The sequence below is a fragment of the Paenibacillus profundus genome (genome assembly GCF_021369635.1).
In the GTDB taxonomy this organism is placed as follows: Bacteria; Bacillota; Bacilli; order Paenibacillales; family Paenibacillaceae; genus Paenibacillus_B; species Paenibacillus_B profundus.
The window spans coordinates 1-230,686 of the sequence record NZ_JAJNBZ010000001.1 but is presented as its reverse complement, the minus strand read 5'-3'; the positions used below and the strand labels follow the sequence as shown (position 1 = coordinate 230,686).

Here is a 230,686-nt window from a genome sequence, read left to right as displayed (position 1 = left end):
GATGAAGTTTTTCGTCTCTGAGCCGCCGGACCAATCGGTAAAGCTGAAGTAGAGCCCGTGAAAGATCGGATATATCATAAATAAGCAAAAAAACAGCAGCGTCGGTACGGTGAACACGAACATGAACATGTTTCGTTTCTTCTTCCAAGTGAAACCGCGGGGCGCTTCCGGCTTAACCGGCACGCCTAGAACAGGTGGCGTACTGTTCACGTGTGTCTCCCTCCATTTCACATTGTATTGGGAAGGATGCATGCGGCGAATGGCCACACACATCCGTTTCTTTGCGCATACGCCTCATCTTTACCGTTATTTCCGCACCTTCGCTGCCGCTTTCTCCATTCGATCCATCCATTCTTCTGGCGTAATGCTGCCGGTCATAAGCGCGAGCGTAGAATCTTGCTTCACCTTGTCGACATCCGCATTCAGCTGCACGTAAGGCGCTACGATCGTATTGTCAGAACCATAAAATTTCATCGCTGACTTCACGAGGGCGCTTGCATTGGAATTGTCGAGATCTGCCTTCAGATTGCCGAGAGCTCCGGTCTGTTCCGCCCATGTAATAGCTGACTGCTTCGTGAACAAAAATTCCAGGAAGGCTTTCGCCGCCGCAGGATTTTTCGCTTTCTTCGCAATGCCGACCGTTGCTGTAAACGGTATCGCAATATGTTTGCCGCCTGCTGGCTGTGTAATCGAAGGTATGAAACCGAATTCAAAACCTTGCGGCACATCTTTCTGCATTTCATTTTCTAACCAGAGACCGTTCGGTATAAATGCATTCTTATGCTGGAGGAATAGCATCTGCGAGTCGATGTGATTGATCGGTGCTGAGGCTGGATCAATGATGCCGGCATCCCTCATTTGAACCATTTGCGCCAACGCTTTCTTTACGGGGTCACTCTTGAAGATACCTTCTTTTAATGCTGCCATATCGAGTAAAATCGACGTATCGTCATTGTTGTTCACGACAAACGCCGAATCCAGAATGCCACCGTGGAAATAGTACGGATATTTCCCTGTGTAGATGAGCGGCGCATTCACTTTGCCGGAATCTTTAATCTTCTTCGACTCGCTCAAGAAGCTGTCGAAATCTTTCGGCTCGGTCCACCCATTATCGGCAAATAGCTTTTTGTCGTAGAACACACCCCAAGAACCAAACACGAATGGAAGCGTGTAAATTTTACCGTCGTATTCAATCGGCTTCAACAGAAGCTCATCCTTAATGATATTGTCATCCGCGTTTTTGGCATCCTTATAATAATCGGTTAAATCCATCAATTGATCGTCAAGCACCATTTGCGTCGCATTCGATCCCGCACCATCAATGTATACGAAATCAGGAGGGTTGCCTTGAATCCAGCGTGGTTTCATCTGATCATTGATTTTAGAACCAGCCGATTCCTTAATTTTCACGTTCGGGTATTTCTTTTGGAATTCCGCCAAAATCATCTTCCAGCCTTGATCGCCGTAGCCGCCTACAAAATATTGGATTTCAAAATCGCCCGACACTTCATCATTGCCTTGATCGGTGTTCTCCTGCTTCGACTCCTCTTTCTGCATGGTCTCCGTGCCGCTGCCGTTGCTGCTCGCCGTTTCATTCGTCTTGCTGCCGGAATTGCAACCTGCTGCCATCATCACGACCAGCACGCATATGATGAGCAGCCTCAGGGAGTTGCCCCAAGTGGGACGCTTTGCGTTCATATCGATTACCCCTCTCCAAATTAGAAGTAAAGCAAGCGAAAACAGCGGAACGACAAAAAGGGCATACGTTAAGAAGGCAGTCACATAGCGACTGAACTTCCATAACGAATGCCCTTGCGGTAACATGTTATGTCCATTCTTCTGTACTTGTCGTTTCGCGTTGCAAATTCGCTTCGCTACTGGGATAATATCCCACAATTATGAATTTGTCAACACTTTATAGAACGAGTGCGGAACATTAATCTTCAATCGTAGACAGGTCTCCGGTCGGCAGGCTCAGCTCCCATGCCTTCAGCACACGGCGCATTATCTTACCAGAACGTGTCTTTGGCAATTTGTCCTTGAACTCGATTTCCCGCGGTGCGGAATGAGCGGACAGCCCCTGTTTGACGAATTGGGCAATCTCCGCTTTGAGCTCGTCGGAAGGCGTATACCCTTCGCGCAAGGAAATGAATGCCTTGATGATCTCCCCGCGAATCGGATCCGGCTTGCCGATGACACCGGCTTCCGCCACAGCTGGGTGCTCCACCAGCTTGCTCTCGACATCGAATGGACCGACTCGTTCTCCAGACGTGTTGATGACGTCATCGACACGACCCTGGAACCAGAAGTAGCCTTCTTCATCCATATACGCGGAATCCCCGGAGATGTACCAGCCGGAGAAGCGGAAATATTCTTCGTACTTGGCTGGGTTGTTCCATACTTTGCGCATCATCGCCGGCCATGGCGTGCGAATCGCCAGGTTGCCCATGCGATATGGCGGCAGCACGTTGCCTCGATCGTCGAGAATAGCCGCTTCGATCCCCGGCACAGGACGCCCCATCGAGCCCGGCTTGATAGGCATGGCAGGATAATTGCATATCATATGCGCGCCCGTTTCCGTCATCCACCACGTGTCGTGAATGCGATGGTTGTATGCTTTCATCCCCCAGCGCACCACTTCCGGATTCAGTGGCTCGCCTACGGACAACACATGGCGCAGGCTGGACAAGTCGAAGTTCGCGATGACGTCGTTGCCAGCGCTCATCAGCATGCGGAAAGCGGTAGGCGCGCTGTACCACACCGTCACTTTATATTTTTCAATCGTGCCGTACCAGTCCTGAGGACTGAAGCGCCCGCCGCGAACGACGTTAGTAACGCCGTTCAGCCATGGGGAGAAGATGCCGTAGGCCGTGCCTGTGACCCAACCTGGATCGCCCGTACACCAGTAGATGTCATCCTCCTTGAGATCCAACACGATCTTCCCTGAATAAGCTTGTTGAATCATCGCATTCTGGACATGATAGACACCCTTCGGCTTGCCAGTCGAACCGGATGTATAATGCATAATAAGGCCGTCTTCCCGCTCCAGCCATTCGATGTCCGCTTCTTCCACTGCATCGGCCATCTCAGCATGGAAATCGATCAGTCCGTCGCCGGTCTGCACATCGTTGCCGACCACGATGACATGTTTCAATTGGGGCAGTTCCTCGCGCTTCACACGTTGAAGCAGCGTTGACGTCGTGACGATCGCTACCGCGCCGCTGTCCTCCAGCCGATCTTTGACGGCAGTCTCCATAAATGCCTCGAATAATGGCCCTACAACCGCCCCCACCTTCAATACGCCCATAAAGCTAAAATACAGCTCTGGCGTACGCGGCATAAAGATAAAGACGCGGTCACCCTTCTGGATGCCGTGTTTACGCAATACATTCGCGAATTGATTCGTCTTGCGGCGCATGTCATCGTATGTGTATGATTCATCCCGCTCCGCATCGCTGTAATGAAGCGCCACCTTGTCTCCGCGTCCATTCGCGGCATGGCGATCGATCGCTTCATACGCCATGTTTACTTTTCCCGTGTCATACCAAGAGAATTGCTTCTCCACGTCTTCCCAATTAAAATTCCCTGCCCAATTTTCATAGCTCTGCATATTCGGGTTACTTGCTGATGCAGCAATGATTTCTCCTTGCACGTTACTCATAGTCGTTTCATCCTCCTATTTCTTTCCCTTCTTTATTGGTAGCTTCAGCCATCAGACGATTTCAGACGATGCAATAAAACCGCTTTCAGAAAGCTGTAATTCCAAGGACGATGATGTCGTTCGTGCTGTCAAGGGGAGATTCCATGAATTTTATGGCAAAATTATTATATCACATGCAAACCTTTTCGCCTATTCTTTTCCTTTTCAAAGCACCCTTTTTTTGCTATAACGATAGGATAGAGACGAAAGGAGCTGCTAGGTGTGGAACATCGAAAATGTTATCACGCGCAAATCATTCCTCATGAGGAACGCATCGTTGTGGTTGAAGGACCCATTCAGCCTGAGGCGCTGCGCACCTTAAGCATGCATGCCGATTTGAACGCGTTCCGAAGGCCGAAAGAACAGCATCAGGCGCTCATCGAAATTGCGGAACTGCCAGAAGGGCGCATCATTATTGCACGTGACGGACAGACGATCGTAGGCTATGTCACGTTTCATTATCCCGATGAGCTGGAACGTTGGTCCGAAGGAAATATGGAAGATTTAATCGAGCTCGGCGCCATCGAAGTGGCAAATGACTATCGTTCTCTAGGATTAGGCAAAAAGCTCATCATCACCGCATTTGAAGATGATCAATTGGAAAGCTATATCGTATTTACGACCGAATATTATTGGCATTGGGATATGGAAGGTACGGGGTTGAGCGTATGGGACTACCGAAAAATGATGGAAAAGCTGATGCAGTCGGTCGAGATGATATGGTATGCGACTGACGATCCCGAGATTTGTGCCCACCCTGCCAACTGTTTGATGGTACGTATCGGAAAGGACGTGCCGCTCGATTCAAAGGAACAGTTCGATCGCGTCCGTTTTAGACAACGGTTCATGTATTAGAGGTTGTTCAAAAATCCCCCTTTTGAACACGAGCATCTCAAGATGTTATTCGGCGTCGAATCTTGCATTCACCCTCAAGAGCTTATTCTTCCGGAGTATGTTTCCTTTGGAAACATTTCAGGTGCTCATGTAGCCTCATCTACACTCCGCTCCTCCTTATAAGTTTTGCGGAGCAAAACCCACTTCGGAAGCATACGCTTCGGGTTCTTGCAACCTTTTCGGTGCTGAAAAGTGGCCTTTTTGAACACGCACTACTAATTGTGTTGCATGCGTTTTTGCGCTTAGAACTGCCTCTATTAGTTTGTATGAGAGGGATGGATATCAGATGTCAGGAAATGCTCTATACTTCATGCACAATGATTCCCTCCGCTATCGCTTTCACGCCGATCATCCATTCGATCAGCAGCGGGTCGTGATGACGAACGACCTTCTCTATCATGCCGGAGCTTTGCACGAAGCGCAAATTATCCGGCCCAAGGGAACCCTCGCTGAGTGGGAGCGATGGCTGGGATTAATTCACCGTGATGATTATATTGAAACGGTGAGGCGGCTCAGTGACCCTCGTCCCCATCTGGAGTGGACGTCACGGGCAGATAAATACGGGCTGCATACAGAAGATACCCCCTACTTCCCCGGAATGCATGACGCCGCTTGCGCCATTGTAGGAGGTTCTATCGCGGCATGTGATGCAGTTATGTCGGGACAAGCCGCACACGCCCTTCATTTGGGCGGAGGGCTTCACCATGCGTTTGGGGAGAAAGGCGCAGGCTTCTGCGTCTACAACGACGCCTCCGTTGCCATAGCCTGGCTGCGCAAGCATTATGGCGCGCGCATCCTATATATCGATACGGATGCTCACCATGGAGACGGTGTGCAATGGTCGTTCTATACGGACCCGGATGTCTTTACTTACTCTATTCACGAAACGGGAAAATATTTATTTCCCGGGACCGGCTTCGTGCATGAGCGCGGGGCGGGAGAGGGATTCGGCGCCTGCGTCAATGTTCCGTTGGAACCGTATACAGAGGACGAATCGTGGCTGCAATGCTTCAGGGAGACCATTCAACAGGTTGCCCGCTCGTTCAAGCCCGATATGATCGTCAGTCAGCACGGCTGCGACGCGCATGCGCTGGATCCGCTGTCACACATGCACTGCAGCATGCGGATTTACGCGGAGATGCCGCGACTCATCCATCAGCTGGCGCACGAGTATTGTGACGGAAGATGGGTCGCTCTTGGCGGCGGCGGCTACGAAATATGGCAAGTCGTTCCGCGCGCGTGGAGCCTGCTCTGGTTAGAAATGAACGAAGACCCGCTGCGGCTGCTGTTAGAGAATGAACCACTGCACCAATTGCCTGTCCCGTGGGTCACCCATTGGTCACAGAAATCTCCTATGCCCCTGCCGGGGACATGGCTTGATGACGTCGAGAGCTGGGTCCCAATGCCTAGACGGAACTTCATTGAGGAGCGCAATGCTCATGTGAAGAATCTGGCGCTGGAATATGTGCGCTAGAACTGACTCGAGAATGAAGTCCTTCAACTACCAGCGGGATTGAAATAGGCCGTTGACATACGCTTGCTCCATCCTTCTCTACGAGGAGGGCTATGAGATGCGCAATATCAACGGCCTGCTAGTTGTAAAGTTCAATTGCTCGTGTTACACGACGATTTCCTTGACCATGCTTTCCACAATTCGATAAGAATGCTCAGAAGCCTCAACCGTAAATTCTGCAAAATTCACATGCGCTGAGCCGTCTGCTTTATCTGACATAGAGCGAATGACAACAAACGGAACTTGGTTAATAAAGCATGCTTGCGCTACAGCCGCGCCTTCCATTTCCGTGCACGCGGCACCTTCGAACGTCTCGTACAGCTCCCGCACCTTATCCCGGCTCGCGATAAATTGATCGCCCGACAAAATCAAGCCCGTCTGGTAGCGGCCTGGGAAATGCTCCTCACATACGCGTTCAGCCAACTGCATCAGCTTCGGGTCAGCCGCAAATTGCGACGTCTCCTGGAACGGTATGACACCTGGCGCAAACCCCAGCGCCGTCACATCCATATCATGATGCATGCACGCCGTTGAAATGACGATATCCCCGATGTTCAGCTCTGGATGAACCGCACCGGCTACTCCGGTGAACAGCACCGTCTTCGTGTGAAAGCGGTCGATGAGAACTTGTGTCGTAATGGCTGCATTAACCTTCCCTACTCCGGACTTGCAAATGACGACGCGCTTGCCAAATAGACTGCCTTGAAAATAACGCAGCCCTGCCACTTGAATTTCCTCAATCGGTTGCGCGGCTTTCAGCAGCAATTCAATTTCTTCGTCCATGGCGCCGATAATGCCAATGGCAGCTTCCATTGCCATACCCATTCCTCCTCTTATGTCTCGATAAATACATGCTCACACAAAAAGCCCCATCGTCCTGGGGCTTCTGTCCTGCAACTAGGCAGTGTGCTATTCGTTCACTTGGCTTACCGACAGACGAAGAATCGTCTCATGCGGCAAGATGACGCGTGAATTGTCTACGTTCTCTTTCTTCATCAACTTCGTTAATAAACGCATGGCTACGGCACCAATATCATACATTGGCTGTGCAACTGTAGTCAGTTGCGGACGTACCATGGAGGCCATACGAATATTATCGACACTAATGACGGAGAAATCATCCGGCACCTTCAGGTTGGCATCTTGAATACAGTGGATTGCACCGATGGCCATCTCATCTGTTGCCGCAAAAATGGCAGTCGGGCGCTTCTTCAAGCCAAGGAAATACTTCATCGCTTCGACACCGGATTCATAACGATAGTTACCGATTCGAACCAAGTCTTCCTTATACTCGATTCCTGCACCTTCCAGTGCTTTCTTGTACCCTTGGAACCGGGCAAATCCGTTAGCCGGATCTTGAAGCGTGCCGCTAATCATCGCAATATCACGATGGCCGTGGCGAATAAGTGTATTCACCGCGTCAAAAGCCGCCGCCTCATGATCGATATCGACTGACGGAATAATACCATTCTCATCTGTCGTTGCACAAAGCACAATTGGCACGGATGCGGTGCGGAAGGCCTGAATGTGGTCTTCCGTGACAACGCCGCCCATAAATAAGAGCCCGTCCACTTGTTTCTCCAAGAGCGTATTGATAACACGTATTTCCTTATCCTTCTTCTTATCCGCGTTGCACAAAATGATATTGTAATGATACATATTCGCAATATCTTCAATACCGCGCGCGACTTCAGCAAAGATGGAATTGGAAATATCAGGAATGACGACCCCAACGGTCGTCGTCTTCTTGCTCGCAAGTCCGCGTGCGACCGCATTCGGGCGATAACCTAAACGTTCAATCGCTTCGTACACTTTTTTACGCGTTTGCGGCTTCACGTTCGGATTGTTGTTCACAACCCGGGAAACGGTGGCCATTGAGACGCCCGCTTCTCTCGCTACATCATAAATAGTTACCGTCACGATCCTTCTCTCCAATTACCGAAAATTTAATGCGAACATACATATTACATTCAATGATACGATATTTTCAGAAAATTCGCAATGTCACGGCCAAAACCGCCTTGATTTACCATAACTTACCTTTACATTGTCAAAACAGACTCCAACTTGTCGTATCGGATCGCATTATGTGAATCGTGCCAAGCGACTTCGCCATTCTTTAGTACAAGCACTTGAGGGGACTCATGCTTGATGCCGAGCTTCTCTGCACAAGCTAGGGACACATCACGGTTCTCCACGACGAGTATACGCCCGAACCCTACGCCCTTATTTCCATAGTCCTCCTCCACCTTCGCCATTTCTTCATCCGCCTGCGCGCTTATCGGACAGCGCGTGCTGTGCTTGAATAAGACTACGATTTGCTGTGAAGACAAATCGATGGCTTCCTGCAAATTTCCCAAGGAACTGACAGCTTTCATGCTTACCTCCTCCTGCTAACAATTTATCCGCTTACTTGAAAACAGCCAATCTGTATTCAAACTGATATCTATGGAACCTCTTAACTTATTTTAACCCTATATGGCTGTAAACTAAAACATGTAACTTGTTTTAATCTGCGCTGAAGGTCCATCATCCAGATTGTATCGTTGCATGTCTTCGCGATCAGATACAGATCAAGCAGTTGGTTGACGCGTTCATCCATCCGGCGTTCGAACACCGGCACCATATCGTCGCAACCGTCTTCTTCCACACATTCTGCCAGGACGCTGGATAATTCATGAACTTCATCAAATGACACCACGAGCGGTCCGTGCTGGGTGATATGCGAGTTGGCAGCGATTAGGCTCATACGATTTCGAATGAGTTCTGCAATCTCTTTCTTAACGAGCGACAGCAGTTCAGAACGTTCACAACTCGTACAAGTAAATACAGGAACACGGTGAATATGCACCGAACGCGCGTGTACAACGGTTCGTAGCGTTAAATCCATATAATGACCACAGGTACAACGTTTATACATACGGTCCACCCCTAATTATTCATGTTTTTGATGATGTTAATGAAGTTCGAACCCTAATGCTATAGCCTCTTACGCGTTATGATTAACGTATATTTCGACTTTGTCTTTCATTCTCCTTCTATGCAAAAAGATGTATTTTTTTACACAACTAGAAACCAACTGGAATGACAAAACATTTTTAACAATGATATAAATCACATTATTCTGATCGCTTTTAAATAAACATGTTAATTTTCATGACATTATGGTTAAATAGAAAGTAGAACGAACAACCCATACACGAGCAATGTAACCTATTGAAACCATCGTAGGTCATATATCGGAAAGACTCAATACACATCATTTGGGAAATAGGAACGGCTTATTGCGAAGTTGGGTAATAAGCTTCTCTGTACAAGATACGAAGGAGGGACAACATTCATGCGTTTAAGCGGAAAGCGAATCATCTCTTTTGTGGATGAAGAATTTGAAGATTTAGAATTGTGGTATCCGATATACCGCGCCCGTGAAGAAGGTGCTGAAGTGCATCTGGTCGGAGACGAGCCTGGTAAGACTTACATCGGGAAATATGGCGTGCCAGCAACTTCTAATTACGCATTTAAAGATGTCGATGCCAGCACCTACGACGGTCTGCTCGTTCCAGGAGGCTGGGCTCCCGATAAGCTGCGCCGCTATGAGGATGCATTGAACATCGTCAGACAGATGAACGAGGCTGATAAGCCGATCGGACAGATTTGTCATGCAGGCTGGGTTCTTATCTCTGCTAAAATTTTGCAAGGCCGTACGGTAACGTCGACTCCCGGCATTCGGGACGATATGGAAAATGCAGGCGCAACGTGGCTCGATCAAGAGGTCGTTATCGACGGCAACTTGGTATCTGCGCGCAGACCGCCGGATCTGGCAGCCTACGGCAAAGCGTTTTGTGATAAGATGGCAGAGAAATAGACTCGTAATAACAGGCCGAACCGGTGTCAGTACCGGAGGTTGAAAATGAAACAAATACGGGTGAAGGGTATGCGCTGGAGAGACCTGGCGATCGCCTTTGAATCCGAGTCATCCCCGCATAGTCTCATCTCAATGACTTGGATTCAACAGCGACGGAAGCGGATACCCCCACCATGATTGTTTCCTGTTCACTTGATTTTTGGTTTTTCAACAAACTCAAGGCATGACCCTTATAGCGGGTCATGCCTTTTTAGTTATGATTGCGGCTCCAGAAGTGCATCTAATTCCGCTTTGGAACCAGCCTTATATATTTTATCGGTCACGCTTCTGCTGTTCTCTTGCGATGCCCGTCGAATCGCCGCTTTGACACGCGGGATGGAGCGCGAAGACATGCTCAGCTTATTAACACCGAGCGCAATCCACAACGGCACCGCACGCGGGTCGCCTGCCATCTCTCCACATACGCCGACTATGATATTACACTTTTTCGCGGCTTCAATCGTATGGCGGACGAGACGCAGCACCGCAGGATGGAACGGATCGTACATATGAGCAATCTGTTCATTCATCCGGTCGACCGCAAGCGTATATTGCACTAAATCGTTCGTGCCAATGCTGAAGAAGTCTACTTCCTCTGCCAACCGGTCGGCAATCATAGCCGCTGCAGGAACTTCGACCATGATTCCAATCGGCAGCTCCTCATCGAATGGCAATGCTTCGGAGCGCAGCTCCTGCTTGGCTTCGTCTAAGATGCCCTTCGCCGCCCGCACCTCTTCAACGGACGAAATCATCGGGAACATGACGCTCACTTCACCGAATGCGCTGGCGCGTAATATGGCGCGCAGCTGCGTCTTAAACAAGTCCCTCCGATCCAGACAGATGCGAATAGCGCGGTAGCCTAAGAATGGATTGTCTTCTTCAGGCAGATCCAAGTATTCCATCGGTTTGTCCCCGCCTATATCAAGAGTGCGGATAATGACCGATCTATCCTTGAAATGCTCAGCGACATCTCGATAAACGGTGAGCTGTTCTGCCTCAGATGGCGGATAGGAGCGATCCATGTACATGAATTCGGTACGGAATAATCCTACCCCTTCCGCTCCGTTCTGCTCTGCGATTTCAAGTTCCCTCGTCGAGCTGATATTCGCGGCGAGATGTATCTCGTAACCGTCGTTCGTTACGGCCGGTAGCGACACGATCTTCTTCAACTCGTCGGCTTCTTGCGCATAGAAGTCACGGCGCGCCTCATACCAGGACAGGATATCTTCCGCCGGCTCGATATGTACGATACCGTGTTCACCGTCGACGATAATGAAATCTCCCGTTTGAATCGGCTTTACGATTTTACCTTCCAACCCAAGTACGAGCGGAATACCCAACGCACGTGCCATAATAGCAGAGTGGGATGTTTTCCCGCCCATCAGCATGACGATGCCAAGCACATTTTTTGGATTCAAATGCACAAGCTGCGACGGAGACAACTCCTTCGCCACAAGGATATAAGGCTGCGTATCCGTCGGCAGCGTAATCTCAGGGGCGCCGAGCAGATGCTTCAAAAGGCGATTGCCGACGTCTTTAATGTCGAGCGCCCGCTCTTTCATATATTCATCATCAAGCAGATCGAACATCGTGACAAAATGATCAATTGCTTCTTTCACCGCCACTTCGGCCGCTTTATATTGACGTTGAATGATGCCTTGAATTTCGTTCATGAAGATGGGATCTTCCAAAATGGCCAGATGTGCATCAAAGATAGTCGATTCTTCACTGCCAACCATTTCGCGAATCTCACTCTTGATGAACTCGATTTCGTCCCTTGAGGAGCGGATACCTTCGTATAGCCGTTCGAATTCACGCGCCAAATCGGTCGGGTCCATCTTCTCCTCCGGCACATCCCACTCCCATGACGGCAGCACAAACGCCTTACCGATTGCAATTCCGTTCGATGCGCCGATTCCCTGCACTTTTTGCGTCATCGGTGTACACCTCCAAGCGCATGTTCGTGCAAGACGACAGACATGACAGACGTCTGGCCTTTCTTCACTGGAGCATAGGGCGCCATGCTCCATGAGGCGACTTTATCCGAATTCGTAATGACCATCGGTGTCGCAAGCGACTTGCAACGCTTTTTCACTTCATTAAAATCAAACTTAATGAGCAGCTGTCCCGGTTTCACTTCATCACCTTCCTGTACTACCGCTTGAAAACCGGCGCCATTCAATGATGACGTCTCAATTCCGATATGAAGCAGCACTTCTAACCCTTCGGGCGTCTCAATACCTAAAGCATGCATTGTCGGATACACGTGACGGATGAAGCCTCTCACCGGAGATACGAGTTCTCCTCTATCAGGGTAAAAGGCTACCCCTTTCCCGACCAGCTTCTTCGCGAAGATGGTATCCGGCACTTCTTCGATAGGGATCATGCGGCCTTGCACCGGAGCAACAAACCACACTTGCTTCGGGTCACGTTGCAGACGCTTCACCATCTCCTCTTTGATGAGCTCGGAATACGTTCCGAAGACGACCTGCAAATGCCCGCCTCCAAGCCGGATGACGCCGGCTGCACCCATCATGCGGAGCGCATGCCGATCCACGAGCTTGTCATTCTGTACTCGAAGACGCAGCCTAGTAATGCATGCCTGTGTATCGACAATATTATCTTTACCGCCCAATGCTTGAATGATAAGAGGAACGCGATGAAGCAAGTCGCTCGCCATATCATCGAGCAGCGACACTTCCACACGCCCCGGGGTCGGGATTTGAAATTTCTGTATCGCAAAACGAAATATGACATAATAAATCAACCCAAACGCAACCCCTATCGGGATAATCCAAAGCGCTTTGGTCGATTGGTGAAAATTCACGACATAATCAATGGCGCCTGCCGAAAAAGAGAAGCCGTGTCGAATTCCCAATTCGGCGGTCAACCACATCGCAGCCCCGGACAATAACGCATGCACGATAAATAAATACGGTGCCGCAAATAAAAAAGCAAATTCAATCGGTTCCGTTATTCCCGTCAGCAGCGATACGAACGCAGCCGTGAAGTAGGTCTTGCGCACCTTCGGCCGCAAATCCTCGCGCGATTCATGCACAATAGCCAAGGCGACCGCAGGCAATGCAAACATCATAATCGGATACAAGCCTGCCATGTACACGCCCGCTGTCGGATCTCCCGCAAAAAAACGTGGCAAATCACCGGTAAAGGTCATCCCTTCAGCATCGGTGAACGAGCCGACTTGAAACCAATACACGTTATTCAATAAATGGTGAAGTCCAAAAGCGACCAGCACCCGGTGCAGGACGCCATATATGAATATACCAAACCCGCCCATTGCCAATATTTCTTGCCCAAGAAAAGATACCCCTTGATGCATGAACGGCGCAAGTACAATCATCACCCATGAGAGGAAAATGGAGCTTAACGTCGTAAGCAAGACAGCAAATCGGGGACCGCCGAAAAATTGCAAATATTCTGGAAACTGGACATTTTTAAATCGCTCATGGATCATCCCTGCCAGCACGCCGAACAGTATCCCGTTCAAAATGGTAGGCTCAAATGCAGCATGCCAATGGGTCAGGAGCTGCTTAAAAATAAACATCCCCAGCATCGAGGACATGGCGGCAACACCCGCATTATTCGATAACCCAAGCGCTACCCCTGCCGCAAAAAGGTAAGGAAGCACGTAAAAAATCGTTTTTCCGGTCAACTCAAACAGTGCAGCGGCATCGTGCATCCCAGTACCCTGCAGCATGTGACCGATGGCAACAGCTAACGCTGCTGCGGGTAATGCGATTAGCGGCTGCATCAAAGCCCGCGAGAGTTGCTGCAACAGCCCTAACTGATTCAAGGACATCCTCTCCTTCTACCATGAATGGTAAGGGCATATCGTTCCTTTGTCAAAGGAAAACACACGAAAAGCCGGGGCTCTCTGTCCTCATTATAGCGAGAACTCCCGGCATTATCTCTTTTAGCGCATCACGAAGTTGCTTTGCCGTGCGGCAGTAAAATGGAATCCAATACTTTGATGCACAGGTCCATAACTACGTCCAACCCGTCCTCCGATGCAATGCGCGCAGCTTCTTCGTTCACGATGCCCTGCTGCAGCCAGATGGCCTTCGCCTTAACTTCAACGGCGTCGCGTGCAATGTCAGCACAATATTCGCTGCGGCGAAACACATTCACAATGTCGATTGGTTCCGGCACATCCTGAAGCGTAGAATAGCATGTCTCTCTCAGGATGCGTTCCGCCTTCGGATTGACCGGGATGATGCGATATCCTTTCTTCTGCATCGCTTCGGCTACCATATAAGAGACTCGCGTCGGATCATCGGACAAGCCGACCACCGCAATGTTAGTGCTCTTTTGCAGCAATTGCTTGATGTCTTCTTGTGACGGTTGCTCATAACTCATAATTCCTCGCTCCTTCCGTGACGTTGCTTTTTATGCTTCCACCCATTCCACTTGAGCGCCCAGCGCCTGAAGATGATCGAAATATTGAGGGTACGACTTCGCTACATGATGAGCATCCTTAATGCGGATAGCTTGCTGTGCGCGCAAGCCAACCACCGTTAATGCCATAATAACACGATGATCGTAATGAGCGTTAATTTCCACTCCGCCTTCTACACCTTCCGGACGGCCGTGAACGATAATTTCCGCCTGCCGTTCTTCGACTTGAGCGCCGGCTTTGCGCAGCTCTGTCAAATAATCAGTAATGCGATCGCATTCCTTGTACCGCAAATTTTCTACGTTGTAGAAACGTGAAGTTCCATCTGCAAATACGGCAGCGGCTACCATGGCGAGCACCGCGTCGGTTGCCGCATCGCCATCGAATTCAACCGGCCGCAAGCGGCCTTCTCCCTTGATGCGTACGATGGAATCCGTATGCTCAAGCGGTACGCCCATCATGCGCAGCACATCGACGATCGCCCGTTCCCCTTGCTTGCTGTCTTCCGTCAGCCCGCGCACGGTGATATCGGACGGAATGACCGACGCCGCAGCCAGCACGGCTGCTGAACCTGGATAATCACCTTGGACGACATATGTCTTCGCTTCATAGTGTTGATTGCCTGGAACGCGATAATACATCATATCTTCGCGTGCCTCGATATGAATGCCGGCTTGAGCAAGCACTTCCAGCGTCTGACCGATGACGACCTTGGACTTCAAATCATCCGTTACTTCAATGATGCTGTCTTGTGCCAACAGCGGTGTCAGGAACAGGAGGGCGCTTAAATATTGTGAGCTGACATTGCCAGACACCTTGATGTGCCCGCCTTTCGGCTCCCCGCCCCGAATCGTAATCGGAAGCTTTCCTTCCCGATGTTCCACACGCACATCCATTTGTTCCAACGCTGTAATGAGATCGTCATGCGGCCGCTTCCCTAACGAATCTGGATACGTGTTGACGAAGTTCACTTCTGGAAGCAGGGCCGCAATGCCCATCAGAAAGCGCAGCACAGCGCCAGCATTGCCGACGTTCAGCTCATGGTTCAGATTCGCAAGCGCAGGCGTTTTGCCGAAGCCTGTAATGACGATCTTCTCTTCATCCTCTTCAAGCACGGCTCCCAGATCGCGCAGGCAGCGGCGCATTGCATCGCTGTCCTCGCTATGGGCTGGATAGTAAATGGTGCTCTTTCCGTCCGCCAATGCGGCTGCAAGCAAGTAACGTGTCGTGTAGTTTTTAGAAGATAATGCTTGGATTTCACCTTGCAGCTTTAGTGTGGGCTTAACGATAACGTCCATACGCTTTCACTCCTTTACTATTACAAGTATAATAAGTACAATCTGCTATTGATTACAACTTGAATTTCAATCCAAGAGGTTGTTCTATCTCTCATTTTATAGAAAGGATGTACAAAAATTATATGAATTCTATTGTTCAACTTGATGTATTTACATTAAAAGATCGCCTGCAACGCGGCGAAGCGTTAAATATGATTGATGTGCGGGAGGATGAGGAAGTTGCCCACGGCATGATTCCCGGCGCCAAACATATTCCAATGAATCAGATTCCTGACCGGCTGCACGAAATCGAACAGAACGGTGAAATTATCTTTATTTGCCGCAGCGGCTACCGCAGTGAACGCGTGTGTGAGTACTTGCAGCAAATCGGCGTGAAAGGCGTTGTCAATATGGAAGGCGGTATGCTTGCTTGGTCCCAACTGAACGATTAATGCCCAAGCAGCCAGCCGCATCCTGTACTAGTATGCCTTTTCATTGACGAGATGGGCTTCGATACGCTCGTTAATTTGCTCCACCGTCAAGTGATCGGTCGGAACGATTAAATGGGCGAAATCATACAACCCCTGACGCTCTAGCATCAGCTTGCGTACACGGCTGGCAGCATCTCCTTGCAGCAGCGGACGGTTGCGGTCCTGTGAGACACGTTGCACTATGGTCTCTTCTGCCGCTGTAAGCTGGATGACTGCGCCATGTTCCCGCATTAGCTTGCGGTTCGCTTCGTCCAACACGACGCCGCCGCCAGTAGCGATGACAAGAAGCCGTGTCCGATCACGCAACAAGCGTGCGAGAATGCGGCTTTCTTGTTCTCGAAAGAACGCTTCCCCATCTTGCGCGAATATGTCGGGTATCGTTCGTCCCACCTGCTTTACAATTTCGGCATCCAAATCGACGAATGCATAATTCAGATTCCGGGCCAGCTGTTCTCCGACTGTTGATTTTCCTGTTCCCATGAAGCCGATTAATAGTATATGTCGGGTTGTCATTCAGGCCCTCCCTCGTCTTTCTTTGTCCGCAGACGGTAAACTTCCCATATGATACCATACGTTTCTTTCATTCGACAATGCTGACATGTATAAAAATAACGTTTTCAACGTAAAGATGAACTATAGCAGAGATTTGGTTGTTTAGGAGTGAATTGGCATGTCAACCTCCCCCGCCCCGGATTCGCATCCCGTTCCAGCAGCTCAGCGAGCAGCAGCAGCGCGAATGGCGCGTATTATGGACCCGAACCATCCCTTATGCAGGGAGGATATTGTGTGGGTGCTTAACGTAGTGAAGCAGAAGCTTACCGATCAGGACGAAGCTTGGTCCAAGCTTGAGCCTGAGCGAGTCATCCGCAACTTTCGTTACTTCGCCGAAGTATCGCTGCTGTTAATTCGGAACAGCAGCTATGGTCAAGAGTCTGACCGCATTCGGCAATATTTGGCCGAAGCCGTGCATGGTCTGTGGGATAAAGATGCACTAGAAAAAAATAACGCCGAGCCCCTCTAGGGTTCGGCGTTATTGCTGTTCATTACTCCGACATCCAGTTAAAGTGGAACGAGCCTTCTTTATCTACACGTTTGAACGTATGCGCGCCGAAGTAGTCCCGCTGCGCTTGCAGCAGATTCGCCGGCAGACGCTCGGTACGATAGCTGTCGAAGTACGACAGTGCGCTCGAAAAGCCAGGAACAGGTACGCCGTATGCAACAGCTGTACTGATAACTTGACGCCATGCGTCTTGATACGATTCCACAATATTTTTAAAGTATGGGTCCAACAATAGATTCTTCAATTCGGAATCACGGTCGTACGCATCCTTAATATTTTGCAAGAAACGAGAACGGATAATGCAGCCGCCGCGGAAAATCATCGCGATTTCGCCATAGCGCAGGTTCCAGCCGGATTCTTCCGACGCCGCACGCATTTGAGCAAAGCCTTGCGCGTACGATACGATCTTGCTCGCGTAGAGCGCTTTGCGGATGCTCTCGATAAATGCAGCTTTATCACCGTCAAACGGCTTCGCTGCTGGACCTTGCAGCACTTTGCTTGCCGCTACGCGTTCGTCTTTCAGCGCGGACAGGAAGCGGGAAAATACGGATTCCGTAATCATGGACAACGGAACACCCAAGTCGAGCGCGCTTTGGCTCGTCCATTTTCCTGTGCCTTTTTGACCAGCTGCGTCAAGAATGACGTCTACCATCGGCTTGCCTGTCTCCTTATCATACTTGGAGAAGATGTCTGCCGTAATTTCAATCAGATAGCTGTCCAGCTCCCCTTTGTTCCATTCACTGAAGATCGAGTGCAGTTCTTCGGCATTGACGCCAAGCACAGTCGTAAGCAGGTGATACGCCTCACAAATGAGCTGCATGTCGCCGTACTCAATTCCGTTGTGAACCATCTTCACGTAATGGCCGGCACCATCTGGACCAATGTACGTGCAGCAAGGATCGCCGTTTACTTTAGCGGAAATGCTTGTCAGAATTGGCTCTACCAAGCGATATGCGCTCTCTTGTCCACCAGGCATAATGGCAGGACCTTTCAAAGCGCCCTCTTCGCCGCCAGACACGCCGGCCCCAATGAAACGAATGCCTTTATCTTCTAAATATTTGCTGCGACGTCGAGTATCGGGAAAATGCGCGTTCCCGCCGTCGATAATAATATCGCCTTCATCCAGATGCGGAAGCAATTGTTCAATTGTAGCATCTGTAGCTTGTCCGGCTTGAACCATAATTAACATTTTGCGCGGTGCTTCTAAAGATTGCACAAATTGTTCAATGGAATATGTAGCCGTCAGTTGCTTGCCTTGCGCTTCTTCAATAAGCGCGTCCGTCTTCTCGCGAGAACGGTTATATACCGAGACTGTGAACCCGCGGCTTTCAATATTGAGAGCCAAGTTCTTGCCCATGACCGCAAGTCCAATGACACCAATTTGATTCTTTGTCATATGGTTCTTCCATCCTTTATCCTGAAATTTTTATATAGTTTGCATTACGCTTATTGTACCGCACAGCAAAAAACCCTGCAACCATCTCGCAAACAGCATTTCATCCAGCATGCGGCGGATGGGAGGGTGAAAAACAAAGGGTCATCGCTTTACCATTCAAGCTGAAGCATTTCGGTCCGCATGACATTCAGCCTCTCTTTGCAGCACTTCGTCTTGACCGAATCTTCGCCGACAATCGCTTCATGCAGTTCAGCCAATGTATAATCCACTTCCATTCGCAGTACCTCCATGCGCTCCTCGGCCCGCATAGACATAAATGTTTCCATCATCTGTTCTGTCGTTACGGCCGGCCGTTTTTGATACAGTACCCGCTGTTCCGGACCGCATATTTCCACTAAACGGATGCGTTCGCCAAACATAATATTTTCCACAAAAATATGTCTGTCTTTAAAACGTTTGACCACCGCATGCCCGCGTGAATCGCCGATCATCTTCTCCATGAACTCGGATAGCTTCTCGTCTCGTATCGTGTAATCGCCTACAATTTTATAGCGGTGATGGATGCGTTGAAAGCGCAGTTTGACCAGCTTCCGTCCGGTTCGGATCGAAACAATAAACAACGATTCATTCTCGCTCCAGTACAAGGAATAGCCCTCTTGTATAAGATCTCGGATGAGGTTCTGGATTTGCCGGCGGTCAAAACGTAGCTCCAAGTTGCAGTATTCTACCTCGTCGCTGCGATTCACGGCAATCCCTCCTTACCTTATCGTATACTCCATCTTATGATTCGGTAACTTGGATTATTGACTCGATTTCTAACAAAGAGGCTTTTTGTATGTAAAATATAATAATTATAAACTGATAAACGTTCTCATTATAATGTGGTATAATAAAATGTGTTCCACAAATGTCATGATTCTAATGTAATATACGATACCGGCAAATAGAGAAAGGAAGAATGTGCATGACTTTTACCGGATTTACTTCCTCTGATTTCGCAACGTTTACTATTGATGGCTTGGATGCCCGCATGGAAGCGATACGCGACCGAATTCAACCTAAATTCCGAGCCATTGGCGAGCAGCTTGTCGGCGATGCCGCCGTGTTAAGCGGCCAAGAAATGTACCTACATATTGCGAAGCATGCGCGCCGCACCGTGAATCCGCCGCAGGACTCCTGGTTGGCCATTGGACCGAACAAACGCGGCTACAAATCGCTGCCCCACTTTCAGGTCGGACTGTTCGACGATCATGTCTTTATTTGGCTCGCTTTTATATATGAGGTTGCCAACAAGCAAAATATTGCGCAATCCATGCTCAAACAGATTGATCGCATCGCAACAACCGTGCCTCAGGATTATGCTATTTCTTTGGATCATATGAAAAAGGATGCGGTCCGATTCGGAGATTTGGATACGGAAGAACTGGAGGCCAAATTGTGCCGCTTCCGGGACGTTAAAGCTGCGGAGTGGTTGGTGGGGCGCCATATTGCTGCGAACGATCCGATACTGGCCAACGGCACAGCGTTCATGAGTCTAGCAAGGGAAACGATGGAAACACTTATGCCATTGTACAAGATCGCCGCCGAAGCGTAAGTGTAATACCTCTATTACAAAGCTCACATTCACCACGAAGCCGGAATTGCTTCATCCATGCAGGAAACGAGCGATTGAGACAAACTAATCAAACAAAACGGTGATTCACCGCTCTTACAGCAGCAGAATCACCGTTTGTTCATGAGAGGCGTACCTCATTCATGCGGAAGTATTAGCCGTCGATTGCGATCGATCCAGTGTCGAGAAGCGAACGAGCAATCCGATAGCGACGAGGCACAGCAACCCACCGATTATATACGGCATGCTAGGAATCCAGTTGAATACCGCTATCGCCAATATCGGACCAGCTATCCGTCCGAAGCTATCCATCGAGGAGTTCAGTCCCGACGCAATGCCTTGACTCACCGTCGTCTTCTGCGTAATCAAGGAAATGACGCATGGACGGATAAGCGCGTTGCCGATTCCGAAGACGCATAGGTATATCGTTGCATCTACGATATTGGATGACAAGAGCAGCAGGAAGAATCCTAGCGACGACACAATCAGCCCGACAGCGATCGTCTTCTTCTCTCTGCCTTTCTTTATGTACCGCCTGACGATCCCGCCTTGAACGAGAGCTCCGGCAAGACCGCAGAAGAAGAACATGAACCCGATCTGCGTTGCTGTAATGTCAGGAATCCGCTGCGCCTCAAAGTACAACAGCGTCGATTCCAGTCCAGCCAGCGTGAACGTGACGAAGAACGAGAGCACATATAAATATTTCATGCGTCCCGTAAATGCGGTCCAGCGTGACGGTGATGCCTCATTACGGCCTGTCCGCTTCTCTTGCGGCAACGACTCCTTCAATCTTCCAAAGCCGAGCACGCATGTGATCAAAGTCAATGCAGAAGCTGCGAAGAATGGCGTATTATGCCCATAGGCGCTTAATATCCCGCCAAAGGCCGGACCGAACGTAAAGCCTAGCCCGATCGACATTCCGACGAGTGCCATTCCTTTCGTTCGCTGCTCGTTCGTCGTAATATCCGCCACATAGGCTACAATAACCGCCGTAACAGCACCAGAAAACAATCCGCCGAGTATGCGCGACACATACATAAGCCACAGCTGGCCATCCGCCAAACCGAATAACAAATAGCTTATACTGAAGCCGAGTGTACCGATGAGAATAATCGGACGTCGACCCACTTTTTCAGACCATGCCCCCCAAATTGGCGACACGATGAATGAGATTAGCGAATAAAGCGACAGCATTAACCCCAAGTGAAATTCATTGGCCCCGGCATCCGTAATCATTAGCGGAAGCACCGGAATGACAATGCCGAACCCGATAAATACCATCATCAGCATGAGCATGACGACGGTCATTTGCTTTTTCATCACACTTCCCTCCATTTATGTACATCCTATCACAGATGATAATGAATCGGAAATGAATAAAATTCGAACGAATGGTCCAAGAAGTATGTATAAAAATCGTTAGAAAAACAGCTTGCATTCCGAGGCGTTTTTGTTACACTTAACCTTGTTTGCTTGAGACGCAACATGCGCATCTAAGCTCTATTCCCAGCATGAAAGGTTGTGATACGGCGATGAACCATCATCGGACGCCTCTATTTACCGCACTGACGGAACATGCCTCTAAAAATCCGGTGCAATTTCACATTCCAGGCCATAAAAAAGGCGTTGGCACCGATGAGGAATTCCGAAATTTTATTGGTGATCAAGCGCTTTCCATAGACTTGATTAACATTGCGCCACTGGATGATTTACATCAGCCATCGAGCGTCATCGCCGAAGCTCAAGCCTTAGCGGCCGATGCCTTCGATGCGGATTATACTTATTTCAGCGTTCAGGGCACAAGCGGAGCGATTATGACGATGATTATGTCGGTATGCTCCCCGGGAGACAAAATTATTGTCCCGCGCAATATCCATAAGTCGATTATGTCGGCCATTATTTTTGCTGGAGCGAAGCCGGTGTTCGTCTCTCCTGCCCGTGATGCCAATCTCGGCATCGATCACGGCATTACGACCCGTTCGGTACGCCGTGCGCTGGAGAAGCATCCCGATACAAAAGCGGTGCTTGTCATTAATCCGACCTATTTCGGTCTTTGCGCTAACCTGAAAGAAATCGTTGAGCTCGCCCATTTACATGAGATTCCAGTCCTAGTTGACGAAGCTCACGGCGTGCTTATTCATTTCCATGAAAAACTGCCGATGTCCGCAATGGAAGCCGGAGCGGATATGGCTGCGACGAGCGTGCATAAGCTGGGCGGTTCCATGACCCAAAGCTCGGTGCTTAATGTCAATGTGAAAAATGGGCTGATTAACCCGCAGCGGGTGCAGACGATTTTCAGCATGCTGACAACGACATCCACGTCGTATATTTTGCTCGCATCGCTTGACACGTCCCGTCGCAACATGGCACTGCATGGGCATGACATGGCTGAACGCGCAATTACACTCGCCGAACACGCCCGCACACAAATTAACGAGATGCCGGGATTATACTGCTTTGGTGAAGAGATCCTCGGTGGAGAAGCGACGTACAGCTACGATCCGACCAAGCTGACCATACATGTGCGTCATTTGGGCATTACAGGCTATGAGACGGAGAATTGGCTGCGCGACCATTACAATCTCGAAGTTGAGCTAAGCGATATGTATAACATCCTTTGCTTGGTTACACCAGGAGATACAGATGATACCATTGCAATATTGCTGCAGGCCTTGCGTGAATTGTCGGCTCTTCATTTTGAACGAAATGAAGTGAAAGAGCTCGTCGTGAAAATCCCGGAAATTCCGCAGCTTTCCCTCATTCCCCGCGATGCGTTCTACGCGGATACGGAAATCGTGCCATTCAAGCAATCGGCGGGCAGAATCATTGCGGAATTCATCTACGTCTATCCTCCGGGAATTCCGATTCTTCTGCCAGGTGAAGTCATTTCACAGGAGAATATCGATTACATCCGCGATCACGTCGACATTGGTCTGCCTGTGAAAGGGCCTGAAGACCGATATATTGAATTCGTGAAGGTCATCAAAGAGGAAAAAGCGATATATGAATAGAACGAAAGGCTGCCCCGGATGAAGGAGCAGCCTTTCTATTTCACTAACGAGTCATGATTTCTAACAGCGCGTGCTGAATTACCTCTCGGGATCTTCGTGTTCAAAAGAGAACTTATCGAAGACCTCTAATACTGGTCCTGCGCTTTCAGGGAAGGTATGCGGGCACGAAGCAGTTGGGACGCTTCGACTGCCGCTTCAAGATGCCCCAATTGAAACTTATCTTTCAGAAGCTCGGGTCGCAAATCATCGGCGCACAATAAAGTTGAACGTCCTGTCTGCATGCAAACGACAAGTGTTTTACCGATAAAGTGATTCGAATAAATGAGTGCAAAGTCATACCGGCCTTCTTCTGTAGCCCATCCGACAAAACTCACGTTTGCTTGTTCCGTTTCTTCGTACAATTGGTCAAACATCGCATCCCCTCCTTGAATTATCCTTTTCCAAGCACACCAACCATTTAATGGGCTGATTTCATTACTATATCATGAAATATCCTCTTCCTACAATCCGTTTGCATACGCAAAATCATGTAAATATTGCCACGAACTATAGGCGATGATATGATAAATGAGATCCGATGATTCATGGGAGGTGTAAGAAATGAGTCAAAGCGCAACGATTACGTTCGTCGACGGTTCGGCCGTGCCGTCCGCTACTTTAGATGAGCTGAAGGAGCAGTTGCTTCATTATCGTCATCAAACGAGTCTGACCGGCGAACAGTTAAGTTGGGATTATGCCGATGCCGCATTTCCCTACACGATTGAAGCCAAGCCCGGACAGGAACAGCTGTGGTTCTATTTGAAGGGAACGTCTCCTTTGTATCGACATATTGTATTTGGCGTAGGGACAACGAAGGAAGATACACCGCGTCACTTTGTCCAGGTCGTGTTGCCTGACGATGCCACACATGGAGACAAAGGAAAGGGCAATGAGCTGTGCAAATATTTAGCAAAGACATGGAAAGCTGAACTCAAGCTGTTCAACGGCCGCATTATGTATTATAATCCTAGAAAATAGCCTTTATTTGCAAACGTATACATACTGAAACAGCCGTGAATAGGCATTAGGCAGGCGAAATATAAATAAGCTCCGAGGGATACCTCGGAGCTGTAAGGTTCTGACTGTTATAATCCCTCAGGAGACGGGGCGAGTCTTATTCCGGTTGCGCAGCGACAAGCTCTTCGTATGCTTGCTGCACGCGCTCCCACTCTTCATCATCTTCAATCGGATTAAGCACCATATCTTCATCTTCTTCGTCTACGCGCACAATGATGCCGTCTGCTTCCGGATTGTTGCGTTCAAGCAACAACGCGTACAGTTGCTCACCTACATTGAACGTTTCAACGAGAGCCATATCGATTTCGTTGCCTTCGTCATCTACCAAAGTAACGACCATTTCTTGATGTTCGTGGTCATGATCGTGGTCGTGTCCACATCCGCAGTCATGGTTATGTTCGCTCATGCGTGAATCTCCTTTGTATTCAGGTAGTGGTCATACTACCGTATCGTACCACTTTATGAGGACAAGGTCAACGAAAGGGACCGCTGCATATGTATAGAGAAACGAAGGGATTTAGATTAAATCGCCGATACCGTCTTTTGAGACAATAACGTAAATTCACCATTCTTCTGTCTCAAATAGCACGAGATCGTGTAGTCCCCTTTTGCTTTGAAATCATATTTGAATTCCGAAGTGCGAAACCAGAAATTATCCTCGTCTGTCTTGACTTCGTCTTCTTGGATTTGCGTCGTATTCCCTTTCGGATCGGTGATGGTCAGTTTAATCTTGTCAACGGACGTTTTGAGGCTGTCCACTTGAGCCAGTGCGGTAAAGGAAGTCTTACCTGTCTCCACCTTGCCGAAAGGCGTGTTATCTTTGAACAACAGCAAGTCGACATTCGGTTTCTCGATGACGACCTTCTTGTTGGCTTCATCCCAAGTAACAAATGCCAGCAGCGCATCGGAAATCTGGCGTACGGATAAATACGCTCGTCCCTCTAACATAACCCCCCCTTCTTGAACGGTGCTTCCATTCAATATGACCTGAATCTTCTCAGCCGGTGCTGCGGCTTGTAGTGAAGTAGATGACGGGTCTGATTGTGCTGACGCATAAGCTCCGCCCAAGATGCTCCCGAGAAGAACAAATGCAGCAATTCTCCTGCAATTCATCGCGTAACCTCCAACTGCTTAGTTGTTAAGTTATACTCTTTTTTAGCAGGAGAGTTGCGCTCGCACTATAATAATCCTTTACGGTCCAGTACGATTAACATCCGATAAAAATCTAGCGATGACGGTGTCGGCGTGTACACTAAGCCTTGGGCTACAGCCTTGTCCACACTCGCTTTGGCCCAGATGGGAACCTCTTGCAATTGATGCTGTGATTCGAGCCAAGCCAGTCTGCCTTTCAAGTCTGTAACCAAGGTTTGCAACTGCTTCAATTGCTCCTCCACACTGTCCGCCCCTCCATGCCTCTTGTCTGGCAGTGACAAAGTGGAATACAACTGCTTCCATGGAAATTTAGCTCCTGGGCAGCTCGCTTTGCGGACTGGATCGATTTGAAAATGACCGAGCACATGCTCGCGATCGAATGGAATCGTGTAACCCCAATGATCGGCAACATAGGCTTGAATATAGCGATGCAGGGCAACGCTCGCAACAAATTGCTGCTCTGTTAATTCCCCATCCAGCCCTTCATGCTCGATCGATACGGCATACAGATTTGGATTGATTCCTTTGCTTCGCACGATGGCTGCGGGCGCTGTCGCGATGCGATCTGCAGTAATGCCTTGCGCCCAGGCCATACGTTCCAACTTTACATATTGATGAATGGTTCCTTGCTTTGATACGCCAAAATGAGCCGACGATACTTTATTGTCCGGGCTTGTGAACCATGAATCCATGCTAGACATGCTTCCTGCTGATATATGATTGACGATGATAAGGGGAGCTTGTCCTTTCCGGTCACTCGAATTCGTATATTCATTGCCTTTCCACACAACATCAACCGCCATCGTTACACACCTCTCCCTCTCGAATGCATTCGCCAAACGGCGGCATGTGAAACGACAGAGAGGTGGCGAAAGCTACGCTGAACCGGGAAATGATTGATATCCTCGTTCATTTCCCGGTGTCATCATGATGGAAACCATTCTATGTGCTAACCTTCGTTCGCGTTAACACACATGGAATTCCATTGCCCACGGCTCCCGGCTCGGACACCCGCTTCAAATAATTCATACCTCTCGCGCAAGGGGTCGGACAGACAGCACAACGGTCAGATGTGACGCTTCGCATCATATACTGGGCACGACCGCCTGCCGGATCCTTCTTTTTCTTTGCGTTTCCTTTCGCCAATCCTTCCACCTACTTTTGACCGTTTCGCACGAAACGCCACAGCTGGCTTAACGTTTCACGTCATATCGTATGAAGACTGGAAGAGCTTTGCTTGTGTATGTGCCCAGCAGCGTGATACAGTTAGGTCATAATTTAACCGATGCCATGGATTAGGAGGATGGAGATGAAGCTTAAGATACAAATGATTGGAACCGGCAGCGCATTTGCAAAGCATTACTTTAACAATAACGCGCTCCTTTACACGGAACAGAGCACCCTGCTCATCGATTGCGGTATTACTGCACCCATGGCGCTGCATAAGCTTGGAAAATCCTTCGCTGATATCGACGGTGTGCTCATTACTCACATTCATGCCGATCATGTGGGAGGCTTGGAAGAGTTTGCATTTCAAATGAAGTTTATTCACGGACGAAAACCTAAATTGTATATTGCTTCTCCGTTAGTTCAGCCATTGTGGAACAACACGCTTCAAGGCGGGTTAACTCAGGAAGGCATCTCGTGTCTGGAGGATGTATTTGAGGTACATGCGCTTGAGCCGAACCACACCTATTCTTTAGCTGCGGGCATGGAGATACAGCTCATCGAAACTCCGCACATTGCCGGCAAGCGAAGCTTCTCGCTGTTAGTTAACCATTCCTTCTTCTACAGCGCTGATATGCGATTTCAACCTGACCTGCTGCATACATTAATTGAGCAGCAAGGAGTCACCCTTATCTTCCATGACTGCCAGTTGACCGGCAAAGGGGAAGTTCATACGACACTCGCGGAGCTGTTGACGCTGCCAGATTGGATACAAAGAAAAATTTATTTAATGCATTATGGCGATGAGCGCTCACAGTATGAGGGCCATACGGGACCGATGCCTTTTGTGGAGCAGCATGAGATTATCACCATTCGGGAGTAACTCTAACGATTATGAGAAAACCTCTATTGGGGCCATTCGGAGCTGAGCGACCACGTTTAGAGGTTGGTTTTATCACCATAAGGAAGGTTCGGTTTCGCTTTATCGCTTCACAGTACTTAATCATTCCTTAATGATAACAAAACACCGGTGAGGTCTGTCGTATAACGACAGCATCCTCACCGGTGTTTTTTGAATTTAGAACATAGGCAAGTTATCTAAGTTATTCGTTGGGTCGCCATCCGCATCACCGCGAATATACATCCCGCCGTCTTTACCTTTAAAGACGTTCACTCCGGCAATATGACCTGACTGAACAGCATGCATCGCCTCATCGTAAGCCATAACTCTGCCCGTGTCGGTCTTAAATGCAGTCAGGTCCCCGTCCCCATTTTTCTGCACGGCAACAAAAGTTTCACGCGATTCCATGATATGACCTCCTAAAGGGTAAATTACAGGTTCTGCTTTACGTTTGGGCATCAAGGATGCCAATCAAACAGAACTCTATGTTACTCTTCCCGGAAGGTGCTCATTTTAAAGCATCTATCAGAGACTATTCACTCGTTAGTGCGAGTTCAAAAAGGGACTTTTTGAACTCGCGCTTACAGCTTTTTCTCCATGCGGACATGTAAAATTCCTGCGTCATAGAACGGCTCTTCCGATATCGTACGATAGCCGAGCATTTGGTAGAACCCTTCCGCTTGGCACTGTCCATCTAAAATACTGGCTGTCGCACCCATGGAACGAGCCAACTGCTCTAGAGCAAGCATGAGCGAACGCCCGATACCATGACCGCGATATGGCTTCCGAACAGCAATCCGCTGCATTTTAGCGGTCGATTCATCCAGCCATTTAATCCGGCCGGTCGCAGCAATCTCACCGTCAACCTGTAGCAATATATGATTCGCCTTCGCGTCAAGTGTATCTAAATCATCAATTTCATCTTCCATTGGAACCTGTTGCTCATCAACGAATACTTCTTTGCGGATCTCCAGACATTGCTGCAATTGCTCGTCTGTCTTAACTTCAATCACTTCTGCTGCCATGTAACGCACCATCCTTAATCCTTAATCATTATTCGCTTAACAAACATAAAAAGTGTGATTAAAATGAATCTATATTATACAGAAAAATCGTTTTCATGTATAGTTATTCATATGCAGTTATAAATAACGCTTCAGTATTAAATAGTTAGGGAGGGATGAACCGTGGATCCGGTTGTAGCTACCATTGTCGCCGTCGTAATTATGGTAATCGGAATGGTCTTCTTATTGCTCTACGTCACCAGACAAGCCTATTCACGCAAATGGGAAGATGAACAGAACTTTCTTAATGCCCATGAAGAAGATGAGCACACAGGTAGTGCATCATAACAGGAATTGAAAAAAGCCTTGTTACTGCAGACGACCTAACGTCAGAAATTCAGAACAAGGCCTTACCAATTATAGTCGGATTTAAGGTGCATACACTTCCGACGGCACCGGAGCTTGATATACGTCGCTCTGTATACTAGGAAGAACGGGTTTAGGCAAGTCCGGGGACTCATATCGGGGCGCACCGTTTGCAAGCGCAACACAGCCTGAAACCACGACAACGACAATGGCCACTGCAACCATATAAATGATGGGATGCCACGGTTTGTTCATCTGACCGACCTCCGCTTCAACCACTCATAGGATGACTACAATGCCATTGTCACCGTTTTCAAGAAAAATTAAACATTACTCTTCTTCCTGCTTTGCTTCAGAACTCAGCTCTCGTTTCCACACAAACTGCTCATCATACCGGATGCTGTCTTTGCTGACCATATGAATAAGCGCCCAGATGACGAGAATCGTAATGCCGAACAGTCCGATCAACCATGCGAATAATATGCCGCCCATCATTCTCCCTCCGCTCGTCACAATGTTCATCTCATCCGAACAACCCGTATAAGGCAGCTGCCAGATGATACATATGTACATATGTATGAACAATTAGTGAATTTTAGACGAAGGGACTCGCATCGGGGTTATGTCCGTTGTCCGAACAGCCTGCCGATCAGAGACAACCCAGCGGTGAGTGCAGGATAGCCAACAAACAAAAGTACAATCAGCCCTGTCATCTCCTCTCCCTCTTAGATACCTGTATACAATATGCAAAAAAACCCTTGAATATGGTTAATTCAAGGGTTCTAATAGATGTAGTATGGTGTTCTGAGACGGGCTCGAACCGCCGACCCCCACCCTGTCAAGATGGTGCTCTCCCGACTGAGCTATCAGAACAGGTCGTAAGCAATTAATAATATATCAATTTTTCTAGTCTGAGTCAATCCCTAATTTGGAAATTGATATCTAAGATTCAATATAAAGACCCTATCTCCAGTTCGTCTCAAATCGATGGAAACAGGGTCTTGCTCAAGCCGTAATCGCGATAAATATTAAAATGATTGCTGACGTATCGCTTCCATCGCAGGAAGCTGCCACTCAATTTCAGGTTCGCCGAACTGCCGCAAATACGTGTTTACTTTCGAGAACGGCTTGCTGCCAAAAAATCCGCGGTGCGCGGAGAGCGGGCTTGGATGCGGCCCTTTGACGATCCCGTGCCGATTCGCATCAATCATACTGAGCTTCGCCTGTGCGTGTGAACCCCACAGCACGAAGACCACGGGACGTTCACGTTCATTCAAGAGCTGAATGACGCGATCAGTGAACATTTCCCAACCTTTGCCACGGTGGGAAGCCGCCTGACCTTGATAGACAGTCAGCGCCGTGTTCAGCATCATGACGCCTTGTTTGGCCCATGGGGCTAAATAGCCATGGTCTGGCATTGTCGTTCCAACGTCAGCAGCGCTCTCTTTCAACATATTTTGCAGCGAAGGCGGAATCTTCACACCGGGTTGAACAGAGAAGCTCAGCCCATGGGCTTGCCCGGGCCCATGATACGGGTCTTGTCCGACAATGACGACCTTCGTATCCTCATAAGACGTATATTGCAAGGCAGAAAAAATGTGTTCAAATGGAGGATACACGACATTTTGCTCATACTCCTGCTTCAACCATCCCCACAGCTGCTTAAAATAAGGCTTTCTTACCTCATCATGGAGCAGCTCCGCCCAATCATTATGTACCAGTACACTCACGATAATCTTCCTCTCTTTGACTATAAATAGAATAAGTCAAAAACTCCTTCACTCGCTGTTCGGAAACAGACCGTTGAAGGAGTCTCATTGTCTACTAATGGTGCCGAGAACCGGGATCGAACCGGTACGGTAGTCACCTACCGCAGGATTTTAAGTCCTGTGCGTCTGCCAATTCCGCCACCCCGGCGTAAATGTATGTATTAGCATCAATCAATATATCATCTTTCTTCACTAATCGTCAACCGTAGCATCCGATAAAAACTTCGCCATTATGTGGAATCAACACTGCAGGCCGCCGCTGAGACGCTTCGTTAAGCTATCTAGGCGGGGGGGCTCTTTCTTCTCCCTTTTTTTAAAAATGTAGAGAACAATTCGAAGAATAGCCATAATAGAACATCCAGTTATGAGTACTATGATTTTCAAAGTATCATTATTAGAGAAATAACCAAAAAACGGATACAATAACGACTGAAAAGCCAATGATATACCATATTTTCTTCTTTATCATAACTTTCATCTCCGCATTCATTAACATAAGGAACTGCGACATGAATAACCCTTGCTTTGAATCCAATCGGGGAACAGAGGAGAGCATGAGCCGCTGCAAACTACAGGAAACCGCGTTTAGTGATAGCTTAAATATTGCTTAATGATAAGAAAAAAAGCCCTAACGTGGATTTTACCACATAGGACTTCTTATAAATTTCGAATTAATAACACTTTTCTAAAGTGTTGATATGCCGAGGACCGGGATCGAACCGGTACGGTAGTCACCTACCGCAGGATTTTAAGTCCTGTGCGTCTGCCAATTCCGCCACCCCGGCGTATTAAGCTATGAATCTTTGAAAACAACGGATTCTGGTGGGCCCTGAGGGACTCGAACCCACGACCAATCGGTTATGAGCCGACCGCTCTGACCAACTGAGCTAAGGGCCCGTACGCCGTTGTTTATGAAAATTGTAAGTTGGTTGCGGGGGCAGGATTTGAACCTACGACCTTCGGGTTATGAGCCCGACGAGCTACCGGACTGCTCCACCCCGCGACATTATTTAAAGTGTTGTTTCAGCAGCGACAAGTACTAGTATACAACATCGATATATGAACAGTCAAGGGAAATTACAAAAAAACTTACGAAATTCGGATTCCATATTCAGGGGACGAAACGAACGCCATACTTGCCTTTACGTGAACGAAATACTTCAATCTCTTGGAGTGTATCGTACCCATATATCCATGCATCGTGTTCTAATCGCTCCAGCAAACAGCGTGCTTGAAATTTCGTATCGTACAGCTTGCCCCAATATACCCAGTGCACTGGATGGTCCTCCTTTCGTGTACGTCGATTGTCATTTCTAGAGGTCGTTCAAAAAGTCACCTTTTGAACACGCATTTTCTACTATTCCCAAGAACAGCAAAAAAGAATCGGCAAGCCCGCTATTCGCGATACTCACCGATTCTTCGCTTGGTATTACTTGCTTGCAGCGGCTGTCATTAATCGCCGTATACGTTGCCTTGAACGGGGTCTTTCGAGTTCTTTTTAAGCTGCTGCAATATTTGATTACCTTCGGTCTCCCATTCTTTCAATGCATCAGCAGATGTTTTTTTGCCGCTGACTACGTCTTTGAACAAGGTCTGTCCAGGCTCCTGCACCTGCCATGCATTCGGCATCTGAATGAACAATTCGTTCGGATCCGCACTTGTCGGAGGTACTGGTTTGACCGTATAGAAGGCTGCAATGTTGAAGTTAGCGCCATCCTTCGGTGTAATGAATTTCTTGCGGGCAACCATCTCCCAGCTGCTGCGAGAGCGAATCTTTGCCCAATCTTCGCTGTTTACAAATTTGATGAAGTCCCAAGCATCATCCGGATTAGGCGCTTTTTGGTTAATGGAGAATATGTTGTTCAATGATACGCCGCCGGCAACTCCCGGCGCTTCCGGATGAGAAGGCACCGTCACGACATCCCAATCGAATTTTTTGAAGCCTTTGATTTTTTCCGCATTTTTCATCGCATCTGCCAAATCAGAATTGATATAGGAGTACTCTCCAATAACCATCCCTACGTGTCCAGACAAGAAGCTGTCGTGGCTGTACGGATTGTATTCCTCACCGCCTCCAGACATGTCCATGTCTTGATTGTCGCCGCCAGGAATAACTTTCTCGCTCACTAATTTCGCAAATGTGGACATCACCGTTTCCCACTTCGGCGAATTGACCGTCATCCTCTCGCCTTTTTCATCGACTACCCGCAGGTTCAACGGTGGATTGTAGATTTGGATAATGTCCCAGAACGGCTCGCCGCCTCTGTAGCGGTTAAATGAGAATCCATATTGTCGATCCGCGCCTTCCCCTTTGGACACGCGTCGTGCCAAGGTGAACATATCTTCCCATGTCATATTGTCAGTCGGCAGATTGACGCCTGCTTCTTGGAACATGGTCTTGTTATAGAATAATGCCTGAGAATAAAAAGTCGGTGCCAAACCGTACAGGTTGCTGTCACCCATCGCCTTGATGCCGTCAATAACGGTCGGAACATAATCGCTTGTATCGAATTTGTCTTGCTGAATAAGTGGATCCAGCTGCTTCAGCATACCGTCCTGCACAAGATTGCGGAACTGACTGGCATCCGTTACGACGATGTCGACTGGATTGGCGGATGTCATGATCTTCTTCAAAGCTTCGGCACGGTCAGGCTCTTTTCTAGGCCCATCCGCAGGATTGTCATAACGCTGTTCACTTGCATCTATAGCTGGAACAATCTCAATGCGAATGCCTTTGTTCGCATATTCGTATACGTCGGTATATTGCTGGCGGAAGTAGGTGTCGTCACCGCCGTACCCACCATACAGAACCCCGATGCGCAGAACGCGCTCTTGACCAGGTTCCACGTCATTTTTGTTGCTGCACGCAGCCAGCAGCGGGAAAATCATGGTTAACGTCAACGTAACCATCAACAACTTGCGTACCCATTTCTTTCGATTCATCAGGTTACCCCTCCAACTCTTTCGGTGTGCGGATAATAATCTTGTCTCCGTCTAATTCCATAGAAGCCTTGTCTTGGATGTGGAGAGCATCCAAATATTCTTTTGGCACCTGCAAGCGGCCGACACGATCAACGACGACATATGCTTCATGCAGCTCCTGCAGCCCCTGCCCGGCAATCTGTTCATCCTCACCTCCATCCGAATTCAAATTCGGATTGCGTTTAATGAACTCTGTGCTGGTCAGGCCGTCTCGAATCGCAACGACACGGTCCACCTTCCCCGCCAACGATAGATCATGCGTTACGATTACGACGGTTACCCCAAGCTCTGAGCTCATTCGCCGGAATATGTTCATAATCATGTCTGACGTCTGCGTATCCACGGAGCCCGTCGGTTCGTCGGCCAGCAGCAACTGCGGCCGGTTCGAGAGCGAGATCGCGATGGCGACCCGCTGCTGCTCCCCTCCGGACAGCTGGTGCAGCTTGTTGTTCATGCGATGCCCGAGCCCCACCCATTCAAGCAGCTCTTTTGCATATTTGCGATCCAGCTTCCCCGACAACATCATCGGCACTTCTACATTTTCCAGCGCGGTCAAATACGGAAGCAGGTTGCGGGCATTGTTCTGCCAGATGAACCCGACCGTATCGCGCTTGTACTCAACTAACTGCTCTTCGGTAATCTTGAGCAGATCCCACTTCCCTACCCGGACTGCCCCGGCGGACGGACGATCCAATCCGCCGAGGATGTTGAGCAAGGTTGATTTCCCGCTCCCGCTGTTCCCAATGATGGCCATCAGCTCGCCTTGCTTCACCGATAAGTTCAAGCCTTGCAGGGCCACTACTTCAATATCTTCGGTCTTATAAATTTTAACGAGGCCTTCACAATGTATCACGGATTAACGCTCCTCTCCCATCTTCACGGCTTGATGGACGCGCAGGCGGCGAATATGCATCAACAAGAGTGTCGCCCCGGTCACTATCATGACACCGACCACGATATACAGCTGGAGGGTATCCTTCGCCTCAAAGACGATGCGGAACGGCGGAACTTGCTTCTTCGCGCCTTCCGCAGATTGCAGGAACGGCAGGAACAAGCGGCTAGCCAGCTTCCCTAAGACGATACCGAGCACAATCGACAGTCCGGCCGTGAACAATTGCTCCAACAGCAGCATCCCTGTAAGCTGCTTGCGTGATAGTCCCATCGCGCGCAGTATGCCGAATTGAACGACACGCCTTGACAGGTTGAAGAACCAGTACAACAAGTAGCCGATTAAAGAAATGGCTACAGAGACCAAGAATCCCATACTGAGTATGCCGAACACTCCGCCGCGCGTCGGATGCTTGCTCTGTGTCGCGAGCTCGCTGCGCACGTCCTGATAGTCATAGATCTCGATGCCTTCCTTCTGCAGTCCGGTCACGACCGGCGTCAGCGGCGCTTTATCCTGCATCTTGATCCAGACTTCATACGGGAAGATCGGAACCTGATCATAAATATAGTCCATATTCGCAATAAAGAACGGCGCCTCGTCCGGGTACAGACTCGGCCAGTACGGCAGGATCGCCACGATGACGAATTCGACCATCTGCTCCCGTATCGAAGCGGAGATGACATCCCCTTGCTTCAGTTGATATTTCTTCGCGACATTGGTCGGTATGATGACGCCTGATTCGTAATATTTGCCGAGAGCATCCAAGTACCGGTAAGGATGCGCCGGAAAGAGATCGTTGCGGAACCAAGCGACCTTAGAGAAGTCGACATTATCAATCCCCATAATCGTGCCCGAGCCGATAGAACGTCCGGACACGATCATATTGCCTTTCTCCTTCAATACACGCGTGGCAGTTTCGACGCCAGGCATCCGTTTGAATGGCTCGAACGGCGGTTCGTTATAAATATCGCGGCCTGGCTTCGGCCGTTGATTGCCGCCTCCCGGACCCGGTCCCGGCTTGCCGCCACCGCCGTTATTATTGTTGTTGTTATTGTTGTTAGCGCTGCGGTCCACTTCCTGCGTGCTGCCCCATACGGCTTTAATGATGACATCAGCGCCGTGTTTGTATAGCGTCCGTTCGGTTGAATTCGTGTCAATCGTACGCGCTGCCGAAGCGTTATATACGCCTAGGCCGAGCGTCAGTATGAGCAAAATCATGAGCGGATAGTACGATTTGGCAGAACGTGACAACTGCGTCAAGGTCAAATACAGCGGCACTGGAAGCAGCTTCCCGCCAATCCATTGGACAAGCCGCAAAATGAGCGGGAACAGCCGCAAGAAGAACAAGCCGGCTGCAAATATCGCAAGCGCCGGAACGAAGAATAGAAACGGCTGCACTTGCAATTGATCGGAACTCATCCCCGTCTTGAAAGACAGCAGCTGCTGTTGATTCAACATGTAATAGCCATAGCCCGCGATTGCAAGCAGCAGCACGTCAAGGAACCAGCGCTGCCATACAGGACGGCGATCCGAACGGGCCATCTTCTGCTTCAAATTAACGATGGATGAGCGCGCGAATATAATGGCCGGAATGACGCTTGCCATCAACGCGATGACGACTGCTACCACTCCGAACAAGACAGCGTCGGTCGTGAAGCCGACCGGAATCGATTTCCGGTTGACGAACTCCAAGAACCCGTTCGCTGAGCCGATCGATTTGGCCATAAACCAACCGAATAACGGCCCTATGGCTAAAGCGACCGCTCCAAGAAGCAATCCTTCCAGCAAGTACAACCTTATAATCTGCCGTGTGCTGGCGCCGCGGCTGCGCAGAACGGCAATATCGCTTTGCTGCTTCTCCAACGCTTGGCTCGCATTCATCGCAATATAATAGAACACCATCGCAATCATCGGCGCGGCCAACGTCAACAGCATCATTTGCAGTTGTATGCTTTGACTGCGGAACTCATTCAACACTTTTGCAAAAGACAGCTCCAACTGGGTTCCCTTCAGCTTCTGATACAGCTCGATGCCGAGACGATCCAGCGTGCGCTCAAGCGGATTCAATTGACTCGTCTGAATCTGGCGCAAATCAAAGGCGTAATACCAGCTCGACAGCTGCAGCGGAGCACCCTTCTGTTCCAACAGCACTTGATTGAACGTATTTGGAGTGACATAGAGAGAGTTCATCATGCCTTCCAATCCTTGATGCCAATAAGCGCTTGTCAGTTCTTTCGGCTGGAACGTGCCGACGATCTTCAATGTGAGCGTCTGACGGACTTCCCCGCGTACCGAGTATTCCAGTTCATCGCCGATGTGAAGGTCGTTACGGTACATTGCTTCCTCAAGCATAACGACCTGCAGCACACCGTTCGCCTCTCCATCCTCATACGGCTTGCCGAGCGACCATTCGACTTGTTCATCCAAGCCGGTCAACGAACTGAGCGTCATCGTGCGGACGCGGCTTGCATCCACCTTCGTCGGATCGACCGGGGACACCTCTGTCGCTTTCAAGCTGCGGGTATTGACGAATACATCTGTCGGGAACCCGATCTCGGCCGTCACGTCATCTCGAATGTAACGATCCACTTCCTTGAGCGCATTCAGATCGGTCTTCCCTCCGCCTGAAGCTTGATAACGCATGAGCAAGGAACCTGCTGGCAAGCCTCCGCCGTTCTCCTGCAGCGTTTTCGTGACAACACGCTTCAACGCTCCGTCCGAGTACATCGGAATGCTGACCGTAAAAGACACGGCAACGATAAGACCCACTAGCGTGCTGAGCGTAAGCCAGCGGGTATTCCACATTTTGCGGAACAGAAAACGCATCATAGGCATGCCCATTATCTACCCACTACTTTCTGTCCCGGCTCAAGCCCGGATTTAATCTCGACCTCTGTCGGTTTTTGCGCTCCCACCTCGACATCGACTTCCCGTTTGCCTTTCTCGTCTATGACCTGCACGTAAGTGCGCGAACCAATCGTACGCAGGGCAGCCAGCGGGATGACAGTGACGTCTTTTCTTCGTTCGACAATGACAGTAACGCTGAGCGGCGTTCCGCGCATGACGCTAGCCGGCAGCTTATCCAGCAGTTCGACGGTCAAATATTTGTCCAGCCGATCTTGATCCGGTTCATTGCCTTGCCTGCCATTATTGTTGTTGTCATTTGTCGGCATCGGGAGAGCCTTTACTTTTCCCTTCAATAAATTATCAACTGTATTGACGCTGACCTCTACTTCCATGCCCGGCGCTACTTTCTTCAGGTCGTCTTTCGACATCTGTGCCGCTACCGTTAGTAGAGACGTATTCGCAATCGTTGCTACTGGGTCATATTTCTTCGATGTCGCCCCCTTCTTCACGTTAAGGGACACAATGACTCCTGCAAACGGAGATGTAACCGTGCCTTTTGCAATATCGGTCTCCAAATCGGCAATCGCTTGGCGTTTCTCTTCATACAAAATTTGCGCCTCTTCGAATTGAACCGGATCCATTTCATCCTTCTGGCGGAGCGTGCCCTTCAGTTCGACTTCATCCTTGCGCAGCGCTAACCGCTTCTGGCGCAAATCCTTCTGCATATCATCCACATCGAGCACAGCGATTGTTTGACCGGCTTTCACCGTATCGCCGTTCTTGACAAGAACGTCCTTGATCGGCTTGTTGTCCAAAGTAAAGAATACGGTCTCTTCCTGTTCGGACATAATCTTGCCTGATCCGCTAGCTGACGAAACCCAAGCTTTCTTAGTGACCTCATACTCCGGCTTCTTCGAAATCGTTGGCTCTGTAATGCTCGGGAGCACTTCCTCTTCTGCCTCGTCCGGCAGCAGCGAGCATGCTGAGGTGAGCAGCAGCGTGCCGCACATGAGCGCCAGCATAGCGCGGCGCCAGTTCCGTTTCTGTAATACTCCTGTGTCAGGAGATGAATTTTCCGTCGACCATTTCATAAACATGATCAGCAACCTCCAAAATTGTAGGATCGTGGGTTGTCATGCAAATTGCAATGTTTTCAGTGTGTAAAATTTGTCGGAATACCCCCATGACCTGAGCACCCATCTGTGAGTCTAGTTCCGCCGTCGGCTCATCGGCCAACAGCAATAACGGCTTATGAGCAATAGCCTTCGCGATCGCAACACGCTGTTGTTCCCCTCCGGACATCTCGTACGGACGGTGTTTCATCCGTTTGCCGAGACCGACCAGTTCCAAGCAATGCTGAACGCGCGCTTTCCATAAATGGCGGGGAATGTTGGCCATGCGGAGCGATAGCTCTACATTTTCGTATGCAGATAAGAGCGGCATTAAGGCAAAAGCCTGAAAAATAAAGCCGATGTCGTTGCGCCGGGTAACGGTGCGCTTGTTGTCGCTCCAAGACGATAATGAATCTCCCCGGAAGAAAATTTCGCCTTTTGTAGGCAGATCAAGTCCGCCCAGCATGTTCAAGAGCGTCGTCTTCCCTGAACCTGAGCGGCCTTTTAACATAACCAATTGACCCGGACGAACTACCATGTCGATTCCCTTTAGCACATGCACCTTCTCGCTTCCGGTTTGAAAGGTTCGTTCCACGCCGCGAACGTCCAGTAGAAGCTCATCTGTCACGACAGGAACTGCGCGTGCGGGCCAAGCTGCAGATTGTCCATCTTCTTCTATGTATTCCGCCTCGTCTTGCGCATCTTTCTTCTTCTTCTGCTCGTTCGCCGCGAGAACCGGGGTCGTCTCACCAGGATCTGTTTGTTTCCGTTTGCGAAGCCACTTCATTGTCGTTTCCTTGCCCCTTTCTCTCGGACATGACGTCAAACTCTCCTAAAGTATAAACGATTGAATGGGGTGAAAAGTTACAAAGTTTGTAACGCTTTTTCCATATTTACAACAATAAATTTACCAATTTTCAGAAATCGAGCTTGTTACACAATGTAAATAAATTCGACAGATGTCCGATATCGCACTGTCTCTAGACTCGGCCCGAGAGCAGATTTCCTATACGGGACAGCCTTTATCGGGGCCCTTCTAAAATGAGCGGCCGCGTGATGAGGTTGGTTCGATTGGAATAAGGAATGCATATTATGCTTTTTTTCGACAGAAAGCTTAAATTTCCCTTAATAGCGACAAAAAGACCTGATCGCGCAGTGCGATCAGGTCTATACATGGCGACAAGCTAGTTATTCCAGCTGGCAGGATCATGGCGCCAAGCCTTCAAGATATCCAAATCGGAGGCTTGGATGACGCCCAACTCAAGCGCCGTGTCGATCAACGCCGAATAATTGGACAAGGTGCGCAGCGGAATGCCTGCTTCGGCAAAAGCCGACACGGCTTTGTCCAACTGATAGCTAAAGATGGCAAAGACTGCGAGCGGTTCAGCCCCGGCTTCCCTGACCGCAAGCGCAGCCTTCAGCGAGCTCCCGCCCGTTGAAATCAAATCTTCGATGACGACAACTTTTTGTCCGGGACGGATAATGCCTTCAATTTGATTTTGCTTCCCATGCCCCTTCGCTTTGTCCCGAATGTACGCCATTGGCAGTCCAAGCTTATCTGCCACCCATGCAGCATGCGGTATACCGGCCGTAGCCGTCCCAGCAATGATCTCCGCATCCGGCGCGTATTCCTTAACCAAGGCTGCGAAGCCTTCCGCAATCGCAGCGCGAATGTCCGGATAGGACATCGTCAAGCGGTTGTCGCAATATATCGGCGATTTGATGCCGGAAGTCCAAGTGAACGGATCTTGCGGACGCAGCGCCACCGCTTGAATGTTCAATAAATGACTTGCAATCGTTCGTTCCATGTTTGTCGTTGTCATAAGTTCACCATCTCCTTTAAGATTGATTCCAATGCTGCACGCGGGTTCGGTGCCGCCGTAATGGGACGCCCGACGACAATGTAATCCGTGCCGCGGGCAAATGCTTCACCCGGTGTCATGACACGGGATTGGTCGCCCTTCTCGCTGCCTGCGGGCCGGATTCCAGGCGTAACCGTCTTGAAGTCGGCGCCGCAAGCCGCTTTAATGCGCGTCACTTCCTGTGGTGAAGCGACTACTCCGTCAAGCCCCGCTTCCCGCGTCAGCTTGGCATAGCGCACGACAGCTTCCTCTACTGACCCAGGGATGCCGATGTCATCGTTCATCACCTGCTGATTCGTACTCGTCAGCTGGGTAACGGCGATGACGACGGGACGCTGAAGCGATGCATCTTCCGCCAATGCAGCTTGTACGCCATCCATTGCTGCTCTCATCATGCTCGCACCACCGGCGGCATGGACGTTGAACATGTCGACGCCAAGCTTCGTCACGCTGTTCGCTCCGCCTGTGACTGTGTTCGGAATATCGTGCATTTTGACGTCGAGGAACACTTTATATCCGTATTCCTTCAATTCACGGACGAATGCCGGACCAGCCGCGTAAAAAAGCTGCATTCCCACTTTCATGTAGCATGGAATGCCTTCGAGCTGCTTAATTAGCTCTCGAGCCGCATCCGCATGCGGATAGTCGAGTGCTACCATTATACGGCCGGCTGCGTCAGCAGCATTTATAGGTTGATTCATCGTAGATATCACTCTGCCTTCCCATTGTTACCTATATAAGAGGTTGTTCAAAAAGTTCGCTTTTGATCACGAAGTCACTCAGGAAGTAACTCGGCATCGAATCTTGCATTCACTCTCGAATTCCTGCAGCCTTCTCAGTGCTGAAAACCGACCTTTTTGAACACGCACTTAAGAGAAGCTGTTCGATGTGACGGATGAGATGCATATTCACAATCCGAGGAGGCCTTCCGGCCTCCCCGTTCAACCTCTATGCAATTGTGCACTCTTCTCTAGCTCCGCTTAACTATGGTTATGGAAAGCTGGCATCGGGCGGGAGGAGAAATTAATCTGCTCCAGCATGCCGAGGAGCGCGCGCACGGTATCGAGCGAGGTCATGCAGACGACGCCGTTCTCTACCGCTTCGCGGCGGATGCGGAAGCCGTCGCGTTCCGGTGTCTTGCCCTTCGTGAGCGTATTGACGACAAAGTGAGCTTCGCCGTTGCGAATCAGGTCCAATATATTCGGCGAACCTTCGGTCAGCTTTTTCACCCGCGTGACGATAAGGCCTGCGTCTTCAAGCGCCGTTGCCGTACCGCCCGTCGCAATGATTTTGTATCCCAAGCTGACGAAGCCGCGCATAAGCTCAACCGCTTCTTCCTTGTCCTTATCCGCTACTGTACAAATAATGGCGCCCGTTGCCGGAATCTTCATGCCAGACCCGATCAGGCCTTTGTACAAAGCCTTCGCATATTGAACGTCACGGCCCATGACTTCGCCGGTCGACTTCATTTCCGGTCCGAGCGTCGGCTCGACACGGCGCAGCTTCGCGAAGGAGAATACCGGCACTTTTACCGACACATGGTCATCTTCCGGCCACAGGCCTTCTTGATAACCCAGCTCAGACAGCTTAGCTCCCATAATAAGCTTCGTTGCCACGTTCGCCATCGGAATGTTCGTTACTTTGCTCAAGAATGGCACTGTACGGGACGAACGCGGGTTCACTTCAATAACGTACACTCGCTCTTTATAGATGACGAATTGGATGTTAATCAGCCCGACCGTTTTCAATTCTTTCGCAATCCGAATTGTAATATCGACGACCTGCTGCTTCAATTCAGCTGATAGGTGCTGTGGCGGATAGACCGCAATCGAGTCGCCGGAGTGAACACCAGCGCGTTCCACGTGCTCCATAATGCCTGGGATAAGCACGGTTTCGCCGTCGCAAATTGCATCGACTTCCACTTCTTTTCCTAGCATGTAGCGGTCGATTAGAACCGGATGATCCGGATTTATTTTCACTGCTTGCTCCATATAATTCAAGAGTTCGTTATCCGAGTAGACGATTTCCATAGCGCGTCCGCCGAGAACGTAGGATGGGCGAACGAGCACTGGATAACCAAGGCCCTGCGCCGTTCCTACCGCTTGGTCAACTGAAGTCACCGTACTGCCCTTCGGTTGCGCGATGTGCAGGCGAGACAGCAGCGCTTCGAACTTCTTGCGGTCTTCCGCCTCATCGATGCTTTCCAGACTGGAGCCCAGAATGCGCACACCCTCTTTGGCAAGCGGCGCCGCCAAGTTAATTGCCGTCTGTCCACCGAATTGAACGATGACGCCAATCGGCTTCTCCTGCTCGATGACATTCATGACGTCTTCGAAGAAGAGCGGTTCGAAGTACAAGCGGTCGGATGTGTTGAAATCGGTCGATACCGTTTCCGGGTTGTTGTTAATGATGACCGCTTCGTAACCAGCGTCTTGAATCGCCCATACCGCATGTACGGTCGAGTAGTCGAATTCGATACCTTGACCGATGCGGATTGGGCCGGAACCAAGCACGATAACTTTTTCTTTAGTGGATTCAATCACTTCATTTTCGGTCTCGTAGGTCGAATAGTAGTATGGCGTCGTCGCTTCGAATTCCGCCGCACATGTATCAACCATTTTATATACCGGCTCAAAGCCTTGCTGCTTGCGGAATTGGCGTACTTCTTCTTCCTTCGTGTACGCCCCGCCAGGATGCGCTTCACTGCGCAGCTCTGCAATGGCGCGGTCGGTGAAGCCCATGCGCTTCGCTTCATAGAGCGTCTCTGTCGACAGCGTCTCGTCAGCGCGGATAGCGTCTTCGAATTTGACCATAACCTCAATCTTGTCGAGGAACCACCAATCGATCTTCGTCAAGTCCTGCAGCTGCTGCAGTGAATAGCCGCGGCGGTACGCTTCGGCGAGCAAGAACAAGCGCTCGTCATCCGGCGCCTTCAAGCGCGCTTGCAGCGTTGCTTCGTCAAGCTGTTCCGTATCTTTCAAGTACAGGCGGTGCGTACCGATTTCGAGCGAACGAATCGCTTTGTGCATCGACTCTTCGAACGTGCGGCCGATAGCCATCACTTCGCCCGTCGCTTTCATTTGCGTGCCGAGCTTACGGTTCGCTTGCATAAATTTATCGAACGGCCAACGTGGAATCTTCGATACGATGTAGTCGAGCGTCGGCTCAAAGCAGGCATACGTTTGTCCCGTTACCGGGTTCACGAGTTCGTCCAGTGTATAACCAATCGCAATTTTGGCCGCCATCTTCGCAATTGGATAGCCTGTCGCTTTCGATGCGAGGGCCGATGACCGGCTCACACGCGGATTCACTTCGATGACATAGTATTGATAGCTGAACGGGTCGAGCGCGAACTGTACGTTACATCCGCCTTCAATATTCAAGGCGCGAATAATTTTGAGCGACGCGGAGCGCAGCATTTGGTACTCGCGGTCAGACAGCGTTTGGCTTGGAGCGACGACAATACTGTCACCCGTATGAACGCCGACCGGGTCAAAATTCTCCATGTTGCATACGACAATACAGTTGTCATTTGCATCGCGCATCACTTCGTATTCCACTTCTTTCATACCAGCAATGCTCTTCTCAATCAAGCATTGTCCAATCGGGCTGTAGCGAATACCGGATGCTACCGTCTCGAGCAGTTCCTCTTCATTGTCGCAAATACCGCCGCCTGTACCGCCAAGCGTATAAGCTGGACGGACAATAATCGGATAGCCAATCTCATTCGCGAAATCAACGGCCTCCTGCACCGAGTTCACAATCGTGCTCTGCGGTACCGGCTGCTCTAGCTCACGCATAAGCTCACGGAACAAGTCGCGGTCTTCCGCACGTTCAATCGCATCAAGCTGCGTTCCGAGCAAGCGCACATTTTCCTGCTCCAGCACACCAGCGCGTGCTAATTCGACCGCCATGTTCAAGCCTGTCTGACCGCCTAGTGTCGGCAACAAGCCATCTGGACGCTCTTGACGTATAATTTGCGTGACGAATTCGAGCGTAATCGGTTCGATGTACACCTTATCCGCCATGTTCGTATCTGTCATAATCGTAGCCGGGTTGCTGTTAATGAGAACAACTTCCATGCCTTCTTCTTTCAATGCTTGGCAGGCTTGCGTTCCCGCATAGTCGAATTCCGCTGCCTGACCGATGACAATCGGACCCGAACCGATAACAAGAATTTTCTTGAGGTCTTTATTTTTAGGCATATTATAGTTCCCCTTTCAGCTGTGCTACGAGCTCCGCTTGGCGCGAAACTTGTGGTTGGTTATGTTTGTGCTCACGAATCATTTCTATAAAATCATCGAACAAATAGCTGCTGTCATACGGCCCCGGAGCAGCCTCCGGATGGTATTGCACCGAAAACGCAGGCATGTTCGCATGCTTCAAGCCTTCGATTGTCTTGTCGTTGTTGTTGATGTGCGTCACGACCAAGTCGGTACCTTGAACCGACTCTTCTACTACCGTGTAGCCATGGTTCTGAGATGTAATATAGCAACGGTTCGTCGCCAATTCTTTAACCGGGTGGTTGCCGCCGCGATGACCGAACTTCAGCTTGCCCGTATCCGCGCCGCAAGCGAGCGCGAAGAGCTGATGGCCCAAACAGATGCCGAAAATAGGAATCTCTCCGAGCAGCTCCTGAATCATGTTCACAGCGTGAGGCACATCCTTCGGGTCCCCAGGCCCGTTCGACAATTGGATGCCGTCTGGACGGAGGCGGCGAATTTCTTCTGCCGTCGTATCGTGTGGCACGACGACGACATCGCAGCCGCGCTTCGTTAATTCGCGCAAAATACCGCTCTTCGCTCCGAAGTCAACCAGCACAATCCGTTCTTTATCGCCAGGACTGGAGAACAATTGCTTCGTCGAGGTGCGAGCCACTTGGTCACGCATTAATTCAGTGACGCCAAGCATTTCCTTCAGCTCATCTACCGGCTGGCTGCCTGTGGTCAGAATCCCCTTCATCGTTCCGAAGTGGCGCAGCTTGCGCGTCAGCATGCGTGTGTCAATACCGCTAATGCCGACGATGCCGTACTCTTTCAGCAGGCGGTCCACCGTATATTCCGCACGCCAATTGCTAGGCGTAACTTCGTGACGGCGCACGACAAAGCCATGCACGTAAGGGCGAATCGCCTCGAAGTCATCACGCGTAATGCCGTAATTCCCGATAAGCGGGTATGTCATAGTCACGATTTGTCCGCAGTAAGACGGGTCGGACAGCACCTCTTGATAACCTGTAATCCCAGTATTGAATACGACCTCTCCGGCAGATTCACCATCCGCCCCGAACGCAGCGCCTGTAAATAGGGTACCGTCTTCCAACAACAATCTTGCTTGCATGTTCGTCACTCCTCGCTCTCTCTGTCTCTTGTCCTTACAGGACGATTCTATCAGCTATCCGAAATCATCTATGTTTGTTTCCGTTCTATCGGTTATTTGCTCCAGACAACCCGTCCATCTACCAGCGTCATCACCGGCCAGCCTTTCAGCTTCCAGCCGGTAAACGGCGTGTTGCGGCCCTTCGTTAAAAAGGTGCTCGGGTCCACTTCATATTCGGTCTCCAAGTCTATGACTGTTAAGTCTGCCGGCGCGCCTTCCTCCAAGCGGCCTGTCGGTAAACCGAAGACTTTGGCTGGATCGGCCGTCATCCGCTTCACCAGCAAGTCTAGCGGCCACTTGCCCGTGGCGACGAATTTCGTGTACAGCAGCGGGAACGCCGTTTCCAATCCGACGATGCCGAATGGAGCCAAGTTCATTCCTTTTGCCTTCTCTTCTTCACTATGCGGCGCATGGTCGGTTACGAGTATATCGATAGTTCCGTCTTCGAGCGCTTCGATGCATGCTGCAACGTCTCGCGGGGTACGAAGCGGCGGATTCATCTTCCAATTTGCATCCATCCCCGGAATATCTTCATCAGACAGCAGCAGGTGATGCGGGCATACCTCGGCAGTTACCCGAATGCCGAACTGCTTCGCTTGACGGATAAGGCGAATCGACTGCTCCGTACTGACGTGACACACATGGTAGTGCACGCCTGTCGCTTCCGAGAGCAAAATATCGCGACCGACATGAATCGCTTCCGATTCGTTCGGAATTCCCTTCAGTCCGTGCTTGCGGGCGAACTCACCGTCTGTCACCGCAGCTCCTGTGACTAGCGAATCATCTTCGCAGTGTGCAATGACCGGCATATCGAGCTCTTTGGCCCATTTCATCGCGTCCTTCATCATCTGAGCGTTTTGCACGCCGACACCATCATCCGTGAACCCAATTACGCCAGCTTGCTTCAGAGCTACGAAATCCGTCAGCTCGCGTCCGAGCTCGTTCTTCGTAATGGAACCGTAAGGCAGTACCTTTACTGTGCCTTCCTGTTCCGCCTTTTCCAATATAAGCTGCACCGTTTCCGGAGTATCGATGACCGGACGCGTATTCGGCATACAGGCGATTGTGGTGAATCCACCCTTCGCTGCCGAGCGTGTTCCTGTCGCTATCGTTTCTTTATGTTCAAACCCAGGCTCACGCAGATGAACGTGCATGTCGATAAAACCAGGCGATACGAACTTTCCAGCAGCATCTTGAACTTCGGCATGTGCAGGAATTGGCTCCTCCGTATCCGTCAACCTGCGGATGACCCCGTCCTCAATCCAAATGTGTGCGGATTTCAATTTTCCTTCATTAGTAAGCACCGTTGCGTTTGTAATAACTAGCATCGATTATTGTCTCCTCTCATCATGCGTGCTGTTCCGTTCTCTATCGGATATTGACTTCCCTCTACATGAAGAAGTTTGGTTGTTCAGAACTCTCACTATAATTAAGTCATGGCCCGTTCTAGAACCGCCATTCGTATAGGCACACCATTTGCCATTTGGTCGAAAATACGCGACTGTTCACATTCGACGACACTATCGTCAATTTCGACGTTGCGGTTAACCGGGGCAGGATGCATGATAATGGCATGGGATTTCATCTGTGCAACGCGTTCAAGTGTTAGCCCGTAACCGGACCGGTATTGCTCCGCCGAGCTCAACATATTCGATTCGTGACGTTCCAATTGAACTCGCAGCATCATGACGACATCGGCTTGCAGCGCCTCATTCATGGTGACATATGGCACATCCAAATCATGTGTGCGCATATTGTCTGGAGCGCAGAAGCTGACCTGTGCCCCGAACTTGCGCAGCGCCCATAGATTGGAGCGTGCAACACGACTGTGCTCGACGTCTCCGACTATCGCTACGTTAAGGCCGCTCAACTGTCCGAAATGCTTTCTTATTGTATATATATCGAGCAGAGCCTGAGTCGGATGCTCGTTGATACCGTCCCCTGCATTAACTAGCGGCATTTTGACGCGCTCCGCAATTTGTTCCAAGAGACCTACCGGCTTTAGGCGAATCACTCCTGCATCCATCCCCATTGATTCCAACGTGCGAACCGTGTCATAGATGGATTCGCCTTTCTCTACGCTGGAAGCCGCAGCCGTGAAGTTAATCACTTCTGCACCAAGCCGCTTCTCGGCCACTTCGAACGAACAACGGGTGCGGGTGCTGTTCTCGAAGAACATGTTTGCAACAAATTTATGTCGGAGAACATCGTTCACCTTAATGGGCTGCTGCTCCCAGTAAGCGGCGCGATCCAGAATCGATTCAATCTCTTGCTTGCTAAGATCCTTGAGTCCGAGCAAGCTGCGTTCCTTCACCGTACGGTCCATTTGTACCATTGCCATTGCTGCTACCCCCTGTGGTGTACGATTTTCACTTCATCGATACCATCGATTTCTGCAAGTGCCACTTCAATTTCTTCTATTCGCGAGGTCGGTACGTTCTTGCCGACGTAGTCCGGCCGTATCGGCAGTTCACGATGTCCTCGGTCTGCCAGTACCGCCAGCTGTATCATTTGCGGCCGACCTTGGTCCATCAGGGCATCCATCGCCGCTCGAATCGTGCGGCCGGTATACAGCACGTCATCGCATAAAATCACTTTTGTATCTTGTATCGGGAAAGGTTCGCTTATGGCTGCCATTTCCCGCTCTTCTTTTTTCTTGTCATCCCGGTACTGCGTAATGTCCAGTTCGACGACCTGGATGCTCGTATTCTCGATGAGCTGTATTCGTTCCGCGATTCGCCGTGCAATGTATATGCCCCTTGTTCGAATTCCGACCAGCACACAATTCTCAATCCCTTTGTTGCGTTCCAGAATTTCGTGGGCAATTCGGGTAAGCGCTCGCCGAATCCCCGCTTCATCCATAATAATGTTGAAGTCTGCCGTACTACTCATTTGGGTGATTACTCCTTCCGTTATAAGTCCCATATTGCAAAGGCCGTTTTCTTATGTGCAACCTCAAGAATCGATGTCGAATGACTTTTTGAACAACCTCTTTAAGTGTTTGCGGTTAATCGCACAAAAAAACTCCTTGCCCGCAGGCAAGGAGTTGTATGCTTCATAAGTGAGCATGAAAGGACACGGCGTGACCAGGGCGTGAGAAGACCTTCCGCAGCTTCAATCACTTCCCACTCTCTGGTAGTTAGTGATTGCACTTGAAGACCTTCACCCTTCACGAGTCCTTTCTCGCAATGAGCGTTACCTTGCCAGCCTCTCGGGACTGATTTAAAGGTTCAATATTCATTTAACAGGATTATCCCACTTCCCCTGCATCCTGTCAAGCAGAGTGAATTAGAAAATATATTCCACATCTGTCAGCCTACGCTTCAACTCCGCAATGACACGGCATTCATCCGCTTCACCATCGGCTTGGAACGTAACCGAGAATCGAATAAAGCGGCCCGCATCATCCCAAGGAACCGTGGAAATCAACTTCTCCCGGATCAGATATTGGGAAAAATCTTCTGCCGTTGCAAACTGGGGTCCGTTCTGTATCGCTTTTGGCGCCTCCACATATAAGAAGAAAGATCCTTTCGGCTTCTCGGCACGGAATCCCGCCTCATTCAAAGCCGATACGAGCAGTTCGTGACGGCGTGAATATTTGTTCGCAATCTTTTCTGTAATTTCCGGATGCGAAAGCCCATATGCCGCTGCCTTCTGAATGGCGATAAACTGTCCCGAATCGTTGTTGTCCTTCACATCGCCAAATGCTTTGACGATAAGCGGATTACCCGCAATAAAGCCAATGCGCCAGCCCGTCATATTATAAGACTTCGACAGGGAGTGAAGCTCAACGCCCACATCTTTTGCACCAGGTACGCTCAGGAAACTGAATGGCTTGGCCCCATCGAATGTCAATGCGGCATAGGGTGCATCGTGAACGATAATGACTTCATGGTGCTTCGCCCACGCGATCGCTTTCTCGAAAAATTCGATCGTGGCCGCCGCACCTGTCGGATTGTTCGGATAGTTCAAATAAAGCAGCTTGGCTCGGCGGCAGATGTCCTGCGGAATCCGATCCAAATCGGGCAGAAATTGCTGTTCCTTCGTCAACGGAATGTTATATACTTCTCCACCCAAATACTTCGTATGCGTGCCCATCACTGGATATCCCGGAACCGTCATAATGGTTACGTCTCCCGGATTGATGAAGCAGGACGGAAGCATAGCCAGCGCTGGCTTCGTGCCGATGGAATGAAGTACTTCCGTCTCGGGATCAATGTCCTGCACCCCGAACACAGTGCGCAAATATTCAACCGCCGCCATTTTAAATTCAGGAATTCCGTTATCGGCATAGCCGCGGTTCTCCGGCTTCCCTGCTTCTTCAGCCAGCATCGCCACAATGCCAGCATCGGCCATCTCGTCCGGCTCGCCTACTCCCATATCAATCAATTCAATTTCGGGATACGCTTGTTTAGCGGCTGCTTTCGCACGTTTTATTTTTTCGAATTTGTAAATGTTCGTGTCTTTGCCGTAATTTGCTCCACCAATGCGCTCTGCAAAGGTGTGTTGAATATATGTGTTCTGATAACGCTGTATTGTCATCGTTATTGCAGCTCCTTCTCTCAATGATTCGATCATCCTTGTTGCTATAACTATGCTGGAATTCGTCATTGAAAGGAATGGAGCATTCATTTAACAATTTGCATTAATTACACGACTACTAAACACACAATTCCAATATATAACGAATGGAGATGAGGGTTATTTGCATGATTTCACCTATCTATTGCGAATCGATTGCAGCAGCATTTCCATATCCTCAGGCAGAGGAGCTGTAAATTCAAGCGTCTCACCGGAAGTCGGATGAACGAATCCGAGCGTGGCCGCATGCAATGCCTGGCCATCCATCGACAATCCCCGCGTACCGCGGCTGTACATCGGATCACCTACGAGCGGATGACCGATAAACTTCATATGGACGCGTATTTGATGCGTTCGTCCCGTCTCGAGCTGCAGCTCAACAAACGTCGCATCCCCGAATCTCTCCAGCACTTTAAAGTGCGTCACAGCATGCTTGCTGTTGCGTTCCGTGACCGTGTACATTTTGCGATCATAGGAATCACGTCCGATTGGCGCGTCGACTGTGCCTTGATCATGCGGAACGTTGCCATGCACCAATGCCATATATTTGCGCGTGACCGAATGCTCTTTCAATTGAGCAGCAAGATGAACATGCGCACGGTCATTCTTTGCCGCCATCAATAATCCTGAAGTGTCTTTATCGATCCGATGCACGATGCCCGGCCGCAGTTCTCCGTTAATGCCCGACAAGTCTTTGCAGTGGTACATGAGCGCATTGACTACCGTGCCGGAAGTATGTCCCGGCGCCGGATGCACAACCATGCTGCGCGGTTTGTTAATGACGATGACATCGGCATCCTCATAATAAATATCAAGCGGAATCGCTTCCGAGATAATATCGACGGGAGCCGGGTCCGGCATCTTCAGCTCGATCGTATCGCCTTCAACTACTTTATAATTTGGCTTTACCGCCTGTCCATTCACTTGAATCGCATGATCACGAATCCACAACTGCACTTGGGAACGCGATACTTCTTCCTCTATAGAGTCGGTAATATATTTATCGATCCGTTCTTTAGCATGCTCAGCTTCCACTGTCCATATGAAGACCTCCCGATCCTCATTGTCGGCGTGACCAGCATCATGTTGTATATTACTCATTGCATTTATCCTTCCATATGTTGTTGCTGAAAAGGGCATTTCGAACACGCATCTTATGTGTCTGCTCTATCGATTGTTGGCCGTAGGATCATCTTGTCCATGTGCCTTTTCAAGCTCCTTCTCATGCTTTACCGTTAGTAAAGCATCAAGCAGAACGAAGCCAACTCCGACACAAATCCCCGTATCCGCAATATTAAAGATGGGGAAGGTGTAGGAACCGAAGTTGAACTGCAGAAAATCGACAACCTCTCCCGACAGAAGGCGGTCAAGGAAATTTCCAACGGCTCCCCCTAAGATGAGACTTAGTCCCAGCGGTAAAATGACGCCCTTTTGATGTTTAATCTTCTGCATGTACCAAATAATCCCTGCCACAACGATTATCGTCACGATAACAAAAAACCAGCGCTTATTTTCCAGAATGCTGAACGCGGCGCCTGTGTTGCGATGCGACGTAATGAGAAAGAAATTTCCGATAACCGAAATTTGTTCATATAATTCTAGCTTTGTAGCAATTATCCACTTTGTGCCCTGATCAATCAAAAAAACGATTAGAGCAATGATATAGTACCACACGGCCCTACTGTCACCTCATTTTCGTATGTATTTCTTTCCTAAGACCAGCCTCGCTCATTGTATCATAGGTTGAAAAATGCCGTCCAATCCAACCCAACCTCTGTGTCATTTACCATGAAGTTTTTTGCCTAAAACGCACATTCTATACGTAAGCGTTACGTCAACCCGAAAGGAGTCTTGCGAACGATGACTCAACTGACCGCAGACCAATTAGCAAGCTTACGGCAAAGCTTAATCGATACGAAGGCCAACCTTGAGCAGCGCTTGAAGCAGGGAGAGCATTATGGCTTGTCCCATTCATTGCGTGAAAATACAGGCGAGTTGTCGACCATCGACAACCATCCCGCCGATGTGGCGACGGAAATGTATGAACGCGGCAAAGATATCGCGCTGAATGAACATCATGAAATATTGCTTGAACGGATTGAGACCGCATTGGGTATGATGACAAAAGGCACGTACGGCATTTGCGTCGTATGCGACGAACATATTCCTTACGAGCGACTTGAAGCAGTACCTTCGACAATGTATTGCGTAGAACATTGCCCAGAGACATTCGTATCGGATCGGCGTCCAGTGGAAGAGCAATTTTTGACTCCTCCCTTTGGCCGTACCAGCCTTGATGAGCTTGATACACAGAACGGCTTCGACGGTGAAGATGCTTGGCAAATCGTTGAAGCATGGGGCACTTCGGATTCACCAGCGATGCATGAAGAACGCAATGCAGACGACTATGACCACCTGATGATCGAAGCATCCGAAGAATTGGACGGCAGCGTCGAAGCGTTCGAAAGCTTCGTTGCCACTGATATTACTGGTCGTCATGTGTCAATCGTCCGCAATCGCCAGTACCGTCAGTATATGGAAAGTGGTGAAGGCATCCCTTTACTTGAAGAGGATGAGCACATCGATTTATCCGACCATGCGGAACCGGATTTGCACTAATAGAACTTCGTGTCTAGCTGTCGTTGAACGATACGTACAATATCTGCAATGAAGTCGCCGATAATTGGCAGGTTAAGCGCCCCGAGATATTGCAATATATATACAATGATTGCGGTAAATATCGTGAAGCCGATAGCGATCCCGACACCCCGTGCAGCGCCTCCCATAAGATTGACCCATATTAAGCGGCGAGGATTCAACTGAAGTTCCGTATATTCATAAATACGGGACTTCTCCATTTGCTGCGCCATAAGAACGGTATAGTCGTGTATCGTCTTCATCATCTTGCGCTCTTCTTCATCATTGTCCGGAATTGAAGCTGGGAACTCGGTCGTGATGGTCTCTCGTTTTTCTTGCTCCTGTTCCTTCTTATCTTTATTTTTTCTTTGTCTTTGCCTTGACATTGACATGCCTCCTCACTAAGGCCAAACGGTGAGAAAAGAAAACCCTCTATCGAGGCCATTCCAAGATAAGCGACCACATATAGGTTTTATCACCATAAGGGATGTTTGATTTTGTTTCATAGAACTTAAACTTTCCTTAATGGTAAAAAGAGCGCGACCTGATGCTGGATAAATTCCCTGCAAGGTCAACGCTCTCCTCTCATATTTCTACGCTACAAGCGGTATCCATCTTAGTGTTCCCTTGGAAGTGATGCTCATTCCCGTGCCCGCCAATCGATTTAAGAGATTGTTTAAAAAGTCCCCTTTTTAAACGTGTTCTTTAAGCAATATGCACGCGGATTGTCTTCTGTCCCAAATCGATCGTCTCCATCATATCGTCCGTACCAAAAGATAAGGAAGCAACAAGAACATTGTCACGCAGCGTCGATTCGAACGCTTGAATGGCCGCTTTCAATTCGTCATCCACATCCAATACGATGTCAACGCGTTTCTCAATTGGCAAATCAAGCTTTTTACGCGTATCTTGAATACCGCGGACGACTTCACGCACCCAGCCTTCTTGTTCGAGCTCTGGCGTGATGTCTGTGTTGAGCGCGACCGTCATTTGATAGCCAGATGCGGATGCGAAGCCCGACTTCGCCTGCTTCTCAATGAGCAGCTCATCACGAGTAATGATTAATGTCTCGCCATCGGCACTAGTGAAGCTCCATTCACCTTGTTCGACGATTTGACGCGTGTCTTCCGCTGTCATTGCTTTCAAGCTGGCTTGCAGCGGCCCGACGTTCTTCCCGTACTTTTTCCCCGCTACTTTCAAGTTCAGCTTCAAGGCGAAATCAACAAAGCCATTGTCGCTTGTCTCAACGCGAATATCTTTCACATTGATTTCGTCCTTAATAACCTCATCATAGCCAGCCAGATCGAACTGTCGATCCATGGAAATAATGAGCTCAGACAGCGGTTGGCGTGTCTTAATGCTCGTTTCGTTACGGACGTTGCGGGCAAGCTCAACGATTTGACGCGCTGTCTCCATGTCACGCTCAAGCTCCGCATCTACCATAGCTTCATTTGCTTGCGGATATTCGGCTAAATGAACGCTTTGGCATTCGCCGCCCAGATTCGTGTACATATCTTCAGCCACCATCGGAGCGTATGGCGCAATCAGCTTCGCAAGAGTTACCAGCACCGTGCGAAGCGTCTGGTATGCCGACAGTTTGTCTTCCGTCATCTCGCTGCCCCAGAAGCGGTCGCGGGAGCGACGGATGTACCAGTTGCTCAGCTCATCTACGTATCCTTCGATCGCCTTCGCCGGATTTAAGAAATCGTTCGCTTGCAGCCCCTTGATTACCGTTGCCATTAACGTGTGCAAGCGGGACAGAATCCACCGATCCAGCTTGTTAGCGGACGGACGATCCTCATACGCCTTCGGATCATACTGATCGATGGTCGCATACAACGCATAAAAAGCATGTGTATTTACGAGCGTATCGATTACTTTAGACTTCGCCTCGGCTACAATCTGCTTGGAGAATCGCTTCGAGTTCCATGGCGCGCTATCAGATAACAACGCCCAGCGGAAGGCATCGGTGCCATATTCGTTGATGATTTCCCAAGGATCAATAACGTTGCCTTTGGATTTAGACATTTTTTGCCCGTTCTCATCCAAAATATGCCCGGTTGCAATGACCGCTTTATACGGCGCTTTGCCATTGTACAATGTCGAGACAGCCAGCAAGCTGAAGAACCAGCCGCGAGTTTGGTCGATTCCTTCACAAATCATATCTGCTGGATATAGCTCATTGAAGCTCTTCTCGTCGCCGAATGGATAATGATGCTGCGCAAACGGCATCGAGCCGCTGTCGAACCAGACATCAATGACTTCCGAAGTGCGTTCCATCTCGCCGTGATCGCAATGCGGACAGTTGAGCTTCACTTCGTCTACATAAGGCTTATGGAGCTCCAAGTCTGGCGCAATCGGCACAGTCGCACGTTCACGCAAATCTTGGTGGCTGTGCGGCGCATACTCGCCTTTGCAGGAGTTGCACACCCACACGTTAAGCGGCGTTCCCCAATAGCGATTGCGGCTGATGTTCCAATCGACGAGGTCTTCCAAGAAGTTGCCGAAGCGTCCTTCGCGAATATGGGACGGATACCAGTCCACTTTATTGTTATTTTCGATTAATTGATCTTTAACCGCTGTCGTCTTGATGAACCATGATTCGGTCGCATAATAGAGAAGCGGTGTCTTGCAGCGCCAGCAGAATGGATAGCTGTGCTCGTATTTTTCTTTGCTGTACAACGTTCCTCGCTCGGACAACGTCTTCACGATGTCGATATCGCAATCTTTCACGAACCGGCCCGCGAAGTCGCTCACTTCGTCCGTGTAGCGGCCTTGCGTGTCGACAACACTAACGAAGCTAATCCCGTTCTCGCGGCAGCTCTTATAGTCATCTTCCCCGTGAGCAGGAGCCATATGAACGATCCCCGTACCGCTTGAATCTGTTACGAAGCCTGCGGATACGATGAGATGGCCTTTTTCCGGTTTGATGAACGTAAACGGCGCGTCATATGTTTTGCCGATGAATTCGGAACCTTTATGCTCCGACAGAACGGTGTATGATCCATTCATCACGTCCTCGGCCAAGTTCTTCGCAACAATATAGACAGCATCGTCTTGTTGAACGCGCACATAGTCCATATCCGAGTTCATCGCCAGCGCTGCGTGCGCAGGCAGTGTCCAAGGCGTAGTCGTCCATGCCAACACATATTCACCGGTATCATGCAATTTGAACTTTACGGTCGCGGACAGATCCTTGACCGTTTCATACCCTTGCGCCACTTCGTGCGAGCTCAGAGTCGTCTGGCAGCATGGGCAGTACGGGCTGACACGATGGCCGCGGTACAAAAGCCCTTTGTTATGAATCGTGGACAAAATGTGCCATACGCTCTCAATGTACTTGTTATCAAGTGTAATATATGGATCGTCAAGATTCGTCCAGTAGCCGATCGCTTCAGTCAGCTCGCGCCACTGCTTCTCATATTCGAAGACGCTGTTCTTACATTTCTTGACGAACGCTTCCACGCCATAGTTCTCGATTTCCTGCTTTCCAGAGATACCCAATTGCTTCTCCACGCCAAGCTCGACAGGCAGACCGTGCGTATCCCAGCCAGCCTTGCGCACGACGCGGTAGCCCGCCATCGTCTTATAGCGGCAAATGAAGTCTTTCATTACGCGTCCAAGCACATGACCGATATGAGGTGCACCATTCGCCGTTGGCGGTCCTTCATAGAATACGAAGTTCGGTTTACCTTCCCGCTGTTCAATTGATTTTTCAAACGTATGCTCTTGGTTCCATTTTGCTAATACGCGAAGTTCCCGCTCCCGGGCGCGTTCTTTGACATCTACTTTTCTCATGATATCTCTTCCTTTCTCCATACCGTAATCAGTTTGCAATAAAAAAAACCCCATCCCAATAAAGGGACGAGGTTATCTCGCGTTACCACCCTTGTTCCGCCCATCGAAGTGAGTTGTCCCTCACTCATTGCACGGCACTCTGATCGTGTATTGTATATATACACGCCCTCGATAACGGTAGGGTTCCGGTTAAGCTTCAGGTTAGAACGTGTGCATACGCAACGGCTTCTAAGGTTCAGCCTAACTTCTCCGGGATGATGTCCACTCACGGCTTGTTCATCGGTTCACAGCATCTCCGACTCTCTGGAGAACAAGGTGCGTGACGGCGCGTTCCCGTCATTGAATTGCTGTTATGTTGCGGTCAGACTGAATCATCGACATCGTGGCGCTGATTCAGAACTTGCCCGAAAGGTTACTTATCGAATAATACATAGTTATAGCGCGTTTTGGCACAAATGTCAAACACGACTTGAGGAGGATTAATACAATTCTTTTACTTCGGCACGTTCAAGCGCTTCCCAACCATCTTGACTGAGAAGCTCCAGCTGCGCCTCCACCAGCGTACGGAAGCGGGCGCGGTAAATGGAAGCTTGCTTCTTCAGCTCTTCCACTTCCATTGCAATTTTACGGGATCTCGTCAGCGCATCGTTAACGATGCGGTCGGCATTTTTCTCCGCTTCTTTAATGATGAGCTGCGCTTCTTTTTTTGCATTGCTCTTCACTTCGTCAGCTGCTTCTTGGGCCACAATGATCGTCTTGCTTAACGTTTCTTCCAAGTTCGCAAAGTGATTGAGCTTATCCTGCAAGCCTGCGGCATGGCTCTGCATTTCCTTGTTCTCGCGGATAGCCGCCTCATAATCTTTAATGATTTGGTCTAGAAATTCGTTAACCTCGTCCTCATCGTAACCGCGCAGCTTGCGGCCAAATTCTTTGTTATGTATGTCCAATGGTGTCAATGGCATGATGTGCACCTCCTCAAAATTACGAACCCTAGAGCGTATCCTTTTTTTCGACAAATTCATGCAGAAATCCTGCATACTCCCGTTCCCAAATGTTCCTAACGGGCATACGTCCCCACCGTAATCCGCATGCGGCCTTTCTTCGTCATCCCTTCCATGTCGATGACCTTGAAGCGTCCAAAGCCCTGCAGCGACACAACATCGCCTACTCCAAGTTGAGCGGACGGATTCTCTTCTACTTTCCAATTAACCTTGCAGCGCCCCGCTTTAATGGGGGCAACAATCTTCGTGCGGCTCAGTCTGAATACATCGCTTGCGATGCCATCCAGACGAAGCGACGCGACACTGAGCTGCATCACATTCAGTTCCACATTAATGGTGCGCAAGTCGGAAAGCGGCAGCACTTCCGTAAACACATTGACCCGATGCACTTGACGAAGGTGCGTATCGAGAAAAGACGCTATCTCCTCGGTTATTAGCACATGGCAACGGTCCTCACTGATGTGAATGTCACCTATTTTGTCCCGCTTTATTCCTAAACCAAGCACTGCACCCAAAAAATCGCCATGTTCGAGCTCGTCCCATTTCCGATCAGAGGATGTGATCTCCATGACGGATATCCCCATCTCTTCTCCTTCGACATAGACATAATCGGGGGCGATTAGCGCCCGCTTGCGCTCGGCCTGTTCATACCCGCCGTCAAGCCGAAGCTGTACGTCTGGTTGACGATTGACAAGCGTAGCTACGATGAAGGCTTGCCGCGGATCCATAAAATCAGTGCGCCGTACTTCATGTTCTTGCGCAGCACGCGTCACCCACTCCCATGCACGATCGACAAACGCGCGTTCATCGGGATGGAAGTGAGCGTATACACTTTCGTTGCCTGTCATTGCTATTCGCCGCCCTTTACAAGCTCTGCTCCAGCTTAGCTGACATGTCCTCCCTGTCCAAGGACAGGCCGTAGCTGTGAGAGAAATAAGGCAAGAATACATCTGCAATATATTCTTCCTTATTCATTAGAAAATATATTGAACGACCGCAAATAAGCCCATGTAAACGAAGTGGAGCGTAAACAAAGCTACGATCGGGGAGATGTCAAGCATACCGCCAATCGGCGGAATAATGCGCCGGAACGGGGCTAAATAAGGTTCGACGATCTTACCTATTATTTCACCCACGAAGCTTTCGCGTACGTTAGGCACCCAAGACATCAAAATATAAATAATAATGAGCCATCTGTATATCTGATATAAATAGCCCAAGTACGTTAACACCTGGATTTCCAAATTCAGGTCACCTCATTTGATTGTAGTCAAACTCTTCTGCGAACATCTCAGTGATCGAACCTTGAATTTCAATATGCTCCGGCGTACAAATAAATATATTTCCGCCAATCTTCGATATATTTCCGCTCAAGGCGTATACGGTTCCGCTTAAGAAGTCGATAATGCGCAAGGCTTGGTCGTTGCGCACACGCTGCAAATTAACAACGACCGAGCGCCGTGAACGCAGATGATCAGCGATCTCTTGCGCTTCATCGTAAGACCGGGGTTCATAGAGCACCACTTTAGCCGCTTTTTGTGAATGGATGCTCACAATGTTGGCTCCCTTCGATGAAGACTTGCGTTGGTCGAATACCGGTGCTTCCAGCTCGTGCTCTTCGGCGTCCGCCACCTTTTCACGTTCGATGATCTCTTCTTCTTCTTGCAGTCCGAGAAAATTCATAAAACGGTTCATTACACCCATTATGCTTCCCCTTCCTTCCCTACCAGGATGGAACCAAGCCGAACCCATGTTGCTCCTTCTTCGATGGCAATCTCGAAATCATTGGACATTCCCATAGATAAATGCGGTAACGATTCGGGCATTGTCGCCTCCAGTTCATCACGCAGCAGCCTTAAGCCACGAAAGACGGGTCTCGTCTCTTCCGGTTGCAGTTCGTAAGGGGCCATTGTCATTAATCCGACCGGCTCGAGATGAGGAAACGCACGCAATTGTTCCAAGAACGATGACACCTGCTCTGGAGGCAATCCTTGCTTCGTATCTTCACCAGAGATATTTACCTGTATTAAGCAGCGCACGCGTTCTTCCAGTGAAGCAGCGCGCTTCTCGATGGCCTGTGCCAGAGAAAAGCGGTCCAAGGAATGGACGTAGGTGAACTTTCCCACAACGTCCTTCGCTTTGTTGCTTTGCAATGATCCGATAAAATGCCACGTTGCTTCCGCGCCGAAAGCTTTCCATTTCGCTTCCGCATCCTGCCAACGATTCTCGCCGATATGTGGCAAGCCAGCGTGAATCGCCTCTCCTGTAGCTTCAAGTGAGACATACTTCGTTACAGCTATCACTTGAACTTCGTCTCGCTCGCGGCCACTGCGATCGCATGCGGCTTGTATGCGTTGTTCTACAGCTTGTATTCGCTGCTGCAGCGTCATCATGTCATCCTCCAACCAATCCAACTCATCATACGTCCGGTTGCTCCCCCTTCCATGCGATGGGAGAAGAACATATCAGTATGGCAACCGGTACACAAACTAGTACATTCGATATTTGTTGTCAAAATTCCTGCTTGGTTCAACAATTGTCGATTCAGTTCTCGCAAATCCAGCATGGCATGTCCCGGCGTCGTGGGACGAATGATCGTGTCCGCATGCGCCATCGCCTCCGGACAAGCCGTTAACACGCTATTTACCTCTGACAGCACGCGCTCGTCCACCTCATAACAGCAAGGTCCGATGGATGGACCTATCGCTACACGAATGTGTTCAAGTTGACATTGGTAATTCGTCATCATCGTATGTATCGTCGCCGGTCCGATTTTGCTTACCGTCCCTTTCCACCCTGCGTGAGCAAGTCCGATAACATGCTGCACTGGATCAAGGAACAAGAGCGGGACACAATCGGCATAGAACGATGTCAGCATAACCCCTGTTACATCAGTAACCAGGGCATCCGCATTTTGAATCGCATCATCCCGATTCAATCTCCCTCTGCCGCGTTCGTCCGACGTTACGATATGCACGCGGTTGCCATGCACCTGTTCCGCGCATGTCCACGCATCGAACGGCATACCGCTGGCCTCAGCGACACGCAGACGATTCATTATTACATGCTTTTCATCGTCTTGAACATGGAGCGCGCAGTTTAATGTACCGCAGTCACCTTCGCTGACCCCTCCACTTCGTGTCGTGAAGCCGGCAGTCAATGCCGGATATGCATCCGTCCAGCCTTTTAGTTCAAGCAGCTCAGGCCCGTCATCATGTTTCTTTCGCTGAAGCACAAAAGGTTCCATCAATGTTCACCTCAACGTACAGTGTACCATAAACAGCCCTTGTAAGCCTATGCTTTGTGCTGAAACGACGTGTCCTCATACTCCTCGGTTCGTATCGTCTTTGTCTCTTCCATTTTGACAAGCACAACGTCGGCCCCAATTTTGACGATATTGCGCCATGGGATAACCAACTCCGTGCCTCCACCGAACATGCCAAGGAACTTGCTGTAATTGGGCACGACAATGGAATCGATGCGGCCCTGCTTCAAATCGAGTTCTACATCGCTAACTTGCCCTAGCTTTTTCCCGTCTACAATATTAATGACATCCTTCGTTTGGAAATCGGATATTTTCATAAGTATTCACCACGACACATTGGATTTGACCTTACTTTACAGAGGGTGTTCATAAAGTCCTCTTTTGAATGCGCACTTATATACCTTAAGTATATGTATCCTTCGGGCAAAATGTCCTTTTCCCGCGATTAACATTTCCGAGGAGTGAAATTGGATGCGACACATTTTTCTCGCTCCCCCTACGCCCAAGGATGTCCTTAAACGTTAAAAAAGCCGACGCTTCTAAGCGGTCGGCTGTAAGCATAACTTAACATGAAGGGTTAAGTTCGAACATGCTTCTGCATTTGATTAATAGCGGATTTCTCAAGTCGTGATACTTGAGCTTGCGATATTCCAATCTCATCCGCAACCTCCATCTGAGTCTTTCCTTCAAAAAAACGCATTGATAAAATCATCTTCTCGCGCTCATTTAATTTACGCATCGCCTCTCGAAGCACAATCTCTTCGATCCAAGACACGTCTTTGTTCTTATCGTCGCTTATTTGATCCATCACATAGATTGGATCGCCGCCATCGTGATAAATCGGTTCAAACAGCGAGACGGGGTCTTGAATGGCGTCAAGCGCAAATACGACGTCTTCCTTGGGAACGTTTAAAGCCTCTGAGATTTCATTGATCGTCGGCTCCCGAGAATTCTGATTCGTCAAGGAATCACGAACTTGCAATGCCTTGTACGCGATATCCCGTAAGCTGCGAGACACCCGGATCGGGTTGTTGTCCCGCAAATACCGGCGAATTTCACCTATAATCATCGGGACCGCGTAGGTTGAGAATTTGACGTTCTGCCCTAGGTCAAAGTTGTCGATGGCTTTCATCAATCCGATGCAGCCGACTTGAAATAAATCATCAACAAACTCTCCGCGATTATTAAAGCGTTGGATGACGCTAAGGACAAGGCGCAAGTTACCGTTGACTAACTTTTCTCGAGCCGAACGGTCGTTTCGTTCCTGCAGAGACACGAACAATTCTCTCATTTCGGCGTTAGTGAGCACGGGTAACTTCGATGTATCGACACCGCAAATTTCGACTTTGTTTCGGGTCATTCGTGACTACCTCCCAGGGAGAAACATTAATGTACATTATCTCCCCGGGGATCATTTTTATTCCTGCATCCCATTCGCATTCCGACACAAGATGGCAAAAAACAGCGGTGCTCATGGAGATTTTCAGGCTACACCATTTTATTAAATTCCTTGCGTAAACGCTTAATAATCCGCTTCTCCAGACGGGAGATGTAAGACTGGGAAATACCCAACAAATCAGCAACGTCCTTCTGCGTCTTCTCTTCCCCATCCGCCAGACCGAATCGAAGCTCCATGATCATGCGTTCTCTTTCACTCAGCTTATCGAGCGCTTTGTGGAGCAGCTTGCGATCCACCTGCTCTTCAATATTTTTGTAAATCGTATCATTTTCTGTGCCCAGCACGTCGGACAACAACAGCTCGTTCCCGTCCCAGTCGATATTGAGCGGTTCATCAAAGGATACTTCCGTTCTCGTCTTGCTGTTGCGGCGCAAATACATTAAAATCTCATTCTCGATACAGCGTGATGCATACGTGGCCAGCTTAATCTTTTTCTCCGGATCGAACGTATTGACCGCCTTAATCAACCCGATGGCGCCGATAGATACCAAGTCTTCGATATGAATGCCCGTGTTCTCGAACTTTCTTGCAATGTACACGACAAGCCGCAAGTTGCGCTCGATAAGCATCGCCCGTATCGCCGCTTCTCCCGAAGATAGCTTGGAAAGTAAATATTCTTCCTCTTCTCGCGTCAGAGGCGGCGGAAGCGCCTCGCTTCCGCCGATATAATAGATTTCGTCGCGCTTTAGTCCGACCCAGAACAACAGCCTATAATAATAGAGTTGCATCATTAGTTTCCATTTCAACCGCATCGCCAATCCTCCTATAAACGTTGTGATGAAAGGGCAATATAGACTGCAGCACGTCCTATGTAACGATGATGATAAAACATTCGAAGCAATGTCAGGCTCGATTCGATATGTTAGGAAGCGCGCGTAGCCGCTTCTGGAGTCTCCGAATGCAGCGAATAGGATGCTGCTGCTGCGGATTCCATCACACCGGGATGGATAATCGCCTGAAATGCACCTTCGTGGGATAACGTTCCTCCGTCCAGCCCAATAATAACTTTTGTACAGACGTACTTTTCGGTATCGGAAGTTACTTGAATGAAGTCCGGCTTTAATCCAATCATCCACTGCATCCCTTGGTTTACTCCACGATAAGGGATGATGCGCAGCCTGGACTCATCAAACGGCCATTTCCCATCCGAATCGCCTATTGATTGCAGCATATCGAGCGGCTGCTCCTGCTTCAGCCGTGCGAGCCATTCTCCGGGCAAGGCTCCCTCCCATAGGCATGACTCCGTAATAATGACTGGCGCACCGCTCAATGGATCATTCAGATGATTTCCCGTATCCACCAGACCTGTGCAGCTGCGCTTAATTTCACCAATTTGAATATCCACCTGAACCAATTGTCTTGCCACTTGCTGCTGACGTTTGCCTTGCTTCCACACCGTACGAAATAAAGCGTAGGAAGCCAGCAACGCCACGACTAAGAAGCCTGCACCCATTTGCAGATCTGCACCGCCGCTCTTCCACATTTCGCGGGCCTCGCGAAAGAGCGACCATCCTCTAGCATCTTGAAATAAATATTGCAAGCCGATGGCACCGCCGGCCAATACAAATGCTGAGAAATAAAAAGTCGCGAACGTTTTAACAAAAAAACCGATGTTGCGAAATCCAAATGCGATGAGCAGCATAACTATAGAAAAAAGTATTTTTCCCACATACGTATAAAGAATCGGATACGACGGTATGAATAACACAGCAGCATAAGCCGTCCCCACACCCGTCGCCGCAGCAACCTTCCATTTTGAGAAGGAGAACCCTCGCATCCAAGCTGTCGTGCGGAGCAAGGTCCAATCCAAAATGATGTTCAGACCAAATATAAGATCAGCATAGATGACGGTCAATGTGCTTCCCCCCTTCATAAGCCGCCAACTATTGGGAAGTTATTAATTAGTATAAAGAGACCCTTATCCGAAGTCTGTCTAAAGGTGGGCGAGGAAAGACACTTTTTTTGTCGAGGGTTACCAGATGATAGCTTTCATGGATGAGGAACGACAAAAGCGTTTGCCTGTAGTAGGCAAACGCTTTATCAATCGCTTGATCGTTACATTAATCGTTGTTGGTATTACGAGGCCGATTGCGCAAAAATGTTGGAATATCCAACTGATCTCCTGCCGGCTGATTTCCGAATGGACGAAGAGCAGAGTCAGAACGTGAATCATTGCCTTCGTTGCCGCTCGCAGCAGACGGCGGACGACGCCCTGGAATGGCAGGCGCAGGCTTATGCTCAAATCCAGTTGCGATGACCGTAACCTTAATATCATCCTTCATATTCTCATCAATGATTGCACCGAAAATCATATTCACTTCTGGATCAGAAGCTGCTGTTACAATCTCGGCTGCTTCATTGACTTCATACAAAGAAAGATTCGAACCGCCCGTAATGTTCATAATAACACCGCGCGCTCCATCGATAGACGTCTCGAGAAGCGGGCTCATAATTGCCTTGCGTGCCGCTTCCGCTGCGCGACTCTCGCCATTGGCAACACCGATACCCATCAGCGCAGATCCGCGTTCAGTCATAATCGTCTTCACGTCGGCAAAGTCCAAGTTAATAAGACCTGGTACCGCAATTAAATCGGAAATGCCCTGCACAGCCTGATGAAGCACGTTATCCGCCGCACGGAAAGCTTCCAGCATCGGTGTCTTCTTGTCTACAATCTCTAGCAAACGGTCATTTGGAATGACGATAAGCGTATCGACTTTCTCTTTCAGAGATTCAATCCCCATCTCTGATTGTGTAAAGCGTTTACGACCTTCGAATGTAAACGGACGAGTGACAACGCCGACAGTTAAAGCGCCGCATTCTTTGGCGATTTCGGCAATAACCGGTGCTGCGCCGGTACCTGTTCCGCCGCCCATTCCGGCTGTAACGAATACCATATCGGCGCCTTTCAACGTATTGCTTATTAACTCGCGTGATTCCTCAGCAGCTTTCTTCCCTACATCCGGATTCGCTCCAGCGCCCAAGCCTCGAGTCAGCTTATCCCCAATCTGCAGCTTATGCTCGGACTTTGCAAAATGCAGCGCCTGCGCATCTGTATTTACCGTAATAAATTCAACGCCCTGGACACCGTTATCTATCATGCGGTTAACCGCGTTACTGCCGCCGCCGCCGACGCCGATAACTTTAATTTGGGCTAATTGTTCCATCTCAAATTCAAATTCCAACATCAGTTCTCCATCTCCCCTTCATTGTGCATGGATGGCATGAAGTCAACTTTTTATTAAAGATCCGTGTTCAAAAAGAACGCTTTTTGAACAACCTCTAGATGAATTCACTAAACATATTTTTCAACCGTTCAATTAAGCCCGGCTTGTTCGATGATTCAACTGGAGTTGGCTTCCGTGCTGTCGCTTTCTTAGTGCCACCCGCACTGCGTGGACGAACGGAGCGCAACACATGATGCAATACCCCAACACCACTGACAAATCCCGGATCGCGCACTCCGATAAAGTCAGGCACGGCAATGCGTACGGACGTTTGCAACTCGGCTTGCGCCGCATGCAATACCCCTGGCATCGATACAGTGCCGCCGGATAGAATGTACCCACCAGGCAATTCCGTGAAACCTAGACGCTTCACTTCATTTTTGACAAGATGGAATATTTCCTGTACGCGCGGTTCAATGATGTTGGCCAAAAATACTTGATTAAACTCTTTTTCTACGTTACTGCCGATACGGGTTACTTTGAAGACTTGGTCTTCCACTGCATCGTCAATCCAAGCGCAGCCGAATTTCAGCTTCACTTTCTCCGCATGGTCTGACATCGTGCGCAAACCGTAAGCAATATCGTTCGTGACGAAGTCACCGCCGATAGGCAAAGTTGTTGTGGCTGTAAGCGTCCCGTCGCGGAAGATCGCAATCGTCGTCGCTCCGGCGCCTACATCTACAAGCACCGATCCCATCGTTTTTTCGTCTTTGGATAAAGCCAGCTGTCCGCCGGCCAGTGACATCAGCACTAAATCTTTGACATGCAAGCCCGCTTTCTCCACACATCTTAGTAAATTATGTATTGCGGTCTTCGCACCCGTGATAATCGTTGCATCGACTTCCAGACGTACTCCAATCATGCCGCGCGGATCGTGAATATCTTCCAATCCGTCAACAACGTATTGCTTTGCGACCACGTCGATAATCTCGCGTTCTGGAGGCAAAGCGATAACTTCTGCCGCTTTGAGCACACGCTCAATATCCTCTTCGCCGATTTCACGGTCTTCGTTCGAGACCGCGACAACTCCATGGCTCGATTGCAAGCCGATATGATTGCCCGATATGCCTACGTATACTTCCGTAATTTCAATGCCGACCATTCGCTCCGCATGCTCAATAGCATTGCGAATTGATTGGACGGTCTGATCAATATCTACAATCGCACCTTTGCGAATACCTTCTGAGTCAGCAGATCCAACGCCGATGATTTGCAGCGTTCCGTTGTTAATTTCTCCGATGATAGCACGCACTTTGGATGTACCGATGTCCAAACTCACAATGATGTCATTGCTGCTCAACCCGTGGCACCTCCCACTTCCAAGTCAATTGGTATGTTTGTATCCCCGGACACTTTGTATGTATTCAACAAAGTTTAGTCATTCCCTCTTTTTTCTACAAATTTTTTAGTGATAAGTCCTTCCATATGTAAAAGACGCTATAAATGAAGTGGGCTTTTCTTTACATAAAAACTTAAAGAAAAAAGAAGGAGATCGCGGGAAATACCATAAGCTTTATTCTAGCATTTTTTCCGTTTATTGAGTAGAGTTTTTTTCTTTCTCCAGATTTTACTCATCTTGACTGTCTTTATCGGCATCAGACTCTGTTAGCCTCTCAGTATCGATATCATTTGCTTCTTGACTATCTCTATCCTTGCCTATACCAGTTGCATCTTCGCCCTCTGAATCTAACTCGACATCTTCTTCGGAAGCAGGCAGGCTGGAATATGGGATGTACGAATCGGCCTTCAACATCGTGATGCGGCCTGGTTCCTGCGTCTCCACGACTCCGCTCAAGTAGGCAATCTTATCATGCAAAAAAGTGACGCTCGTTACAACCTCGAATCCTGAACGGGTATACAGCTTAATGCGATCCGGGTAAGAGGACGACGGAAAGAAGCGAATCTCGGAAATATCGGCCAGAAGCCCTTTCGGTATGTTAGCCAACTCTTTGCTCAGCTTGGACTTCATCTCTTGTTGTCCATCCCACTGTGTAAGCATTGGCTTCTCGAGTACCGTCTTCAGCTGTTCGTCAAGCTTGACGACCGAACCGTTCTCAAGACATGCTTGCATCATTCCGTCAGCAGTCAATTCATAGGCAACTGCAGCATATTCATGAACATGCACTTCAACTAAACCAGGAAATTGCTTGTCGACCTGCACTGATTTCACAAACGGATACTTGGCTTGAATGCGTTCGGCAACGGTTGAACTGCTTGTCCCAAAGAAGGGCTCTCCCGGCCTCAGGCCGCTCGTCTCGGTTAGATTCGCTTGCGTTACGAAATGCTCTCCAATCCAGCGCACCTGTGATATTTTGCTGATGGGCGAACGGAAGAACAACACTCCGAGCAGGACGATAAATAAGACAAATAAAAGCCAAATCAGTTTTGTTGCTTTCCGCTTCTTCTTCTGCGGCTTGTCTGGCAGCGGGGGAATCGTTCTTACTTGCAATGGGTTCATCCCCTTCTTCATCAACAGTAAACATATAATAATGCGTGTTCAGCAAGACCACTTTCGGTACCGAGAAGAGAAGTACAAGTTTTCGCAGGAAAACTTCATCGTAAGCATAAGCTCTTCGAGAGTGAATGCAAGATTCGATGCCGAATCGCATCTTCGGATACTTCGTGATCAAATGGAGGCCTTTTGAATAACCTCTCTTATACTAATATATACAGTAGTGCAAATACTCGCAATCCCCTCCGTATTAGGAGGGGACCCGATGATTGCATGATTGCCGTTTATCCATTTGCAAAATCCAACTTCGGAACTGGGGTATAGCGATCAATCTTTGCACCCAGCCGGCTGAATATATGCTCGATGCGATCGTAGCCCCGGTCGATGTGATGCACCTGCTCCAAGATTGTGCGCCCTTGTGCCGCCAATCCCGCGATGACGAGCGCGGCTCCGGCACGCAAATCCGTTGCTTCCACCGTAGCGCCATACAGCGACTGAACACCTCTGACAAAAGCAGAGCTCAAGTCTACGCGAATATCCGCCCCCATGCGGGACAGTTCATCCACATGCCTGAAGCGACCTTCGAATACGGTCTCCTTCATGACGCTGACGCCATCAGCAAGCGATAGAAGGACCATCAGCTGAGACTGTAAATCCGTAGGGAACGCCGGATACGGCGATGTAACGGTTCGCTCCACCGCTTTCGGCCTCCCGATGCTGGTCACATTAATTATACCATCACTCGTAGCAATCTGAACACCAGCCCTGCGCAGGATATGAATTAATGCCGTTAAATGTTCTGCATGGGCGTTGGTGAGCGTCACCGCACCGCGTGTCGCCGCGGCCGCAATCATTAGCGTGCCCGCGACGATGCGATCAGGTATGATCTCGTATTGACACCCGCGGAGCTGCTTCACCCCGGTCACGATTATCGTATCCGAGCCCGCACCGGTAATATTAGCGCCCATTCGGTTAAGGAACCGCTGCAGATCAACAATTTCCGGCTCCCGCGCAGTATTCGTAATTACCGTCGTTCCTTTAGCTAGAACCGCCGCCATCATAATATTTTCGGTAGCGCCCACGCTAGGAAAATCCAAATGAATTTCGGCGCCTTCCAATTGCTCCGCGCGGCATGTAATGCGATTGCCGCATTGCTCTAATTCGGCACCAAGCGCTTGCAGCCCGCGCAAATGCAAATCAATCTTGCGTTCGCCAATGGCACAACCGCCAGGCTGATAAATATGAACCTCTTTAAAACGCGCAAGCAGCGGCCCCATTAAGAAGATAGAGGAGCGCATCTGGCGCATCAAATCTTCCGGCACGTGGGCCGAGTGAGCACCTGCAGAATCCATAGTGACCGTATAGCCGTCCTGAACGGCTCGGCAACCTAGTCGGCGCAAAATGTTCAGCATTACTTCAATATCGAGTAATTGCGGGACATTATCGAGCTTCACGGTACCGTCGGCCAGGATCGCGGCTGCTAAAATCGGTAAAGCGGCATTTTTCGCTCCATGGATACGAATGGTTCCTGATAGAGGCTTTCCACCCTCAATCACCAATTTGTCCAATGTATCACCTCCGAGATTACCGCTCACCCACCACCAACACTTCCGGCACCAACTCGACACCATAACGGTCCTTTATCGTTAGTTGGATACGCTCCATCAGGGTGAGCACGTCTGACGCTGTTGCTTGCCCGGTGTTTACAATGAAATTGGCGTGTTGCGTGGAAACTTCGGCCCCGCCGATGCGCAATCCCTTCAACCCCGCTTCTTCAATGAGCCGGGCAGAATAATCTCCCGGGGGATTGCGGAATACGCTGCCTGCGCATGCCGATGTCAGCGGTTGCGTACGCCGCCGGCGATCCTTATACGATGCATTCAAGGCTTTGAGTTCTTGTCGATCTCCGGGCGTGAGCCGGAACGTCGCCTCCAATACGATGCCCCGTTTCTCATGCAGCACAGAATGGCGGTAAGCAAACTGCATCTCTTCCGCACCGTAACGCACCAATTCCCCTGTGTCCAGTACAATCTCAGCAGAATCTAATATTCGTGACACGTCAGACCCATGTGCCCCCGCATTCATGTATACGGCCCCGCCGACCGTTCCAGGAATGCCTCCTGCATATTCGAGCCCTGCCAGGCCCAAATTGCTCGAGGTTACCGACAATTTAATAAACGAATAACCTGCTCCAGCATGAATCAAGTGTTCTTCCTGACGGACATAATCAAGTGCCAATCCTGTATGAATGACAACTCCGCGCACTCCTTTATCGGATATAAGCATATTCGAGCCGCGGCCAACCGTCATCCATGGCACTTGCAAGTCATGCAGAAGCTTGACAGTTTGAATCAATTGCTCCTTACCGGCCGGTTCGACGAGCACATCCGCCGGACCTCCGATTTTCCACGTTGTATACGGCGCAAGCGGCTCATTACATTTGTATTTCCCTAAGTTCTGTTCGGTGTATCGGGAAATAAATTGCTGCAGCATATGATGAACCTCCTTTACCTCTCCAACTGTCACATACATTGAAATCATGCTGTCGTTCGTTCAAAGCAGCGGTGTAGGGAGACTGTCACGATGTATAGAGTATCTTATGTCAGTGTGACACGTTGTGTGACAGTAGCCCACGCTGAAGGAACAATGCATCATTCCACAATGTGTCTCGCGATGACATCGTCATCAAGCAAAAAAATCGGGCAAGCTCTACTTGCCCGTCAATCGTTCGAGTTCAGTTACGACTCGTGCCGCCGCATCCGGCTGTCCAGCCGACTTGGCACACGAAGACATATGACTGCGTTTCTTCTCGTCTGTCATCAAAGTCTTTATTTGAGCAAACAACGCTTCGGTTGTAAGCTGTTTCTCCGTTATCATGACGGCGGCACCGACCTCTTGCAAGGAGCGCGCATTCGCTTCTTGATGGTTGTTCGTCACGTTCGGTGACGGAATCAATATGGACGGGATGCCGAGTGCCGTCAATTCCGCCAGCGACGACGCACCTGCCCGGCTTACAGCAAGCGTGGTAGCGGCCAACACTTCTGGCATATTGCCAATGTAAGGAAGAACATGCAAATGATTGCGTACGGCTTCACTTGCTTGCAGTACCGATTTGCGGGTTGATTCATAGTAATTTTGTCCGGTCACATATACGAAATGAACACCAGGCAGTTGTTTGAGCATCGGCACCATGCCGATCATCGCATTATTAATGGCTTGCGCCCCCCGGCTTCCTCCTACGACCAGCACGATTCGGCTGTCTATAGGCAAGCCAAGCGACGCGAAGCCGCGCTCCCGATTCGCTTCGACGACAGCCGTCGCGCGCGGATTGCCGCAGTACACCACGTTCTTCGCCTTGTTGAAGTGGGAAGTGGATTGCTCGTAGCTGACGGCAACCGAATTAACATAACGGCTTAGAAATGAATTGGTCAACCCCGGGATGACGTTCTGTTCATGGACGACGGTTGGAATGCCGAGCTTAGACGCGGCATAGACAACCGGGCCGCATACATAGCCTCCGGTGCCAATGACGACGTCAGGCTTAAATTCCTTCAGCATCGCTTTCGCTTTCGTAACGCCGCGGATAAACCGCATTACGGTCTTTACATTATCAATGGAAAGCTTGCGCCGAAAGCCGGTAATATCGATAGTAGCAAAAGGAAGGCCTTCCTCCGGTACGAGTCGGCTTTCCAAGCCTCTCTCTGTTCCAATATATAAAAAAGTGCAGTCGGGAAATCTCTTTTCACATTCCCGCGCGATGGCGACAGCCGGATAAATATGTCCGCCCGTTCCGCCGCCGCTAAGCACGACGCGCATATCGTTCACCTCGCATAACGTGATATGTTGAGCAGGATGCCAAGCGCGGTTAGCATCAAGGTCAGAGAAGAACCGCCGTAACTGATTAACGGCAGGGTAATGCCCGTGACCGGCATTAAACCGATGACGACGCCGATATTGATAATGACCTGAACCGCGACAATGCCGACGATGCCTGCGGCAAGCAGACTGCCGAACGTATCGGGAGCAGTCATAGCAGCTCTCATGCCGCGCCATACCAGAATTAAGAAGAGCAGCAATACGGCAACGCCGCCAATAAAGCCAAGCTCTTCAGCCAAAATGGAAAAAATAAAGTCTGTCTGCGGCTCGGGAACGTAATTGTACTTCTGCCTGCTCGCTCCGAGACCAAGTCCGATGAGCCCTCCCGGTCCAATCGCATATAACGATTGAATTGCCTGATAACCGGCGCCTAACGGATCCTGCCACGGATCGAGAAAGGCGGTAATGCGCTGCAAGCGGTACGGGGCCGCAAGCACAAGTCCTACGAACCCGGCGACGCCTACGAGCGCGAGCGACATCAGATGCTTGATTCTTGCTCCTGCAGTAAAAATGACGAGCAGGGAGGCGCCTACCATGACGGTGCCCGTTCCGAGATCCGGCTGCAGCATAATCATGGCGAACGCCGCTCCCATAATACCGAGCGGAGGCAGCAGTCCTTGCGTGAACAGCGTAATTCGCGACTGTTCCTCTGACAGCATCTTGGCGAGAAAAATAACCATGGCCAGCTTCATGAACTCGGACGGCTGAATACCGAAGGAGCCGATGCCTAGCCAGCTTCGCGCTCCGCCCCGCACATTGCCGATACCGGGAATGAGTACGATGACGAGCAGAGCAAAGCAGATGATAAGTCCTATTTTAGCGTATCGTTTCCACACATGATAGTCCGTGTTCATCGTAAAGAACATGGCAACCAAACCGAGAACGGCAAACAGCAATTGTCGTTTGACAAAATAAAAAGAATCCCCGTAATCGTGATACGCCACCACGGCGCCTGCGCTATATACCATGACAATACCAATCGCTAGAAGCGATAGAACTGAAACGATGAGCCACAAATCGGGCGCAGTTCGTGCTTTGACCATGCGGTACACCTCATTGGACAATGTAGGGGCTTGAACACCCCCCTACTACAGACTATGCACCGCCGCTTTAAACATTCTTCCCCGTTCCTCATACGATGGGAACATATCCCAACTTGCACATGCCGGAGACAGCAGCACGATATCGCCCGCCTCCGCATAACGCTGCGCGAGTTGGACCGCCTCGTTGATTGCAGCGGCTGCATTATCCATATTGTCGACGACTGCGATGTCGGATAAACCCGCTACTGCCGCAACATGCTCCATAACTTGTCTCGTCTGTCCCATCGTGACGACAGCTTTGACACGCTCGCGCATGACGGGAATCAATTCGTGAAAGTCTAATCCGCGATCAAGCCCGCCCGCAATGAGCACGATATTGCCTTCAAACGCTTCGAGCGCCATCAGTGTCGCTTTCGTGTTCGTCGCTTTGGAATTGTTATAGTAGACGACTCCATTGTCATTGCGAACGAATTCGAGACGATGCTCAACCCCGTTGAACGCTCGCAAAGGCTCGGCCAATGAGTCAGGGGAAGCGCCCGCTGCAATCGCAATGGCACATGCAGCCAGAGCGTTGTCGACGTTGTATCTTCCTGGCAGGCCGATCTCCTGCACCTGCACGATTGGATGTGACATTCCCTGCTCGTCGACATACACCAGATGACGGGATTCGTCATTCTCCGTCACGTCAGTGAACGGCGGATCGACAAATACGCCGCAATCGACGCGCTTATTTGAAGATACCCACCATTTGCGGGCTTGAATCCGCGAGGCGAGCGAGCGGCATGTTTCATCGTCTGCATTCAGCACGGCGACATCTTGCTCTGTCATATTTTCAAATAAGCGCGCTTTGGAGTTCACATAATCCTCCATCGTTCCATGATAGTCCAGATGCGTTTCCGCCACATTTAACAAGCTGGCGACTCGCGGACGGAACTGATCGGTTCCTTTCAGTTGAAAGCTGCTTAATTCCACGACGAGGATATCGTCTTCTTCGACCTCCTCTGCAGCTTGGCAGAGCGGCGTTCCGATGTTGCCGGCCACCACCGGCTTCAGTCCTGCCGCAACTAGCATGTTGCCGACCCAAGTCGTCGTTGTCGTCTTACCATTGCTCCCTGTAATTCCGACAATTGGCGCCGGACTTAGACGATAGGCGACCTCGACCTCGGTGACGATCTCGATGCCTAGCGCTGTCGCCTTCGCTACAGGCGGAGCAGAATACGGGATTCCCGGATTCTTAACGACCAAAGCAACCTGTTCATCAATCAGTTCATCGGGATGATGCCCGCATACAACACAAATGCCCAAAGCTTCTAATTCTGAAGCTTCGGGGCACATGTGGCGTTCCTTCTTATCATTTACGGTGACTAGCGCACCGCGGTCATGAAATACCTTTGCCACGCGTACGCCGCTCTTGGCCAAGCCAAGCACGACGACACGTTGTCCCTGATATGATTCTGGATGGTTCATCCGTTACAACCCCTTGTTGATCCATAATCCAAGTCCAGCCAGCACGATTCCGACAAGCCAGAATGTGATGACAACGCGCCATTCGGACCAGCCGCACAACTCGAAATGATGATGAATCGGACTCATTTTAAATACACGTTTGCCGCGCGTCTTGAACGACACGACCTGAATGATGACGGACAGCATCTCGATGACAAATATCCCGCCGATGATGATAATGAGCAATTCCGTCTTCGTCAAGATGGCGATAGCCGCGATAGCTCCTCCGATTCCTAGTGAACCAGTGTCCCCCATGAACACTTTGGCCGGATGCGCATTGAAGACGAGGAATCCGAGCACAGCCCCTACCATCGCCGCCGCACTGACCGCAGCAGATATTTCCGATGATTGCATCGCAATCAACGCGAACGCGGAGAAAGCGATGGCGCTTGTTCCGGACAACAGGCCGTCTAGCCCATCCGTGAAATTCACCGCGTTGCTAACGGCTAGCATCATTAAAATAATGAACAGATAATAAAACCAGCCGAAATCAAGTCCAAGCGCAGTGCCCGGAATGGAAATAACCGTGCTGTGACCTGATTGCCATAATAAAAAACAAATAAGTCCAGCGCAAAACAACTGACCGATTAGCTTCTGTCTTGCCGTTAAGCCAAGAGAACGGCGAAAGACAATTTTTATATAGTCGTCAAGAAATCCGACCAGCCCAAAGCCTAACGTAGCGATAAGCAATACGTAGAAGTCGGTATCCATAACCGAAAATTTCAAAAATGCAAGCGTAAACGCTAGTAAAATTATCATTCCGCCCATCGTCGGTGTTCCCGTTTTTTTCAAATGGGCTTTCGGACCGTCGTCACGCACCTGTTGACCAAACTTCAGCCTGCGCAGAAGCGGAATCGTTAACGGGCCCAATATGACGGCTAGGATAAAAGATACACCGATTGTCATTAACATCAATTTGAAGTCCAATCCCTACACCTCCCGTTACCACACCAACTAATGCTCGACATTTATCCATTCATTAACAACTTCTTCTAGTTTCATTCCTCGCGAGGCTTTGACGAGAACAATATCGCCCGCGGCTGCATGCTTCACGAGACATGCCTTCAACGCTTCCTTATCGTCAAATGAATAAACGGCCTCGGCAGGGAAATGTTGCAGGGCGCCGTTCGCGATTTCCTGCCCAAGTGCCCCATATGTGAGCAAAAGATCGATACTGCCTGGTGCGATCGAAGTGCCTACCTCGTAGTGAAGCTGTGCTTCCTGCGGCCCAAGTTCCAGCATATCGCCCAGAATGGCAATCCGCTTGCCTCCCTTTAGCTCAGCCAGCACGGACAGTGCGGCTAGCGTAGCTGTGGGACTTGCGTTATAAGCGTCGTTCAATATGGTCCAGCCGTCCGCCGTGACGGTCCGCTCAAAGCGCATGCCGCTAACTTGAGCCACTGCTAAACCGTGCGCGATCTGCTCTTCATGAAGTCCGAAATGACGGGCGATCGCAATTGCGGCTAACGCATTAATGACATTATGCCGTCCTAGCAACGGAAGCTTATAAGACGTCATGCCACTTCCATCTGGCAAAGCGACGGTGAATAGCGTACTGTCATGAAGCATCGTTACCTGTTCTGGTCGTATATCGCAGCGGCTGCTCGTGCCAAAGCGCAAAAGATGCATCCGTTCGGGATGCCTCGTCTCCGGTTCGGACAGGACGAGGTCGATTAGCGGCTCGTCGCCATGGCATATGAGCACGCCGTCCTCCTGCAGTCCGCTTAAGATTTCTAGTTTCGCACGCGCAATTTCTTCACGTGAACCGAGCTGCAGCAAATGCGCTTCACCGATATTCGTAATGACAGCTGCATCCGGCTGGGCGATATTCGAGAGAAGCTCGATCTCACGGCGACCGCTCATGCCCATTTCAAGCACGGCAATGTCCGTATCTTGCGGCATGGACAGTACGGTTAGCGGAAGTCCAATATGGTTGTTGAAGTTGCCATCCGTCTTATGTACCTTGAAGCGCTCAGATAAGACAGATGCGATTAAATCTTTCGTTGTCGTCTTGCCATTGCTGCCTGTCACAGCAACTACCTTCGCGTTCAGCTTGGATAGATAAGCGGAAGCGAGCCGCTGCAGCGCTGCATACGTATCATCTACGATAACAGCGGCCGCAGGCGGGTTCGGTTGATCGGCTTGCCACAAAGTAGCCGCAGCCCCGCCCTTGAGCGCTTGCTCCACATAGATGTGGCCGTCGAACCGTTCGCCCCGGAGCGGTACGAACAAGGCACCGGGCCTGATGCTGCGTGAATTGGTGCTAACCCCTTTGATGATGTGCTCCCCGCAGGCAGGAACCGGCAAGGTTCCACCGCATAGGGATGCTACTTCTTGCAATGTCGTTTCTATCACTGAAATTTTCCCCTTATCGCTTCTTTTGCCACCAAGCGATCATCGAAGTCAAACGTTTCTTTTCCGATGATTTGATAAGTCTCGTGGCCTTTCCCCGCAATCAATACTACATCGTGCGGGCTTGCCATTTCAATAGCTTTAGCGATGGCTGTACGCCGATCTACGATACATTCATAGCGGCTTGAGTCCACGCTCATTTCTTTCAGGCCTGCCTCAATGTCAACCAAAATGAGGGCAGGATCCTCTGTGCGCGGATTATCCGAGGTAACAAAGCAGTAATCGGCATAACGGGCCGCAATTTTCCCCATTAGCGGACGCTTCGTCCGGTCCCGATCCCCGCCGCAGCCGAACACGCATAAGACGCGGCCTTCCGCGAATTCCTTCACCGTCTGCAGCACATTTTCCAGTCCGTCTGGCGAATGCGCATAATCTACGATGACAGTGAAAGGCTGACCCGCTTCGACAGACTCAACGCGTCCGTCCACGCCCGCCACTTCCTGCAGGCTGTCACGGATTGCTTCCAGCTCGATACCCTCGATAAGCCCGACCGCAATCGCTGCAAGCGCGTTGTATACGTTGAATGTTCCAACCATGCGCAGCTGTACGTCGACCGATCCCCGGAACGTATGCACCTTGAAGCTCGTTCCCTTCGCTGTAATGCGAATCGCTTCCGCGCGGACATCCGCCTGCTCTGACAGCCCATACGTAATCGTCTCCGCCACAGTCAGCTCGGCAAAATGCGCTGAAGCCGCATCGTCTGCATTCAAGACCGCATAGGAGCGCTCTTCTTCCTTATCCGCGAACGAGTTGCCTAGACGTGAGAACAAGAGACCCTTCGCATCGCGATAGGCTTCCATCGTCTCGTGATAGTCCAAATGGTCCTGTGTCAGGTTCGTGAATACGGCCGTGCGGAAACGACAGCCTTGGACGCGTCCTTGCACGAGTGCATGCGAGGACACCTCCATGGCAACCGCCTCCACGCCCTCATCGACCATGTTTCTGAGCGCATGCTGCAGTTCGAGTGCGTTAGGTGTCGTGCCCGACATCGGCAGCACGTGGTTCGCGTAGCGCATTTGAATCGTGCCAATGACGCCTGTCTTGCGCTTCGCATCCGTCAATATTTTTTCAATCAAATAAGTGATGGTCGTCTTTCCGTTCGTTCCCGTTACACCTATCAAGTTCAACTTTTTGCTGGGCGATTGATAGAAGGCATCAGACAGGACCGCGAGTGCATGACGCGCATTTTTCACGATGAGCTGAGGTATCGGCATAGCCAGCTCCCGCTCGACCACGAGGGCGGCCGCACCCGCTGCCACCGCACGCTCCGCATAGCGGTGTCCATCATCGACGGTTCCTGATATGCAGAAGAACAGGTCGCCCTGCTGCACACGGCGAGAATCCACTGCCAATCCTGTATATACCGTTTCTTCGTCCCCTTTGCATTTCGCTGTCAGCATCCGTGCAGATGCTTCAGACAATCGCAACTGTTGCATGTTTATTCCTCCGTCTCTTGTCCCATGTAAATGCGAATCGTCGATCCGCGCTCCACCCGGGTTCCCGGCTTAGGCGCTTGATGAATGACCGTCGGGCCCGTGCCGGATTTCGCTAATTGAAAATTCATATTCATATCTTCGTAAATATCGGATAACGTCTTGCCCATCAGATTCGGCACCGCAACAATTGGCGTTTCATCGTATCTATATTTGCGCGTCACCTGTTTCTCACGCGCCTCTACTCCCATATAATGGAGCGCATCCTCCATAATACGTTTGACGATTGGCGCTGCCACAAGTCCTCCGAATTGGATGCCTTGCGGATCATCGACCGCCGTATAAATGACGATCTTCGGATCATCTGCCGGCGCAAATCCGATGAATGATACGATGTGCTCGTCTGGTGAATATCTGCCGTTCACGACCTTCTGTGCAGTACCGGTCTTCCCGCCTACGCGGTAGCCATCGATGAAGGCATTCCTCCCTGTACCTTGCGCCACGACATGCTCCAACGCGTCACGCACCTTAGCAGACGTTTCCGGCGAAATGACTTGACGCACGATCTCCGGCTTCACTTCATCGACAACCATCCCCGTTTCCGGATGATGAAAGGACTTGGCGATGTGAGGACGGTACAATTTTCCGCCGTTTATCGCAGCCGATACCGCGGCAATTTGCTGAATCGGCGTAACGGATACCCCTTGTCCGAAGGCTGTCGTAGCCAGCTCCACCGGTCCGACGCGATTCAATTTGAACAGAATCCCGCTTGCTTCCCCGCTCAAATCAATCCCCGTCTTCTGCCCGAATCCGAAATTGCGTATGTAGTCGAATAACGACTCTTTTCCCAAACGTTGACCCAGCGCGACGAACCCGGGGTTGCAGGAGTTTTCCACCACTTCGAGGAAGGTCTGGCTGCCGTGCCCGCCCTTCTTCCAGCAGCGGAGTCTGGCGCCTCCCACTTCAATGCGGCCGGGATCGAAGAAATGCTCGTTGTACAAATTCACCTTGCCCTCTTCGAGCGCCGCTGCGAGCGTAATTATTTTAAAAGTCGATCCAGGTTCATACATCATCCAAATCGGCAAATTGCGGTTATACACCTCAACAGGATACTCTTGGTATTTTCCCGGGTCGTAATTCGGACGGCTCGCCATCGCCAATATTTCACCCGATTTCGGGTCCATGGCGATCGAGACGATCTGCTTCGGCTTCAAATCAAGCATCGCCTGATCAAGTTCCCGCTCCATTATTGTCTGTATCTGCTTGTCAATCGTCAATTGCAAATTTAATCCATCTTGCGGTTGGACGTATTTTTCTGATGAGTTCGGCATCTGTCTTCCTGCCGCATCTGCCAGAAAAGAGACGTTCCCCGCAATGCCGTTCAGAGCGGTGTTGTATCTCTGTTCAATGCCTGTCAAGCCTTGATTATAGCCGCCTGTAAAGCCTAGTATGTGGGAAGCGAAATCACCAAACGGATAATACCTCTTATTATCCTCTGCAACGACGATGCCCGGCAAGTTGAGATCACGCACTTTTTGTGCCGTTTCGAGCGATATTTTGCGGCCTCCCGGCTTAATATATACCGAAGATTGCCGTTTCGTAATGATTCGCTCCACATCTTCCGATTTGATGCCTAACACGGATGCCAACTGAGCTGCCGTGCTCTTCGCATCTTTAATCTGCGCCGGAACCGCCATAATCGTAGGGGAGCTAATATTATAGGCTAATCGCTCACCGTTGCGGTCCCATATTTCGCCGCGCTTCGATGTGACGGGAATGTTTCTCCTCCACAGCTCCTCCGCCTGCGCTGACAGCTCTCCGCCTTCCCAGAGCTGAACATAGGCCAGACGCACAATGAGAGCGATAAAGCCAAGTGAAACTAATCCTATCCCGATAATAAGCCGCTTGCGGACCGTTACGCCTGATACTTTCACGGTATCCCCTCCTTTGTCCGACATTGGTTCATAACCAACCTATTCGGGACAACCAGGGGATAGAACAAGCTACGTTCTTTTAGGTGCCAATTTAATTTCAACCATACGCTGCCCGTTCTCCGTCGACGTCTTCTGTTCCGTTACGTATCCTTCTCCATCGATCCGAACCTTCCAATTCAACAGCGATGTAATTTCCATAACGTCACGCAGCGACTTGCCTTTTAGATTCGGCAGTGGAAGCTTCTCCGGCTCATCGGTGAGCAAATAAATACGCTGCCCGGTAGCAAGCGGCTCGCCTGGGGCAGGATATTGCCTTTTTACGACACTGCCGGCACCTACCGTCTCGAAGACAATTCCATCTTCCCCCAATTTTCGCTTTGCATCATACGGCTTTAAGCCTTGAATATTTGGCGCCTTAATAATAGGCACAGGGCCTTTCTTGCTGCCATTGTCTTTCATTTCATGCGATGTCGGCACGCCCATATAGCGGAGCGATTGACTCGCAATCTTCTTGAACATGAACGGAGCTACGAAGCCGCCGCCTTCCCAGTAATCTTGCGGATCATCGACAACGATAAGCACGGCAATGCGCGGATCTTCCACCGGAGCATAGCCGACGAACGATACGACCGCACGCTGCGAATCGTATTCGCCATTGATGACCTTCAAGGCGGTACCGGTCTTTCCGGCTACGCGGTAGCCCTCAATATAGGCGTTTTTACCTGTACCTATTTTCTGATCGGCTACAACCTGCTCCAAATATTCACTAACTTGCTTCGCCACGTCCGGTTTAATGACTTGCCTTACGATCTCGGGCTCCCGTTCCGTCACCTTGCCAGTCACCAGATCTTCCGTCCTGCGCACGAGATGCGGCTTCATCAGCTTGCCTCCGTTCGCGACGGCGGATACGGCCATAATCTGTTGAATCGGCGTCACCAGAACTTTACCATGACCGTATGATGCCGCTGCCACGTCGGCAGGATATTGGAATTGAATCTGCCCGCTATTTTCCCACGGAAGCTCAATCCCCGTCGGCTTGCCGAATCCAAACTTTTCAATATATGACTTCATTCTTTCTTCCTGCAACTGTTCAAAGCCCAACTTGACGAAAGCGACGTTACTGGAACGCTTCAACCCTTCCAAATAACTAATCGTCCCCCATCCGACACGATTAACGTCGTGAATCTTTCGTCCGCCGGCGCGAATGCTCCCGGACTCAAAGTACGCATTCGGGTCAAATATACCTTCCTCTACAGCGGCCGCCAACGTAACGATTTTAAAGGTCGAGCCCGGCTCGTACCGTGCTTGGATGGCAGGATTATAGAAGTTACGGATGTTACTCGCTTCCCAATATTTGTTCGGATTGAAATCCGGCATATTTGCCAGGCCTAATATATCACCTGTCTTCGGATCAGCCGCAATGACGGTCATGCTGTGCGGACTATACCTGTTATATACCTCTCGCATTTCATCCTCGATATATTGCTGGATCGTGCGATCGATCGTTAGATAGATGTTCTGCCCATCTTTCTCTGGCTTATATACTTCTGAAGCGGTCGGCAGCTTGTTGCCAATTCGGTCTTTTTCATACTGAATGACGCCTGGCGTCCCTTTTAATTGTTCGTCAAACGTTTCCTCTATGCCGCCGATAGGCTCGCCTTGTTTATCCGTATAGCCAAGCACGTGCGATGCGAGTTTGTTCTTGGCATAGAAACGCTTTACCTCCGGCATCAAATAGAGACCGACGTCCTTTAATCCGGTCTCCTCTTTTAGCTCGCTAACAAATTGGCGAAGCTGCTCCGCCGTTTCTTCTTCAACCTTCCAGCCTTCACTGCGGACCTCGCGATTAATATAATATTCACCGGTATCTTGCTTGCTGCGCACCAAATTGTACAGCTCGTTTTCCGGTTTTTTCAGCACTTTATGCAGTTCATCCACGATTAGCCGCTCTACGTCGATGTTTTTCTCTACAAGCTTGTTTGAAGTCCTCAGCTCTTGAATGACTCTGGGACCGACCGCCACCGTATAGGCCGGGGCATCCATGACCAACACTTCACCCTTCTGATCATAGACGGTGCCGCGGGTCGGCGCCAATTCGCGTTTGACCGACCACGATGCCTTCGCCTCGTTCATCCAGAACTCCTGATTCCACACTTGATACCAGAACAATCGCCCTACGATGACAACAAAAAAGAGGGTGAATAAACCCCCGATCGCCAACGTGCGCAACTTGATTCGTTTGACCATCTTCATCCCTCGTTTATTCGTTCCCTGCTTGTTTGTATACTTCTATTTCCAGAGGCTGCTCTGGTGTGATGAGTCCATTTTCCTTGGCAAATTGCTCAATTCGTTTCCAGTCTGACAACTTCTCTATTTCTACACGCAATACCGATGCTTCATTCTGAAGAGCCACGGTCGTCCGCTTCATCTCTTGCACTTGCAGATTCGTGTTGTAAATATGTGCGTAGCGCGAGATGATAAAAAAAGCGATCGTCGCACAGAGCAAGACGGTTAATAAATATAGCAGCTTCTCGCGTGTAGGAAGCGCAGCTTTGCGAGTTACCGTCTTTTTCGTCTGACGATACTTTGGTGTCCGTTGTTGCTGTCGTTCCGGGCGTACTGCCAAATTGCCACGCACATATGCCATCTTCTGCTTTCCCCCTTATATCATTTTTTCAGCAACACGCAATTTTGCTGAACGCGAACGCGGATTGAGTGTCAACTCCTCTTCACCAGGAACAATCGGCTTACGCTTTATAAATGTCAAGATTTCGGTTTTGCCACATGCGCACATCGGCAAATCAGGCGGGCATTGGCATTTCCCGACATAGCTGTTCATAATCCGTTTGCATATTCGATCTTCGAGCGAATGGAAAGTAATTACGGCAACTCTGCCCTCCCGCTTCAAGCAGCGAACCGCTTGATGCAGCGCATCCTCGAAAGCGCCAAGCTCGTCATTCACCGCGATTCTAAGCGCTTGAAAGCTTCGCTTGGCAGGGTGTCCCCCCGTACGCCTTGCTGCTGCCGGAATTCCAGCCTTCACAAGCTCTGCTAATTCTCCGGTTGTCTCGATCGGATGCTTCGCCCTTGCCGTGACCATTTCCCGGGCAATGCGCCGTGCGAATTTCTCTTCGCCGTACTCAAACAGAATGCGGGCAATGTCCGCTTCCGACCACTCGTTAACGATTTCGTGTGCAGTCAATTCCGCATTTTGATCCATCCGCATATCAAGCGGCGCATCATGATTGTAGCTGAATCCGCGTTCCCCTTCGTCAAGCTGCGGAGAAGACACACCCAAGTCGAACAAGATGCCGTCCACAAGCGGAACGCCGTCACACTGCGGGACATCCGCTTCCAGCAGAGCTTCTTCTAAATGCCGGAAGTTCTTCTTGATTAACGTCACCCGATCCATGTACGGAGCAAGACGGGATTTGGCGTTCTCAAGCGCCCAATCATCTTGATCCAGCGCGATAAGACGCCCCGACTCGGAAAGCATAGAAGCGATTCGTTCGCTATGTCCCGCACCACCCAAGGTACAGTCGACATATATTCCGTCAGGACGAATACGCAAACCTTCGACCGACTCCTCTTTTAGCACGGTAATATGATGAAACAACGCAAATTCCTCCTAGTATATCGGTTTCCATCTAAGCTGTTATCGGTGGCGCATCATAAAATGTACACCTAGAAATTAAAGTCCACCAACGTTTCGGCAATTTCATTAAACGTAGATTCCGACTGTAATACATATTGTTCCCAAGCGTCTTTACTCCAAATCTCCACTCGGTTCTGTACACCAATGACCATACATTCTTTATCGAGATGCGCGTATTGGCGCAAATGGTTGGGGATGTTGATGCGGCCTTGCTTGTCCCATTCACATTCGGTAGCTCCGGAGAAGAAAAAACGGGTGAACGCACGTGCATCGGCCTTCATCAGAGGCAATGCCTTCAGCTTCTGCTCAAGCAAGCCCCATTCATCCATAGGATAGACAAACAAACATTGATCCAAGCCTCGTGTCAACACAAAGTTGGAGCCTAAGGAATCGCGCAGTTTGGCAGGAATGATCATGCGGCCTTTGTCATCGATGCTATGTTGATATTCGCCCATAAACATCTGCCACCACTCCTCCCCCTAAATTCACCACTGCGCTCCACTTTCCTCCACAACGTTTGTATACTTCGCCATGAACATAAAAAATCCTGCTAATTAGCAGGATTTTTATATTAGTTGATTATGGGTTATTTGGATCTTCCCTTGCCTTTCGATGATTTGTTTCATCGTTTGCTTCGTCTATTTCCTTCTTGACAAGCGCTGCATCCGTAAGCGATGACATTGGTTGATGTGCGAGGAACGTTCTATCTTTCTTCTTGCCCTTGTTCTGTCTTCGCACAATTAGCCAGATAGGCACCCCGACAAGCAAGCCGGCACAGGCGAACGGCAGAATGGCTACAAGCGCCAGCACAAACGTTTTCACAATTTGCACGAGCGCATCCCAGCTTTGACTTAACGCCGACGCGATCTGCGTGCCGAACGCTTCCTCCAGCGCTTTGTTAGCCACCGGCTTCAATGTCTGATATAACCTCATTTCAATCGTGGACATCGCCACATTCGTATCAAAATAACGCATGCGGCCGACAATCTGCTCGATATTCGACTGTACGTCCGCAAGCTCCTTGGAAAAACTGAGCAAATCCGCCGACTTCGTCGCTTTCTCCATAAAGGACAGCAGTCTCGCCTCAACCGCCCGCTGCGCTTTCAGCCGCGCTTCCAAATCCACATATTCCTCGGTGACGTCGTTGGCCGAATACTGGCGGTTGTAATCAATGTAATCCCATTTTCCAAGCTCGTCAACGAAGGATTGGAAGCCCGCAGCCGGCACCTTAATGACATATGTCCCTCCGTGTTCATAGTCGGACTCCTCATCGGAAAACTGCATAATATACGCTCCCGATGATTCGATCAGCCGATTCATGCGCTGCTTCGCCGTCTCATAATCCTTCACTTCCATACGCAGATTGGCCTGATAAATCAGCTTGCGCTGCGGCTTCGCGGCTGGTGCCTGCGAGCCGTTGAATCCAGCCTGCACCCCGTTCGGGTGTTCACTCTGAACAGCCTGGCTGCTCTCCTGTGACAACGTATTCATGTCGGCCGCCGCTTCGTTCTTGCCGATCGATGCAGCATCCTCGGAGGAGGATGCGGAACACCCGCCTAATAGCAAGGCAAATGCAAGCCAACCTGCTATCAATGCTTTGCCTAACATCCATGTCCCGCTTAAAAACACCTGCCTGACACCGCTTTCCTTTTCAATACGCCCAAGCTTTTCCATGCCATACTCCCCCTTTTTCATGTTCGTATGGATGCATCGTATAGATGCTCTAGGTGCTGTTCATACGCTATACAATCGTCTTCAAAACCTCTACAGCTACTGACGGGGGTTGGAAAAGATTTGTTGCATAGGAAATAAGAAGACTGGCTTGCTCCAGCAATCGCGCGAAACAGCTTTCTCATTGAAGGTGGGTTCATCCCTGTAGCCCACTATTCCAACAATTCAGAAAATGAGCACGATACCGCTTCAATACCAAGCTATTCATTACGCAATCTGAAGCATTGGGAGAGTGGATAAAAGATGCCGCCACCAGCTTCATGGCTGATGACGGCATTGTTCTACATACGTATTCTTGATCTCTTAGGATGCTTCGTGATAAAAAGGGTCTTCGAGAACGACCTCTTGTCCGATTAATGCTCTTGCCAGCTGTCGAGGTAGGAAGCTTGCTCAGCGGTCAGCTTGTCAATGGAAATGCCAAGCGACTCCAGCTTGAAGCGAGCTACCTGCTCATCCAGTTCATAAGGCACATTGACCACTGCCTTGCCGATGCGCTCGTATTGCTCGTTCACATACTTCAACGACATCGCTTGCAGCGCAAATGTCATGTCCATAATCTCAGCCGGATGCCCGTCGCCTGCGGCCAAGTTGACCAAGCGGCCTTCCGCGAGCACATAAATGCTGCGTCCATCCTTCAGCTTGTATTCTTGAATGTTCTTGCGAACCGTGCGCACGCCTTGCGAACGTGCTTCCAATTCCGGCTTGTTCACCTCGATATCAAAGTGACCGGCATTGGACAGAATAGCGCCATTCTTCATCACATCGTAATGTTCGCCGCGGATGACGTCACGATTCCCCGTCACGGTGACGAAGATATCTCCGATGCGGGCCGCTTCGCTCATCGGCAGTACTGTGAAGCCATCCATATAGGCTTCCACACCTTTAATCGCGTCGATTTCCGTCACGACGACGTTCGCACCAAGGCCCTTCGCGCGCATCGCCACGCCTTTACCGCACCAGCCGTATCCGACTACTACGACGGTCTTGCCGGCAACAACCAAGTTCGTCGTGCGGTTAATGCCGTCCCAGACGGATTGACCCGTTCCGTAACGATTGTCGAACAAATATTTGCAGAACGCATCGTTTACCGCAACCATCGGGAATTGAAGCGTACCGTCTTTCTCCATCGCTTTCAAACGCAGAATGCCTGTCGTCGTCTCCTCCGCACCGCCGCGCACTTGGTCTCTCAAGTCAGGTCGCTCCGAGTGAAGGATCGAAATCAAATCGCCGCCGTCATCGATGATCAGATCCGGCTTCGTCTCCAGCGTCTGAATCAGCAACTGCTTATACTCTTCTGGTTCCGGATCATACTTTGCAAATACCGTAATTCCGTCTTCCACAAGCGCCGCACATACGTCATCTTGCGTAGACAACGGATTGCTGCCAGTTATCGTCACCTGTGCGCCCCCGGCTTGAACCACTTTGGCAAGATAAGCCGTCTTCGCTTCCAAGTGCAGCGAAATGGCCACCTTCAAGCCTTTGAATGGCTGCTCAGCTTCAAATTGTTCGCGAATGCGATTCAATACAGGCATATGAGCCTGCACCCAATCAATCTTTAAATGACCTTCCGGAGCTAAAGCGATATCACGGATAACACTGTTGTTTACAGCATTTGCGTTATTCATCGGTACGTTCATCCTCCCACATCATAATTAGTTGGCATTCCTCACCTTACTGACGTGTTCTAAAGCGTAATCAGGCGATGCTCGCCTTTCCATACGACCGGTGCATCCATCACCGGCTTGAACCAACCTTCCCCGTAACGACAGGCATACATGATCATATTCAAGACTCTCTCTTGCGGTTTGTTATTCGGGTGCAGCGTCACCTTCAGCCGTTCCCATTGCCGCAGGCCAGATTCATGCTGCTTCTGCAATGCGTCCTTTGCCCGATGATGGAGGAAATCAATCTGCTCCAACACCTTGGCATGATTCGTCTCGCCGAGACGGCCTAGAGCAGGCAGCGCATCATTCAGGACACTCAGCATGTCGCGATAACGCGCATCTACATCATGGCGCAGCTCGCCGAAGCGATCATCCAGATGAAGTTCATCCTGCGACTTCAACCACAATTCCTTCTTCTCTTCATAATGATGGATGACATCCTCTGCCGTCAAATCATATTTGACAAGCAGCTTCTGGAGCGTGCCTTCCATACATGTGAAGCTCATTCTCGGCCAAATAAGCGGCATCCGCATGCCAAGCGTCCGAAACGCTTGCTTCGTCTGCGCCCAGTAAGCAATCTCACCAGGGCCAAGCACCGTTGCCAGTACCGGAAATAAAAATTCTTGCATTAAAGGGCGTGTCAAGACATTGTTGCTAAGTTCCTGCGGGCAACCCCCCGCTTTATTCAGCAACTCCGCTTTGCTCCATGAGAGCGTACGATGCCGATCGACAAAGCTGCCGTTCTCTTTGTGGAGCAGTTGACGCTCTCCTTCATGAATGACAAATAAGTTCGCACTGTGTTCAGAACGCTCCGCTTGTGGTGTATAGCCCATTGTGCGCAGATCTTGCTCGCTCTTGGCATAGGCTTCCTCCAAGCTATCGTTCTCCTCGATGATGGCTTGGAACATCGGAGCTTCCAGCTTCCGGATGGCCGGATCGGCTGAATCGATCAGCACAAGCCCGTACTCCCCAAACAGCCGCCCTATCATGTGAGCAAAAGCGTCTGAGAGCGTGGAATACTTCGCCATTTGCCGAAGCTCATCCATCAGTGCTGGTTTGAATTCGGTAGACGGCATCAACTCCTCTACTTCCGCCAGCACGGACTCCCATGCGGACACTTCAAGCTTCACGTGGCTGACCGGGGCTCGCAAGTCGTGAGGTTTCCCGATACGAATCCGCTGCACTGCCGGCTCCTGATTCAATACATAAGTATGATTGACTTCATCGAAGTCATGGTCCTCTCCGGCAATCCAAAATACCGGAACGACCGGACGTCCTAGTCTGGCTTCTGCTTCCTGCGCCATACGAATAATGGATACCGCTTTATATATAACTAGCAGCGGTCCTGTCAGCAAGCCTCCCTGCTGGCCTCCCACGACGACGAGTGCCTCGCTCTGCACCAATCGATCAATGGCTTCCATCACGGCCGGGCAGTTGTTCATCTGTTGATTATATCGGCGCAGCACCTGTGCCAGTTCGGAGCGATCCGCTCTCAGATGCTCAGCTCCGTCCAGCCATTCGGCCCGTTTCTCCACATCTTCATCCGGATGAAACTCGTATAGTGATTGTATAACGGACGATTGATGTTCGATATAATGAGCTGCCAACGGTTGTTGAACCGGAATGTGCAACAATGGCCATGTCATGTAAGCCGCCTCCCTCTCTCTATCGTCTCGATTGTACACAATGCGGCTTCCATCCGTCAAAGCAGGTTATGCAATGAAATTCGTCAATATATGTATCATGCCGTGCTACACGCTTGCCCAATATACAATAATGCCAATAAAGAGCAGTATTATGTACAAAAAACTTAAAATAAAAAATGAAATTCTCCAAATCATGCGCACAAGTTTGCGTATATCGATTTGTCCGGTCTTGCGGTGCTGCAGCCCCCCAAAGAGCCCTGCAGCAATTAATATTATAAACAATATCCAATAGAACCCGGACTTCGAATCTAAAATTGTATTATAAAGTCCGCCGACCGAGGCAATGAGAAATGCGGTCGTAACATCCATCGCCAGCATAAAGGCTTTCTTTTTCGGGCTAATCCAGAATGAACCGATAAACCAAGCTATAATAAACGGAAAAAAAGGAAGAATCGAAAACAGGACAAAACCATCTGACAATAACTTCAACATTGTCGTTAAGGCTCACTCCTTTCGGGTAATAGTGCGTGTTCAAAAGATCACTTTCAAAGGGAACTTTTTGAACATCCTCTAATAGGTGACTTGGTTGTTAGGACTGGCTTGCCTGGATGAGACGGTATACCATTACATGTGCAGGTGTATCAACTGAATGCACTTCCCCGAGCCGGATGATCGCTCCCGTAATGGCATCGCATTCCGTCTTGCGGCCCTCTAGTATATCCTGCAGCATGGAGGAAGTATTATTAGCTGTCATGCGGCAAATGGTTACGACGCGCTCCCAATCCGTCTCTACGTCCACTTTCAACTTCGCCGCTTCATAGACGGCAACCACTTCATAAAACAGCTCCTTCATTATAGAAATGCGTTCCTCGGTAGCGAGCAGTTGCCCATTCTTCACTCGCAGCAGCGCGGTCAACGGATTAATAACTGCGTTGACAAGCAGCTTTTGATAGATCATTTCTTCGATGTTGTTCGACACAAACGCCTGAAATCCTGCATTTTCTAGCAAGTTCTTTGTCGGTAAACATAAAAAATCAAGTGGAAGATGTTTCTTATTATTCGATGGGATGGCCGGACCGATCCATGTCGAGCCTAACCCTGTATGAACGACTTCATTCCACGACTGCCTGCGGGCCGCCTCCGTCGTCACAGCAAGCCCCATTGCATCGACAGGCCACGCGCCAGATAAGGCTTCCGCATGCCCTACACCGTTCTGGAAACAAATAAGCGCCGCATCTGTCGCGCGCGGCATCTTGCGCAAGGACTCGAGCAGCATCGGCTGAATATGTGTTTGCTTAACGAACAGCCATATGAGGTGAACCTTCTCATCGGCTGCATGTAGAATAGAATAAGCTTCTTCCAGAGGGTAAGCCTCCATTCCGGATACATGCAAGGTTTGTCCTTGATGGTCGGTATATATGATGCCCTCTGCTTGAATGGCCCGAGCTTGCTCTGCCGTTCGGGTCCATAGACGAACCCCGCTGAGCTGTTCCTCTCCCATGGACCATCTAGAACGGCTGGCGTGGAGACGGGCCGCACACAGCATCCCGAGCGACCCTGCGCCGATAATATCGATACGCATCCCTATCTCTCCTTGTGCTTTTTTTCTCTAGTTCCTTAGTTATAACAGACAGACTCGAAAAAAACAAAAAAAGCGCCAAGTGAGAGGTTCTTCTCTCGCCAGGTGCTTTCCTTGCCGCTGCTGTTATCATCTAGAAGCTATCGGGGTTGTTCAAAAAATCCCCTTTTGCTCAAGAAGCATAATGCTTATTCAATGCGCTCCAAGTTCCCGTTCGCATCCATGCGAAAACGCGTCTTCGTGTCCTCTTCTTCCTCGCTCAAGATGGCTAATCGACGGGCTCGGTCCATAATTTGTATAAGCGCTTTATAATCATCATTTACAGTACGGTAATCGGTCTGCACAGCATTCACTTGTCTGGAAAGCTGTTCATTCTCTTGCCGCAGGCGATTGCACTGCTCCTCTTTGTCTTGCAATTCTTTCTCCATATGCTTCATGTGGCGAGATATATCTTGATAGTTATTTCGCCATTGACGCAAGTAACGAATGACCATATCCATAGAAAGGGAGTCTTCTGTAATCATCTCTGATTTTAACGCAACTTCTTCCCCTTCATTCAGCACAATAGATGCCACCTGTGCACCTAAAGGCTGCTTTTTCAAAAAGTTTCGTTTTTGTCGCTGCGCCTTCGCCAATTGAATCGCGGCTTCATATTTTTTACGCACACAACTGTTCCACCGGAATCCGCAAGCTGCCGACGTACGGCCAATCTTTTCTCCGACCTCCTCAAACGCAGCCAGCTGCGTGCTGCCCTCTCGGATATGCCGTAATGTTACTTCCGCCAAAATTAAATCATCGTCCGCTGTCCATGCATCTTGTCTAATTGCTGTCATGCTATAACCTCCTAACGACATCGCTCATCATATTCGTTGTATACAGCCCCCCTTTCCGACCAACAATAACAAAGTGTTGAAACGAGGAAGGACCGACGGTAATAAACCGCTTATTCCATCTCTATGCCCATGGTAGAGTTCATAGAATCTATCGGATATTAAAATGTATATCCATTTTTCCTAGGAAACATACGTGCGTGTGTCCATGCGTTATATCACATTTCTATGGCGCTCACATAAAAGATTTTCCAATTCGCCACGTTTAACAGTTTACACAAAGTACCATCAGGGCTATAATGTCATTAGAAAAAGTTGGTCCGATCGTAACGAGAGGGGGATGAATCGTGGCACGGATGTATCGCGTACTCGGCTTCTGGACATTAGTCATCGGTCTGATGGCGTTTGCTGGAGATATGATTGAAATGGCATTGTTGTTCTTCATGCAGACCGCCTTCTTCGTGTTGTTAGGTTATTTGAAATTGTCAGAGCGTACATATATACTCCTGTTCTGGGCGTACATGATTGTATGCTTTAGCGGTTTTTCGTACTGGACCGTCTTTATCATGGGCAAGCCATTCTAGGCTGCCTTACCTGTTCTGACGAATTCACCGTAATGACGTAATGCTTTACGGAAGCGGTTACGAACAAGAACGGCCGAAACCCTTAGGGTTTCGGCCGTTCTCTATTTTTTAAACGATGCATAGCTGGTCAATCATCATTTCAGGCGCCACCGGTCAATTGCCGTTAGGTGGCACGGGACAAGAGCAAAACGTGAAACCGTTCGCTCATTTGATCGCTTAACAACAGTTGCCGTATCGCCCGATTCCGGCGCGATTCCGGGCTGAACGGATCGAGGCTGCAATGATTCTGCAATTCATTCAACAACCCTTGTTCCAACAAGAACGCTTTCTGGGTGGAATACCCTGTAATCCATGCATTTGCTTGCTTGGCAACACGCTGGCATATTTCGAAATCAACCATAGACGTCATGTCCTGCTCTCCGATATGAATCCATGGGTTATCGTGCGCTTGGTGGCGGTGATAACACATCAGTGTCCCTTCCATCCGGTGGGCAGCCGTTAGTTCGTTCGTATCATCACCGTAATCAATGAACACGAACTCCGCCTCTTGTGCCTGGTGCAGCACATTGCTTAACCAGATGGACATGGCCATACCCGCGTCGAAGATCTGGTTATCCGATAGTTCGACATGATGACGCTCCAACCAGTCAATGACCTCGGAAGCCGCTGTCATCCACCGTGGCATGAACTGTTCTTTCTCGGCATCCCATGTGACGAAGCACTGTTCATATCGCCCGTCACGGTGACGAACCCGCTCCACGGGAAAGGCGTCAAGCAATTCATTTGCGATAAAGAAGATCCGGCGTTGCGCCGCTTCCTGGCGAAACGTCTCCTCGTCCCACCAAAGCACTGAGATGTGCTCGCTCTCCATGAGCTGTCTTGACACCCGCTGATGATACGGGCTCATTTCAATAACCGCGTGCTGATAGCCTTCGAAGCGGTCAAGCCGCAAGCGCTGATGGATTTGTGATGCGAGGCGCCCCGTGCCTGCACCCCATTCTACAATCGTAATCGTGCTAGGATCCCAGCCTCGTTCATTCGCGCGCCGCTGTATATATACGGCCAGCATGTCACCCATTATCGTGCCGATATTCGAGCTTGTGTAGAAGTCTCCGTCCCGGCCAATCTTGGGGCGGTCCGACATATAATAGCCCTCCGTTGAGTGGTATAAACATATCTCCATAAACCTTGAGAAAGGGATGGCTTTACAGGAAGAAAGCTCGATTTGGTTAATTAAGTATTGAATGAGAACGGAGTTAGGCTGATAATGAAACATGCAGTCCTTCCTTTCTGCTCTGTTAGAGGTTGTTTAGAAAGCCCTCTTTCGAACACGAACCGTTAAAATTTGTCCAACGATATTGACCTATCATCCATTCGTCCATACATAGCTTTGCATGACGATTATTGCGATAGTATGTAAACAGGTCATGTCCAACTACATCCCAACATACGATAATGTTGTGCAAACCGTTTAAAGGGGGTACCCTGATGCAACAAGTTAAGCGTGTGCACCGCGCACTTATTACGCTGCTAATCATTCTATTTATCGTTTCCTTGGTCCCCGGTGCGACACGCGCAGAGCCGACAATGCCAGCGGCATGGAACAAGCAGCCGTCCGAAGAGGAGAAGCAATTGCTCCAGCAGAGCTTGTCCATCACCGAGCTCGACAAAGAAATTGAGCGGATTTCGGCACGAGAATCCGAAGCGGCCGCCAGCCGCAAGCAGACAGAGTCCGAGATTCTGAAGCAGGAAGCGGCTTTTGAGAACAAACGAGAGCAAGCGGGACGTGTCCTGCGCGCTTATTATATCGGTGAACGCGACATGATGCTGCAAGCTATCATGTCTGCGGATGAACTTGATGATTTGTTCATGTTGCTTGATTATTTTCAACTACTTTTTTATTCGGACCAAGAAATATTGGAGGAATACTCCAATCAGCTGACCAAACTGAATCAACTGCGGCGTAGTTTGGCTCAAACCGAACACGAGCTTACTGAAGTGCGTAAGCGGTTAGTCGATCAGCGCGGGCGCTTAATTACACTGCGGGAGAAATTCGATACGAATCTGGCTGACAGCAGCGACCCGCAAGCGATGAGCCGACTCATTCAAGAATTCACAACGTATTGGAAGAATGTCGGGCTCTTCGAAGTTAGACACTATTTCCGCGCACTAGCCGACGCGATGCAGAAGCTCCCCGATTTCGTGCAAAAAAGCGGGAGTATTAGCATGAACGGCAAAAACTATACGATAACGATACAAGAGGAACAGCTCAATCAATTTCTACGAGAGCAGGATCCGATATTCGAACAGTTCTTCTTCCGGTTCAAAGAAGGTGTCATTGCGGCAGAAGGAGAGCGTTCCGGCCTAAGCGTCCATATTGAAGGCCGCTATACATTGGAAGCAGAGCCCGAGAACAGAATTCTGTTTCATGTGGATCAAATGCTGTTCAACGGGTTAGAACTTCCAGATACAACGCGTCAAGATTTGGAGCAAGAGTTTGATCTCGGGTTCTATCCACAGAAGCTCGTTTCTTTCTTAGAAGCAACTGACGTCGCCATTACTGATAAACAAATCACAGTACAATTAACGGTCAAATGGTAGAGCAAACAAAGAATCAGCAGATTATTTATCCATTGTCTGCTGATTCTTCTTTCTATTTCTTCGGCCAAGCCTGATTTAATTGGGCTTTAGTCAAATCCGCATCCATCCACCGCCGAACGGAGGCCATCCAGGACTCCAACGGTCCTGCCTTCTGAATTAGATTGATTTCGTTGACATCATAGGGCAGGAAAGGCTGAGGCAGCCACTGAAGGATGTCCTTCCACGGCTCCATGTAGGCTTGTTCGTGCACAGGAAGTACGGATAACGTATCATACCAATCATGCTGGACAGATAGACGCGTCATGTAATCAATCCAACGCCTTGCTTCGGCTTCGTTAGGTGAATGTGCAGCGATAACGTAACTGCGGCTGGCCACCCATAGCCCCGCCGGCAGCTTGACTTCTCCCGGCGGCTCAATGACGAGCGGATCGCTCACTTCCAATACGGCTTCTGAGTATGGGACGATGGCAAAGCCGATTTCTCCGGATTTCAGCAAATCCCATGTCTCACTGCCGCTAGCTTCCTTCTTCCATGCTTTAAAGTGGGTGAGGTACGGTTCTAGCTCTGACACGTGTTGACTCCATGTTACAGCTGTCGCCCCCGCTCCGTTTACCGTACGCGTGGTGACCCAGTCTTTCTGTCCGTCCGGTGATGGATTGGACTCGGGCATGAGAAGGCCAAGACGCCACAGCATGGATAGCAGCGCATAATCATCCTGCTCATGCCAAGCAAACCATGTTGCCGGCAGTTGTTCGGTGGGAGGTGTCTCGTCCGACGGTACTGCAGTCTGGTCCTCCTTCTTCGGCTCTCCGCCGCCTAACGCGCCAGAACCCTGCTGACCAACCGATGGTAAAGAAGTCTCCTTCGATGCAAACAACTGCTTCCAGTCCTCCCATTTCGATGGAAGCGGCGTTCCGAACTTGAGCTTGTCTTTATTCCATACCAACACATACGGATCCAACTGTGCGGGCTCTGCCCATGCATATCCGTTCCACTTAATCCGATCGTTCAACCAAGCTGGAGATGCTTCACTGCCATTGGAAGATGGCTCCATCGGGAGCAGCCACCCTTTTTGGGCATACCATTTGACTGAGTTGCTGTCCGTCAATATTATATCCGCGCTGTCTTGCATTTGCAGCTCACGCGGCCATTGTTCTGATGCTTGTTCATCATTTGCGTTCACAAGTTCAACGAAGATGCCCGTTTCATCTATAAACGTCTGGTTCAATTTGCGCATCTGAATGAAAGACATCGGCGATAAGTGAACAGCGACTTTCAACTGCTTCCATGTTTCATTCTTCTTCGACTGTGGAGGATGCTTGGCAACCTCGTTCTGTGAAGGCTCCGATTCCGTGAACGTTGGAACGCTGCCGCTGAACTGAGAGAGTAAGAGTAACGAAATGACGATCATCAATACAGCTACTAGCGTCTTTTTCAGGTTCGGCATCGCTCTCTCCTTCCTATTATCAGATCATTCAAATCAATATTCCTATTGTAGCACTCAAGTCCGATTCTTGTCCCCTAAGCAAAGCAAATCTTTTTAAGAAAAAAGAGCCTATGGCACTATTCCAAAGGCTCTTTTTTACCGTATTGCCATGCTTCGTTACAGCAGATCGGCTGCTAACTGAGCTAGACGAGAACGTTCCCCTTTTTCCAAAGTGATGTGACCGCTAATGCTCTCCGACTTGAATCGTTCCACCAAATAGGTCAGTCCATTGCTTGCAGAGTCCAGATACGGATGGTCAATCTGTGCCGGGTCGCCCATCAACACGATTTTGCTGCCTTCACCAACCCGGGAAACAATCGTCTTCACCTCATGCCTAGATAAGTTCTGCGCCTCATCGATAATAATGAATTGCCCCGGAATGGATCGTCCGCGAATATACGTTAACGCCTCCACCTGGATACTGCCCATGCCGAGCAATATTTTCTCAATATCGCCCGCTTTCTTCGTGTCGAACAGAAATTCAAGGTTGTCATATATCGGCTGCATCCACGGCCGCAGCTTCTCTTCCTTCTCTCCCGGCAAATAACCGATATCTTTCCCCATCGGAACGACCGGTCTTGCAATGAGCAGCTTCTTGTATTTCCGGTCATCCTCTACTTTCAATAAACCCGCTGCAAGCGCTAATAACGTCTTACCGGTTCCTGCCTTCCCTGCCATCGTCACCAACGGGATGTCATCGTTCAGCAGCAGTTCCAACGCCATGCGCTGCTGTGCGTTGCGTGCAGTAATGCCCCACACCGGATCATTGCTCAGGAACAGCGGTTCTAGCTTGCTTGCATCCGCATTCACTTTTAGCAACGCCGACTTACTCGTCCCCATACTATCCTTTAAGATAACGAACTCGTGAGGTTGCAGCGCCGTCTTCAGCTGGAGATTCTTCACTTGTAAAAACCGGTACGAATAGAACTCATCTATCACTCCAGGATGAACGAACAAGGTGACGCTTCCGCCATACAGATCATCACCGGATTGTACAGTGCGATCTGATATATAATCCTCGGTATGAAGCCCAAGCACGTCCGCTTTAATGCGCACGAGAACGTCCTTGCTGACAAGAATCACTTCAGCGGGAGCATCCGTCTGCTGCTGCTCCGAATGATAATTGAGGGCGACCGCCAATATGCGGTTATCGTTTGTTATCTCTCCGAACATTTCCTGCACCCTGACGAAGCTGCGATGATTTAGCTCTACAGTAAGCCTGCCTCCGTTATGAAGCGGCACTCCGCTGTGCAAGTGGCCCTCTTCCCTCAATCTGTCTAACTGACGGGATACGGTGCGGGCATTGCGTCCGATTTCATCGGCATTTCGCTTTTTAGAATCCATTTCCTCGAGCACAACAGCGGGAATAATAACTTCGTTAGCTCCAAAGGCAAACAACGCATTTGGATCATGCAGCAGCACATTTGTATCCAATACAAAGATTTTATTCATACGATCTCCCTTTCGCACGGACAATATCGCTTACATGTATCGGCTTGCGACCTCTTACTGTGTTACATAAAAAATGTAGACGTCGTTCACACTATAACCAGTAGCAATGCTGCAATTTTTATTAACAAACGTCAAAGAAAGGAACGATGAAATATGCGTAGTTTGCTTGTTGCCATGCTCATCATCGGGCTGCTTGCTGGATGCGGCACCGCCAAGAAACAAGCTTCACCCCACAGCAACTCGTATCATACGAAGTCGAATACGGCGAACAACGCCAAGCAACCGATTCGGGATGCCGCTGCAGTCAAAGAACACCTAGCTTCCTTGGCAAGAAACGTTCCCGGCGTACGCGGTGTCAATTGTGTTGTATTCGGTAATACAGCTATCGTAGGTATTGATGTAGATGCGAAGTTAGAACGTTCCCGCGTCGGAACAATCAAATATTCTGTGGCCGAAGCATTAAGCAAAGACAAATACGGGGCGAATGCGATTGTGACGGCAGATATGGACATTAATGAACGATTGCGCGAAATTTCGGCTGCTACGAAGCAGGGTCATCCAATTGCTGGATTTACGAATGAATTGTCCGACATTATCGGGCGTATCGTGCCTCAGTTTCCCAATAGTGTAAAGCAAATGCAACCACCGTCCCATACGGAAAATCCTAAAATGAAAAAATCGATGTAGCTTGCAGCCGCATTCTGCAAGATGAAATGGACAAGCTCCAATAACGCACGAAAAGCCTAGTATATACACTAGGCTTTTCGCATGGCTTCAAATACTTGACCGTCCAGCTTATCTGCTGCACGCTTGTCATACGTCTTCTCATATTGTGGCATCGCGTTGAGCCGCGCACCATAGAACATGGCATCGCGGACCGATGTAATATCAATGTCAAAGCAAGCCAACTTCAAAGGAACTGCCGGCAGCGGTTCCTCGATAAGCGAAGCTTGGCCGTATACGGCCGTGACCGTATTGGTTCCGAAAATCGTCACGGCAACCGAACGATGCTGCTTCATGTTGTCAACTAACCGGGAGCGCAGGTCAATGGCGATGCGAAGCTTGCGCTCATTAATGGCATGAACCCACGATATGGCGCTCGTCGTTGGTCCACCCGATTCGGCATCGGTCGTATGAAGCAGAATGAACGACTCTTGTTGTAATTGGGCAAATAGAGCGTCATGAAGTGCAGCGTTATTTTCGGACATCAATCAGACCTCCTAAACAAGTTCGCGGCTACAATTTATTGTATTATAACATAAGGAAAAAATTGCATCTACTTATCCACTTGCCCAAGCTAATGAGTGTTCCTCTATGCCGCAGGAGCTGTTGTATTGTCGCTGTCGGTTCCTGGCGAACCACTATCGCCATCAGCTGGCTGCGCTGCTTTCAACGATCGTCCGGCGAGCACATCCTTTAACGCTTGCTTGCCTTGCTCCAATTGCTCTGCGTTTACGTAAATATACGGACTCTTCCAGTCCCCATCGACAGGCATATAGTGAATATCATTCCGATTAATGCCGATATATGTCGTCAGCGAGTTACGGATTTGACTTGGCGTCATGTCAATTTTGAAATTATTCGCCATTGCGTCAATAATATCTGTAATTTTAGCAATTCCGCCCAACGTTTGCATTTTTCCGACAAGCTCTTTCAAGACCGCGTTTTGCCGCACGTTCCGATCCCCATCTGACGTTCCCTTCGTCATTGGACGACAGTTTGATTTGCGGTAACGGACAAAATCCAACGCATTTTTCCCGTCAAGAGTTTGGGCTCCGGCGCTCAAATTAATATTCGTTCCGTCCGCCCGGTCACGGTAGCACATGTTCTGATCCACGTTCACATCAATACCGCCGACCGCATCAACCACATCGACGAAGCCTTTAAAGTCAATGACCGCTGCGTAGTCAATGTCAATATCCAAATACATGCCTAGCATCGCTTTCATTTCATCCTCCGGCGATAGGCTGTCAAGCTTGCCTTGCTCTTTAAGATTGAAAAATTTAGGATAATAATGATTCAGCTTGTCTGGGGTATACCCCGTTAATTCGAAATAAGTATCGCGCGGCAATGACACAAGAACCGCTTCCTGTGTCTCGGGATGCATGGCGCCCACCATAACGATGTCGGTACGGCGTCCCGGCAATTCCGGCCGGTAGTCGATTCCGAGCAGTATGAACGAGAACGGTTCTTTCGTCGGCGACAACGTTTCTTGCACCGTGCCGCTTCCTCCGCCCTCTTTGCTTACAGTCGATATGTTCTCTAGCTTATTATTGGCATAGAGCAGCAAATATCCCGCATAACAAATGATGCCGATAGATACAATGAGCACGACGATAAGCGTCACCTTCAACCATTTCGGTATTCCCCGCTTAGTGTTAGATGCCTTACGCCGCTGCGGTTTCTGTCTCGGTGGCAATGGTGTCGATGAATTCATATCTTCCCTCACTTACCCACTATATTTCGGATTACATTCGATATCTGTCCATAGACGTTCCGCTTCCTCGCGCTCAACCTGTTGCTTATGAAGTTCTCCGTCACACCGATACGTTATGACGTATTGTTCCTGTTCTACATCCAGGCTGGCCTCAAAGGATGTCAACTTATGATCCTCCCTCAATATATCCGCAAAAAAATGAAGCGTTTCCTTCGCAGCATGATCGTCCGGACGCGCTTCAGATACAATGTGGATTTGCAGCCAATTAAATAAAGCGACTTGCAGCTTCATCATCTGAACCGTTCTCCCTTTCTCTTATCTGTCCTGGAAAATCGGATAACAGCGAGCGGCTAGTTTCTCTGATCGGTCGTCTTCTTGCGCCGCGCTTCGACGAAATAACGAATACGCACCATAAACATTAGGGCTACCGCCACAAAGAGGCACTGGACGATGGGCAGCTTATCAATCTGAAAAATAAGCAGTATAAATGCGCCCAGCGCCATAAACAGATAGATGAATATTTCTTTGAGGATAGGCAGCTTTTGCACGCGAAACACTTTGTTGAAAATATAAACAATAAACACAAAAATGAGCAAGTAGCTAACATAAGGATGAGATGCCAGCCATTGTTGCATGTGAACGGTCACTCCTTTACCAAAGTTGTCCAAATCCCATTATACATGGGATTCGGACGTTTTGCGCATTTTTTCTGCTCGTTCACGTTCACTTTTGTTCAAAATTTTCTTACGCAGTCGAACCGATGACGGTGTAATTTCACAATATTCGTCGTCGTTCAAATATTCCAGCGCATGCTCGAGGGAGAACAGGCGAGGTGTCTTCATCTTCACCGTATCTTCTTTTGTAGCGGAGCGGACGTTCGTCAGCGCCTTCTCCTTGCAGATATTAACGACGATATCATTGTCACGGTTATGTTCGCCGACAATCATGCCTTCGTACACTTCCGTTCCTGGATTTACAAATAAAATACCGCGATCTTCGACCGATAAAATTCCGTAGAGCGTCGTAGAACCAGTCTCTGTCGATACGAGCACGCCTTGGTGACGTCCGCCGACTTGACCTCCGACATAAGGGCCGTAATGATCGAAGGCATGGTTCATAATTCCGTATCCGCGCGTCAATGTCAGGAAGTTCGTGCTGTAGCCGATAAGACCACGGGCCGGAATCAAGAACTCGAGCCGGATTTGTCCAGTGCCTTGATTAATCATGTTTACCATTTCCGCTTTTCTTGTGCCTAAGCTTTCCATGACAGCTCCCATAGAATCCTCAGGGATATCGATTAGCAAGCGCTCGATCGGCTCCTTCTTCTGCCCATCAATCTCTTTAATGATAACTTCAGGCTTCGATACTTGCAGCTCGTAACCTTCACGGCGCATGTTCTCGATTAGAATGCCAAGGTGCAGTTCCCCGCGGCCAGATACGATAAACGCGTCAGGGCTGTCCGTATCTTCAACCCGAAGGCTGACATCGGTCTCCAGCTCTTTCATCAGACGTTCGCGCAGCTTGCGCGAAGTGATCCATTTTCCTTCACGACCGACGAACGGGCTGTTGTTGACCAGGAACGTCATTTGCAGCGTAGGCTCATCGATATGAAGAACAGGCAGTGCTTCCGGCTTAGAAGCGTCAGCAAGTGTCTCTCCAATGTTAATATCCTTGATGCCGGCAATGGCAACAATATCGCCCGCGCCCGCTTCTTCCCGCTCGATGCGCTTCAAGCCTTGGAAGCCGAACAGCTTCTCGATCCGGGCTTGCTTCACTTGACCTTCCCGGTTAATAACGGCAACCGATTGGCCTTGGCGCACACGTCCACGGTTAATGCGGCCGATGGCGATGCGTCCCATATACTCGTTATAATCAAGCAGCGTGACCAGGAATTGGAACGGTTCATCCGGATTCTCCTGCGGCGCAGGAATATGAGAGACGATGGTCTCATACAGCGCCTGCATGTTCTCATCCTGCTTCTCTGGCTCTGGATCCAGACTTGATGTACCGTTCAGAGCGGATGCGTAAACGACAGGAAAATCAAGTTGCTCATCATTCGCTTCCAGCTCAATGAACAACTCGAGCACTTCATCGATGACTTCATCAGGCCGAGCATTAGGACGGTCGATTTTATTAACGACGACGATTGGCGTCAATTGGTGCTCCAGCGCTTTGCGCAGCACGAATTTCGTCTGTGGCATACATCCTTCAAACGCATCTACGACCAGCAGCACGCCGTCAACCATTTTCATAATGCGCTCTACTTCTCCGCCGAAATCGGCGTGTCCAGGCGTATCGACAATGTTAATCAAGTAATCTTTGTACGTAATAGCCGTATTTTTCGCCAAGATCGTAATTCCGCGCTCACGCTCCAAATCATTGGAGTCCATGGCGCGTTCGTGCACGTGTTCATTATCACGGAATGTTCCGGATTGCTGCAGCAGCTTGTCGACGAGAGTCGTCTTCCCGTGATCGACGTGAGCGATAATAGCGATATTACGGATTTGATTTCTTTCTTGCATAAAGTAAATCTTTCCCTTCTAGTTATGGATAAAATTAACATTCAGAAACGGCCAAGAATAAAGACGCCGAAGGGCGGCGTCTCTTCTCCGTAGACGGTGCCAAATGAACTGACTGAATTGATATTATCTGAAGCGGCTGCGTACACCGCCAAACACCAATGCTGCGCCAACAAATATGAGCGCGACAGCGATCATATACGTTCCAACCGCAAAGACTAACATAAGGGTAAGCATCGCTATGCCTACTCCTCCGAACAAGAGCGCACCTAACCAGGCCCCGCGAGGATGATGTGGATCGTACACATAGTACCCGTACAAACCGAGAGCAATGCCAATCAGCAGCAATGGCCATAACAGGCCAAACAGCCGCCAATGAATCCAATGGCTCGCCATGAACAGCAGACCATACACCGTCAGCATGCCGGCAGGTACAAGCGCAATAGGCGGAGCGAGGCGAGCCCGCACGAGTCCATATACTGCCACTCCGATAACAAACAGAATGAGCGGCCACATTGTTCCGCCGATAAAGGCGAATGCTCCCCATTTCCCCAACAAGATAATAAAGCCCGCCACCAATATAACGATGCCGATCACTCGTTGATTCTTAGCCATATGTCTACCTCCCATGTGTCCAAAGGCTCATTATGGGTTGGACATAATACGACGCAATTCGCGTCTTTTTTTACTTTTTCTAGTGTATATGAAAGTTCGCAAAAATACCACCTCATCCGAAAAAAAAGCGTTTCTTTCATAACAACGGCAACAACAGCAGCTATACTTCGTAATCAAAGGTGACTTTTTCAATGGCCTCTCATACAAAAAAACTTCCTGCCATGCCAGATTCGACAAGGGAACAGGAAGAGTGCTATCAATGAATCGCCCCGACCTTAGTCTACCCGGATACGGTCCTGATACCGAATCACTGTACCAACGATCATGACGAGCGCAACCATAGCCCACGGGAACCCGTGGTGCAAGCTCATCCACAATCTAGGCATCCATAGCGCCAACCGTTCATCCGAAGCAATCATCTCTCCTGCCGTAAATCCAAGGATGCCAGAACCAGCAAAGATCAATAAAGGCATGCGCTGCAGCCATTTGCTAATGATGGTGCTGCCCCACACAATGATGGGAATGCTCAATGCAATTCCGATAATAATATAGGTCATTTGACCCTTGGCTATTGCAGCGATAGCCAGCACGTTATCCAAGCTCATCACGAAGTCTGCGATCAGGATGGTCTGAACTGCGCTCCATAAAGAGAAGGATGCCCCATCCCGTGAGTGGGCGTGGCTCCGATCCGCCAGTAGTTGTACGGCGATAACGAAAAGCAATAGCCCTCCTGCCGCCTTCAGGAGCGGGATTTGGATCAGCCACATAGCTACCACGGTCAAGAGGCAGCGCAGCAGCACGGCTCCGCCCACTCCCCACCATACCGCTTGCTTCCGCTTCGGTTCCGGCAAATGTTGGCTCGACATGGCAATAACGACGGCATTGTCTCCGCTCAACACGAGATTAATGACCAGTATTTCAGCTAACAGCCACAATGATTCCACTGCCCGTCCCTCCCCTGTTTAAGGTCTATGTTGGAGGAAGACGGGCTAGACCATTTTTTAGAACCAATCGCCGTGAGTGGAATCCGCACCTGGCACGTCGCTGTTATGATTTATTTCCTGTTGTTCCTTATGTTCAGTCTTTCCTTTATTAGCGTTAATTACGATAGCATCATCCGGATGTCCACCCGCTCGTAAAATGATCGCTTCCGTTCCTTCTACCGCAGCTGCAATTAATTGTTCGAGCTCGGGAATCGATTGTTCTACCCGTTCCACGACGTTGAGATTCGGGTTCGTTGCAGGCGATTTTGGAACAAATAGCGTACAGCAATCTTCATACGGCAAAATCGACAAGTCGTATGTGCCGATTTGCTCAGCATATCTTATAATTTGCTCCTTGTCCATGGCAACGAGTGGACGCAGCAAAGGAAGATCGCTCACCCGTCCTATCACATTCATGCTGCCAAGCGTCTGACTTGCCACTTGACCCAAGCTGTCTCCCGTTACGATCGCCATCGCTTTACGCTCCTCTGCCAACTGCGTAGAGATGCGCAGCATTGCGCGACGCATAAGTGTAATGAGCAAATTCTCATGGCCTGATTGATGCAGCCGAGTCTGGATATCAGTGAACGGAACCAAATGTACACGTATGCGTCCGGCATAATTAGCGAGCACCTGTGCCAAGTCAAGCACCTTCTGCTTCGCACGTTCGCTTGTGAATGGATAGCTGTGAAAATGAATGGCCTCCACTTCCAAGCCTTTGCGCAGCGCTTGATAACCAGCTACCGGACTGTCTATGCCGCCGGACAACAGCAGCATCGCTTTGCCATTCGACGACAGCGGAAAGCCGCCCGCCGCCTTAATTACTTCACTGAATAAATACGTTGACCCTTCCCGCACTTCTACACGGAGCTCGATTTCGGGCTGATGCACATCCACCTTCAGCTGCGGGAACTCACGCAGTACCGGCGCGCCGACAAGGTGCTGCAGATCCTGCGATCCATGCGGGAAAGCCTTCCATGCCCGGCGTGCGTTTACCTTGAACTTAGTATCCGGTCCCGGATTCATTTCTTGCATCAGCTTCTTGGCCGTTTCAATAATCGGCTCCAGCTCGGAAGGTGCCCGTTTTACCGGACTGAGCGAGACGATGCCGAAGATGTGCTTCAGCACATCAATGACATCTTGAAACGGTTCGCCATTCAGTTCCACATACAATCTTCCGTACTCTTTAATGATGTTCGTGCGCGGAAACGGCGCAAGCACGGCCTTGACGTGGTGGTAGGCCGCTTTTTCAAAGCGGCTGCGGTTCTTCCCTTTAATTGCAATTTCTCCGTATCGCAGAAGAATCATATCGTAATCCATAGTAGCTTGTTTACCTGCCTTTCATGCTTTCTTCTAGAGGTTCTCGCCAGCGAATGCTTCCGATGTAGTTTTCTTACGAAAACTTGTGCTTCTCGGTGCTAAAAAGTGACCTTTCTAAATACATACTTCTATCTCTTCATTAACGGTCGCAATTGTTCGGTCACTTCCGTGAACGCTTCAGTTAAGCGGGCGATATCTCGCTCGGAACAGCTCGCATCCAGACTGATTCTTATCCCGCTTGAGGCTCTGGACGTATCTTGCGTCATAGCCAAGAGAACACGGCTTGGCTTGTGCATCTTCGAGGAGCATGCAGACTGCGTCGATACGATGATCCCCCGTTCCTCGAGTGCATGCACGACTACTTCGGACTTCATTCCTGGGAACGATATATTAATAATGTGCGGTGCGGCAAGCGGAATATCAGGACTGTTATTAACGAGCGGTTTAAGCGTTCGCAGCTGTTTCAAAGCGCGCTCTCGTAATGAGACGAGCTTCTCATAATTGCTCGGCTGACCTTCGGCAGCCAAGCGAATGGCTTTGGCCAGGCCGACGATGCCTGGCACATTTTCCGTACCTGGCCGAAACCCATGCTCCTGCTTGCCGCCGTATAAGAGTGGCTTCAATGGTACTTCTCTGCGTCTAATTAATATCCCTGATCCTTTAGGTCCGCCGATTTTATGTCCAGACAAGCTGTACAAGTCGATTCCCCACTGGCGGATATCCACCGGAACTTTTCCAAGGCCCTGAACTCCATCCACATGGAAGGAGACTTTCGGATATCGGCTCAACACGCTGCCGATTTCCGCTAAAGGCTGCAGAGATCCCGTCTCGTTGTTGACATGCATCACGCTCACCATAATAGTATGCGGACGAATTGCCGCTTCGATTTGTTCTGGTTGAACGCATCCGTTCTTATCAACAGGGATATACGTAATGTCCATCCCTTCCCGTCCCAACTGCTTATAGCACTCATATACCGAAGCATGCTCCACTTCGGACACTATCATATGTCTAGGCTTGCCATCTATCGCATGAGCGCGTGCGGTACCGAATACGGCAAGGTTGTTGCTTTCTGTCGCCCCTGAAGTAAAAATAACTTCTGAAGCATGAACGTTCAAAGCACGCGCTACAACCTCTCTGGCTCGCCGAATGAGCTGTTCCGCTTGGCCGCCGGCTTGATGAATCGACGACGGATTAGCATACACCTGCTCCATGACCTCGGTAATCGTCCGAATGACGTCCGGGTGAGGAGGCGTCGACGCACTATGGTCGCAATACAACAGTGGTAAGTTCAAGCGAACCCCTCCTTGTCACAACAAAAAAGATCAAAGCAGCATTAGAGTTCCAACTTCTCACTCCGCCGTTGTTGATCCCCATGTGTTTGATTCATATTCATTTATTTTACACGTTTTATATAAAAATCACCATCATTTTTCGGAGTGGCGGTGACTGAACACGCTGGGTACCCTTTGCTTTCCAGCAAACAAAGAAAAAGCTTGACGCCGGCTCTGCCGGGTCAAGCTTTTTTTAAAATTTATGCATAATAAGAAAGGAGCAGCAGTCGAACTATTGCAGAGAACAATCCAATAACAACCGCAAATGTCCCCGACGTTCGACTGCCTTGCATATAAGCGAGCACGCCTAACCCGGCGCCGCTTAATCCCAATGCAATCGGAAATAAAATAAGAGAAATGATTGAAAAAATAATGGCCAGCGTGCCCACTCCGGAAGAATGATCGATTTGCGTTCGCTCGATCGTATCATTTCTTGCATCGCCGAGCGGCAGCGTCCCCGCTTCCGCAGCAAATTCAACGTCATGATTTTCATCTTGTATCTTGCGTTCTCGCTGACGCTTCAAGCGACGGGCATGGCGTTTATTATGACTTGCCATCGACTCTCACTCCTTGCTGGTTACAGTGCAAACGGAGCTGTTAACTGCCGCCAAAATGGTTAACGTCTTATTTCTCCACAAATGTCTGACAACATGTCACGGACGATTTGGAAGCGGTATCCTTATGATCCGCACCAAATTCATTCCCAAATTCTTCATTGTGTGACGCATTGGCGTGCTTGTCGATGTCGATCATAATTTCTTCCGCCTGACAACGATAATTGCCCCAGAACTTACAATTGGAAACACTGCATTTAACTAACGGTTTTTCAATCACAGCAATCACCTCCGATTACATGATGTCCGGGGATGACGCGTGGTATCCTGCAATTGAGTGCCAACTTCTAACGAAATAGAAGCCCCATGGCAAACATGGGGCTTCTTCGTATTACTGCATAATTTAGATAGCATCTATTTCTGACTCTGCATCCGGCGCTGCGTCAAATAATCACTTTCATAATAGGCCAATTCATCGCGCAGCTCTTCGAACCCTTTCGTTATGTCCAACACGACATCTCTGACCATCCGAACCGGCTTCATGCGGAAGCGAATGGCATCTTGACCAGTATAAGCATAGCGTCCATCTTCAGAGTAGCACTCATTCTTCGGATAAAAGAAAGCATTCACACATTGGTGATATACGTCATACAGAACCCGTTCGGCAAACCTTTCATCGAAATTGGCTCTGCGCAGTGTCACGCCCAAACGCTCGTAGCAATCTTCGGAAAAAACGAGCACATGACGCAAGTCTGTCAAAAAACCTTTATAAAAGCTGACCGACTCAATATCTTGATCGTTCTGGACGAGCTGCGGCAGCGTATACTCATTCAAAAACATTTCAAGCTTACCAATTGCATATTTCAGTCTGTCTCTTGAGACTTCACACAGTTGCTTCACATTGGATGCTGGCATGAGAGCTCCTCCTTGCATGTTCAAAAGGTCAATTTCCAACTCCGAGAAGGTGCAAGATTCGATGCCGAATGACACATCTTGCGATGCTTCGTGATGAAAAGGGACGCTGTTGATTCATATGACTGGAATGATTATCTTACCTCCATCATCCTACCACAAAAATGAATGAAAGAGTACTCCTTTCCAACCAATGTTTGGCTGCCACGCAGTACGGTATAAATTTGTAGCCGTCTTCTCAAGCTATAGCTAAAAGAGGTTTAGTAACCGCTGTTTCTGCGGACCAAGATGCAATATGGCAGAAATGGACACGGCATGCTACAGGGAGGAATCATGAATGCAACGTCGATATGTGGTAGGGGCTTTTGCACTCGGTGTAGCAGTGCTCGCGCTGCCGCTGTTATGGTCATCGGATCGCAATTCTCATTCGAACGGCATGACAACAGCGTCACAGGAAAAGAACGCCAAACACCAAATATTACAACAGGATATGCTGTTTACAGGGCGATTGTTCGCTATGGACTCGAGACGGGACATGGAGGTTGCGCTAACGGAGTGGAAGCAGCAATCGCCAGAGCAGATGCATGCATTGGCTGACGAATTCATGCAGTCACACCCTCATTTTGTATATGTGAAATGGGTCGATATGGGCAAATCCACAGAATGGGTGAAGGGTCAACTTCCAAAGGATGAGTCATGGCAAACCAATAAACGAGTGAAAGACTATATTCAATCCGCGAAGACCAATGTTACGAAGCGTCAATCATACACGTCGCCCGAGCTGATGATTAACGGTAAAAATCATGTGGTGATGGGAATTCCATCCCCACATTCCGATCATGGCATTATCGCTCTGATCAATCAGCACGTCGTACAAACAGTGCGGAAGCATCAACAAAAAAACTTGCGCCTCGTTCCTTACCCGCCGGAATCCAAATATCGGGTTAAATCAGTCGATTCTTCTTCCATGCGGGATGTAAAGGTACAGGATGGTGAAGACAACGCAGGTACTAGCCACTATTATCAAAATGAAATCGTCGTCCGCTTCCGAAAAGACCCGGATATGAAACAAATGAAGCAAATGATTAAGGATACCGGATGCGAACACCCGCGCAAGCTTGGTTACACTTACGTGTTTCGTTCGAAACGGATGACGGCCGAGCAGATGCAGCAGTATTTCTCGCAGTTTAATCCCATTTATATAGAGCCTCATTTTCTGTATATGACGAATGGGAACAATTCGCTCAGATCATCCCCGCCGACAAGCCAACTGCCGCTAAATACGGATAATGAGGGCATCGGCGTAGCTGTGGAAGAACCAAACGACGCACTCTACAAGGCTTACCAATGGAACTTGCCGAGCATTCATACCAACCGCGGCTGGTCGATGACGAAAGGGCAAAAGGATGTCATTGTTGCGATTGTGGATACAGGCGTCGATTTAAAGCATCGGGATTTGCAGGGCAAGTTATTAAAGGGCTACAACGTCTTCGACCCGAATAATCCCCCGCAGGATGACGTCGGCCACGGCACACACGTTGCAGGCATCATCGGAGCAACTGTGAACAACGGCGAAGGAGTCGCCGGCATGACCTGGTATAACCCAATCCTGCCTGTTAAAGCGTTGGACAGCGACGGTTCTGGAACGTCATACTCTGTAGCGGAGGGAATTATATGGGCTACAGACAATGGGGCCAAGGTCATCAATCTTAGTCTTGGCAACTATGTAGACGGTGCGTTTTTGCATGACGCAGTGAAATATGCTTTTGATCGCGATGTGGTGCTCATTGCCGCAACCGGCAATGATAACACAAAACGACCAGGGTATCCTGCCGCTTATCCGGAAGTATTTGCCGTCTCCGCTACGGATGAGAACCAGAAACGGGCTTCTTTTTCAAACTACGGCAACTATGTCGATGTAGTCGCACCAGGTTCGTCCATCGCGAGCACCTATCCGAGCAACCAATATGCGGCGCTGTCGGGGACATCTATGGCATGTCCGCACGTATCGGCGCTTGCAGCACTCATCCGCTCGGTCAATTCGGGGCTGAAAAATACCGAGGTGTACGACATTATGCGCCAAAGCGTCGTAGATCTCGGGTCACCGGGCAAGGATCAATATTTTGGATACGGTCTCATTGATGTGGCAAGAGCGTTAAGTATGGCCGAGCAAGGCAATACGTCGCTGTCATTGTTCCCGCAAAATATTAACCGGCAATTAAAGCTGGCGATTGAACAATTTATTAAGTAATCACAACGCAAAATGGTGGAGCAGGAATAATCTCCTGCTCCACCGTTTTTTGTTGCAATAAAATGAGCTGTCCTTCAAGTGTATTTATCTACTGTTGGGACAGCTCCTTAAGTTTCATGATATCCAATTATGATCACGAAGATGTTCTGGTAGCATATCGACGTGATAGCATCGGAAAGTTTGCCGTAAGCCGGGTTCTGTACTCATCGTGGTATCGCGGGAGCTACCCTTCCACTAATAAGTGACAATCATCTATCTAGGCCGTACATTGCTGTACAGCTCCAGCGACCAACCCAGACGCTCCTCGGGCCGAGGTTGCCCTTAGCGGGCTTGCGTCCCATTAGGTCTTGCTCCAGATGGGGTTTACCAGGAACGAAGTCACCAGCGTTCCTCGTGGTCTCTTACACCACGGTTCCACCCTTGCCTGTACCGCATAAGCGGCCATCGGCGGTCCATTTCTGTGGCACTATCCTTCAGCTTGCGCTGACTGGACGTTATCCAGCATCCTGCCCTACGGAGCCCGGACTTTCCTCTCGTGACTTGCGCCACCAGCGATTGTCTGTCAAACTTTCCGTCAACATTCGTTAGTATACTAGGTTCGGGCCTGAAACTCAACCAACAAGTTTTACAAAAATTGAAATGGTTCGGTACATACGGTAGATGCATGGAAACTAGTCTGGGTTCCTCGCTCATCCGCTAATGCTTGCAGACGGGCTGTCACATCCGCTTTCATCATTTTCTCGGCATTATGTCCTGGGTCTATGATGGAAAGGCCTGCTGCCAACGCATCATGCGCAGTATGATAATCAATGTCTCCAGTCACGAGCACGTCTGCTCCGTGGAACAGTGCGTGCCGGACATAGCGGGAACCGGAGCCACCCAGCACAGCTACTTTGCGAATCGGTCGAGTGAGGTCGCCGACTACCCGAACGTGCGGCACAGCGAATTTTGATTTTACGCGCTCTGCCATTTCTTGCAGCGTGACCGACTCCTCGAGCTTGCCAACCCGTCCCAATCCATAGGCCGTCCCCTGAAGATCAACCGGATACAAATCGTATGCCACTTCTTCATACGGATGCGATTTCAACATGGCCTGCAGGACGCGGCTTTTTATCGATTTTGGCACAATCGTTTCGATACGTGATTCCTTAACCACTTCCAGCTTGCCGGCATGCCCGATATACGGGTTCGTGCCGTCTTGAGGCTGAAACGTCCCTGTACCGCTTAGATTGAAGCTGCAGTGGCTATAATCCCCGATATGTCCCGCACCTGCATCCAAAATGGCAGCGCGCACCTGTTGTGCATGCGTCTCCGGAACGAATACGACGAGCTTCTGCAGCGGCTCATGCTGGAGCGTTTCCAATACTTTGACATCTGTCAACTGCAGCAGATTCGCCATCAGGTCGTTCATTCCGCCTACGGCAACATCATAATTCGTATGTGAAATATAGACTGCAATATCATGCTTAATCAGCTTTTCATACAGCTTTCCTGCAGGTGTATCTGTTTGCAAATGAGCCAGCGGCCTGAAAATGATCGCATGATGCGCAATAATAAGCCCTGCTTGCATGCGTATTGCCTCATCCACGACTTCATCTGTCACGTCTAGTGCAACAAGCACTTGTGATACATCCTTCCTAATCGAACCGAGCTGCAAGCCAATACGGTCATTCTCCACCGCCATAGATTTGGGGGCAAGCTGCTCCATCCACTGAACTATCGTTTGAGCGTTTGCAAACATGCTACGATCCTCTCCATTTCCGCTTGTTTCTTTGCAAATGCTGTACGGCGCTCCCTAGCTTCTTCCGTCTCCGCCTGCTCCATCGTTCGCAGCACACGTTCCCATTTTCCAAGTTCATGCTCCCACTTTTGCACAAATACAGATGAGGGATTGAGCGAGAGCAAAGGTCCCATTAGGAACAACCAGTCTTCGGTTAACGCAATACCGCATGGCAATTGTCGAGTCTCATACAATCGTTCATTATGCTCTTCCAGCAATTGTCTGTCTGCCAGACGCTCTGCAAGAAGCACCTCATAAATTTTGCCGTCTTCTTCGAGAATGTGTTCCTGCACCAGCGCCCATCCCTGTTCACGCAGCCAGCGGCGCACGATGTCTTCGCCAACGTTCGGCTGCAGGATAAGACGTGTAACTCCTTCCAGCTTTTTCGGATCCGCAGATAAAATAGTTGCAATTAAGCTTCCGCCCATGCCGGCTATCGTAATGCAATCGACTTCACCTTGCTTCACTACGGATAGACCGTCGCCATGTCTGACATTTACTGTCATTTCCATACAAGCCCCTTGTACTTGGCGGCGGGCTGCTTCAAAAGGTCCTTGATTGACTTCGCCTGCGACCGCGAACGAAATGCGCTTATGCTTGGCCAGATAGACGGGAAGAAGTGCATGATCCGAGCCGATATCTGCTAATCGGCTGCCCTCAGGCACCCAATCCGCGATCCATTGCAGTCGTTTTGACAGTTTGATGTTCACGTAACCACTTCACCCACTGTTTTCTAAAGTAATAAGCAAAATAGAAAAAAATAAAAAGCTTAACAAGTAACACGAATAACAGTTCATTGTCAGGCACGGTCTGTGTTGAGACGAGCCCGTTTACCCAGATCAACTCTGGCATAAACCACAAAATAATGGCGCCTAGCAGCATACCGGCTGCCGCAGACTGTGAGAAACGGTGCACCGCCCAAGCCAACCATACAATCAGCACACACTCCGGCAGCCAGAGCCACTGACTTTCTAATAACGTGATGTCGGTCATCGCGGTGCGCAATATTTGAGCATACGTTAACGCAAGTCCTAACCAGCCCATACCCTGCATCCAGCCGCTCCGAATTAGCCAACCCGAGAACAGCCAGAGAAGGGCCGCTGTCATACAGCAAATTGACACGCTCCACCATTCGCTCCAACCTTGCAAATAAAGGATGAGTATTCCGCCTGCACTGCCAGCTGCACAGCCGATAATCGCATATCCTTTGGCCCGGGCCGGCTTCCTCTTTCTTCCCCGCGCAGCGATAAAAATAGACAGCAGCGCAATACACAGCACAACGCTAATTTGCATTGAAGGAGCAAAAACGGTAAAATAAAATCCAACAATACAAATCAAGGCAGAAATGAAAAATACAGTAAACCATCGTTTGGCAGACATCGATACGATACGTTCCACCCACGAAGCTGGCGAAGTGGTGGAGGAAGCTGTATCAGACGTTTTCTCCGGAAGTTCGTACAGCCGATCCAGAAAATCGCAATACACCTCCGGTAACAAGCGATTGCTTCGCCAGCGGGCGATTTCTTGCTTCATCCATTGACGTTGCTGCGGCTCCATTCTGCTACACACCCCCTATCGCTTTCGGATTTGCAGCTTCTAAGCAAAAGACCCTCAGCGCGCAAGCATGCGCGTCAGAAGGTCTCGTCGAAAGTTTTATTCAAGGAAATCTTTTAAGCGTTTGCTGCGGCTTGGGTGGCGCAGCTTACGAAGAGCCTTCGCTTCAATCTGGCGAATCCGCTCGCGTGTAACGCCGAACACTTTGCCCACTTCTTCAAGGGTGCGTGTACGGCCGTCATCAAGACCAAAACGCAAACGAAGCACATTCTCCTCACGTTCCGTCAACGTATCCAATACGTCTTCCAGCTGTTCCTTCAACAGCTCGTAAGCGGCTGCATCTGCCGGAGCCAGCGCCTCTTGATCCTCGATGAAATCCCCTAAATGCGAATCATCTTCTTCCCCAATCGGTGTTTCCAAGGAGACCGGTTCTTGTGCAATTTTCATTATTTCGCGTACTTTCTCAACGCTGAGCTCCATCTCTGCTGCAATCTCTTCCGGTGTCGGCTCACGCCCCAGCTCTTGCAGCAATTGACGGGAGACACGCACCAACTTGTTGATCGTCTCAACCATGTGTACCGGAATACGGATAGTACGCGCTTGATCCGCAATCGCTCGTGTAATTGCTTGACGAATCCACCACGTTGCATACGTGCTGAATTTGTATCCTTTGCTATGATCGAATTTCTCTACCGCTTTAATGAGACCCATATTGCCCTCTTGAATCAAATCCAAGAACAGCATCCCGCGACCGACATAGCGCTTTGCGATGCTGACGACTAGCCGCAAGTTGGCTTCTGTCAAGCGCTTCTTCGCTTCTTCGTCCCCTTGCTCGATTCGCTTAGCGAGTTCAATCTCTTCTTCTGCTGATAAGAGCGGAACACGGCCGATCTCTTTTAAGTACATCCGGACAGGGTCATTAATTTTGATGCCCGGGGGCAAAGACAAGTCATCATCAAAATGAAAATCATCTTGTTCGTCTTGGTCACGTTCTCCGTTCCCGCGATTGCCCATCCCATCATCCGTTTCGTTTACCACTTCAATTCCCAAATCAGAAAGCTGCTCATAGAACTCATCCATCTGCTCCGGGTCTTGCTCGAACGTCGACATTTTCTCGGCAATCTCTTTGTAGGTAAGCGTTCCACGCTTTTTACCGAGTTCAATCAACTGGTCCTTCACATGTTCCAAAGCTGTTTCCGTGTCTAGTCCAGTATGTTGATCATTCGCCATTTTCCGACTCCCTCCTCCCTAGAATCCTCCTCCTGCTAACGCTTCAGTTCTTGCTCTAGGGCTATAATTTCTTGTGCAATTTGTGCCGCGCGTAATACTTGGCCGGAACGTTCCGCCTGCACCATCTCTTCTCTTTTACGCTCGATTTCACGCTGTCTGGGTACTTTAAGAATTTGATCGATATAATCATCTAACAGGTCTGTATCGTAACGAAGGGACGCTTCTGCCATCGATATGGAAGCAGCGGCCTTCTCCAAGCGATCATCTTGCAGTGTTGCCAAGTACCGACTAAAATCGGGTTCCTTGCCTTGCGCATAATAGGCATATAGATAAGCGGCAAGCGCCGCATGATCATCTACATTGAATTGTTCGCCAAGATTCCGCTCCACGTAATTAGCGACTTCTACATCTTGAAACATTAATGCTAACAAGCTGCGCTCTGCATACACATAAGCTGGTCTTAACGTAGGCGGGGCAATACTTCGATTATCATTCCTAACATTATTCCACCAATTGTCATGATTATCCCCGTGTTCGTTCTTTTTTTGCAGTTTCTGGCGAATGTTAGCACATTCTTGCTTTAACGAATCAAGCGAAGATTCTCCAGGTAAATCAAGCTGCAATGCTACATCCTTCAGATGCATCTCCCGTTCGACAGGGGAAGCAACCCTGGCGATGACGTTTATCGCTTCATCTTTGAAACGTCGTTTTCCATCATCTTCTAGCAGTATATGATTTCGGCGTAAAGATATAAGCTTGAATTTGGTGGGAGTGACAGCAGCTTCGATTATCGCATGTCTAAACCGTTCTGCTCCGTGCGTTTTTAAATAATCATCCGGGTCCATTCGATCGGGAAGCATCGCCACAGCCACATGTATACCGGCTTCTTCGAGCAGCGGTATCGCCTTGAGGGCAGCCGCTTGTCCGGCATCATCACCGTCATAGCATAACGTCACGCTGTCGGCCATCCGTTTCATCAATGTTACCTGGTCTCCGGTAAGTGCAGTTCCCATCGTCGCAATTCCGTTACATACTTCTGCATCCCAAGCTTGAATTACATCCGCATACCCCTCGAACAAAATGATTTGTCCGGTGCGCTTTATGTGTGTTCTTGCTTGATGCATGTTATATACCAGCTTCGATTTATTGAAAAGCATCGTTTCCGGGGAGTTCAAATATTTGGGCTGTCCGTCGCCCATTATTCGGCCTGCAAATGCAATAGCATGTCCGTTCCGGTCCCAGATCGGGAACATAATACGGTCACGAAAACGATCAACGTAACCACTGCCGTTATGTCTTGCGGACACCAGGCCGCCTTTCTCCATCAAGGAGAGATCGAATTCCCGTTTCTCCAACAGCTGCACGAGCGTATCCCACTGCGGAGGAGCATATCCGATTTGGAACTGTTCGATTAATTTGTCGTTGATGCCTCGACCACGCAGGTAAAGAAGCGCCTCTTGACCGTGGGAAGTGTTCATTAATATATAATGATACAGCTTGGCGGCCAATTCATGCGCCTTTATAAGAGAGTCTTTCGCTTCATTTTGCGGATTGCGCTCAGTTACAGTTCCTGCACCCCATGTAATCGGAATGTGTGACAATTCCGCCAAATGCTTCATCGCTTCGGGATAGGAGTAACCTTCAATCCCCATCATGAATTGAATGACCGTCCCGCTCTTGCCGCAACCGTAACAATGGAAGATTTGCTTCTCCGGAGTAACGGTGAACGAGGGAGTCTTTTCCGAGTGGAACGGGCACAGCCCTTTCAAATATTTACCGTGCTTCGACAAATGAACATATTGGCCGACGATATCCACAATATCGTTGCGCTTTAACACTTCATCCCTTACTTCATCAGGAATAAGTCCGTATCCGCCCATCGTCCAACCACCTTCATTTAAACACGTATACTACTTCGCTATGGTGACAGTTTCTCCTGCTCATCATGCAAAAGTTTTGTCAGTTTATGTTGGAAATTTTCTCGGTCGCTTTCACTCATGGCACGCGGCCCCTTCGTTCGAATCCCTGCCCGGCGCGACTTGCTGGAGATGTGGCGTCTTGATAAATACTCATCCACGTTGTCGCTCGTCAACTCCCCGCCGCGAGGCGTAATAACGTAAGCTCCTCTCGGCAAACAGAGCGCGGCCAATCCGTAGTCATTCGTGACGACTACGTCTCCTGACCGCGCTGCGTTGGCAATATAAATGTCGGCCGCTTGAAACGCCTGATCCACAAATATAGTATGAATATCGTGATTCGTAAGCTGCCAGTCCGGAGCAAAGGCGGCATATGAGGCGACAAACATGACCTCGGCCTCCATTTCCAAAGCTACGGCAACAATTTCGTTTTTAACGGGACAAGCATCAGCGTCAACTACAATTCGAAGTTTAGAAGTCAATGAAATTCACCATTTTCGTCAAAGCGTCTGAAAAACTAATCCATGCTCACTGTTTCCACCGTTTATATTATATACGCTGCAACATTTAAAATTCCTGCTACCGAACGCAGGTTTTCACAAACATTCAATCGTTTCTTGTCGTTTTGTGATCAAAAAGGAAGGAACATGTCGAAGATCGGCTTCTTCTTCATGTTCCATCGTCTCTAGAATTGCATCATGTTAAATATTGCTGTAGCTATGCCTGAACTTATGCCCACACCAACTTGGAGAAATCTGCAAAGCGGTGAATGTCACCCGCAATGTTGGCCAAGAGCGCCAATCGATTCGCGCGCACCGCTTCATCTTCAGCCATGACCATCACATTATCGAAGAACGAGTGAATCGCATCCTTCAATTGTCCGAGAGCCGCTAAAGCCTCTGACGGATGTGAATACGAGTCATTAAAGGCTTGATGAACTTCTGTCCAGCGCACATAGAGCATTCGTTCCTCTTCCTGTTGGAATTTCGATTCGTCAACAACGGTTGAAGCTGCTTTAGAAGCCAAATTGCATACTCGGTTGAACGATTCAACGGTCAGCTTGAACGCTTCATCCGTTACGGCCTGCATTAGGGCTTCTCCACGAGCAACGGTCAATTTCACATCATCATAGCCTGAAGCCATAATCGCATCAACTACGTCATAACGGACAGATTCCGACAACACGTTTTTCACGCGCAGTCCGAAGAATTCGTATAGATCTTTGCGAATGTCTTCACAGTCTCGTTTTAGAACCTCCACTCGATCATATACGTCGAGCGCAATGTTGAACATCGTATGGAGCGTTAACGGAAGCTCGCGCTCCAGCAATATTTGTACGATCCCTGTCGCCTGACGCCGAAGCCCGTAAGGATCCTGGGATCCAGTCGGAATAATGCCGATTCCGAAGCAGCCGACGAGCGTATCCAGTTTATCCGCCATGCTAATAATCGAACCGACCAACGATTCCGGTGCGGGATCGCCTGCAAAGCGCGGCTTGTAGTGCTCGTTAATGGCCTGTGCCACTTCCTCTGGCTCACCTGCTTTGCGGGCATAGTCCTCACCCATGACGCCTTGAAGCTCTGGGAATTCATACACCATTTGCGTCACTAGATCGAACTTGCAAATATCTGCGGCGCGGCTTACCCACAGTGCTGTTTGCCGATCAGTTTGCACGGCTAAGGCCAGCGCATCGGCGATAGCATGAATCCGGCGCACCTTATCGCCGATCGTACCAAGTTCCTCGTGAAACACGATCGAATCCAGCTTTTGTACACAATCGATAATTTGCAGTTTTTGATCCTCTGCATAGAAAAATTTCGCATCGGACAGGCGGGCACGCAGAACCTTCTCGTTTCCTTTGGCCACAATATCGATCCCTTTACTATCACCGTTGCGTACAGTGACGAAATAAGGCATCAGTTGTCCTTCTGCATCCAGCACCGGGAAGTACCGCTGATGCTCACGCATGGACGTAATCAGCACGTCCTGCGGAATGCTCAAGAATGACTCCTCGAACGCTCCAAACAGTACAGTCGGGTATTCTACCAAGAAGAGAACCTCTTCCAACAGATCATCCTTCACTGCAATGTTCCAGTTTTTCTCCGCGGCAAGCGCTTCGATCTGACGAGATATTTCTGCTTCGCGTTCACTCACATCAACGATAACGAATTGCTCGCGCAGACGCTCCACATATTGTGCCGGTTCTTCGATTACTGCGTCTCCACCCAAGAATCGATGCCCGCGGGATATCGCCTGCGCTTGTACGCCTTCGATTTCAAGTGGAATGATGTCTGTTCCGTGCAAAGCAACGATCCAACGGATCGGGCGCACGAAGCGCATTTCATTCGCACCCCAACGCATATTTTTCGGGAAGGTCATCGCATGGATAATCGATGTCAACCCTTCAACAAGAACCGCTGCCGTATTGGTTCCAATGCTGCTCTTGTTGGCATAAATATATTCGACCCCGTTCAATTCCTTGAAAAAGAACTGATCTGGCTCCACTCCTTGACCACGTGCAAATCCTAATGCAGCTTTCGTCCAAGCACCGTTCTCGTCGAGGGCAATCTTCTTAGCCGGCCCCTTAACTTCCTCGTGGATATCCGTCTGTTTATCCGCTACATCATGAACAAGAACGGCTAGCCGTCTTGGCGTAGCGAACGCTTGTACCTCACCGTAAGCGATACGGGAGTCCGTCAACCAGCGTTCCAAGCGCTCTTTCAATTGTCCCATGGCGCCGCGCATAAAGCGGGCGGGCACTTCTTCCAGTCCAAGCTCCAACAGCAAATGCTTAGGCATGATGTTTCTCTCCTTTCTTCAAGAGCGGGAAGCCCAGCTTCTCCCGTTCCTCAAAATACGTTGCCGCTACTTGACGTGCAAGGTTGCGCACTCGTGTAATATACCCAGTGCGCTCGGTGACGCTGATGGCACCGCGCGCGTCCAGCAAGTTGAACGCATGGGAACATTTCAGCACATAATCATATGCAGGGAACACCAAATGCTGTTCCATAGCGCGATTCGCTTCCTGCTCGTACATGTCGAACAGCTTGAACAGCATCGCAGTATCGCTTACCTCGAACGTATATTTTGAATGCTCGTATTCAGGTTGATGGAATACGTCTCCATAAGTTACGCCGTCCACCCATTCCAAGTCGAATACATTTTCTTTGTCTTGAATGTAAGAAGCCAACCGTTCCAAACCGTACGTAATTTCGACTGCAACTGGGTTCGCATCAATGCCCCCAACTTGTTGGAAATAAGTAAACTGTGTAATTTCCATGCCATCCAGCCATACTTCCCATCCGAGTCCCCAAGCGCCAAGCGTCGGTGCTTCCCAGTTATCTTCCACGAAGCGGATATCGTGCAGCAATGGATCGATGCCAAGCCGCTTCAAGCTTTCCAAATACAATTCTTGAATATTGTCTGGAGAAGGCTTCAAAATAACTTGAAATTGGTGATGCTGATACAGCCGGTTCGGGTTCTCACCATAACGGCCGTCAGCCGGACGGCGGGACGGTTCTACATAAGCTACGTTCCATGGCTCTGGTCCGATCGAACGTAAGAACGTCATTGGATTCATCGTTCCCGCACCTTTTTCCACATCATACGGTTGGACGATGATACAATTCTGTTCGGCCCAGAAATTTTGTAAAGTTAAAATCATTTGTTGAAAATTCACGGCCATATACACTCCTTTGCTTCATAATTCGTGTTCAAAAGGGATAACACTGACGTAAAGAGAAGCCAAAAAAACTCTCGCCTCTACGTCTGATGCCAGACGTAGGGACGAGAGTTTAGTAATCCCGCGGTTCCACCCTACTTGATCAATTCGTCTGCAAATGAATAGGGAAAGTCCATCCATGTCCATATTCATGTGCCGAGCGTAATCCGATCCACTTTCTCGAAATCAAGCTTGCTCCAAAGTGCCGTTCATTCGTCCGCTCGTTCGGGCTTGCACTATCCCCGAATCGCTTAGTTCGAAGCCTAGGCGAATTACTTTCTTCTTCAACGCAAGCATATAAAGCTAGCTTTACTAATTATAGCAAAATCCGTACTTACTCGTCAAGATCAGCCAAGTCGTACTTCTCCATCTGTTCCAGAAACTTAAGCGATTTCAGCCGCACGCCGACATGGGTATCGATATACCCCCTCATACATGCCCGCAGCTGCAGCTTGGTCTCTGGCTTCAAGGTAACATTGCCAAGCCTGCGCAAATCTGTCTGCTCAAAACGCTGCAGCAATGCAAGGATACTGAGGTTCGCAATAAAGTTGGCATGCTCTTTCGGTTTGCAGCGTTGACAAATAGCTCCACCGAGACGCCAGCCGAACCCTGCTATCCCGTCTTCCCTGCCGCATACGACGCAAGTATGCAATTCGGGAGCGACCCCTGTTCGCTGCAGCAGCTTCATCTCGAACAGATGAGTCGTGACCTGCGCATCTTTCCCTTCGTCCAACGCACGCAAGTAGGCAAGCAGCTGATCGAACATGACACCGCCCGCTTCCTCATCATGAAGCGCTTTATCTACCAGCTCCGCTACGTAGGATGCGTACGCTGCGAGATGCAATTGTTCGCGCAGCTTATGATGACCTTCAATAATCTCACAAGCGTTAAGCGTTCCGATATGACCCATTCCGCGAAAAAAGACATATTCCCCGAATGTAAACAATTGCGTAGCCGCAGCATGTCGGCTGCGTACCTTCTTCGCGCCGCGCACGAGCACGCCTGCTTTACCATGGGATTTGGTGCACAGCGTAATAATTTTATTACCTTCCCCATAGTCCATACTGCGAATGACGATCCCCTCGACCCGATATAACACGCCCGGCCTCCCATGCAACTTTTAGCAGTTGTTCAAAAAACCTTGCCTTTTTGAACACTCACTTTTGCATAATCAAAATTATTCCGCAGGTTGCTCTGAAACAGATATTCCTGTTCCTATTTCTGCCGCAGATTCTTCCACTTCGGTTACCATCCCCGCTTGCTTATACAGCAAATAAGCATCTACATCCCCAGTCATGGCAAATACGTTCCACGAAAAATCACGCATCCGTAAATCCCCTTTCGTCGGAAATGACTATGCGTCATCATTAGGTTGTGCTGTTGGCAAGGGAATATCCGTTGCAAAATTTGGAGCGCGAACTTACGTAACTACTACAAATCAATTCCCGCCATTAGCCATTACGAATCATGGCGGAACCCGAGATCGCGTAAAATCCGATCTTGATTCCGCCAATCCTTTTTCACCTTAACCCATAGTTCCATATACGTCTTTGAACCAAGCAAATTTTCGATATCTTTTCTTGCCAGCTTCCCGATTTCTTTCAGCAGCGCTCCTTGCTTCCCGATAACGATTCCTTTCTGGGAATCCCGTTCTACAAAGATAACAGCGGAAATATAGACAACACCGTTCTCCTGCACACGCATATCTTCGATCGTAACCGCAATAGAATGCGGAATCTCTTCTCTTGTCAAATTAAGAATCTTCTCGCGAATTAATTCAGCGACCACAAATTGCTCAGGATGATCCGTAATTTGATCATCCGGATAGTATTGAGGCCCTTCCGGTATATAATGCTCTAGCACATCAAGCAGTCGATTGACATTATTTCCGGACAACGCGGAAATCGGCACAATCTCTGCAAATTCATGCAGCTCATTATACTGCAAAATAATGGGTGGCAGTGACTCCGGATGAACTTGATCAATTTTGTTCATCACGAGTATGACAGGAGTTTTGACTTTTTTCAATTGCTCAATTACATATTTATCACCGCTGCCAAGCCCGGTTGATACATCAACAAGGAACAGAACGGCTTCCACTTCATTTAACGTATTCAAGGCGACTTGATTCATATAATCGCCTAGCTTCGATTTGCGTTTATGAATTCCCGGCGTATCCAGAAACACGATTTGCGTGTTTTCTTTTGTATACACACCATGGATTTTATTGCGTGTCGTCTGCGGCTTGTCAGACATAATGGCAATTTTCTGTCCTATGACATGATTCATGAGCGTTGATTTGCCAACGTTCGGCCGGCCTACAATCGCCACGAATCCAGAATGAAAAGTATTGGATTTGGATTTGGATTTGGATTGGTCATGAAACATCAACTTTATTTCTCCTCCTACATATTGCTATATAAGGTTGTTCAAAAAGTCCCACCTTTTTTGAACACGCACTATATGCGCATAAGCGGCGTCCTGGCGTTTCGAGATTATCGAGAACGACCATGTACGCCGCTTACTGTTTACTCGTTTCTATATGCGTCTCTTGACGGCGAACTGTTCAAGCTGTCTACGTCAAAGGCACCCGGAAGCAAAGCTCCCACTGTCGTCTCCGACCACGAACCATTCATCGCCCCCATATATACGGGCATCGACGGCGCGCATAATTCAATCAGCACCTGTCGGCATACGCCGCAGGGGGTGATTGGCTGTTCTGTATCTCCGATAACAGCAATTGCCTTGAATGAGCGTGGAGCACAGCCATCCGCAATGGCACGGAATAAAGCAGTCCGTTCCGCACAGTTCGTCGGGCCGTAAGCTGCATTCTCTACGTTGCAGCCATAATGGATACGGTCATGTTCATCTAACAATGCGGCTCCCACTTTAAAATGGGAATAAGGCGTATACGCCCGGTCACGGGCCTGCTTCGCTTCCTGCAGCAATTGTTCTCCATTCATCGACTAAACCCTCCTGTATCTCAAAAAAGAAAATTGACGACAGGATAAAAAAAGATTACGGCACCGACGATAACGGCAAACACCGCCGTCACGAACACTGCTCCTGCGGCGGTATCTTTCGCAATTTTGGCGATAGGATGCATACTTGGCATGCTTAAGTCAACCGCTGCTTCCACAGCCGTATTCAGCAACTCGGCTGTAAAGACTAGTGTAACGGCCAACCCGATCCACAGCCATTCGGAAACCGAAATGCCGAATCCTATCCCCATGGCGATTACTAGAATTGTTATCACACCGTGCACACGCATATTACGCTCCGTGTGGAAAGCGTGAAGTATGCCAGAGATCGCCACACGGAACGTATCGCTCCATGGGCGCTTCATTAACGACTCAGCCCGATTCGAGCCAATACGGCTTCCTGCTTGTCCATCATGACGCGCTCGCTTGCTTCATCTTGATGATCGTAACCGAGCAGATGCAAAAAACCGTGCACGAACAAAAATCCGATCTCACGCTCAAGCGAATGACCATAATCGTCCGCTTGCGCACGCGCGCGTTCCGTGGAGATGATTATATCCCCAAGCAAATCGCTCATGGATTCTAGTTCGTCTTCATCTTCCACTTCGTATAGAATATCCAGTTCTTCATCCGTCGATTCATGGAGCGCAAAGGACAAAACATCTGTAGGACGGTCTATGCTGCGATATTCACGATTCAACTCGTGAATTTGTTCATCGTCAACAAATGTTAATGCCACTTCCCCTTCCGTAACGTCCTCCATCTGCGCGGCCTCTTGCAAAATACGTTCAAGCAGTTCAATCAGAGAGGCCGTTATCGGATAAACTTCCTGTTCATCATTCCATTCAAGCTTCATACTCATTGCTCAAGGTCGCTCCTTATTAAGACTCAGATTTTGTTGCAGAATCAGTTGCAGCGGAAGTTGCTCCACTACTGCTTGCTTCCGTAACATCACCTTTGGCTTCCGCGGCGTGCTCTTCCTTCGTCTTCTGCTTCAGCTTCGCATCATCCGGATATTCAATCCGTGAATGGAAGATTCCCATCACCGTTTCTTTAAGTGACTGCGCAACAATATCCAGTTCTCGCAGCGTCAAATCGCACTCATTGAATTGGTTATCATCAAGCCGATCTTTAATAATTTTCTGTATCATCGACTCAATCTGTTCAACCGTCGGATGCCGCAGCGAACGCACCGCTGCTTCGACACAGTCGGCGATACCGACGACGGCGGCTTCTTTGGATTGCGCTTTAGGACCTGGATAACGGAAATCATCTTCCGTGAAATCAGGCTCCGCCCCTTGTTCTTCCGCAAGCTTCAACGCTTTGTAATAGAAAAACTTAAGGAACGTCGTTCCGTGATGCTGTTCGGCAATATCACGGATCGGCTTCGGCAGTTTATAATCCTTCAGCATTTCCGCACCGTCTCGCGCATGCGCTACGATAATGGAGGTGCTCAGCTTCGGATCGATATAATCGTGCGGATTGTCCATATTAGTCTGATTTTCAATAAAATAACTTGGCCGTTTTGTCTTCCCGATGTCATGGTAGAAAGCACCGACGCGGCAGAGCAAACCGTTAGCTCCTATCGATTCAGCCGCCTGCTCCGCCAAGTTCCCGACCATTACACTATGATGATACGTTCCCGGCGTCTCCGTCAACAGCTTGCGCAGGAGCGGATGGTTCGGGTTCGACAGTTCCACGAGCTTAAGCGCAGACAAGATGCCAAACGTTACTTCAAAGAATGGCATTAAGCCCAACACCAAGACCGCTGTTAGCAGACCGCTTGCAAAGGCGAATGCCGCCGCAAGCATCAGGTCGCGGTTATTGAATGGATCTCCACTCAACATCCCCAGCATGAGCACCGTCAAGCTGCCGAAAATACACACCATAATACCCGCCTTCAAGATCGTTGAACGTTGGCTGGCACGATGAATCGCAAAAATGGCCGCATACGATGTCACCAAGGCAAAAAATCCAAAGTGGAAGTCAAAAATTGTGCCTTGCTGCGTATTTAAAATAATGCTCGCTAATATGCTTAATACGACGGCACACATATAGGCTAGCGGCAAATCAATCAGTAATGTGATAAGCATAACGCCCATTGCAACCGGAGCGACAAAGCCGATATAAGCGGCATCCTCCGTCTGAGCATACCCGATAATGTGTATTGCAATGACGCTAATCGTAAAGATAAGCACCAGCATCAACAGTTGAACGTTGTTGAATTTGAAATGCGTATGGCTTCCTTGGCGCATGAACATGAATAGCACGAGCGAGAACATTGCCGACAGCATGAGCAGTCCGAACTGCGGCCAATAATTGACCTCCGTCTTCAACAATTCATTCTCTTTTAACAGGTCATACATTTCTTGGGTAATGACTTGACCTTTCTTGACGAAAATATCCCCCTGCTTAATAAACACTGGAGTCGTATTTTCCCGTGCCTGAACTTTTGCCTCCTTCGTCGCGTCGTCATCATAGAACTTGTTCGGCGTAAGGGACAGACGAACGATCTCCTGCACCACTTCACGCGCCGAACGCTTGTTCAATGAACTGGCGTTGACGTACTCCGGAACCTTTGCTCTCGCTATGGCCGCCTCCGGCACTGGATCAATCATCAGCTTCGATACCAATTCTCGGGCTACCGGCTTCATTTCCGTAATATCATCCTTCGACAGCCGAGCCATCTTGATGAAGGTTTCTTCCGGAATGCGGTACTTCTGTTCCTCAATGCGATTGTTCATCTCATCGAGCATTACATTCGTATACGTGCTGGCATTGCGGCTCGTTGTCATGAACTGGCGAATGTGCTCGTTGACCATGTCGGGAACGACGCTGCGATACAGTTCAACCTTCTGCGAATATGATATCTGATCATCTGAGTTCAGTTGCTCGATACGGTCAAATATATTATCCATAAGCCGTTCATTCTTTAGAGAAATGATCTGATAGATGGGCTGGACACGTTCGGCAGCTTGTTCCTGCGCCTTCAGTGTCGCTTTCTTGTCCGGAATCTGAATGGGAGCGATAATATCCTTTTCGCTCTTCACATTGACTTCAATATCGAATTTCTCAGGCAAAATACTTGGAGCCAAACTAAAATAAAACAATAACGTTAAAAACAAAAATAGAAGAAAGCGCACGCCGACGCTGTACTTCCAACCTGCCATATTCACTTGGCGTGATTTGCTTCCGTTGCCGGAACGATTTGTCTTTAGCATAGAGAACAACCCTCTCTATCCTTGGTTTTCGCTTTCCTTCTGGTAAGCCGTAATAATTTTCTGCACTAAGGAATGACGAACAACATCCTGCTCGGCAAAATGCACGAATCCGATTTCCTTAATATCACTCAAAATTTGGCCGGCTTCCACTAATCCTGAGCGTTTGCCCCGTGGCAAATCAATCTGTGTGATGTCTCCCGTAATGACCATCTTCGATCCGAATCCAAGTCGCGTTAAGAACATCTTCATCTGCTCAGGCGTCGTATTTTGCGCTTCATCCAAAATAATGAACGCATCATCAAGTGTGCGTCCGCGCATATAAGCGAGCGGCGCAATCTCAATGAGGCCGCGTTCGAGCGCTTTCCCTACTTGTTCAAGACCCATGACGTCATAGAGCGCATCGTATAACGGTCGTAAATAAGGGTCAACCTTTTCTTGCAGATCTCCTGGAAGGAACCCCAGATTCTCGCCCGCTTCCACTGCAGGTCGTGTTAACACGATCCGCTTAACGGAACCCTCTTTCAGTGCGGAGACGGCCAATACGACAGCTAGGTACGTCTTCCCTGTGCCAGCGGGCCCCACACCAAACACAATATCTCTTTTCTTAATGGTCGATACATAATGACGTTGTCCAATGGTCTTTACACGGATCGGCTTGCCCCGATACGTGACGGCGATTTCACCTTTAAATAAATCGAGCAGTTCTTCAACCTTCCACTCTTGAGCCAAGTCGAGCGCATACAAAATATCGCGCTCTGACAAAATGATGTTGCCGCGAATCAATTGCAGCAGCACATTAAAGAGCTGTTGAAGTCTCTCTACCTCGATCGATTCGCCTGTAATGACGATCTCCGCTTCCCGAGACATGACATGCGCGTCTGTACGGCCTAGGATGAGCCTCAAATGCTTATCCTGAGGTCCAAATAGAGCAAGTCCTTCAGCGGCGTTTTGCAGTGATATTTTTACAGTCTGTTGTTGCGACAAAAACCTCAGTCTCCTTAGCATTCAGTGTCCTTGTGATTTTGGTTCAACATTCATTCTGAGTTCGATTCAGAACGGGATTCAAACTGGCGAACAAGCGGAAGTTCTTCCGCTATAGATTGTTCCACTTCAAAAAGCACCTTCAAGTTCACTTTACCATTGTCCGCCTTCTGATGCAAAATTTTTTCCGTTTGGATACGCGCTTTCGGTCCATTTTTTGCGATTACATCAGCACGCGCCTGCGTCAGTCCGGCTTTATATGCTTCCTCAGCGCTGCGTTCTTCCGACACATAATGTACTTCCATCACAATCTCTTTTAACCAGCCAATCGGAAATGATAACTCTCTCCACTTGATTCTACTCTCATCCTGAAGGGTTTCGTACTGCGCAAAAGGAATATCACCGTAACCCGATACTTTGAGTCTGCGATCTCCGGCCACAAAGTATGTAATTTCTTTCTGCTCTCCGGTAAATACTTTCTGTTTGCTAACTAGTGGTGATACGATGTGGTATTCATGCCATACGAGACCGCGCACGTCCCCTTTGGCCGCTACCGTCAATGGCGCATCAGGGGTTCCGAGACTGCCTGAAATGAGCACGTTTCCTTTCTTCACCCGCATATTTTGCTTCACGACAGGCCGGCCTTGATCTGCAATAATATGCGTGACAACGGCATCTGTCTTCGCTACAAGATGCCTTGGATTAACGAGCTGCTTAGCATCCGGAGTAATCGATTCCACCACCTCGATGGACACCTTCGTCCCTTCTCGGTGAATTCCAATCCAAGAGGCTCCCTTCAACTGGGTAGTCATCCCTTTCGACATGATATCGGGATCACGAAGGCGGAACGTCCATTGGAACGGATAAATTCCTTGCTGTCTGGCAGCGGAGAGCACAGCCTCGGTCGGAATGCGCACGTTGCCTTTTACATCAATCGTCCACACAAGGGAAGAGAGCATGTACAATCCGAACAGAAAAAGAAGCGCGCCCAGCACGAAAAACTTGCGACGCCTTACCTGTTTCATCGCAAACGGCACCCCGAAGCGTTCTTCTACATGAACGCGACAGCCTGTCTGCTTTAAAAGCGGCCGCAGGCGGAAGTAATCAGAGACAAGCACGTGAAACTCCATGACTCTAGGCGCAGTTACTTTTACATCCCACACCCGTAATTGTTTAGACGCAGCAGCATTTATGAAGGTTTCAATTTTTTCGCCGCGCACACGAACTCGGACATACCCGCGTACTCGCGCTAAAGGTGGTGTTTTCACGTCAATTCCCCCGTTCCATGATACTTTATATCGCGAACGAACCCTTCGATGCGGATTTCCTCCGTCCAAATGGTTCGAATGACAAGCTCGCTTCCATATATTTCTAATTCTCCAGTTACTAAGGCAAGACGAATATGATCATTGGAAAAATGAAGAATACCGCGATGATTTTCCACCACAATATGCCGATTGCCGATCATCGATAACCGGGGCGTATCCATTACAATATCTTGCGGCAAATCAAACCAATTCGCCGACCATTGGCGCAGTTTGCGGGCAATGCGACTCATTTTGCGATAGGCCCCCTTCCACTACTATTGCGCGTTCAAAAAGGCCACTTTTCAGCACCTAGAAGTACAAGTTTTCGCAAGAAAACGACTTCGGAAGCATCCCTCGAAGGAGGAGCGCAGCGTAGACGAGACTGCATGAGCACTGGACTTCAAGGTATACTTTGTGATTAAAAGGGGCTTTTGAGCAACCTCTACTTTACAATTTATGCTCCCAGACTCGCGATTATGAAGCGGGAAGAGCAGAATGACGCAAACAAATAAAGAGCCTCGGCTCGCAATAGATGCACTGTAAACAGTGTTCTATCACAAGAGCCGAGGCTCTATGCAAGATAAATTATAGTGCTTTATGGACGTCTCCCATACGGACGCTTTGCACGTGGAGGGCCGAGAATTTCTGCCCACGCCACGCCCCTCAGCGCATCTTTTGGGTCAATCACGAAGTTGGACGAGTTATCTGCCTCTTCACGTGTACTCGACGAAGCGGTCATCGTTCGGGAACTATTTCTCCCGTCCAGCGAAGACGATGGCAGACCTGACATGCTCTGAGCTGTGCGCTCAATGCCGGCAAGCCGCTGTTCCATCTCTGACATCCGATCATTCGCATCTTTTGCCCGTTTTTCAGCATAGCTTTCAGCCATGCTTGGGCGCGACTGCTCCATACTTCCTTTGTTGTCCGTATATATCGGAGTTACCATCTCGTCGTCCTCATCATCGTAGCGGCGGGACTCCGCTTGCTTCGCAGGCTCGACCGTTGGTGCAGGCCCTGCCTGACCGCTGCCGCCGAAATCCGGCATCCGGTTGTTCGCACCTTTCTTCTGGCCTTTCCCCATAGCTGAGAACAGCGCTCCGATGATCACAATGGCAATCAACGGATTGCTCATGACAAAACCAATGATTTTCTCAATGATATTCATGGCTTATCGCCTAGCTTTCCGGGTTGTTGTTATCGCGTCCGTTGTCGGACATTTTGCCGAGCGACCCACGCATATGCGTATCCGCTTCGATGTTCTTCAGATTCATGTAATCCATAACGCCAATCTTGCCATTGCGCAGCGCTTCCGCCATGGCAAGCGGAACTTGAGACTCGGATTCCACGACGCGTGCTCTCATCTCAATGACGCGAGCTTTCATCTCTTGTTCTTCAGCAACGGCCATTGCACGGCGTTCCTCTGCTTTCGCCTGCGCAATACGCTTGTCGGCTTCCGCTTGTTCGGTCTGCAGGTGCGCCCCGATGTTCTTGCCTACATCCACATCAGCGATATCAATGGACAGAATTTCAAATGCGGTTCCTGCGTCAAGCCCCTTGCCCAATACGGTACGGGAAATGCGATCCGGGTTCTCCAAAACGTCCTTGTGAGAGTTGCTGGAACCGACCGTCGTAACGATCCCTTCCCCGACGCGGGCGATAATCGTTTCTTCACCTGCACCCCCGACCAAGCGCTCGATGTTCGCGCGAACGGTAACGCGTGCGCGCACCTTCACTTCGATGCCATCCTTCGCCACTGCCGCAACAATCGGCGTTTCGATGACACGTGGATTAACGCTCATCTGAACGGCTTGCAGCACATCACGACCAGCAAGGTCAATCGCTGCCGCACGTTCGAACTCCAAGTGAATGTTTGCACGCTGAGCTGCAATGAGAGCATTGACGACACGGTCGACATTACCCCCTGCCAAGAAGTGACTCTCCAATTGGTTAATTGATAGCCCTAATCCTGCCTTTGTCGCTTTAATCATCGGGTTGACGATACGGCTTGGCGTCACTCGACGCAGACGCATCGCAACGAGGGTGATGATACTGATGCGAACTCCGGAAGCAATTGCTGAAATCCAGAGCATGACTGGGAAAAAGCTGAAGAACACACTTAGAGCAATCAAGATGACCGCCCCGATAAGCAGCGTAGATATTAATCCTGCATCCATACGTGGCACAACCTCCATTTATTAATCTATGTGATTTACAGTATTACCATAGTTAGAGGATGTTCTAAATGTCCCCTTTTTGAACACGCACTAGTAAAACGATAATATGAAACAAGGAACAGGTCAATTCCCATTGTGTGGCCGCACGACAATTCGTGAACCCTCTACTTGAATAACTTCGACCAGCTCATCGCTGCCGACGAAGGAGCCGTCGGTAACGACATCGAATTTATGATCGTCGATGAGCACCGTACCTGCAGGCCGAAGCGGAGTCAGCGCACGTCCTATTTTGCCGAGTATCTCCGTCTGATTGGAATTGGATACGTAACCTTCTTCTGTCGTCAACGCATCTTTCAGGATGAATCGATTCCATATTCCACGATGCTTAAACACTCTTACCACGATAATGATGACAATAAGTGCCGCCACGAAAGCGATGCCAAGCGACAATAGCGCATTCGACGTATCGTATGCCGCACGGACGACACCGGAAATCATACTGATTGAACCTAATATTCCCAATATGCCGAAGCTTGGAATGAACAGTTCCAAAGCGAGCAACACTAGACCTACAATAAATAATACGATGGTTTCCACCCCCGCCAGGCCTGAAATATAGTGGCCAAAGAAGTATAATCCGAAACCTAATATCCCTAATATACCTGGAATACCAAAGCCGGGCACAAACAACTCAATCGCCACCCCGGCAATGCCGAGGAACAAGAGTAGTGTCGCCACCACCGGATGAACGAGATACGCCGCAATCCGTTCGGCTGTTGTCTGATCGATCCGCTCGATATGAGAATCGGCCAGTTTCATCTGAGAGATCAGATCCTGAACAGAACCTGCTTCATATTCCGCATATCCTGCTTTCTTTGCCTCAGCCACGCTGAGCGACAAAATCTCTCCCGGATTTTTCGTCCGGCCGAGCTCGGGAAGTTCAATCTTAGCTTGTAAGTCCGCCATCGCTCTTGCAATATTTTGGTTGCGCCCATTTTTGCCCGCTACTGATTCCATCTCGCTTATCCATAATGCCACTAACTTCGGATCGTCGACATAGTTATGGGCACCGTCTACTAGCGCCGCCGAGCCGATGGCACTTCCCGGCGTCATTGCAATCTCATTTGCGCTCATCGCCAGGAAGCTCCCTGCTGATGCCGCTTTCCCTCGCACTAGCACAACCGTGTGTGCCGGACTTCCGATGATGCGTTGACTCAGATCCTGTGCAATATCGACTCTTCCGCCTGGAGTGTCCATCTCGATGATAATCGCAGCGGGATTTAACGCTTCCGCTTCTTCGAGAGCACGAAGCATAAATGACTTCATTACCGAATCTACATTTCCGATTAGCGGAATAACGACAACATTGTGTGAAGGATTAGCCGAATCGCTTGTCTCCGCATGGGATATCGGAACGAAAGCAAACATCAAGCTGAATAAAAGACCTAGTGCCAACATCCATGCGATGCATTTCAAGCCTCTTTCATTCATCTGTTTCTTTCGCATAAGATTTTACGCCCCCCCTTCCTATTCACTTGTTGGTATATGCTATTATACGTGATTTTACTCGTTTACGTTTCACAACCTTATCATCATAGAAAAAGCACTCCTTGTAAACAAGGAGTGCTTTCACATTTTTGTCGATAGGTTGTCAAGAGATCCTTATTGCAGATACTGTTGAACTATCGTATTGACTAGTTTGCCGTCGGCGCGCCCCTTCACCTTTGGCATGAGGGCACCCATCAATTTCCCCATGTCGGCTTTCGAAGAAGCACCGGTCTCTTGGATGGTCTCTTGAACGATCACTTTTATCTCTTCTTCGGAAAGCTGAGCAGGAAGGTAATGCGTCAAAATGTCAATTTCCGTTCTTAGTTTATCCGCTAAATCGCCTCGACCTGCTTTCTCGAACTCTTGGAGGGCATCTTTCCGCTGTTTGATCTCACGACCTAGAATCTCAAGCACTTCATCGTCATTCAAAGTTCTCTTTTCATCTATCTCAACATTCTTGATCGCCGAACGTACCATTCGGATGGTGGAGAGTTTGAACTTGTCTTGACTCTTCATCGCTTGCTTCATATCTTCGTTCAATCTTTGGCTAAGATCCATTGGTGCGTAATCCTCCTAAAACTTTCTCTTGCGGGCAGCCTCGGACTTCTTCTTGCGCTTGACGCTTGGCTTTTCATAGTGCTTACGCTTTTTAACTTCAGCCAATACGCCATCTTTCGCGATGGAGCGCTTAAAGCGACGAAGTGCAGCATCGATTGTCTCGTTTTTGCGAACTTTCGTTTCAGACACCAGTTTTCCCTCCCTCCGACCAGACCGTCCAAGAACAACAAACACGGTTTATCAAACTACATTATATGTGATTGCAAAAGTCAGTGTCAACCTTGAGGAAGCATTCTGTCAACATTTACGCATTGAAAGCACCCTCCAAAATAGTTCCTTCCGCTAAAGCGCCATAATCGCTATGCTTACTGCCCTACCAAAGCTCCTAACGATTCACCGCCAAGCAGATGGTAATGAATGTGAAACACAACCTGACCGCTATCTTTTCCACAATTATTGATAAGACGATATCCCGTATCCGCAATGCCCATCTCACGCGCCACATGTTGGGCTGCGCGGTGAACCTCGCCGATTAGCGAGAAGTCTTCTCCCTCAGCATCATTCATAGTTGCAATATGCTTCTTAGGAATGATAAGAATATGTACAGGGGCTTGTGGAGTGATATCATGAAATGCGACTACGGTTTCATTCTCGTACACCTTTTTGGAAGGAATGTTTCCTTCAATAATTTTACAAAAAATACAGTCCATTGGACTTTCCTCCTTCAACTGATTCTTATGTTCAAAAAGAAATGCAAGATTCGATGTCGAATTACATCTTGGGATGCTTCGTAATCGAAAGGGGGCTTTTTGAACATCCTCCAACTATGCATTTGTGATCGTATATCGCTATCATATCAAAAAGAAAGAGCTCGTCCAATATGAAGGAGTGAATAGAGTGCCATCAGAGAAAAACTTGCGAACGCCACGCAAGAAAAAACGTAAATGGATATTATGGACCTTCATTGCGCTCGTTATTGCAGTTGCTGCAGGCATATACGGATTTCTACGTCCCTATCCGGCTGGTTCCAAAGCGGATCAGGCGTCAATCTCAACCGAAAATGTCAAAGTATATGCGGAGGATGGCTTGTTCGCGTTCGAGACTGTTCGTACACCGATAGCTAACCTCATACTATACCCTGGCGGACTAGTCGAGCCGGAAAGCTATGCCGTATTGGCGCGCGGGTTGGCCGAGCGCAAGGTCAATACATATATTTTGAAGATGCCGCTCAATCTGGCCGTCCTGGATAGCGACGGGGCAGAACGCGTCCTCCCGAAGTTAGATAAGTATGCTCGGCAAGTGAGAACGATCGTTGGAGGTCATTCCTTGGGAGGCACAATGGGGGCAGAATTCGCGAAAAAACACCCGGATGCCGTGCAAGGTTTAATCTTGTTGGCGTCTTATGCAAATAGCGATATATCTAATTCCAATATTCCGGTATTGTCCATTTATGGTTCGAAGGATGGCGTATTAAACTTGGAGCGATATATGAAAAACAAAAAATATCTCCCGGAAATTCTAACCGAACACGTCATTCAAGGAGCCAACCATGCCCAGTTCGGAGATTACGGCAATCAAAAAAAAGACTATGCGGCCAGCATTTCCGACGATCATCAAATTCGTGAAACGGTGGACGTAATCGTGTCGTGGCTCACTTCGTTGCCGTCACAATGATATGACAGCTCCGCACCCCGGATTAGACTGAAGTGCAGAGCTATAGGCACCTTAATAATAAGGAATTAATGCTAAGGCAATTAGCACCGCCAATGGCAGCACCAATTGATTGAAGCGACGGCCGTAGCCATATGGATAATAGTAGCCCGGATAATATCCTGAATATGCCGTATCGACATACGGCGGCAGCGCGTAGGGAGTGCCTGCATAAGGATAATATCCATAAGGCGCAGCTGAAGGGGTCATGTAAGGCACCGAGCAACCGGCCATCGGAACGGCCAAATACAGATGTTCGTGATCCACGCATTCGATAACTCCTTGGTATACGCACCCGTCCATCGTCTGGACTTTCACATAACGATGCATATGCTTGTGACATAGTTCGTGCATCGATTCTTTTTGTACAGTTGCGCCAGCCGTAGGCGGGGGTGAAATTCCGACAGGTATGGGCGTCGCTGTCGTTGGTGCCGGCTTTACGCCGGTTTTTTCCTTCTCCATAGACGTCTCTCACTTTCTGCAATCGCTTGAGATACAGTCATGATATTCGCCTATGCGCGAAGGTGTGCATGGGGGAAAAATGGACAAAAAAAAGAGCACCTCGTCCCCCGCTAACAAGCGGGCAGCGCATTATACGCTGTGAACGTACTGCGCCTGCAAGCAGGTCAACTGCCAGGCAGCATGCCTGCAGATGCTTGCAGAAGCAATACGGTCACCGAGGTGCTTACAAAAGATTGATGTCGGCTATCTGTATTATAACAGCGCTCTGAAACTGTTACTGTGACGTATTTCACATGAAATTAATTCACCTCAAATACGATCAGGGAGCCTCTACCGGCTTGCTCGGCAGGCAGAACCTCTAATTTGCGCGGCAATCGTGCACGAAGCTCCGGAACGTGACTGATGACACCTACCGACAACCGATCCGTATGAAGCTTCTCCAAGGAGGTCACGACTGTATCCAGTAGTTCTGGATCCAGAGTCCCGAAGCCTTCATCCAGAAAGAAGAACTCCAGCGGATATATCCCTCGCAGTTGAATTTGCGCAGACAAGGCCAGCGCGAGTGCAAGCGAAGTCAGAAATGTTTCCCCGCCTGACAAGGTAGATACCGGCCGGCGAATACCGCCGTTACCATCATCACGAATAACGAAACCTCCGCCTGAGTCGACTTCCAGGGCATAACGCTGTTTGGTCAAGCTTTTCAATCGCTCTGAAGCGGCTCGGCTTACTTGCATGAGCTGCTCCTCAGCTACGAACTCCACAAATGCATTGCCTCGGAATACGCTTTGCAGTTGGTGCAGGCGGCCCAGATACGTTTCGCCCCGCACACGTTCAGCTTCAAGCGCTGCCCAGCGTTCGTGCTTGCTGCGCAGCTCCTCTGCATCTCGTTCAGCTCTTGCACGGGCTGCCAGAGCCGCTTCATCACTCTCTACAGATTGCTGCCACCTTGCAACGCAAGTCTGCCACTCTTCCTCTGTGACGGACGTACCGCCGATACGTTCCTCCAATCGCTTCAATTGCGCGCCCAAGTCACGCAGCTCTTCGTGATGACGCTCCAGCTCCGCCTCCAAGCGCTTGCACTCTTCAGACGAGCGTCTGGCTGCCAGCACGTCATCGAGATGGGCAAAGGAAGATTGACGCAATTGAGCCTGCAATCGTTCCCCGGCAGTGACAGCACGTTCCCCTAGGCCGTTCCAAGCTTGTGCCGCCAAAGCCGCACGCTGCTGTGCAGCTTCGTTCACATTGCGAGCGGCATTCGCTTCCTGCCTCGTCCGTTCCGCTCGTTCACGGATATCAGTCAGGCGGGCATACGTCTCGACCGCAAGTTGCTCGATCGGCGGTCCATCTAACCAAGGACGAAGCCTTTTCTCATAATCGGCGATCAACCGAACGATGCCGTTCCACTCCGCCTTCGCTTGCACCCGCTCCATATCTGCAGCCTGCTTCAACTGCTCATGGCGGCGAATATGGCTTTGCGTCTCTTCAATGTAAGCAACACTCTTCTCCAACCGAACGCGGCAGTCGGCCACAATCGCTTCCCGTTCGCGCCACTGTTCCCTGACACGTTCCATCTCCACAAGATGCCATCCGAATCGTTGATATTGCTCGCCCCAGTTCGCATGCTCCTCCCGCAGCGACTGTTCAGCTTCATTCCAGAGCGATTCCGCTTCACGGAAAGCACTGGCTGAAGTCTTATATGATGCCAAAGCTTGCTGCAGCTCCCATTGCTTGTCCGTTGCTTGCTGCATAATGCGCTCCATCTGTTTCCCCATGGATCGGGTGTCCTGCGACAACGATTGCAGCCTGTCATCGAACGGGTTGAGCCCTGCATCATGCAGTATATTTTCCATCTCGTCGCGCTTTTGCTTTGTCATCGGAGGCAGGCCGAAGGCGGAAACGGCGGCTCGCCCATCAGTTGAGTCTTCCCCGATGCTTGGCGTTATGCTTTCCACCCTTTCATCTGCTGCCGTATGCTCTTGATTCACTGTAAAGTCGAGAGCGGCTGCGAGCTCATCCCCAACTACGAATCCTTCACCCAATCGAGGTGTGACGGATCGCTCCTGCACCATGCTGCGCACGCGTCCAGACAGGTCTTGCAGCCGCGCAATCCACTGCTTCAAATCTGTTCTGCTTCGTTCCCATTCATGCTCGGTTGTAAGCAGCATCGCCTTTAGCCTGTCCTTCACTTGCTCCCAACGTAACCAGCGTTCATCCCAGCCCTGATCTGAACCTGCCTGTTCATCTTTCGGAACATGAGCAGGCGCCGGATGGTTTGCAGAGCCGCAGACTGGACACGGAGAGTGAGGTTGCAGCTGAACGGCAAGCCGCGCGGCAATCTCTTGCTCCGCCTGCTCCCGCTGTGCTTGTCGAGCCTGCTCCATCAGTTGCTCCACCTGTCCCAGCTCGTCTTGCAATTCGGTCCGCAGACTTTGCCAAGCTCTGGACAATTCGGTTCCAGAATCGACTTGATTGCGTACCTCGCGCGCGTGCATGACGATGTGGCCAAGCGTTTCGTTCCATGCTGCCGCCCCTTGAGCCGCAAGCTCCGACTGCTTCTTCTTGTTTTCTTCCAGTTCCTTGCAGCGGGCCTTCAGCATACTCAGTCTTTGCCAGTCCGTTACCGCTTGCTGGAATTGTTCCCGTTCCTCGCTCGGCTTCTCATGCGAGGAGAGCAGGTCGCGCAGCTCCGCTTGGCGTTCTAACGCTTTCTTGAGCTGTTGCTCCGCCCGTTCTGCTTCAGCTGAAGCACGGGTATAGCGCGCACTCGCTTCTTCGAACCGCTCATTCCATTCCTCCGCCTCCTTACGCAGACGTTCGCTCTCCCCGTGAAGACGAGCCGCTTCCTGCAGCTGCTCAGAGCGCAGCACTAATTCCGGCTCCTCTGCTTCCTTGCGGCGGATTGCTGCATCTGCCGCAAGTTGGGTACGCTCCGCTTCGCTCATCGCATGGCGTGCCGCTTCATCGGCCGTACGATGCTCTGCTTCCGCAGTCTGGCGCTTCGCTTCAAGCTCCCGGACTTCGAGCAGGAACGGAGCGATCATTTCGGCTTCCTTCGCTTTCATCAGCTGTTCTTGCTCCAGCGCACGCTCCGGCGCCTCCAATTCCAACTGAGCCAGGCGGCTGCTTAGGCGGCTCTTTTCTTCCATCCAGCCCCGCTTCTCAGCTATATCCCGGTATTCACACTCTGCCGCGATTTTCTCCTCACGGGCTCGTTCCGCGAGCACAGACGCTTCTCGCAGCGCTTCTTCCGCCTGATTCACCGCTTCCTCTGAAGCATCGCCAAGTCCCTGTTGTTCTGCGCTGCAGGCTCGTACTTCCCCTTCTGTCTCCTTCACCTTGCGCGATAACTTGATGGCAAGCTCATCCCCGTACTTCTCCAACGAGAACAGACGCTGCAGCATTTGGCGCCGGTCGCTGCCTTTCAAGGACAGAAATTCGGCGAATTTGCCCTGAGGCAGCACGACAGCTCGCGTGAAATCATCCATTTTCAAGCCAATATGATGTTCAACGCAGCGGGTCACTTCGGCAAGCTTGTCCGCAATGACGACCTCTCCTTCCGGACGCACCTCAATAAAGCGGCTGACAGTGTTGCCAATCGTCACATCACCTGTACGTTTAAATCGACGTTCGACCCGGAATGTCTGGCTGTCCCCCGCTCCGTTCAGCGAGAAGCTAAAAGAAACCGATAAAGTGTCCTCCGCCTGATTCATAATTCCCTGCGTACCGTTCGTCGCCCGCTCCACCTTCCCGTATAGCGCTAGCGTCATCGCATCTAGAATTGAGGATTTCCCGCTTCCTGTCGGACCGAAAATACCGAATAACCCTGTTTCGCAAAGTGCTCGGAAGTCTATGCGCTGTTCTTCACGGTAGCTTTGCAGTCCAGACAGCTTCAACTCGATAGGCTTCATGCGCTTTCGTCCTCCTCTTCCCGGTCACCGATTAATTCCAAGAAGCATTCCACCAAGGCATCGTCAGGCTGAGCCCCGCCCGTCTGACGTTCATAGAAGCGGCGGAACAGCTCATGCACCGGCATCTCGCTGCGCCGGCCTTCCTCTTCCTCCATCCGCTCCATTTCCGGGTATATCGGCCGAATATGGACAATGCCTTCGTGGGCACGGCGAAGCTTCTGTATCTGCTCCATCGTTAACGCGTCCGTTAGAGAAATGCTTACGTCAAGCCATGCTTTCGCATCGCGTCCTTCCTCAATCCATCGCAGCACTTCCTCGTAGCCGCCGCGCGCATTCCACTCCACCAGGGGCTTCCCGGATGCAAGATAACGCCCTTCAGGTACAGCCCCCTGTCCTGGAGCAATATCGAGCAGGGTGACCGATTTGGTCTGTCCCGCTTCAGAGAAGCTGTATGCTAACGGGGAACCGCTGTAGCGAATCGTACCCGGTCCCTTGACGGCTTGGGGACGGTGCAGATGGCCAAGCGCGACGTATTGGACGTTGCCCGGTGCATCCTGACATGCAAATACGCTTGGATCAACCGTATAGGCGCCTCCGACCTGTATCGGACGTTCTGAATCGGTCTCCACTCCGCCAAGCACATATAAATGACTCATAATGAGGTTAATTGCAGATGGACGAAAACGCTGCGCTTGCAAAGACAGCAGTTGGCCGACTCTGGCGCTGTACGCGCTTCTCAGCACCTGTTCCTCGTTGCAGGCGGATAACAATTCTCCCAGGCGGGACTCAGAAGGATACGGCAGCGCCGCGATAACGGCTTCTTCTCCGGTTCGTTGACACGGAACAATGACGGGAGCAATGCTCGGCTGCCCGACAAGTGTAATTCCATGACTGCTTACGAGCGGAGCCGAAGCTGATACACGCTCCGGGTGATCATGATTCCCGGAGATGATGACCACCGGTCGTTGCCCTCCCTGCGATAGTCTTGCCACTGCCTCGTAAAATAGCAGTTCCGCCGCAGCCGGCGGATTGACCGAATCATACACATCGCCCGCAATCAGCACAAGATCCGCTTGCTCCTCATCGGTCAAGCGGACCAGTTCGTCAACGAAGGCCGCCTGTTCCTCCAAGCGGCTCCTGCCCTCCAACGCGCGCCCGAAATGCCAATCCGCCGTATGCAGAATACGCATGAAATATCAACTCCCTTCTCCCATCATTTTGTAAATTCCACCTATTTGTTGCGGCACCTTATATATACAAACCCTCTTCACTAACCCAAAGGCCTTAGGTTAGCATTCGAATGTTCCGCTACAGCTCGCAAGCTTCGCACGAGTCAAAGAAATACAACACCTTGCGGTCAACAGGGCGCTTCCAAATATGTTCAATTGCTCGCGCATACACATTCAGTTGGAAACGGTAGTGCTCTCTTAACGCTGGCAGGCCGCCCCGGTGGGGCAGAACTTTATCTGTCTTGAAATCAAGCAGCACAAGCTGTCCGTTCCATTCGAACAGACAGTCGATAACCCCCTGAACGAGCACCGTCTCATGATCCAGCAGGCCGGAATCGTCACGTGCAGCAAACGTAGAGGTGGCAACGAATCGCTCCCGGGAAGCTGATTCCGCTGCGTCCAATGCACCATGAACCGCTTCCTCTGCCGTAAGCTTCTCTTGCCACTGCCTTTTCATTTCCACCGTATACGCTTCAGCGGCTGTCAAGCCATAGCTGAACGGCAGCTCCCGCTGCACCCAGGCAGCCTTCAGCAACTGAGTTCCGACTTCACTATCAAAGAAGGCAAGCACCGCATCCGTCTGCACCACGTCCGCCTGCTTCTCTGTCATGAGCTGCTGCCCGACCATATAAGCCAACGTCTGTTGAATGATCCCGGCCGTCATCTGATCCTGCAACGGCAAATGCTGCATCAAAGTATGATAAACCGTTCCCCGTTCTGCCGGAGTTACATGCTGTTCTTCCATGAAGCGCGGACGCTGCAAATGCAGCGTGAACCCGTCCCCATACCCAAGCCGAGCCGAATCGCCGCTCTTGCCGGGCTGGGCCGCCGCAGCCGCTTCAGACCGATAGCCAGCCTCCGTCTCCGCTTCTTCAAGCGCTGCAGCCTCCGCAGCGCCCTCTTCGCCTGATGCAGGCTGCTCGACCCACTCGACCGACGGCCATTCCTCCGCAGCGGTGAGCCGCTTCATTTCTGTAACGGATGTCTTGGCCGGCAGCATAGACGCAATCCGATGCGGGTCACGCCAAGCGAGCCGTTCCTCAATCCACGCTTGCCATGGTGATTGCGGCTTATCCTGAAGCAATTCCAGCTTGCTGATAGCTTCTAGCATCGCCGATCTTTCCTCGTCAACGCTGGGGACCTCAAGCGGTAGTCCTGCTGCCAGCACAGATGCCGGCATGAAGGACAACTGCCAATCCGCTCGTTCATCTATCAAGCAAGCACCGTTCCGATTCGGCAGACCTGCATATCGACGCCATTCCGCCGCAGCCGGGTGACGCATGATAGCCGGTCCGATCCAATCGAGATAAGACCGGGCACGCGCCACCATATAATCCGGCAGCAGCAGCGGGTCAACATCCAACGCTTCGCCCCATTGCTGGATTACCTTCTCAGCGTCATTCACCGTTCCGATGAGAATCATCTTTTCCTTCGGGCGCGTCAACGCCACATACAAGACCCGCATCTCTTCGGCTAACAATTCCATGCGCATCTGGCGCTTAATCGCCAAGTTCGGCAGGGTCGGATACGTTACCCGCAATGCCTCATCCACATATCTCGGGCCGAAGCCGAGCTGCTTATGCATCAAAAACGGCGCAGTCAGGTCCTGCTGGTTGAATCGTTTGGACAAGCCTGCGAGGATGACGATCGGGAACTCAAGCCCTTTGCTCTTGTGTATCGTCATGATGCGTACGACATCTTCCTGCTCACCAAGCGCGCGGGCCGTTCCTAAGTCTCCCCCCGTATCCCGCATCCGATCGATGAAGCGCAGAAAACGGAACAAGCCGCGAATGGACGATGATTCATATTGACGGGCACGGTCATACAATGCCCGCAGGTTCGCCTGACGCTGCATTCCGCCAGCTAGCCCGCCTACCCATTCGTAATAACCAGTCTCCCGATACACCTGCCATATTAATTCGGACAAGCTGCCTTGCCGCGCGGCGTTGCGCCACTGCTCCAGCCGGTTCATGAAGCGGCGGAGCTTGCTTGTCCAGTCGCGGCCAGCCTCAGTTGATATCGGAATCGGCTCTTCGGACAGATCCAAATCCTCAGGAAGCGTATCACCGGCTTGAGGGGACCCCGGTTCCGCTTGCAGCGCAAGACAGACTGCATCATAGAAAGAACCTTTTCCCATTAACCGGATGTGCGCCAGCTCCTCCGCTGTCAGTCCGACGATAGGTGAACGAAGCACGGCCGCTAACGGGATGTCCTGCTGCGGATTATCAATGACTCGCAGCAGCGATAGTACGACTTCAACCTCAGTCGCTCGGAAATACCCCGTGCTGAACTCCGCATAAGCCGGAATTCCTTCCAGCCGCAGCTCCTCCACCATCAGGGGCGCCCAAGCTTGCGTAGCTCTGAGCAGGATGACGATATCCCGATACGTAACTGGCCGCATACGCTTCTGCGTCTTATCAAAGACAAGAAACGGCGGCTCTCCCTCATCACCCAACAGACGACGAATCCGAGAAGCTATGGCCCGCGCCTCCAATCGCGCGGTCTCTATCTCGGAAGGATCCAGTCCAGCTTGAGATTCTGCTCCGCTCTCTTCGTCTGCGGCAGCTTCCGCTTCCTCATCATCCACCGCTCCCGAAGCATCAGTCCCGACTTGTCCCCCTTTCTCGATAATCATCAGCTCTGTCGCGTAATGTTGCCGCTTCTCTAGCTCTGCGGCGCTGACGCTCGAGTCTTCCGCCATCTGCTCTACCGTCGGATAAGAAGCCCCGCACACAAGCTCAGCAGCTTCGTCATACGACAATTCAGCCACATTAGGGCTCATAATTTGGCGGAATAGCATATTGACTGCATCAACGACTCCTTGACGGCTGCGGAAGTTGCGGGCCAAATCGATACGTATGCCCTGTCCGCTCCCGTCAGCGGCATAGGATTGGTATTTATGCAAAAACAGCCCCGGTTCCGCTAACCGGAAACGATAAATGCTCTGCTTCACATCGCCGACCATGAAGCGGTTGCCTTTGCCAGGACGCGTAATCAGGTTCACGATAGCCTCCTGGACCATATTCGTATCCTGATATTCGTCCAGTAAAATTTCAGCGAATTGCTGCTGGTATTCCAGAGCTGCTTCAGAAGGGGTATCCTGCTCAGGCGTCGAATCTCTGTGGCGCAAGATGCGCAAACAGTAATGCTCCAAGTCCGAGAAATCGAGCCAGCCCTTCTTCCGCTTAGCTCCTTCAAACCGTTCGCCGAAATCGCGCACGACATCCGCTATCGCTTGCATAATCGGAACGAGAGCGTTCAATTCCGTCAGAAACTCCTCGGGCGTACGCCGGAACAATTCATCCTGCAGCTGCTGCAGCCGTGCTTTCGCTTGATCGCGCAGCCGCTTCACCTGCTCCTGCAAAGATTTATCATATTGGTCTCCGCGGCAAGCGGCTAAGCGGCCAAAAGCCAACAGGTCAAAGGAGGCATGCAATTGTTCCCATGGTTCACGGTGAGCAGCCTCTGCCAGAGCTAGCGCTCCTGCAAGCTCTTGTTCCAGCGTCTGACGGTAAGGCTCAGGTCCTCCCGGAGCGTCCAGCAGCCGGTTCGCTTGGCGCAACAGCTGGGCGATGCCGTTCAGCGTGAGCCGTGCATCAGCCATGACGCTTTCTGCCCAGGACGACTGCCCGAGCTGGGCGATGCTTCTTACTTCGAACGCAGCCGCCATTTTGTTCAACCACGCGTCAGGCCACGGATGGCTGCGCGAGAAATCATATAGCCGCTGCACTAAGCGAAACGCGGCTTCATCGCTGCGTTCTCCGCTGAACCAATCGACCATTCGTCTAAATTCCGGTCCAGCTGCGGCATAACGCTCTTCGAACAGCTCTTCCAGCACATCTTGGCGCAGCAGCTCCGTCTCCGTCTCATTGGCAATGCGGAAAGCCGGGTCAAGCGACACTGTCTGAAAGTGCCGCTGAATGACCTCTAGACAGAAGGAATGCAGCGTCGTAATCGATGCGCGGTTCAAGAGAGCCAGCTGGCGGCGAAGATGCTCCGACTCAGGATTCTCCTCAAGCTCGCGTTCAAGCGCGAGCCGGATACGCTCTCTCATCTCTGAAGCAGCCGCTTTCGTAAAGGTCGCTACAAGCAGCTGATCGACATGAACCGGAGCGAGCTCGTCACTAATTTTGCGGATGATGCGCTCAACAAGCACCGCTGTCTTACCCGAGCCAGCAGCTGCTGCAACGAGGACATTTTGTCCACCGTCGACGATGGCCCGCCACTGCTCGTCTGTCCACGTGCTATCCGCAGGCTTCGACGGCAGTTCCCGGACAGCGAGTTCGTCGTTGCCCTGACCTTCCTCCACGACCGCGGTCTCAGGATAGGATAGGAAGAGATCAAGCGGCTCGCTGCCCGCGTTCGCATTCTGTTCAGATTGCGTGCGGCTGTCAACTTCCACATCATTTTTTTTATTGCTCGACTGTGCCATTTCCCGGCTCCCCTCCTTCCAGCTTCATCCACGCTTCCTCTTTCGTCAGCCGCGGGAGCAAATGATATTGATTGCCATCCACCAGCTCATCAAATTGACAAACCGGTTTAAATACACAAAAATCGCAAGCCTTCTTCGTCCCTAACCGGTATGGCTCGATCTGAACGTCTCCATCCGTAATGCGCGTTCCGATATGTTGGATAACCGACCGTACGGTGCGGCGCAGCACATCCCACTGCTCTGTCGTCGCGACGGAGGCGTTGCTGTAGAACGTTCCATCAGCTTTGACAGCAACCGGGAGAATGTCGGAGTAGCCCTTCTCCAACGGCTCATCCATCAATGCCACGACATCGCGGTCGGCTGTGACGAGGCCGCGCAATTTAAATTTCTTCAGCAGCTGATCGTATGCTTGCTCCATCGTTAAGCCGTTCGACGCTTGCAGCAGCGGATTATGAACGTGGAAATACAAGGTTCCGGCCGGCAGTGCCGCCGTCCCGAGCCATTGCTCCGCATACGTAATCAGCACGTCCAAGTACGTCAGCATTTGCAAGGACAGTCCATAATAAACTTCATGCAGCTTCAAATCCGTTGCGCTTGATTTATAGTCAATAACCCGCAGCAGGACGCCTTGGTCATGAACCGCTTTGTCGACACGGTCGATCCGGCCGATAATTTCCATCGTGCATCCATTCTCGAGCGTAAAGCGGAGCGGTGGCAGCAGCTTGTCCGGCCCGAAGTCCATCTCGAGCGCAACCGGCTCGAAATGACCACGCTTCGCATGTTCTCCCAGAACGGAAGCGGCACGGCTGACGATATGCTTGAGCTTGCCGGATATATGCTCATAGCGTTTCGAGCTCAATAGAATTTCCCCTTGCAAACGGGGAGCCAGCAGATCCACGATACGATCGGCCTCAGCACGGCACTCCTCGGGGGTCAAGGCGGCCCACGTCCGGTTGTCAGCCTGCAAATCCATAGCAAAGCGGCTTAACGCAGCATGGAACAGTTGACCGATATCAGGCGCATCTAAGCGATACAAGCGGCGTTCTTTCAACTTCAAGCCATGTGATGCAAAATGTGAAAACGGGCAGGCAACGAAGCGCTCCATCCGGGATACACTCGTGCGCAGATCCCTCCCATACAGCTTCCGGCTAGTGTTGGAAGCAAGCGGTTCGACTTGATTGCGGTAGACGAGCGAGCTCATCAAGGAGCTCAGCCGGTCATGCCATGCCGGCTGTAAGGCAAACCAGCGGTACACCTCCCACCACATTGCAGCGATAGGCCGGCCTTGCCTCCATTCTCTCAATTGGGCGACCAGATGCTTCAAGGCTGCTTCCGGATACGATATGAAGAAGGCTTGTTCTTCTTCGTTCATGAACTCGTTCGGCTCCGCGAGGATGAGCTGCTCCTGCACTTGTGGGAACAAGCTGCGGACATGGCGTACAATTTCGGACGGCAGCAGCGATTTGCCCTCTTCATCGGCAAGCGCATAGCTCATCCATAAGCTCTCGCTAGGCGAAGTTAGCGCTCGATAGATGGTAAAGCGCTCATCCAACAGCTTGCGGCGAATGCCGGGAGCGAGCTCCATCCCGATTTGCAGCAGCACGTCGCGTTCGTGCTCTGTCAATACCCCGTCTTCGATCGGGCGGGCAGGAATGATGCCGTCGTTCACGCCCAGCACATATACATGCCGAATCTGGCCCGAGCGCGTCCGATCCATCGATCCGATGAGCACCTGATCCAGCGCCGGGGGGACCAAGGCCATCTTCACGCTTTCAAATCCGGTCTCAAGCATTCCAGCGAACAGCTCGACAGACATCGCTTCTTCCCCAACCATCTCCACCATCTGATCCAATATGTTCAGCATCGCCCCCCATAGTTGGCGATGTTCACGCGCACGCTGCACTTCACCGTCAAGCAAAGCCTCTTGGCTCATGCGCTCCAGCTTCTGCGGCACGTTCAAATCCATCCAAAAGACGTACATTGCTTCACACATGCCGCGAACGTTTTTGCTGCGGGTCAGAGCGCGGGCAAAGGCCGACACAGGCTCCACGATAGCCTGGCGGCACCGTTCCACCCATTCAGGCGCTTCGCCACTCGGCCGCTGCTGACGTTCCTCATCCGCTTCAACCGGAACATCCGTCGCATCGGGATCCAGCGACAGGCTAGGTTCAGCGGGCCACGGTCGACCGTTCGTCCATCTGGATCCTGCAATGCCGCATGCGAGCACGTAATTTTCCAGTCTATCGAAATGCTCCCGTGTCATGCTCCCGTCTTCAGGCAGCAAAAAATCCGTCTTCACAAACCGGAACACGGCATCATAGCGCCAATGCCCAATTAAAATATCGAGTGCCGCACGAGTCATCTCCACGAACGGGTGATGCAGCACCGCCCGCTTCTGATCCGTAAAAAACGGGATGTTCGCATCAGCGAAAATGGTATCAATCAGTTCCCCGTAATCTGCTATGTTGCGCACCGTGACGGACATTTCGCGCCAACGAACGCCTTCGAACTGAGCGCGGCGCAACATATCGCGGGCGACCGCTTCGACTTCCACGCGGCGGTTCACGGCTGCATGTACAGTCACAGAGCTATTTGAAGACGGTGCTTTCCTCCCTTGGTTCGCGGCGCTCGCCGCTTCCTTATACGGCACTCTCCGTTCAAAGTGCCGTTCCAAATGGGAAAGCATCCCCGAGGCTGCAAAGCGCGGCAGCCGTGTCCCTTCCATTTCGTCGAGCTTCGTTATGCTGCCGATCTCCACCCCGATTGTATCCGCGATGTCTCTCATTTTCAGAAACGTCGTGGCCGTCGGGTGGAACAAGTTCAATTCATGCGGCGTATCCCCCAGATCGTAGACCCGATCCAAGCATAGCGTTAAGGTCACGTTCGGCGCATGCAGCATCAAGGATGCCAGCACGGCATATTCTTGCGGTGTAAATCCGTTAAAACCATCTATCCATATTGATGCCTCGCGCACATAGCTGGAATGAGGTATCCTCTCAGACAACCGGGCAAGCACATCCTCTCCATCCAAATAATGCTCGGCAAGCTCCGCTTCGAACTCATGCATCACGCCTGCAATATCACGCAGCTTCGCCGACAATAGCGGCTGACCGTTCACATGGTTCTCTACGAATGTCAGGTGCTCATCTACCTCTGCAGCCTGAATGCGATACCGCTTCATTTCATCGAACAGCTCATTAAGCTTCTCAATGAATCCGAACTGCTCAGCCGCACCTGCAAACAATGGCAAATCAGCTTTGTGCCGCTGCAATATTTTGTACAGCAGCATCTTCTTCCCCTCTTCGCTTATCGGCGTCAAAGCCGTTCCGCCTGTTTCCTGCATGACCCGGTAGGCGAGTCGGCGGAAGCTTAGCACCTGCGCGCGCAGCATGCCCGGGATGTCCCCCGCCGAGATTAACGCATGCTCCGCTTGAAATGTCCCCTGCTCTGGCACAAGCAATATGACGGGCGGACCGTACGGCCTCTCGTTCAACTCATGCCGGATATGGTTCAATACGTGCGTCGTCTTCCCGCTGCCAGAGCGTCCAATGACAAAATGTAACGGCAATGTTTATCCCCCGTTTCGAATCGTAACGACCAAACGTATCTGTTGATCAGGTAAGGTCTGTGTTACACTGTCGCTAATGATATTTGTTGCTTCATTAACAGCCTCTCTTCGGCAGCTGCGCCCTTTAAGAGGTTCTTCAAAAAGCTCCCTTTTGATCACGCACTTTAACTCTCAATTGGATCCATTATAGCATATTGTAATCTCGCAATAGAACGCATGTTTGGAAGTGATGCCAGTTATTTGCTTAGAGGCTGGGGGAATAGTTTGGTTTCATTTTAGAGCATAGGTAAAGGAGGCACATACTCATGATCCACATCGTAAACGGAGATTGTACGGCAGATCGTCTCCGTCCGCTCGCCAAGACGCATTGGAACGAAGACGTATGGGTGTACTCGGAATTGTTGACCGAAGGACCGGTATATTCTAAATTCGAACGTTATTTAGCATACCGCGCCCTGCAATTGGTACGAATGTGCGCACTGCCGGCAGCCATCTACTTGCAGAAGAGCAACGAACAAGAACGGACATGGAAGTCGGACATACAATCCGCCACTCATATTGCGCTGTGGTTCGAGCATGATTTATTTGACATCACGATGCTGCTTCGTCTGGTCGATCGGCTGACCAGAGAGAACCCGAACGCCGAGCTGTACTGGATCGATATTGCCTCAGCTCCGGAACACGATCGGTATCAAGGGTTTGGTGTGTTGCATGCGGAGCAGCTGCTTCCCTATCGCGACCAGGCCATGCTGTTGACAGCAGAAGTGAAGGACTGGCTGCAAGGCGCTTGGCTAGCCTATACAAGCCCGAATCCGCTTAGGTTAGTGCAATGGGTGTACGAGTCGCAAGACATTCCCGCTCCGTATTGCGCGATCACGGAGGGACTCCGCTTTCACCTATCGCGATACCCAAGCACGCTCGATGGGCTCGGTGTCGCTGAACGCCTTACCTTGGAAGCGGTATCTCAAGGACAATCCTCATTTATTGAATGCTTTCGCTATGTTGGGGATCGCTTGCCTGAATACGGATTGGGAGATTTGCAATATTGGGGCTACTTGAGGCGAATGACGGACGGCACACATCCGCTGCTCTGCCTCGCCCCTGATTCCGATCCTCTTCCCGAACCGCTGCAGCCGCCACTTGCCGGCGCTGGCCGGCTTGAGCTGACTTCGTGGGGACGGCAGACGTTGGCGGGAGAAGTGAACTGGGCTCTTGCAGGCGGATACGGCCGCTGGCTCGGCGGCGCTTTCATTACGAAGCCGCTTGAATAAGCATAACAATAACAACAAAGAGCACCCTGTCCACACTGCAATCATAACGGTGCAGGCAAGGTGCTCTATTAATAATTATTACTTGGAACGCACTTCAAATATAGCGAACTTTAAATAGTGTCCTTCGTCTACTCCTGCGATTTGCGGGTGATCTTTGCCTGCTGGCCGCCACTCGATAAGCCGCAGCACTTTGCCCGCATCCTGCGCCGCATCGAGAATGGCCTGCATGAACTTATCGGGACGCATATGGTAGGAGCAACTGGCTGTCACGAGATAACCACCTTCGTTGATCAGCTTCATCCCGTGGAGATTGATGTCTTTGTATCCGCGGTAAGCCCCTTCGACGGCCCCGCGCGTCTTGGCGAAGGCCGGCGGGTCGAGGATAACGACATCCCATGTCCGGCCGCCTCCTGCCGTCATCGGCTTCGACGTATCCGCCTTCTTCTCACCATCCGCTCGTTCCACTCGCTCTTCGACACCGCGCACCTGTTCACGCAAGTAATCAAACGCATCGGCCACGACGAATTCCACCCGGTCCATGAACCCGTTCAATTCGACATTCCGTCGCGCGCTTTCCATCGCATGCTCAGAAATATCGAGACAAGTCACCTTCTTGGCACCATATTTACAAGCATTCAGCGTAAAGCTTCCCGTGTGGGCAAAGCACTCCAGAACTGTCGCTCCATCCCACCAAGGGTATGTTACTACTTTGCCGTTGGCGTTGACCGGAAGAAGCTCGATCCCGTTCTCACTTTCCATTTTTCGTCTTACGATGCCGCTGCGTCGGCCCCAACCGGTCATGAGCGGCGCAATGGATGCGCGGTTCTCCCGCTGATCGAAGAAATACCCGGTCTTCTGCCCTTCCGCAATGTCGACTTCAATGATAAGCTCATTCTCCTTGACGGTGACATGGCGCGGACATTCGCCATACAGCACGCCTGTCGTCTGTTCCAATCCTTCCCGTTCTCTGATTGGCACATCGCTTCGTTCGTAAATGCCGCGCGGCTGCATCACGTCAACCAAAGCACCTACGATGTCTTGCCGATGCACATCCATGCCGAGCGTCAAAATCTGAACGACCAGTACGTCATCAAATCGGTCTACGACAAGTCCCGGAAGGAAATCCGCTTCCCCATATACGAGACGATAAGCGGATGCGTTCGGCAGGAAACGGTCACGGTGTGACAGACACTGCTCTATGCGCGAACGAAACCATTCACGGTCCATCTTTTCAATGGACTCATAAGCAACGACACGGACGACGATTTGAGAAGCTGGATTATAATAGCCTGTCGCCATATACTTCCCTTGCGCATTCAACACATCAACGAGTGCCCCTGACACGGGCATCCCTTCCACTCGCTCCACTTCTGACTGGAACACCCATGGGTGGGAACGTTCAATCCGTTTTTTTCGAGAACGGTTTAATATGATGCTTGGTCTTAACAATTGCTTTTCCCCTTTCGGCTCATAGCTTGTCATCGTTGTCCCATCGGCGGCATAAGTTGAACCAAGGACAACATAATCGGCTGGTTTAAAAAGGACCCTTTTCAGCACCGAGAAGGTTGCAAGAACCGACTTGTCTAACAACCTCTAAATGACAAAGGAGCATTCTATGTTTAAAGAAATTTGGTACCCGCTCTTCGGAGGCCTTGCCGTATTTCTGTTCGGCATGAAGACAATGGAGCTGGCCCTGCACGCGTGGGCGGGACCTTATTTGAATCAGTTTCTTCATACATCGACCCGTACACCTTTGAGAGGCATGCTGTTCAGCACCGGAATGACCGCACTGCTGCAGAGCAGCACCGCCATTACTGTCATTGCGATCGGGCTCGTCAACGCGGGACTGGTGAGTTTCTCGCGGACGCTCGGCATTATATTGGGAACGAACATCGGTACCTGCTTGACGACCGAGCTCATTGGGCTCAACATCAACCGATATGCGTTCCCGCTGCTGCTCGCAGCCGCTGGCTGCTGGATAGCCGCCGTTCTGGGCGACGAATACCGCCCAGCCTTGCTCAGCCGCCTGCAAGCTTGGTGCAGGCCGCTGCAGTACGGCTCGATTGCGGCTGCAGGCTTCGCGCTCATCCTGCTCGGCATCGAATGGATGAAGCAGATCGGCGAGCCGCTGCAGCAGCGGGGCTTGTTCGCGTGGTTTCTCGAACGCTCCGGCGACAGCCTGCTCTGGGCAGTAGCCGCCGGCATAGTTATCACCGCGCTCGTGCACAGCAGTGCGGCCATCATCGCCATGGCGATGGGCTTATCCGCCACCGGCGCACTGCCGGTCGAGGTCGGCATCGCCATCGTGATTGGCTCGAACGTCGGCACTTGCTTTACAGCACTCATCGCCTCCCTCGGCGGCAGCCGCAGCGGTCAATTCGTCGCCTGGAGCCACGTTGCCCTGAACGTCGGCGGCGCACTGCTCTTCTATCCGTTTATCGGTCAGCTGCACGCACTGTCCACATGGCTTACCGGTGATGCGGCGGGACAGATCGCCCGCGCGCAGACGATCTTTAATATTGGGAGCTCTCTCCTGGCGCTGCCGCTCTGTTATTTGCCGCTGTGGAACCGGCTCCGGTAATAATCGCAATGCCGGAGCTCGTGCCGATGCGGTTCGCCCCGGCTTGAATCATGGCAAGCGCGGTCGCTGTATCTCGCACCGCCCCGGACGCCTTCACGCCGATATGCGGGGATACATTCGCGCGCATAAGGCGAATGTCCTCCGCTGTAGCGCCGCCTTTACCGAATCCGGTTGACGTTTTGACAAAATGGGCGCCCGCCGCTTCCGATGCCCTGCAAGCGGCAATCTTCTGCTCCTTATTCAACATGCCTGTCTCGAAGATGACCTTGACGATCGCTTTGCCATCCACCATGCGGACTACTTGCGCGATATCCTGCTCAACCGTCTTATAGTCTCCCGCAAGCAGATGCCCGATTTGCAGCACCATATCGATTTCCGCTGCTCCGTCCTCCACCGCGCGCGCCGCTTCGAACGCCTTCGCCTGCGAAGCGTTCGCTCCAAGCGGGAACCCGCATACAGCCGCAATCCGCACATCGGATCCCGATAGCAGTTCCCGGCATGCAGGCACCCAGATTCCGTTCACACACACACTGAAAAACCGGTGCTGCTTCGCTTCTGTACACAGCTTCTCGATATCGCCGCGGCTTGCCTCCGGCTTAAGCAGCGTATGGTCGATCAGACCCGCCAATTGCGTAGGCTCCATCATGTTGCAGTCCCCCTAATTATCGGATTTGCTTATGAATTGGAATCGATTCAGATTGCTCACTCGCTTCGTTGCAGCGGCTATTACTGAATTAACTGAATTTCCAGCTCCTCACACGCTTTAAGAAGGATGTGATCATTATTATCATAGCCGGACCCCTTTTGTTTCACCCACGCTTCCTGCGGAGCAAACCAGTCCACACTGCGAATTTCCTCAATTTGAGCCTGTAAATCACCTGTTTCCGCCTCTACGAGGTAATAGTGCACTTCCTTATCGACGGTACCCACTTGCGGGAGAGCATATTGATAATAGATCGTGTCGAGCTTGGAAACGATGCGGCCCCGAATCCCAGTCTCTTCCCAAATTTCGCGCAACGCCGTCTCCTCGATCGTTTCCCCCGGCTCCATTTTCCCTTTGGCTAACGAAATTTTGCCGTAACGATCTTGAATCAATTGGAATTCCAGCTTTTCTCCACGTCTGCGATACACTACACCGCCGGCTGATATCTCTTTCATAAGGCATTCCTCCAACATGAAAACTTAAATATTAGTGTGTGTTCAAAAGCGGCCACTCTAAGCAACCTCTATTATGTATATCCTAACTGAAAAGAAGGAGGATTTCACCTTCTCCCTCATAAAGCGGAAGCTGAAATCCTCCTTGTTCATATTACATGTTAGCCGCTTGCGAAGTGATGTTTGCACCTTGTCCCATGACGCGGGTCAACACACCTTGGCATTCGTTGACACCCGCTTCCGTAATCTTGACGCGGCATATTTGTCCGATGAGGGATTCATCGCCTTCAAAGATCACTTGAATGTAATTATCCGAATATCCCATCAGGTTGCCCGCGCCCGGAGCACCATTAGTATAGCGTTCCGGAATAACGTCCACGACATCCCCAACGAACTGCTCCCCATATGCAAGCTGCATCTGTTCGGACAGATCGATCAGTTCATGCACTCGGGCATGCTTCACTTCTTCATCCACTTGGTCTTCCATGCGCGCAGCCGGTGTGCCGGTACGCTTCGAGTATGGGAATACATGCATTTCAGAGAAGCCTACTTGCTTCATAAATTCATAACCTTGGCGGAAATGCTCATCCGTCTCTCCGGGAAACCCAACGATGACATCCGTCGTAATGGCCACATTCGGCATCGCTTCCCGAATGCGCGCAATTTTAGTGGCGAATTCTTCCACCGTATATTTGCGGCGCATGCGCTTAAGCACTTCATCATTGCCCGCTTGCAGCGGAATGTGAAGATGGCGGCACATTTTTTCCGATTTGTTGAGCACCTCTATCATGCGATCGTCGATTTGACTGGCCTCAATAGAACTGATGCGCACCCGCTCCAACCCGTCGATTTTGTCCAAATCCCATAACAGATTGGTCAGGTCATAATTGTCCATATCATCGCCATAACCGCCCGTATGGATACCGGTGAGTACAATCTCCTTGTAGCCCGCTGCGACAAGCTGGCGTGCCTGCTTCAGAACGCTGTCTGATTCACGGCTGCGTGACAGACCGCGTGACCACGGAATAATGCAGAAGGTACAGAAATTGTTGCAGCCTTCCTGAATCTTCAAGAAGGCGCGCGTCCGCTCTGCGAAGTCCGGCACGTCCAGTTCCTCGAACGCACGGGTCTTCATAATGTTGCGGACCGCATTAATCGGCTTGCGTTCCGCATGCAGCTCACGAACATAATCCATCAATTTATCGCGATCCTGGGTACCGATAACGAGATCGACGCCAGGTATGTCGAGAATTTCCGCCGGCGAAGTCTGCGCATAGCAGCCTGTTACGGCAATGATGGCGTCGGGATTGCGGCGCACGGCTCGCCGAATAATTTGGCGGCTCTTCTTATCTCCCGTATTCGTAACCGTACACGTATTGATCAAGTAGACGTCTGCCGTTTGTTCAAAATCAACTTGTTCATAGCCTTCATTTTTAAACAGCTGCCAGATCGCTTCCGTATCATAGAAGTTCACTTTACAGCCCAGTGTATAAAATGCAACTGATGGCATCGTTCACACTCCTCCCAGCTCTCCGAATTGATACATGATGCAGGTGCATGCCGCCATCCCTGCTGTTTCCGCTCGCAGTATGCGCCGCCCCAAGCTGACGCAGCGAGCACCGGCCTCCACCGCAGCTTCGACCTCACGCAATGAAAACCCGCCTTCCGGACCGATAATGACCAGAATGCGAGCTTCCTGTTGCGACTGCTGTGCCTTACTGTGGAACGTCCTATGAAACGGTTCGAGCACATCACGCAGCAGCGTTCCGACTTCATCCTCATAACATAGCAGCACGAGATCGTATTCACTGTAGTGCTCCGTTAGCGCCTTCCAGGACACAGTCGAATCGATCGCGGGCACGCGATTGCGGTGTGACTGCTCTGCTGCTTCTTTCGCAATCTTGCCCCACCGTTCTAGACGCTTTGCTTCCTTCTTCTGATCGTATTGAACGATAGTTCGCTCCGATACGAAAGGGATGAAGCGCGCCGCGCCGATCTCAGTGCACTTCTGAATGATAAGCTCCATCTTGTCGCCTTTCGGCAAGCTCTGAGCAACAGAAACAAGCACGGCCGGCTCCCGGTCCGCCGCCAGCAGCTCCACGATACGCGCTTCCACGGCGCCGTTCTCGCAGCGTTCGATCATCGCCTTCGCTTCACGGCTGGCACCGTCGCTCACGATGACAGTGGCGCCGGGCTTCGCTCGCATTACATTCACAATATGATGCGCGTCACTGCCTGTAATTTGTATGTGTTGTTCCCCGAACTGTTCCGGGGCAATAAAGTATTTTTGCATCGTAATCAACATTCCCCATCATACATGTTTTGCGCTTGATGCGCTACCGTTGACAACATTTTTCAAACGCAATCAATCCCGTAAGCTATGCTCCGCATTATCTGCCGACGATGAACAGCGCAGCTTTCGAGAACTCGAATACAATCGGCTCAATAAGACTAAACAACGGCTGGATCGTTACTTTGCGCAGGCCCGGAATAAACACGATAAGCAAGAAAATAAAAATAGACCATTGCTCAAACTGCTGCAGACGAATCCGTACTTGACGCGGCGCCAAATCCTCAATAATGCGATAACCATCAAGCGGCGGCAGCGGAATGAGATTGAACAAGAACAGCAGCACATTGAAAGTAATGAAATAATTCAAGAAATAATAGATTGCCGCATGCCAGCGCTCAGATGATTCCAAATTCACGAAGCCGTATTTCAAGCCCAGATGAAATAGAAGCGTACCGAGAAACGCTAACAGCAAATTGCTTACCGGCCCCGCCGCGGAGACGACAATGCCCATGAGACGCGGATGCTTGAAATTATCCCGGTTGACCGGTACCGGCTTCGCCCATCCGAAGCCTGCGATTACAAAGAACAGCAGGCCAAGAAAATCAATGTGCTTCGTCGGGTTCAGGCTGACCCTTCCGAGCATCTTCGCTGTCGGATCCCCGAACTTCCACGCGAAGAAGGCGTGGGCGAATTCGTGCACGGTAAAGGCAACCAAGAGGACGAGCACGAGAAAAGGGAGCAGCTCAAGCTCGACAAAAAATATTTTATTTAAAAAATCCATATCGTTTTTTCCGCCCTTCTAGGAAGGTTTGCGCGCAACAATCGCGACCCAATCCGCTTCCCGATGCTTCGCTTCGATTATAAATCCGTTAGCTTTCAGCGCCTCTTCCACTACCTCTTCCTTATTTTTGTAAATACCGGAAGTAATATAGATACCTCCAGGCTGAAGCGCCGCAAGCACATCCTCGATAAAGAGCAGAATAATTTCAGCCAATATATTCGCCACCACGACTTGGACCGGAAGCGTAACGCCGAGATCGGTTCCTTCCTCCTGCCCGCTCGTCTTGATGATGTGCAGCAAATCGCCCTCGCGAACCGTAATATCGGACTCCAAGCCATTAAGGCAGCTGTTTTCGTTTGCGCTTAATACGGCTACAGGATCCAAATCAATTGCGAGCACGTGCTTGGCTCCTAATTTACATGCGCCGATCGCCAGAATGCCGGAGCCTGTTCCGACGTCGATTACGTCTTCTCCACCTTGAATGACACTCTCCAGCGTGCGGAGACACAAGGAAGTGGTCGGATGCGTACCTGTGCCAAAGGCCATTCCGGGGTCAAGCTCAATAATCTGTTCCCCTTCACCCGGACTATATGGTTCCCAAGTCGGCTTGATCGTCAACCGTTCCGTTACCCGGATCGGCTTGAAATATTTCTTCCACGCATTAGCCCAGTCGTCTTCATGAACAGTGCGCCACGACATGACTGCCTCTCCTGGCTCGATGTCGTACGTGCGAAGCTCTTCGATACGTGCTATCACCTCGGCTTCAATGGCGCGCAGATTGGAGCCATCGGCAAAATAACCTTGCACGATAGCTTGTCCTTCCGGAATATCGTTCAGCGGCAGATCATACAATTGGCCGAACGAAGTATCCCGCTCCTTGTTCAGCGTGCCCGATTCTTCAATCGTCACACCGCCTGCTCCCGCTTCATGCAGGAAATTCGATATCATTTCAATGGCTTCTTCTGTCGTATGTATCGTTAATTCATGCCAATGCACGATCGTACATCCCCCTATGCCTCATTCTATTTTTATGATGTCTACACATTCTATTTATTGTACACAAAAATAAAACTCCATACAACGAGCGCTCATCATGAGTCATTCGAATGCAGGAGTTTCATTCCGGTAGTTATCGACACGACCGCTCATTCTATTCGTTCAGCGGAGTGCCGTCATGTTCGCGCAGGACGGCATATACTTGGTCCAATGTTGATTCGGTAACGTCAGCGCTTACGATATACCCTTCATTGGCTTGGGTAACTCGAATGTCATGGGCCCGCAATACGCTCAGCTTTCGTTCACACATATCGGCTGCCGCTCCGGCAGCAAACCGCGCCTCGACATATGTCATGACTGCTCAGCCCGTTCATCTGCCTGATTCGCGCGCTCCAATGCCTTCATGTCTTCCGCATCGGCTTGATCCATCGAGAACTCGACATCCTCATTTTTGCCGAGGGAAGCGTTGGATTGGCTGACGACCGCGTCGGCCTGTTCTGTGTAATTGCTCGCATTGCGTCTGTGATTATCCCGGTACGTGCTCATCATTACATCCTCCTTATGCTGTCAAGTCAAGCTTGGCATAACAGGAGTAGCATTTCACAATTCAAGCAAAACCATTCGCTGTTCCGAGATGCTCCTTAAGAAACTCCGCCACGTTCCTTACATACCCGCCGCCATTCTCATGGCCTGAGAACGGATAATCAAGGATTTGCTTGGGCGAAGTCATACGATTATATACGGCGTATATCGTCTCCGGCAAGCAAATCGGATCCTTCCAGCTAACTGACATGAGCACAGGCTGCGTGATCAGATGAGCGTGATGCAGCAAGTCAAAATAACTCAACGTGCGGATCACCTGCTCGAGCCGCTCGGGATGACGCGCCACATAATCGGAAGCTTCCGATATAGAGCCTGCGGAGTGCATAAGGGCATAATCCATATGGCACAGGTTCGGAACGCCAGCGACGACGGCCGCAATGTTCTTCTCCAGTGAGGCAAGCAGCAGCGCCAACCCGCCGCCTTGACTGGAACCGGCCGCAGCGATGCGTGCCGCATCGACTTCCGGCTGCTCGCACAGCCATTTGAACGCCCGCCACGCATCGACAGCAACTGCGCGGTAATAGCACTGCTTCGGATCCGTAATTCCCTGGGTTATCCATCCGCGCACCATACCGGATGTGAGCGGCAATTCGTTGCCTGTATCACCGCCTTGCCCACGGATATCAATCGCGAACACGGCGTAGCCCATCAGCACGAACATGGCGTAATCTTCCGGCATTCCTCTGCTGCCTGTATACCCGTGCACCTGCAATACACATGGCACAGGCTGCCCATCGTATCGCTCTACAGCAGGGACGATGAACCAGCCGTGTATCGGCGTCTCGTCGAAGCCTTCATAAGTGACATCATATACTTTCATATATGGATAGGGTGTATTTACGAGCTTCCGTACGCTCCGCATAGGTCTCTGTTCGGCTTGATGCAGCGTTTCCTGCCAGAAGTCGGTGAAATCAGATGGCGCGTAGCTGTCGGCAGTCGCGTGCAGCAGCGTGTGCTTTCGTAGTTCTAACGCATTCATTCACAGTCACCTTCCGCTTTCACTTCAATGATGTTTGATAGATTCGTATCCGCTATATTGAACAGTTGTTTCGACATCATTTTCGACATCAATCTGCTAATTCCTCTTCTTGACACGGTCAGCGCCATGGTCCGCATAATGCTTCCACAGCTCTTTGCTGGAGGTGGTCACCGCTACGGCCCCTGCGCCAAGCGCTTCATCCACATCCGCGGTCGTCCTGATGAATCCGCCGGCAAGAAGCGGGATGTCAGGCCCCTGCTTGCTCTTGTTCATGACATGCAGCATCGGGCTCGGCAGCACTTCGATAAAATCGGGATTAGTCTTTTCCAGCAAGGAACAGCTCTTCTCGAAGGAGCTGTTGTCGATGAGGAAAATGCGTTGTATCGCAATAACGCCTTTCTGCTTGGCCCGTATAATAACGTTCGCTTTCGTGGACAGCAGCCCATAAGGATTGAATTCCTGGCATAGAAACTCTGCCGCGTAGCTATCGCTTTGCAGTCCTTGTATCAGATCGACGTGCAGCAGCAATTTTTTATGGTACGGATGGGACATCTGAAATATAGGCTTTAATTGCGCAATATGAACATCAAGCAAGACCAAGTATTCAAACGGACTAGTGAGCAGTTTCTCAAAATCCTTCATCTGCCGGACGGCTGGCAGGATTTGCTGATTGGCAAAATACATCGTTTGGCCCTCCCGTATTCGAGGTTGTTCAATAAGCCCTCTTTTGAACACGCACTATTTATAATGCCTAGACTAACATTGCACATTTTCCATATGTAAATCTACGAATATCGTACTTCCAGCCATTGAATGAGTCAATTTCTATTTTGTCAATTGTTATTCTTTCGTTTTCAATGTTAAAATGGTGTTGATTTTTAATATTTTGTGAATTATACTTGGTGCAAGTTAATATCCGGTTTCGTGAAGCGGAGAAGACCATTAGTGATTCAGATAGCGTTGACAGCTATTTGGCAGTCTTATGGTCTTCTTTTTTTCTGAACTAGACGTTACTATGACTTATCCTAAGGGGGATACAACCACATATGAGTCCTATCGGCAAGGACCTTCCTAGAAACAAAGACTCGGGACTGCGACTGCTGACAGTCGGTCTGCTGTATCTCAGTCCCATGCTTATTTTCATGCTTGTATTCACGTTCTACCCCATGTTGAAAACGCTTTATTATAGCTTCTACACGACGAATGCGCACGGCATACCGGTACTGTTTGTCGGTCTGGACAATTACATTCAATTGTTTCAATCCGACAGCTTTCTCACTAGCTTGCGCGGCACCTTCCTCTATGTGCTGTACACTGTGCCTCTCGGCGTGGCCATCGCCTTCTTTCTTGCCATCATATCGAGCGAGCGGCTGCGCGGCATCCAGTTCTTTCGCGTTATTTTCTCATCTACCATCGGAGTGTCGGTTGCCGCGGGGTCAATGATTTTCTTGTTCCTGTTCCATCCGAGCATCGGATTTCTGAATCATGTGCTCGATTGGATCGGTCTCGCCCCGATTCACTGGCTCACCAATCCGAAATGGGCGCTCATTTCCGTTGCCGCTACAAGCGTCTGGATGGGTATCGGCTTTAACTACATCATACTGCTCGGCGGGATTCAAGGAATACCGGAAGACATGTATGAAAGCGCCAAAATCGACGGTGCCGGCTATTGGGTCCGCTTGTTCCGCATCACGCTGCCAATGGTATCACCGACCCTCTTCTTCGTCATCATCGTCACCGTCATACATTCGTTCCAATCATTCGGCCAGATCGATATTCTCACCAAGGGCGGACCCGCAGAATCAACGAATCTTATCGTCTACTCCATCTATCAGAATGCATTCATCCACTACAAATTCGGCATTGCGAGCGCTCAGGCCATCATCCTGTTCCTTATCGTGCTGATTGCTACTATCATTCAATTTAAAGTCGGGGAAAAGAAGGTGCACTATCAATGAGAATATCCCTTTATCAGAAAGGTTTATTCTACTTTCTGCTTATCGCGGCATCTGTCCTCATGTTCTTTCCGATTGTGTATGCCGTGCTTGCGAGCTTGATGACGTCAGAGGAAATTATGACGGGGAAGCTGTTTCCCGCCAGCTTCAGGTTCGACAATTTCACGCTTGCGTTAAAGAGCGTTCCGCTGATGAAGTTTATGCTGAACAGCCTAATCATTTCGCTTACCGTTATGCTGGGGCAGATCATCGTCTGCTGTCTGGCCGCCTATGCGATCGTATTCATTCCTTTCAAAGGGCGCAACTTCATCTTTTTCCTGCTCATCTCTACGATGATGATTCCATGGGAAGCAACGATGATTCCGAACTACTTGACGATTGTCGGACTGAATTGGGTGAATACATACCAAGGGCTGTCCTTGCCTTTCTTCGCCCTTGCGTTCGGTGTCTTTCTGCTGCGTCAGCATTTCCTGACCTTGCCGCACGAGCTGCATGAATCCGCTCAGCTCGAGGGATGCGGTCGTTTGCGGTATCTCGTGTCGTTCGTCATCCCGCTCTCCATGCCAATGCTGAGCGCACTGGGCGTATATGGATTTTTGACGACCTGGAACATGTATTTATGGCCGCTGCTGACGACGACGAACAACAATGTCCGCACCGTACAGATCGGACTCAAAATGATGCAGGCGCAAGAAACGAATACGAATTGGCCGGTCGTTATGGCCGGAGTCGTTATCGTGCTTGTCCCAACGCTGCTGTTCTTGTTCCTTAGCCTTAAGCAGCTTAGACGCGGCTTGATGTCAGGAGCATTGAAAGGATAAATGATTATGAGGGGGATTCATTACAATGAAAAAAATAGGATTGGTGCTGCTGTTGTCTGCGGCACTCGTGATGACTGCGGTAGGCTGCAGCAATTCGTCAAGTTCGGAAGCTAGGAAATCAGACGACGGGCGCATCAAAGTGACATTCTGGCACGCCATGAGCGGCGCGAGCGGAGAGCTCATCAGCAAGATGGCAGACGATTACAATAAGAAGCAGGACAAATATGAGGTAGATGCGATCTTCCAAGGCTCCTATGAAGAATCGTTAACAAAGCTGAAGACCGTAGGCGGCACGGCCGAAGCGCCGACATTGATGCAGGTGCAGGAGATCGGCACGAAATATATGGTGAACAGCGGCTATGTTCAACCTGTGCAGGATTTCATCGATAAAGACAAATTCGATCTCTCTCAATGGGAGGAGAATATCTTAAGCTATTATCAAATCGACGGCAAGCTGTACTCCTTTCCATTTAACACTTCTAATGCGATTTTGATTTACAATAAAGATAAGTTCAAGGAAGCCGGACTCGACCCGGAGAACCCTCCCAACACGTTTGGCGAAATTCGCGCGGCAGCGAACAAGTTAACGAACGACGCCAACAATGAAAAAGGCTTTGCCCTGCTTGTGTACGGCTGGTTCATCGAGCAGTTGATTGCTAACCAAGGCGCCGACTTCGTCGACAACGGCAACGGACGTGACGGGCTTGCGACGAAATCTCTGCTCGATTCTCCCGAAAGCCTTGGCATTTTTGAGTGGCTGAATGATATGAATAAAGAAGGGACTCTTGGCAATTACGGCCGTAAATGGGATGACATCCGCGCAGCGTTCAGTGCGGGTAAAGTTGCAATGTACTTGGATTCAACCGCAGGTATCGCAGGGGTCATGAAAGCTTCACCATTCGAAGTCGGCACAGGCTTTCTCCCGACGCCTGATGGCAAGGAGCCGAACGGAGTCATTGTCGGCGGGGCATCGCTATGGCTCATGAACAGCGTGGCAGAGGAAGAGAAGGAAGGCGCTTGGGATTTCACGAAATACGTCACCGAACCTGCCGTGCAGGCGGAATGGGCCGCTGGAACCGGATATTTCCCCATTACGAAAGCAGCACATGAAGAAAAGCTGCTCAGAGACAAATATGCTGAAGCCCCTCCATTTCTGACAACGGTAAAACAATTGCAGCTTACGAAGCCCGGTACGGCCACGCGCGGCGCCCTTATCTCCGTCTTCCCGGAAACGCGCAATGAAGTAGCGACTTCCATCGAGAAGCTGTACCAAGGCGACGAACCGAAGAAGGTCGTCGATGAATTAACGGCTAAGGTCAACAAGCTAATCGAAGAGGACAACAAAATTAACGCGCCAAAATAGAGCAGTGCACAATGCGGGCAAGGCAGGGCGGGCACCCTTGAGCGGGAGCGGCTCTCCGCCTGTCATGCCCCCCTTTAAAATAAATCATGAAAGGTCGATGATGATGATGTTCGTATTTGCACACCGTGGCGCATCGGGGTATGCGCCCGAGAATACGATGGCCGCATTTCGCAAGGCGGTCGACATGGGTTGTGATGGCATCGAGCTTGATATTCAGCAAACGAAAGACGGGCGACTCGTCATTATTCACGATGAGAACGTGAAGCGAACTACGAACGGCAGCGGATATGTCGCAGATTGTACATATGAAGAGCTGTGCAAGCTGGATGCGGGCAGTTGGTTCCATTCCGACTTCGCGAAGGAACGGTTGCCTTTGCTGGATGACTATTTGGACGCCATAGCCGATACCGGGTTGATGACGAACATCGAAATCAAAAATGTGCCTTTTTTCTACAAAGGAATCGAGCAAAAGCTCATTCAAGCGTTATCCTCACGCGGCATGCTAGATCGCGTCATCGTCTCTTCCTTTGATCATTATGCGTTGGCCACCATCGCCGAGCTGGAGCCTAGAATTAAGCTTGGCGTGCTGTTCGGCGATCGGCTGTTTGAGCCCGCAAACTACATTCGCTCGCTGCCATTCCCAGTATATAGCGTGCATCCGCACTTCTCCTTCGCGAACGAAGCATTCATTTCAGCGTGCCATGACATCGGCAGCAAAGTATATGCCTATACGGTTGATAGGCCAGAATGGGCCGTAGCTCTGCGCTCCGCAGGCATCGACGGCATCTTCTCGAACGTGCCGAATTACGTTAAAGTGGGTATTTGAGGCGGGCTGCAAGAGCAGCAACGGCTCTCCCGCAGACCAGCCGAAGCCTGCACTGCGCAAGCTTCGGCTTTGTCATGTGCAGCGTGTCGGAGCGATCCGAGTCAAGCCTGCCGCTTCATTGCACGGGTGTCGTCGCATAATGGATTTCTTCCTCAGCTTGCCGCACATAGCGTTCCTCCGTCGAGGCATCCCATCCTACTAATTCCGCCATGCAGCGTGCAACCGGCTTCAGCCACTCCTTCGCTATCGAGATCCGAAAGTTCACAGCACCTGTTCGTCGAGCGATAAAGTCAACCGGTCGCGTTACCATTTCCGCCTCTAGTCCATAGACGAGCGCAGCCATGACGTCCGCTGGCAATCCGTACGGATTGCCTGCTTGTTGATAATGCTCCATACGGGAAAGCACATGCTGAACGTTCGTTCCGTATAACGTGACCAACTCCTTAGCGCGCGCTTCATTCAAGCCGAGCGCTACGCCGCGGCGCGTCCACTCCGAACAATAGGCGGTAAATGACCCCGTCACATCACCTCCCGACAATACAACGCGGTCTGTCGTGCAGCTCGGATAGTTTTTCCCTTGGCTAGTCCCCAGTTGATTCGTGACAAGATCAACGACGCGCTCCGCCATCTTGCGGTATCCTGTGAGCTTGCCGCCGGCAATCGTAATCAACCCGGACGGAGAGAGGAAGATTTCATCCTTGCGCGACAGCTCGGAAGGTGATTTCCCATCCTCGTGTATAAGCGGACGAAGCCCTGCCCACGAAGATTCAACATCGGCCTCAGTTAGGGATATCGCCGGGAACATGTAATTGGCCGCCTGAAGCAAATAGAGCAAATCGTCACGTGTCATGCGGGGATGATCCAGATCGCCCTCGTAATTCGTGTCCGTCGTGCCGATATACGTCTTGCCGTCTCGCGGAATGGCAAATACCATGCGGCCGTCTGGTGTATCGAAGTAGATTGCCTGCCGCAGCGGGAAGCGGGACTGATCGATAACGATATGAACGCCTTTCGTCAAGTGAAGGCGTTTGCCCGTCTTGGAGCGATCAAGCTCGCGCAGCGTGTCTACCCAAGGGCCAGCCGCATTCACTACTTTGGCGGCGGAAATCGTAATGGACGTGTTGTCATTCATATCCCGGGCCGTTACGCCGATTACACGTCCGTTGTCATCGTAGATGAACGACTCGGCCTTAATATAGTTAAGCGCCGTAACCCCCTGCGCTGCCGCGCTCTTCATAATTTCTATCGTCAAGCGCGCATCATCCGTCCGGTACTCGACATAGTAGCCGCCGGCTCTCAGCTTATCGCTGCGCAGGAGCGGTTCCTTCTCAAGTGTTTGCTCCTTGCTCAGCATTGTTCTGCGTTCTGCTCGCTTTACCCCTGCAAGCCAATCGTACACATATAAGCCAACCCACGTGGCCCATCTCCCGTAAGTGCCTCCCTGAATTATCGGCATCAACATCCGTTCAGGGACGACGACATGAGGAGCATTGTCGTATACGATCGCCCGCTCGCGTCCAACTTCGCGCACGAGATTGATTTCCCCTTGCTTCAAATAGCGCAAGCCCCCATGCACAAGCTTCGTGGAACGGCTGCTCGTGCCAGCGGCATAATCCTGCATCTCGATAATTGCTGTATTCAAGCCTCTGACCGCTGCATCCAGCGCGATGCCGGCTCCTGTAATGCCCCCTCCGATGATAAGCAGGTCATAGCCAACGGATTGAAGCTGTTCACGAATCTGACGTCTGTTCAAGCTGGAAAATGATGATTGAGTCATGGCGAATGTCCTTTCCTGTACGGAGAAAAAAGAAAAGGACCACAACGATCGCATTGGCACTCAATGCGTGGTTGTGGTCCTGTCCATATCTCCGACCAAATTAATGAACTTATACTTGTATGATAAATGATATTGACAATGATATCAATAGGTGAATATACGGAATTGCCGATTGAAGATGGCGTCAAAAAATCGCCTCAAGACGTGCCATCTGTCTAATCGTATGATATGGGCTCTTCTCCATGAACGAAATGTGCCGTTTGCGTGCAGTGCCGCGTTCAGACGGTCATTGCTTTATCCGCCCCTTTGCTTCGTTCTCCCCTTCTATCAGAAGGCAGCATGCACATCCATGACTCTGGTTCATTGCCATACAGAAGGCGGCTCGTCCTAGAATGATTACGGGGAACCTGTAGTCATGATCACCTTCATGGCATGATATCTAAATGAAACGGTATCTGTGTACCTGTTCGTTCCTCGATGTGAACCATCCTGACTGATTGGGAGAATGGAGCTAAGAGCCTTGATATACATACATGTCCGACAGCCTGTATTCGTTTTAAAGAGTAGAGGGTTGCCAAGCTGAACCAAGGGGAGCATTTTGAGCGAAAAACACGTGGCGGGCCCCGTGACCGGACTTGCACTGATTAGCGGATGCTTGCCTCTGGGTTTGCATATTAAAAAAACCACGTCTCTATCTTTTACGATAGAGTCACGTGGTTAGAGTCTACTACTCAACTAATCGCCGCGGAAAGCCCTCTTCATGCGATCAAAAAACGATTCTTCATGGCCGCCATTCGGCTGCTCGCCGCCAATTTCGGCGAACTGACGCAACATATCCTTCTGCTCGTCGGACATTTTCGTTGGCGTCACGATGATAACTTTGACATGCTGATCCCCTTGTCCGTGACCGCGGAGACGCGGAACACCCTTGCCGCGCAGGCGGAAGAATGTGCCCGTTTGCGTGCCGGCAGGAATTTTCAGCTTTACTTTTTCCGTTAACGTCGGAATTTCAATTTCATCGCCCAATGCCGCTTGAGCAAAGGTGAGCGGCACTTCGCAGTAAATGTCATCACCGTCGCGTTCGAAGAACTCATGCGATTTGACACGAATGACAATATATAAGTCGCCATTCGGACCGCCGCGCTGTCCGCTTTCCCCTTCACCGCTCATGCGAAGCTGCGCTCCATCATCCACACCACCGGGGATGCGCACGTGAATTTTGCGCTGATTTTTCAACGAACCCGCACCGTGACACTTTCCGCATTTTTCGCGGATAATTTTCCCTTTACCTTGACAGACCGAACATGCACGACGGTTCACCATGCGGCCGAACGGTGTGTTCTGCACCACTTCTTGCTGCCCCGTACCGTGGCAGGCAGTACAATTATCCGGCTTCGTGCCGGGCTTTGCTCCTGTACCGAAGCAGGTATCGCATTGCTCCGTGCGCGGAATCGTAATGTCCGTTTCTTTGCCGAACACCGCTTCCTTGAACTCGATTTGCATCGTGTACTGCAGGTCGCTGCCACGCTGCGGCGCATTCGGATCTTTGCGGCCGCCGCCGCCAAAGAACATATCAAAGATATCACCGAACCCGCCGAAGTCGCCGGAAAATCCGCCGCCGCCCATACCTTGGTTCGGATCGACGTGCCCGTATTGATCATACACCGCCCGCTTTTGGTCGTCACTTAGCACATCGTACGCTTCTTTTACTTCTTTGAACTTATCCTCCGCGTCCGCTTCCTTGTTAACGTCCGGGTGATATTGACGCGCAAGCTTGCGATACGCCTTCTTCACTTCGTCGTCGCTCGCCCCTTTGCCTACGCCGAGCACCTCATAATAATCTCGTTTCGCCACCATTCCACCCCCATACACTTGTAGCACGAATTACAAAAGGAAAGTCAAAGCCGAGTCACCCCGGCTTTGACCTGACCGTCGAATGCTTATTTCTTGTCTTCGTCCACGACTTCGTAATCTGCATCAACGACGTTGTCTTTCTTCGCTGCGCCGTCTTGTGCGCCTTGCTCTGCCTGCTGCGCTTGAGCTGCTTGCTCATACAGCTTAACAGACAATTGCTGTACAATTTCCGTCAGCTCTTCTGTAGCCGCCTTGATTTGGTCTACATCGTTGCTTTCGAGTGCTGTTTTCACTTTTTCTTTCGCTTCGTTCGCTTTATCGATTTCAGCTTGTTCCACCTTGTCGCCCAAATCTTTCAGCGTCTTCTCGGTCGTATATACCAATTGGTCTGCCGTGTTCTTCACTTCGACCATTTCTTTGCGTTTTTTGTCTTCTTCAGCATGCAATTCTGCTTCTTTCATCATACGATCGATTTCCTCGTCGTTCAAGCCGCTAGAAGACGTGATTGTAATATTTTGGCTCTTGCCTGTGCCTTTATCAAGCGCAGACACTTTTACGATACCGTTCGCATCGATATCGAACGTAACTTCGATTTGCGGTACGCCGCGTGGTGCCGGAGGAATGTCCGCCAGCATAAAGCGTCCCAGCGTCTTATTGTCCGCCGCCATAGAGCGCTCGCCTTGCAGTACGTGAATTTCTACGCTCGTTTGGCTGTCAGCATACGTCGAGAAGATTTGCGACTTGCTCGTCGGGATCGTCGTGTTGCGTTCGATCATCTTCGTAAATACGCCGCCAGCTGTTTCGATGCCGAGGGAGAGCGGAGTGACGTCGAGCAATACGACATCCTTCACGTCCCCGGTCAATACGCCCGCTTGTACAGCTGCACCCAAAGCTACAACTTCATCCGGGTTGACGCCTTTATGAGGATCTTTGCCCGTCAGCTTCTTAATCGCTTCTTGAACGGCAGGAATACGTGTGGAACCACCAACGAGAACGATCTTATCGATGTCCGCAGGTGTCATGCCCGCATCCTGCATCGCTTGGCGAGTCGGTCCGAGCGTACGCTCTACCAGCTGCGCCGACAATTCTTCGAATTTGGCACGTGTCATGTTCACTTCCAAGTGCTGAGGCACGCCATCAACGACAGTGATAAACGGCAAGCTGATCGTCGTCGTCAATACGCCGGACAATTCTTTTTTCGCTTTTTCCGCAGCATCTTTCAGACGTTGTACCGCTGCTTTGTCTTTTCTTAAGTCGATGCCGTGTTCTTTGTTGAACTCAGCTGCGAGATAATCGATGATGACTTGGTCGAAGTCGTCACCGCCCAATTTGTTGTCGCCGCTTGTCGCTTTTACTTCGAAGAAGCCGTCGCCAAGCTCGAGGATCGATACGTCAAACGTACCGCCGCCCAAGTCATATACGAGAATCGTATGGTCGCCTTCTTTGTCTGCACCATATGCCAGAGCCGCAGCTGTCGGCTCGTTCACGATACGAAGCACGTCCAAGCCTGCAACTTTACCCGCATCCTTCGTTGCTTGGCGCTGAGAGTCATTGAAGTAAGCAGGAACGGTAATAACCGCTTGCGTTACTGTTTGGCCTAAGTAAGCTTCTGCGTCTGATTTCAGCTTCTGCAAAATCATTGCGGAAATCTCTTGCGGCGTATAGTCCTTGTCATCAATCGTCGTCTTATGACTCGTACCCATGTGACGCTTAATCGACATTACGGTGCGATCTGGGTTCGTAATCGCTTGGCGCTTCGCCGTTTCACCGACGACGCGCTCGCCGTCTTTCTTGAAGCCCACGACGGATGGAGTTGTACGCGCGCCTTCTGGATTCGGGATGACGACGGCTTCGCCGCCCTCCATTACTGCCACGCAAGAGTTAGTTGTTCCTAAGTCAATACCAATTACTTTGCTCATAAAATAAATAACCTCCTCAACTAGCTAGCTCACTTATCAAAAAATATATTAAACTTAACGGTTACGGCATTATCGAAGCCAAGCTTCATCTATGCAGCTAGCCGCTAACTTTTACCATTGCCGGGCGCAGTACTTTATCTTTCAGCATATAGCCCTTCTGCACTTCTTCCACTACGAAGCCTTCTTCATACTCATCCGATTCCACCTGCATAATCGCTTGATGGTATTCCGGATTGAATTGCTCTCCTACCGCATTCATCGGCTGGACGCCTTCCTGCTCCATCACTTGCTGGATTTGGCGGAAGATCATGTCTACGCCTTTGACGAACGATTCCGTCTCGCTAGCCTCTTGGCCTGTGGAGAGTGCGCGCTCGAAGTTGTCAAGCACTGGCAGCAGCTCGGTGATGACCTTCGCGGAAGCGTACTTCGCAAGGTCTTCTTTCTCCTTCATCGTGCGGCGGCGGAAGTTATCAAAGTCCGCCTGAGTACGCAGATAGCGCTGGTAATGCTCATCCGCCTGTTCTTTCGCTTGTTCCAGCTCCGTGTGGAGCGGATTGCTCTCATCTGCTGCTTGTGTGCCGGAGCAGGCGTCAGAAGCTGAGGCGTCAGTATCTGCTTCATTGCTATGTTCATCATGGGCAGCAGTGGCCTGCATGTCTTCTTCGGTAACTTTCATCTCTTCTTGTTCTGGGTTCAACCCCTTCACCTCCCCTTTATAATTAAATCCGATTGAATTCTAACCATCTTCATTTCAACATGTCAAGCCGATGTCGATGCATCGGGCTTCATCTTAATCACAGTATGAATGCGGAGAACGGCTGCCGCCACTTCTCCTGCCGCATGCAAGGCGTGCAGCTTCACCGTCGCCGGGTCGAATATCCCTGCTCGGGCGTAGTCCAGCAGCGCTCCGCTGTCGCAATCGATGCCGATGGCCTCGTTGCCTTCCGCCGTCTGCGCAGCACGGGCTTCTTCCAGCTTCTCCAGCGGATTGAAGCCAGCGTTCAGCACAATTTGCGCCATTGGCTTGCGCAGCGCCTGCGCGACTGCGGCAATGCCGAAGGCTTCCATGCCGCGCACCGTTTCGCGGTAGCGCTCGAGCCGGTACGAGAGCGCCAGCTCCGTCGTGCCGCCGCCTGGCAGCACGCCGCCTTGCACGGCTGCCTGCAGCGCCGCGGCCGCGTCCTGGGCGATGCGAGCCCGCTCGCCCACGACCTCGCGCGTGCTGGCGCCCACGATGAGCGTCACCTGCGCGCGTCGCGGCGGAGTCGGGTCCTTGCCGGAGACGACTCCACCGGCATCGCCTGTATGTCCCGGCGAGTCCGGGGCATACAGGCGCACGCGCTCCAGGCGCTCATCGTAGCGCACGCAGGCGGTGCGGCCGAGCAGCGGCTCAAGCACAGCGGCATCCTTCGCGAGCGCCGCGCGCTTGAGCGGCTTGCCGCCCGTCAGGCGGCAGACGCGCGCAATATCTTCGCGGCTAACACGCTGCACGACCATCATATCGTGGTCCAAGCAGAATTGTTCCGCTTCCGGATGGATACCGCGCTCCAGTACGATGAAGCCGACGCCCAGCTCGTGAAGCTGCGCAAGACGCTGCATAAATACACCGCGATGCGTCATATACTGCTGGAAGCCAGCCTCTGTCGTCAGCAGCTGCTCATCGAGCGCATCTGGCTCCAAGCTGTCCTGCAGCACTAGCACACGGCAGCAATTACGCTCGGGGAGCCAATCTCGCTGCAGCGGCTTCTGCTTCAGCATGACGCCGTGAAACCATTCGTTCTTCGCCTTCTCGTGCGCTACGATCGTCTCGGCGAAACGGTAATACGGATCCTGCAGCTGTTCCCAGCCCACCGCCTGTCCAGCCTCAAGCACCAGACGGACAACGTCCTCCTGCTCTCGTCCTGCAATATGTACGGCACGACGCAGCCGCACGTCATCCCAGCCTTCCAGACGGACCGCACGCTGCCGAAGCGCTTCAGTGGCAGCGCCAATGCCCTGCATTAAGCCTGTGACCACTTTTGCGGCCGGAACGCCCTTCGTCACTTGGGCTACGCCCTCCTGCACGAGTGCGCCGGCCAACACCGTCGCCGTCGTCGTGCCGTCACCGACTTCGTTCTGTTGCGCGCGCGCGACTTGAATGAGCAGCTTCGCGGCTGGGTGGGACACGTCCATCTTTTCCAAGATGGTCACCCCATCATTCGTAATAATGACGTCCCCGTCCCCGCCGACAAGCATCACATCCAAGCCTTTCGGACCTAACGTGCCTTCTACAGCCGCGCACAGCGCCCGCACGGCACCGGCATTGTTCAGGAGCGTCGCGTAGCGCTCATCGGTCTCTTGCACTTGCCCGTTTCCTTGAGTCATGATCGACGCCCCTTCCCACCATCATGCATTCACGTTATTTATACCAACGCCGCATGAACAGCGCTAATTGTCCAGACAAATGATTCATCATATTAATGACTTTCCCGTACTCCATCCGTGTCGGCCCCAATACTCCAATCGTTCCGAGCGTCTGCCCGTCAATCGTGTACGTTGCCGTAATCATGCTGCAATTCGATATCGCTTCATGTAAATTCTCTTGCCCGATGCGAACTTGAATCCCAGTTGGGGCCGAGCCGACGACCTTGATCAAAGCTGGTGTCTCTTCAAGCAGCTCCCATATCGTCTTAATCTTGTCAACGTCCTGGAACTCTGGCTGCGCAAGTATATTGGTCGTCCCACTCAAGTATACTTCCCGATGCGAGCTGTCGTCAGCAAGAATGCTCTCGACCATCGTCATCATTTCTTGCACGTGAGACACATACTTGCTCAATTCTTGCCCGATTTCATTATAGAGCTGAGCGCGCAGCTTAAAGAGCGGCACTCCGACAAGCTTCGTATTCAGCACGTTGACGACCTTCTCCAGCTCGGATGCTGAAATGCCCGGCGGAATAGGCACCGTCTTGTTCTCCACATGACCGGTGTTCGTTACGACGATGGCCACCGCCGTCTCTTCATTGAGCGGCAATAATTGAAAATGGCGAAGCGATGCGTTGAACACCTCGGGCCCTAACGCAATCGACGTGTAATTCGTAAGCTGTGACAGAATGGAAGCCGTATGCTGCACGATTTCTTCCATTGCTGTTATTTTTTCCGCGAAGACCGACTTCAACCGCCCAACCTCATCGATCGATAAATTATCCAATCGGACGAGGTGGTCGACATAATAGCGATAGCCTTTATGGGATGGAATGCGCCCTGCAGACGTATGCGGCTGCTCAAGAAACCCGAGTTCTTCCAAATCGGCCATCTCATTTCGAATTGTAGCCGGGCTATACCCAACATCGCCCCGTTTCGAAATGCTGCGTGAACCGACAGGTTCCGCGGAACGAATATAATCATCTACGATAGCGTTCAATATCATGCGTTGGCGTTCCGTCAACATGCGCATCCCTCCTCAGTCTCTTGTTGTCTCCGGTCGTTAGCACTCATCACAGTCGAGTGCTAACCGATATAACAAAAATACCAAACGGACAAGACGATTGTCAAGTCAGTTCAGTACTTTGAGGACAGCTATTTCATCGCAGCAATCCCGTTTTTTGCAATGAACGCAATCGGTCCATACTTTCTCCGGGAATATTTCTTTTTGCACAATGTCGAAACCATTCTTCTGAAAAAATTTGGCCTCGTACGTTAAAGCCATTACCTTGGGTATCGCTCGTTCTTTAGCTTCGGCGACAAGCTCGTCAACAAGCAATGAACCGATTCCCTTTCCTTTATGCCCCGGTGTAATGCCAAGCGAACGAATTTCGACAAGGTCGCTGCCCAGTTGGCACAGTGAGCCGCAGCCTACCATTTGTCCGCCCAGCTCAGCGACGACGAAATGCTCCAGTTGCTTCTCAAGTATGTCTCGGGAACGTGGAAGCATAATTCCTTGCTCTGCATAATGCTGTATAAGTTCAAACAACGTATCAATATCGTCTGGTGTCGCCTTTCTCACCATGGCTGTCATCGTACTTTCCCTCCGCGTGTGATGTAACTCACATAATATTCATGAATGAATATACATCATGATGCATAGTTTATCAAGGATTATTTTACCTGGGAGGCACTCCCCGCTCCGTTCATTCCGATACATGTCTATCTTCAATCTGGATATACTAAGCGTAGCGATTTACATTAATAAGGTCAGGTGATTTCACTTATGAAAAAACGGATATCGCTATTAACTCTTTTTTTTACAGTGATTAGCACGATGATGGTCATTCCACAGTTATATCATCCTACTGCAAGTATGGTTATCGTCACCTTCATCGGCCTCTTATTCGGGTCGTTCTGCATGGCTTTTATGATCTCGCTATTGCTGCGGATGGTATTAAAGCGCTAAATCAATCAATAAATAACTCATCTTTCGTGCATTCTCCCTACAAACCATTACTATTTCACCAAAATAAATAATTAATAGCTTAACTGCTTATTTTCATAAGCAGCAACATAGTAAATAAAAAATGCCGCTGCACGATATTGTCTGCTCTTGAAGCAGCCTTCTATATCGTAGCAGCGACATTTTTGTTGTTGACGTTATTCCGAACGCAGGTACAACCGGCCTCCGTATTAAGCTATGACACTAACAGTTGCTCTCAACCGCTCACTTCTCGCCGCTCAACAACCCCACAAAGGAGCCGAATACATCGTTGCCGAACAGCAGCCCTTGCTCTGTCAAACGATACCCTTCCGATGTCACTTCAATTAATCCTTGCTTCAGCAGCCGTTTAAGCGGAGCAGCAAACACCTTGTCAAGCAGCGCGCCTCCGAACTGCTCCGCAAAGCGGTCACTGCTTACCCCTTCCAGCAAGCGCAGGCCGACCATCATGAAATCCTCCATCGCCTCGGCCTCATCTATGCAAAAAGTATCAAGGCGCGGCAACCCATTGTGGCATGCCTCCACATAAGGCGTAACCCCTTTAATGTTCAGATGCCGCTCTCTCTTCGTATAGCCGTGCGCACCCGCCCCGATACCATAATAATCTTCATTGCGCCAATAAGTCGTGTTATGTCGGCTCTCATATCCGGGCTTCGCAAAGTTGCTGATTTCGTACTGGTCGTACCCCGCCGCTTTCATGCGTTCCATAATGACCATGTACATTTCAAGCTCATCTTCTTCGCTAGGAAGCGGCAGCTCATTGCGGTGGTACATCGCATGGAACAGCGTATTTTCTTCCACCTTCAAGCTGTAAATGGACAAATGCGGCAAATCGAGCTCCAACGCTTTCTCAACGCTATGCTCCAGCATCTCCACCGTCTGATTCGGCAGCCCGAACATCAGATCAATGGACATGTTGTCAAAGCCCGCTTTCTGCGCATTCTCAATACTGCGGTACACATCGTCCGTGTTATGAATCCTTCCAATTTCATGCAGCAGATTATTGTTGAATGACTGCACGCCGAAGCTTATCCGATTCACACCGCCTGCATGCATGACGCGCAGCTTCTCGAGATCCGTCGTGCCGGGATTGGCCTCCATGCTGAATTCAATCTGTTTACTCCAATTCGGGAACGCGTTCCGCACTGAATCGAGAAAATAGGCCATTTGATCTGGCTTCAAAACGGTAGGCGTTCCGCCACCGACGAAGATCGTGTCGATCTCATCTGGAGGACATTGCTCTACCGTATGCTTCATTTCTTGCTCCATCGCCCGCAAGTAGTCCATCACTGGCTGACCTTTCAGCACATAGGAGTTGAAATCACAGTAAAAGCATTTGTTCGTGCAAAATGGAATATGAATATACAGCGCACGTGGAGCATGAGCCGGATAAGGTTGTTGTTGTAATGAAGGTTGAATCGCCGACATGGCGAGAACCCTCCTTTCGCATCGCTATATCATGCACGATCTAAAAACACTTTTGGATCCGCATCTATTAAAAAGAGGAGGCGACCGCCTCCTCCCCTTTACTTATTTGTCATCAATTTTCAATACAGCCATGAACGCTTCCTGCGGCACCTCAACGCTGCCGACCTGCTTCATGCGCTTCTTCCCTTCTTTCTGCTTCTCCAGCAGCTTGCGCTTACGCGAAATGTCACCACCGTAACATTTCGCAAGCACGTTCTTGCGCATTGCTTTAACCGTTTCCCGAGCCATGATCTTCGTTCCGACAGCTGCTTGTATTGGCACCTCGAACATTTGGCGCGGAATCAGTTCACGCAACTTCTCGCAAATCAACTTGCCGCGATGATGTGAACGGTCACGGTGCACGATGACGGACAAAGCGTCAACCTGCTCTCCATTCAACAAAATATCCATCTTAACCAAGTTCGACTGGCGGTATCCTGACAGCTCATAATCGAAGGATGCATAGCCTTTCGTGTTTGATTTCAACTGGTCAAAGAAATCATAGACGATTTCTGCCAACGGAATCTGATATGTGATCGTGACACGCGTCGTGTCCAAATATTGCATATCCACAAACTCGCCGCGTTTTCCTTGGCACAGCTCCATAACAGCTCCGACAAAATCGTTCGGCACGATAATGGCAGCTTTGACATATGGCTCTTCGACGTACTCAAGCTTGCCCTGTTCCGGATAATTAGACGGATTATCGATGTCGAACGTAGTGCCATTCGTCAGTGTAACGCGGTAAATTACGCTTGGTGCCGTCGTAATAAGCGGAATGTTGAATTCACGCTCGATGCGCTCTTGGATAATTTCCATATGCAGCAAGCCTAGAAATCCACAGCGGAAACCAAAGCCGAGCGCGGAAGACGTTTCCGGCTCAAACGTGAGCGAAGCGTCGTTCAATTGCAGCTTCTCGAGCGCTTCCCGCAAGTCATTGTAATCCGATGTCTCAATCGGATACAGACCGCAGAATACCATCGGGTTAATACGGCGATAGCCAGGCAGCGGTTCCACTGTCGGCTTCTTCGCGTCCGTCACCGTATCCCCGACACGAGTGTCGCCGACGTTCTTGATGCCTGCCACGATAAAGCCGACATCCCCGACGTTCAGTTCGTCCACGATCGTCATGCTCGGCTTAAAGGCGCCGACCTCGATTACCTCGAACGTCTTGCCTGTCGCCATCATCTTGATCTTGCTGCCGGAGCGGATGGCTCCATCCACGACGCGCACGTAGACAATAACGCCTTTGTAAGGATCGTAGTGCGAGTCGAATATGAGCGCCTTCAGCGGCTCTTCTGGATTACCCGTCGGCGATGGCACCTTCTGGACGACCTGTTCCAATATTTCCTTAATGCCGATGCCCGCTTTGGCAGAAGCATGCACCGCTTCCGAGCAATCGAGACCGATCACTTCTTCGATCTCCTGCTTGACGCGATCCGGCTCTGCACTTGGCAGGTCAATCTTATTGATGACCGGTATTATTTCGAGATCGTTGTCGAGCGCAAGATAGACGTTAGCCAATGTCTGCGCTTCGATGCCCTGTGCGGCGTCGACGACAAGCAAAGCGCCTTCGCACGCGGCCAAGCTGCGGGATACTTCATACGTGAAGTCGACGTGTCCCGGCGTGTCGATCAAGTTCAAAATATATTCCTCACCGTCGTCCGCCTTATAGTTCAAGCGGACCGCCTGCAGCTTAATCGTAATGCCCCGTTCGCGCTCCAAGTCCATTTTGTCGAGCACTTGGGCTTGCATTTCACGGGACGTCAACGCCCCGGTGTATTCCAAAATTCGATCGGCAAGTGTAGACTTCCCGTGATCAATGTGCGCAATAATGCAAAAATTGCGAATTTTCTTTTGTCGTGACAGCAGTTCCGTCATTCGATTTCCATACCCCCACCACTGAGCCAAGTTTCAATTTATATATTATACCGAAATGAAGAGGCCTCAGCAATGGGAACGACATGATCCTCAACTTCCGCCACAAAATAACGTAACAAAAAGCCCGTTTATTTTTCAAAATAGTCCGCTAAACAGCCCCACAACCGCGCGAATGCCTGCCTGAGACAAATGCTGCAGCAGCCCTGCCGTTTCGTCCGCCAGCTTGTTGACCGGTGCATCCTCCACCGGGGGAAGCCATGGAGAGTCAGACATATCATAACCATCATGTGTCACCGCGTCCCGGTTCGTGCCAGTCCTATCGTGTTGCTTCGTGCGCTCGCCGCTGATTGGCTGTTCCACCTGGTTGCGCTGCGATTTCGGCTCAGACCACGGACTTACGCCTTCGTTGCCGCTCTCGTCCACACGCCAGGACGTAGACGCATTCACCGCCTCACGTCCCGCATCCATCGGTCCATACACCCGATCCATCCCCACCGAAGCGACTTCCATCCCAATGAAGACTCCAAGCGCTAGCAGCACGATCATGCCGATAAGCTGTTTCATGTAACGCGACATTGGTAGCGGCCTCCCCGTTATCCATTCGCCCCAGCGGACGTCTGCTGCTGTTTCTTGAGGACGGTCTTGCGGTCGACAGCTTTGTTCTCTGCCGGCTTGGGCACCTTTGGCACTGGCTTGTTCACTGGCTTCGCTTCTGTAAGCTCCCGAACGATTTCCGCGATTAAATCGGCGAGCACATCCGCTGTGCGATAAGACTCTTCCAACGTATTATCGATGCCGCCGACTTCAATAACTACGCTATTAGGCGACAATGATTGATTGTATTCCCCATTGCCCTGAGCCGCTGACTTGCCCCATATTCCGCGGGAAATTCCGGGATATCGCTCTTCCAGCTTCTCATGGATTTCACTTGCGAAGCTCTCGTTCTCTTTCCAATTCGGATTGCGGTGACCGATAATAAAGTACACCTGCGCGTATGATTTTCCTTTGATTTCAACCGTCGAATCTTTCCGGCGCAGCGCATCGCGATGAATATCAAAGAAAAATTGCAGCTCTTTATTTTGAGCCATCGCTTCTTTTACTGTTTGTTTAGAGTATTTGTAAGACATATTCCAGTTATACCCTTTTATCGATGAAGAATAATCTTCGTTGGAATGAACAGCTCCGATGCCCTGCTTCTCCAGTTGCTCCTGCAGCCGCTTGCCTACTAGCGTAATGTTTGTCTTCGCATCGTTCGGGTTGTTGCTTTGTTTTTCTAGCTCAGGATTCCACGATTCCCGATTGTGTGAATGATAGATGAAGACATAATTGTTTAAATTGGTCTTGGATTTCCCTGAATTGTCCTGACCTTTATTTGGCTCCGGCTTCGTCGGCGGCCGCACCGTTTCTGCACCTTGTCCATTTCCCTTGCCTCCCGGTACTTGATCGCCTTGGTCCGGTCCGTTCGTCGGCTCCCCTCCGTGTTCATCTGGATGCTTATCCCCCAGGTTAGCGGGCAACGGATAATCTTCCGGTCCCTTCACCGCTTGATTTCCTACTCCAAGCCGAAGTGGAATCGCCGCATCCCGGTCGAGCCCGGGAACCTCGCCCGCCAGTAAACTTTTCGGGTCGAACGGATTGACATTCGTCGCCAGTTGGACGAGAAATTGAGCAACCTGATTGCGAGAAAGCGATGCTTCCCCTTCGCCTTTGGGCAGCTTAGGCATTTCCATTGCCATCATATCTACAAAAAAACGAGTGGAAAGCTGTGCCGCGACACCCTTCATGGACGACAGCGGGGAGGATTCCAGCTTCTGCTCCACCAATCCGCCCAGACCGAGCACAATGAAAAAAACAGCCGAACCGATAGACAATAACACAAACGTTCGTCCCATCACGAGCGCCTGCATCCATTTTTGCTTCAGCTTCCCAACATTAAATATCCGAAACATGCGATGTCCTCCTCCACCTGCTGTCCCTCTCTAACTGCAAGCAACAACCGCGCTTCATGCTGTATTTAAGAGAGTGCATTTAGTAGAATCTATGAGGACAATCTATGAAGTAGAACTATTACATTTGAGAGTCTATTAATTCATGTTGAACAACCTCTAGTAAAAAATGAAAAGCGATGAGCGTTCCGCCGCCTAATGTGCTGCTAGCCTCCACTGAGCCACCGTGAGCTTCGACGAGCTGCTTCGTAATCGCCAATCCAAGCCCGCTCCCCTTCGCTGTCTCGTCTGTGGTCCTACCGCGGTAGTACCGGGTAAACAACCGTTTCAATGTGTTCGCGTCCATTCCTTTACCATTATCAGTGAAGCTGAGCGTCAGCTTATTATCTTCCGTCATTAATTCCACCTTCAACTTCGTTCCAGGCGGATTATGCAAGAAGGCATTCATACATACATTGTCCACCATACGGCGGAAATAACGCGTATCAATCTTAAAGAGAACTTCCTGCTCGGGGAAGAAGGTTTCGAACTCCGCTTCGGATAATTGCGGGAGCACAAATATGTCCTGGAGCGTCTCGGTTAACCAATGACGTATATCTATCAGTTCGCGCTGCAGCGGCAGACTCCCGCTCTGGAGCTGATACGTCAAATTGAGATCCTGTATCAGATCGTCCATCATCTCCGCTTTTTGCTTCATGATGTTTACAAATTCTGACGCTTCTTCCGGTTCCCAAGCGTATTCTTTTGCGCTTAGCAAATGCGCATAACCGATAATGGACGCAAGTGGCGTCTTCAAGTCATGTGATAGTCCCGCCAGCCACTCCTCCCTGTACGTTTCGTGCCTTATCCGCTCTTCATCAGCGCTCTTTAAGCGCAAGGCCATCTGCTGCAGTGACTGCATAATATCCCCATATATGCGGTAATTCCGCTTCAACTTCCCATTTTTCCGTTCCGAATGGGGGATTCCGCGCGTATTGACCGGCTCCTCATAATGTCCCGATGATATGCTCTCAGTCCATTTCATGACATGCTGCAACGGCCGGGCAAGACGCGAGCTTTGCCACCACGCCATCATAATAAATACGAATAGCATAAATGCCACAGTGCCGGCAATGGCTATCACAAACAGCTGATCATAGGATTCAATCGTAAATCCCGCCGCCTTCACTCCTGGAACCGAAGGCGAAAATGGCATGTGCAGCAGCCATGTCTCGCGCGATGCCGTATCATAGCGGTAGGCCACGCGCTGTCCGTAGCGCTCTTCATACATCGTCTGCATGACGATATCCTGCAACGAGTACCGATTAGGCGCGTCTTCCGGCTTGTTCCACGAAGCGAGCTCCATACCGTCTGCATCCAGCCTTTGCACCCATGCTTGATGCTTCTCCAGCATAGTCTCAAGAGCATCTGCTCCATCGCCGGTGTCTCCGCTGCGTGCTGCGAGCCACGTCTCCAGCAGCCTCTCATCCTTCGGATTTACGCCGTACAGCAGTGTGACGGCACGATTATCCAGCTGCTTGATGTAAATATATAAATCATATGGGAACGGACTCTTACCCTGCGCGTAGGCGGCAACCTCACCGGCCGAGTAATGCGTTGGCACATCGGATGGCGTCTCAAAAGATTTGAGAACATTCCCTTCCTCATCGATGAGTTGCATCCAACCACCGCTCGCTCTCACCTGATCCTGCAGTTCGTCATCCCATCGCACATTGCCATGCAGGTCCATCGACAAAGACTCGGATACTTGGTTCGGACCATGTCGGGCAAAGCTCCGATTCAGATCGAGCGCTATCATGCGATCGGCCACCCATAAGAAGGCGGCGAACACCGTACAGAGCAGCACCGCTCCGACTACAAGCCACTGCCAACCGTAATGCCAAGCCAGCCTTCTGCTCGTCTTCATCTTCCTTCACCTTCTGTTGACGATGAGATCAGGCGTACTGGAATCGCTTTGGCCGGCGGAACAAGCTTATAGCCCATGCCGCGCACGGTAACCAGAACTTCAGGCTGGCTCGGATTGGCTTCGATGCGTTCCCGAATGCGATGGATGTGCACCATCACCGTATTATCATCGCTTACCGCATCGTGTCCCCACACGCTTTCATACAGTTCGCTTTTAGAGAAAATCCGGTTCGGATGCTTGCATAAAAACAAGAGCAGCTGAAATACCATCGCCGGACACTCAACCGGTCTGCCCTCCACCCTTAATTCTCCAGCTGCTTCATCTAGTTGAAACCGCCCGCATTGATATACGGTTAGGTCCGGTTCACGCCGCTTGTCCGCTTGGCTGCTCACAACGGCCATATAACGTTTCAACTGCGCCTTGATGCGCGCAACGAGCTCCAGCGGGTTGAACGGCTTCGTCATGTAGTCGTCGCCTCCTAAGGCGAAGCCTGTCAGCTTATCCAAATCCGTCGTGCGCGCCGTAACGAATATAATCGGGGCATCCGTCTGCTCCCGAATGAATGGAGCAAGCTCAAAGCCGCTTTTGCCAGGCAGCATAACATCCAGCACAACCAGATCAACAGGCTGGCTGCGGCAGCAGTGAACAGCCTCTTCCCCTGTCGCCACGCAAGTTATATGAGTAAAGCCTTCCTTTTGCAGGACGGTGTGCACCATTTTGCTTAAAGCTGCTTCATCTTCCACAATTAAGATGTGTGCTGCTCGAATATCTGTTTCCATCAAAGTTCTTCCTCTCTTTTTCCTCTCGCCTTCCATTCTATTCTATCATGTTCACCTTTCACGCCATTCAACGCTATCTTAACGGAACCTTAACAGATTCGTAATTAGAAGCCTTTCTCGCATGAAAAGTTAAGAAAAGAATGGGCAGCGGTTACGGCTCCGTTCAAGCTGGCCCATTATGATGAAGATAGTGCAGTGATTACCCTTATGAGGGTAGTGACGCAAAGATGAGAGGATGATGGAAGTGAATTACCGTCTTACTATGTGCGTATTAGCATTAACGGTCTGTACTGGCCTCCTGACGACAGGCTGCTCATTTCAAGCCGAGAAGAAAGGAGAAACTGCAATGAAGGCAACACAAGCTCCAGCAGAATCGTCTGCGCCTTCCGCCGACATTTCACCGGAACAGATTGAGGACTGGATTAGAGACCATGACGCGGCCACACTGCATCAAAGCTTATCCGCAAGCTTTCAACAGAAGGTGTCTCAACAAGAAGTGGAGCAGCAGCTGCAAAATTTTTGGAGTAAAGGGGAGACTCCGAAGCGATTGTCGAGCATGACACTGAATGGTGCAGACAAATACGTCTGGACGGACGCTGCCGGTCAGAAGGGAGTGATGGCAATGTTGGCGGACAATCAGATCATCTCCATGCAATTCATCCCGCTCGTCTCAGCGGAAACGGATCTTAAACCGACCACCAACGGCTATCGCATGCCATTTCAAGATAAATGGCTGGTGTTCTGGGGCGGCCGCAATGAGCTCATCAACTACCACTACGCTTACCCGAATCAACGCTATGCCTACGATCTAGTCATCACACATGACGGGTTCAGCTTTAAGGGCGATCCGACAAAGAACGAAAGCTACTATGCATTCGGTCAGCCTGTCGTCGCCCCGCTCGAGGGAAAAGTTGTCGACGTCGTCAACGATATTCCTGATAATTATCCGGTCGGACAGATGAATGAGCAGCAGCCAGAAGGAAATTATGTCATTCTGGATCACGGAAATGACGAATACAGTCTGCTTGCGCATTTCAAGCAAGGCACGATCCAGGTGAAGCAAGGCGATGTCGTGAAGGCAGGGCAACTGCTAGGGGAGTGCGGCAACTCTGGCAATTCAAGTGAAGCCCACATTCATTTTCAAGTATCTGATGCGCCTTCCCTGACGAAGGGCATGTCCATACCGATTCAATTCGAACATGATGCAGACCCTCTTCAAGGGGATGTAATTCGGGGGCAATCTTAATCTACTTTGATTTCATGCAATGCTACATTGTTCCCGGCAGCCTAAAGACGCCTGCTCGATACAGGCGTCAGGCTGTTGAGAAGCCTTTTTAATCACCAACATTAATGCGTATATGCCGCCACATTATCCGTATCAACTGCTTCGTGCAATGAAGCATTGAGCCCGCTGGCAATAATGTTCGCCATATCCTCCATAAATTCATCGACTTCCTTCGGCGTTACGACGAGATCATGACCAAGCGGCTCCAGCACTTCCTTCACCAGCATCAGCCTCTCCTGCTCCCCGATATCGTCCAGCATTCCGAGAATCTCCCGTGTATTGCTCGTTTCCTGCTTAAAATGCTCCTTCATCATATCAATGGCGTTGTTCACGATCGTGGAAGCATAACAGACGGTCGGCACTCCTATCGCAATGCACGGGATGCCGAGAATGTCCTTAGTCAGGCCGCGCCTTTTGTTGCCAATGCCTGAACCGGGGTGGATGCCGATATCGGCAATCTGAATCGTCGTATTGACACGTTCCAGCGCCTTCGAGGCAAGCGCATCGATTGCGATGATGACGTCAGGCTTCGTCCGTTCCACAATCCCTTGGACAATTTCGCTGGATTCAATGCCTGTCACGCCCAATACACCCGGCGCGACAGCACTGACTTCCCGGTATCCCGGGCTCACTTGGTCTGGCATAATTTCAAAGTAGTGGCGCGTTACCAACACATTTTCCACGACTAATGGGCCAAGGGCATCCGGCGTAACGTTCCAGTTGCCCAGACCGACGATAAGCGCCTTGTCGCCCTTCTTCACTCCTACTTCCTCCAGAAACGCTTCAAATAGCTGCGCAAATTTCGTCGCGACACGATCCTGCAGGTCAGTATCTTTGCGCCGTAATCCCGGCACTTCAATCGTAATATAGCGCCCAGGCATTCGTCCAATGGCACGAGAGCCTTCCTCCGTCTGGACGTGTATTCTCGTCACCTTTACCCCGCGAACGTCTTCTACGTCCTCCTGAACTCCGGGAATGGGTACGGCAGCGTCCGGTTGCGCCAGTTCTCTGGCTTCCAGCGCCAAGTCCGTTCGCACTGAGTAAGCTCTTAAATCCGCAGTCATAGGCATTATCCTCCCATTTGAACATATCTTGCTTTGTATTGTGTGCAAGGAAAGAAATCTTATACGATTTCCTTCTGATGTAAACGACTTCATGTTCATATATAGGCATATGTAAACCAAGGTAAATGTATTGCATTTTGCCGTTCGTCATGATAGAATACTTTAAGTTGTGAATCTATTTCTTTACACATCCTATTGAAATTGATTCTGTTGTCGCACTACGATGCAACGGAGGTGAAAGCAATGCCAAACATTAAATCCGCTGTTAAACGCGTGAAATCAAACGACAAGCGTCGTATGTTGAACGCTTCCCAAAAGTCTGCACTTCGCACAGCTGTGAAAGCAGCTGACATCTCTTTGGCGAATAACGAAGCTGAAACAGCTAAAGCAGCTGTCGCTTTGGCTTCTAAGAAATTGGATAAGGCTGTGACAAAAGGCCTAGTCCACAAAAATGCGGCTGCCCGCAAAAAGTCTCGCTTGGCACAAAAATTGAACGCTCTGCTTGCGCAAGCGTAAGCCCGAGCCTTTCATACTTAGCTTGAAGCGAAGAAGCCCGGAGATAAACGCATATGCGCTTATCTCCGGGCTTCTTTCATCTGGCTGGATACGCCGGCAGCTATCCGCATGATGAACAGCTCCAAGCCAAGCGCCTTCTCCACGCGCCCTGACTTCATCTCATAATCAAGCTCTGCCGCTTCCGCAATCCAGTTGGACAATACCGCTATATCATATTGCCGGGCTTGTTCTGCAGCCATCTTGACCGCGTACGGATGCAAGCCGAGCTGAGATGCTGCCTGCTGCTGGCTGAAGCTTTGGTTGGTCAGTTCTTTGACCTGCATCATCATTCTCAACTGGCGCACGATCAGTGCCATTATCTTAATCGGCTCTTCCTTTTGCTTCAGCAGCTCATATAAGGTGGCAAGCGCGCGATCGGCACGCCGCCGCACAATATCCTCCACGAGCTGAAACACATTTTGCTCCGTATTTTTAGCAATGAGGCGATCCACAGTTGGGACGTCGATAATGCCGCCCGCCCCGGCAAACAGACAGCACTTTTCTATTTCTGCAGATAGAGACTGCAAATTAGTGCCAGCACTGTTGAGCAAAGCTTCGACTGCTTCATCTGCTATGGAGCATTGATTGCTCTCGATTTGCTTTTTCACCCATCGCACCAATTCTTCCGCACTTAGAGGCAGAAACGGCAGAACTGCCCCCTCAGCCTTCGCTTTCTTTACCGTCTTTTTCCGTTCGTCCAACTTGTCCGCTTGCACGAGAAATACGATAATACTTGTTTCCATCGGTTGATCCATGTACTCAAGCAGGCGCTCTGTACGATGATCGATTTTACCGTCTTTACCCGACGCGAAAATGCTCTGATCCTTAACGAGAATACATTTGCGCGCCACTAGAAATGGAAGCGTCTCCGCCTCTTCAATCACCAGTTCAATCGGAGATTCTCCGGTGTCCATTTTCGTCACGGCCAATTCGCGGTTCTCTTCCTCTACGGTATGTTGGACAAGGAATTGAACAAACTCTTGCATTCGATATTTCTCCGTCCCGTACAGCACATATATGGAACGCGGATTGCCCCGCTGTATTTCTTTCATAGCAGATTTTACATCCACCGTGATGCCTCCCCTCACATTTCCGAACCTCATCATAGCAAATTTTGCAGCAAAAACAAAGGGACTCACGCAATCTTGAGCCAGATTACGAAGTCCCTCTGTCCCCTAACATCTATGATAAACGTCCGCAGTAAAGCTCTAGAAACTTCCTGCGAACGGTCATACGACGTACGGGAACGTCATTGCTTATATGCAATTCTAAAATACTATACGCAAGCAGCGTTACTTGTGTGCATGAATTGAAACTTTTTCGTATATCAAGGCGTCTCTTGGACCGTACCTTGAATCACATCCGGCTCCGATTCCGATTTTGCCCCTATCTCTGAAGCGGGCACCAAACTATCCTTCTGTACGGCATATTTGCTCTCTTGAGCGGTGCCATCTTCTGACACTGTTCTGACACCAATGCTCTTGCTGTCGGAGGACCATAAAATTTCGGTCGGCGTTCCGGCAAAAGCGAGCGTATGGACTTTACTCTGTTGATGATCCGCTACTTTGTACAGAACCAATTGTCCGTTCTCCCACAGTACCATCCATTTGCCGTCCGGAGACGTCGCTTCCATCGATTGCTTCATGATGAAGTTCATGGAGTTGCCGTCACGATCTTTCACTGCGCCATCCGGGTCGGGACTCGTCGTCTCTCCCTTAACCTCTGGATCCTCATCAGCCGATATGTGCTTATCCTGCGGCGGATTGCCTGCAATTCCTTCATGCGCTTCTTGTCCAGCCGAGTTGTTGAACGCAGACGGTTCCTTTGGAGATTCAGTCTGTTTTTTGGACACGTCTTTCTTCAGCGGAGTCTTCACCGGCTTGTCGGCGCCAGTGCTCTGTCTATCTTTCTTCTGATCGGATGCTTCCTTCTTCGCAGAATCAGCACTGTCATCCGGCGTCTGCGCCCCCACGACCGCCCTATCCTCCGGCTCCCGCGGTTCCTGCATCTTCGGCTCCGGCGTCGCGCTCTCCTTCGTCGGACTGGTCGTCATAGTTGTAGAATCAGCGGAATCGCTGGAGGAGGGAGCGTGTTGTTGAGAGTTCATCTCTGGGAAATCTCCAGCTTGCTCCGACATCGGCGGTTTAAATGTAATAATAAATAGACCGAACACAACTCCTGCAGCGATAACTGCGCTTGCCACACGCCAATTCCTACGCTTAAACCAATGCTTGCGCCCCGGCGCAGCATGATCCGTCTGTTCTTGCTCCTCCCGCTGAACAGCCAGATCGTGTCCCTGTTCTGCGATTGGTATGGGCTGTTCATAGCGGGCAAGCGGAGCGACAGCGACCGCAGCCACCTGCTGCTCCAAATCAATTTGATCCAACTTCGGCATAATCGCATCAACCAGACTAAATCGCGGAGCGACCTTGGGGAGTTGAGCCAATTCTCCATGCAATTGTTCTAATCGTTCGGACATTTCAGCACAGGCGGGGCAACGGCTTACATGATCTGCCAGCAGGTTTTTTTCCGATGCATCCAGATCATGATCCAAATTGCGTTGTATCAGTTCCATCACCTCTGAACAGTTCATCCTCGCACACCACCTTTCTCATAATCTTGCAGCATCGTCTGCAGCTGTTGTCGGGCGCGGAATAAATAAGACTTCACCGTGTTAAGCGGCAAATTCATACTATCCGCTATTTCGTTGTAGGAGAAATCTTGCAGATACCGCAGGACGACGACAGCTCGATGATGTTCAGGCAGCCGGTCAATCGCAGCACGTATATCTTGAGCCGCATATGCGGATAAAACTTCTCTCTCTACACTCTGATCCCCAAGAAATACGAGGTTATGCTCATCGATGGATACAGTTGGCCGGGTTCGGCGAAATTTATCAATGCAAATGTTCGTTACGATCCGTTGTACCCATGTCTTAAATTGGGCCTTTTCCTCATAAGATTGAATTTTTGTATAAATCCGGATTAAAGCTTCTTGGGACGCGTCCAGTGCATCCTGCTCATTATTCAGAACATAATAAGCGGTACGATACACGTATTGTTCGATTTCGCGCAAAAGAGTGATTAGAGCGTCGCGATCGCCGGATTGGGCGGCTCGTATGAGTTCTGGCTCTACCACCTTGATCCCCCTCTCTTGCATATCCATTGACGTGCTGACGACGCAAATGGTTGCAGTTCATCCGATTCCATTTTGTAGAATAATCTATCATGTTCATATAAAGAGTAGAAATTCATTCCTAGCATAGCAAAAATTCAACTCGATTTCATTGTAAGATGATTCAATTTAAATTGAATGGAATTTGAATTGAATTTGAATGAAGTAAAGCACGCCAAGACGACGTGCTTTTAAAAATACTATGGAAATATCCTATCATGCTTTTTGCGTACCTTCAATCCACTGCCTGTAAGCTTAAACTGTACTTCACCATTCAGATCCGTGCGCAGCACCGGCACGTTCGCTTGTGACAGTGCCCCCAGCACGAGCGGATGCGGATGACCATATCGATTGTTGCGGCCTGCGGAAATAACGGCAAGGCGAGGTTGCCACGCTTGCAGCCATTCGGGAGTCGTCGAAGTTTTGCTTCCATGATGCGCCACCTTCAACACATCGATCGACAGGGATTCATACATGTCCGAATTCGTAAGCATCATCTGCTCCCCGTCCGCCTCCAAATCACCAGTCAGCAAAATGGACGACTGCACCTTGCTGCGTGGATGTGTCAGTGTCACATGCAGAACTATAGAAGAATCGTTTTGTTGGTCCGATGTAGAAATATGATTCCCTGCGGACGATGCTTCGGGATATAGCACCTTGATTTGTGTCCATGCATCAAGCGACCACGTATCGCCCAGTTCCCACTTTATAATTGGTATTTGTTTCTGCAGCGCAGTCCGATAGAGCGAATGCATTGAAGCGGACGACTTCCATGTTCCATTCATGACGAATCGCTTCGTCGGAATTTGCTCCAGCACCGCCTGCAGACCGCCCGCATGGTCCTGATCAGCATGCGTCAGCACGACGGCAGCCAAGCTTCTGACTCCCCGTTGCTTCAAAAGAGGTACAACGACCTTCTCCCCTACCTCAAACGGCACCCGGCGGTCCCGCCAGCGGTCTGCAGGCTTGCGAAAATTAACGGTTCCCCCGCCGTCAATCAAGATATGGCGCCCGGTTGCTGTCCGAATGAGAATACTGTCGCCTTGCCCCACATCAATAATGCTGATAGTGGCATCCAGAGAGCGTTCCCTATGATATCCCGTGTAAATAATCGTCCCGAATAGAAGCGAGGCACCGAGCAGACCAGATAACACGAACCGAGGTGTAACCGAACGCAGCGTAATAAACGTATCTAGCGGTTGTGTATCTTCTGAGGCGCTGCCGGTTTGGCGGCGGAAGCGGCGTTGAAGACGATATGTGTTCATCCATCGGACCATGGAAACGATGAGCAGACTCAGGCTGACATAATATATAATAATCCACCATATGTGCGGCGTTGGCCATATGACTGTTGTCCCTTCGATTAGGCTCAGTCGTTGGACGATGGTAAAGGTCAGATCGTTCATCCGCACTACAATCCAGGCGACTGGCCGAGCTAACGGTTCATATATCGCGGCTGCAAGCAGTGAAATCGTTCCTAGCGGAAGCACACCCATGCTTATAAACGGTACAAGCAGGAAGTTAGCGCCGAAGGACAGCAACGAGAATTGATTAAAATAATAGACGGTTACCGGAAATGATACGGCTTGTGCTACGAGCGTCACGGCAATAGAAGAAGTGAGCCAGCTTGGCCAAGCCGGAAGCAGACGGACCACATGCGGGACGAATACGATAAGTCCTGCCGTTACGATGAAGGACAGCTGAAATCCAACTTGCAGCGCATAGCGCGGCTGCCATAGAAGCATGAGCAACAAAGCTGCGGACAAGATGTGCAATCCGTCCTTCAGCCACCCTCTTCGCAGTCCATACAGTGCTGCCATGGACATCATTCCCGCCCTCACTACTGAAGCTGCTGCTCCGGTAAGCAGCACGTAAAATGGAATGAGCCATAGTACCGCTGCAATGCTTGTCTCTTTCGTCATTCTTAACAGACGGAACATACCGAGCAACGCACCTACGAATACGCCGACATGCAGCCCGGAAATGGCGAGCACATGGGTCAATCCCAGCTCTGAGAACTGCTGATACGTATTCGGATCCAATTCGAGGCGGCTGCCCAAAATCAACCCTTGAACATAGCCGCTATGAGGCTGTTCATACAGTCGCTGCAGCAATCCAGATAAATGTTCTCTGAGTCCGTCTATATAAGCCAACATTTTCTGAACTGTCCACTGTATGTCCATGAGCGAGATAGCAGCCTCCGATGCTGTATCTGTTACTTGTTCTGCCCCGCTCACTTTAACAATCCAATGGATGCGTGCCGTCCGCAAATAATCACGGTAGCTGAAGGCGCCAAAATTCGTCGCTTCGCCAGGCAAGCTCAATGTACCGGCAATTTGCACCTGCTGACCTCTTTTCCATTGTGCAGCGGCTTCGATTTCCTGTTTCATGTGTAAGCGCACTTGAACGAGAAGCTTCTCTCGTGCAGGAGCAGGCTCATTCATTTCCGTCGATTTCCAGTCCGTAGACATAAAATGAAATTGTACACGGTCACCATCCCTTTCGACCGGTGAAGAGATGAATCCGTTCCATATGGCAGCCTGTTCTTCATTTGATGCGCCTTCGCCGTGGGATTCAGGCCAGTAACTGCGGTCAAGCTGTACGGACCAAATAAAATAAGTGACGGCCAGTAGCAGCGTAAGCGCATAAAGCACAGCCAGTCTCCAACTGCACCACTTCAATCGGCAGCATAGTGGCAGGATTAGAACCAAGCCAAGCGCTGCGATAAGCGCTGCCCCTGCACTTAGCGCAGCACCGAAGTGAACACCTATAACGAAGCAGCATGCTATGACCACTATCGGTCGTCGTTGCAGCATTTCAAGCCTCCTGTTCCATACAAAAAAAGAACCTCTATGCCGATGCCTTGTCCCGCCCCGTCAACCACAGTTAACGAAGCGACACTCATCGCTGCATAGAGGTTCTTCCTCCATCATCATTCCATTATGCTATTAATTTATCGTTTCCATCTCCGTCTCGCGCGGCGGCTGATAATGGTCCAATTGCCGGAATATGATTCCCTTCTGTGCCATCATTGCCCTTACTTTGTCGCTGTCCTTCGGATACGGACGGTGAAACGCAATTTCCGTTACGCCGCTGTTGGCCAGCATATTGGCGCATGTCCAGCACGGTTGATCCGTCACATATACGGTAGAGCCTTCTCGATCAATCCGATCGGTGAACAGAAGTAAATTCTGTTCTGCGTGAATCGTGCGGATACAGCGCTGCTTTTTCACCATTTGCTCTTGACCGTCTATAACGACCTTTTCATATTGCTCCGCGATCATACAGCCCGCTTCACTACAGTCCGGAACCCCCATAGGCGCCCCGTTGTAAGCTGTGCCAAGCAGCTTCTTTCCTTGCACAAGCACTGCGCCGACATGCCGTCTCGGACAGCGCGAACGTGTAGAAACCATATACGCAATGTCCATGAAGTAAGTGTCCCAATCTTTGCGCGTTGTCGTTGTCGTTGTCATGACATCACAATCCCCTGTCTCGTTCTGCCTTAGTTCTTATGTGTTTTCACCCTATAGAGGCTGTTCAAAAGGCCCCCTTTTGAACACGCACTTATATTGTAAGCAGGCCTGCTGTGATATGCAACTGTATGCCATTACTCGACACTTATTTTGTCGCGCAGCTTGGCAAACATTTTGGGGCCGATGCCCTTCACTTTTGTTATATCGTTCACTTTGTTGAAAGCCCCATGCTGCTCGCGATAAGCGATAATCGCCTTTGCCTTGCTCGGTCCAATCCCTGGCAGCTCAGTCAAGAGATTAGCGTCCGCTTGATTGATATTAATCAAGTTCGCTGAGCTTGAACGGTTGGCGGCCGGGGGTTCAGATGCTCTTATATCTGTCTGCTGCGTAGAGTTGGAAGCGCCAGCCCCCGAAGTGCTCTGATCCGATTGTGCCGCTGCTCGGCTCGGATTAGCATGTGGCTCCTTGTCCATTACGTCGGATGCGCCGGATGAAGAAGGTGGCTCTGCCGACTGTTCGGATCCGTTTAGTGCAGACTTGGCTGAAGGTGAGGACGATGAGGATGCCGCAGCCTTATCAGTCTTCGTACGATTTGGCGCTGACTTATTTGCTTCATTAGACTCTGTGCCTTCAAGCGGTCCCAGCAACTGGGCAATTTCATCATTAACAGGTTGCCATGACTCCGTCTCTTGTTCCCACTGCGGTCTGAGCCATAACCACATACATAGGGCCAACCCGATAATTGCGATGCTAGTTCCCATGAACCAGCGCTGCAAAAAAGAAGAGAACGGTATTTTGAAATCTTTCATGCTACTACTCCTTTCGACAGAGCGATAAGGGTATAATGGTCAACCAATCCATCATATAGTTTGAAGTAACATGCGCTAATCGTATAATGTGGCTTTACAGCGTTAAATGAATAGTGTGTAGCAAAGGAGGGAACATCCGTGAAGGTCGGATTTATCGGTACGGGCAGTATGGGTTCGACGATCATTGAAGCACTCATTCAATCGGGAGCCTTGGAACCGGAGCAGGTCATTGCCAGCAACCGTACGATACAGAAAGTGCAAAACCTTGCTTCTCAATACCCCGGACTTCAAGTCGCACTTAGCAATACGGAGACGGTGGAGCAGAGCGACATCGTCTTCTTATGCGTTAAGCCATCGGAATTCAAGCATGTGCTGGATGAAATCGCTGGGACAGCGCGATCTGAACTCATCCTTGTATCCATCACAAGTCCGGTTCTGATCAAGCATTTGGAAAATAGCTTAAACTGTAAAATAGCTAAAATTATTCCGAGCATCACAAATTATGTATGGAGCGGGGCATCGCTATGCATGTATGGGGGCCGCATTCAGACCGAGGATCGATTGCTGCTGGAGCAGTTGATGATGGCCATCAGTCGTCCGCTGCAAGTATCGGAACAGTTCACTCGCATCACTTCGGATTTGGCGAGCTGCGGACCGGCATTTATTGCGTTCTTCTTGCAGAAATGGGTGGAAGCCGCTGTAGAGGAGACCGGTATTGACCAGGAAGAAGCTTCGCGTCTGGCGTGCGAAATGTTGCTGGGAACAGGCAAGCTGTTAACGGAAGGCGGCTTTACGCTCGAGCTGCTGCAGCAGCGCGTAGCGGTCCCCGGCGGCATTACCGCCGAGGCGCTGCGGCTGTTGAATGAAGAACTAGAAGGTGTGTTCCAGAAGCTCATTGGAGTCACTCACGCGAAATATGAGGAGGACCTAGAGAAGGTCCACGCTCAACTCTGCGACCATGAAGTTAACCGACCACAATATTGACGAGACGGCCTTTTACTGCGATGACTTTGCGAACGGTCTTGCCAGCAATGGCATCTTGAACGTTCTGCAGGGACATCGCTTTTTCTTGCATAGCAGCTTCGTCAGCATCGGCAGCTACGTTCATGCGTTCCGCTATTTTCCCATTTACTTGAATGACGATTTCCACTTCGGCATCTATCGTCAACGCTTCGTCATAAGTCGGCCATGACACGTACGTAATCGATTCGTTATGGCCGAGACGCAGCCATAGCTCTTCGGCAATATGCGGTGCAAGCGGCGACAGAATTTGCACGAAATTCTCCATTGCTTGCCGCGGCAGAACATCGGTCTTGTACGCTTCATTGATGAAAATCATCAGCTGGCTAATCGCCGTGTTGAAGCGCAAGTTCTCCATGTCTTCGGTAACTTTCTTCACGGTCTTATGCCATGTGCGTAAAAATGCATCGTCCGCATTCCCGTCAACGATTTTGCTGTTCAATTGGTCCTCTTCATTTACAAACAAGCGCCAGATCCGGTTCAGGAAGCGGAACATGCCTTCCACGCCGTTCGTGTTCCAAGGTTTGGTCACTTCCAGCGGCCCCATGAACATTTCATACATGCGGAGCGTGTCGCCGCCGAACTCGTTAACAATATTGTCCGGGTTGATCACGTTGCCGCGGGATTTAGACATTTTCTCGCCGTTTGTACCGAGAATCATCCCTTGGTTGACCAGCTTATAGAATGGCTCCTTCGTCTCCACGACACCGAGATCGTAGAGCACCTTGTGCCAGAAACGGGCATAGAGCAAATGAAGCACCGCATGCTCCACTCCTCCGATATACAAGTCCACCGGAAGCCATTTCGCCAGCTTCTCCTTCGAACAGAGCTCGTTCTCGTTCTTCGGATCGATGAAGCGCAGGTAATACCAGCAGCTTCCCGCCCATTGCGGCATCGTATTCGTCTCGCGGCGCGCCTTGAGCCCCGTCTCGGAATCGACCGTATTCACCCACTCGGTCACGTTCGCAAGCGGCGATTCTCCCGTACCGGAAGGACGGATCTGTTCGATATCCGGCAGCATGACCGGCAGTTCGGATTCCGGTACCGGCTTTATCGTGCCGTCTTCCAGATGAAGAATCGGAATCGGCTCGCCCCAGTAGCGCTGACGGCTGAACAGCCAGTCACGCAAACGATACGTGATCTTGCCTTTCCCTTTGCCTTCCGCTTCCAGCCATTCAATCATGCGAGCCATCGCTTGCTCGTTCGACAAGCCGTTCAAGAAGTCGGAATTAACGTGAGCGCCGTCGCCGGAATAGGCTTCCTTCGCTACGTCGCCGCCTGCAACGATCTCCACAATTGGAAGCTCGAACTGCTTCGCGAATTCCCAGTCGCGTTGGTCATGGCCTGGAACGGCCATAATCGCTCCCGTACCGTAACCGGCAAGCACATAGTCTGCGATCCAGATAGGCAGCTTAGCTCCATTGGCTGGATTCACCGCATAGGTGCCCGTGAATACGCCCGTCTTGTCTTTCGCCAAGTCCGTACGCTCCAGGTCGCTCTTGCGCGCAGCTTGATCTTGGTAAGCCTTCACGGCAGCTTGCTGTTCCGGAGTCGTAATTCGCTCTACGAGCTCGTGCTCCGGCGCCAGAACGCAATAGGTCGCGCCGAACAGCGTATCGGGACGCGTCGTGAAGACGACGAGTTCATCCTCGAATCCGTCAATCGCAAAGCGCGCTTCCGCGCCTTTCGATTTGCCGATCCAGTTGCGCTGCATGTCTTTGATGCTTTCCGGCCAATCCAGCTCTTCCAGATCTTCCAGCAGCCGCTCCGCGTATTCTGTAATTCGCAGCACCCATTGACGCATCGGCCTGCGGATGACTGGATGGCCGCCGCGTTCGGACTTGCCGTCGATAACCTCTTCATTCGCCAGCACCGTGCCGAGCGCAGGACACCAGTTCACCGGAAGCTCCGAGACGTATGCAAGCCCCTTCTTGTACAGCTGGATGAAAATCCATTGGGTCCATTTGTAATAATCGGGATCGGTCGTGCTGAATTCGCGGTCCCAATCGTACGAGAAGCCGAGAGATTTAATCTGGCGGCGGTAGTTGTTGATATTCTTCACCGTAATGTCGCGCGGATGCTCGCCCGTATCGAGCGCATGCTGCTCGGCAGGCAGTCCGAAGGCGTCCCATGCCATCGGATGAAGCACGTTATATCCTTGCATCCGCTTGTAACGGGAGATGATATCGGTTGCTGTATATCCTTCCGGATGGCCTACGTGAAGGCCCGCGCCGGATGGATAAGGGAACATATCGAGCGCGTAGAACTTTGGCTTATCTTCGTCTTCAAGCGTCGCAAACGTCTTCTGCTCATCCCAGTACGTTTGCCACTTCGGCTCGATGGATTGTGGCTGATAGCCATGCTGTTGTTTTATTTCTTGACTCATCCTAATCCTCCTCATGCTGCACCATGTAGCTGCACGCGCAAGCCACATTGAAGTGCCTAAGCAATAATGCAAGCTGTAATAATGCAACGCCGTAACTCCATTATTCAGCAAAAAAGCCCCCCGTCCGTAGCGTAATCGCTAGGGACGAGAGGCATAATTCCCGTGGTACCACCCTAGTTAGCGAAAGACATGCTTTGCCTTTCACTCCCTCTGCACCTGTAACGCGGGTGACGCGTCGCAGCATAGCCCTTCCGCTTCCGCTGCGCGACTCTGAGGCGAGTTCACCTTCTTCCACCACCGGTTCCCACCCAACACCGGCTCTCTGACAGATGGTCGACAAGCTACTATTCCTCTTCGTTGTCTTTGCTACACCTATTCAAATGTAACGTGTATGTACCTGCGATCAGTCGCAAGTAGCTATATTGTAAAGAAAAAAACGCATATTGTCAATGTTTGTCGCATCACGAGCACGCTGCTTCCTCTTTCACCGCGGCGAAGAAAATTCGCTGCGCGTCAGCATCCGGCTTCTCCCATGTAAAATCGGCAAACATCTCAATCTTATTGAAACCGGCATCTCTTAAACTTTGTGCAAGCCACTGAATATCATAGGCGCGCTGCACATGGGCTTCATCCACCCGTTCAAACAAACCGCCGTTCTCTTGACGAACAAACAACGTCAACTGATGCTCGATCTCCTTGCGTCCCTCATCAAAATCGGAGAACCATATGTAGGCGATGTCTTCCTCATCATAGGCAAAAGGCTGCGTACTCGCATACTCTTCGAATTGGCGGATAGACAGCACATCGAAGAGAAATATTCCACCCGGACGCAACTGGTCGTAAGTCGCCTGAAGCACCTGCTTGACTTCACTTTGTTCCGTAATATAGTTCAAGCAATCGCAAAAGGAAACGACTGCATCCACGGAATTAGGAACTGACCAGTGACGCATATCTTGGCACACCCATTGCATGTTCCCCTGCAGCGGAGGATGAGCAGCCATCTTGTTCTGGGCGATGGATAGCATCGTCTCAGATAGATCTATCCCAATGACCTCATAGCCTAGCGCCGCTAACGGCAGTGAAATATTGCCAGTTCCACATCCAAGATCAACAACGCGTTCAGGCTTCCCGCTTCCGTATCGCTGCCATGCCGCTTCGGCGAAAGCAATCCATTCTTCATAGGGCATATCCGCCATTAAGCGGTCATACACCTCTGCAAATCGACCGTACGATTCCATTACTCTCGTCCTTCCTCATCCCGTCCCTTTTTGATTACGAAGCATCCTAAGATGTCATTCAACATCGAATCCTGCATTCACTCTCGAAAGTCCGGTGCTGAAAAGGGGCCCTTTTGGACAACCTCTTTTAACGGCTCGGCTTGCGCGGCTCCGACTGCGCCTGCTGCAGCACGCCCGCCAATTCATCGGCTGCCAGATTCTTTCCTGCTTGAGTCAACTCCGTCCAGCTTCCGTTCTGGTCAATAAGTCCCGCTTTCATCAAGCGGCCGATCGATCTCTTAAATGCGGATTTGCTCATGTTAAAGCGCTGCTTCACGATATCAGCCGGCGTCTCATCCGAGTATGGCATCGTCCCGTTCGGGCGCTCCTTCAAGAAACGGAACAACCGATCCGCATCCTTATCCATGCCGACTTCCTTGCGTTCTGCGGTCGTGACGTTTACGCGCCCGTCCTCGCGCACGTGCGTAATTCGAACACGAACCCGTTCACCGAGCCGGAGCGGCCGCGGGCGTTGGGATTCATGCAGCAGGCCGATGATGCCGAAGCCAAGCGGAGCGCCGTCGATCACGAAGAACGTCCCCATCTTCAGAGCACGGTACACAATCGCCTCATGCCAAGTATTGAGCCATGCTTCCGGCGCATGAAAAACGAGCGGAATCAAATCGTCCTCCCGCGCGGGAAGTGCAACGAGACGGCCAAACTTATCGTGTGCCATTTTGACGTACACATCATCACCCAACTGAGGATGAAGCGGTTCGTATTCCGGCATTTCGCCCCTCGGCAGCAGCAATTGGCGACCAATGCCCATTTCCAAGAAGCAGCCGTACTTCGGGTGGATATCGGCCACCTTCAGACAAGCTACTTCGCCAAGTGTCAAATACGGGCGCTTCATCGTGGAGGCTAGTCGGTCTTCTGTATCGAAGAACAGAAATACATCCACCTGCTCGCCTGGCTTTATCGGTCCGGTCATTTCCGAGTAGTGCAGCAGCACGTCCAGTTCGCCATCTGTTAAAAAATAACCGTATGGAGAGACTTCACGCGCAACCGTTAATTGTTGAATCATACCTGCAACCAAGGTCATGCCATTTCCACAACTTTCGCATCGGACCACAGCTTCTCAATGCTGTAGTATTCCCGTTCGTCGCGATGGAACACATGCACGATGACATCGCCCATATCCACAAGAACCCAGCGAGCCGAATCAAAGCCTTCCGTACCGCGAATGTGAACGCCTGCTTCATGTGCGCGCTTGCGAATTTCGTTCGTAATAGCTTGGACCTGAGTGTCCGAGTTCCCGTGACAGACGACAAAGTAGTCCGCTATGAGGGAAATGCCTTGCAAATCCAGGACGACGAGATTCATCGCCTTTTTATCTTCAGCCGCGTCTACGGCGATCTCAAGCAATTGTTTTGAAGTGATTGCCATTGTTCAACCTCCATCTCATTTGTAAAGCTCTTGTTCCAGCTCTTCAATCAAACTGTTTCTTGCCAGTATCGTAAGCGGAAAGACGCGCCGGCGTTTGGCGAGCAAGAAGCTGATCGTCGAATCAAACCCCGCTACGAGGGCTGTGTTCACATCGCGCTCTGCCAACTCGCGGATGCGGTCAACACCTGGAAAATCGCGTCCAGGTTCGATATAATCTGCCAAACATACGATTTTGTCCAGCAGCGTCATATGAACGCGTCCTGATGTATGATACCGTATGGCATCCAGTATTTCTTTGTCTTCGATCCCATATTCATGCTGAGCGACATATGCTCCGACAGGAGCGTGCCACAACTGCTTGTCATGCTGCAACAGCTCCGGCGGCATATGCTGCTCGCGGATGATCTCTTCCATTCGCGCCGTCGGCCAGTATTTGGCTACATCATGCAGAATGGCTGCTGCCTCCGCCTTGATTGGGTCTGCTCCGTATTTGTTCGCGAGCCGAATCGCCGTATCCATTACTCCTTGTGTATGCTGCCAGCGCTGTTCCGGCATTTGAGCTTGGACGGACTCAATCATTTCTTCGCGTACTTGATTCATAAAGCCCCCACCTTGCTATATATTGTTCAACCGCATCCGGCACCAAGTAACGAATGGATCTGCCCTCAGCAAGGCGCTGTCTAATCATCGTAGACGATATGTCCATTTGCGGCATGTATGCAGCGCTAATGCGTTCACGCCATGCAACGGGCAGCATATCCAAGTGCCACGGCGTTCCCGGACGTCGGAGCCCAATAAATGTTATGCTGGTCATTAATTCATCGATACGATGCCATTGCGGCAAATAAGCGACCATATCGCCTCCGATGATCCATGACCATTCCACATCTGGATGCGTCTCCCGCAAGCCTGTTGCAGTATCTACTGTATACGATACTCCTCCGCTCGCATACTCCCAATCGCTCACTCGAAAGCACGGATTTCCCTGCACCGCAAGCTTCGTCATCTCCAGACGTTGCTCAATAGAAGCGAACGGCTGGCGGGATTTATGTGGAGGAACGCTAGCCGGCATGAACCACACTTCATCCAGCCGTGCCGCTTCCAGCGCACACTCCGCAGCGACCAGATGTCCGAGATGTATCGGGTCAAACGTACCGCCCATGATGCCGATTTGTTTCATGGGTAGGCCTCCTGTGCCGATTAAGGCAATTCAATCTGTTTTTTCTCTTCAGACTCCTTATACAGGACAATCATCTTGCCGATAACCTGCACAAGCTCTGCACCCGAACGTGAAGACAATTGCTCTGCCACTTCATAGCGATCTTCCATACAATTATTCAAGATCGACACTTTAATCAATTCGCGCACTTCCAATGCTTCTTGAATGTGACGAATGAGTTGATCGTTCGTTCCGCCCTTGCCTACTTGAAAAATAGGCTGTACATGATGTGCGAGAGATCGCAAATAGCGTTTCTGTTTACCCGTTAGCATATGTTTACCTGCCTTATCTGTATCATAATGTTATAAAATTCTTGGAAAAGGTACTCAAAAAGTCCCTTTCGAGCACGCACATGAAGTAACCTGCGGCCTCACAAACTTCCATGCCGACATCGACAATCCGAACGAGTTCGCCTGCAGTTTATTATAGCGTACGTAATACTTCTTGTCTCATCAGCTCCGCAGGAGCCTGTTTGCCGGTCCACATTTCAAACGCGATCGCGCCCTGATAGACGAACATTCCGAGGCCGCTATGCGTTCGGCAGCCTGTCCGCTGTGCGGCCTGCACCAGTGCGGTCTCGAGCGGATTATAGACGATATCGCTCACAATCATATGAGGCTGCAGCCAATCCGGATTGAGAGGAATGGCTGCAACGTCAGGATGCATGCCGACAGATGTCGTATTGATGACGATATCAACCTGTTCTGCATCGATGACTGGAGCATCCAGCAACGGCACGACACGTATCGGACCATAAGGAGACAAATCGTCGGCTAACGCCTGCGCTCTTTCGACCGTCCGATTGGCAATGATTAGCTCCTGGCAGCCTTCCTTCAACAGTGCATAGGCGATTCCGCGTGCCGCGCCGCCGGCACCGATTAACAGAATCCGGGCTGCAGAAACATGTGGAATCATCTCTTCCTTCAGAGATCGTACATAGCCGAGACCATCCGTATTATATCCGATAAGCTTCCCGTCGCGGCGGACGATCGTGTTGACCGCTCCGATAACTTGGGCGCTCTCGTCGATATTATCCAAATACGCCATGACACGTTCTTTATGGGGAATCGTCACATTAACTCCGCCGATGCCAAGCGCGCGAATTCCCTTTATGGCCTGCTCCAGCTCATCCGGCGGCACATGAAATGCGGTATAGATCCCGTTTACATCAAGGCTCTGCAAAGCCACGTTATGCATGAGCGGTGATTTGGAATGCTTTATCGGATCGCCGATGACCGCATACAACGTCGTTGAACTGTCCAACGCCCGAACATTCCCCACTGATACTACCGCATCCGGTTCCATCGTTCTACGCTCCCTACCCATGTTTGTATAAAACATTATCGTTTAAAGCAACGAATGGCGTGTCAGCACCTTTACTCCTTTGGGAGCATGAACCTCCACCAGCGCCCCGGTCGTTCCGTTGCAAGTTACCCATCCGAGACCTGAAATAAAGACGTCCGTCTCGCTTCCGCGCGCAATTCGAAATTGATGCTTCGTCCAAGCAGGCAGTTCGTCCACACGTTCACGCGTAGGCGGAGCCAACATATCGCCGCGGTGGTCACGGTACAACTCGTCAGCCCGTTCCAGCTTGGTCCGGTGAATCGGAAGCCCATTCGACACATAGCAAGTAAATGACTGGCGTTCCCCTTCCACGAAGTCGAAACGCGCAAAAGCGCCGAAGAACAACGTCTGCCCTTCATTCAACTGATATACTGCAGGCTTCAGCGGCTTGTCAGGCAGCAGCGCGCCCAAATCATCACGATGCGCCAGCTCAGTCATGCGGCTCGGGTATACAATTCCCGGTGTATCGATAATATGCTTGCCGTCATCAAGCGGAATATGCACAACATCGAGTGTCGTACCCGGATAGCGCGACGTCGTCAATTCTTGTTCCATATCGCTGTAATCGTTGATGAGACGGTTAATCAGGGTTGATTTTCCGACATTGGTAGCACCGACGACATACACATCGCGTCTTTGCCGCCACTCACCCACCTGGTCTACCAGTCGATCGAAGCCAAGGTTGCGCTTTGCGCTGACGAGAATGACGTCAACGATGCGCAAGCCGTGCTCCTTCGCCTGCCGCTGTACCCAATTCGTAATGCGATTCCAGTTCGTCGCTTTCGGCAGCAAGTCAATTTTGTTCACGACCAGCAGCACCGGGTTGGTGCCAACGAAGCGCTGTAACCCCGAAATGACGCTCCCATCAAAATCGAACAAGTCAACGATATGAATGACGAGCGCGTCTTCCTTGCCGATGCGTCCCAGCATGCGCAAAAATTCATCCTGGTCTATTGCGACAGAAGCCGCTTCGTTATAATGTTTAATCCGGAAACAGCGCTGACAAATGATCGGCGTCCGTTCCAATGCTTTTGCTGGCACATATCCTGGTTGTTCAGAATGCTCCGTTTGCAGCGTTACGCCACAACCACTGCAAGCTCGTGCCTCTTTTATTTCATCACTCAATGTCGTTCCTCCTCGTGCCACAATCCCTTTTTACGCAGTCGAGCCGTAACGATGCGCTCGATGCGTCGATTGACGCGTGTCATCCAACCTTCGTCCTGAATGGCTATCGGCTGGACCAATATTGTAAACATACCAATGCGATTGCCTCCAAGAACATCTGTAAGCATCTGGTCGCCGACGACGACCGTTTGATCTGGTGTGAGCCCCATTAGCTGAAGCGCTTTATGAAAGGCTCGTTGCGATGGCTTGCGCGCCGCATGAACGAACTGAATATCGAGCGGCGTTGCGAAGCGGGATACGCGTGTATGATCATTGTTCGATACAATAACCACTTTAAATTTTTGGCGTTTCACTTCCTCCAGCCATGCGGCTAGTTGCGGTGTCGCCAGAGGGTCTTTCGCACCTACAAGGGTATTATCCAAGTCTGTAATAATCCCTTGAATCCCTTTCTCCTTAAGCATAGCCAGATCAATATCATAGACCGTGCTTACCCGAAGACGGGGAATAAGCCCTTCCAACAAAGCAGTCACCTCGTTTTCATACGAAAAACTATACCATATTCTTTGTTTTTCGTGCAAAAAAATGCCGTTCCTGTGCGGAACGACATGTAATCGTCACAATCACGAGCTCATTCTCTACCTTTCTCTCTGTTTCATTTTACCGTATCCATTCGTTACGTTCTATAATCATCCCGCCCGTTTAAACTGACGGACAGCAGCTTTCAATCGCTCAATATCTGCTTCCTGAGTGAGAGCGTGACCATATTTTGCTTGTTCAAACAGTGGAACGATCGTATTGACGGAGGCATAGCGTTCATCATTGCCTTTACACCAACGGAAGGCCGCTTCTCGAACCGTTTCATGCGGCGCTTTGCGCAACCCCTTCAGGCGGCAATAACTGATCCACATTTCGGTCTCCAGAACAATTTTTTCATCAGGCGTCAGATTGCGCTTCAACATGCGGATCCACCGCAGCGAGAAACCAACCGAGCGCCATCTCCATAAGAGAAGCACAAGCGCACCGATAAGGACAGCAAGGACGATGATTCGAGCTACTGTTGTCACCCAAGCCGGTAAAGACGCTTGTGTCTCATCTTGCTGGCCCGGAGCTGATTTGTCCTCATCCTTCTCTTTGTTCTTCTCTTGCTCGGCTATTGGTTCAGTCTTCTCTTCTTCCTTCGGTTCCCATCGAGGCAAGCTGAATCCAGGTGTTGGCTCAAATGCGATCCAACCGTAATCGCCCATATACACTTCCACCCATGAATGAGCATCTGCATTCGTTACACGGAACGTTCCACCAGAATCGGGATCGAATTGGCCCAGCATCATATGCTCGCTCATGCCTTCACGCACGCCTGGCGCATAGCCTTTGACCCAGCGGGTCGGCACGTTGACCGAGCGGAGCATCACGGCCATCGCCGTTGAGAAATAATCACAATACCCTTCCTTCACTTCAAACAAGAACCCATCTACGAAATCTTCACTGGTGCGCAGTGAGATATCCGGTGTATTCGTATACTGGAACTGGCTGCGCAAATAGCTCTCGATTTGCTTCGCTTTATCGTAATTGTTCGTCGCATCAGCCGTCAACTGCTCGGCAAGATCGCGCACACGGGGCGGCAGCTTCTCCGGAAGTTGAATGTACTTGCTGAAGCCGAGATGCTCTGCGGCGTTGTCATCACCTGCAGAAGCTTGACGCAGCTTCTCCTCCGACACGACAGGAACCCGGGAAATCACCGTGTAGCTCTCCGGATATGGAGCACTTGGCGAACCCATATAATGAATCTCGCTATCTCTTCCATTCCACCAGAGCTCACCGATATTTTCGGTCTTAATGTCATTAATGGATTCAATCGCCTGCATGCCGAACAGCACCGGATATGGTTGTCCGCTCAACATATGGAATGTCTGCTTAATCTCACGGGTCTGTATATCGCTAGATGGCGCACCTTCCGATTCAATACGCGTGTTTGTTTTCACTCGTTCCTGCCCGTCGGTCCGGTTCAGATCCCTCCAGCCTTGCCCGGTGTACAGCTCCTTTGCCTCACCCCGCCAGTATCCTCTCGCATCGGATTGCACGGTCATAACAGGCATATAGTCCATTTGAAACCCGTTCCCGAGCTGGCTATCCTGCTGGCTGTACCCCGATGTGCTCGTGCGCGGCGCATCGTTGGAGCCTGTGACGTCCGACATCATTCGCTTGACGATATTGTCACCATCGCCGTAGCGATTACTCCAAGCGGTATAAGGATCCGTTAAAATCGGTTCGAACTCTGGCACGCTAACTCCGATAGACATGATAACGGCAATGATAAAGAAGGCACTCATCCCCATTTGAAGCGGATAACGCAACGAGTTGCGCCACATATGGGGGTACTGCTGCTTCATTTGTCCAAAATGCAAAGTGATGAGCCAGACTAATGAAGCGCCGACAATCCAAGCCACTTGCTCCCAGAGCATCGTTTCCGTGAAGGAGTCTAATATTCCAAATACGATAATTTGCATAAGAAGCCAAATAATAACCCTGCCGCTTCCTCTGACAATTTGGCCAATAGCTTCGTAGACCAGCCACAAGCCGAGCACAAACCAAATATAAGGATGGAAGGAAACTAATGATTCCGATATTTTGCTGCCGGCAACCCATAGATCGTATTGAATGAGTTCTTTATAGACCACCCACAAAATTAGAGGAAGACCGATGAAGAGTCTCCCGGAAAAATGTCTGGGAAAGAGGAGAGAAGCGACCCAGAGCACAATCAAGGATGCCTTGGACATAACAATCGTCTCTTCGAACCAGTACGGCTCAAGCATGACGATCCATTGCCAGCACATTGCGATTAGGCAAGTCCATACTAGCCTTTCATCCCAATACGAGAACAGAAACTGCTGTAAGTACTTCGTTGACGAAGGCGGCTTCTGTGATGCCGAACGCTTCGTCGTGTTCGATCGCCTCACGAGATTCAACGTGCCTCACCTCCCAGCAGCTGAGGCAACTGTTGAAGTTGGCCAAGAGGAATATATTGGAATCGATGCTTCCCAAGCATTCGAATCCGAGCATTGTCTGCCGGGGCATAATCGCTGCCCTGAATGTGAAGGTAAGTGCCATATCCCCCTGCCTTGAAAAAGGAACTGACTGCTGATATGTCCTCGCCTGTCAATCCGCCGCTAATCCAAGCAACCGCAGCGCCATTTAAGCGTAAGCTATGCTCCATAAGCTGCTTGTAAATGCGGCCATCTTCCTGCTCTGTCCGTTCCCGATGCACAGCCGACAGCCATTGCTTGAAGGATAGCGACTGCGTACGAACTGTATCGGCATCCCACCACTTCAGTCCGTTGCCAATGGCAGCGATGTAAGTCGGCCTCTCATGTGTTCTAGCATAGTCAGCCAATGAAGCAGCCGCGCTTATGGCCGTCTCAAAGGCGTTCGCTTCCTCGTAAAGCGCAGCTCTCACATCCAACACAATGAGAATGGGAGAAAAAGATTCGTGATCGAACTGCTTCGATTTCAATACCCCCGTCTTTGCGGTCGCATTCCAATGAATGCGCGAGAGCCTATCGCCATGGACGTATTCACGCACTCCATTTAATTGGGTGGATTCCCTTCTTCTCATATGGCGGTTCTGCTCTAGATGACCTTGACCGTCCTGCCGCTCCGCCTGATTCCACTTCGGAATGGACACGGTTGTCGGCATAACATAGAAGGCTGCGGGAGCTTCGAACTTGCCATGATGCTCGAACACACCGAATAAATCCCGTGAACAGCATGAAGTCGCCTCATAACGGTACCAGCCTCTCTGTAAAAACGGCGTACGATAAGACAACACGGCTGTACGCTTCGCATCCAATGTGACGACGGTTTCTTCCTCATAGTAACGCTCTCCGAAACGCAACAATTCCTCTCGCACAATAACATATGGAAGCGGGAACCAGCCAGGGACGGTAATCCTCACAGATACATTAAGTCTGGAACGTGCAGGAACGAACTTGCTCATCCCGGCTCCTAGCATGCGTTCTCCGCTTACTCTGCGAATACCTCCTGCCAATCCGGACAACCAGTAGACCGCAAGGAGCGTCGCCATCGACAGAAGCATAAATGAAGTCTTACCGCCTTGGAATAGAAAATAGAACAGACACGAGACATAGATTCCAACCGCGATAACAATCGACCGCTTGCGCGAACGACCTTGGCGTGGAACAAGTTCCATGTTATTCATGTTCATATCCCCATTCGAATCGGTACCGGTATGTTCTGCACCACTTCCCGCAAAATATGATTGGCAGTTATCCCGTCCATTTTTGCCTCCATGCCAAGCACGAGGCGATGGTTCAGCGCATAAGGAAGCAATATTTTCACGTCATCTGGCGTAACGAAGCTTCGTTCGCGAATCCAAGCGCGGGCTTTGGCTGCTTGCATCAAAGAGACTGAAGCACGCGGGCTTGCGCCCAAGACGACATGAGGATGTTCGCGTGTCGCGCGCACAATGTCAATGATATATGCAGCGACCGCATCATCGATATGAACGCAGCGAACCGCTTCCTGCATTTCTTTGATTGCAGCAATGTCCGTCACCGATTCAACCCTCTCCGAAGGCAGTCCCTCCATGTGACGGGCCAGCATCGTCCGTTCGGTCATTTCGTCAGGATACCCGAGATGAACCTTGAACATGAATCGGTCAAGCTGCGCTTCCGGCAGCATAAAGGTCCCCTCGAATTCAATCGGATTCTGCGTTGCGAAGAGCACAAACGGCGAAGGCAAGTCGAATGTTTCGCCGTCTACTGTAATGTGATGCTCCTCCATCGCTTCAAGCAGCGCCGACTGCGTCTTCGTCGTCGCGCGGTTAATCTCGTCGACGAGCAGCACATTCGTCATCACCGGACCTGGCCGAAACACGAATTGCTGCTCTTTCGGATGAAAAATAAAAACTCCGGTAATATCGGTAGGCAGTATATCCGGATTACATTGAACTCGGCGGAATTGTCCATTCATCGTACGGGCGAGTGACTTCACAAGTTGAGTCTTGCCTGTGCCCGGCACATCTTCAATGAGGACGTGGCCGCCGGCAAGCAAGGCAGTGAGCAGCAATTCAATTTCAAATGCTTTTCCCAAAATACATCGTTCCAATGTCGATTGCATCTGCTTCATAACGGAATGCAGTGAATGATAGGATGGCATGGCAACGACCTCCCCTTCAATATTAAAAATTTGGCGGATTCACAACATGTCTTATGAGCTGGATCACATGAGCTGCGCTTACATTTTTTCATTTTACACCATTCTAGGAATAAGGTACATGTGCGGATCGTCCGAATAGATTTGGAAGCTTTAGCAAAAAAATAAAGCCCCGTTGCCATGGATCGGCTCGGAGCTTATCGTTATGGATACCATTACATATAGAGGTTGAACACGCACATATACTAGCCTTTCGGGCGCACGACTAAGGCAGCTAGAAAGGAGAAGACGATGGCCGCCGATATTCCAGCGCTCGTTGTCTTGAAAATTCCGCTTACAGCTCCGACCCAGCCATCTGACTTCAAATCCGTCAATGCACCGTGAACGAGCGAGTTCCCGAAGCTGGTAATCGGCACGGTCACGCCTGCGCCAGCAAAGTCGATCAGCGGCTCATACCAGCCCAAGCCATCGACAATCGCGCCTGTCACGACAAGGATGCTCATCGTATGCGCCGGCGTCAGCTTAGCCACATCAAACATTAGCTGGCCTATCACACAAATGAGTCCCCCGATAATGAAGGCCCATAAGTAAGTCATCATTGAATATCATCCTTCCATTTCAATCGTAACGGCATGCGCAATGCTGGGAATGGTCTCCCCTTGCTGATAAGACAGCGGGGATAGCAGCGCCCCCGTCGCAGCAATAAGCACACGCCGCAGCTCGCCTTTTTGCATGCGCTTCAAAATGTGTCCGTACGTCACTACAGCGGAGCAGGCGCATCCGCTGCCACCGGCTTGCACAGCTTGTTTCTCTACGTCAAACACCATGAGTCCGCAATCTTGGAAATTGGCTTCATCCATCGGCACACCGTGCTTTTTGAACAAGTCTTTCGCAATTGGATGTCCGACATTGGCCAAGTCGCCGGTCACGATGAGATCATAGTCCTGAGGAGATCGATTCAAGTCCTTTAAATGCGTCAATATGGTATCTACTGCCGCAGGAGCCATCGCCGCTCCCATATTAAAGGGATCCGTTATGCCAAGATCAACAATCTTCCCGATTGTCGCTGCGGTTACTTGCGGGCCCTTTCCTTTCTTGGCCACAACCGCCGCTCCTGCGCCTGTTACTGTATATTGAGCGGTAGGCGGTTTCTGGGAACCGTATTCCGTCGGATAGCGGAACTGCTTCTCGGCTGTGCAATTATGACTGCACGTCCCCGCCATCGCATAGTTCGCATTGCCAGAGTCGACGAGCAGCGAGGCAATCGCCAGCGTCTCCATCGAAGTAGAGCACGCGCCAAAAACGCCGATATAAGGGACGCCGAGCGTACGGGCGGCAAATGAATTGCTTATAATCTGGTTCAACAAGTCGCCGCCGACAAAGAAATTCAATTGGTCCTGCGTTATATTCGCGTTCACGATAGCTAACTGGGTTGCCTGCTCCAACAGCTTGCGCTCGGCCTTCTCCCAACTTTTCTCCTGCATGTCCAAATCATCATGAATAAAATCAAAGTCGGCTGCGAGAGGCCCCTCTCCCTCATCCGGCCCGACGACAGTTGCGGTGCCGATAATGACCGGACGGTTCGCAAACTGCCACGTACGGCGTCCTACTTGCATCGGAATGCCTCCTCCTTCTTCTTGCTCGAATGTCCGTCTTTGCCTTAGTGTTGAAGACCGAACAGGTAATAGACAAGCGCCACAACAAAAGCAGCCACCGTTCCGAACACGACGACGGAGCCAGCGAGCTTGAACATGTTGCCCCCAACGCCGAGCACAAGTCCCTCACTGCGATGCTCCAAGGCTGCCGAGCACATCGAGTTAGCGAATCCGGTGACGGGAACGGCTGAACCCGCTCCGGCCCACTGCGCGATTTTGTCATACACTCCGAAGCATGTCAGGATGACCGATACCAAAATCAACGTCACCACCGTCGGATTGGTTGCCTGCTTCTCGCTCATATGGAAGAGCGTCATGTACATCTGTTGTATGGCTTGTCCGATTAGACAGATCGTGCCGCCGACCAAAAAAGCCCGTATGCAGTTTTTGAATACGGACCGAGACGGCTCACGCTGTTTGGCAATTTGTTTGTACTCCTGCTCCGACAGGGTCCAATTTCCCAGCTTCCATTTTGCGGACTGGGATTTGCTTGAAGCTGCCATGCCCCCACCTCCTGCGTCAAACTATACTATGGTTCTATTTCATTCCATCACAGTATTTGTCTTTTCGATTCGGAATATGTCTAGGCATGCCAATCGTTAAAATGTAACATTTTGTATATGAAGCAACAAGAGGCAGCACAAGGCAAGCAGCACAAACAGCACAAGGGCCAGACAGTCAAATGACGAAACACTCGGCTTCAAAGTTCTCCATCCTCTCCAATAATCGTCTGTGCCGCATCAAAGTGCATGGGCATAGGTTAGTGTATGCATGAGGGAAGAAAGCGTTCATCCCATCTCTCCTCGGTAAGCGAAGCGTGCTGCGTTGCAGGCGGAGGATTTCATCTGTAAATTGGTGTACAATGCGATCAAGCGTCGGCTTCACTCTTGGAATCGTCCTGCTCAATATTGTCGAAATATTCGAAATGCTCAACCTAAGAATGGAACAGAAACAGTACAGAAAGAAGGAAAGCTGTATGTTGCTACGTCAACGGCCCGGAGAAAAAACGGCCTTCCAAGAAATCGCTCCTTACGATGCTGCAATCGACCTGCAGACAGATATGGTGCTTGTATACGGCATTGACGACACGATGGAGGAACGCATTCGCAGCTGGACGGACGAAGGGTACCGCGTAGGCTTAATGACCGGCACGGCATGGGGTGAATATCAACCTTATTTGACTGGACAAATCGATGGTAAGCTGCATTGGGATGAAGCACAGACACGGGCCAACGGTACCCGGCTTATTCATGAAACCGATGATGTGCCGTACATGGTGCCGACTGTATCTTTTTCTGACTTCGTGGCAGGCCGTCTGAAGAAAGCCGTCGATGCCGGTGTGGAAGCTTTTTACATGGAAGAACCCGAATTCTGGGTAGAAGCTGGTTACTCCCCCGCCTTTCAGCGCGAGTGGGAATTGTTCTATAACGAACCATGGATGCCTCCACATCAATCGCCTGACGCCCAGTACCGTGCGTCTAAGCTAAAAGCGGAGTTATATAAACAGGCGCTTGAGCGCATTTGCTCCTCGCTGAAGTCTTACGCCAAGCATACATATGGACGCCAAATCCGCTTCTTTGTTCCGACGCACAGCCTGATCAATTACTGCCAATGGCGCATCGTCAGCCCGGAATCGAAGCTGATGGACGTAAGCGGCATCGACGGTTACATTGCACAGGTATGGACCGGTACGTCAAGGGTGCCGAATGTGTACGCGGGCGTACGCAAGGAGCGCACCTTTGAGACCGCTTATTTGGAGTACGGCGTCATGCAGGAGCTCGTTCGCGGCAGCGATAGACGCATGTGGCTATTGCACGATCCAATCGAAGACCACCCGGGACGAACCTGGGACGATTACCGAATGAACTACAAAAAAACGGTAGTCGCTTCCCTGCTGCATCCTCATATCGATCATTACGAGGTGACGCCTTGGCCGCACCGGATATATAAGGGAAAGTATCTCAGCTCCGATCATAACAAGAAGGTGCCTCTTCCAGAGGATTACGGCACGACGCTGCTCACTGTCATCAATGCGCTCCAGCATATGCCGCTTGGCGGCACGGTCAGTGCTCCTGTCGGCGTGCAGCAGGAGGGGCCAAGCCAGCCACGCATGGGTGTGCTCGTCGCTGATTCCTGCATGTATCAGCGGCTCGATCTAACGCTTGATTGGGATAATATCAAGGAGGATGAGCGCTTTGCTTCTGAGATGGAGCATATCACATGGGACGCCTTCTTCGGCCTTGCTATGCCGCTCTTGAAGCACGGCGCCCCTGTCCGTCCGGTACAGCTGGACAACGTCCGCCGCATCCCGCATTATTTATCCCCCTATGACATCCTGCTGTTGAGCTATGAGTTCATGAAGCCCGAGTATATGGATGTTCATTATGCGCTGGCGCAATGGGTACAGGCAGGCGGCGTGCTGCTGTATGTCGGCGATGGCAGCGATGCATATCATGGCGTGCGCGAATGGTGGAGTGAAGGCCAGCATTCGTATGCCAATCCGGCTCACCATCTCTTCGAGACGATAGGAGTGCCACTGGAAGCGCCACCAGAGGGTGAAGCCTTGATTACAAATGTCGGCAAAGGCGCGTTCGCCTATCTGCATGAGCATCCGGCGGCATTCGCTTCGTCGGAAGCCGGAGCGGATCGGCTGCGCGAGACGGTGCTGGCTGCGCTGCAGTCCGTTCACGGCGCTGACGCGCGGTGGGATCGCAGTCATGCGCTTATCGCCCACCGTGGGCCTTACGTGGCAGCCGCCGTACTGGACGAAGGCGTCAGCGCTGAACCCGTCCGGTTAGAGGGGCCTTTCGTCGACCTGTTCGACGGCCGACTCGCCGTACGTGCGCACGTAGTAATCCAGCCGGGCGATCAAGCATTGCTAGTCGACCTTAATCATGCGTACGCGGCAATGAGTGAGCGCCCCGTGCTGGTAGCGGCCGCGGGACGGGTAACGGAGCTGCCTGCGGCGGACAGCAGCGGCAATGAAGTGGCGTGCAGCATGTGCTGTTATTCCATACGCGGGCCAGAGGGGGTGGGCGCCATGCTGCGCTTCGCTGCCGCGGGCGCTCCAGGCCGGGTGACGGTCGAACTGGACGGGAAGCCGTATCCACACGAATGGGAATGGGAGGCGGCATCCTCGACCTTTGCCGTATCGTTCGTGCACCCTGCAGGCGGCGTTCGTTTGACGATGGAAATGGCCGGAACCTAATATCGTACAAGCAGCAGATGCGCTTAGCATCCAAGCAATGCTGGCAACGGTCGATACACCATAACAACGATGCAAATTGCCCCCCGAGGATCTTCCTCAGGGGGGGTTATGTTCTGCTTTGATCTCTTTGCTCCATTCTCCCCTACCATCAGAAAGTGCCACGCCAGACGCGTTAACGGCATATCGGAGGCTTGCGGTTATCTTCGGTGAACTACGACTCTCTTCGGTTCCTCCCTTTGCCCACTATCCCCTTATGTCAGTGAACAGGCTCTTTGGGACTTCATTTATAATTACGGGCAATACAGAGGGAATTATATAAACGCACCCATGTGATTGAAGACATAAGTTCAATATTCGTCACCCTATCACGTTCTCTGATTTTTCCCGCGTTCAGCTCTGTAATGCTCTCATTCCTGAACGGGTCAATCTCTAAGCAGTATGCTCCCTGACCAGTTCCTCCGCTCCCTGAGCGCATGGAAGAATGAGCATAAGCGACTAAATACGTATGTTCAGCGTCAACCATGTACACTCAAAAGAAGCTGGTGCAACATTATTAAACCGCTTGCCTTGATTTGAATATCGCTTTATTGTAGACGTGGGGATCAAGCTAAATTTTTGGTCATATATTGGGTCGTATAATCAATTATTTACATAACAACTGTACATCGTTGATGGGTAAGGAGGGTTAACATGCTCATAATTGAAGGCATTCATCACGTTAGTTTGAATGTGCGGGATTTACGCCGCTCCCAGGATTTTTATGAACGGATTCTTGGACTACAGGAACTCCCTCGTCCTGCCTTTGATTTTGAAGGCGCTTGGTACGCGATTGGCACAACAGATCAACAGCTGCACCTCATCGTCTACAAAGGGGAGACACTGCGTACAGGTGAAGTCGACACAAAGGATGGACATTTTGCGCTCAGAGTTTCCAGTTATGAAAATACGCAAAAATGGCTTGATCAATGCGGGATAACCTACACAGCAAAACCGTATGGCAAAGCAGGTTTCCCGCAAATCTTCATCCTCGACCCGGATCAAAATATTATTGAATTGAATGCAGAGCGGCTTGAGGAAAATTGAGAACTTTCATTTCTAAGATCAAAAAAGTGCCTCACTCCCGCTCGCATGAGCCAGAGGACGAGACACTTCATTCCTATTCCTGTATGAACCGAAATCTGCCGAACCGTTCGTGAACGTGAAAGTTGACGGCGCCAGTCGGGGACCAAGCGGTATATTCACGCGTTCCCAGATCATCCTCGTCGATGCGGAACAAATTGATGCGCCATTCCGTCCCTGTATGCGGCGTAGCCTGCAAATCGGAAAATGCGATGGCGTATTCGTAAATGACCCGGCGCTCGGGCTGAGATACATAAGCGACGGATGTGACCAACTGCTGTGCATCCCACTCCGGGTGGAAGGCTTTCGGCTCGCCCGGATTGTTCGTTATGTATGAATCGAATACGACGTTATGCGGACTGAGATTGAATTCATAATAACTCCGGCCCGATCCGGCCGTGTCGATGAAGCATTCGACCACGTCAGCTTCAAATAAAGGATCGTCGCGTTTCGTATACGGACTGACCACGCAATCATCCTCGCATTCAAAGCGGATATACAGTGTCGTATCCGTCCAGCACGATCGGATGGCGGTGCGCATCCGCGGCACTGCTCCAGTCACCACATCCGCTAGCTCTATCGCTGCGATCCCGGTCCAATCCGGAGCGTCTCCGGTAATATGCCTGCACCGGTATTCCGGAAGCTGCGGCAGTGCCGGCACGCTTTCTTCCTTCACTTCGTTACTTCCATCCTGACTTGCATTCATGTTGTCGTCTCCCCTCGTTGCTGCAAAGTGGCTGTTGCGATTCTTGCCCATTATAGCAAATTTCGATTCTTAAGTAACAAGTGAATCAGGTAGTCGTCCAAGGGAGGCGCGATATGAAAGAGGATTACGTCAAGCCGTTCGCAGGAAGCGAACAACGGCGCTGGAAAAGGAAACCCCCGCGCTGACACCTCAGGCTGGTATCAGGCAGGGACTCCGGTCAAATTCGGCCTTTATTTTTATAAAATTCATGATACAGCTTCATGAGCGCACGTTTCTCAATCCGTGATACATAGCTGCGTGAAATGCCTAATTCCTTGGCAATCTCCCGCTGGGTGCGTTCGTCCCCGCCTCCATCCAGACCGAAGCGTCCCCGAATAACTTCTTGCTCCCGTTCGTCCAATATATCCAGATTGCGGTATATTTTACTCTTTTCAATTTTCAACTGTACCTTTTCGACCACTTCATCACTTTCCGTTCCAAGAATGTCAATTAATGTAATTTCGTTTCCTTCCTTATCTGTCCCGATTGGATCGTGGAGCGATACATCTTTGCGTGTCTTTTTCAGTGAGCGCAGGTGCATTAAAATCTCATTTTCGATACAGCGCGCGGCAAACGTCGCAAGCTTCGTCCCTTTATTCGGTTGAAAGCTCTCAATCGCTTTGATCAGTCCAATCGTGCCGATGGAAATCAAATCTTCCAAGTCTTCGCCAGTGTTGTCAAATTTCTTCACAATGTGTGCCACAAGCCGGAGGTTGTGTTCGATGAGCGTGTTGCGCGACTGAGCGTTGCCTGCTGCCATGAGCTGCAAATGCTTCATTTCATCCTCTTCGGCCAGCGGTTGCGGGAAGGCGTTGTTCTTTACGTAGGACACAAGGAGCGACAATTGCTTGATGAACAAGACAATCGTCGCAAACAATCCGGTCATGCCATGCCACCTCCAGATGTCTGACGACGTTCGGTATTTATCCCAACACAGTTATACATTGTATGTGGGCGGCGGCCTAGAAGTGCATGTACGAAAATGAATCGCTTTAAAAGTCCGGTGATTTAAATCAAGTTCATCTCTTCATCGTTGTAAATACGGTGTAAGTCTCGTATTTGAGACACGCTGTAGAATACGATTCATCAAGATTCCAAAGTAAACCAACAGGAGAATGTGTACCAATTCCAAACACTTTTCCAGCAAAATATGCACCACTGTTCATGCAATCTAATCATGTTGCTGTTGAAAATTCACAGATTACCAGACTGAATCAGGATACCTCGCTCCATACTCTGGTAATTTTACTGTTAACAAAAATTTCACTCAATACAAGCCTCGGGCAAACTCCAACTTTCTTATAGCGGATATGCTGAGACTGCTGTCGAACAGGGCACGATTGAGGAAGCTGAGGTTCATTGGGATCTTTGGAAAACACCTTATCTTGGTTGGAGTAAATCTCATTCAAAGAACACCACAGATTACGATAGAAAGCACTTTAATGGAAGCGATACAGTCTCTCCAAACTAATATTGAAAAGTATTTTTCAATCTGAAGATGTTTGCAGCAGAGTCTGAAAGATATCTCATGTATGGGGATAATATCAGATTATAAAGGTATGTATTCAATAACATCATTGAAAGCAAAGAACAGCAAGCTCTTGTCTCTCGGGACATCAGCTTGCTGTTTACGCACCGCTCAGAAGTGACTGCGGTTGAGTCTCTAATACATTCATGTCATGGCGGAATCGTAATGCTCCATGCTTGTTTCAATCCACGCATCCCTGTAGGATGCGACCTTTTTAACCGAGAGTCGCCCAGAAATTACGCTGCAGATTTCAATCCGCGCATCCGCGTAGGATGCGACGTTCAAACGTCGAATTTTCGCTGCCTCTGTCTGCAATTTCAATCCACGCATCCGCGTAGGATGCGACTCGGAGAGCTGCGGAGTATAACGTTCAGCTTGGCGTATTTCAATCCACGCATCCGCGTAGGATGCGACTCTCTTTCTGGCACCTTGTACATTCCCATACCATATTTCAATCCACGCATCCGCGTAGGATGCGACGTAGCGCCCATAGATTTATATGGTCATTGCAAGTTATTTCAATCCACGCATCCGCGTAGGATGCGACGATGATAGATGACAGCTTCCTTCTTACTCATGCATTTCAATCCACGCATCCGCGTAGGATGCGACGCTTGGCTCATCAGTCCCAACCGTTCAATCGTTTGATTTCAATCCACGCATCCGCGTAGGATGCGACGTGCAATTTGTTGGCCAATTTTTGCTGAGTCATATTATTTCAATCCACGCATCCGCGTAGGATGCGACGCTGAATAAGCGCCATACTTGCCTCGATGCTCTGGCATTTCAATCCACGCATCCGCGTAGGATGCGACCAATGAGTCCAATAGTAACGTTACCAATCGAAAATTTCAATCCACGCATCCGCGTAGGATGCGACCGGACGACCCCGACCATTATGATAACTGGGGTACGATTTCAATCCACGCATCCGCGTAGGATGCGACTTTTAGCTAAGGCCTCTTCACTGAATTCCAAAATATTTCAATCCACGCATCCGCGTAGGATGCGACTGCTTTGAAACTTTTGGTCATAGACAGGAGATAATATTTCAATCCACGCATCCGCGTAGGATGCGACTATGTTTCATCAGGAGAATGAATTTGATAGATTAATTTCAATCCACGCATCCGCGTAGGATGCGACGTTATGCTGCTGGATGGCTATTATCATAAGCAGGGCAAGATTTCAATCCACGCATCCGCGTAGGATGCGACTGTTATCTCTTACGAAATGTTCCTCTCGTTCGGGGTATTTCAATCCACGCATCCGCGTAGGATGCGACATGGCAAAGGTCACGCTACCCACCACCTTTCAGGAAATTTCAATCCACGCATCCGCGTAGGATGCGACCATGTATCGACGGTAGGCGTTTCCTTAGCTAAGGAATTTCAATCCACGCATCCGCGTAGGATGCGACCGGTGGGAGCTGAGTTTGCTAAATGAGACAAGTATATTTCAATCCACGCATCCGCGTAGGATGCGACGGTGAAAAGTTTGCTCCTACGATACGCAAAGTTGCTATTTCAATCCACGCATCCGCGTAGGATGCGACACAAGCGGTTTTTCTGGACGCGCGCACATTTGGAATTTCAATCCACGCATCCGCGTAGGATGCGACGGCGGCACGCTGGACGAAGCTGGTGCGCTCGTGATAATTTCAATCCACGCATCCGCGTAGGATGCGACGCCGATTACTGACACGCGTGCCGCTTATTACTCATTTCAATCCACGCATCCGCGTAGGATGCGACGACTCGATAATTACGTCCTCAACCGCGACCAAGTCATTTCAATCCACGCATCCGCGTAGGATGCGACAGCGAAAAATGATTGTGAAAATCACATTTCGTTCTTAATATGATGTAACTAATCAAAAGAGCTATAGAATCAAGCTAAAAATAGGTCTTTTTCATTTTGCAACAAACCATAAAATGGACTTTACCTATAATTATAGAAAAAACGCGGTGCGAATCCCCCGGAGATTTCATGTGCACTATACATTCGCACTAGATAATTAGTGGCCCTTCCATATCAATAGATTCTTTCACGCCGATATGCTCAACCTTGTTTTTATAGTTGTTCCCCAATTGATAGAAGCGCAGGCTGTCTTCCTTTTGATCTATAATATCGGCCAATTGAATCTTCAGGCTGGCGAATTGAGCAGCGTCTACATTACATTCAAAGACGGAGTTTTGAACTCTCTGGCCGTAGTTCTGGCACAGTTTTGAGACTCTGCGCAGCCTTCGTTGGCCCGCACTGGTCGTTGTCTTTACATCATATGTGATTAACACTAGCAATCTAAACACCTACTTCCATAGAAATGGAGGGTATTCATCCAGATCATTGCGCAAATAACGCGCCAGCAACAATGCTTGGGCATGTGGCACTAAGCCCCAGCTTATTTTCTCACCTAAATACGGGTGCATGATTTTCTCTTGTTTTTTATTTTGCCATGCCGTCAAAAATTTCTTTCTGGCCTCATCTGTCATAAGAACAGCGCCATTTTCCTTTGTATAAAAATCATCTTTGTTCACGATTTTCTTATTGATCATAGTTAGAACAAATTTATCTGCATAGATTCCCCGCAATTCTTCCATAACATCCAACGCCAGTGAAGCCCGTCCCGGACGATCCCGATGCAGGAACCCAACATATGCATCCAGACCAACCGCTTCCAGGGCAGCTGCCATATCATTCGCTAATAACGTATATGCAAGGGACAGCATCGCATTCACATTATCCAGCGGTGGTCTGCGAGAACGGAAACGAAAATAAAAATCGTCTGTCTGCTGCAGAATCATTTGACCCATCGCCTTATTGTAACTGACCGCAGCCTGTCCTTCCAAGCCTCTTAACCGCTCCAGATCCTCACACTCTCTCACTTCCAGCATAAGGGATGACAACTGCCCGGAAATCTCCTTGAACTGAGCGATATCTATCCTTAGCGGGTAGTCTCTCGTCATTCGTTCAATCATCCATTTATGATTGAAAATTTTGGCCACTATAAAGTTGCGTGCAATTTGGGCTGACGAAGTCTCATTCTCGGAGACAAGATATTGTTTTTTTCGCAGAACAACGTTCCCTTTGCTCTGTCCAATGACACGCGCCAAAAACCGCCCACTCATCGTCATAAAGGTGATCGCTATATTCCGATCCGCACAATACCCCATCAACGCAGGACTTGCTCCTGTATAACCAAAAGCAACGATAGCTTCCAGATTGTGCAACGGAAGACGGCCCAGCTTCTCTTCTCCCTTCAGCAGCACAATATTGTCCCCGTCCAATGCCATATAAACGTCCGGCTGGTTTACATATAACGTGTTAAGAAGGCGCTTCATCTCTGATCTTCCCCTCAATATAACTTTTTACCGTCCGTTTATTCATCAGAGCTGGGAGACAGATAGATTGCAGCGAGCAGTTTTTGCAGTATGGCCCGCCTTTTACTTTGGGTGTATGGTTGCGCTTGTAATAATCATGCATCTCCGCTGCGACAACTCTGACCCTCTGCTTCACATCATCCGTAAGCGGAACTTCAATTCGATGCTTCAACTCTTGATAAAAAATATATCCGGTCTGTACATCGCACAACAGCATCTCTTCCAGACAGAGCGCTTGCGCAGCCAGTTGCAATACATCTGATTCATCCGTCTTCGGCTTGCCGCGCTTGTACTCAACAGGATAAGCGATATATTTGCCTTCAGCCCCACGAATCTCTACTCCGCAGCTGTCTTGTACGAACTCGACCACATCGCAGATACCTGCCAATTTCAATTCATGCGACTTGACAGACATAGCGCGAACGACAAGCTTGTCGCCGCGCTTTTCCCTCGTGAACGGTTGATCTGCATTGCGATGGAGATGTTGCCCTTCGATCGTCTTCACATTTTCTTCCCATTGCTGTTCTATGTGAATCAACGCCCATTGCCGCTTGCAGAATTGAAAATGCTGGATGCCCGATAGCATTAAATAGCTATCCTCATCATTATAGGCCATCGATGATCTCTACCTTCAAGCCTTCCAACTCGTCCAACGCAATATCATAATCTTCTTGGAACGATTTCGCTTCTTCCTTATTTTTGCTAACATGCAAGGAGCGGTGCACTTTCGCAGATGAATATTGACCCAACTTGGAGCTGTGCTCCCACCAATACACTTTGTGCACTTCCATACTTCCTTCCGGTCTGGCAGAAGAAGCATCATTTTCGAACAGTGTAACAAGCGTCTGCTTGATTTTCTCCGCATCTTCCGTAGTGAAGCCTGTCTTTTCCGCCAACTGCGTATTGATGCTGCCATAGAAGACATATACGCCGAAGTCCACCCGATGCTTCATGCCCATTGTGTCCGATCCTCTTTTCTCGCCCGGCTCCGAATTGACGCTCTTCGTAATCTGCATACTCGTAATATCAATCGGATCGACGCTCGTTGCCGTATGTATCGACACCGGACCGCGCACGCCAACAGACACCCCTTTATCTCCGCTGCCCTTGAAGGCAAATACCTGTCCGAAGCTACGGACATCGATCCACTGCTCGCAAGCGATTTTCGCTAACTCTTCGCCGGAACCGCCTTTTTGTTTTAATATTTTTGCCAGTGCCTCGTTTGCTTCCGCCCGCTCGCGCAAACTTTTAAGCTGATCATCATTTCTATCATTGGACTGGACAAAAATAGGCTCGCCGAGATCTTGCAGCCGGTTTCGAATTTTCCGTTTCAGCGCCACATCCGACACTTCACCATGACCGTCATAGTTTTGACGCGGCTGGTTGCCATTCAAAGGATCACCGTTCGGGTTGGCTTTGGTCACAGAAAATACAACAGCAAAATCAATTTTATGATCGAGAATTGTCATGATTGATTCTCTCCTTCGTTGGATTGTTTGGTTTGATTTTCTTCCTTCTTCTTCCCTTGGAAAAAGTCATGTCTTTGGCTGGAGAGTCCCAGCAAGTACTTTCCGGATAAAGGCTTGTCATTAAAGTCTTCATATTTGAATTTGGATAGAATCTCATCCATCAATTTCGTCAGATCCGTGCATTTCGCACCCAATCGCGCCTGATACGGCTGCAAGCCCGCTTGAATCACCCTCCACGTCCGCTCCGGATGCTGCGCAAACGAGTTCATATAGCGAATCGCATTCGTTGCGCGCGTCTCTTCTGAACCTAGCGCACGCCGTTCCAAAATATCAGCCACCGCCAGCAATCTCCCAAACAAATAGCTTCGGTCCGTATTCTCCTTGTCCAGCGCCACCTTGAACCCCTCCTTCTCATAAACTTTATTGACTAACGCGCAAGCAATGCTCAGCGTCTTCTCCCATTCCCACTTCTCCATCGCCACCGGATTGGACGCGCGGCGAACGATGCTATTAAAAATATCCGCCGGAATTTTGACGCCGTCTACCATGCACGGCAGCATGCGTTCCATCAGCCCTTTTACGAGCTTGTCGCTGGCTGATGTTCCGTAAGCGGCATAAGCAATATCTTTCGTCGCCGGTGTGCCGAAAAATTGAACATAGTCGCCTTGCTCATCTTTGCGGTAACGGTGCAGCCATACACAAGTGGAATGCCATTCCACCAGCTTTTCAAAGTAATGCTTCTTGTCCAGATTGCGATAATATAGCACAGCCATACGCCCGGTCGTGGCAGAATCAAGGATAAGCAGATTTACAGCGGGATTCGTAATCGAAAGCTTCTGTCCTGCTCCATACCCGGCCAGAGCGCTCCCAATGTCCCGTGCCAACCCTTCGCTCGTAAAAGACTCCCTTTTGTGCGCCGCGCTCTGTTCCGGAAATAGGGCAAAGGTATCCTCTTCGGGAGCCGGCACGTCAACCGCATCGTTCGACCAAACGAGAAATACGCGCCCATCAATGATTTTCCCTTGGCGGTTAATAAGCCATTTCAGCGCATTATGGGCTTTTTGCGATACCTCATAGCTAATGCCCGCCACTTCCTGGCTGCTGCTGAACCGGCCCCGGAACGTAAAGCCGCTTGTATCGCTGGCCGAGATCAACTTCGCTTTGTCTGCCGGATTTCGTATTTTGTTCGCATGCTTGTCCGTACCTGGCACCAATTGCCCCGTCACATAACACAGCTTGTTGTTGCCCAGCTTGCTGTTATAGTAGCGGATGAACGAATCATACACCTCCGGATCTTTCCACACTTCCTTAAGCGGCCGAACCGGGGAGTAGACCGTAAAACGAATGAATGCGCTTTCTTGTTCGCCATTGAGCACGCCAAACAGCGGTGGTTTCTCGTCACCGTATTTTTTATCCCATTTGCCAAGCAGACAACCGTTCCCATCTAGGGACAACAGGTTCTCTTTTTCAACCAGATCGCGAACGAGCCTTTTTTTATTCAGGTACTTAAAAATACTGGCGACATGAGGATGGCTAAATGGCGATAAAGCCCATTCTTCCAGCTTTTCGATATAGGCTTTGAACTGATCCGCTTTCTTGGCTTGTCCGCCATAGTCAATGTAGTCTCCAGCCACATAGCTTAACTTATCATGCAGCGGATAAGGAAATACGGCAGTCCCCGAACGGCTGGAGGAGTCCTCTGTGCACGGAATCAAAGTACTGGCATCGCTCTTGTCAATGACGATCGCTGAATGAAATTCCCCGTCTTCCGTGACACGAACTTCAATATGTGCCGTCTGTGTCGTATGAGAAATCGGAAGCAGCGTGAATTCCTGCCCGTTATGCTTCTTCTCGACAACCCCGACCCGCTCCAGGTTCGATTCATACGTCTCATATAATTGCTGCAACCAGCTCATCGGCTTCCCTCCGCTTCCAGCCGAACCTCCAGTTCCTCAACCGCCTCGATCTCCCCGGCCGCGAACGTCTTCGGTTCCATCTCAGCCACGGGACGAACAAGCGTACATTGTTCCGGTTTAATAAATTCAATGACACCATTTTTCATAACCGGATTCCATAGCCGTGTCTCCATCTGCTGCCTTCCTGTCTCATCGGGATAATTGATCCCGTGTACTATCGTGCCAAAGTGGAAATCTCCATAATTGTCATAGAAGCCCTCTCCTGTGTTAAACTCGCATGGTTCTACGTAACCTTGGCATTCTCTTGCTCCCAGGAAAATGTCCCGGCGCCCTCCCGCCCGCAACGCGCGCTTCAAAATATTGTGGTGCTTATTTTCGTTGCGATCATACTCCAAGTCCGGCCGGTTCGGGTTGAACACGAAATGAGCCCGGCATTGGTATCGAACATCTTTCAGATAGGAGTAGTATGCAAGCGTATTGCCTCCTCCATAATCAAGCGGCCGAACTCCCTTCGACTCCATCCGGATCGGGTTCATTACGCGAACGGCATCCACAACAAATAATATCGTTGGTTTCCAGTAAATGGATTCCACTATTCCTTTTACCGCCTGAAAGGTTGGGACTGGATATGACATCTTCTCCCCGCCCAGTCTCGTTAACGGATCTGTAAACAACGCGTAATTCCCAAACACTTCGAACTCAATGCTGTTGCGTATCAACGCGCCGCCCCCTTTCCATAATTTTCTGACACCTTTTATACTATACTCTCTTCTAAACAGGGTCAATGATAATCTAATAAAATATTATATGAACTTTTTGTTTCATACCTGAACAGAAAATCAAAAAATGTCCGCATTCTCAAATACCTTATTTGTGCTATAATAGCTTAAGTTGTCGCTGGAATAGCGCGGATTGAAAAATATAGTATTTTATTAGGAGCCTATCTGTAAAAGATAGGCTTCACTCTTCTAGAAACAACCCAAAAACCCCATTGTGCTGTCGCTGTTCAGGTCCACGCCAAAATACTCGCTGTAAGCCCCCTCTTTCAACACGAGCACCTTTCCGTCCAGACAGCTCTCCAATCCGCCACTGCGATCCAACTGGCGGAGATCGTGTTCATACAGGTTGACCGTGAACTGCTGTGCCCGCTTCAGCAGAATCGTCAAATCATCGATCGTGCCGCTTCCGTTCAGGTCGGCAATCACTTCTGCGCCTCCTCCATAGGGAACAATAACAGCGCGGGTATAATCGTCAATAACATGAAAATATTTCGCGGCGGTGCCATAGCTATTGGCGAGAACTAGCGGCAGCCATGTGTCCTTCGCCTTCTCCTCTTCCTTCTTCTTGTGATAGGCCTGGAAATAGCTGTCCGTTTCATACCGTCCGGCATATAGCAAGTCCGTCATATTTTTGCGCAGCTTAGGTACAAAATTATTCAAATCCGCTTCCAGCCTCATATAGAACTTCTGAAAATAAAATTCCATCGCCTGCTGCGATAGCAACTGGCCGCCATGCGCCTTCGCATCCCGCTTCATATCGACAAGCATCATGCGCGTTAGTTCCTTGCCGATTTGAATCTCCTTCAAATGCTTTAGATTCTCTTCTGCGTGGTCGATAATGTAGACGTTCCGCATCTCATCCTTGCCATGCCGGTTGCACCGTCCTGCCGCCTGCGCGATCGAATCCAATCCGGCTAGGGAGCGTATAACGCACTCGAAGCTGACATCTACTCCGGCTTCAATCAACTGCGTGCTGACGCAAATCACTTTTTCCTCTGCTTCAAGATGCGCCCTTACTTTTTCTAAAATGGCAGACCGGTGAGCGGCACACATCGACGTACTCAAATGATACAAAAAGATTTCCTCGTCCTCGCCGAACTGATGTTGTTCCCGCATCGCCTGCAACCGCTCATACAACGACTTAACGACCGACTTCGTATTCAAGATGACCAGAATATTGTCTGCTTCCTGAATGGTGTCTTGGATAAAGCATGCCAATTCTTCCGTACTCCAGGCCCGCTCGGTAGCTTTATCGATCAAATCAACACGCTTGAACGCATCAATTACCTCATCGAGATTACTTATCATCTCAGCGTCCTCTGCCAATTCCAGCTTCTGCTCCACGAACTGGAGCGCCGGTTGCGTCGCCGTGCACAGCACAATACTGGAGCCTCCGTACTCCGTCAAGAAGTTCAGCGCCTGGTTGAACAGCGAGATGCAATGCGTAGGGACCTTCTGCACTTCGTCAAATATAATGACTGCATCACACAAGTTATGGAGCCTGCGTATGTTCCGGCTCCCGTGCGCAAAAAACACGTTTAGAAATTGCACCATCGTCGTTAAAATAATCGGCGCATCCCAATTGTCCTTAGCCAGATTCGCCTTTTGCCGCGCAGTCAGCGCCAGCCCGTCCTGATCCTCGTCGTCTTCCTCCACCTCCACTTCTACGACGTTGGAATGATGCTCCAGAATATTCGCATCATCCTGCAATATTGTGCGCACCGTGGCTGCATTCTGCTCAATAATTGTCGTAAACGGGACAACATAGATAATCCGCTGTTTGCCAAAGGTTAACGCATGCTTCAAAGCATATCTCAAGCTGGCCAGCGTCTTGCCGCCCCCAGTTGGAATCGACAACGTATAAATAGAAGACGGCTTCGCGGCAAAACGTTCGCATAGCTCGGACATTTCGCTTCGCAACAGTGCAATCGGCGTATGGGCATCCTTGTCTTTCTTAAAAGAATGAATTTGCGCCATCAACCTTTCATAATAACTTGAAAACAATTCCTTTGTGTTCCGTTCCGGTTCGTCAGGCTCCCCCATTTCAAACCATCTCGTGTTCGTTCGATCGGCATCAATTAATGCGCTGAATACGAATTTAGTGAGGAACATAAGGTTCAGTTCCATACTTTTTGCAGGTTCTCTGGAAAGAAATTGCTCTACTTCAGTGGCTGCCTGCTTCACATATTGTTGAAATTCCTGCTCGCTCATGACATATGTAAAAAAAGCTTCGACACTCTGATCAAACTCCTCCAACTTTTTGCAAGCAACCCGTCTCAAGTAAGGAGATTCCAAATCCGGATCCAGAAAATCATGCAAATAGGAATGATGCGAAATAATCGCATTGCCTACAACCTCAGCCAAAATCGCTTTATAAGGCGCTTTCGCATCCGCATGAAAACGATCATAAAGCAACCGTCCTCCGGCCGTAGAATGATCAACATCCCCCCGGCGCAGCCGATCCTCGGCTCCGTTCACAGCCGCCAATATGTATGTCCTAAACTTCTCCGTATATTTTCCCATATCATGAAGCATGCCGGCCAGCCCGGTCACATGAGGAATATGCAATTTCTTACCGTATTCTTCCGCCAGCATCTTCACTTCCAGCAAATGCTGTTCGACGGTTTGCACCTTCTTATCACTCACCCGAATATGAGCAATTGATCGCATTTCAGCACTCCTTTCTACACCGCTCGTATTTACTGTACCGCGCACAGGTAACAACTAAATGTCAGGAATCTTATATATTCCAGATGATGCATTAGTTATACACCTCTATCCAACGCTGTAACCGCTCGATGAACTGCTTCCTTATCGATAGCGGTTCCAGAATTTCGGCAGACGGGCCATACTGAGCGAGCCAATTCAGGAAGCCTTGCTCATGGTTGACTGTCGCCTCGAACAATAAGCTTCCATCGGGCAAGTCCGTCATTTTGGGGCGCACAAACATTTCCTCTTCCTTGATGTATCTCGCCACATCGGGCTGAAATTTGACCTTGAACGTAATAAGCGATTCGCCCCGATGTACCGACCAGGTATGCTTCATATAGTGGTGGATGTCGAAGTCGCCTTTGTCGAAGTTTTTAGTCGTCATTTCGACGCTATGAAACCGGCTCATGCGGAACATCAAAATGTCCTGCTTCCGATGACAATACCCGATTAAGTAGAAGCGTTGCTCGCGAGGCACAAGACAGTACGGATCGATCTCGCGCTCTGTCACTGTATTGCGACTTTGGGTGTGGTAAACTGCACGGAGTGTCTTCTCGGCTATAATCGCTTCCATAACAGGGAGTAGGTAATTTGGACTATCATCATCTGCCTTGTAAGCAGGCGTCCCCATATGAATTAGATTCGTGAAGTTCTCCATTGCTTCCCTGCGTTTTTGCTTCTCCTTGACATGCGTCGCCATGACTTTGTCGTAAACCGAGTCGAACAAAGGCGAAAGCTTGCTTTTATCCAACATGGAAGGGAGGACAGAGAAGACCATCTCCTCTTCTTCTGTAAAATTAAGCGGATACATCGCGAAGTTGCCTATAAAGCGATATCCTGTTCCGTATCCATCATTCGTTATAGGCACGACAAGATCTAGTGTTCGCAGATCCCGGTATATGGTTCGCTCCGAAGCTTTACATTTGTCGGCCAGTTCCTGCGCCGATATGCCAGGGTTCGCCTGTATGGCTATGACCATTTTCATGAGCCGAATCATTCTATCCGACATCGTTGTACTCTCCTCCAGATGCTCTCATAATATCCTATAAATATTGGATATTCGACACCATCTATAGGTCTACCTGCCTACTCCTGCAAAAAAATCGGACTAAATAACCTCTTCCTTGTTCATAGTGTATGGGCACTTGGAATTGTCTGTATTTTTATACCATTTTAATAGCTGCTGTACATCCTCTTGGGATGCGCCGGTAAATACGTATTCCTTCGCTTTCGATGGCGAATCTATTACGAGTTCAATCTGGAGAATGCCAAATAGGCATTGGATCCAGGTTTGACGACAGGTTATCGATTGGATCGCTTGGCGCTGTACATAGACTGTAGTTCGCGTAAGACCCGGCTTCGCGATCACAGATTGATTGCCATGAACGTCCCATAGCGTTCCCGAATATTTTCGGCTCCCCCGCCAATATAACGCTGCCGCGAACGGAAGCGTCAACCATGCCCACGGGGACAAAATTGCGGAGACTAATATGACAAGGCTTACAGCAATGACCGGAAGCCACACAAAATACATCGCCTTTCCGGCTGGTAAATGACGCTGCGGGTTCACGATTGTAAATTCGGGCAACAGCATCTCCAATGCAGCATGCATCTCTGACCTGTGGATCGCGGGCAGCAGCAGTTTCACCTTCTTCTCCCCTGCATACCCAACGCAATCCATCCAGATGGACACATAACCAAAATAACGGCTGAACAACTGCTCCTTGACCCGGATCGACTGAATCTTCACAGTATGGAGGGAGGTTGATTTCCTCTCATACCATCCATACTGGATATGAATATAGGCACTGTCTCGGATAACGGACCATTTGTGATAGCGAATTTGCATCATGACCAAAGACAACAACCAGGACGTGAATACGCACAAGGCAATAATGCCAAGAAGCGCAAGCAGAACGGGTATAAGCTCCGTCGTCAATAATTCTTTCCATCTTTCATCTTGAAAAAAACGGACCACGCTTACTTCTTCTTCCGTGCTTGGTTCAACCCAATCCCATACATACGTTACGATAGTGAGGCACAAGGGAACTCCCAGCCAGAATGAATTGGAACTAATCGCCCTCATCAAAATATCCTTGGGTTGAAGTACCCAATTCGGCTTCGCTTGATTCGAGACACGCGACGTGGGTCGATTCATTCTGGCAAGGAGCATGTCTGCGTTGCGATGAGTCAACATGAACCTGGCATCAGCCTCTTCGTTCGAATCTGAAGTGTGCAAATCGGCAGTAGCCGAACCTACTAATCGATCGGTCCAAGTCTGTTCTATCGATATATTCGTTATTCGCTCCAGCGGAATTGTTCGCTGGGTGGTGATAAGTACACCTCTTTGAATGACGATTTCAGATTCCCCAATCTGATAAGTGTCTTTCCACCAAGAAATAACAGACCACAGCAAGATAGATAAACCAATAACGACAGCCACCCCATATACCCAATAAGGCTGTTGACCTGTGCCAGCCTTGATCTCCCTGAATAACAAGAGAGTATAGGGGATGATCATGTAGCGGATCGTTCGATACAAATGTACGGCAATCTTGATCGGATGTTGCCTATGAATTGTATGCATCAGTCTCACCTATCTTGGCCAGTTCAATAACCTGGCGCCTCAGTTTATTCGCATCATCTTCCAATAAACCGACAATGCCAGTCGCATCACCTGCCGTTACGATAACGACTTCAGATATGCCCAGCTTTTTCTGGATGACGTCCTGTTCAATATCTACATGCTGAACACGGCTAAGCGGAATAACCGATGAATTAACCGACCATATGCTTCCCCACCGAATCACAATTTCATCCTTTGTTAGAACGTAACTTCTTCGGGCATAGCTGAAGCGAACTCCATATATGATATAGAATAAGTCCTTGCTCCAATGAAACAAAAGATAAGCCGCAGAAACATATATAATCCACTTCCATTGGGGCAACCACATCAAATAAACGATGACGGGAATGCTTGCCAGTGCAGTCCGCTTCAATCCAGAGAAAAGACGATAAATTCGCCAATATGGCACCACATTTGGATGCAATTGTTGCTGCTCGCTAACTGTCGTATTCATAGTTGCGTACATCCTCACCTTCCTTCATATCAAGACTTTAAATTCTATTATGGTTATAGAAAGTGACAATAGCCTGTCAGAGAACATATATTCTACAAAAAAAACAAGCATCCCACCCCCGTGTCATCTTTTGACACGGGGGTAGATGCTTTTTTGGTTTCATAATGTTTTCAACGCGTCCGTGCAAGATGCGACGCTCAATGTGCGCTTGAGCGGTCCACGAATGCGAGTTGGATGCGACTTTTGCTTGATTTTGTTCACCTTTTTGGGCTAGCAATTTCAATCCACGCATCCGCGTAGGATGCGACCCAAACAAATACCCGAATCCGTCCGCTATCGCTATTTCAATCCACGCATCCGCGTAGGATGCGACCTTTGCCTCGTGCCACGTCCGCAGCGTCAGGTCATTTCAATCCACGCATCCGCGTAGGATGCGACGGAAAACTACGAGCCATCGGCCCCGGAATACCAATTTCAATCCACGCATCCGCGTAGGATGCGACTTTTATTTTATAAGACAAGTATACTATCAGCCCTATTTCAATCCACGCATCCGCGTAGGATGCGACAATCCGTAGCCTCATGTCCACCAGAGCCGATGGTAAATTTCAATCCACGCATCCGCGTAGGATGCGACTCGGCCTGAACGCATTTACCAAGCGGAACTAATAATTTCAATCCACGCATCCGCGTAGGATGCGACTTAAATGTTATCTCATGTGGACGAGCTGTTACATATTTCAATCCACGCATCCGCGTAGGATGCGACTCGATAGCCGCATACACTTGCTCTCTGACTCCCGGATTTCAATCCACGCATCCGCGTAGGATGCGACGTCGTCGAAAGCCGCGTCATACGTTTTAGGTCTATTTCAATCCACGCATCCGCGTAGGATGCGACTAACGCGTTATTGGTCTTACCGTGTCAGTAAAATCATTTCAATCCACGCATCCGCGTAGGATGCGACGAATTGAAGAAACGCGACCGAAAGAGGATCGCTATTTCAATCCACGCATCCGCGTAGGATGCGACTGTTTTAGAACACATCAAGTCGATCATTATCAGCATTTCAATCCACGCATCCGCGTAGGATGCGACAGCGAATTTTGATAAATAAAGTCAAATTCCTACATAAAAATGATCGACGAGTTCATAAAAACAATGTTTCCAATCACCCAATGATAAAACGTTAACTACCAACACTTTAAAATTACACATATTGGCATTAATTTGGTGCGAATCCCCCGGGAAATTCATGTGCACTATACATTCGCACCGGAGAATGAATGGATGATTTTCTCATCAACATTCGAACATAAGCAAGCATCATTCAGATACAATCAGTTTTCCATCTTTTACTTGAGCATTTTGCAGTAATCTAAGCCCTTGCTACACAAGGACTTTCAGCAATAAAAAAGGGACTTCACCCCAACTTGGCGAAGTT

General features: G+C 50.2%; 206 protein-coding genes, 5 tRNA genes, 1 other RNA gene, 2 CRISPR repeat arrays and 2 other annotated features (1 of these 216 cut by a window edge). Of the genes, 28 read left to right on the top strand and 184 right to left on the bottom strand.

Annotation, left to right across the window (positions count from 1 at the left end):
* The 3 genes from LQV63_RS01060 to acsA all read right to left on the bottom strand — a co-directional run.
* Positions 1 to 210, bottom strand: the 5' portion of a protein-coding gene (locus LQV63_RS01060; RefSeq protein WP_233695371.1) for a carbohydrate ABC transporter permease. 741 nt of this gene lie to the left of the window's left edge; 210 of the gene's 951 nt are visible here — the first part of the coding sequence; its start codon is at positions 208 to 210; its stop codon lies beyond the left edge, outside the window.
* Positions 211 to 306: 96 nt separating this feature from the next.
* Positions 307 to 1,698, bottom strand: coding sequence for an extracellular solute-binding protein (locus LQV63_RS01055; RefSeq protein WP_233695370.1), 1,392 nt, complete (start codon positions 1,696 to 1,698; stop codon positions 307 to 309).
* A 238-nt stretch (positions 1,699 to 1,936) separates the two neighbouring features.
* Positions 1,937 to 3,661, bottom strand: coding sequence for an acetate--CoA ligase (gene acsA, locus LQV63_RS01050; RefSeq protein WP_019424828.1), 1,725 nt, complete (start codon positions 3,659 to 3,661; stop codon positions 1,937 to 1,939).
* Between the two features lie 261 nt (positions 3,662 to 3,922).
* Here acsA and LQV63_RS01045 point away from each other — a divergent pair, with 261 nt between their 5' ends.
* Together LQV63_RS01045 and LQV63_RS01040 are read left to right on the top strand one after the other, a co-directional pair.
* Entirely contained in the window at positions 3,923 to 4,555 is a 633-nt protein-coding gene (locus LQV63_RS01045; protein ID WP_019424827.1) for a GNAT family N-acetyltransferase, read from the top strand.
* Positions 4,556 to 4,880: 325 nt separating this feature from the next.
* Positions 4,881 to 6,068, top strand: coding sequence for an acetoin utilization protein AcuC (locus LQV63_RS01040; RefSeq protein WP_233695369.1), 1,188 nt, complete (start codon positions 4,881 to 4,883; stop codon positions 6,066 to 6,068).
* A 144-nt stretch (positions 6,069 to 6,212) separates the two neighbouring features.
* Here LQV63_RS01040 and LQV63_RS01035 read toward each other — a convergent pair whose 3' ends face one another.
* The 4 genes from LQV63_RS01035 to LQV63_RS01020 all read right to left on the bottom strand — a co-directional run bounded on the left by LQV63_RS01035 (position 6,213) and on the right by LQV63_RS01020 (position 9,027).
* On the bottom strand, positions 6,213 to 6,920 hold the full coding sequence (locus tag LQV63_RS01035; protein WP_026011397.1) for a 5'-methylthioadenosine/adenosylhomocysteine nucleosidase: 708 nt from the start codon (positions 6,918 to 6,920) through the stop codon (positions 6,213 to 6,215).
* 96 nt (positions 6,921 to 7,016) lie between these two features.
* Complete coding sequence (gene ccpA, locus LQV63_RS01030; protein ID WP_019424824.1) at positions 7,017 to 8,027, bottom strand: catabolite control protein A; 1,011 nt, start codon at positions 8,025 to 8,027, stop codon at positions 7,017 to 7,019.
* A gap of 122 nt (positions 8,028 to 8,149) precedes the next feature.
* Complete coding sequence (gene ytxJ, locus LQV63_RS01025) at positions 8,150 to 8,485, bottom strand: bacillithiol system redox-active protein YtxJ (protein WP_233695368.1); 336 nt, start codon at positions 8,483 to 8,485, stop codon at positions 8,150 to 8,152.
* Between the two features lie 80 nt (positions 8,486 to 8,565).
* The gene (locus LQV63_RS01020) at positions 8,566 to 9,027 is read right to left on the bottom strand and encodes a hypothetical protein (protein ID WP_019424822.1); all 462 of its coding nucleotides are present in this window, start codon (positions 9,025 to 9,027) and stop codon (positions 8,566 to 8,568) included.
* Positions 9,028 to 9,447: 420 nt separating this feature from the next.
* On the opposite strand from LQV63_RS01020, the gene LQV63_RS01015 reads away from it, so the two are divergent.
* The gene (locus tag LQV63_RS01015; protein WP_019424821.1) at positions 9,448 to 9,972 is read left to right on the top strand and encodes a type 1 glutamine amidotransferase domain-containing protein; all 525 of its coding nucleotides are present in this window, start codon (positions 9,448 to 9,450) and stop codon (positions 9,970 to 9,972) included.
* A 254-nt stretch (positions 9,973 to 10,226) separates the two neighbouring features.
* Here LQV63_RS01015 and ptsP read toward each other — a convergent pair whose 3' ends face one another.
* The 4 genes from ptsP to aroA all read right to left on the bottom strand — a co-directional run bounded on the left by ptsP (position 10,227) and on the right by aroA (position 15,723).
* A complete protein-coding gene (ptsP, locus tag LQV63_RS01010; RefSeq protein ID WP_019419204.1) occupies positions 10,227 to 11,948 on the bottom strand; it encodes a phosphoenolpyruvate--protein phosphotransferase in 1,722 nt (573 codons plus the stop codon).
* Positions 11,945 to 13,831, bottom strand: a complete 1,887-nt coding sequence (locus LQV63_RS01005) for a glucose PTS transporter subunit IIA (protein WP_233695367.1) — start codon at positions 13,829 to 13,831, stop codon at positions 11,945 to 11,947. The genes ptsP and LQV63_RS01005 overlap by 4 nt, the downstream gene beginning before the upstream one ends.
* A gap of 122 nt (positions 13,832 to 13,953) precedes the next feature.
* Positions 13,954 to 14,388 (bottom strand): CoA-binding protein, encoded by a 435-nt coding sequence (locus LQV63_RS01000; protein WP_233695366.1) that lies wholly within the window; start codon positions 14,386 to 14,388, stop codon positions 13,954 to 13,956.
* A gap of 30 nt (positions 14,389 to 14,418) precedes the next feature.
* Positions 14,419 to 15,723 (bottom strand): 3-phosphoshikimate 1-carboxyvinyltransferase, encoded by a 1,305-nt coding sequence (gene aroA, locus LQV63_RS00995; RefSeq protein ID WP_233695365.1) that lies wholly within the window; start codon positions 15,721 to 15,723, stop codon positions 14,419 to 14,421.
* 122 nt (positions 15,724 to 15,845) lie between these two features.
* Here aroA and LQV63_RS00990 point away from each other — a divergent pair, with 122 nt between their 5' ends.
* Positions 15,846 to 16,154 carry a rhodanese-like domain-containing protein gene (locus LQV63_RS00990; RefSeq protein WP_233695364.1) on the top strand — a complete coding sequence of 103 codons (309 nt, stop codon included), beginning with the start codon at positions 15,846 to 15,848 and terminating at the stop codon, positions 16,152 to 16,154.
* A gap of 27 nt (positions 16,155 to 16,181) precedes the next feature.
* On the opposite strand, the gene LQV63_RS00985 is transcribed toward LQV63_RS00990, so the two are convergent.
* Positions 16,182 to 16,706: a shikimate kinase gene (locus LQV63_RS00985; protein ID WP_233695363.1), complete on the bottom strand. Its 525-nt coding sequence runs from the start codon at positions 16,704 to 16,706 to the stop codon at positions 16,182 to 16,184.
* A 157-nt stretch (positions 16,707 to 16,863) separates the two neighbouring features.
* Between LQV63_RS00985 and LQV63_RS00980 the strand changes: the two genes are divergently transcribed.
* Positions 16,864 to 17,214 (top strand): methyltransferase, encoded by a 351-nt coding sequence (locus LQV63_RS00980; protein ID WP_233695362.1) that lies wholly within the window; start codon positions 16,864 to 16,866, stop codon positions 17,212 to 17,214.
* A 22-nt stretch (positions 17,215 to 17,236) separates the two neighbouring features.
* Here LQV63_RS00980 and gndA read toward each other — a convergent pair whose 3' ends face one another.
* Positions 17,237 to 18,649: an NADP-dependent phosphogluconate dehydrogenase gene (gndA, locus tag LQV63_RS00975; RefSeq protein ID WP_019419197.1), complete on the bottom strand. Its 1,413-nt coding sequence runs from the start codon at positions 18,647 to 18,649 to the stop codon at positions 17,237 to 17,239.
* A gap of 149 nt (positions 18,650 to 18,798) precedes the next feature.
* Positions 18,799 to 19,395 (bottom strand): hypothetical protein, encoded by a 597-nt coding sequence (locus tag LQV63_RS00970; protein ID WP_019419196.1) that lies wholly within the window; start codon positions 19,393 to 19,395, stop codon positions 18,799 to 18,801.
* 218 nt (positions 19,396 to 19,613) lie between these two features.
* Between LQV63_RS00970 and LQV63_RS00965 the strand changes: the two genes are divergently transcribed.
* Positions 19,614 to 20,243 (top strand): YktB family protein, encoded by a 630-nt coding sequence (locus LQV63_RS00965; RefSeq protein WP_233695361.1) that lies wholly within the window; start codon positions 19,614 to 19,616, stop codon positions 20,241 to 20,243.
* A gap of 159 nt (positions 20,244 to 20,402) precedes the next feature.
* Here LQV63_RS00965 and LQV63_RS00960 read toward each other — a convergent pair whose 3' ends face one another.
* Positions 20,403 to 21,581, bottom strand: a complete 1,179-nt coding sequence (locus LQV63_RS00960) for a tetracycline resistance MFS efflux pump (protein ID WP_019419194.1) — start codon at positions 21,579 to 21,581, stop codon at positions 20,403 to 20,405.
* 212 nt (positions 21,582 to 21,793) lie between these two features.
* On the opposite strand from LQV63_RS00960, the gene LQV63_RS00955 reads away from it, so the two are divergent.
* Positions 21,794 to 23,272 (top strand): aminotransferase class I/II-fold pyridoxal phosphate-dependent enzyme, encoded by a 1,479-nt coding sequence (locus tag LQV63_RS00955; protein WP_019419193.1) that lies wholly within the window; start codon positions 21,794 to 21,796, stop codon positions 23,270 to 23,272.
* Between the two features lie 125 nt (positions 23,273 to 23,397).
* Here the strand turns inward: LQV63_RS00955 and LQV63_RS00950 are convergent, their stop codons facing one another.
* A complete protein-coding gene (locus tag LQV63_RS00950) occupies positions 23,398 to 23,685 on the bottom strand; it encodes a DUF3055 domain-containing protein (protein ID WP_019419192.1) in 288 nt (95 codons plus the stop codon).
* A gap of 187 nt (positions 23,686 to 23,872) precedes the next feature.
* Here LQV63_RS00950 and LQV63_RS00945 point away from each other — a divergent pair, with 187 nt between their 5' ends.
* Entirely contained in the window at positions 23,873 to 24,289 is a 417-nt protein-coding gene (locus LQV63_RS00945; protein WP_019419191.1) for a DUF1885 family protein, read from the top strand.
* 136 nt (positions 24,290 to 24,425) lie between these two features.
* On the opposite strand, the gene LQV63_RS00940 is transcribed toward LQV63_RS00945, so the two are convergent.
* The 4 genes from LQV63_RS00940 to LQV63_RS00925 all read right to left on the bottom strand — a co-directional run bounded on the left by LQV63_RS00940 (position 24,426) and on the right by LQV63_RS00925 (position 26,635).
* The gene (locus LQV63_RS00940; protein WP_019419190.1) at positions 24,426 to 24,734 is read right to left on the bottom strand and encodes a DUF1292 domain-containing protein; all 309 of its coding nucleotides are present in this window, start codon (positions 24,732 to 24,734) and stop codon (positions 24,426 to 24,428) included.
* Positions 24,735 to 24,850: 116 nt separating this feature from the next.
* The gene (locus LQV63_RS00935; RefSeq protein WP_019419189.1) at positions 24,851 to 25,441 is read right to left on the bottom strand and encodes a stalk domain-containing protein; all 591 of its coding nucleotides are present in this window, start codon (positions 25,439 to 25,441) and stop codon (positions 24,851 to 24,853) included.
* 65 nt (positions 25,442 to 25,506) lie between these two features.
* Positions 25,507 to 26,283 (bottom strand): N-acetylmuramoyl-L-alanine amidase, encoded by a 777-nt coding sequence (locus LQV63_RS00930; RefSeq protein ID WP_233695360.1) that lies wholly within the window; start codon positions 26,281 to 26,283, stop codon positions 25,507 to 25,509.
* A gap of 139 nt (positions 26,284 to 26,422) precedes the next feature.
* A complete protein-coding gene (locus tag LQV63_RS00925) occupies positions 26,423 to 26,635 on the bottom strand; it encodes a hypothetical protein (protein WP_407672857.1) in 213 nt (70 codons plus the stop codon).
* Between the two features lie 154 nt (positions 26,636 to 26,789).
* Here LQV63_RS00925 and LQV63_RS00920 point away from each other — a divergent pair, with 154 nt between their 5' ends.
* Positions 26,790 to 27,530 (top strand): MBL fold metallo-hydrolase, encoded by a 741-nt coding sequence (locus tag LQV63_RS00920; RefSeq protein ID WP_233695358.1) that lies wholly within the window; start codon positions 26,790 to 26,792, stop codon positions 27,528 to 27,530.
* A 195-nt stretch (positions 27,531 to 27,725) separates the two neighbouring features.
* Here LQV63_RS00920 and LQV63_RS00915 read toward each other — a convergent pair whose 3' ends face one another.
* Entirely contained in the window at positions 27,726 to 27,956 is a 231-nt protein-coding gene (locus LQV63_RS00915; protein WP_019419185.1) for a DUF3892 domain-containing protein, read from the bottom strand.
* A 173-nt stretch (positions 27,957 to 28,129) separates the two neighbouring features.
* Positions 28,130 to 28,573, bottom strand: coding sequence for a GNAT family N-acetyltransferase (locus LQV63_RS00910; RefSeq protein ID WP_019419184.1), 444 nt, complete (start codon positions 28,571 to 28,573; stop codon positions 28,130 to 28,132).
* Between the two features lie 162 nt (positions 28,574 to 28,735).
* On the opposite strand from LQV63_RS00910, the gene LQV63_RS00905 reads away from it, so the two are divergent.
* Complete coding sequence (locus tag LQV63_RS00905; protein ID WP_019419183.1) at positions 28,736 to 28,900, top strand: hypothetical protein; 165 nt, start codon at positions 28,736 to 28,738, stop codon at positions 28,898 to 28,900.
* A gap of 81 nt (positions 28,901 to 28,981) precedes the next feature.
* On the opposite strand, the gene LQV63_RS00900 is transcribed toward LQV63_RS00905, so the two are convergent.
* From LQV63_RS00900 to lspA, 24 genes are all read right to left on the bottom strand, one after another.
* Entirely contained in the window at positions 28,982 to 29,173 is a 192-nt protein-coding gene (locus tag LQV63_RS00900) for a hypothetical protein (RefSeq protein ID WP_019419182.1), read from the bottom strand.
* Between the two features lie 75 nt (positions 29,174 to 29,248).
* Complete coding sequence (locus LQV63_RS00895; protein WP_157259386.1) at positions 29,249 to 29,440, bottom strand: hypothetical protein; 192 nt, start codon at positions 29,438 to 29,440, stop codon at positions 29,249 to 29,251.
* Positions 29,441 to 29,715: 275 nt separating this feature from the next.
* A tRNA-Val gene (locus LQV63_RS00890) sits at positions 29,716 to 29,791 on the bottom strand.
* 155 nt (positions 29,792 to 29,946) lie between these two features.
* Complete coding sequence (locus LQV63_RS00885; RefSeq protein ID WP_233695357.1) at positions 29,947 to 30,648, bottom strand: uracil-DNA glycosylase; 702 nt, start codon at positions 30,646 to 30,648, stop codon at positions 29,947 to 29,949.
* A gap of 98 nt (positions 30,649 to 30,746) precedes the next feature.
* Positions 30,747 to 30,835: transfer RNA gene (locus tag LQV63_RS00880), tRNA-Leu, on the bottom strand.
* 551 nt (positions 30,836 to 31,386) lie between these two features.
* Positions 31,387 to 31,472, bottom strand: a tRNA-Leu gene (locus LQV63_RS00875).
* Between the two features lie 35 nt (positions 31,473 to 31,507).
* Positions 31,508 to 31,584 (bottom strand) — tRNA-Ile (locus LQV63_RS00870).
* A gap of 29 nt (positions 31,585 to 31,613) precedes the next feature.
* A tRNA-Met gene (locus LQV63_RS00865) sits at positions 31,614 to 31,690 on the bottom strand.
* A gap of 108 nt (positions 31,691 to 31,798) precedes the next feature.
* Positions 31,799 to 31,963: a hypothetical protein gene (locus LQV63_RS00860; RefSeq protein WP_019420607.1), complete on the bottom strand. Its 165-nt coding sequence runs from the start codon at positions 31,961 to 31,963 to the stop codon at positions 31,799 to 31,801.
* Between the two features lie 176 nt (positions 31,964 to 32,139).
* Positions 32,140 to 33,630, bottom strand: a complete 1,491-nt coding sequence (locus tag LQV63_RS00855) for an ABC transporter substrate-binding protein (RefSeq protein WP_233695356.1) — start codon at positions 33,628 to 33,630, stop codon at positions 32,140 to 32,142.
* Positions 33,631 to 33,634: 4 nt separating this feature from the next.
* Positions 33,635 to 34,522, bottom strand: coding sequence for an ABC transporter ATP-binding protein (locus tag LQV63_RS00850; protein ID WP_019420609.1), 888 nt, complete (start codon positions 34,520 to 34,522; stop codon positions 33,635 to 33,637).
* Between the two features lie 3 nt (positions 34,523 to 34,525).
* Positions 34,526 to 37,399, bottom strand: a complete 2,874-nt coding sequence (locus LQV63_RS00845) for an ABC transporter permease (protein ID WP_233695355.1) — start codon at positions 37,397 to 37,399, stop codon at positions 34,526 to 34,528.
* Entirely contained in the window at positions 37,399 to 38,502 is a 1,104-nt protein-coding gene (locus tag LQV63_RS00840; protein WP_233695354.1) for an efflux RND transporter periplasmic adaptor subunit, read from the bottom strand. The genes LQV63_RS00845 and LQV63_RS00840 overlap by 1 nt, the downstream gene beginning before the upstream one ends.
* Positions 38,465 to 39,304 carry an ABC transporter ATP-binding protein gene (locus LQV63_RS00835; protein WP_233695353.1) on the bottom strand — a complete coding sequence of 280 codons (840 nt, stop codon included), beginning with the start codon at positions 39,302 to 39,304 and terminating at the stop codon, positions 38,465 to 38,467. Before LQV63_RS00835 ends, LQV63_RS00840 begins: the two co-directional genes overlap by 38 nt.
* Positions 39,305 to 39,701: 397 nt before the next feature.
* The gene (gene pyrE, locus LQV63_RS00830) at positions 39,702 to 40,340 is read right to left on the bottom strand and encodes an orotate phosphoribosyltransferase (protein ID WP_019420613.1); all 639 of its coding nucleotides are present in this window, start codon (positions 40,338 to 40,340) and stop codon (positions 39,702 to 39,704) included.
* Positions 40,337 to 41,080: an orotidine-5'-phosphate decarboxylase gene (gene pyrF, locus LQV63_RS00825; protein WP_233695352.1), complete on the bottom strand. Its 744-nt coding sequence runs from the start codon at positions 41,078 to 41,080 to the stop codon at positions 40,337 to 40,339. Before pyrF ends, pyrE begins: the two co-directional genes overlap by 4 nt.
* A gap of 279 nt (positions 41,081 to 41,359) precedes the next feature.
* Positions 41,360 to 44,584: a carbamoyl-phosphate synthase large subunit gene (gene carB / locus LQV63_RS00820; RefSeq protein WP_233695351.1), complete on the bottom strand. Its 3,225-nt coding sequence runs from the start codon at positions 44,582 to 44,584 to the stop codon at positions 41,360 to 41,362.
* 1 nt (position 44,585) lies between these two features.
* Positions 44,586 to 45,716, bottom strand: a complete 1,131-nt coding sequence (gene carA / locus LQV63_RS00815) for a glutamine-hydrolyzing carbamoyl-phosphate synthase small subunit (protein WP_233695350.1) — start codon at positions 45,714 to 45,716, stop codon at positions 44,586 to 44,588.
* 92 nt (positions 45,717 to 45,808) lie between these two features.
* Entirely contained in the window at positions 45,809 to 47,083 is a 1,275-nt protein-coding gene (locus LQV63_RS00810; protein WP_233695349.1) for a dihydroorotase, read from the bottom strand.
* A gap of 101 nt (positions 47,084 to 47,184) precedes the next feature.
* Positions 47,185 to 48,096, bottom strand: a complete 912-nt coding sequence (locus tag LQV63_RS00805; RefSeq protein WP_233695348.1) for an aspartate carbamoyltransferase catalytic subunit — start codon at positions 48,094 to 48,096, stop codon at positions 47,185 to 47,187.
* A 5-nt stretch (positions 48,097 to 48,101) separates the two neighbouring features.
* Complete coding sequence (pyrR, locus tag LQV63_RS00800; protein ID WP_019420619.1) at positions 48,102 to 48,647, bottom strand: bifunctional pyr operon transcriptional regulator/uracil phosphoribosyltransferase PyrR; 546 nt, start codon at positions 48,645 to 48,647, stop codon at positions 48,102 to 48,104.
* 396 nt (positions 48,648 to 49,043) lie between these two features.
* Complete coding sequence (locus LQV63_RS00795) at positions 49,044 to 50,297, bottom strand: LL-diaminopimelate aminotransferase (protein WP_233695347.1); 1,254 nt, start codon at positions 50,295 to 50,297, stop codon at positions 49,044 to 49,046.
* Positions 50,298 to 50,474: 177 nt separating this feature from the next.
* A complete protein-coding gene (locus LQV63_RS00790; RefSeq protein ID WP_233695346.1) occupies positions 50,475 to 51,437 on the bottom strand; it encodes an RluA family pseudouridine synthase in 963 nt (320 codons plus the stop codon).
* Positions 51,438 to 51,503: 66 nt separating this feature from the next.
* Entirely contained in the window at positions 51,504 to 52,010 is a 507-nt protein-coding gene (lspA, locus tag LQV63_RS00785) for a signal peptidase II (RefSeq protein ID WP_233695345.1), read from the bottom strand.
* Positions 52,011 to 52,196: 186 nt separating this feature from the next.
* On the opposite strand from lspA, the gene LQV63_RS00780 reads away from it, so the two are divergent.
* A complete protein-coding gene (locus tag LQV63_RS00780; RefSeq protein ID WP_233695344.1) occupies positions 52,197 to 52,955 on the top strand; it encodes a TraR/DksA C4-type zinc finger protein in 759 nt (252 codons plus the stop codon).
* On the opposite strand, the gene LQV63_RS00775 is transcribed toward LQV63_RS00780, so the two are convergent.
* From LQV63_RS00775 to LQV63_RS00610, 34 genes are all read right to left on the bottom strand, one after another.
* A complete protein-coding gene (locus LQV63_RS00775) occupies positions 52,952 to 53,359 on the bottom strand; it encodes a DUF5665 domain-containing protein (RefSeq protein WP_019420624.1) in 408 nt (135 codons plus the stop codon). The two genes, LQV63_RS00780 and LQV63_RS00775, sit on opposite strands and share 4 nt — an antisense overlap.
* Before the next feature lie 319 nt (positions 53,360 to 53,678).
* A complete protein-coding gene (gene ileS, locus LQV63_RS00770; protein ID WP_019420625.1) occupies positions 53,679 to 56,771 on the bottom strand; it encodes an isoleucine--tRNA ligase in 3,093 nt (1,030 codons plus the stop codon).
* A gap of 59 nt (positions 56,772 to 56,830) precedes the next feature.
* Positions 56,831 to 57,120 (bottom strand) — a binding site (T-box leader).
* A 130-nt stretch (positions 57,121 to 57,250) separates the two neighbouring features.
* Complete coding sequence (locus LQV63_RS00765) at positions 57,251 to 57,733, bottom strand: DivIVA domain-containing protein (protein WP_019420626.1); 483 nt, start codon at positions 57,731 to 57,733, stop codon at positions 57,251 to 57,253.
* Between the two features lie 95 nt (positions 57,734 to 57,828).
* Positions 57,829 to 58,620 (bottom strand): YlmH family RNA-binding protein, encoded by a 792-nt coding sequence (locus tag LQV63_RS00760; RefSeq protein WP_233695343.1) that lies wholly within the window; start codon positions 58,618 to 58,620, stop codon positions 57,829 to 57,831.
* A gap of 126 nt (positions 58,621 to 58,746) precedes the next feature.
* Positions 58,747 to 59,016, bottom strand: a complete 270-nt coding sequence (locus LQV63_RS00755) for a YggT family protein (RefSeq protein ID WP_019420628.1) — start codon at positions 59,014 to 59,016, stop codon at positions 58,747 to 58,749.
* A 7-nt stretch (positions 59,017 to 59,023) separates the two neighbouring features.
* Positions 59,024 to 59,476 carry a cell division protein SepF gene (locus tag LQV63_RS00750; protein ID WP_019420629.1) on the bottom strand — a complete coding sequence of 151 codons (453 nt, stop codon included), beginning with the start codon at positions 59,474 to 59,476 and terminating at the stop codon, positions 59,024 to 59,026.
* Complete coding sequence (locus LQV63_RS00745; protein WP_019420630.1) at positions 59,476 to 60,162, bottom strand: YggS family pyridoxal phosphate-dependent enzyme; 687 nt, start codon at positions 60,160 to 60,162, stop codon at positions 59,476 to 59,478. Before LQV63_RS00745 ends, LQV63_RS00750 begins: the two co-directional genes overlap by 1 nt.
* Entirely contained in the window at positions 60,162 to 61,019 is an 858-nt protein-coding gene (gene pgeF / locus LQV63_RS00740; protein ID WP_233695342.1) for a peptidoglycan editing factor PgeF, read from the bottom strand. Before pgeF ends, LQV63_RS00745 begins: the two co-directional genes overlap by 1 nt.
* A 47-nt stretch (positions 61,020 to 61,066) precedes the next feature.
* Positions 61,067 to 61,354, bottom strand: coding sequence for a YlmC/YmxH family sporulation protein (locus LQV63_RS00735; protein ID WP_019420632.1), 288 nt, complete (start codon positions 61,352 to 61,354; stop codon positions 61,067 to 61,069).
* Between the two features lie 260 nt (positions 61,355 to 61,614).
* A complete protein-coding gene (gene sigG, locus LQV63_RS00730) occupies positions 61,615 to 62,397 on the bottom strand; it encodes an RNA polymerase sporulation sigma factor SigG (RefSeq protein WP_019420633.1) in 783 nt (260 codons plus the stop codon).
* A 128-nt stretch (positions 62,398 to 62,525) separates the two neighbouring features.
* Positions 62,526 to 63,248, bottom strand: a complete 723-nt coding sequence (gene sigE / locus LQV63_RS00725; RefSeq protein WP_019420634.1) for an RNA polymerase sporulation sigma factor SigE — start codon at positions 63,246 to 63,248, stop codon at positions 62,526 to 62,528.
* Positions 63,249 to 63,358: 110 nt separating this feature from the next.
* Positions 63,359 to 64,351 carry a sigma-E processing peptidase SpoIIGA gene (gene spoIIGA / locus LQV63_RS00720; protein ID WP_233695341.1) on the bottom strand — a complete coding sequence of 331 codons (993 nt, stop codon included), beginning with the start codon at positions 64,349 to 64,351 and terminating at the stop codon, positions 63,359 to 63,361.
* 205 nt (positions 64,352 to 64,556) lie between these two features.
* Entirely contained in the window at positions 64,557 to 65,681 is a 1,125-nt protein-coding gene (gene ftsZ / locus LQV63_RS00715; RefSeq protein ID WP_019420636.1) for a cell division protein FtsZ, read from the bottom strand.
* Between the two features lie 94 nt (positions 65,682 to 65,775).
* Positions 65,776 to 67,020 (bottom strand): cell division protein FtsA, encoded by a 1,245-nt coding sequence (gene ftsA / locus LQV63_RS00710; RefSeq protein ID WP_233695340.1) that lies wholly within the window; start codon positions 67,018 to 67,020, stop codon positions 65,776 to 65,778.
* Between the two features lie 267 nt (positions 67,021 to 67,287).
* Positions 67,288 to 68,178, bottom strand: a complete 891-nt coding sequence (locus tag LQV63_RS00705) for a cell division protein FtsQ/DivIB (RefSeq protein ID WP_157259496.1) — start codon at positions 68,176 to 68,178, stop codon at positions 67,288 to 67,290.
* A gap of 278 nt (positions 68,179 to 68,456) precedes the next feature.
* On the bottom strand, positions 68,457 to 69,740 hold the full coding sequence (gene murA / locus LQV63_RS00700; protein WP_019420639.1) for a UDP-N-acetylglucosamine 1-carboxyvinyltransferase: 1,284 nt from the start codon (positions 69,738 to 69,740) through the stop codon (positions 68,457 to 68,459).
* Positions 69,741 to 69,756: 16 nt separating this feature from the next.
* On the bottom strand, positions 69,757 to 70,665 hold the full coding sequence (gene murB, locus LQV63_RS00695; RefSeq protein WP_233695339.1) for a UDP-N-acetylmuramate dehydrogenase: 909 nt from the start codon (positions 70,663 to 70,665) through the stop codon (positions 69,757 to 69,759).
* Between the two features lie 216 nt (positions 70,666 to 70,881).
* Positions 70,882 to 71,988 (bottom strand): undecaprenyldiphospho-muramoylpentapeptide beta-N-acetylglucosaminyltransferase, encoded by a 1,107-nt coding sequence (gene murG / locus LQV63_RS00690; protein ID WP_019420641.1) that lies wholly within the window; start codon positions 71,986 to 71,988, stop codon positions 70,882 to 70,884.
* A 5-nt stretch (positions 71,989 to 71,993) separates the two neighbouring features.
* Positions 71,994 to 73,091 carry a stage V sporulation protein E gene (spoVE, locus tag LQV63_RS00685; RefSeq protein ID WP_019420642.1) on the bottom strand — a complete coding sequence of 366 codons (1,098 nt, stop codon included), beginning with the start codon at positions 73,089 to 73,091 and terminating at the stop codon, positions 71,994 to 71,996.
* Positions 73,092 to 73,136: 45 nt separating this feature from the next.
* A complete protein-coding gene (gene murD / locus LQV63_RS00680) occupies positions 73,137 to 74,558 on the bottom strand; it encodes a UDP-N-acetylmuramoyl-L-alanine--D-glutamate ligase (protein WP_233695338.1) in 1,422 nt (473 codons plus the stop codon).
* A 3-nt stretch (positions 74,559 to 74,561) separates the two neighbouring features.
* Positions 74,562 to 75,524, bottom strand: a complete 963-nt coding sequence (gene mraY, locus LQV63_RS00675) for a phospho-N-acetylmuramoyl-pentapeptide-transferase (RefSeq protein ID WP_019420644.1) — start codon at positions 75,522 to 75,524, stop codon at positions 74,562 to 74,564.
* A 27-nt stretch (positions 75,525 to 75,551) separates the two neighbouring features.
* Positions 75,552 to 76,952, bottom strand: a complete 1,401-nt coding sequence (locus tag LQV63_RS00670; protein ID WP_233695337.1) for a UDP-N-acetylmuramoyl-tripeptide--D-alanyl-D-alanine ligase — start codon at positions 76,950 to 76,952, stop codon at positions 75,552 to 75,554.
* On the bottom strand, positions 76,949 to 78,445 hold the full coding sequence (locus LQV63_RS00665; protein ID WP_325175837.1) for a UDP-N-acetylmuramoyl-L-alanyl-D-glutamate--2,6-diaminopimelate ligase: 1,497 nt from the start codon (positions 78,443 to 78,445) through the stop codon (positions 76,949 to 76,951). Before LQV63_RS00665 ends, LQV63_RS00670 begins: the two co-directional genes overlap by 4 nt.
* Positions 78,446 to 78,447: 2 nt before the next feature.
* Positions 78,448 to 80,376: a stage V sporulation protein D gene (locus tag LQV63_RS00660; protein ID WP_019420647.1), complete on the bottom strand. Its 1,929-nt coding sequence runs from the start codon at positions 80,374 to 80,376 to the stop codon at positions 78,448 to 78,450.
* A 69-nt stretch (positions 80,377 to 80,445) separates the two neighbouring features.
* The gene (locus LQV63_RS00655; RefSeq protein ID WP_233695336.1) at positions 80,446 to 82,623 is read right to left on the bottom strand and encodes a penicillin-binding transpeptidase domain-containing protein; all 2,178 of its coding nucleotides are present in this window, start codon (positions 82,621 to 82,623) and stop codon (positions 80,446 to 80,448) included.
* Positions 82,624 to 82,636: 13 nt separating this feature from the next.
* On the bottom strand, positions 82,637 to 83,023 hold the full coding sequence (gene ftsL / locus LQV63_RS00650; RefSeq protein WP_233695335.1) for a cell division protein FtsL: 387 nt from the start codon (positions 83,021 to 83,023) through the stop codon (positions 82,637 to 82,639).
* A gap of 15 nt (positions 83,024 to 83,038) precedes the next feature.
* On the bottom strand, positions 83,039 to 83,992 hold the full coding sequence (rsmH, locus tag LQV63_RS00645; RefSeq protein ID WP_019420650.1) for a 16S rRNA (cytosine(1402)-N(4))-methyltransferase RsmH: 954 nt from the start codon (positions 83,990 to 83,992) through the stop codon (positions 83,039 to 83,041).
* 68 nt (positions 83,993 to 84,060) lie between these two features.
* Positions 84,061 to 84,492 (bottom strand): division/cell wall cluster transcriptional repressor MraZ, encoded by a 432-nt coding sequence (mraZ, locus tag LQV63_RS00640; protein ID WP_019420651.1) that lies wholly within the window; start codon positions 84,490 to 84,492, stop codon positions 84,061 to 84,063.
* Between the two features lie 118 nt (positions 84,493 to 84,610).
* On the bottom strand, positions 84,611 to 85,705 hold the full coding sequence (locus LQV63_RS00635; protein WP_233695334.1) for a DUF4349 domain-containing protein: 1,095 nt from the start codon (positions 85,703 to 85,705) through the stop codon (positions 84,611 to 84,613).
* A gap of 410 nt (positions 85,706 to 86,115) precedes the next feature.
* Positions 86,116 to 87,387 carry an adenosylhomocysteinase gene (locus tag LQV63_RS00630; RefSeq protein WP_019420653.1) on the bottom strand — a complete coding sequence of 424 codons (1,272 nt, stop codon included), beginning with the start codon at positions 87,385 to 87,387 and terminating at the stop codon, positions 86,116 to 86,118.
* Positions 87,388 to 87,446: 59 nt separating this feature from the next.
* Positions 87,447 to 89,072: a bacillithiol biosynthesis cysteine-adding enzyme BshC gene (gene bshC, locus LQV63_RS00625; RefSeq protein ID WP_233695333.1), complete on the bottom strand. Its 1,626-nt coding sequence runs from the start codon at positions 89,070 to 89,072 to the stop codon at positions 87,447 to 87,449.
* A gap of 105 nt (positions 89,073 to 89,177) precedes the next feature.
* Positions 89,178 to 89,564 carry a DUF3397 domain-containing protein gene (locus LQV63_RS00620; protein ID WP_233695332.1) on the bottom strand — a complete coding sequence of 129 codons (387 nt, stop codon included), beginning with the start codon at positions 89,562 to 89,564 and terminating at the stop codon, positions 89,178 to 89,180.
* Between the two features lie 97 nt (positions 89,565 to 89,661).
* Positions 89,662 to 90,654 (bottom strand): ketopantoate reductase family protein, encoded by a 993-nt coding sequence (locus tag LQV63_RS00615; protein ID WP_233695331.1) that lies wholly within the window; start codon positions 90,652 to 90,654, stop codon positions 89,662 to 89,664.
* A 185-nt stretch (positions 90,655 to 90,839) separates the two neighbouring features.
* On the bottom strand, positions 90,840 to 91,484 hold the full coding sequence (locus tag LQV63_RS00610; protein WP_233695330.1) for an RsfA family transcriptional regulator: 645 nt from the start codon (positions 91,482 to 91,484) through the stop codon (positions 90,840 to 90,842).
* A 344-nt stretch (positions 91,485 to 91,828) separates the two neighbouring features.
* Between LQV63_RS00610 and LQV63_RS00605 the strand changes: the two genes are divergently transcribed.
* Entirely contained in the window at positions 91,829 to 92,065 is a 237-nt protein-coding gene (locus LQV63_RS00605) for a DUF2626 domain-containing protein (protein ID WP_019420658.1), read from the top strand.
* Positions 92,066 to 92,228: 163 nt separating this feature from the next.
* Here the strand turns inward: LQV63_RS00605 and LQV63_RS00600 are convergent, their stop codons facing one another.
* Positions 92,229 to 93,209: an SAM-dependent methyltransferase gene (locus LQV63_RS00600; RefSeq protein ID WP_019420659.1), complete on the bottom strand. Its 981-nt coding sequence runs from the start codon at positions 93,207 to 93,209 to the stop codon at positions 92,229 to 92,231.
* Between the two features lie 344 nt (positions 93,210 to 93,553).
* Between LQV63_RS00600 and LQV63_RS00595 the strand changes: the two genes are divergently transcribed.
* Entirely contained in the window at positions 93,554 to 94,666 is a 1,113-nt protein-coding gene (locus LQV63_RS00595) for a hypothetical protein (RefSeq protein WP_233695329.1), read from the top strand.
* Between the two features lie 52 nt (positions 94,667 to 94,718).
* Here LQV63_RS00595 and LQV63_RS00590 read toward each other — a convergent pair whose 3' ends face one another.
* Together LQV63_RS00590 and LQV63_RS00585 are read right to left on the bottom strand one after the other, a co-directional pair.
* On the bottom strand, positions 94,719 to 96,113 hold the full coding sequence (locus LQV63_RS00590; protein WP_233695328.1) for an extracellular solute-binding protein: 1,395 nt from the start codon (positions 96,111 to 96,113) through the stop codon (positions 94,719 to 94,721).
* A gap of 156 nt (positions 96,114 to 96,269) precedes the next feature.
* The gene (locus tag LQV63_RS00585; RefSeq protein ID WP_233695327.1) at positions 96,270 to 97,604 is read right to left on the bottom strand and encodes a PhoH family protein; all 1,335 of its coding nucleotides are present in this window, start codon (positions 97,602 to 97,604) and stop codon (positions 96,270 to 96,272) included.
* A 153-nt stretch (positions 97,605 to 97,757) separates the two neighbouring features.
* Here LQV63_RS00585 and LQV63_RS00580 point away from each other — a divergent pair, with 153 nt between their 5' ends.
* Positions 97,758 to 98,291 (top strand): YhcN/YlaJ family sporulation lipoprotein, encoded by a 534-nt coding sequence (locus LQV63_RS00580; RefSeq protein ID WP_019422466.1) that lies wholly within the window; start codon positions 97,758 to 97,760, stop codon positions 98,289 to 98,291.
* Positions 98,292 to 98,359: 68 nt separating this feature from the next.
* Here LQV63_RS00580 and LQV63_RS00575 read toward each other — a convergent pair whose 3' ends face one another.
* From LQV63_RS00575 to LQV63_RS00520, 12 genes are all read right to left on the bottom strand, one after another.
* A complete protein-coding gene (locus LQV63_RS00575; protein ID WP_233695326.1) occupies positions 98,360 to 98,812 on the bottom strand; it encodes a pyridoxamine 5'-phosphate oxidase family protein in 453 nt (150 codons plus the stop codon).
* 104 nt (positions 98,813 to 98,916) lie between these two features.
* Positions 98,917 to 100,041: an LCP family protein gene (locus LQV63_RS00570; RefSeq protein WP_233695325.1), complete on the bottom strand. Its 1,125-nt coding sequence runs from the start codon at positions 100,039 to 100,041 to the stop codon at positions 98,917 to 98,919.
* A gap of 12 nt (positions 100,042 to 100,053) precedes the next feature.
* A complete protein-coding gene (locus tag LQV63_RS00565) occupies positions 100,054 to 100,335 on the bottom strand; it encodes a hypothetical protein (RefSeq protein WP_233695324.1) in 282 nt (93 codons plus the stop codon).
* Positions 100,336 to 100,391: 56 nt separating this feature from the next.
* A complete protein-coding gene (locus LQV63_RS00560; RefSeq protein ID WP_019422470.1) occupies positions 100,392 to 100,676 on the bottom strand; it encodes a YlaH-like family protein in 285 nt (94 codons plus the stop codon).
* A 39-nt stretch (positions 100,677 to 100,715) separates the two neighbouring features.
* Entirely contained in the window at positions 100,716 to 102,563 is a 1,848-nt protein-coding gene (gene typA / locus LQV63_RS00555; RefSeq protein ID WP_019422471.1) for a translational GTPase TypA, read from the bottom strand.
* A 123-nt stretch (positions 102,564 to 102,686) separates the two neighbouring features.
* Positions 102,687 to 103,175 carry a hypothetical protein gene (locus LQV63_RS00550; protein WP_019422472.1) on the bottom strand — a complete coding sequence of 163 codons (489 nt, stop codon included), beginning with the start codon at positions 103,173 to 103,175 and terminating at the stop codon, positions 102,687 to 102,689.
* A gap of 275 nt (positions 103,176 to 103,450) precedes the next feature.
* Positions 103,451 to 104,119, bottom strand: a complete 669-nt coding sequence (locus LQV63_RS00545; RefSeq protein ID WP_233695323.1) for a TerC family protein — start codon at positions 104,117 to 104,119, stop codon at positions 103,451 to 103,453.
* Between the two features lie 57 nt (positions 104,120 to 104,176).
* On the bottom strand, positions 104,177 to 105,478 hold the full coding sequence (gene thiI / locus LQV63_RS00540; RefSeq protein WP_019422474.1) for a tRNA uracil 4-sulfurtransferase ThiI: 1,302 nt from the start codon (positions 105,476 to 105,478) through the stop codon (positions 104,177 to 104,179).
* 128 nt (positions 105,479 to 105,606) lie between these two features.
* The gene (locus tag LQV63_RS00535) at positions 105,607 to 106,773 is read right to left on the bottom strand and encodes a cysteine desulfurase family protein (RefSeq protein WP_233695322.1); all 1,167 of its coding nucleotides are present in this window, start codon (positions 106,771 to 106,773) and stop codon (positions 105,607 to 105,609) included.
* Between the two features lie 239 nt (positions 106,774 to 107,012).
* Positions 107,013 to 107,369 (bottom strand): hypothetical protein, encoded by a 357-nt coding sequence (locus LQV63_RS00530; protein ID WP_233695321.1) that lies wholly within the window; start codon positions 107,367 to 107,369, stop codon positions 107,013 to 107,015.
* 67 nt (positions 107,370 to 107,436) lie between these two features.
* Positions 107,437 to 107,646: a DUF1540 domain-containing protein gene (locus LQV63_RS00525; RefSeq protein ID WP_019422477.1), complete on the bottom strand. Its 210-nt coding sequence runs from the start codon at positions 107,644 to 107,646 to the stop codon at positions 107,437 to 107,439.
* A gap of 134 nt (positions 107,647 to 107,780) precedes the next feature.
* On the bottom strand, positions 107,781 to 108,281 hold the full coding sequence (locus LQV63_RS00520; protein WP_019422478.1) for a YpuI family protein: 501 nt from the start codon (positions 108,279 to 108,281) through the stop codon (positions 107,781 to 107,783).
* 334 nt (positions 108,282 to 108,615) lie between these two features.
* On the opposite strand from LQV63_RS00520, the gene LQV63_RS00515 reads away from it, so the two are divergent.
* Positions 108,616 to 110,529, top strand: coding sequence for a S8 family peptidase (locus tag LQV63_RS00515; RefSeq protein ID WP_233695320.1), 1,914 nt, complete (start codon positions 108,616 to 108,618; stop codon positions 110,527 to 110,529).
* Positions 110,530 to 110,700: 171 nt separating this feature from the next.
* Here LQV63_RS00515 and rnpB read toward each other — a convergent pair.
* The 25 genes from rnpB to LQV63_RS00390 all read right to left on the bottom strand — a co-directional run bounded on the left by rnpB (position 110,701) and on the right by LQV63_RS00390 (position 134,210).
* Positions 110,701 to 111,100, bottom strand: an RNA gene (rnpB, locus tag LQV63_RS00510) — RNase P RNA component class A.
* Between the two features lie 54 nt (positions 111,101 to 111,154).
* Entirely contained in the window at positions 111,155 to 112,270 is a 1,116-nt protein-coding gene (locus tag LQV63_RS00505; protein ID WP_233695319.1) for a Nif3-like dinuclear metal center hexameric protein, read from the bottom strand.
* Positions 112,246 to 113,019: a tRNA (adenine(22)-N(1))-methyltransferase gene (locus LQV63_RS00500; protein ID WP_233695318.1), complete on the bottom strand. Its 774-nt coding sequence runs from the start codon at positions 113,017 to 113,019 to the stop codon at positions 112,246 to 112,248. Before LQV63_RS00500 ends, LQV63_RS00505 begins: the two co-directional genes overlap by 25 nt.
* Positions 112,967 to 113,866 carry a hypothetical protein gene (locus LQV63_RS00495; RefSeq protein WP_019422482.1) on the bottom strand — a complete coding sequence of 300 codons (900 nt, stop codon included), beginning with the start codon at positions 113,864 to 113,866 and terminating at the stop codon, positions 112,967 to 112,969. Before LQV63_RS00495 ends, LQV63_RS00500 begins: the two co-directional genes overlap by 53 nt.
* A gap of 96 nt (positions 113,867 to 113,962) precedes the next feature.
* On the bottom strand, positions 113,963 to 115,093 hold the full coding sequence (gene rpoD, locus LQV63_RS00490; protein ID WP_019422483.1) for an RNA polymerase sigma factor RpoD: 1,131 nt from the start codon (positions 115,091 to 115,093) through the stop codon (positions 113,963 to 113,965).
* A gap of 35 nt (positions 115,094 to 115,128) precedes the next feature.
* Complete coding sequence (dnaG, locus tag LQV63_RS00485) at positions 115,129 to 116,973, bottom strand: DNA primase (RefSeq protein WP_233695317.1); 1,845 nt, start codon at positions 116,971 to 116,973, stop codon at positions 115,129 to 115,131.
* Positions 116,974 to 117,011: 38 nt separating this feature from the next.
* Complete coding sequence (locus LQV63_RS00480; protein ID WP_051004517.1) at positions 117,012 to 117,491, bottom strand: YaiI/YqxD family protein; 480 nt, start codon at positions 117,489 to 117,491, stop codon at positions 117,012 to 117,014.
* 247 nt (positions 117,492 to 117,738) lie between these two features.
* Positions 117,739 to 119,808: a glycine--tRNA ligase subunit beta gene (gene glyS, locus LQV63_RS00475; protein WP_233695316.1), complete on the bottom strand. Its 2,070-nt coding sequence runs from the start codon at positions 119,806 to 119,808 to the stop codon at positions 117,739 to 117,741.
* Positions 119,801 to 120,688: a glycine--tRNA ligase subunit alpha gene (gene glyQ / locus LQV63_RS00470; RefSeq protein WP_026011162.1), complete on the bottom strand. Its 888-nt coding sequence runs from the start codon at positions 120,686 to 120,688 to the stop codon at positions 119,801 to 119,803. Before glyQ ends, glyS begins: the two co-directional genes overlap by 8 nt.
* A 376-nt stretch (positions 120,689 to 121,064) precedes the next feature.
* Positions 121,065 to 121,829, bottom strand: a complete 765-nt coding sequence (gene recO, locus LQV63_RS00465) for a DNA repair protein RecO (RefSeq protein ID WP_233695315.1) — start codon at positions 121,827 to 121,829, stop codon at positions 121,065 to 121,067.
* 78 nt (positions 121,830 to 121,907) lie between these two features.
* Positions 121,908 to 122,057, bottom strand: coding sequence for a YqzL family protein (locus tag LQV63_RS00460; RefSeq protein WP_233695314.1), 150 nt, complete (start codon positions 122,055 to 122,057; stop codon positions 121,908 to 121,910).
* A gap of 131 nt (positions 122,058 to 122,188) precedes the next feature.
* The gene (era, locus tag LQV63_RS00455) at positions 122,189 to 123,118 is read right to left on the bottom strand and encodes a GTPase Era (protein WP_233695552.1); all 930 of its coding nucleotides are present in this window, start codon (positions 123,116 to 123,118) and stop codon (positions 122,189 to 122,191) included.
* Positions 123,119 to 123,258: 140 nt separating this feature from the next.
* A complete protein-coding gene (cdd, locus tag LQV63_RS00450; protein ID WP_019422491.1) occupies positions 123,259 to 123,693 on the bottom strand; it encodes a cytidine deaminase in 435 nt (144 codons plus the stop codon).
* A gap of 20 nt (positions 123,694 to 123,713) precedes the next feature.
* Positions 123,714 to 124,076 (bottom strand): diacylglycerol kinase family protein, encoded by a 363-nt coding sequence (locus LQV63_RS00445; RefSeq protein ID WP_019422492.1) that lies wholly within the window; start codon positions 124,074 to 124,076, stop codon positions 123,714 to 123,716.
* A complete protein-coding gene (ybeY, locus tag LQV63_RS00440; protein WP_019422493.1) occupies positions 124,076 to 124,573 on the bottom strand; it encodes an rRNA maturation RNase YbeY in 498 nt (165 codons plus the stop codon). Before ybeY ends, LQV63_RS00445 begins: the two co-directional genes overlap by 1 nt.
* A gap of 19 nt (positions 124,574 to 124,592) precedes the next feature.
* Positions 124,593 to 126,932, bottom strand: a complete 2,340-nt coding sequence (locus LQV63_RS00435) for an HD family phosphohydrolase (protein WP_233695313.1) — start codon at positions 126,930 to 126,932, stop codon at positions 124,593 to 124,595.
* A gap of 15 nt (positions 126,933 to 126,947) precedes the next feature.
* Entirely contained in the window at positions 126,948 to 127,937 is a 990-nt protein-coding gene (locus tag LQV63_RS00430; protein ID WP_407672856.1) for a PhoH family protein, read from the bottom strand.
* Positions 127,938 to 127,966: 29 nt separating this feature from the next.
* Positions 127,967 to 129,181 carry a sporulation protein YqfD gene (yqfD, locus tag LQV63_RS00425; RefSeq protein WP_233695312.1) on the bottom strand — a complete coding sequence of 405 codons (1,215 nt, stop codon included), beginning with the start codon at positions 129,179 to 129,181 and terminating at the stop codon, positions 127,967 to 127,969.
* Complete coding sequence (yqfC, locus tag LQV63_RS00420; RefSeq protein ID WP_019422497.1) at positions 129,178 to 129,471, bottom strand: sporulation protein YqfC; 294 nt, start codon at positions 129,469 to 129,471, stop codon at positions 129,178 to 129,180. Before yqfC ends, yqfD begins: the two co-directional genes overlap by 4 nt.
* Before the next feature lie 344 nt (positions 129,472 to 129,815).
* Entirely contained in the window at positions 129,816 to 130,385 is a 570-nt protein-coding gene (locus LQV63_RS00415) for a hypothetical protein (protein WP_233695311.1), read from the bottom strand.
* A 10-nt stretch (positions 130,386 to 130,395) separates the two neighbouring features.
* Entirely contained in the window at positions 130,396 to 131,394 is a 999-nt protein-coding gene (gene floA, locus LQV63_RS00410) for a flotillin-like protein FloA (RefSeq protein ID WP_019422499.1), read from the bottom strand.
* A 123-nt stretch (positions 131,395 to 131,517) separates the two neighbouring features.
* Complete coding sequence (locus LQV63_RS00405; protein ID WP_019422500.1) at positions 131,518 to 132,900, bottom strand: NfeD family protein; 1,383 nt, start codon at positions 132,898 to 132,900, stop codon at positions 131,518 to 131,520.
* A 156-nt stretch (positions 132,901 to 133,056) separates the two neighbouring features.
* Positions 133,057 to 133,500 (bottom strand): GatB/YqeY domain-containing protein, encoded by a 444-nt coding sequence (locus LQV63_RS00400; RefSeq protein ID WP_019422501.1) that lies wholly within the window; start codon positions 133,498 to 133,500, stop codon positions 133,057 to 133,059.
* Between the two features lie 15 nt (positions 133,501 to 133,515).
* A complete protein-coding gene (rpsU, locus tag LQV63_RS00395) occupies positions 133,516 to 133,689 on the bottom strand; it encodes a 30S ribosomal protein S21 (protein WP_005547957.1) in 174 nt (57 codons plus the stop codon).
* A gap of 176 nt (positions 133,690 to 133,865) precedes the next feature.
* Entirely contained in the window at positions 133,866 to 134,210 is a 345-nt protein-coding gene (locus LQV63_RS00390) for a histidine triad nucleotide-binding protein (RefSeq protein WP_233695310.1), read from the bottom strand.
* Between the two features lie 187 nt (positions 134,211 to 134,397).
* On the opposite strand from LQV63_RS00390, the gene LQV63_RS00385 reads away from it, so the two are divergent.
* Positions 134,398 to 135,174: an alpha/beta hydrolase gene (locus LQV63_RS00385; protein ID WP_233695309.1), complete on the top strand. Its 777-nt coding sequence runs from the start codon at positions 134,398 to 134,400 to the stop codon at positions 135,172 to 135,174.
* Between the two features lie 51 nt (positions 135,175 to 135,225).
* On the opposite strand, the gene LQV63_RS00380 is transcribed toward LQV63_RS00385, so the two are convergent.
* The 5 genes from LQV63_RS00380 to addB form a co-directional block, all read right to left on the bottom strand.
* Positions 135,226 to 135,672: a hypothetical protein gene (locus LQV63_RS00380; protein ID WP_233695308.1), complete on the bottom strand. Its 447-nt coding sequence runs from the start codon at positions 135,670 to 135,672 to the stop codon at positions 135,226 to 135,228.
* Between the two features lie 299 nt (positions 135,673 to 135,971).
* On the bottom strand, positions 135,972 to 139,580 hold the full coding sequence (locus tag LQV63_RS00375) for an AAA family ATPase (protein WP_233695307.1): 3,609 nt from the start codon (positions 139,578 to 139,580) through the stop codon (positions 135,972 to 135,974).
* Positions 139,577 to 140,770 (bottom strand): exonuclease SbcCD subunit D, encoded by a 1,194-nt coding sequence (locus LQV63_RS00370; protein ID WP_233695306.1) that lies wholly within the window; start codon positions 140,768 to 140,770, stop codon positions 139,577 to 139,579. The genes LQV63_RS00375 and LQV63_RS00370 overlap by 4 nt, the downstream gene beginning before the upstream one ends.
* A 118-nt stretch (positions 140,771 to 140,888) precedes the next feature.
* The gene (locus LQV63_RS00365; protein ID WP_233695305.1) at positions 140,889 to 145,241 is read right to left on the bottom strand and encodes a UvrD-helicase domain-containing protein; all 4,353 of its coding nucleotides are present in this window, start codon (positions 145,239 to 145,241) and stop codon (positions 140,889 to 140,891) included.
* Complete coding sequence (gene addB / locus LQV63_RS00360) at positions 145,222 to 148,809, bottom strand: helicase-exonuclease AddAB subunit AddB (RefSeq protein ID WP_233695304.1); 3,588 nt, start codon at positions 148,807 to 148,809, stop codon at positions 145,222 to 145,224. The genes LQV63_RS00365 and addB overlap by 20 nt, the downstream gene beginning before the upstream one ends.
* Before the next feature lie 305 nt (positions 148,810 to 149,114).
* Between addB and LQV63_RS00355 the strand changes: the two genes are divergently transcribed.
* Positions 149,115 to 150,080: a DUF1835 domain-containing protein gene (locus LQV63_RS00355; protein ID WP_233695303.1), complete on the top strand. Its 966-nt coding sequence runs from the start codon at positions 149,115 to 149,117 to the stop codon at positions 150,078 to 150,080.
* A gap of 78 nt (positions 150,081 to 150,158) precedes the next feature.
* Here LQV63_RS00355 and LQV63_RS00350 read toward each other — a convergent pair whose 3' ends face one another.
* Positions 150,159 to 151,562 carry a class I SAM-dependent rRNA methyltransferase gene (locus tag LQV63_RS00350; RefSeq protein WP_233695302.1) on the bottom strand — a complete coding sequence of 468 codons (1,404 nt, stop codon included), beginning with the start codon at positions 151,560 to 151,562 and terminating at the stop codon, positions 150,159 to 150,161.
* Positions 151,563 to 151,695: 133 nt separating this feature from the next.
* Between LQV63_RS00350 and LQV63_RS00345 the strand changes: the two genes are divergently transcribed.
* Positions 151,696 to 152,661 carry a Na/Pi cotransporter family protein gene (locus tag LQV63_RS00345; RefSeq protein ID WP_019422511.1) on the top strand — a complete coding sequence of 322 codons (966 nt, stop codon included), beginning with the start codon at positions 151,696 to 151,698 and terminating at the stop codon, positions 152,659 to 152,661.
* On the opposite strand, the gene deoC is transcribed toward LQV63_RS00345, so the two are convergent.
* The 10 genes from deoC to LQV63_RS00295 form a co-directional block, all read right to left on the bottom strand.
* Entirely contained in the window at positions 152,594 to 153,307 is a 714-nt protein-coding gene (deoC, locus tag LQV63_RS00340) for a deoxyribose-phosphate aldolase (protein ID WP_233695301.1), read from the bottom strand. The genes LQV63_RS00345 and deoC overlap by 68 nt on opposite strands.
* Positions 153,308 to 153,387: 80 nt before the next feature.
* Positions 153,388 to 153,819, bottom strand: coding sequence for an NUDIX hydrolase (locus LQV63_RS00335; RefSeq protein WP_233695300.1), 432 nt, complete (start codon positions 153,817 to 153,819; stop codon positions 153,388 to 153,390).
* A gap of 151 nt (positions 153,820 to 153,970) precedes the next feature.
* Positions 153,971 to 155,326, bottom strand: coding sequence for a tRNA (N(6)-L-threonylcarbamoyladenosine(37)-C(2))-methylthiotransferase MtaB (gene mtaB, locus LQV63_RS00330; protein ID WP_233695299.1), 1,356 nt, complete (start codon positions 155,324 to 155,326; stop codon positions 153,971 to 153,973).
* 3 nt (positions 155,327 to 155,329) lie between these two features.
* The gene (locus tag LQV63_RS00325) at positions 155,330 to 156,109 is read right to left on the bottom strand and encodes a 16S rRNA (uracil(1498)-N(3))-methyltransferase (protein ID WP_233695298.1); all 780 of its coding nucleotides are present in this window, start codon (positions 156,107 to 156,109) and stop codon (positions 155,330 to 155,332) included.
* A gap of 97 nt (positions 156,110 to 156,206) precedes the next feature.
* Positions 156,207 to 156,890: a site-2 protease family protein gene (locus LQV63_RS00320; RefSeq protein ID WP_019422516.1), complete on the bottom strand. Its 684-nt coding sequence runs from the start codon at positions 156,888 to 156,890 to the stop codon at positions 156,207 to 156,209.
* Between the two features lie 18 nt (positions 156,891 to 156,908).
* Positions 156,909 to 157,886, bottom strand: a complete 978-nt coding sequence (gene prmA, locus LQV63_RS00315; RefSeq protein WP_233695297.1) for a 50S ribosomal protein L11 methyltransferase — start codon at positions 157,884 to 157,886, stop codon at positions 156,909 to 156,911.
* 154 nt (positions 157,887 to 158,040) lie between these two features.
* Entirely contained in the window at positions 158,041 to 158,241 is a 201-nt protein-coding gene (locus LQV63_RS00310) for a hypothetical protein (protein WP_019422518.1), read from the bottom strand.
* Complete coding sequence (locus LQV63_RS00305; RefSeq protein WP_019422519.1) at positions 158,238 to 158,432, bottom strand: YfhD family protein; 195 nt, start codon at positions 158,430 to 158,432, stop codon at positions 158,238 to 158,240. Before LQV63_RS00305 ends, LQV63_RS00310 begins: the two co-directional genes overlap by 4 nt.
* A 61-nt stretch (positions 158,433 to 158,493) precedes the next feature.
* On the bottom strand, positions 158,494 to 159,468 hold the full coding sequence (locus LQV63_RS00300; protein WP_019422520.1) for an acetylxylan esterase: 975 nt from the start codon (positions 159,466 to 159,468) through the stop codon (positions 158,494 to 158,496).
* 96 nt (positions 159,469 to 159,564) lie between these two features.
* A complete protein-coding gene (locus LQV63_RS00295; RefSeq protein WP_233695295.1) occupies positions 159,565 to 160,152 on the bottom strand; it encodes a glycerol-3-phosphate responsive antiterminator in 588 nt (195 codons plus the stop codon).
* 362 nt (positions 160,153 to 160,514) lie between these two features.
* Here LQV63_RS00295 and LQV63_RS00290 point away from each other — a divergent pair, with 362 nt between their 5' ends.
* The 4 genes from LQV63_RS00290 (at position 160,515) to LQV63_RS00275 (ending at position 164,433) form a co-directional block, all read left to right on the top strand.
* Positions 160,515 to 161,426 carry a carbohydrate ABC transporter permease gene (locus LQV63_RS00290; protein WP_233695294.1) on the top strand — a complete coding sequence of 304 codons (912 nt, stop codon included), beginning with the start codon at positions 160,515 to 160,517 and terminating at the stop codon, positions 161,424 to 161,426.
* Positions 161,423 to 162,244, top strand: coding sequence for a carbohydrate ABC transporter permease (locus LQV63_RS00285; protein ID WP_233695293.1), 822 nt, complete (start codon positions 161,423 to 161,425; stop codon positions 162,242 to 162,244). Before LQV63_RS00290 ends, LQV63_RS00285 begins: the two co-directional genes overlap by 4 nt.
* 25 nt (positions 162,245 to 162,269) lie before the next feature.
* On the top strand, positions 162,270 to 163,607 hold the full coding sequence (locus tag LQV63_RS00280) for an ABC transporter substrate-binding protein (RefSeq protein WP_233695292.1): 1,338 nt from the start codon (positions 162,270 to 162,272) through the stop codon (positions 163,605 to 163,607).
* A 97-nt stretch (positions 163,608 to 163,704) separates the two neighbouring features.
* The gene (locus LQV63_RS00275) at positions 163,705 to 164,433 is read left to right on the top strand and encodes a glycerophosphodiester phosphodiesterase (RefSeq protein WP_026011170.1); all 729 of its coding nucleotides are present in this window, start codon (positions 163,705 to 163,707) and stop codon (positions 164,431 to 164,433) included.
* A gap of 115 nt (positions 164,434 to 164,548) precedes the next feature.
* On the opposite strand, the gene LQV63_RS00270 is transcribed toward LQV63_RS00275, so the two are convergent.
* From LQV63_RS00270 to LQV63_RS00240, 7 genes are all read right to left on the bottom strand, one after another.
* Positions 164,549 to 166,210: a glycerol-3-phosphate dehydrogenase/oxidase gene (locus LQV63_RS00270; RefSeq protein WP_233695291.1), complete on the bottom strand. Its 1,662-nt coding sequence runs from the start codon at positions 166,208 to 166,210 to the stop codon at positions 164,549 to 164,551.
* A 735-nt stretch (positions 166,211 to 166,945) separates the two neighbouring features.
* Complete coding sequence (dnaJ, locus tag LQV63_RS00265) at positions 166,946 to 168,067, bottom strand: molecular chaperone DnaJ (RefSeq protein ID WP_267933826.1); 1,122 nt, start codon at positions 168,065 to 168,067, stop codon at positions 166,946 to 166,948.
* A gap of 83 nt (positions 168,068 to 168,150) precedes the next feature.
* Positions 168,151 to 169,983, bottom strand: coding sequence for a molecular chaperone DnaK (gene dnaK / locus LQV63_RS00260; protein WP_019422529.1), 1,833 nt, complete (start codon positions 169,981 to 169,983; stop codon positions 168,151 to 168,153).
* Between the two features lie 97 nt (positions 169,984 to 170,080).
* Complete coding sequence (gene grpE / locus LQV63_RS00255; protein WP_233695290.1) at positions 170,081 to 170,680, bottom strand: nucleotide exchange factor GrpE; 600 nt, start codon at positions 170,678 to 170,680, stop codon at positions 170,081 to 170,083.
* A 62-nt stretch (positions 170,681 to 170,742) separates the two neighbouring features.
* Positions 170,743 to 172,347 carry a TCP-1/cpn60 chaperonin family protein gene (locus LQV63_RS00250; protein WP_233695289.1) on the bottom strand — a complete coding sequence of 535 codons (1,605 nt, stop codon included), beginning with the start codon at positions 172,345 to 172,347 and terminating at the stop codon, positions 170,743 to 170,745.
* Positions 172,348 to 172,381: 34 nt separating this feature from the next.
* Positions 172,382 to 173,410 carry a heat-inducible transcriptional repressor HrcA gene (gene hrcA, locus LQV63_RS00245; protein WP_233695288.1) on the bottom strand — a complete coding sequence of 343 codons (1,029 nt, stop codon included), beginning with the start codon at positions 173,408 to 173,410 and terminating at the stop codon, positions 172,382 to 172,384.
* Positions 173,411 to 173,515: 105 nt separating this feature from the next.
* The gene (locus tag LQV63_RS00240) at positions 173,516 to 173,977 is read right to left on the bottom strand and encodes an N-acetyltransferase (protein WP_233695287.1); all 462 of its coding nucleotides are present in this window, start codon (positions 173,975 to 173,977) and stop codon (positions 173,516 to 173,518) included.
* 192 nt (positions 173,978 to 174,169) lie between these two features.
* Between LQV63_RS00240 and LQV63_RS00235 the strand changes: the two genes are divergently transcribed.
* On the top strand, positions 174,170 to 174,352 hold the full coding sequence (locus LQV63_RS00235; protein ID WP_019422534.1) for a hypothetical protein: 183 nt from the start codon (positions 174,170 to 174,172) through the stop codon (positions 174,350 to 174,352).
* Between the two features lie 261 nt (positions 174,353 to 174,613).
* On the opposite strand, the gene hemW is transcribed toward LQV63_RS00235, so the two are convergent.
* From hemW to LQV63_RS00205, 6 genes are all read right to left on the bottom strand, one after another.
* Entirely contained in the window at positions 174,614 to 175,816 is a 1,203-nt protein-coding gene (gene hemW / locus LQV63_RS00230; RefSeq protein WP_019422535.1) for a radical SAM family heme chaperone HemW, read from the bottom strand.
* A 102-nt stretch (positions 175,817 to 175,918) separates the two neighbouring features.
* Entirely contained in the window at positions 175,919 to 177,736 is a 1,818-nt protein-coding gene (gene lepA / locus LQV63_RS00225) for a translation elongation factor 4 (protein ID WP_019422536.1), read from the bottom strand.
* Between the two features lie 135 nt (positions 177,737 to 177,871).
* Entirely contained in the window at positions 177,872 to 178,312 is a 441-nt protein-coding gene (locus LQV63_RS00220; protein ID WP_019422537.1) for a hypothetical protein, read from the bottom strand.
* A 17-nt stretch (positions 178,313 to 178,329) separates the two neighbouring features.
* Positions 178,330 to 179,685, bottom strand: a complete 1,356-nt coding sequence (locus LQV63_RS00215) for a stage II sporulation protein P (RefSeq protein WP_233695286.1) — start codon at positions 179,683 to 179,685, stop codon at positions 178,330 to 178,332.
* Between the two features lie 118 nt (positions 179,686 to 179,803).
* Positions 179,804 to 181,588, bottom strand: a complete 1,785-nt coding sequence (locus LQV63_RS00210; protein ID WP_233695285.1) for a sensor histidine kinase — start codon at positions 181,586 to 181,588, stop codon at positions 179,804 to 179,806.
* Positions 181,585 to 182,367 carry a response regulator transcription factor gene (locus LQV63_RS00205; RefSeq protein WP_267933824.1) on the bottom strand — a complete coding sequence of 261 codons (783 nt, stop codon included), beginning with the start codon at positions 182,365 to 182,367 and terminating at the stop codon, positions 181,585 to 181,587. Before LQV63_RS00205 ends, LQV63_RS00210 begins: the two co-directional genes overlap by 4 nt.
* 346 nt (positions 182,368 to 182,713) lie before the next feature.
* Here LQV63_RS00205 and LQV63_RS00200 point away from each other — a divergent pair, with 346 nt between their 5' ends.
* On the top strand, positions 182,714 to 183,613 hold the full coding sequence (locus tag LQV63_RS00200) for a M23 family metallopeptidase (protein ID WP_233695284.1): 900 nt from the start codon (positions 182,714 to 182,716) through the stop codon (positions 183,611 to 183,613).
* Positions 183,614 to 183,714: 101 nt separating this feature from the next.
* On the opposite strand, the gene gpr is transcribed toward LQV63_RS00200, so the two are convergent.
* Complete coding sequence (gene gpr, locus LQV63_RS00195; RefSeq protein WP_206096339.1) at positions 183,715 to 184,716, bottom strand: GPR endopeptidase; 1,002 nt, start codon at positions 184,714 to 184,716, stop codon at positions 183,715 to 183,717.
* Positions 184,717 to 184,959: 243 nt separating this feature from the next.
* On the opposite strand from gpr, the gene rpsT reads away from it, so the two are divergent.
* Positions 184,960 to 185,232: a 30S ribosomal protein S20 gene (gene rpsT / locus LQV63_RS00190; protein ID WP_019422543.1), complete on the top strand. Its 273-nt coding sequence runs from the start codon at positions 184,960 to 184,962 to the stop codon at positions 185,230 to 185,232.
* A gap of 59 nt (positions 185,233 to 185,291) precedes the next feature.
* Here the strand turns inward: rpsT and holA are convergent, their stop codons facing one another.
* The 6 genes from holA to LQV63_RS00160 all read right to left on the bottom strand — a co-directional run bounded on the left by holA (position 185,292) and on the right by LQV63_RS00160 (position 192,727).
* Positions 185,292 to 186,341, bottom strand: a complete 1,050-nt coding sequence (holA, locus tag LQV63_RS00185; RefSeq protein ID WP_233695283.1) for a DNA polymerase III subunit delta — start codon at positions 186,339 to 186,341, stop codon at positions 185,292 to 185,294.
* 257 nt (positions 186,342 to 186,598) lie between these two features.
* Positions 186,599 to 187,864 (bottom strand): anti-sigma factor family protein, encoded by a 1,266-nt coding sequence (locus tag LQV63_RS00180; protein WP_233695282.1) that lies wholly within the window; start codon positions 187,862 to 187,864, stop codon positions 186,599 to 186,601.
* A complete protein-coding gene (locus LQV63_RS00175; protein ID WP_019422546.1) occupies positions 187,861 to 188,409 on the bottom strand; it encodes an RNA polymerase sigma factor in 549 nt (182 codons plus the stop codon). The genes LQV63_RS00180 and LQV63_RS00175 overlap by 4 nt, the downstream gene beginning before the upstream one ends.
* Positions 188,410 to 188,645: 236 nt before the next feature.
* Positions 188,646 to 191,261: a ComEC/Rec2 family competence protein gene (locus LQV63_RS00170; protein WP_233695281.1), complete on the bottom strand. Its 2,616-nt coding sequence runs from the start codon at positions 191,259 to 191,261 to the stop codon at positions 188,646 to 188,648.
* Between the two features lie 132 nt (positions 191,262 to 191,393).
* Entirely contained in the window at positions 191,394 to 191,918 is a 525-nt protein-coding gene (locus LQV63_RS00165) for a deoxycytidylate deaminase (protein WP_019422548.1), read from the bottom strand.
* A 134-nt stretch (positions 191,919 to 192,052) separates the two neighbouring features.
* The gene (locus tag LQV63_RS00160; RefSeq protein ID WP_233695280.1) at positions 192,053 to 192,727 is read right to left on the bottom strand and encodes a ComEA family DNA-binding protein; all 675 of its coding nucleotides are present in this window, start codon (positions 192,725 to 192,727) and stop codon (positions 192,053 to 192,055) included.
* A 138-nt stretch (positions 192,728 to 192,865) separates the two neighbouring features.
* Here LQV63_RS00160 and comER point away from each other — a divergent pair, with 138 nt between their 5' ends.
* A complete protein-coding gene (gene comER / locus LQV63_RS00155; RefSeq protein WP_019422550.1) occupies positions 192,866 to 193,711 on the top strand; it encodes a late competence protein ComER in 846 nt (281 codons plus the stop codon).
* On the opposite strand, the gene leuS is transcribed toward comER, so the two are convergent.
* The 16 genes from leuS to spoVAC form a co-directional block, all read right to left on the bottom strand.
* Positions 193,692 to 196,133 (bottom strand): leucine--tRNA ligase, encoded by a 2,442-nt coding sequence (gene leuS / locus LQV63_RS00150; RefSeq protein WP_233695279.1) that lies wholly within the window; start codon positions 196,131 to 196,133, stop codon positions 193,692 to 193,694. The genes comER and leuS overlap by 20 nt on opposite strands.
* Positions 196,134 to 196,270: 137 nt before the next feature.
* Positions 196,271 to 196,500, bottom strand: a binding site (T-box leader).
* 94 nt (positions 196,501 to 196,594) lie between these two features.
* Entirely contained in the window at positions 196,595 to 197,371 is a 777-nt protein-coding gene (locus LQV63_RS00145) for a class I SAM-dependent DNA methyltransferase (protein ID WP_233695278.1), read from the bottom strand.
* Between the two features lie 127 nt (positions 197,372 to 197,498).
* Positions 197,499 to 198,452, bottom strand: a complete 954-nt coding sequence (locus LQV63_RS00140) for a CvfB family protein (RefSeq protein WP_233695277.1) — start codon at positions 198,450 to 198,452, stop codon at positions 197,499 to 197,501.
* The gene (gene rsfS, locus LQV63_RS00135; protein WP_019422554.1) at positions 198,449 to 198,796 is read right to left on the bottom strand and encodes a ribosome silencing factor; all 348 of its coding nucleotides are present in this window, start codon (positions 198,794 to 198,796) and stop codon (positions 198,449 to 198,451) included. The genes LQV63_RS00140 and rsfS overlap by 4 nt, the downstream gene beginning before the upstream one ends.
* Before the next feature lie 15 nt (positions 198,797 to 198,811).
* Positions 198,812 to 199,396, bottom strand: coding sequence for a bis(5'-nucleosyl)-tetraphosphatase (symmetrical) YqeK (yqeK, locus tag LQV63_RS00130; RefSeq protein ID WP_019422555.1), 585 nt, complete (start codon positions 199,394 to 199,396; stop codon positions 198,812 to 198,814).
* Positions 199,368 to 199,976 carry a nicotinate-nucleotide adenylyltransferase gene (locus tag LQV63_RS00125; RefSeq protein WP_019422556.1) on the bottom strand — a complete coding sequence of 203 codons (609 nt, stop codon included), beginning with the start codon at positions 199,974 to 199,976 and terminating at the stop codon, positions 199,368 to 199,370. Before LQV63_RS00125 ends, yqeK begins: the two co-directional genes overlap by 29 nt.
* Positions 199,977 to 199,996: 20 nt before the next feature.
* Positions 199,997 to 200,287 carry a ribosome assembly RNA-binding protein YhbY gene (yhbY, locus tag LQV63_RS00120; RefSeq protein ID WP_019422557.1) on the bottom strand — a complete coding sequence of 97 codons (291 nt, stop codon included), beginning with the start codon at positions 200,285 to 200,287 and terminating at the stop codon, positions 199,997 to 199,999.
* A 151-nt stretch (positions 200,288 to 200,438) separates the two neighbouring features.
* Positions 200,439 to 201,320, bottom strand: coding sequence for a shikimate dehydrogenase (gene aroE / locus LQV63_RS00115; RefSeq protein WP_233695276.1), 882 nt, complete (start codon positions 201,318 to 201,320; stop codon positions 200,439 to 200,441).
* 42 nt (positions 201,321 to 201,362) lie between these two features.
* Positions 201,363 to 202,484 (bottom strand): ribosome biogenesis GTPase YqeH, encoded by a 1,122-nt coding sequence (yqeH, locus tag LQV63_RS00110; RefSeq protein ID WP_233695275.1) that lies wholly within the window; start codon positions 202,482 to 202,484, stop codon positions 201,363 to 201,365.
* Positions 202,481 to 203,005, bottom strand: coding sequence for a YqeG family HAD IIIA-type phosphatase (locus LQV63_RS00105; RefSeq protein WP_019422560.1), 525 nt, complete (start codon positions 203,003 to 203,005; stop codon positions 202,481 to 202,483). The genes yqeH and LQV63_RS00105 overlap by 4 nt, the downstream gene beginning before the upstream one ends.
* Before the next feature lie 165 nt (positions 203,006 to 203,170).
* The gene (locus LQV63_RS00100; protein WP_233695549.1) at positions 203,171 to 205,438 is read right to left on the bottom strand and encodes a DUF4129 domain-containing transglutaminase family protein; all 2,268 of its coding nucleotides are present in this window, start codon (positions 205,436 to 205,438) and stop codon (positions 203,171 to 203,173) included.
* A 5-nt stretch (positions 205,439 to 205,443) separates the two neighbouring features.
* Positions 205,444 to 206,697 carry a DUF58 domain-containing protein gene (locus LQV63_RS00095; RefSeq protein ID WP_233695274.1) on the bottom strand — a complete coding sequence of 418 codons (1,254 nt, stop codon included), beginning with the start codon at positions 206,695 to 206,697 and terminating at the stop codon, positions 205,444 to 205,446.
* A 2-nt stretch (positions 206,698 to 206,699) separates the two neighbouring features.
* Positions 206,700 to 207,656, bottom strand: a complete 957-nt coding sequence (locus LQV63_RS00090; protein WP_233695273.1) for an AAA family ATPase — start codon at positions 207,654 to 207,656, stop codon at positions 206,700 to 206,702.
* A 242-nt stretch (positions 207,657 to 207,898) separates the two neighbouring features.
* Entirely contained in the window at positions 207,899 to 208,249 is a 351-nt protein-coding gene (gene spoVAE, locus LQV63_RS00085; RefSeq protein WP_087433049.1) for a stage V sporulation protein AE, read from the bottom strand.
* Between the two features lie 9 nt (positions 208,250 to 208,258).
* Entirely contained in the window at positions 208,259 to 209,269 is a 1,011-nt protein-coding gene (gene spoVAD, locus LQV63_RS00080; protein ID WP_019422564.1) for a stage V sporulation protein AD, read from the bottom strand.
* 44 nt (positions 209,270 to 209,313) lie between these two features.
* Complete coding sequence (gene spoVAC / locus LQV63_RS00075; RefSeq protein WP_019422565.1) at positions 209,314 to 209,811, bottom strand: stage V sporulation protein AC; 498 nt, start codon at positions 209,809 to 209,811, stop codon at positions 209,314 to 209,316.
* Between the two features lie 473 nt (positions 209,812 to 210,284).
* Between spoVAC and LQV63_RS00070 the strand changes: the two genes are divergently transcribed.
* Entirely contained in the window at positions 210,285 to 212,516 is a 2,232-nt protein-coding gene (locus tag LQV63_RS00070; protein WP_233695272.1) for a hypothetical protein, read from the top strand.
* Positions 212,517 to 213,206: 690 nt separating this feature from the next.
* Positions 213,207 to 213,599, top strand: a complete 393-nt coding sequence (locus tag LQV63_RS00065; protein WP_233695271.1) for a VOC family protein — start codon at positions 213,207 to 213,209, stop codon at positions 213,597 to 213,599.
* Between the two features lie 73 nt (positions 213,600 to 213,672).
* Here the strand turns inward: LQV63_RS00065 and LQV63_RS00060 are convergent, their stop codons facing one another.
* From LQV63_RS00060 to LQV63_RS00005, 12 genes are all read right to left on the bottom strand, one after another.
* Positions 213,673 to 214,341 carry a carbohydrate-binding family 9-like protein gene (locus tag LQV63_RS00060; protein ID WP_233695270.1) on the bottom strand — a complete coding sequence of 223 codons (669 nt, stop codon included), beginning with the start codon at positions 214,339 to 214,341 and terminating at the stop codon, positions 213,673 to 213,675.
* 217 nt (positions 214,342 to 214,558) lie between these two features.
* Complete coding sequence (gene sigK, locus LQV63_RS00055) at positions 214,559 to 215,266, bottom strand: RNA polymerase sporulation sigma factor SigK (protein WP_019422569.1); 708 nt, start codon at positions 215,264 to 215,266, stop codon at positions 214,559 to 214,561.
* A gap of 820 nt (positions 215,267 to 216,086) precedes the next feature.
* A CRISPR array of direct repeats spans positions 216,087 to 217,729; the repeat unit is 32 nt; unit sequence ATTTCAATCCACGCATCCGCGTAGGATGCGAC.
* Positions 217,730 to 217,917: 188 nt separating this feature from the next.
* Complete coding sequence (cas2, locus tag LQV63_RS00050) at positions 217,918 to 218,208, bottom strand: CRISPR-associated endonuclease Cas2 (protein ID WP_233695269.1); 291 nt, start codon at positions 218,206 to 218,208, stop codon at positions 217,918 to 217,920.
* Positions 218,209 to 218,217: 9 nt separating this feature from the next.
* On the bottom strand, positions 218,218 to 219,249 hold the full coding sequence (gene cas1c / locus LQV63_RS00045; RefSeq protein WP_233695268.1) for a type I-C CRISPR-associated endonuclease Cas1c: 1,032 nt from the start codon (positions 219,247 to 219,249) through the stop codon (positions 218,218 to 218,220).
* Positions 219,233 to 219,904 (bottom strand): CRISPR-associated protein Cas4, encoded by a 672-nt coding sequence (gene cas4 / locus LQV63_RS00040; RefSeq protein WP_233695267.1) that lies wholly within the window; start codon positions 219,902 to 219,904, stop codon positions 219,233 to 219,235. Before cas4 ends, cas1c begins: the two co-directional genes overlap by 17 nt.
* The gene (cas7c, locus tag LQV63_RS00035; RefSeq protein ID WP_233695266.1) at positions 219,894 to 220,757 is read right to left on the bottom strand and encodes a type I-C CRISPR-associated protein Cas7/Csd2; all 864 of its coding nucleotides are present in this window, start codon (positions 220,755 to 220,757) and stop codon (positions 219,894 to 219,896) included. Before cas7c ends, cas4 begins: the two co-directional genes overlap by 11 nt.
* The gene (cas8c, locus tag LQV63_RS00030) at positions 220,754 to 222,673 is read right to left on the bottom strand and encodes a type I-C CRISPR-associated protein Cas8c/Csd1 (protein ID WP_233695265.1); all 1,920 of its coding nucleotides are present in this window, start codon (positions 222,671 to 222,673) and stop codon (positions 220,754 to 220,756) included. Before cas8c ends, cas7c begins: the two co-directional genes overlap by 4 nt.
* Entirely contained in the window at positions 222,670 to 223,389 is a 720-nt protein-coding gene (gene cas5c, locus LQV63_RS00025) for a type I-C CRISPR-associated protein Cas5c (RefSeq protein WP_233695548.1), read from the bottom strand. Before cas5c ends, cas8c begins: the two co-directional genes overlap by 4 nt.
* Positions 223,390 to 223,641: 252 nt before the next feature.
* Complete coding sequence (gene cas3 / locus LQV63_RS00020; protein WP_233695264.1) at positions 223,642 to 226,122, bottom strand: CRISPR-associated helicase Cas3'; 2,481 nt, start codon at positions 226,120 to 226,122, stop codon at positions 223,642 to 223,644.
* Between the two features lie 91 nt (positions 226,123 to 226,213).
* Entirely contained in the window at positions 226,214 to 227,170 is a 957-nt protein-coding gene (locus LQV63_RS00015; protein WP_233695263.1) for a helix-turn-helix transcriptional regulator, read from the bottom strand.
* Between the two features lie 99 nt (positions 227,171 to 227,269).
* Entirely contained in the window at positions 227,270 to 228,748 is a 1,479-nt protein-coding gene (locus LQV63_RS00010) for a PH domain-containing protein (protein WP_233695262.1), read from the bottom strand.
* Complete coding sequence (locus LQV63_RS00005) at positions 228,732 to 229,241, bottom strand: PH domain-containing protein (RefSeq protein ID WP_233695261.1); 510 nt, start codon at positions 229,239 to 229,241, stop codon at positions 228,732 to 228,734. Before LQV63_RS00005 ends, LQV63_RS00010 begins: the two co-directional genes overlap by 17 nt.
* 276 nt (positions 229,242 to 229,517) lie before the next feature.
* Positions 229,518 to 230,340: a CRISPR direct-repeat array (repeat unit 32 nt; unit sequence ATTTCAATCCACGCATCCGCGTAGGATGCGAC).
* Positions 230,341 to 230,686: the final 346 nt, after the last annotated feature.

What these genes read in the sequence shown, in the direction of transcription:
- LQV63_RS01055 (WP_233695370.1), bottom strand. Translation starts at nt 1,698, where the DNA reads ATGAACGCAAAGCGTCCCACTTGGGGCAACTCCCTGAGGCTGCTCATC.
- acsA (WP_019424828.1), bottom strand. Translation starts at nt 3,661, where the DNA reads ATGAGTAACGTGCAAGGAGAAATCATTGCTGCATCAGCAAGTAACCCG.
- LQV63_RS01040 (WP_233695369.1), top strand. Translation starts at nt 4,881, where the DNA reads ATGTCAGGAAATGCTCTATACTTCATGCACAATGATTCCCTCCGCTAT.
- LQV63_RS01035 (WP_026011397.1), bottom strand. Translation starts at nt 6,920, where the DNA reads ATGGAAGCTGCCATTGGCATTATCGGCGCCATGGACGAAGAAATTGAA.
- ytxJ (WP_233695368.1), bottom strand. Translation starts at nt 8,485, where the DNA reads ATGAAAGCTGTCAGTTCCTTGGGAAATTTGCAGGAAGCCATCGATTTG.
- LQV63_RS01020 (WP_019424822.1), bottom strand. Translation starts at nt 9,027, where the DNA reads ATGTATAAACGTTGTACCTGTGGTCATTATATGGATTTAACGCTACGA.
- LQV63_RS01015 (WP_019424821.1), top strand. Translation starts at nt 9,448, where the DNA reads ATGCGTTTAAGCGGAAAGCGAATCATCTCTTTTGTGGATGAAGAATTT.
- ptsP (WP_019419204.1), bottom strand. Translation starts at nt 11,948, where the DNA reads ATGACGCAAAAAGTGCAGGGAATCGGCGCATCGAACGGAATTGCAATC.
- LQV63_RS01005 (WP_233695367.1), bottom strand. Translation starts at nt 13,831, where the DNA reads ATGTCCTTGAATCAGTTAGGGCTGTTGCAGCAACTCTCGCGGGCTTTG.
- LQV63_RS01000 (WP_233695366.1), bottom strand. Translation starts at nt 14,388, where the DNA reads ATGAGTTATGAGCAACCGTCACAAGAAGACATCAAGCAATTGCTGCAA.
- aroA (WP_233695365.1), bottom strand. Translation starts at nt 15,723, where the DNA reads ATGGACGTTATCGTTAAGCCCACACTAAAGCTGCAAGGTGAAATCCAA.
- LQV63_RS00990 (WP_233695364.1), top strand. Translation starts at nt 15,846, where the DNA reads ATGAATTCTATTGTTCAACTTGATGTATTTACATTAAAAGATCGCCTG.
- LQV63_RS00985 (WP_233695363.1), bottom strand. Translation starts at nt 16,706, where the DNA reads ATGACAACCCGACATATACTATTAATCGGCTTCATGGGAACAGGAAAA.
- LQV63_RS00980 (WP_233695362.1), top strand. Translation starts at nt 16,864, where the DNA reads ATGTCAACCTCCCCCGCCCCGGATTCGCATCCCGTTCCAGCAGCTCAG.
- gndA (WP_019419197.1), bottom strand. Translation starts at nt 18,649, where the DNA reads ATGACAAAGAATCAAATTGGTGTCATTGGACTTGCGGTCATGGGCAAG.
- LQV63_RS00965 (WP_233695361.1), top strand. Translation starts at nt 19,614, where the DNA reads ATGACTTTTACCGGATTTACTTCCTCTGATTTCGCAACGTTTACTATT.
- LQV63_RS00960 (WP_019419194.1), bottom strand. Translation starts at nt 21,581, where the DNA reads ATGAAAAAGCAAATGACCGTCGTCATGCTCATGCTGATGATGGTATTT.
- LQV63_RS00955 (WP_019419193.1), top strand. Translation starts at nt 21,794, where the DNA reads ATGAACCATCATCGGACGCCTCTATTTACCGCACTGACGGAACATGCC.
- LQV63_RS00950 (WP_019419192.1), bottom strand. Translation starts at nt 23,685, where the DNA reads ATGTTTGACCAATTGTACGAAGAAACGGAACAAGCAAACGTGAGTTTT.
- LQV63_RS00945 (WP_019419191.1), top strand. Translation starts at nt 23,873, where the DNA reads ATGAGTCAAAGCGCAACGATTACGTTCGTCGACGGTTCGGCCGTGCCG.
- LQV63_RS00940 (WP_019419190.1), bottom strand. Translation starts at nt 24,734, where the DNA reads ATGAGCGAACATAACCATGACTGCGGATGTGGACACGACCACGATCAT.
- LQV63_RS00935 (WP_019419189.1), bottom strand. Translation starts at nt 25,441, where the DNA reads ATGAATTGCAGGAGAATTGCTGCATTTGTTCTTCTCGGGAGCATCTTG.
- LQV63_RS00930 (WP_233695360.1), bottom strand. Translation starts at nt 26,283, where the DNA reads ATGGCGGTTGATGTTGTGTGGAAAGGCAATGAATATACGAATTCGAGT.
- LQV63_RS00920 (WP_233695358.1), top strand. Translation starts at nt 26,790, where the DNA reads ATGAAGCTTAAGATACAAATGATTGGAACCGGCAGCGCATTTGCAAAG.
- LQV63_RS00915 (WP_019419185.1), bottom strand. Translation starts at nt 27,956, where the DNA reads ATGGAATCGCGTGAAACTTTTGTTGCCGTGCAGAAAAATGGGGACGGG.
- LQV63_RS00910 (WP_019419184.1), bottom strand. Translation starts at nt 28,573, where the DNA reads ATGGCAGCAGAAGTGATTGAAGTTAAGACAGACGAGCAATTGCAGCAA.
- LQV63_RS00900 (WP_019419182.1), bottom strand. Translation starts at nt 29,173, where the DNA reads ATGAACAAACCGTGGCATCCCATCATTTATATGGTTGCAGTGGCCATT.
- LQV63_RS00895 (WP_157259386.1), bottom strand. Translation starts at nt 29,440, where the DNA reads ATGAACATTGTGACGAGCGGAGGGAGAATGATGGGCGGCATATTATTC.
- LQV63_RS00855 (WP_233695356.1), bottom strand. Translation starts at nt 33,630, where the DNA reads ATGAATCGAAAGAAATGGGTACGCAAGTTGTTGATGGTTACGTTGACG.
- LQV63_RS00845 (WP_233695355.1), bottom strand. Translation starts at nt 37,399, where the DNA reads ATGGGCATGCCTATGATGCGTTTTCTGTTCCGCAAAATGTGGAATACC.
- LQV63_RS00840 (WP_233695354.1), bottom strand. Translation starts at nt 38,502, where the DNA reads ATGTTTATGAAATGGTCGACGGAAAATTCATCTCCTGACACAGGAGTA.
- LQV63_RS00835 (WP_233695353.1), bottom strand. Translation starts at nt 39,304, where the DNA reads ATGAAGTGGCTTCGCAAACGGAAACAAACAGATCCTGGTGAGACGACC.
- pyrE (WP_019420613.1), bottom strand. Translation starts at nt 40,340, where the DNA reads ATGACAACGACAAACATGGAACGAACGATTGCAAGTCATTTATTGAAC.
- pyrF (WP_233695352.1), bottom strand. Translation starts at nt 41,080, where the DNA reads ATGAATCAACCTATAAATGCTGCTGACGCAGCCGGCCGTATAATGGTA.
- carB (WP_233695351.1), bottom strand. Translation starts at nt 44,584, where the DNA reads ATGCCTAAAAATAAAGACCTCAAGAAAATTCTTGTTATCGGTTCGGGT.
- carA (WP_233695350.1), bottom strand. Translation starts at nt 45,716, where the DNA reads ATGCAAGCAAGATTGTTGTTGGAAGACGGTACCCTATTTACAGGCGCT.
- LQV63_RS00810 (WP_233695349.1), bottom strand. Translation starts at nt 47,083, where the DNA reads ATGCTAGTTATTACAAACGCAACGGTGCTTACTAATGAAGGAAAATTG.
- LQV63_RS00805 (WP_233695348.1), bottom strand. Translation starts at nt 48,096, where the DNA reads ATGGCAATGGTACAAATGGACCGTACGGTGAAGGAACGCAGCTTGCTC.
- pyrR (WP_019420619.1), bottom strand. Translation starts at nt 48,647, where the DNA reads ATGAGTAGTACGGCAGACTTCAACATTATTATGGATGAAGCGGGGATT.
- LQV63_RS00795 (WP_233695347.1), bottom strand. Translation starts at nt 50,297, where the DNA reads ATGACAATACAGCGTTATCAGAACACATATATTCAACACACCTTTGCA.
- LQV63_RS00790 (WP_233695346.1), bottom strand. Translation starts at nt 51,437, where the DNA reads ATGAGTAATATACAACATGATGCTGGTCACGCCGACAATGAGGATCGG.
- LQV63_RS00780 (WP_233695344.1), top strand. Translation starts at nt 52,197, where the DNA reads ATGACTCAACTGACCGCAGACCAATTAGCAAGCTTACGGCAAAGCTTA.
- LQV63_RS00775 (WP_019420624.1), bottom strand. Translation starts at nt 53,359, where the DNA reads ATGTCAAGGCAAAGACAAAGAAAAAATAAAGATAAGAAGGAACAGGAG.
- ileS (WP_019420625.1), bottom strand. Translation starts at nt 56,771, where the DNA reads ATGAGAAAAGTAGATGTCAAAGAACGCGCCCGGGAGCGGGAACTTCGC.
- LQV63_RS00765 (WP_019420626.1), bottom strand. Translation starts at nt 57,733, where the DNA reads ATGCCATTGACACCATTGGACATACATAACAAAGAATTTGGCCGCAAG.
- LQV63_RS00760 (WP_233695343.1), bottom strand. Translation starts at nt 58,620, where the DNA reads ATGACAGGCAACGAAAGTGTATACGCTCACTTCCATCCCGATGAACGC.
- LQV63_RS00750 (WP_019420629.1), bottom strand. Translation starts at nt 59,476, where the DNA reads ATGGGTGTAATGAACCGTTTTATGAATTTTCTCGGACTGCAAGAAGAA.
- LQV63_RS00745 (WP_019420630.1), bottom strand. Translation starts at nt 60,162, where the DNA reads ATGACGCTGCAGCAGCGAATACAAGCTGTAGAACAACGCATACAAGCC.
- pgeF (WP_233695342.1), bottom strand. Translation starts at nt 61,019, where the DNA reads ATGGAACCTTTTGTGCTTCAGCGAAAGAAACATGATGACGGGCCTGAG.
- LQV63_RS00735 (WP_019420632.1), bottom strand. Translation starts at nt 61,354, where the DNA reads ATGAAAATATCCGATTTCCAAACGAAGGATGTCATTAATATTGTAGAC.
- sigG (WP_019420633.1), bottom strand. Translation starts at nt 62,397, where the DNA reads ATGACCCGAAACAAAGTCGAAATTTGCGGTGTCGATACATCGAAGTTA.
- sigE (WP_019420634.1), bottom strand. Translation starts at nt 63,248, where the DNA reads ATGCGGTTGAAATGGAAACTAATGATGCAACTCTATTATTATAGGCTG.
- ftsZ (WP_019420636.1), bottom strand. Translation starts at nt 65,681, where the DNA reads ATGTTGGAATTTGAATTTGAGATGGAACAATTAGCCCAAATTAAAGTT.
- LQV63_RS00705 (WP_157259496.1), bottom strand. Translation starts at nt 68,178, where the DNA reads ATGAACCCATTGCAAGTAAGAACGATTCCCCCGCTGCCAGACAAGCCG.
- murB (WP_233695339.1), bottom strand. Translation starts at nt 70,665, where the DNA reads ATGCTGCAGCAATTTATTTCCCGATACACCGAACAGAACTTAGGGAAA.
- murG (WP_019420641.1), bottom strand. Translation starts at nt 71,988, where the DNA reads ATGCGCGTCGTGCTTAGCGGCGGCGGAACGGGCGGACATATTTATCCG.
- spoVE (WP_019420642.1), bottom strand. Translation starts at nt 73,091, where the DNA reads ATGGTCAAAGCACGAACTGCGCCCGATTTGTGGCTCATCGTTTCAGTT.
- murD (WP_233695338.1), bottom strand. Translation starts at nt 74,558, where the DNA reads ATGAACCATCCAGAATCATATCAGGGACAACGTGTCGTCGTGCTTGGC.
- LQV63_RS00665 (WP_325175837.1), bottom strand. Translation starts at nt 78,445, where the DNA reads ATGCAACAGTTGCGATTGTCTGAAGCATCTGCACGGATGCTGACAGCG.
- LQV63_RS00655 (WP_233695336.1), bottom strand. Translation starts at nt 82,623, where the DNA reads ATGGTCAAACGAATCAAGTTGCGCACGTTGGCGATCGGGGGTTTATTC.
- ftsL (WP_233695335.1), bottom strand. Translation starts at nt 83,023, where the DNA reads ATGGCATATGTGCGTGGCAATTTGGCAGTACGCCCGGAACGACAGCAA.
- mraZ (WP_019420651.1), bottom strand. Translation starts at nt 84,492, where the DNA reads ATGTTTATGGGCGAATATCAACATAGCATCGATGACAAAGGCCGCATG.
- LQV63_RS00635 (WP_233695334.1), bottom strand. Translation starts at nt 85,705, where the DNA reads ATGGAAAAGCTTGGGCGTATTGAAAAGGAAAGCGGTGTCAGGCAGGTG.
- LQV63_RS00630 (WP_019420653.1), bottom strand. Translation starts at nt 87,387, where the DNA reads ATGAATAACGCAAATGCTGTAAACAACAGTGTTATCCGTGATATCGCT.
- bshC (WP_233695333.1), bottom strand. Translation starts at nt 89,072, where the DNA reads ATGACATGGCCATTGTTGCACATTCCGGTTCAACAACCGTTGGCAGCT.
- LQV63_RS00620 (WP_233695332.1), bottom strand. Translation starts at nt 89,564, where the DNA reads ATGTTGAAGTTATTGTCAGATGGTTTTGTCCTGTTTTCGATTCTTCCT.
- LQV63_RS00615 (WP_233695331.1), bottom strand. Translation starts at nt 90,654, where the DNA reads ATGCGTATCGATATTATCGGCGCAGGGTCGCTCGGGATGCTGTGTGCG.
- LQV63_RS00610 (WP_233695330.1), bottom strand. Translation starts at nt 91,484, where the DNA reads ATGACAGCAATTAGACAAGATGCATGGACAGCGGACGATGATTTAATT.
- LQV63_RS00600 (WP_019420659.1), bottom strand. Translation starts at nt 93,209, where the DNA reads ATGTCGGACCGCCCCAAGATTGGCCGGGACGGAGACTTCTACACAAGC.
- LQV63_RS00595 (WP_233695329.1), top strand. Translation starts at nt 93,554, where the DNA reads ATGCAACAAGTTAAGCGTGTGCACCGCGCACTTATTACGCTGCTAATC.
- LQV63_RS00590 (WP_233695328.1), bottom strand. Translation starts at nt 96,113, where the DNA reads ATGCCGAACCTGAAAAAGACGCTAGTAGCTGTATTGATGATCGTCATT.
- LQV63_RS00585 (WP_233695327.1), bottom strand. Translation starts at nt 97,604, where the DNA reads ATGAATAAAATCTTTGTATTGGATACAAATGTGCTGCTGCATGATCCA.
- LQV63_RS00580 (WP_019422466.1), top strand. Translation starts at nt 97,758, where the DNA reads ATGCGTAGTTTGCTTGTTGCCATGCTCATCATCGGGCTGCTTGCTGGA.
- LQV63_RS00575 (WP_233695326.1), bottom strand. Translation starts at nt 98,812, where the DNA reads ATGTCCGAAAATAACGCTGCACTTCATGACGCTCTATTTGCCCAATTA.
- LQV63_RS00570 (WP_233695325.1), bottom strand. Translation starts at nt 100,041, where the DNA reads ATGAATTCATCGACACCATTGCCACCGAGACAGAAACCGCAGCGGCGT.
- LQV63_RS00565 (WP_233695324.1), bottom strand. Translation starts at nt 100,335, where the DNA reads ATGATGAAGCTGCAAGTCGCTTTATTTAATTGGCTGCAAATCCACATT.
- LQV63_RS00560 (WP_019422470.1), bottom strand. Translation starts at nt 100,676, where the DNA reads ATGCAACAATGGCTGGCATCTCATCCTTATGTTAGCTACTTGCTCATT.
- typA (WP_019422471.1), bottom strand. Translation starts at nt 102,563, where the DNA reads ATGCAAGAAAGAAATCAAATCCGTAATATCGCTATTATCGCTCACGTC.
- LQV63_RS00550 (WP_019422472.1), bottom strand. Translation starts at nt 103,175, where the DNA reads ATGGCTAAGAATCAACGAGTGATCGGCATCGTTATATTGGTGGCGGGC.
- thiI (WP_019422474.1), bottom strand. Translation starts at nt 105,478, where the DNA reads ATGGATTACGATATGATTCTTCTGCGATACGGAGAAATTGCAATTAAA.
- LQV63_RS00530 (WP_233695321.1), bottom strand. Translation starts at nt 107,369, where the DNA reads ATGGCAAGTCATAATAAACGCCATGCCCGTCGCTTGAAGCGTCAGCGA.
- LQV63_RS00520 (WP_019422478.1), bottom strand. Translation starts at nt 108,281, where the DNA reads ATGCCAGCATCCAATGTGAAGCAACTGTGTGAAGTCTCAAGAGACAGA.
- LQV63_RS00515 (WP_233695320.1), top strand. Translation starts at nt 108,616, where the DNA reads ATGCAACGTCGATATGTGGTAGGGGCTTTTGCACTCGGTGTAGCAGTG.
- LQV63_RS00505 (WP_233695319.1), bottom strand. Translation starts at nt 112,270, where the DNA reads ATGTTTGCAAACGCTCAAACGATAGTTCAGTGGATGGAGCAGCTTGCC.
- LQV63_RS00495 (WP_019422482.1), bottom strand. Translation starts at nt 113,866, where the DNA reads ATGGAGCCGCAGCAACGTCAATGGATGAAGCAAGAAATCGCCCGCTGG.
- rpoD (WP_019422483.1), bottom strand. Translation starts at nt 115,093, where the DNA reads ATGGCGAATGATCAACATACTGGACTAGACACGGAAACAGCTTTGGAA.
- dnaG (WP_233695317.1), bottom strand. Translation starts at nt 116,973, where the DNA reads ATGGGCGGATACGGACTTATTCCTGATGAAGTAAGGGATGAAGTGTTA.
- glyS (WP_233695316.1), bottom strand. Translation starts at nt 119,808, where the DNA reads ATGCCTAAGCATTTGCTGTTGGAGCTTGGACTGGAAGAAGTGCCCGCC.
- LQV63_RS00460 (WP_233695314.1), bottom strand. Translation starts at nt 122,057, where the DNA reads ATGCGTGATTTTTCGTGGAACGTATTTGCCATGACTGGGGATGTAGAT.
- era (WP_233695552.1), bottom strand. Translation starts at nt 123,118, where the DNA reads ATGTTTCATGACCAATCCAAATCCAAATCCAAATCCAATACTTTTCAT.
- cdd (WP_019422491.1), bottom strand. Translation starts at nt 123,693, where the DNA reads ATGAATGGAGAACAATTGCTGCAGGAAGCGAAGCAGGCCCGTGACCGG.
- LQV63_RS00445 (WP_019422492.1), bottom strand. Translation starts at nt 124,076, where the DNA reads ATGAAGCGCCCATGGAGCGATACGTTCCGTGTGGCGATCTCTGGCATA.
- ybeY (WP_019422493.1), bottom strand. Translation starts at nt 124,573, where the DNA reads ATGAGTATGAAGCTTGAATGGAATGATGAACAGGAAGTTTATCCGATA.
- LQV63_RS00435 (WP_233695313.1), bottom strand. Translation starts at nt 126,932, where the DNA reads ATGCTAAAGACAAATCGTTCCGGCAACGGAAGCAAATCACGCCAAGTG.
- LQV63_RS00430 (WP_407672856.1), bottom strand. Translation starts at nt 127,937, where the DNA reads ATGCTAAGGAGACTGAGGTTTTTGTCGCAACAACAGACTGTAAAAATA.
- yqfC (WP_019422497.1), bottom strand. Translation starts at nt 129,471, where the DNA reads ATGAGTCGCATTGCCCGCAAACTGCGCCAATGGTCGGCGAATTGGTTT.
- LQV63_RS00415 (WP_233695311.1), bottom strand. Translation starts at nt 130,385, where the DNA reads ATGAATATCATTGAGAAAATCATTGGTTTTGTCATGAGCAATCCGTTG.
- floA (WP_019422499.1), bottom strand. Translation starts at nt 131,394, where the DNA reads ATGGATGCAGGATTAATATCTACGCTGCTTATCGGGGCGGTCATCTTG.
- LQV63_RS00405 (WP_019422500.1), bottom strand. Translation starts at nt 132,900, where the DNA reads ATGCGAAAGAAACAGATGAATGAAAGAGGCTTGAAATGCATCGCATGG.
- LQV63_RS00400 (WP_019422501.1), bottom strand. Translation starts at nt 133,500, where the DNA reads ATGGATCTTAGCCAAAGATTGAACGAAGATATGAAGCAAGCGATGAAG.
- LQV63_RS00390 (WP_233695310.1), bottom strand. Translation starts at nt 134,210, where the DNA reads ATGGACTGTATTTTTTGTAAAATTATTGAAGGAAACATTCCTTCCAAA.
- LQV63_RS00380 (WP_233695308.1), bottom strand. Translation starts at nt 135,672, where the DNA reads ATGGAGAAGGAAAAAACCGGCGTAAAGCCGGCACCAACGACAGCGACG.
- LQV63_RS00375 (WP_233695307.1), bottom strand. Translation starts at nt 139,580, where the DNA reads ATGAAGCCTATCGAGTTGAAGCTGTCTGGACTGCAAAGCTACCGTGAA.
- LQV63_RS00370 (WP_233695306.1), bottom strand. Translation starts at nt 140,770, where the DNA reads ATGCGTATTCTGCATACGGCGGATTGGCATTTCGGGCGCGCGTTGGAG.
- LQV63_RS00365 (WP_233695305.1), bottom strand. Translation starts at nt 145,241, where the DNA reads ATGGCACAGTCGAGCAATAAAAAAAATGATGTGGAAGTTGACAGCCGC.
- LQV63_RS00355 (WP_233695303.1), top strand. Translation starts at nt 149,115, where the DNA reads ATGATCCACATCGTAAACGGAGATTGTACGGCAGATCGTCTCCGTCCG.
- LQV63_RS00350 (WP_233695302.1), bottom strand. Translation starts at nt 151,562, where the DNA reads ATGACAAGCTATGAGCCGAAAGGGGAAAAGCAATTGTTAAGACCAAGC.
- LQV63_RS00345 (WP_019422511.1), top strand. Translation starts at nt 151,696, where the DNA reads ATGTTTAAAGAAATTTGGTACCCGCTCTTCGGAGGCCTTGCCGTATTT.
- deoC (WP_233695301.1), bottom strand. Translation starts at nt 153,307, where the DNA reads ATGATGGAGCCTACGCAATTGGCGGGTCTGATCGACCATACGCTGCTT.
- LQV63_RS00335 (WP_233695300.1), bottom strand. Translation starts at nt 153,819, where the DNA reads ATGAAAGAGATATCAGCCGGCGGTGTAGTGTATCGCAGACGTGGAGAA.
- mtaB (WP_233695299.1), bottom strand. Translation starts at nt 155,326, where the DNA reads ATGCCATCAGTTGCATTTTATACACTGGGCTGTAAAGTGAACTTCTAT.
- LQV63_RS00325 (WP_233695298.1), bottom strand. Translation starts at nt 156,109, where the DNA reads ATGCAAAAATACTTTATTGCCCCGGAACAGTTCGGGGAACAACACATA.
- LQV63_RS00320 (WP_019422516.1), bottom strand. Translation starts at nt 156,890, where the DNA reads ATGGATTTTTTAAATAAAATATTTTTTGTCGAGCTTGAGCTGCTCCCT.
- LQV63_RS00310 (WP_019422518.1), bottom strand. Translation starts at nt 158,241, where the DNA reads ATGACATATGTCGAGGCGCGGTTTGCTGCCGGAGCGGCAGCCGATATG.
- LQV63_RS00305 (WP_019422519.1), bottom strand. Translation starts at nt 158,432, where the DNA reads ATGAGCACGTACCGGGATAATCACAGACGCAATGCGAGCAATTACACA.
- LQV63_RS00300 (WP_019422520.1), bottom strand. Translation starts at nt 159,468, where the DNA reads ATGAATGCGTTAGAACTACGAAAGCACACGCTGCTGCACGCGACTGCC.
- LQV63_RS00295 (WP_233695295.1), bottom strand. Translation starts at nt 160,152, where the DNA reads ATGTATTTTGCCAATCAGCAAATCCTGCCAGCCGTCCGGCAGATGAAG.
- LQV63_RS00290 (WP_233695294.1), top strand. Translation starts at nt 160,515, where the DNA reads ATGAGTCCTATCGGCAAGGACCTTCCTAGAAACAAAGACTCGGGACTG.
- LQV63_RS00285 (WP_233695293.1), top strand. Translation starts at nt 161,423, where the DNA reads ATGAGAATATCCCTTTATCAGAAAGGTTTATTCTACTTTCTGCTTATC.
- LQV63_RS00280 (WP_233695292.1), top strand. Translation starts at nt 162,270, where the DNA reads ATGAAAAAAATAGGATTGGTGCTGCTGTTGTCTGCGGCACTCGTGATG.
- LQV63_RS00275 (WP_026011170.1), top strand. Translation starts at nt 163,705, where the DNA reads ATGATGATGATGTTCGTATTTGCACACCGTGGCGCATCGGGGTATGCG.
- LQV63_RS00270 (WP_233695291.1), bottom strand. Translation starts at nt 166,210, where the DNA reads ATGACTCAATCATCATTTTCCAGCTTGAACAGACGTCAGATTCGTGAA.
- dnaJ (WP_267933826.1), bottom strand. Translation starts at nt 168,067, where the DNA reads ATGGTGGCGAAACGAGATTATTATGAGGTGCTCGGCGTAGGCAAAGGG.
- dnaK (WP_019422529.1), bottom strand. Translation starts at nt 169,983, where the DNA reads ATGAGCAAAGTAATTGGTATTGACTTAGGAACAACTAACTCTTGCGTG.
- LQV63_RS00250 (WP_233695289.1), bottom strand. Translation starts at nt 172,347, where the DNA reads ATGACTCAAGGAAACGGGCAAGTGCAAGAGACCGATGAGCGCTACGCG.
- hrcA (WP_233695288.1), bottom strand. Translation starts at nt 173,410, where the DNA reads ATGTTGACGGAACGCCAACGCATGATATTGAACGCTATCGTAGATGAT.
- LQV63_RS00240 (WP_233695287.1), bottom strand. Translation starts at nt 173,977, where the DNA reads ATGACAGCCATGGTGAGAAAGGCGACACCAGACGATATTGATACGTTG.
- LQV63_RS00235 (WP_019422534.1), top strand. Translation starts at nt 174,170, where the DNA reads ATGAAAAAACGGATATCGCTATTAACTCTTTTTTTTACAGTGATTAGC.
- hemW (WP_019422535.1), bottom strand. Translation starts at nt 175,816, where the DNA reads ATGTCGGCGATTCAACCTTCATTACAACAACAACCTTATCCGGCTCAT.
- lepA (WP_019422536.1), bottom strand. Translation starts at nt 177,736, where the DNA reads ATGACGGAACTGCTGTCACGACAAAAGAAAATTCGCAATTTTTGCATT.
- LQV63_RS00220 (WP_019422537.1), bottom strand. Translation starts at nt 178,312, where the DNA reads ATGTCGCGTTACATGAAACAGCTTATCGGCATGATCGTGCTGCTAGCG.
- LQV63_RS00215 (WP_233695286.1), bottom strand. Translation starts at nt 179,685, where the DNA reads ATGTTTCGGATATTTAATGTTGGGAAGCTGAAGCAAAAATGGATGCAG.
- LQV63_RS00210 (WP_233695285.1), bottom strand. Translation starts at nt 181,588, where the DNA reads ATGAAGACGAGCAGAAGGCTGGCTTGGCATTACGGTTGGCAGTGGCTT.
- LQV63_RS00205 (WP_267933824.1), bottom strand. Translation starts at nt 182,367, where the DNA reads ATGGAAACAGATATTCGAGCAGCACACATCTTAATTGTGGAAGATGAA.
- LQV63_RS00200 (WP_233695284.1), top strand. Translation starts at nt 182,714, where the DNA reads ATGAAGGCAACACAAGCTCCAGCAGAATCGTCTGCGCCTTCCGCCGAC.
- gpr (WP_206096339.1), bottom strand. Translation starts at nt 184,716, where the DNA reads ATGACTGCGGATTTAAGAGCTTACTCAGTGCGAACGGACTTGGCGCTG.
- rpsT (WP_019422543.1), top strand. Translation starts at nt 184,960, where the DNA reads ATGCCAAACATTAAATCCGCTGTTAAACGCGTGAAATCAAACGACAAG.
- LQV63_RS00180 (WP_233695282.1), bottom strand. Translation starts at nt 187,864, where the DNA reads ATGAACTGTTCAGAGGTGATGGAACTGATACAACGCAATTTGGATCAT.
- LQV63_RS00170 (WP_233695281.1), bottom strand. Translation starts at nt 191,261, where the DNA reads ATGCTGCAACGACGACCGATAGTGGTCATAGCATGCTGCTTCGTTATA.
- LQV63_RS00165 (WP_019422548.1), bottom strand. Translation starts at nt 191,918, where the DNA reads ATGACAACGACAACGACAACGCGCAAAGATTGGGACACTTACTTCATG.
- LQV63_RS00160 (WP_233695280.1), bottom strand. Translation starts at nt 192,727, where the DNA reads ATGAAAGATTTCAAAATACCGTTCTCTTCTTTTTTGCAGCGCTGGTTC.
- leuS (WP_233695279.1), bottom strand. Translation starts at nt 196,133, where the DNA reads ATGAGTCAAGAAATAAAACAACAGCATGGCTATCAGCCACAATCCATC.
- LQV63_RS00145 (WP_233695278.1), bottom strand. Translation starts at nt 197,371, where the DNA reads ATGGAATCGTACGGTCGATTTGCAGAGGTGTATGACCGCTTAATGGCG.
- LQV63_RS00140 (WP_233695277.1), bottom strand. Translation starts at nt 198,452, where the DNA reads ATGACCTTGGTTGCAGGTATGATTCAACAATTAACGGTTGCGCGTGAA.
- rsfS (WP_019422554.1), bottom strand. Translation starts at nt 198,796, where the DNA reads ATGGCAATCACTTCAAAACAATTGCTTGAGATCGCCGTAGACGCGGCT.
- yqeK (WP_019422555.1), bottom strand. Translation starts at nt 199,396, where the DNA reads ATGAATCAAGTACGCGAAGAAATGATTGAGTCCGTCCAAGCTCAAATG.
- LQV63_RS00125 (WP_019422556.1), bottom strand. Translation starts at nt 199,976, where the DNA reads ATGAAACAAATCGGCATCATGGGCGGTACGTTTGACCCGATACATCTC.
- yhbY (WP_019422557.1), bottom strand. Translation starts at nt 200,287, where the DNA reads ATGCTAACGGGTAAACAGAAACGCTATTTGCGATCTCTCGCACATCAT.
- aroE (WP_233695276.1), bottom strand. Translation starts at nt 201,320, where the DNA reads ATGGAACCGGATGCGGTAGTATCAGTGGGGAATGTTCGGGCGTTGGAC.
- LQV63_RS00095 (WP_233695274.1), bottom strand. Translation starts at nt 206,697, where the DNA reads ATGAATAACATGGAACTTGTTCCACGCCAAGGTCGTTCGCGCAAGCGG.
- LQV63_RS00090 (WP_233695273.1), bottom strand. Translation starts at nt 207,656, where the DNA reads ATGCCATCCTATCATTCACTGCATTCCGTTATGAAGCAGATGCAATCG.
- spoVAE (WP_087433049.1), bottom strand. Translation starts at nt 208,249, where the DNA reads ATGACTTACTTATGGGCCTTCATTATCGGGGGACTCATTTGTGTGATA.
- spoVAD (WP_019422564.1), bottom strand. Translation starts at nt 209,269, where the DNA reads ATGCAAGTAGGACGCCGTACGTGGCAGTTTGCGAACCGTCCGGTCATT.
- spoVAC (WP_019422565.1), bottom strand. Translation starts at nt 209,811, where the DNA reads ATGGCAGCTTCAAGCAAATCCCAGTCCGCAAAATGGAAGCTGGGAAAT.
- LQV63_RS00070 (WP_233695272.1), top strand. Translation starts at nt 210,285, where the DNA reads ATGTTGCTACGTCAACGGCCCGGAGAAAAAACGGCCTTCCAAGAAATC.
- LQV63_RS00065 (WP_233695271.1), top strand. Translation starts at nt 213,207, where the DNA reads ATGCTCATAATTGAAGGCATTCATCACGTTAGTTTGAATGTGCGGGAT.
- LQV63_RS00060 (WP_233695270.1), bottom strand. Translation starts at nt 214,341, where the DNA reads ATGAATGCAAGTCAGGATGGAAGTAACGAAGTGAAGGAAGAAAGCGTG.
- sigK (WP_019422569.1), bottom strand. Translation starts at nt 215,266, where the DNA reads ATGACCGGATTGTTTGCGACGATTGTCTTGTTCATCAAGCAATTGTCG.
- cas1c (WP_233695268.1), bottom strand. Translation starts at nt 219,249, where the DNA reads ATGAAGCGCCTTCTTAACACGTTATATGTAAACCAGCCGGACGTTTAT.
- cas4 (WP_233695267.1), bottom strand. Translation starts at nt 219,904, where the DNA reads ATGGCCTATAATGATGAGGATAGCTATTTAATGCTATCGGGCATCCAG.
- cas7c (WP_233695266.1), bottom strand. Translation starts at nt 220,757, where the DNA reads ATGACAATTCTCGATCATAAAATTGATTTTGCTGTTGTATTTTCTGTG.
- cas8c (WP_233695265.1), bottom strand. Translation starts at nt 222,673, where the DNA reads ATGAGCTGGTTGCAGCAATTATATGAGACGTATGAATCGAACCTGGAG.
- cas3 (WP_233695264.1), bottom strand. Translation starts at nt 226,122, where the DNA reads ATGCGATCAATTGCTCATATTCGGGTGAGTGATAAGAAGGTGCAAACC.
- LQV63_RS00015 (WP_233695263.1), bottom strand. Translation starts at nt 227,170, where the DNA reads ATGTCGGATAGAATGATTCGGCTCATGAAAATGGTCATAGCCATACAG.
- LQV63_RS00010 (WP_233695262.1), bottom strand. Translation starts at nt 228,748, where the DNA reads ATGCATACAATTCATAGGCAACATCCGATCAAGATTGCCGTACATTTG.
- LQV63_RS00005 (WP_233695261.1), bottom strand. Translation starts at nt 229,241, where the DNA reads ATGAATACGACAGTTAGCGAGCAGCAACAATTGCATCCAAATGTGGTG.